General features: G+C 72.8%; 145 protein-coding genes and 1 pseudogene (1 of these 146 running past the window's edge). 78 read left to right on the forward strand and 68 right to left on the reverse strand.

Going from position 1 to position 182,842, the window contains the following annotated elements; translation table 11 throughout:
* The 9 genes from ACIRPT_RS01280 to ACIRPT_RS01320 form a co-directional block, all read left to right on the forward strand.
* Positions 1-224, forward strand: partial view of an AAA family ATPase gene (locus tag ACIRPT_RS01280; RefSeq protein WP_403820403.1) — the end only. It extends 946 nt beyond the left edge of the window; 224 of the gene's 1,170 nt are visible here — the last part of the coding sequence; the start codon falls outside the window, past its left edge; its stop codon occupies positions 222-224.
* 18 nt (positions 225-242) lie between these two features.
* Positions 243-2,702, forward strand: a complete 2,460-nt coding sequence (locus ACIRPT_RS01285) for a DUF5682 family protein (protein ID WP_403820406.1) — start codon at positions 243-245, stop codon at positions 2,700-2,702.
* On the forward strand, positions 2,699-3,901 hold the full coding sequence (locus ACIRPT_RS01290) for a VWA domain-containing protein (RefSeq protein WP_403820408.1): 1,203 nt from the start codon (positions 2,699-2,701) through the stop codon (positions 3,899-3,901). The genes ACIRPT_RS01285 and ACIRPT_RS01290 overlap by 4 nt, the downstream gene beginning before the upstream one ends.
* Positions 3,898-5,913, forward strand: a complete 2,016-nt coding sequence (locus tag ACIRPT_RS01295) for a hypothetical protein (RefSeq protein ID WP_403820411.1) — start codon at positions 3,898-3,900, stop codon at positions 5,911-5,913. The genes ACIRPT_RS01290 and ACIRPT_RS01295 overlap by 4 nt, the downstream gene beginning before the upstream one ends.
* Before the next feature lie 215 nt (positions 5,914-6,128).
* Entirely contained in the window at positions 6,129-6,617 is a 489-nt protein-coding gene (locus ACIRPT_RS01300; protein WP_403497982.1) for a helix-turn-helix domain-containing protein, read from the forward strand.
* 139 nt (positions 6,618-6,756) lie between these two features.
* Complete coding sequence (locus ACIRPT_RS01305; RefSeq protein WP_403498677.1) at positions 6,757-7,365, forward strand: hypothetical protein; 609 nt, start codon at positions 6,757-6,759, stop codon at positions 7,363-7,365.
* Complete coding sequence (locus ACIRPT_RS01310; protein WP_403820414.1) at positions 7,358-8,629, forward strand: MAB_1171c family putative transporter; 1,272 nt, start codon at positions 7,358-7,360, stop codon at positions 8,627-8,629. Before ACIRPT_RS01305 ends, ACIRPT_RS01310 begins: the two co-directional genes overlap by 8 nt.
* A gap of 158 nt (positions 8,630-8,787) precedes the next feature.
* On the forward strand, positions 8,788-10,041 hold the full coding sequence (locus tag ACIRPT_RS01315; RefSeq protein WP_403820416.1) for a cytochrome P450: 1,254 nt from the start codon (positions 8,788-8,790) through the stop codon (positions 10,039-10,041).
* A gap of 219 nt (positions 10,042-10,260) precedes the next feature.
* Complete coding sequence (locus ACIRPT_RS01320; protein WP_403820418.1) at positions 10,261-11,484, forward strand: D-alanyl-D-alanine carboxypeptidase family protein; 1,224 nt, start codon at positions 10,261-10,263, stop codon at positions 11,482-11,484.
* A gap of 25 nt (positions 11,485-11,509) precedes the next feature.
* Here ACIRPT_RS01320 and ACIRPT_RS01325 read toward each other — a convergent pair whose 3' ends face one another.
* The 9 genes from ACIRPT_RS01325 to ACIRPT_RS01365 all read right to left on the reverse strand — a co-directional run bounded on the left by ACIRPT_RS01325 (position 11,510) and on the right by ACIRPT_RS01365 (position 19,682).
* Entirely contained in the window at positions 11,510-12,109 is a 600-nt protein-coding gene (locus ACIRPT_RS01325; RefSeq protein ID WP_403821743.1) for a DUF309 domain-containing protein, read from the reverse strand.
* Positions 12,110-12,258: 149 nt separating this feature from the next.
* Entirely contained in the window at positions 12,259-13,314 is a 1,056-nt protein-coding gene (locus ACIRPT_RS01330) for a hypothetical protein (RefSeq protein WP_403821746.1), read from the reverse strand.
* 124 nt (positions 13,315-13,438) lie between these two features.
* Positions 13,439-14,743, reverse strand: a complete 1,305-nt coding sequence (locus ACIRPT_RS01335; protein ID WP_403820421.1) for an MFS transporter — start codon at positions 14,741-14,743, stop codon at positions 13,439-13,441.
* A 44-nt stretch (positions 14,744-14,787) separates the two neighbouring features.
* A complete protein-coding gene (locus ACIRPT_RS01340) occupies positions 14,788-15,771 on the reverse strand; it encodes a metallophosphoesterase family protein (protein ID WP_403820424.1) in 984 nt (327 codons plus the stop codon).
* A gap of 135 nt (positions 15,772-15,906) precedes the next feature.
* Positions 15,907-16,239, reverse strand: coding sequence for a DUF427 domain-containing protein (locus tag ACIRPT_RS01345; RefSeq protein ID WP_403820427.1), 333 nt, complete (start codon positions 16,237-16,239; stop codon positions 15,907-15,909).
* Positions 16,240-16,272: 33 nt separating this feature from the next.
* A complete protein-coding gene (locus ACIRPT_RS01350; RefSeq protein WP_403820430.1) occupies positions 16,273-16,794 on the reverse strand; it encodes a thioesterase family protein in 522 nt (173 codons plus the stop codon).
* Entirely contained in the window at positions 16,791-17,783 is a 993-nt protein-coding gene (locus ACIRPT_RS01355) for a 3-hydroxyacyl-CoA dehydrogenase NAD-binding domain-containing protein (protein WP_403820433.1), read from the reverse strand. The genes ACIRPT_RS01350 and ACIRPT_RS01355 overlap by 4 nt, the downstream gene beginning before the upstream one ends.
* A 46-nt stretch (positions 17,784-17,829) precedes the next feature.
* Entirely contained in the window at positions 17,830-18,717 is an 888-nt protein-coding gene (locus tag ACIRPT_RS01360; protein ID WP_403820436.1) for a 3-keto-5-aminohexanoate cleavage protein, read from the reverse strand.
* A gap of 95 nt (positions 18,718-18,812) precedes the next feature.
* Entirely contained in the window at positions 18,813-19,682 is an 870-nt protein-coding gene (locus ACIRPT_RS01365; RefSeq protein WP_403820438.1) for a TetR family transcriptional regulator C-terminal domain-containing protein, read from the reverse strand.
* 194 nt (positions 19,683-19,876) lie between these two features.
* On the opposite strand from ACIRPT_RS01365, the gene ACIRPT_RS01370 reads away from it, so the two are divergent.
* The 5 genes from ACIRPT_RS01370 (at position 19,877) to ACIRPT_RS01390 (ending at position 26,738) form a co-directional block, all read left to right on the forward strand.
* Positions 19,877-21,940, forward strand: a complete 2,064-nt coding sequence (locus ACIRPT_RS01370; protein ID WP_403820441.1) for a SpoIIE family protein phosphatase — start codon at positions 19,877-19,879, stop codon at positions 21,938-21,940.
* 85 nt (positions 21,941-22,025) lie between these two features.
* Positions 22,026-23,429, forward strand: coding sequence for a glutamine synthetase (locus ACIRPT_RS01375; protein ID WP_403820443.1), 1,404 nt, complete (start codon positions 22,026-22,028; stop codon positions 23,427-23,429).
* Positions 23,429-24,583, forward strand: a complete 1,155-nt coding sequence (locus ACIRPT_RS01380) for an amidohydrolase family protein (protein ID WP_403820446.1) — start codon at positions 23,429-23,431, stop codon at positions 24,581-24,583. The genes ACIRPT_RS01375 and ACIRPT_RS01380 overlap by 1 nt, the downstream gene beginning before the upstream one ends.
* A 178-nt stretch (positions 24,584-24,761) precedes the next feature.
* Positions 24,762-26,003 carry an MFS transporter gene (locus ACIRPT_RS01385; protein ID WP_403498681.1) on the forward strand — a complete coding sequence of 414 codons (1,242 nt, stop codon included), beginning with the start codon at positions 24,762-24,764 and terminating at the stop codon, positions 26,001-26,003.
* Between the two features lie 75 nt (positions 26,004-26,078).
* Positions 26,079-26,738, forward strand: a complete 660-nt coding sequence (locus ACIRPT_RS01390) for a hypothetical protein (protein WP_403820449.1) — start codon at positions 26,079-26,081, stop codon at positions 26,736-26,738.
* A 27-nt stretch (positions 26,739-26,765) separates the two neighbouring features.
* Here ACIRPT_RS01390 and ACIRPT_RS01395 read toward each other — a convergent pair whose 3' ends face one another.
* Together ACIRPT_RS01395 and ACIRPT_RS01400 are read right to left on the reverse strand one after the other, a co-directional pair.
* Complete coding sequence (locus ACIRPT_RS01395) at positions 26,766-28,325, reverse strand: M81 family metallopeptidase (protein ID WP_403820452.1); 1,560 nt, start codon at positions 28,323-28,325, stop codon at positions 26,766-26,768.
* A 69-nt stretch (positions 28,326-28,394) separates the two neighbouring features.
* Complete coding sequence (locus ACIRPT_RS01400) at positions 28,395-29,576, reverse strand: ROK family protein (protein ID WP_403820455.1); 1,182 nt, start codon at positions 29,574-29,576, stop codon at positions 28,395-28,397.
* 196 nt (positions 29,577-29,772) lie between these two features.
* Here ACIRPT_RS01400 and ACIRPT_RS01405 point away from each other — a divergent pair, with 196 nt between their 5' ends.
* The 4 genes from ACIRPT_RS01405 (at position 29,773) to ACIRPT_RS01420 (ending at position 35,609) form a co-directional block, all read left to right on the forward strand.
* Positions 29,773-31,587: a peptide ABC transporter substrate-binding protein gene (locus tag ACIRPT_RS01405; RefSeq protein ID WP_403820458.1), complete on the forward strand. Its 1,815-nt coding sequence runs from the start codon at positions 29,773-29,775 to the stop codon at positions 31,585-31,587.
* Positions 31,584-32,534, forward strand: coding sequence for an ABC transporter permease (locus ACIRPT_RS01410; protein WP_403820461.1), 951 nt, complete (start codon positions 31,584-31,586; stop codon positions 32,532-32,534). The genes ACIRPT_RS01405 and ACIRPT_RS01410 overlap by 4 nt, the downstream gene beginning before the upstream one ends.
* On the forward strand, positions 32,531-33,421 hold the full coding sequence (locus ACIRPT_RS01415) for an ABC transporter permease (RefSeq protein ID WP_403820464.1): 891 nt from the start codon (positions 32,531-32,533) through the stop codon (positions 33,419-33,421). The genes ACIRPT_RS01410 and ACIRPT_RS01415 overlap by 4 nt, the downstream gene beginning before the upstream one ends.
* Positions 33,422-33,536: 115 nt before the next feature.
* Positions 33,537-35,609: a dipeptide ABC transporter ATP-binding protein gene (locus ACIRPT_RS01420; protein ID WP_403820467.1), complete on the forward strand. Its 2,073-nt coding sequence runs from the start codon at positions 33,537-33,539 to the stop codon at positions 35,607-35,609.
* Here ACIRPT_RS01420 and ACIRPT_RS01425 read toward each other — a convergent pair.
* Positions 35,596-36,327, reverse strand: a complete 732-nt coding sequence (locus ACIRPT_RS01425; RefSeq protein ID WP_403820470.1) for a L,D-transpeptidase — start codon at positions 36,325-36,327, stop codon at positions 35,596-35,598. The genes ACIRPT_RS01420 and ACIRPT_RS01425 overlap by 14 nt on opposite strands.
* A 488-nt stretch (positions 36,328-36,815) precedes the next feature.
* On the opposite strand from ACIRPT_RS01425, the gene ACIRPT_RS01430 reads away from it, so the two are divergent.
* Positions 36,816-38,213 (forward strand): NADP-dependent succinic semialdehyde dehydrogenase, encoded by a 1,398-nt coding sequence (locus ACIRPT_RS01430; RefSeq protein ID WP_403820473.1) that lies wholly within the window; start codon positions 36,816-36,818, stop codon positions 38,211-38,213.
* Positions 38,214-38,531: 318 nt separating this feature from the next.
* Here ACIRPT_RS01430 and ACIRPT_RS01435 read toward each other — a convergent pair whose 3' ends face one another.
* From ACIRPT_RS01435 to ACIRPT_RS01450, 4 genes are all read right to left on the reverse strand, one after another.
* Positions 38,532-40,682 (reverse strand): SpoIIE family protein phosphatase, encoded by a 2,151-nt coding sequence (locus ACIRPT_RS01435; protein ID WP_403820476.1) that lies wholly within the window; start codon positions 40,680-40,682, stop codon positions 38,532-38,534.
* A 235-nt stretch (positions 40,683-40,917) separates the two neighbouring features.
* Entirely contained in the window at positions 40,918-42,147 is a 1,230-nt protein-coding gene (locus ACIRPT_RS01440; RefSeq protein ID WP_403820479.1) for a metallophosphoesterase, read from the reverse strand.
* 121 nt (positions 42,148-42,268) lie between these two features.
* The gene (locus ACIRPT_RS01445; protein ID WP_403498007.1) at positions 42,269-42,802 is read right to left on the reverse strand and encodes a DUF1990 family protein; all 534 of its coding nucleotides are present in this window, start codon (positions 42,800-42,802) and stop codon (positions 42,269-42,271) included.
* Entirely contained in the window at positions 42,799-43,665 is an 867-nt protein-coding gene (locus tag ACIRPT_RS01450) for a YndJ family protein (protein ID WP_403820482.1), read from the reverse strand. Before ACIRPT_RS01450 ends, ACIRPT_RS01445 begins: the two co-directional genes overlap by 4 nt.
* 222 nt (positions 43,666-43,887) lie before the next feature.
* On the opposite strand from ACIRPT_RS01450, the gene ACIRPT_RS01455 reads away from it, so the two are divergent.
* Positions 43,888-45,258, forward strand: coding sequence for a B12-binding domain-containing radical SAM protein (locus ACIRPT_RS01455; protein WP_403821749.1), 1,371 nt, complete (start codon positions 43,888-43,890; stop codon positions 45,256-45,258).
* A gap of 51 nt (positions 45,259-45,309) precedes the next feature.
* On the opposite strand, the gene ACIRPT_RS01460 is transcribed toward ACIRPT_RS01455, so the two are convergent.
* Together ACIRPT_RS01460 and ACIRPT_RS01465 are read right to left on the reverse strand one after the other, a co-directional pair.
* A complete protein-coding gene (locus ACIRPT_RS01460; protein ID WP_403820485.1) occupies positions 45,310-46,074 on the reverse strand; it encodes a crotonase/enoyl-CoA hydratase family protein in 765 nt (254 codons plus the stop codon).
* Complete coding sequence (locus tag ACIRPT_RS01465; RefSeq protein ID WP_403820488.1) at positions 46,074-47,738, reverse strand: acyl-CoA dehydrogenase family protein; 1,665 nt, start codon at positions 47,736-47,738, stop codon at positions 46,074-46,076. Before ACIRPT_RS01465 ends, ACIRPT_RS01460 begins: the two co-directional genes overlap by 1 nt.
* Positions 47,739-47,832: 94 nt before the next feature.
* On the opposite strand from ACIRPT_RS01465, the gene ACIRPT_RS01470 reads away from it, so the two are divergent.
* Complete coding sequence (locus tag ACIRPT_RS01470) at positions 47,833-48,582, forward strand: PaaX family transcriptional regulator C-terminal domain-containing protein (RefSeq protein WP_403820491.1); 750 nt, start codon at positions 47,833-47,835, stop codon at positions 48,580-48,582.
* Between the two features lie 520 nt (positions 48,583-49,102).
* Positions 49,103-49,810 carry a transglycosylase family protein gene (locus ACIRPT_RS01475; protein WP_403820493.1) on the forward strand — a complete coding sequence of 236 codons (708 nt, stop codon included), beginning with the start codon at positions 49,103-49,105 and terminating at the stop codon, positions 49,808-49,810.
* 355 nt (positions 49,811-50,165) lie between these two features.
* Here the strand turns inward: ACIRPT_RS01475 and ACIRPT_RS01480 are convergent, their stop codons facing one another.
* Positions 50,166-51,389 (reverse strand): lactonase family protein, encoded by a 1,224-nt coding sequence (locus ACIRPT_RS01480; RefSeq protein ID WP_403820496.1) that lies wholly within the window; start codon positions 51,387-51,389, stop codon positions 50,166-50,168.
* Between the two features lie 325 nt (positions 51,390-51,714).
* Between ACIRPT_RS01480 and ACIRPT_RS01485 the strand changes: the two genes are divergently transcribed.
* Positions 51,715-52,851 carry a tetratricopeptide repeat protein gene (locus ACIRPT_RS01485; protein WP_403820498.1) on the forward strand — a complete coding sequence of 379 codons (1,137 nt, stop codon included), beginning with the start codon at positions 51,715-51,717 and terminating at the stop codon, positions 52,849-52,851.
* Here ACIRPT_RS01485 and ACIRPT_RS01490 read toward each other — a convergent pair whose 3' ends face one another.
* A complete protein-coding gene (locus tag ACIRPT_RS01490; RefSeq protein WP_403820501.1) occupies positions 52,852-54,318 on the reverse strand; it encodes a lipase maturation factor family protein in 1,467 nt (488 codons plus the stop codon).
* A 502-nt stretch (positions 54,319-54,820) separates the two neighbouring features.
* Between ACIRPT_RS01490 and ACIRPT_RS01495 the strand changes: the two genes are divergently transcribed.
* Positions 54,821-54,991 (forward strand): hypothetical protein, encoded by a 171-nt coding sequence (locus tag ACIRPT_RS01495; protein ID WP_403498018.1) that lies wholly within the window; start codon positions 54,821-54,823, stop codon positions 54,989-54,991.
* Positions 54,992-55,143: 152 nt separating this feature from the next.
* Here ACIRPT_RS01495 and ACIRPT_RS01500 read toward each other — a convergent pair whose 3' ends face one another.
* Together ACIRPT_RS01500 and ACIRPT_RS01505 are read right to left on the reverse strand one after the other, a co-directional pair.
* On the reverse strand, positions 55,144-55,719 hold the full coding sequence (locus tag ACIRPT_RS01500; protein WP_403820505.1) for a TIGR03086 family metal-binding protein: 576 nt from the start codon (positions 55,717-55,719) through the stop codon (positions 55,144-55,146).
* Between the two features lie 160 nt (positions 55,720-55,879).
* Positions 55,880-57,730 (reverse strand): alpha-L-fucosidase, encoded by a 1,851-nt coding sequence (locus ACIRPT_RS01505; protein ID WP_403820508.1) that lies wholly within the window; start codon positions 57,728-57,730, stop codon positions 55,880-55,882.
* A 291-nt stretch (positions 57,731-58,021) separates the two neighbouring features.
* On the opposite strand from ACIRPT_RS01505, the gene ACIRPT_RS01510 reads away from it, so the two are divergent.
* The 3 genes from ACIRPT_RS01510 (at position 58,022) to ACIRPT_RS01520 (ending at position 60,495) form a co-directional block, all read left to right on the forward strand.
* The gene (locus ACIRPT_RS01510; RefSeq protein WP_403820511.1) at positions 58,022-59,584 is read left to right on the forward strand and encodes an AMP-binding protein; all 1,563 of its coding nucleotides are present in this window, start codon (positions 58,022-58,024) and stop codon (positions 59,582-59,584) included.
* Positions 59,585-59,685: 101 nt separating this feature from the next.
* Positions 59,686-60,003 carry a DUF1330 domain-containing protein gene (locus ACIRPT_RS01515; RefSeq protein ID WP_403820514.1) on the forward strand — a complete coding sequence of 106 codons (318 nt, stop codon included), beginning with the start codon at positions 59,686-59,688 and terminating at the stop codon, positions 60,001-60,003.
* A 111-nt stretch (positions 60,004-60,114) separates the two neighbouring features.
* Positions 60,115-60,495: a VOC family protein gene (locus ACIRPT_RS01520; protein ID WP_403820517.1), complete on the forward strand. Its 381-nt coding sequence runs from the start codon at positions 60,115-60,117 to the stop codon at positions 60,493-60,495.
* A gap of 39 nt (positions 60,496-60,534) precedes the next feature.
* On the opposite strand, the pseudogene ACIRPT_RS01525 reads toward ACIRPT_RS01520, so the two are convergent.
* A pseudogene (locus tag ACIRPT_RS01525) lies at positions 60,535-61,708 on the reverse strand (M55 family metallopeptidase).
* Between ACIRPT_RS01525 and ACIRPT_RS01530 the strand changes: the two are divergent.
* The 7 genes from ACIRPT_RS01530 (at position 61,707) to ACIRPT_RS01560 (ending at position 69,288) form a co-directional block, all read left to right on the forward strand.
* Complete coding sequence (locus ACIRPT_RS01530) at positions 61,707-62,882, forward strand: CapA family protein (RefSeq protein WP_403820520.1); 1,176 nt, start codon at positions 61,707-61,709, stop codon at positions 62,880-62,882. The pseudogene ACIRPT_RS01525 and the gene ACIRPT_RS01530 overlap by 2 nt on opposite strands.
* Positions 62,883-63,006: 124 nt before the next feature.
* On the forward strand, positions 63,007-63,624 hold the full coding sequence (locus tag ACIRPT_RS01535; protein ID WP_403820523.1) for a TetR/AcrR family transcriptional regulator: 618 nt from the start codon (positions 63,007-63,009) through the stop codon (positions 63,622-63,624).
* Positions 63,625-63,782: 158 nt separating this feature from the next.
* On the forward strand, positions 63,783-64,994 hold the full coding sequence (locus tag ACIRPT_RS01540; protein WP_403821752.1) for a cytochrome P450: 1,212 nt from the start codon (positions 63,783-63,785) through the stop codon (positions 64,992-64,994).
* A gap of 50 nt (positions 64,995-65,044) precedes the next feature.
* The gene (locus ACIRPT_RS01545; protein ID WP_403498030.1) at positions 65,045-65,236 is read left to right on the forward strand and encodes a ferredoxin; all 192 of its coding nucleotides are present in this window, start codon (positions 65,045-65,047) and stop codon (positions 65,234-65,236) included.
* Positions 65,236-66,498 (forward strand): NAD(P)/FAD-dependent oxidoreductase, encoded by a 1,263-nt coding sequence (locus ACIRPT_RS01550; protein ID WP_403820526.1) that lies wholly within the window; start codon positions 65,236-65,238, stop codon positions 66,496-66,498. The genes ACIRPT_RS01545 and ACIRPT_RS01550 overlap by 1 nt, the downstream gene beginning before the upstream one ends.
* Before the next feature lie 41 nt (positions 66,499-66,539).
* The gene (locus tag ACIRPT_RS01555; protein WP_403820529.1) at positions 66,540-68,993 is read left to right on the forward strand and encodes an ABC transporter; all 2,454 of its coding nucleotides are present in this window, start codon (positions 66,540-66,542) and stop codon (positions 68,991-68,993) included.
* A gap of 82 nt (positions 68,994-69,075) precedes the next feature.
* Complete coding sequence (locus ACIRPT_RS01560; protein ID WP_403498034.1) at positions 69,076-69,288, forward strand: EF-hand domain-containing protein; 213 nt, start codon at positions 69,076-69,078, stop codon at positions 69,286-69,288.
* A 150-nt stretch (positions 69,289-69,438) separates the two neighbouring features.
* On the opposite strand, the gene ACIRPT_RS01565 is transcribed toward ACIRPT_RS01560, so the two are convergent.
* Positions 69,439-71,823 (reverse strand): GH92 family glycosyl hydrolase, encoded by a 2,385-nt coding sequence (locus tag ACIRPT_RS01565; RefSeq protein ID WP_403820532.1) that lies wholly within the window; start codon positions 71,821-71,823, stop codon positions 69,439-69,441.
* Positions 71,824-71,927: 104 nt separating this feature from the next.
* Here ACIRPT_RS01565 and ACIRPT_RS01570 point away from each other — a divergent pair, with 104 nt between their 5' ends.
* The 4 genes from ACIRPT_RS01570 (at position 71,928) to ACIRPT_RS01585 (ending at position 74,901) form a co-directional block, all read left to right on the forward strand.
* A complete protein-coding gene (locus ACIRPT_RS01570; RefSeq protein WP_403820535.1) occupies positions 71,928-72,731 on the forward strand; it encodes a hypothetical protein in 804 nt (267 codons plus the stop codon).
* Between the two features lie 635 nt (positions 72,732-73,366).
* On the forward strand, positions 73,367-73,687 hold the full coding sequence (locus ACIRPT_RS01575) for a hypothetical protein (protein WP_403498043.1): 321 nt from the start codon (positions 73,367-73,369) through the stop codon (positions 73,685-73,687).
* Positions 73,688-73,721: 34 nt separating this feature from the next.
* Positions 73,722-73,991, forward strand: coding sequence for a hypothetical protein (locus ACIRPT_RS01580; protein ID WP_403498045.1), 270 nt, complete (start codon positions 73,722-73,724; stop codon positions 73,989-73,991).
* 193 nt (positions 73,992-74,184) lie between these two features.
* A complete protein-coding gene (locus ACIRPT_RS01585) occupies positions 74,185-74,901 on the forward strand; it encodes an alpha/beta fold hydrolase (RefSeq protein WP_403820540.1) in 717 nt (238 codons plus the stop codon).
* Positions 74,902-74,988: 87 nt separating this feature from the next.
* Here ACIRPT_RS01585 and ACIRPT_RS01590 read toward each other — a convergent pair whose 3' ends face one another.
* The 5 genes from ACIRPT_RS01590 to ACIRPT_RS01610 all read right to left on the reverse strand — a co-directional run bounded on the left by ACIRPT_RS01590 (position 74,989) and on the right by ACIRPT_RS01610 (position 78,409).
* Positions 74,989-75,129 (reverse strand): alpha/beta fold hydrolase, encoded by a 141-nt coding sequence (locus ACIRPT_RS01590; protein ID WP_403820543.1) that lies wholly within the window; start codon positions 75,127-75,129, stop codon positions 74,989-74,991.
* A gap of 87 nt (positions 75,130-75,216) precedes the next feature.
* Positions 75,217-76,647: an amino acid permease gene (locus ACIRPT_RS01595; RefSeq protein WP_403820546.1), complete on the reverse strand. Its 1,431-nt coding sequence runs from the start codon at positions 76,645-76,647 to the stop codon at positions 75,217-75,219.
* Positions 76,648-76,842: 195 nt separating this feature from the next.
* Positions 76,843-77,058, reverse strand: coding sequence for a dodecin (locus tag ACIRPT_RS01600; protein WP_400059226.1), 216 nt, complete (start codon positions 77,056-77,058; stop codon positions 76,843-76,845).
* 97 nt (positions 77,059-77,155) lie between these two features.
* Positions 77,156-77,617, reverse strand: a complete 462-nt coding sequence (locus tag ACIRPT_RS01605) for a universal stress protein (RefSeq protein ID WP_403820549.1) — start codon at positions 77,615-77,617, stop codon at positions 77,156-77,158.
* 60 nt (positions 77,618-77,677) lie between these two features.
* On the reverse strand, positions 77,678-78,409 hold the full coding sequence (locus ACIRPT_RS01610; RefSeq protein ID WP_403820552.1) for a PAS domain-containing protein: 732 nt from the start codon (positions 78,407-78,409) through the stop codon (positions 77,678-77,680).
* Between the two features lie 167 nt (positions 78,410-78,576).
* On the opposite strand from ACIRPT_RS01610, the gene ACIRPT_RS01615 reads away from it, so the two are divergent.
* Positions 78,577-81,753 (forward strand): bifunctional cytochrome P450/NADPH--P450 reductase, encoded by a 3,177-nt coding sequence (locus ACIRPT_RS01615; protein ID WP_403820555.1) that lies wholly within the window; start codon positions 78,577-78,579, stop codon positions 81,751-81,753.
* A gap of 137 nt (positions 81,754-81,890) precedes the next feature.
* Complete coding sequence (locus tag ACIRPT_RS01620) at positions 81,891-83,174, forward strand: FAD-dependent monooxygenase (protein ID WP_403820558.1); 1,284 nt, start codon at positions 81,891-81,893, stop codon at positions 83,172-83,174.
* A gap of 37 nt (positions 83,175-83,211) precedes the next feature.
* Here the strand turns inward: ACIRPT_RS01620 and ACIRPT_RS01625 are convergent, their stop codons facing one another.
* The gene (locus tag ACIRPT_RS01625; RefSeq protein WP_403820561.1) at positions 83,212-83,832 is read right to left on the reverse strand and encodes a DUF2165 domain-containing protein; all 621 of its coding nucleotides are present in this window, start codon (positions 83,830-83,832) and stop codon (positions 83,212-83,214) included.
* Between the two features lie 124 nt (positions 83,833-83,956).
* On the opposite strand from ACIRPT_RS01625, the gene ACIRPT_RS01630 reads away from it, so the two are divergent.
* Positions 83,957-84,991 carry a phosphatidylinositol-specific phospholipase C domain-containing protein gene (locus tag ACIRPT_RS01630; protein ID WP_403820564.1) on the forward strand — a complete coding sequence of 345 codons (1,035 nt, stop codon included), beginning with the start codon at positions 83,957-83,959 and terminating at the stop codon, positions 84,989-84,991.
* 49 nt (positions 84,992-85,040) lie between these two features.
* Here ACIRPT_RS01630 and ACIRPT_RS01635 read toward each other — a convergent pair whose 3' ends face one another.
* From ACIRPT_RS01635 to egtA, 6 genes are all read right to left on the reverse strand, one after another.
* Positions 85,041-86,051 (reverse strand): trypsin-like serine peptidase, encoded by a 1,011-nt coding sequence (locus ACIRPT_RS01635; RefSeq protein WP_403820566.1) that lies wholly within the window; start codon positions 86,049-86,051, stop codon positions 85,041-85,043.
* 143 nt (positions 86,052-86,194) lie between these two features.
* Positions 86,195-87,109, reverse strand: coding sequence for a phosphatidylinositol-specific phospholipase C (locus tag ACIRPT_RS01640; protein ID WP_403820569.1), 915 nt, complete (start codon positions 87,107-87,109; stop codon positions 86,195-86,197).
* A 105-nt stretch (positions 87,110-87,214) separates the two neighbouring features.
* Positions 87,215-88,177, reverse strand: a complete 963-nt coding sequence (egtD, locus tag ACIRPT_RS01645; RefSeq protein ID WP_403820572.1) for an L-histidine N(alpha)-methyltransferase — start codon at positions 88,175-88,177, stop codon at positions 87,215-87,217.
* Positions 88,174-88,929 (reverse strand): ergothioneine biosynthesis protein EgtC, encoded by a 756-nt coding sequence (egtC, locus tag ACIRPT_RS01650; protein ID WP_403820575.1) that lies wholly within the window; start codon positions 88,927-88,929, stop codon positions 88,174-88,176. Before egtC ends, egtD begins: the two co-directional genes overlap by 4 nt.
* Positions 88,930-88,981: 52 nt before the next feature.
* On the reverse strand, positions 88,982-90,301 hold the full coding sequence (gene egtB / locus ACIRPT_RS01655; RefSeq protein ID WP_403820578.1) for an ergothioneine biosynthesis protein EgtB: 1,320 nt from the start codon (positions 90,299-90,301) through the stop codon (positions 88,982-88,984).
* Positions 90,298-91,683, reverse strand: a complete 1,386-nt coding sequence (egtA, locus tag ACIRPT_RS01660) for an ergothioneine biosynthesis glutamate--cysteine ligase EgtA (protein WP_403820581.1) — start codon at positions 91,681-91,683, stop codon at positions 90,298-90,300. Before egtA ends, egtB begins: the two co-directional genes overlap by 4 nt.
* 170 nt (positions 91,684-91,853) lie before the next feature.
* On the opposite strand from egtA, the gene ACIRPT_RS01665 reads away from it, so the two are divergent.
* On the forward strand, positions 91,854-93,056 hold the full coding sequence (locus ACIRPT_RS01665; RefSeq protein ID WP_403820584.1) for a hypothetical protein: 1,203 nt from the start codon (positions 91,854-91,856) through the stop codon (positions 93,054-93,056).
* A 34-nt stretch (positions 93,057-93,090) separates the two neighbouring features.
* Here ACIRPT_RS01665 and ACIRPT_RS01670 read toward each other — a convergent pair whose 3' ends face one another.
* Positions 93,091-94,302: a pyridoxal phosphate-dependent aminotransferase gene (locus tag ACIRPT_RS01670; RefSeq protein WP_403820586.1), complete on the reverse strand. Its 1,212-nt coding sequence runs from the start codon at positions 94,300-94,302 to the stop codon at positions 93,091-93,093.
* 89 nt (positions 94,303-94,391) lie between these two features.
* Here ACIRPT_RS01670 and ACIRPT_RS01675 point away from each other — a divergent pair, with 89 nt between their 5' ends.
* On the forward strand, positions 94,392-95,045 hold the full coding sequence (locus ACIRPT_RS01675) for a winged helix-turn-helix transcriptional regulator (protein WP_403820588.1): 654 nt from the start codon (positions 94,392-94,394) through the stop codon (positions 95,043-95,045).
* A gap of 285 nt (positions 95,046-95,330) precedes the next feature.
* On the opposite strand, the gene ACIRPT_RS01680 is transcribed toward ACIRPT_RS01675, so the two are convergent.
* Positions 95,331-98,543 (reverse strand): CHAT domain-containing protein, encoded by a 3,213-nt coding sequence (locus tag ACIRPT_RS01680; protein WP_403820591.1) that lies wholly within the window; start codon positions 98,541-98,543, stop codon positions 95,331-95,333.
* Positions 98,544-98,909: 366 nt separating this feature from the next.
* Between ACIRPT_RS01680 and ACIRPT_RS01685 the strand changes: the two genes are divergently transcribed.
* On the forward strand, positions 98,910-100,001 hold the full coding sequence (locus tag ACIRPT_RS01685; RefSeq protein ID WP_403820594.1) for a glycosyl hydrolase family 18 protein: 1,092 nt from the start codon (positions 98,910-98,912) through the stop codon (positions 99,999-100,001).
* Here ACIRPT_RS01685 and ACIRPT_RS01690 read toward each other — a convergent pair.
* On the reverse strand, positions 99,945-100,841 hold the full coding sequence (locus ACIRPT_RS01690) for a helix-turn-helix transcriptional regulator (protein WP_403820597.1): 897 nt from the start codon (positions 100,839-100,841) through the stop codon (positions 99,945-99,947). The two genes, ACIRPT_RS01685 and ACIRPT_RS01690, sit on opposite strands and share 57 nt — an antisense overlap.
* 190 nt (positions 100,842-101,031) lie before the next feature.
* Here ACIRPT_RS01690 and ACIRPT_RS01695 point away from each other — a divergent pair, with 190 nt between their 5' ends.
* From ACIRPT_RS01695 to ACIRPT_RS01705, 3 genes are read left to right on the forward strand one after another with little or no spacing between them, the layout of a single operon-like run.
* Positions 101,032-102,030: an NADPH:quinone oxidoreductase family protein gene (locus tag ACIRPT_RS01695; RefSeq protein ID WP_403498087.1), complete on the forward strand. Its 999-nt coding sequence runs from the start codon at positions 101,032-101,034 to the stop codon at positions 102,028-102,030.
* Entirely contained in the window at positions 102,027-103,262 is a 1,236-nt protein-coding gene (locus ACIRPT_RS01700) for an acyl-CoA dehydrogenase family protein (protein WP_403820600.1), read from the forward strand. Before ACIRPT_RS01695 ends, ACIRPT_RS01700 begins: the two co-directional genes overlap by 4 nt.
* Positions 103,259-104,407, forward strand: coding sequence for an acyl-CoA dehydrogenase family protein (locus tag ACIRPT_RS01705; RefSeq protein ID WP_403820602.1), 1,149 nt, complete (start codon positions 103,259-103,261; stop codon positions 104,405-104,407). Before ACIRPT_RS01700 ends, ACIRPT_RS01705 begins: the two co-directional genes overlap by 4 nt.
* Before the next feature lie 27 nt (positions 104,408-104,434).
* Here ACIRPT_RS01705 and ACIRPT_RS01710 read toward each other — a convergent pair whose 3' ends face one another.
* Positions 104,435-105,013: a hypothetical protein gene (locus ACIRPT_RS01710; protein WP_403820604.1), complete on the reverse strand. Its 579-nt coding sequence runs from the start codon at positions 105,011-105,013 to the stop codon at positions 104,435-104,437.
* A 241-nt stretch (positions 105,014-105,254) separates the two neighbouring features.
* Here ACIRPT_RS01710 and ACIRPT_RS01715 point away from each other — a divergent pair, with 241 nt between their 5' ends.
* Complete coding sequence (locus tag ACIRPT_RS01715; RefSeq protein ID WP_403820607.1) at positions 105,255-106,601, forward strand: hypothetical protein; 1,347 nt, start codon at positions 105,255-105,257, stop codon at positions 106,599-106,601.
* Positions 106,602-106,612: 11 nt separating this feature from the next.
* On the opposite strand, the gene ACIRPT_RS01720 is transcribed toward ACIRPT_RS01715, so the two are convergent.
* Entirely contained in the window at positions 106,613-106,750 is a 138-nt protein-coding gene (locus tag ACIRPT_RS01720) for a hypothetical protein (RefSeq protein WP_403820610.1), read from the reverse strand.
* The gene (locus tag ACIRPT_RS01725; RefSeq protein WP_403820613.1) at positions 106,747-107,256 is read right to left on the reverse strand and encodes a cell wall hydrolase; all 510 of its coding nucleotides are present in this window, start codon (positions 107,254-107,256) and stop codon (positions 106,747-106,749) included. Before ACIRPT_RS01725 ends, ACIRPT_RS01720 begins: the two co-directional genes overlap by 4 nt.
* Positions 107,257-107,359: 103 nt before the next feature.
* On the opposite strand from ACIRPT_RS01725, the gene ACIRPT_RS01730 reads away from it, so the two are divergent.
* Both ACIRPT_RS01730 and ACIRPT_RS01735 read left to right on the forward strand, forming a co-directional pair.
* Positions 107,360-108,589 (forward strand): S1 family peptidase, encoded by a 1,230-nt coding sequence (locus tag ACIRPT_RS01730; protein WP_403498097.1) that lies wholly within the window; start codon positions 107,360-107,362, stop codon positions 108,587-108,589.
* A gap of 197 nt (positions 108,590-108,786) precedes the next feature.
* The gene (locus ACIRPT_RS01735) at positions 108,787-109,194 is read left to right on the forward strand and encodes an acyl-CoA thioesterase (RefSeq protein ID WP_403821755.1); all 408 of its coding nucleotides are present in this window, start codon (positions 108,787-108,789) and stop codon (positions 109,192-109,194) included.
* A 205-nt stretch (positions 109,195-109,399) separates the two neighbouring features.
* Here ACIRPT_RS01735 and ACIRPT_RS01740 read toward each other — a convergent pair whose 3' ends face one another.
* Positions 109,400-110,182: a DeoR/GlpR family DNA-binding transcription regulator gene (locus tag ACIRPT_RS01740; protein WP_403820616.1), complete on the reverse strand. Its 783-nt coding sequence runs from the start codon at positions 110,180-110,182 to the stop codon at positions 109,400-109,402.
* 348 nt (positions 110,183-110,530) lie between these two features.
* On the opposite strand from ACIRPT_RS01740, the gene ACIRPT_RS01745 reads away from it, so the two are divergent.
* Genes ACIRPT_RS01745 through ACIRPT_RS01765 form a run of 5 tightly spaced genes read left to right on the forward strand, consistent with a single transcriptional unit; the run spans position 110,531 to position 116,551 of the window.
* Positions 110,531-111,823 (forward strand): MFS transporter, encoded by a 1,293-nt coding sequence (locus ACIRPT_RS01745; RefSeq protein WP_403820619.1) that lies wholly within the window; start codon positions 110,531-110,533, stop codon positions 111,821-111,823.
* Between the two features lie 13 nt (positions 111,824-111,836).
* A complete protein-coding gene (locus ACIRPT_RS01750) occupies positions 111,837-113,363 on the forward strand; it encodes an FGGY-family carbohydrate kinase (RefSeq protein ID WP_403820622.1) in 1,527 nt (508 codons plus the stop codon).
* Positions 113,356-114,855 (forward strand): FGGY-family carbohydrate kinase, encoded by a 1,500-nt coding sequence (locus ACIRPT_RS01755; RefSeq protein ID WP_403820625.1) that lies wholly within the window; start codon positions 113,356-113,358, stop codon positions 114,853-114,855. The genes ACIRPT_RS01750 and ACIRPT_RS01755 overlap by 8 nt, the downstream gene beginning before the upstream one ends.
* Positions 114,852-115,478 (forward strand): histidine phosphatase family protein, encoded by a 627-nt coding sequence (locus ACIRPT_RS01760; protein WP_403820628.1) that lies wholly within the window; start codon positions 114,852-114,854, stop codon positions 115,476-115,478. The genes ACIRPT_RS01755 and ACIRPT_RS01760 overlap by 4 nt, the downstream gene beginning before the upstream one ends.
* A gap of 29 nt (positions 115,479-115,507) precedes the next feature.
* Positions 115,508-116,551: a 2-hydroxyacid dehydrogenase gene (locus ACIRPT_RS01765; protein WP_403820631.1), complete on the forward strand. Its 1,044-nt coding sequence runs from the start codon at positions 115,508-115,510 to the stop codon at positions 116,549-116,551.
* A gap of 4 nt (positions 116,552-116,555) precedes the next feature.
* Here ACIRPT_RS01765 and ACIRPT_RS01770 read toward each other — a convergent pair whose 3' ends face one another.
* Together ACIRPT_RS01770 and ACIRPT_RS01775 are read right to left on the reverse strand one after the other, a co-directional pair.
* A complete protein-coding gene (locus ACIRPT_RS01770) occupies positions 116,556-117,467 on the reverse strand; it encodes a hypothetical protein (RefSeq protein ID WP_403820634.1) in 912 nt (303 codons plus the stop codon).
* A gap of 103 nt (positions 117,468-117,570) precedes the next feature.
* Positions 117,571-118,464 carry a LysR substrate-binding domain-containing protein gene (locus ACIRPT_RS01775; protein WP_403820637.1) on the reverse strand — a complete coding sequence of 298 codons (894 nt, stop codon included), beginning with the start codon at positions 118,462-118,464 and terminating at the stop codon, positions 117,571-117,573.
* A 393-nt stretch (positions 118,465-118,857) separates the two neighbouring features.
* Between ACIRPT_RS01775 and ACIRPT_RS01780 the strand changes: the two genes are divergently transcribed.
* Genes ACIRPT_RS01780 through ACIRPT_RS01825 form a run of 10 tightly spaced genes read left to right on the forward strand, consistent with a single transcriptional unit; the run spans position 118,858 to position 138,920 of the window.
* Positions 118,858-125,721 (forward strand): SDR family NAD(P)-dependent oxidoreductase, encoded by a 6,864-nt coding sequence (locus ACIRPT_RS01780; protein WP_403820640.1) that lies wholly within the window; start codon positions 118,858-118,860, stop codon positions 125,719-125,721.
* Entirely contained in the window at positions 125,714-130,126 is a 4,413-nt protein-coding gene (locus tag ACIRPT_RS01785; RefSeq protein WP_403820643.1) for a beta-ketoacyl synthase N-terminal-like domain-containing protein, read from the forward strand. Before ACIRPT_RS01780 ends, ACIRPT_RS01785 begins: the two co-directional genes overlap by 8 nt.
* Positions 130,116-130,454 (forward strand): phosphopantetheine-binding protein, encoded by a 339-nt coding sequence (locus ACIRPT_RS01790; RefSeq protein WP_403820646.1) that lies wholly within the window; start codon positions 130,116-130,118, stop codon positions 130,452-130,454. The genes ACIRPT_RS01785 and ACIRPT_RS01790 overlap by 11 nt, the downstream gene beginning before the upstream one ends.
* Before the next feature lie 7 nt (positions 130,455-130,461).
* Positions 130,462-131,268 carry an alpha/beta fold hydrolase gene (locus ACIRPT_RS01795; RefSeq protein WP_403820649.1) on the forward strand — a complete coding sequence of 269 codons (807 nt, stop codon included), beginning with the start codon at positions 130,462-130,464 and terminating at the stop codon, positions 131,266-131,268.
* The gene (locus ACIRPT_RS01800) at positions 131,265-132,479 is read left to right on the forward strand and encodes a glycosyltransferase (RefSeq protein WP_403820652.1); all 1,215 of its coding nucleotides are present in this window, start codon (positions 131,265-131,267) and stop codon (positions 132,477-132,479) included. The genes ACIRPT_RS01795 and ACIRPT_RS01800 overlap by 4 nt, the downstream gene beginning before the upstream one ends.
* Positions 132,480-132,484: 5 nt before the next feature.
* Complete coding sequence (locus ACIRPT_RS01805; protein ID WP_403820655.1) at positions 132,485-134,362, forward strand: class I SAM-dependent methyltransferase; 1,878 nt, start codon at positions 132,485-132,487, stop codon at positions 134,360-134,362.
* Positions 134,359-135,309, forward strand: a complete 951-nt coding sequence (locus ACIRPT_RS01810) for a galactokinase (protein ID WP_403820658.1) — start codon at positions 134,359-134,361, stop codon at positions 135,307-135,309. The genes ACIRPT_RS01805 and ACIRPT_RS01810 overlap by 4 nt, the downstream gene beginning before the upstream one ends.
* A gap of 41 nt (positions 135,310-135,350) precedes the next feature.
* Positions 135,351-136,565, forward strand: coding sequence for an alkaline phosphatase family protein (locus tag ACIRPT_RS01815; protein WP_403820661.1), 1,215 nt, complete (start codon positions 135,351-135,353; stop codon positions 136,563-136,565).
* 22 nt (positions 136,566-136,587) lie between these two features.
* On the forward strand, positions 136,588-137,895 hold the full coding sequence (locus ACIRPT_RS01820; protein WP_403820664.1) for an MFS transporter: 1,308 nt from the start codon (positions 136,588-136,590) through the stop codon (positions 137,893-137,895).
* On the forward strand, positions 137,892-138,920 hold the full coding sequence (locus ACIRPT_RS01825; RefSeq protein WP_403820667.1) for a TolB family protein: 1,029 nt from the start codon (positions 137,892-137,894) through the stop codon (positions 138,918-138,920). Before ACIRPT_RS01820 ends, ACIRPT_RS01825 begins: the two co-directional genes overlap by 4 nt.
* An 8-nt stretch (positions 138,921-138,928) precedes the next feature.
* Here ACIRPT_RS01825 and lysX read toward each other — a convergent pair whose 3' ends face one another.
* Positions 138,929-142,243 carry a bifunctional lysylphosphatidylglycerol synthetase/lysine--tRNA ligase LysX gene (lysX, locus tag ACIRPT_RS01830; RefSeq protein ID WP_403820671.1) on the reverse strand — a complete coding sequence of 1,105 codons (3,315 nt, stop codon included), beginning with the start codon at positions 142,241-142,243 and terminating at the stop codon, positions 138,929-138,931.
* Positions 142,244-142,252: 9 nt separating this feature from the next.
* Positions 142,253-142,819, reverse strand: a complete 567-nt coding sequence (locus tag ACIRPT_RS01835; RefSeq protein WP_403820674.1) for an Ig-like domain-containing protein — start codon at positions 142,817-142,819, stop codon at positions 142,253-142,255.
* A gap of 271 nt (positions 142,820-143,090) precedes the next feature.
* On the opposite strand from ACIRPT_RS01835, the gene ACIRPT_RS01840 reads away from it, so the two are divergent.
* Together ACIRPT_RS01840 and ACIRPT_RS01845 are read left to right on the forward strand one after the other, a co-directional pair.
* Positions 143,091-143,285 (forward strand): hypothetical protein, encoded by a 195-nt coding sequence (locus ACIRPT_RS01840; protein ID WP_361321389.1) that lies wholly within the window; start codon positions 143,091-143,093, stop codon positions 143,283-143,285.
* Positions 143,282-144,490 (forward strand): MFS transporter, encoded by a 1,209-nt coding sequence (locus ACIRPT_RS01845; RefSeq protein WP_403820677.1) that lies wholly within the window; start codon positions 143,282-143,284, stop codon positions 144,488-144,490. The genes ACIRPT_RS01840 and ACIRPT_RS01845 overlap by 4 nt, the downstream gene beginning before the upstream one ends.
* A gap of 61 nt (positions 144,491-144,551) precedes the next feature.
* Here ACIRPT_RS01845 and ACIRPT_RS01850 read toward each other — a convergent pair whose 3' ends face one another.
* The 6 genes from ACIRPT_RS01850 to xylB form a co-directional block, all read right to left on the reverse strand.
* Positions 144,552-145,793, reverse strand: coding sequence for a phosphodiester glycosidase family protein (locus ACIRPT_RS01850; protein WP_403820680.1), 1,242 nt, complete (start codon positions 145,791-145,793; stop codon positions 144,552-144,554).
* A 142-nt stretch (positions 145,794-145,935) separates the two neighbouring features.
* Positions 145,936-146,673, reverse strand: coding sequence for an N-acetylmuramoyl-L-alanine amidase (locus ACIRPT_RS01855; RefSeq protein WP_403820683.1), 738 nt, complete (start codon positions 146,671-146,673; stop codon positions 145,936-145,938).
* Positions 146,674-146,927: 254 nt separating this feature from the next.
* Complete coding sequence (locus tag ACIRPT_RS01860) at positions 146,928-148,343, reverse strand: family 2B encapsulin nanocompartment shell protein (RefSeq protein ID WP_403820686.1); 1,416 nt, start codon at positions 148,341-148,343, stop codon at positions 146,928-146,930.
* A 106-nt stretch (positions 148,344-148,449) separates the two neighbouring features.
* Positions 148,450-149,910 (reverse strand): family 2B encapsulin nanocompartment shell protein, encoded by a 1,461-nt coding sequence (locus tag ACIRPT_RS01865; RefSeq protein WP_403820689.1) that lies wholly within the window; start codon positions 149,908-149,910, stop codon positions 148,450-148,452.
* Between the two features lie 110 nt (positions 149,911-150,020).
* On the reverse strand, positions 150,021-151,313 hold the full coding sequence (locus ACIRPT_RS01870; RefSeq protein ID WP_403820692.1) for an ROK family protein: 1,293 nt from the start codon (positions 151,311-151,313) through the stop codon (positions 150,021-150,023).
* A 74-nt stretch (positions 151,314-151,387) separates the two neighbouring features.
* Positions 151,388-152,818 carry a xylulokinase gene (gene xylB / locus ACIRPT_RS01875; RefSeq protein ID WP_403820694.1) on the reverse strand — a complete coding sequence of 477 codons (1,431 nt, stop codon included), beginning with the start codon at positions 152,816-152,818 and terminating at the stop codon, positions 151,388-151,390.
* Between the two features lie 132 nt (positions 152,819-152,950).
* On the opposite strand from xylB, the gene xylA reads away from it, so the two are divergent.
* Positions 152,951-154,114, forward strand: coding sequence for a xylose isomerase (gene xylA / locus ACIRPT_RS01880; protein ID WP_403820697.1), 1,164 nt, complete (start codon positions 152,951-152,953; stop codon positions 154,112-154,114).
* A gap of 18 nt (positions 154,115-154,132) precedes the next feature.
* On the opposite strand, the gene ACIRPT_RS01885 is transcribed toward xylA, so the two are convergent.
* The gene (locus ACIRPT_RS01885) at positions 154,133-155,098 is read right to left on the reverse strand and encodes an acetylxylan esterase (protein WP_403820700.1); all 966 of its coding nucleotides are present in this window, start codon (positions 155,096-155,098) and stop codon (positions 154,133-154,135) included.
* Between the two features lie 136 nt (positions 155,099-155,234).
* On the opposite strand from ACIRPT_RS01885, the gene ACIRPT_RS01890 reads away from it, so the two are divergent.
* Positions 155,235-156,059, forward strand: a complete 825-nt coding sequence (locus ACIRPT_RS01890; RefSeq protein WP_403820703.1) for a hypothetical protein — start codon at positions 155,235-155,237, stop codon at positions 156,057-156,059.
* 112 nt (positions 156,060-156,171) lie between these two features.
* On the opposite strand, the gene ACIRPT_RS01895 is transcribed toward ACIRPT_RS01890, so the two are convergent.
* The 7 genes from ACIRPT_RS01895 to ACIRPT_RS01925 all read right to left on the reverse strand — a co-directional run bounded on the left by ACIRPT_RS01895 (position 156,172) and on the right by ACIRPT_RS01925 (position 167,233).
* The gene (locus ACIRPT_RS01895) at positions 156,172-157,005 is read right to left on the reverse strand and encodes an amino acid ABC transporter ATP-binding protein (protein WP_403820706.1); all 834 of its coding nucleotides are present in this window, start codon (positions 157,003-157,005) and stop codon (positions 156,172-156,174) included.
* Positions 157,006-157,010: 5 nt separating this feature from the next.
* Positions 157,011-157,796, reverse strand: a complete 786-nt coding sequence (locus ACIRPT_RS01900; RefSeq protein ID WP_403820709.1) for an amino acid ABC transporter permease — start codon at positions 157,794-157,796, stop codon at positions 157,011-157,013.
* A gap of 11 nt (positions 157,797-157,807) precedes the next feature.
* Positions 157,808-158,605 (reverse strand): basic amino acid ABC transporter substrate-binding protein, encoded by a 798-nt coding sequence (locus ACIRPT_RS01905; RefSeq protein ID WP_403820711.1) that lies wholly within the window; start codon positions 158,603-158,605, stop codon positions 157,808-157,810.
* Between the two features lie 161 nt (positions 158,606-158,766).
* Positions 158,767-159,687 carry a homocysteine S-methyltransferase gene (mmuM, locus tag ACIRPT_RS01910; protein WP_403820714.1) on the reverse strand — a complete coding sequence of 307 codons (921 nt, stop codon included), beginning with the start codon at positions 159,685-159,687 and terminating at the stop codon, positions 158,767-158,769.
* 125 nt (positions 159,688-159,812) lie between these two features.
* Positions 159,813-162,836, reverse strand: a complete 3,024-nt coding sequence (locus ACIRPT_RS01915; RefSeq protein ID WP_403820717.1) for a glycoside hydrolase family 2 TIM barrel-domain containing protein — start codon at positions 162,834-162,836, stop codon at positions 159,813-159,815.
* A gap of 144 nt (positions 162,837-162,980) precedes the next feature.
* Complete coding sequence (locus tag ACIRPT_RS01920; RefSeq protein ID WP_403820720.1) at positions 162,981-164,258, reverse strand: SWF or SNF family helicase; 1,278 nt, start codon at positions 164,256-164,258, stop codon at positions 162,981-162,983.
* 32 nt (positions 164,259-164,290) lie between these two features.
* Positions 164,291-167,233, reverse strand: coding sequence for a DEAD/DEAH box helicase (locus ACIRPT_RS01925; RefSeq protein WP_403820723.1), 2,943 nt, complete (start codon positions 167,231-167,233; stop codon positions 164,291-164,293).
* A 148-nt stretch (positions 167,234-167,381) separates the two neighbouring features.
* On the opposite strand from ACIRPT_RS01925, the gene ACIRPT_RS01930 reads away from it, so the two are divergent.
* Positions 167,382-167,564 carry a hypothetical protein gene (locus ACIRPT_RS01930; protein ID WP_403498165.1) on the forward strand — a complete coding sequence of 61 codons (183 nt, stop codon included), beginning with the start codon at positions 167,382-167,384 and terminating at the stop codon, positions 167,562-167,564.
* 91 nt (positions 167,565-167,655) lie between these two features.
* Here the strand turns inward: ACIRPT_RS01930 and ACIRPT_RS01935 are convergent, their stop codons facing one another.
* On the reverse strand, positions 167,656-168,444 hold the full coding sequence (locus tag ACIRPT_RS01935; RefSeq protein WP_403820726.1) for a hypothetical protein: 789 nt from the start codon (positions 168,442-168,444) through the stop codon (positions 167,656-167,658).
* An 89-nt stretch (positions 168,445-168,533) separates the two neighbouring features.
* On the opposite strand from ACIRPT_RS01935, the gene ACIRPT_RS01940 reads away from it, so the two are divergent.
* Positions 168,534-168,938 carry a hypothetical protein gene (locus ACIRPT_RS01940; protein ID WP_403820729.1) on the forward strand — a complete coding sequence of 135 codons (405 nt, stop codon included), beginning with the start codon at positions 168,534-168,536 and terminating at the stop codon, positions 168,936-168,938.
* Here the strand turns inward: ACIRPT_RS01940 and ACIRPT_RS01945 are convergent.
* Positions 168,881-169,165: a hypothetical protein gene (locus ACIRPT_RS01945; protein ID WP_403820733.1), complete on the reverse strand. Its 285-nt coding sequence runs from the start codon at positions 169,163-169,165 to the stop codon at positions 168,881-168,883. The two genes, ACIRPT_RS01940 and ACIRPT_RS01945, sit on opposite strands and share 58 nt — an antisense overlap.
* A 90-nt stretch (positions 169,166-169,255) precedes the next feature.
* Between ACIRPT_RS01945 and ACIRPT_RS01950 the strand changes: the two genes are divergently transcribed.
* Positions 169,256-170,152, forward strand: a complete 897-nt coding sequence (locus tag ACIRPT_RS01950; protein WP_403820736.1) for an oxygenase MpaB family protein — start codon at positions 169,256-169,258, stop codon at positions 170,150-170,152.
* A gap of 13 nt (positions 170,153-170,165) precedes the next feature.
* Here the strand turns inward: ACIRPT_RS01950 and ACIRPT_RS01955 are convergent, their stop codons facing one another.
* The gene (locus tag ACIRPT_RS01955; protein ID WP_403820739.1) at positions 170,166-170,777 is read right to left on the reverse strand and encodes a class I SAM-dependent methyltransferase; all 612 of its coding nucleotides are present in this window, start codon (positions 170,775-170,777) and stop codon (positions 170,166-170,168) included.
* Entirely contained in the window at positions 170,774-172,258 is a 1,485-nt protein-coding gene (locus tag ACIRPT_RS01960) for a purine-cytosine permease family protein (protein WP_403820742.1), read from the reverse strand. Before ACIRPT_RS01960 ends, ACIRPT_RS01955 begins: the two co-directional genes overlap by 4 nt.
* Positions 172,259-172,566: 308 nt before the next feature.
* Between ACIRPT_RS01960 and ACIRPT_RS01965 the strand changes: the two genes are divergently transcribed.
* Positions 172,567-173,181, forward strand: coding sequence for a GTP-binding protein (locus ACIRPT_RS01965; protein ID WP_403820745.1), 615 nt, complete (start codon positions 172,567-172,569; stop codon positions 173,179-173,181).
* A gap of 31 nt (positions 173,182-173,212) precedes the next feature.
* Here ACIRPT_RS01965 and ACIRPT_RS01970 read toward each other — a convergent pair whose 3' ends face one another.
* Positions 173,213-173,641 (reverse strand): PPOX class F420-dependent oxidoreductase, encoded by a 429-nt coding sequence (locus tag ACIRPT_RS01970; protein WP_403820747.1) that lies wholly within the window; start codon positions 173,639-173,641, stop codon positions 173,213-173,215.
* A 164-nt stretch (positions 173,642-173,805) separates the two neighbouring features.
* Here ACIRPT_RS01970 and ACIRPT_RS01975 point away from each other — a divergent pair, with 164 nt between their 5' ends.
* Together ACIRPT_RS01975 and ACIRPT_RS01980 are read left to right on the forward strand one after the other, a co-directional pair.
* A complete protein-coding gene (locus tag ACIRPT_RS01975; RefSeq protein WP_403498182.1) occupies positions 173,806-174,213 on the forward strand; it encodes a roadblock/LC7 domain-containing protein in 408 nt (135 codons plus the stop codon).
* Positions 174,214-174,292: 79 nt separating this feature from the next.
* Positions 174,293-175,189: a DUF6397 family protein gene (locus tag ACIRPT_RS01980; RefSeq protein WP_403820750.1), complete on the forward strand. Its 897-nt coding sequence runs from the start codon at positions 174,293-174,295 to the stop codon at positions 175,187-175,189.
* Here the strand turns inward: ACIRPT_RS01980 and ACIRPT_RS01985 are convergent.
* Together ACIRPT_RS01985 and ACIRPT_RS01990 are read right to left on the reverse strand one after the other, a co-directional pair.
* Positions 175,120-175,989 carry an acyl-CoA thioesterase gene (locus ACIRPT_RS01985; RefSeq protein WP_403820753.1) on the reverse strand — a complete coding sequence of 290 codons (870 nt, stop codon included), beginning with the start codon at positions 175,987-175,989 and terminating at the stop codon, positions 175,120-175,122. The two genes, ACIRPT_RS01980 and ACIRPT_RS01985, sit on opposite strands and share 70 nt — an antisense overlap.
* A 52-nt stretch (positions 175,990-176,041) precedes the next feature.
* Positions 176,042-178,555 carry a DEAD/DEAH box helicase gene (locus ACIRPT_RS01990; RefSeq protein WP_403820756.1) on the reverse strand — a complete coding sequence of 838 codons (2,514 nt, stop codon included), beginning with the start codon at positions 178,553-178,555 and terminating at the stop codon, positions 176,042-176,044.
* Between the two features lie 500 nt (positions 178,556-179,055).
* On the opposite strand from ACIRPT_RS01990, the gene ACIRPT_RS01995 reads away from it, so the two are divergent.
* From ACIRPT_RS01995 to ACIRPT_RS02005, 3 genes are all read left to right on the forward strand, one after another.
* Positions 179,056-180,462, forward strand: coding sequence for a purine-cytosine permease family protein (locus ACIRPT_RS01995; RefSeq protein WP_403820758.1), 1,407 nt, complete (start codon positions 179,056-179,058; stop codon positions 180,460-180,462).
* A gap of 113 nt (positions 180,463-180,575) precedes the next feature.
* The gene (locus ACIRPT_RS02000) at positions 180,576-181,772 is read left to right on the forward strand and encodes an alpha/beta hydrolase family protein (protein ID WP_403820761.1); all 1,197 of its coding nucleotides are present in this window, start codon (positions 180,576-180,578) and stop codon (positions 181,770-181,772) included.
* A 156-nt stretch (positions 181,773-181,928) separates the two neighbouring features.
* Positions 181,929-182,720, forward strand: coding sequence for a metal-dependent hydrolase (locus ACIRPT_RS02005; protein ID WP_403498193.1), 792 nt, complete (start codon positions 181,929-181,931; stop codon positions 182,718-182,720).
* Positions 182,721-182,842: the final 122 nt, after the last annotated feature.

The following is a 182,842-nucleotide window of genomic DNA, read 5'->3' on the forward strand; positions in this document are numbered from 1 at the left end:
AGGCGGTCTCCGTCGCGCACGCCGTGGGCCTGCGTGGCTGGTATCTGCGGGGCGAGGCGGGTTCGCCCGCCGACATCGTGGAGTGCCTGGCGGGCACGGCGGCGAAGGACAACGCCGAGGACCTCGCCCGGCTGCGCCGCTATCTGGAGCAGCGGGTGCCGCGGAAGAAGGGCGCCCAGTGGAAGGCCCTGCACCGCGCCCGTCATCTCCTCCCGGACCGGTGAGGGCGAGGTGATGGCCAAGTGACCGCCACCTTCATCGGGGTCCGCCACTTCAGCCCGGCCTGCGCCCGTCTGGTGGCCTCGACCATCGAGTCGCTGCGCCCCGCGTTCGTCCTGGTGGAAGGGCCCGCCGACATCAATGACCGGATCGACGAGCTGCTGCTCGGCCACGATCTGCCGATCGCGGTGTTCAGTTCCTACCTGGACGGCGAGCGGTACGAGAATTCCTGGACGCCGTTCTGTGCGTACTCCCCGGAGTGGGTGGCGCTCACCGCGGGCCGGGAGTGCGGAGCAGAGGTGCGGTTCATCGACCTGCCGGCGTGGCACCCGGCGTTCGCGCGGCGCCGCAACCGCTATGCGGACGCGGACCGTTGGGGCGCGCGGGCGGTCGCGCATCTGTGCAAGACCTTCGCGATCGACGATGAGGACGCCCTGTGGGATCACCTCTTCGAGGTCGGCGGTGAAGGAGACGGCCACGCGGACGGCGAAGAAAGAGGCGGTCCAGGAGGGGACGGTGCGGAGGGCGCGGTGAAGGGGTTCGAGGAGCGGCTCTCGGCCTACTTCGCGCTGGTCCGCGGGGAGGAGCGCGCGGGGGAGGCGGACCGGGCGCGCGAGGCGTATATGGCGCGGTGGGTCAGGGCGGCGGTCGCCGAGGCCGGCGGCCGGCCGGTCGTGGTGGTGACCGGCGGCTTCCACCAGCCGGCGCTGCGCGCCCGGTGCGCCCAGGAGACGACGGGGGAGGGCGACTGGCCCGAGGTGCCGAGGCCGCCCGACGAGGCGGTGGCGGCCAGTTACCTCGTGCCGTATTCCTTCCGGCGGCTGGACGCCTTCGCCGGCTATCAGTCGGGCATGCCGTCCCCGGAGTACTACCAACGACTGTGGGAGAGCGGGGCGCGGGCCGCCGCCGAGGGGCTGGTCGAGGAGTCCGTGGCCCGGCTGCGGCGGCGCGGCCATGTGGTGTCGACGGCCGATCTGATCGCGGCGCGCACGATGGCCGAGGGCCTCGCGCGATTGCGCGGCCATCGCGCCCCGTTCCGTACCGATGTGCTGGACGGCCTGGCCGGGACGCTCGTCTCGGACGATCTCGGGCAGCGGCTGCCGTGGGCCGCGCGCGGCCCGCTGGCCCCGGGCTCCCACCCCGTCGTGGCGGAGCTGATGGCGGCGTTCAGCGGCGACCGGGTCGGCCGGCTCCACCCGGACACCCCGATGCCGCCGCTGGTCCACGACGCGACCGCGGAGCTCGAACGCCTCGGCCTCGACCCCACCGGCGCGTCGGCCGTGACGCTGGACCTCGCCGACGACCGGGGGCTGCGCCGCAGCCGCGTCCTGCACCGGCTGCACGTTCTGCGCATCCCGGGATTCGTACGGCAGTCGGGGCCGGCCACCGGAGCCGACCTGGTGCTCAACGAGCGCTGGCAGCTGTCCCCCTCCGACCGGCGCCTGCCCCGGCTGATCGAAGCGGGAGCCTACGGCGCCACCCTGCGGGAGGCCGCGGCCGCGGTGCTGCGGGAGCGGATCGCCGAGGCCGGCAATGACGCCGGGCTGCTCGCCGCGGTGCTGTTCGATGCCGCGCTGTGCGGTCTCGCCGAGCTCTCCGCGGGCGCGCTCGAGGCCGTCGACGCCGGGATTGCGCAGGCGGTCGACTTGGGCGGGCTCGGCACGGCGCTGGGCGCCGCGCTCGGCCTGTGGCGGCACGACCGCCTCCTGGGAGCGGCCAGGAGCCCGCTGCTGGGTACCGTCATCGGCGCCGCCGTCACCCGGATCCTGTGGCTGGCCGAGGGCGTGCACGGCGGCCCCGCGCCCGCCGACCGGGCCAGGCTGTACGCGCTGGCGGCGACGCGGGACGCGCTGGTGCACGCCGGGAAGCAACTCGGCCTGGACCGGGCGCCGGCGCTGGCCACCGCGCGCCGGATCAGCGCGGACACCACCGCGCCGCCCGATCTGCGCGGCGCGGCATTCGGGCTGTGCTGGTCCCTGCACAGCGCACGGGATGCGGGCGCAAGCGGCGGTGAAGCCGTGGGCGAAAGCGAGGGCGACGGCGGCGAAGCCGAGGGCCTCGACCCGGCCAAGGCCCTCGTCGGTACGTCCGGCCCCGAGGTGCTGGGCGACTGGCTCGCCGGGCTGTTCGCGCTGGCCAGGAGCGAGGTGCTGGCCGGAGGCGGGGCGAGCGCCGGCGAGGGCGTCCTCGGCGTGCTCGACACCGTGGTCGCCGCCATGACCGGAGACGAGTTCCTGGTGGCGCTGCCCGCCCTGCGCCAGGCGTTCGCGTACTTCCCGCCCCGCGAACGGGAGACGATCGCCGGCGGACTGCTGGACCGCCGGGGGCTGCGCGGCTCGCCCAGGGCGCTGACCCGGGCGGTGGCCGACCCCCTGGTGGCTGCCGAGGCGATGGCCCTGGAGGAACGGGTGACCCGCGTCCTGGCCGGCGAAGGACTGGGCCCGGCCGCCGCCAACTCAGCCGCAACGAGGGGGACTTCATGACTGCGCAGAATCCGGAGATCGAACGCTGGCGGCTGATCCTCGGCGCCCCGGCCTGGCACCGTACGGGTGCGCCGCAGGGCGAGGACGCCGACCGCGACGCCGCGCTGGAGTGGCTCTACGGCCGCGACCCGGACCGGGCGCGCCGGCAGATACGGATCGGTGGGCTGCGCGGCGCCGACGACGCGGAGGGGGCCGACGGCACGGGCGGCACCGGCGCCGCCGGCGGCGCCGTGCGCCGGGGCGCCGGCGAGGAGCCGTCCGCGCTCACCACCGTGGAGTGGCTCGACGACATCCACCGCCTCTTCCCCAAGGAGACCATCGAACGGCTGGAGCGGGACGCCGTCGAGACGTACGGGATCCAGGAAGTGGTCACCGACCCGGACGTCCTGGCCCGCATCGAGCCCAACGCCACGCTGCTGCGCGCCGTGCTGCGCACCAAGCACCTGATGAACCCCCAGGTGCTGGCGCTCGCCCGGCGCATCGTCGAAGCGGTGGTCCGTGATCTGATGGCGCGGCTCAAGCCCGAGATCAGGCAGTCCTTCTCCGGCACCCGAGCCCGCCGGCCCAGCCGTTTCCGGCAGGCACGCAACTTCGACTTCCACGCCACCATCCGGGCCAACCTCGCCCACTACGACCCCGAGGCTCGCCGTCTGGCCACCGAGAACCCCCGGTTCTTCGCCCGGACCCGGCGCCATGTCGAGCAGTGGCAGCTGATCCTCCTGGTGGACCAGTCCGCGTCGATGGCGTCCTCGGTGATCCACTCGGCGGTGACCGCCGCCTGCCTGTGGGGCCTGCCGGGACTGCGCACCCACCTCATCGCCTTCGACACCAGCGTGGTGGACCTCACCCAGGACGTCACGGATCCGGTGGAGCTGCTGATGACCGCGCAGTTGGGCGGCGGTACGGACATCGCCAAGGCGGTGGCCTACGGTGCCTCGCTCATCGACAACCCCCGCCGGACGATCCTGGCGGTGGTCACCGACTTCTATGAGGGCGGCGACGAACAATGGCTGGTCCGCACGGTGCGCGAGCTGGTGCAGCAAGGCACACAGGTGCTCGGGCTCGCCGCACTGGACGAGGCGGCCAACCCCGACTACGACCACGACCTGGCGCAGCGGCTGGCCGACACCGGCGCCCATGTCGGCGCCATGACCCCCGGGCAACTGGCGGCGTTCGTCGCGGAAAGGCTGGGCCGATGACCCGCGACGACCTCCTCACCCTCACCCCGGACGCGCTCGCCGCGCTCGCCAACCGCGGCCTGGTCAAACGTGCCGCCAAGGCCCTCGACGCCGGGACGGCGCCGGCCATCGAGGTCGGCGAGGACGGCACAGTACAAGGCGCGTTCGACGACGGTGTGACCGCCGCCCTGCCCCCCGACACCGATCTCCAGGCGGCGTCCTGCACCTGCGCGGCGCCCGGTGTGTGCCGGCACCGCATCGGCCTGGTCCTGGCGTATCAGCGGCAGTTCGGCCGGCGCCGGGCCGAGGAGGAGCCTGCGCCGTTCACCCCCTGGTCGCCGGGCGGCGTCGACGACGACACGCTGACCGCCCTGTACGGCGCACCGGCCCTGGCCGCCGCCCGACGCGCCCGCACCGCGGGCTTCCCGGCGCGGCTGGTGCGCCCCACGCCCGCCGATCCCGTGGCGCGCGCGGAGCTGCGCTCCTGCACGGTCCGCTTCCTGGTCCCCGGCGAGGTGCGCTACGCCCACACCGACGCCGCCGATACGGCCCGTCACGAGATGATCGTCCTCGCTGTGTGGGCATTCCGGGCGGCGGACGAACGCGGCCTGGACGCCGACGATGTCCGACTCGACGTAGGCGGCGCCCCCAAGCGCCCCGGCGGCACCACCGCCACCACCACCGGCACGGATCCGGGACTGGCACCCGCGGTTGCCCTGGCCGATGAGCTGCTGCTCGACGGCGCCACACACACGGGCGCCGTGGCGACGGCCTCGCTCCGCCGCGCCGCCCGCGCCCTGGAACGGCAGGGCCTGCGCTGGCCGGCCGCCGCGCTGAGCGATCTCGTCGAGCAGCTGGACGCCTACCGGGACCGCACCACCCAGCACCGTCCCGAACGCCTCGCTGAGCTCCTCACCGAGATCCACGCCCGGCACCGGGCGGCCGTCAACGGCGGCGCCAGCCCCCGCTCCCGGGTACTGGGCAGCGACGAGCCCGCCGAGACGCCGCTGCGCCGGGTCCACCTCACCGGCCTGGGCTGCCGGATCGGCGGCAGCGGCACCGAGCGCACCGCCGAGCTGTTCTTCGCGCACCCCGACAGCGGCACGGTCCTGGTGCTCCGCAAGCACTGGCCCGTTCCCGAGGGCGGGGAGCAGCCGCTGACCGGCGCGCGGCTCGCCCCACGCAGAATCAGCGGCGTGCCGTTGCGCACCCTGGCCACCGGGCAGGTGGTGACCGAATCCGCGTCCCGCAGCGCGAGCCGGGTCGTCCGCCTGGCGGCCGGCAGGGTCGCCAGAACCAGCGTCACGCCGCTGGACGGCAGCGGGGCATGGGGCGGCCTGCCCGCATCCGTCACGGCCTCCGACCTCGCCTCCCTGGAGCGCCAACTCGCCCAACTCCCACCGAAGCTGATACGCCCCAGAGTCGAGGCCGAACTGGTGCGGGCCGTGCCGGTCGCCGAGGTGCGGACGATCGGTTACGACCCCGGGGACCAGCGCCTCGACGCCGTCATCGCGGACGCACACGGGACGACGGCGCTGGTATCGGCCACGTACGACGCTGCCGCCCCGGCGGCGCTGGACTGCCTGGCCGCCGCCCTGGAGGGCGAGTTCGGCACTCCCCGTTACCTCAGCGGCCCGGTACACCGCTCCGGAGGCCGCATCACCGTGCGCCCCCTCGCCGTACTGACCGATGACGGCCCCGTCCTGCCCGACCTCGCGCCGGGCGACGGCGACAGTGACCTCGGCGCCGCCCCGGAGGAGGACCACGGCCCGCGGGAGCCCGTCGACGAAGCCCTGCGGGCCGCCCTCGCCGCCTGCGCCGACGCCGCCCACCACGGCCTGCGCCAGGTGCCCTCCGGCGTCCGGCGGCGCCTCGGTGATGCGGCGGCGGGCCTGTCGGCCGTGGGGCTGCACACCGCCGGGGGCCTGGTGGTCGCGCTGTCCAAGGCCGTGACGGAGGGCGAGCCCGACGCGATGGTCGCCGCCTGGGTGGAGGCCCAACTGAGACTGCTCACGACCGCGGAGCTCCGCTGACCCCGGCGGTCCCGGCCGCCGCGCCCCTCGCGTGCGCAGAGTGAACTCAACTCTCGGTTAAGTCCGGGTGACCTCACTGTCCGTAAGTGGACTGGTGCGGCGCGTTTGTCCCATGAAAGGATGGGGGCAGAGGTTCCGGGGCCCTTAACTGTTCGTTGGGCTCGGCCCGTCGGGCCGCCCGTGCGGGACCCGCAGGAGTCCGGAGGACAGCAGGCATGACAGTGGGGGGCGACAGCCGGTCCAAGGGGGCGAGCAGCACGCTCGCGGAACGGCTCAACCATCTCTTCGCGCATATGCACCCGGCCGGGGCTCCCTACACCAACGCTTTCGTGGCCGATGAGATCAGCGGTGAGACGGCCGAGTACGGCGGGGTCAAGGTCACCGAGCAGTATCTGTCGATGCTGCGCAACGGCAGGCGCACCAACCCCAGTCCGGAGCTGCTGCGCGCCCTGGCCAAGTTCTTTGCCGTACCGGTCGGTTATCTGCTCGGCGACCTCTCGCAGCCGCAGGCCGCGCGGGTGTCGGAAGAGGTCCGCTTCCTCGCGGCGATGCGCGATCAGCGGGTGCGGGCCATCGCGCTGCGCTCCGTCGGGCTGCCGCCGGAGGTGCAGGAGAGCCTGACGACGATCATCTCCCAGTTCCGGCAGCAGATGAATCTGCCGGCCGATCCGCCGGATCAGGGTGGTGAGCGGCGTGCGGAGTGATGCGAGAGGCGGTCCGACGGGCGATTCGGCAGGCGGTCCGACGGGCGATTCGCTCGGCGATCGGTTACGGACCGTCGAGCGCGACGAGATCTTCGCCTTCTGGCGGCGGGCCGGACACGATGACGGGACGAGCATGCGAGTGGGGCAGATACGCAGGCGGTGCAAGCAGCTGATCAAGGAGCTGGCGCTGCCCGCCTCCATCGATCTGCGGGGGATGTGCGACCTCGTCGCCACGCGTGTGGAACGGCCCGTCCATATGGTGCCGATGAGCCTCGGCGGGGTGGTCTCGGGGATGACGGCGTCCACGGACGACGCCTACTGGATTTTCTTCGAACTCAAGACGTCCCCCTGGCATCAGGCGCACATCGTGCTGCACGAGCTGAGCCATCTCCTGCTGGGCCATGCGCAGGATCCGGCCATTACGGAGGACGCGCTGCAGCTGTGGACCCCGTCGGTCGATGTCGCCACGGCCATGCGCCGGATGGGGCTGACCGCGGGCTTCGCCCGGCATCACGGCTACGACAACCTCGCCGAGCGGGAGACCGAGGTGCTGGGCACGCTGCTGATGGAGCGGGTCGCGCCGTCGGCCGGGGAGCGTGAAGTCCCGCTGGAGGGACAGGCGGCCGAACTGGCCGCGGCGCTCGGGCCCGCGCTGCAGCACATCCGTAAGCAGCAGGACGCGGACGCCTACGGGGACGGAGCCGGAGACGCGGACGCCTACGGGGACGGGGGATCGCGGCGTGTTTGACGTCATCTACCTCTGCTTCGCGGCCCTCGCCTGGACCATCGTCGGCTATAAATCCGCCGCCTGGTTCCGCGACCGCGGCAATGCCGACCTGGGCCTCGCCTGTGTGATGACGGGCGGCGTGGCGACGGTCTTCCTGTTCTCCGCGCCCAGCCTCTACCGCTGGTTCGACCGGCTGGTCGGCGTGGCCAACCTCGCCATGGTCTTCCTCTACTCCTCCGTCGTGGTGTTCGCCGCGGGCGCGCTGGTACTGCTGCTGCGCTGGACGGCCGGCGAGGGCGAGGCCGCCCGGGCCCGCGCGCGGGCCAAGGCGCGCGCCGCCGTCGGGGGCGTGGCCGTGCTGTGGGCGCTGGCCGTCATCGGCTTCGCGGTCGGCCGCCCGGATGCGGTCGAGCACCCCCGCGACTTCAGCACCGCCTACACCAACTCTCCTGGTGTGATGCTCTTCCTGGTGCTGTATCTGGCCATCTTCGGCTCGAGCCTGGCGGCCCTGGGGACGCTCTGCCCGCGTTACGCCGCCCGCCTCGGCGCCGCTCGCCTGGGCGCCTCCTGGCTCGCGCGCGGGCTGCGGGTACTGGCGGCGGGCTGCTGGCTCGGCCTGGTCTACTGCGCCTGCAAGGTCATCGGCTTCGCCCTGTCCTGGGCCGGCCACCCGGCACCCTGGCTCTCCAACGGCGTGGCCCCGCTCAGCGCCTCGGTCGCGGCGATTCTCGTACTCGCCGGATTCGCCCTCCCGGCGGCCGGTCCCCGCGCCGCCGCCTGGCGCCGGCTGCGTCGCCTCTCCCCGCTCTGGCGGACCGTTACCGCAGGGACTCCCGAGGTCACCATGGAACGCGCCGGCTGGACCGTACGCTGGCCGTTCGCCGACCTCGAATGGCGCGCCAACCGGCAGATGGCGGAGATCCGGGACGTCCAGCGCGGCATCCGCCGCCATGTCGAGTCCGACGCCGTCGACATCGCCCGCGAGCGGGCCCGCGGCGTCTCGCTCGACGACCGTCAGCTGGCCGCCGTCGCCGAGGCGGCCGCGCTGCGCCGCGGGCTGGAGAACCGCGCGGTGGGCCATGTGCCCGCCCACGGCGCCGACAGCGTGGTGGTCGTCGCGGGCGCGGCAGGCGGTACGGCCAAAGGCCCGGCCACGCATGCGGAAGGGGCCGAACTCGCGGCGGAATACGAGCACTTGGCGCTGGTCGCGGATGTCTATCACTCGCCTCTGATAGAGACCGTGCTCACCGAGCTGCGGCAGCGCAGCGCCGCACCGCGCCTCTAGCGGCGGCGCGACCACACAGACGGGGTGGCCCGGCACGGGGGTCCGGGCCACCCGCAAGACGGGGGCGGCACGGGATCGTAGGCGCCGGTGCCGCCCCGCCGTCGTCGCCCGCGTCCCGGCCCCGGCCGCGATCCACCGGATGGCTAGAGTCGTGCCCCATGCAGAACACCGCCGAGACCGGCCCCGACGCCCCCATCGACGTGACGCCCCTCCTCGACGATCCCCACACCGCCTATGCGGCGCTGCGTGCGGCCGGCCCGGTGCACCGGATCACAGGCACGGACGGGAACCCCGCCTGGCTGGTCACTCGTTACGACGACGTCCGCCGCGCCCTCGCCGACCCGAAGCTCTCCCTGGACAAGCGCCATGCGGCGCCCGGCGGTTACCGCGGATTCGCGCTGCCGCCCGCGCTGGACGCCAATCTGCTGAACATGGATCCGCCGGACCACACCCGCGTCCGCCGCCTGGTGGTCAAGGCCTTCACTCCGCGGCGGATCGACGCGCTGCGGGAGCCCGTACGACGGGTTGCCGACGAACTTCTGGACGCCATGGAGGAACGCGGCGACCGGGCGGATCTGATCGCCGATTACGCGGGGCAGCTGCCCATCGTCGTGATCTGTGATCTGCTCGGCATCCCGCAGCGCGACCGGCACGACTTCCGGGCCTGGACGGACGCCCTGATCACCCCCGACCCCACCAAGCCGCAGCTGATGAAGCAGGCGATCGGGGCGCTGCTGGCGTTCTTCACCGGCCTGCTCGCCACCAAGCGCGCGGAGCCGGGCGACGATCTGCTCTCGGACCTGATCGCGGTGCGCGACGACGCCACCGGGACGGAAGGCGACCGGCTCACCGAGGACGAGCTGACCTCGCTCGCCTTCCTCATCCTCTTCGCCGGATACGAGAACACCGTCCACCTCATCGGCAACGCCGCGCTCGCCCTGCTCGAACGCCCCGACCTGTACGACCGGTTGCGCCGCAATCCGGCCGAACTCCGTGCTGCGGTCGAGGAGTTCATGCGCCACGACGGTCCCGCGCCGCTGGCGATCCGCCGCTTCGCCAAGGAGGACCTGGAGATCGGCGGGGTCAGGATCCCGGCCGGCGACAGCGTGCTCCTCGCCGTCGCTTCCGCGAACCGCGACCCCGCCCGCTTCCCCGATCCGGACACCTTCGACCACCGCCGGGACCTCTCCGGGCACCTCGCGCTGGGCCATGGCATCCATTACTGCCTCGGCGCGCCGCTGGCCCGTATGGAGACCGAGACCGCGCTCGGCGCGCTCATCAGCCGGTTCCCGGGCCTGCGGCTGGGCGTTCCGAGGGAAGAGCTGCAGCGCCGACGCACCCTGCGGGCACATGGCCTGATTTCGCTCCCCGTGGCCTGGAAAACGAGAAGCGAACAAGTTTTTGAGGCATAACCGGCCGCTGATGCGGTAGAAAGGTCTTGAGCCCGCCCGGTGTGCATCCCCCGTCGCACCGGGCGGGCCTTCGTTTGCAGATGCGACACCGGCGCGCGCACGGCGACGCCCATGGCCCACCGCGCCCCAACGATGCGACACGCCGGGCGGGCAGCGGCCTCTTGGTCCGTCTGGCGCACTCACGCTGCGGGCCGCAACGGCCGTTCTTAGCGTGGCGACATGGCAACCGACGCGCTGAATTCCAGGAAGGCCGCTGCGGTCGCGGCGCTCGCCGTCGCCGGAATCTCCCTGACCTCCATACCGGCCGCGGCCCACACCGGAGCCGGGATCCGCCGGCCCGCCTCCCCGGGCGCGGACGTCCGGGTCGCCGCCGCCCCCGGTGTGCCCGAGCTGCCGGACGGCCTGTCGGCCCGCTCCTGGATGGTCTCCGACGCCGACACCGGCGACATCCTCGCCGCCAAGGCGCCGCACCGCAGACTCCCCCCGGCCAGCACCCTCAAGACGCTGTTCGCGGTCACCGCGCTGCCGAAGTTCCCGGCCGGCTCGGTCCGCGAGGTCAGCGCCGAGGACCTCGAGGGCGTCGGGGACGGCAGCAGTCTCGTCGGCGTCGAGGAAGGCGAGCGCTACCGGGTCGCCGACCTGTGGCGCGGGGTCTTCCTGCGCTCCGGCAATGACGCCGTGCACGTCCTGGCCTCGATGAACGGCGGCTGGGACGCCACCGCTCAGGAGATGCAGAAGACCGCCCGCAAGCTCGGCGCCCGCGACACCACGGTGAAGTCCCCGGACGGTTACGACACGCCCGGCCAGCTCTCCTCGGCGTACGACCTGACCGTCTTCGCCCGCGCGGGGCTCGCCAACCCCGACTTCGCGCAATACTGCGCCACCGCAAGTGCCCGCTTCCCCACCCGCGACGGCGTCACCCAGATCGTGAACACCAACCGGATGCTGGCCGGCTCGCACGGCCTGACCCCCTACCCCGGCATCATCGGCGTCAAGAACGGTTACACCACGCACGCCGGCAACACCCTCATCGCCGCCGCCCGGCGGGACGGCCGTACGCTGCTGGTCACGGTCATGAATCCGCGTTCCGGGGAATACAACGCCGTCTACAAGGAGGCGGGTTCACTCCTCGACTGGGGCTTCGAAAGCGTCGGCAAGGCCCGCCCGATCGACGCCCTGCGCACCGTACGCTCCGCGCCCGAGGGCCGTACCGCGATAGCCCCTGAGAGCCGCGCCGTGAGACGCCCGCTGGCGACAGGTACCAGAGGCACCACCGGCACCATCACCACCGTCACCGCCAAGGCCGACCGCGGCACCTCCAAGAACTCCGCCACGGCACTGTGGAGCGGCGGCGTCGGTGCCCTGGCGCTCGCGCTGGCCGGCACGCTCGCCTGGCGCCGGCACGGCCGCCGGCGCGGGGGCCCGCCGGAGGGGGACGCATAGCCCCCGGATCCGGCCAACGGCCCGCCTACGGGGCCCCGGTGCGCAACCGGGGCGCCGTCCCGGCCGCCGGAACCGGTTCGCCGCGCTCCGCCAGCTTCCTCGTCAACTCCCTTGCCCAGCCCGCCAGTCCAGCGATATCGATGGCGTACGGGGCGGTGTCCGCGTACGGCGCGATCGCCCCCGCGCCCCGGTCGAGCAGCGCCAGGGCGCCCGTGGCATTGCCGCGCGCCGCATGCGTCAGGCCCACCGCCAGCTGGGCCAGCCCCCGCCACAGCCCCCGCTCCGCCTCCGGCGCGGCCTTCCAGGCGTCCTCCAGCACCTCGTGCGCATGGAACGGCATGCCCTCGTCCAGCAGCCGCTGCGCCTCGGTCAGCGCCTGCCCGGGAGTGCGCGGCACCCCCTCGGGCTGCCGGGCCACGCCGGGGGAGTCATACGGCAGCGGGCGGCCCAGTCCGTCCCGCGGCCGGGCGTTACGGGCCCGCCCCTGCTCATCGCGGTCCCGGGAGCGAGAGCCGGAGCGGGACTCCGGGGGCGGTGCGGCGGCGGTCTCCGTACCGGCACCGCAGTGCTCGCACACCTCGCTCTCCGGGCGCTCGCGGACCCGCCCGCAGGCGTCGCACACCATGTGCAGCCAGCAGGCCGGATCGCCGCCCGTGGCGGACCTGTCGTTTGTTTCCTCGGTGCCGTCGTTCACCCTTCGATTGTGCGTCGTGCCCGGGGCGCGCGTCTCCCGGGCCACGAAGCCGGGGCCACGCGGGGCGGTCCGAGTCCGGGTCAGGGGACGAGCGACGGCGAGGAGGCGTCCGGTACGCGCAGGGTCGGCGTGCCGCCGCCTCCCCCACTCTCGGCTCCGCTCGAGCGGGAGGTACCCCCATCCGGGACGGTCCAGATGTCGGAGGGCCGCCCGCCGCGGCCCGGCAGGGCGTAGGCGAGGGTGTGGTCGTCCAGCCAGGCGGCCTGATCGTCCACGCTGCGCGTTTCGGCGAGTGGGCGCTCGCGCAGGGTGCGCAGGTCCAGGACGTACAGCCGCCAGGGTTTGTCGGCCCCCTCCCGCACCCGCTTCTTGAAGGCGAGGCGGGTGTTGTCGGGGGAGAGGGACGGACATTCGACGTTCTCCCGGAGCGTACGCGCCGCCCACTTCCGCATATCGCCCTCGACCAGGTACGTCTTCCCCTTCGTCGAGACGGTGGCGTAGAAGCGGTTGTCGTCGCGGGCGAAGGTGACGCCCCAGTAGTTGACGTCGGGGGAGTGGTAGCGGCGGCCGTCGAGGGTGAGCGGGATTTCCTCCATGTTCTTGATGAGGTAGCCGGTGCGGGTGTCCAGTATCGAGGTGCGGGTGGAGAACGCGCTGGTGGCGTACGAGTCCCCGGTGGCGAACATCGTCCACGACAGCATCCGCCCGGACGCCGAGACCCGCGCCCGGTTGGGGATGCCGGTGAGCGCGATCCGCCGCTTCTCCCGCAGCCGCCGGTCCAGCACGACGGCGTAGGACCTGGGCGGGATGCCGGGGCGGCGCTGGAGGCACAGGCCGGTGCCGGCGGCCGCGTAGAAGCGCTCGCAGGCGGGGCCGCCGGTGGTGCGGTGGCCGGCGGTGCGGGACGAGGCCCGGCCGGTGGCGGCCGGGTGAGCGGACAGCCGGGCCACCCGGCCGGATCCGGCGCCCGTGCTGCGGAAGTACAGCAGGCCGTGGTCCAGGCCGAACGCCGAGGTGGCGTCGGCCGGTTCGGCGTGCCGGGCGGCGCCCACGGTATAGACGACGGCGACGGCGGCGAGGAGCGCGGTGGCGGTCGCCACGGCGACGATCCGGGCGCGGAGCGAGAGGGCGGCGATGCCCGCCGGGGCGGGGGCGTCCTCCCGCTGTGACGGCGACGGGAACGGCGTTTCGGACACGGGCGTCGGTTCCTCCGGTTCCTTCGGTGGGGCAAGGGGGGTGTGGAGCGATGGGTTCACCGGTTCAGGGCGGGGACGGCCGCTCTTCCTGCGGCTCAGGCCGCTCCGGGCGCCGTCCGCTCCGGCCGTGGCCGGGGAGCAGCGCGGTGGCCGCCGCGAGCGCCACGGACAGCGCGGCGGCGGCGAGGAACAGCGCGGGCCGGGCGCCCCACAGCGTCCAGGCGGCCCCGAACCCGGCCGCCGCCAGCAGCCGGCACAGCGCCTGGCCCGTCTGCAGCAGCGCCATTCCGCTCGCCCGCCGTGCGGCGGGCAGAACGGGCCCGGCGAGCGCCATCAGGACGCCGTCCGTGGCCGCGTAGAACACCCCCAGCAACAGCAGCACGCCCACCAGCAGCACCGGTCCCGAGTCCGTCGCCACCAGCAGGAGGTAGCCGCCGAGGAGCGCCGCATGCCCGCACAGGAAGGGGACCCGCCGCCCGATGCGGTCGCCGAGCCGCCCGGCGGGCACCGCGAGCAGCAGATAGACGGTGGCGGCCCCCAGCGGCAGGAGCGGGAACCAGCTCACCGCAAATCCCAGCCTGCGTTGCAGCAGCAGATAGACGAACGAGTCGCCGATGGTCGCCGCGCCGAGGAGCGCCGCGGCCGCGAAGATCCGCCGGAAGGCGGGGTCGCGGAGCGGTGCCGGCCGGCGCGTTCCGGCGCGGGGGCGCGGTCCGGTGGCCGGTGCCGGGGGCCGGACCGTGGGCCGCGCGGCCCGGCCCGGTACGAAGGCGACCAGCAGCAACACCCCCACCAGCCCCACACAGAAGCTGACGACGAACACCGCGTCGTACGCATCCGCCGTGGCCCACAGCAGCGCGAACGCGGCCAGCGGACCCAGCAGGGCGCCGGTGGTGTCCATGGCGCGGTGTACGCCGAACGCCCGCCCGAGCGCGCCCGGCGGGGCGCTGAGCGAGATCAGCGCATCGCGCGGCGCGGTCCGTATGCCCTTGCCGATACGGTCCGCGGCGAGCGAGGCGCCGATGCCGGCCGTGCCGCCGCCCGCGAGCAGCAGCCCGAGGCGGGACAGCGCGGAGAGCGCATAGCCCGCCCCGGCGACGAGCTTGTGCCGCCCGCCGCGGTCGGCGGCATGCCCGCCCAGCAGCCTCACCAGCGCTGTAACGCCGTTATAGAGGCCGTCGAGAAACCCGAACTGAAGGGGGGAGAGGTCGAGTTGGAGAACGAAGTAGAGCGGCAGTACGGCGGTGACCATCTCGGAGGAGATGTCCGTGACGAGGCTGACCGCGCCGAGGGCCAGCACCGGCCCCCCGACGCGGCCCCGCGTCACCTTTGTCGCCGTCGCGGCCGCGTCCGTGGTCGCGAGATACATCGGTCAGACCGCCCGCGGTTCCGGTGGCCCGTCCGCCCGCCGGCTCAGTGGCACCGGTAGCTCGGGCTGCTGTCCTTGGTGCTGCCGTCCGTGCCCACCAGGTCCCAGGAGAAGCCGTCGTCGGTGAAGTTGAGCTTCACCACGCCGAAGGTGTCGGTCAGCCGCTTCTCGCTGTTCGGCTGCACCTCCTCGATCTTGTATGGGTTCGCGCCGCCCATCCCGCCCAGCAGCTCGACGATCCCGTTCTCGTCCGCCTTGCCGTCCGGGTTCTGCGGGGCGAAGCGCTCGTAGTGGTGATCGTGTCCATTGAGGACCAGCTCGGCCTTGGCGTCGTACAGCAGCTTCCAGACCGGGCGGCTGACCGGGTCGTTGCCGTGCTCGCCGGAGGAGAAGAGCGGGTGGTGCCAGTAGGCGGCCACGCACTTCTTGGAGTTCGCGGCGAGATCCGACTTGAGCCAGTCGGTCTGGGCGGAGTCCAGGTTGTTGGAGTCCAGCGCGATGAAGTGCCAGTTGCCCTGGTCATAACCGTAGTAGCTCTTACCCTTGGGGTAGGCGATATTGCCGAAGTAGGCCTTGTAGCCGGCCAGTTCACCGTTCGGGTCGTAGGTCTCGTGATTCCCGGCCACCGGATGCGTCTTGTCCTTGAAGGCGCCCCAGCTGGTGTCGTAGTAGCGCTTGAAGTCCTTCAGCCGGGCGTCGTCGTACTGGTTGTCGCCCATGGTCAGCACGAACGCCGGATTGATCTTCTTCACCAGCGCCGCGGTCTTCGGGTGCTCGCAGCCGCTGTCATCGGCGGTGCACCGCTCGGCGATATCGCCCGCCGCGACGGCCGTGAAACCGCCGACCTGCGCGCCCGCCGCCCGGTCCGGCGTGGCGTCGGCCCGGCCGGCGGGCGACCAGAGCACCACCCCGCCGACGAGCGCGAGCGCGGCGCCCGCGGCGGGTAGGCCCCAGCGGGTGCCGGTGAGGCCGGTGCGCTTCCTGGGGTGCTTCCTCGGATGGTTCTCGGCGCGGGGGGTCGACGTCATGTCCGTCTCCTGGGTCGGCGTGGGGGAGCCGTCCCGAGGAATCCTGGCGGCGAGCCATGTACGCGTCAAGGAGGTCGGCCGAGTTTTTGTTAGGAAACTTTCCTACTGTCGCCGGCTCTTGTGCGCCCCTTTGGATCAGCCCAACTCCACCTCGTAGAAGCAGAGATGGTCCTTGATGCCCGCCACCTCGGGGTGCGGCTCAGGGTAGGCCCAGACGATGTCCTCCGGGCCACCCGGAAGTGACCAGTAGGAGGCGGTGCCCTTGAAGGGGCAGACGGTGCGGGTGTCCGACGGGACGAGCAGGTCGGTGCGGACATCCTCGGGAGGCAGGTAGTAGCGCACCGGGTAGCCGGTCTCGGTGAGGAGGAGGGGGCGACGGGTGTCGGCCAGGAGCCGGCCGTCGACGACGACGCGGATGTGGTCGGTGCCCTGGGTGACTTCGATGTGGTGGCCTCGGGTGGCGGTCATGGGGGCTCCCTGTCGGTGGTGGGCGGGCGCTGGTCACTCCAGGGTCGCACCCGGCGCGCCGCCGGGGCGGGACGACGGGCCTTTGACCTCCCGGATTCCGCGGCCCGCCCACTCCGGCGCGGCGGCGACCAGGCCGGTGAGGCGTTCGCGGGCCGCCGCCGGCAGCGGCGCGGCCCGCCCCGCCGCCTGGTCGACATGCAGGGTGAACAGCTCCTCCGTCGCCACCACATCCCCGAGGGGCTCGCCGGACGACGCCTCGCACACATACATCTCGTGCAGAAAGCGGACCTTCTTGGCGTCCACCCCCAACACCCTTGTACGGATGGCGAGTTGGCTGCCCCGGGCGACCTCGTCGAGGTAGCGCACATGGGCCTCGACCGTATAGAGCGAGCAGCCGCTCCCCGCCCGGTACTCGGCGTCCAGCCCCACCGCGTCCATCAGCGCGTCCGTCGCGAAGCCGAAGACGAGGACGTAGTAGGCCTCGCTGAGGTGTCCGTTGTAGTCGATCCACTCGTCCCGGACGGTCTGCCGGAAGTGGGGGAGAGTGGTGCTCATCGCTCGACGCTCCCCAGCCGGCCGGTCGCGCGCAGCACGTCGATCACGCCCTGGTCCCGTTCGGCGACGAGATCCGCGTACGTACGCTCGCCCGCGGCCGCCGCGCAGCCGTCGACCATCGCGTCCCGCAGCGTCCGGTCCAGCTCCGGCGCCTCCAGACGGGTCCAGGGGGACTTCAGCGACGGGCCGAAGTGGTCGAGCATATGGGCCATTCCGCCCTCGCCGCCGGCCAGCGCGAAGGTCAGGCAGGGGCCCATGAAGGCCCAGCGCAGACCCGGGCCCTCGGTTATCGAGGCGTCGATGTCCTCGACGGAGGCCTCGCCGTTGGCGACCATGTGCAGCGCCTCGCGCCACAGCGCTTCCTGGAGGCGGTTGGCGATGAAGCCGGGCAGTTCGCGGTCCATGGTGATGACGGACTTGCCGGCCACGTCGTAGAAGCGGGAGGCCCACGCCACGGCGTCCGCGTCGGTCCGTTCGCCGCCGACGACCTCGACGAGCGGGATGAGGTACGGGGGATTGAAGGGGTGGCCCACGACCAGGCGGCCCGCGCCGGCCGTCGCGGCCGCCTCGGTCTGCATATCGGTCATCGGGTAGCCGGAGGTGGACGAGGCGATGACGACACCCGGCGGGGTGGCGGCGGCCAGCTCCGCCAGCAGGGAGCGCTTCAACTCCAGCTTCTCCGGGGCGCTTTCCTGGACGAAGTCGGCGTGGGTGACGGCCTCGGCCAGCGTGGGGGCGACCGTCAGACGGTCCTGGGAGGCGCCCTCGGCCAGGCCTATCCGTTCCAGCGCGGGCCAGGCGGCGGCGACCAGGCGGCGGAGCCTGTCCTCGGCGTCGTCGGCCGGGTCCCAGGCGGTGACGTCATAGCCACGGGCCAGGAAGTGGGCGACCCAGCCGCCGCCGATAACGCCGGCGCCGATGCAGGCCACGCGGCGTACGGCCTCGGGGGCGCAGGGAGCTGCGGGGGATCCGGGGGTGGTTTCGGGCATGGGGGAGCGGCTCCAGACGGGGAGAGGGGACGGGGAGGGAGGGGGGTCAGCCGCGCGGCTTCAGGCCGAGCCGGGCCCGCGCCTGATCCGGCGTGGCGACCGACGCACCGAGCAACTCCGTGATGTGCACGGCCCGTTCGACCAGCTGGGCATTGGTGGCCTTGACGCCGCGGCTGAGGTACAGGTTGTCCTCCAGGCCGACCCGGACGTTGCCGCCGAGCAGGATCGACTGGGCGACCCACGGCATCTGCATCCGGCCGAGCGCGAAGCTGGCCCACTGGGCGCCCGCGGGCAGCATGTTCACCATCGACTGGAGCACGCCCGGGTCGGCCGGCGCGCCCCACGGGACGCCCATGCACAGCTGGAAGACGGTCGGGTCGTCCAGGAGTCCCTCGGCGAGCATCTGCTTGGCGAACCACAGCTGGCCGGTGTCGAAGATCTCCAACTCCGGCCGCACGCCCAGCTCCTGGATGCGCCGGGCGCCGGCCCGCAGCATGTCGGGGGTGGAGACGTAGAGGTTGGAGCCGTCGCCGAAGTTGAGCGAGCCGCAGTCCAGCGTGCAGATGTCGGGGAGGAGCTCCTCGACGTGCGGGAGCCGTTCGAGGCCGCCGACCAGGTCGGTGCCGGGCAGCTGGACCAGCGGCTTGTCGGGGTCGATCACCAGGTCGCCGCCCATGCCGGCGGTGAGGTTGATGACCACGTCGGTGCCGGTCTGCCTGATGCGGTCCACGACCTCGGCGTACAGCCGCGGGTCGCGCGAGGGGGCGCCGGTCTCGGGGTTGCGTACGTGGATGTGCACCACGGCGGCGCCCGCGTCCGCCGCCTCCACCGCCGACTTCGCGATCTGCTCGGGCGTGACGGGGACGTGCGGGGAGCGGCGGACGGTGTCACCCGCGCCGGTCAGCGCGCAGGTGATGATGACCTCGTTGTTCACGGGGGTTCCCTTCTTGGGGGGCGGCCGGTTCTCTGGAGGGCCGGGACCGGCGTCGGCCAGGCGTGGCCCGGCGCCGGCCGGACGTGATCCCGGTGTCAGCCGGGCGTGAGCTCGCTCTCGACGAAGGCGAGGAGCGCGGCGTTCATGGTGTCGGGGGAGGTGCTGTCGGGGGCGGTGGCCAGCACCTGGGTGGCCAGGCCGTCGATCAGCGCGGTCAGCCGGAGCGCGGTGAACTCCGGATCCAGCGGGCGGAAGACGCCCTGGGCGACGCCCCGCCGCAGGACGTCGGCCACCGTGGTGCGCCACTGCCGGTAGTAGTGCTCGTGCAGCCGGCCGACGGCGGTGGAGCGGGCGGCCTGCGCCCACAGGTCGAGCCAGACCAGCCACTGCCGGCGCTGCTGGGCGCTGCGCGGGGTCTGCAGTGCGATCAGATGCAGCAGTTCGGCGCGGGCGTCGGCGGCCTCGGCCAGGCCCGCGGCGCGGCGTTCGGTGTCCTCGTCCATGCACCAGCGCACGGCCGCCTCGAGCAGTTCGTCGCGGCCGGGGAAGTGATAGTGCACGGCGGCGGTGCTCGTACCGCAGGCGGCCGCGATATCGGCGACCCGTACGCCGTGGAAGCCGTGCTCGGCGATCAGCCGTACGGTCTCCCGAACGATCTGCAGCGGCCGGCCGCCCTCGGGCACCGGTACCGGCTCGCGGCCGGGCGGCGCTGCCGGGCGCTCCGGGGCGCCGAGCAGCCAGCCGGTCTCCACGCCGCCGATATCGGCGATGCGCACGATCTCGGCGAGCGTGAAGCGCCGGGTGCCGCTCAGCGACCTGGACAGCTTCGAGGGGTCCATGACCATCCGGCGGGCGAACTCGCGACGGCTGCACCCGAGCCGGTCGATCACCTGCCGGACACGTTCCGTGACGTCCCCGGCCTCATCGGCGACCCGGGCCACGGGGTCTGAGGCGTCTTCCTTCATGGTCGGGGACCGTAACAGTGTGTTGAGATCTTCGCAACGGTCAGAGGATGGGGCGTGGGAAGAAATGCCTGTTCTTCCGAGGTGTGCGGCGGGTTGTGATGAGGCAACTGATGCGAGAGTCAGGTGCGGGGCGGGAGGGGCGGATAATTCCGTTGGAGCAGCCGAAAAGCGGGGGAATGTGGCAAAGTGACGACATGGCTGACCGGGGAGCGAAGCGCCCCACCGTGTCGGTGCCGGACGACTGGCCCGCCCACCCGGACCTGACCCTGGCTCTCAACGGCATGGGCGGCTTCGACTGGGACCTCGACAGCGGGCTGATGCACATGGACCCGCCCGCCCTTGAGGTCTTCGACATGCTGCCGGCGGAGTACGACGACCGCCCGGACACCCTCAGCTGCCGTGTACCGGCCCACGAGGCGGCCCGGCTCGACGCCCTGGTGGCCCGCGCCCTCAAGGACGGCAGCGACTCCTACGGCGCCTATTTCCGGGTACGGCTACGGGACGGCGAGCTGCGCTGGACGCACGCCCAGGGCAGCATCCGCCGCGACGCCACCGGCACGCCCCGCCGGATCATCGGCGTGGTCCGCGACGCCAGCGACGAATACACCCATGCGGCGGAGCGGCTCGCGGTCGATGAGGAGCGGCGGCGGCACACCAGCGTCGTGGAGCGCGTCACCGCCGCCCTCTCGCACGCCCGGACGGTCGGCGAGGTCATCGCCGTACTCGCCGATGAGCAGGGACTGGACCGGCTGGGCGCGGAGAACGTGATCCTCGGGCTCGTCGAGGCGGGGCGCATCCGGCTGGTGTCGGAGGGCAAGGCGGGAAGTTTTGTGCCGGATCTGGAGTTCACGCGGGTCGGCGACGAATTCCCGATGAGCGAGGTCGTGCGCACCCTCACTCCGCGTTATGTGCGCAGGCGCGCCGAATTCCAGTACGGCTACCCGCGGCTGTGGCACGCCATCGAACCGCTGAACGTCAATTCCGCCGCGTATTTGCCGCTGATCGCCCAGGGCCGCCTCATCGGCGTGATCGGGCTGTTCTTCGAGCGGGAGAGCGAATTCCGCGACCAGGAGCGCAATGTCCTGCTCGCGCTCGGCAGCAGCATCGCGCAGAGCCTGGCCCGCGCGATGCTCTACGACCAGGAGCACGACCTCGCCGCCGGCCTCCAGCAGGCCATGCTGCCCCGCAGGATCCCCGGCGTCCCCGGCGCCCAGGTGGCGGTGCGCTACCGCTCCGCCCGGATAGGCCGGGACATCGGCGGCGACTGGTACGACGTGATCCCGCTGCCCGACGGCCGGGTCGCCGCCGTCATCGGCGACGTTCAGGGGCACGACACCCAGGCCGCGGCCCTCATGGGCCAGCTGAGGATCGTCCTGCGCGCCTACGCCGCCGAGGGGCACGCGCCCGCGACCGTCATGGCGCGCGCCTCCGCCTTCCTGAACGAACTCGACACCGACCGCTTCGCCACCTGCATCTACGTCGACGCGGACCTGAGCACCGGAGCCGCCCGGTTCGTCCGGGCCGGGCACATCGACCCGCTGCTGCGGCACGCCGAGGGCATCTGCCGCCGGCTGCCGGTGGCCGGCGGGCTGCCGCTCGGCATCGCCTCCGAGTTCGTACGGCTCGACTACCCCGTCACCACCGTCCATCTCGCCCCCGGCGACACCCTGGTGCTGTGCACCGACGGCCTCGTCGAGCAGCCCGGCATCGACCTCGACGACGGCATGCGGGACCTGGCCCGGGAGGTCCGGGACGGGCCGCAGGACGTCCAGCAACTGGCCGACCGGCTCTGCGCGTCGGTGGACGAGGACACCGGCGAGGACGATATGGCGCTGCTGCTGCTGCGGCGCCTGGGCGCACCCGAGCACGACACCGTCGGCCGGTTCCGGCAGCACATCGCGCCCGCCGACCCCGAAGCGCTGTCCGCCGCCCGGCACATGATCCGCGCCGCCGTACGGGCCTGGGGCGCCCGAGAACGCTCCGAGGAGATCGAGCTGGTCGCCGACGAGCTGATCACCAATGCCCTGCTGCACACCGACGGCGAGGCCATCGTCAACATCCGGATGCCGCACAGCGCCATGCGGCGGCTGCGCCTGGAGGTCGAGGACCACTCCAGCAGCCTGCCGCGGCGCCGCGAACCGGGCGAGGCCGGGGTCTCGGGACGCGGGCTGCTGCTGGTGGACCGGCTGGCGGATGTCTGGGGTGTGGAACCGCGCGGCACCGGAAAGTGCGTATGGTGCGAGTTCAACTGCCCCTGACCGGGAAGGCACTGAGCCGCACCGGTACCGGCGGTAGCGGGCGCCGAGGAATCGGCACGGCCAAGTGAGGACGGTAGGACGGGCTATGGAATCGCCGCAGGACGCGGAACGGCACGGGTACACCCGCAAGTTGGCGGCGATGCTGGATGCGGAAGGCGTCCGTGACATCGCCCTGACCTGGGTGGACAACGCGGGCATTGCGCGCGCCAAGGCCATTCCGGCCGCGCGCCTGGCACACGCCGCCCAGCGCGGGGTCGGCATGTCGCCCGTCTTCGACGTCTTCACCTCCGAGGACGCCATCACCGCATCCGACGACCTCGGCGGGCCGACCGGCGACCTGCGGCTCTTCCCCGACCTGGAACGCCTCACCGTCCTTGCCGCGCAGCCCGGCTGGGCCTGGGCCCCGGCGGACCGGTTCGACCAGGAAGGCCGGCCGCACCCCGCCTGCCAGCGGCAGTTCGCCCGCGCGATGGCCGAGCGCGCCGAGGCGGCCGGCATCGACGTGCGCATGGGCTTCGAAACGGAATGGGTCGTCACCCGCGCACCCAGGGGCCACGACCCGGCCGCGGACGACGCGTTCGAACCCCTGGAATACCCCTGCGCGGGGCCCGCGTACGGCATGACCCGGATCGTCGAGGTCTCCGACTACCTCCGCGATGTCACCGAAGCGCTGACCCTCCAGGGCATCGAGGTCCACCAGATCCACCCCGAATACGCGCCCGGCCAGTTCGAGGTGAGCTGCGCCCCCGGCGACCCGGTGCGCGCCGCCGACGACGTCGTCCTGGTACGCGAGACCATCCGCGCCGTCTCCGTCCGGCACGGGCTGCGCGCCTCCTTCGCCCCGTCCGTCGTGGCCGGACAGGTCGGCAACGGCTGCCACCTCCACTTCAGCCTCAACCGCGACGGCAAGAGCCTGCACCGCACCCCCGACGCCGCATGGGGCCTGGCGCCCGACGCGGTCGCCTTCCTCGGCGGCGTCTTCGGCGCCCTGCCCGCCCTGCTCGCCGTCGGCTGCCCCTCACCTGCCAGCTACCTGCGGCTCCAGCCCTCCCACTGGGCCGGCGTCTACCAGTGCTGGGGCATCGAGAACCGGGAGGCGGCGCTGCGGCTGATCCCCGGCGCCCCGGACGACCCGGACGGCGGCAGCGCCGAGATCAAGACCTTCGACGGCGCCGCCAACCCCTACCTCGCCGTCGGCGCCGTCATCGCCGCCGGACTGCACGGCATCGACACCGGGGCGCAGCTCCCGGCGCCGGAGAGCGAGGACCCCGGCGTCCTCGGCGTCCGCGAGCGGGCCCGGCGCGGCATCGTCCGGCTGCCCGGCACCCTGACCGAGGCCGCCGACCGGTTCGAGAAGTCGGCCCCGCTGCAGGAGGCGATGGGCAAGGTGCTGCACGGCGCGGTGCTCGCCGTACGGCGAGCCGAGGAGGCCCGGTTCGACGAGACCGACGCCGAGGAACTGGCCGCCGCCACCCGCTGGCGCTGGTGATGACGGCGCACGCCCCGGGGACCGCCCCCGCACCGGACGACGGCCTTCCGCCGCTGGTGGACCACCACTGCCACGGAGTGCTCCGGCACGAGCCGGACCCCGGGACGTTCGCCGCGTACCTCACCGAATCGGACCGCCCGCCCGCCGCGGGCACCACCTTCTTCGACACCCAGACCGGCTTCGCGGTCCGCCGCTGGTGCCCGCCGCTCCTCGACCTGCCCGCCCACTGCCCGCCCGACCGCTATCTGGCCCGCCGCCGCGACCTCGGCCCGGACGAGACCCGCCGCCGGCTGCTGGGCGCCACCGGCATCGGCGCCTACCTCGTCGACACCGGTCTGCCCGGCGACCTCACCGACCCCGCCGAGACCGCGCGGGCCGGGCGCGGCACCGGATACGAGGTCGTCCGGCTGGAGACGCTGGCCGTACGCGTCGCCATCGGGGTGCGCGACGCCGAGGAGTTCACCGGCGCCCTCGACGCCGCGATCCGGGACGCGACACGCACCGCCGTCGCCTTCAAATCCGTCGTCGCCTACCGCCACGGCCTCGCCCTCGACCCGCTGCCGCCGACCCCGCACGCGGTGCACTCCGCCGTCCGCGACTGGATGGCCGCCGGACTGCCCCGCCTCACCGACCCCGTCCTGCTGCGCCACCTCATCTGGCAGGCCGTCGCCACCGGCCGCCCGCTCCAACTGCACACCGGCTTCGGCGACCCCGACCTGCGCCTCGACCGGGCCGACCCGGCCCTGCTCACCGACCTCGTACGGGCCACCGCCGGCACCGGCACCGATCTGGTGCTGCTGCACTGCTACCCGTACCACCGCCAGGCCGCCTACCTGGCCGCGGTCTTCCCGCATGTCTACGCCGACATCGGGCTGACGCTCACCCACATCGGCCCCCGTGCCACGGCCGTCCTCGCCGAATTCCTGGAGCTCGCCCCCTTCGGCAAGCTGCTCTTCTCCACCGACGCCTACGGCCTCCCGGAGCTCTATCTGGTCGGCAGCGCCCTGTTCCGCACCGCGCTCGCCTCCGTACTCGGCGACTGGACCGCCTCCGGGGCCTGGTCGGCCGACGACGCGCGACGGGTGGGCGCGATGATCGCGGCGGACAACGCGCGACGGGTGTACGGCCTCCCGGCGGGGCCGCCCTCCGGGTAAGGGGCGCACCGCCCCGGCGCCGCTTCCCGCCCTGCCGTCGGCCGCGCCCCGGCAGCGTGCTTTACTGCGCCGCGTGCCCCCTACAACCACCTCCGGCGAGACCTCCGGCGAGATACCCGGCCAGACGTCCCGAGAGACCTCTGGCGAGACCACCGGAGCAAACCCGAGCAAGGGCGAAATACCCCTGCGCTCCCGGATATTCGCCGACCTGACCCCCCTGCGCATCTCCCCGGACTACCGCCGGCTGTGGTGCGGCAACACCGTCTCCTGGATGGGCCAGCAGATGACCGCCCTCGCGGTCTCCCTCCAGGTCTATGCCATCACCAAATCCACCTTCTCGGTCGGACTGGTGGGCCTGTGCTCCCTGATCCCGCTGGTTGTCTTCGGGCTCTACGGCGGCGCGATCGCCGACACCGTCGACCGGCGCAAACTGGGCCTCTTCAGCGCCTCCGGCGCCACCGTGATGTCCGTCGTACTGGCCACCGCCGCGCTCGCCGGCTACCACCGGGTCTGGCTGCTCTACACCGTGGTCGCCCTCCAGGCCGTCTGCTTCGCGATGAACTCCCCGGCCCGCACCTCGATGATCCCCCGCCTGCTGCCCACCGAGCAGCTGCCCGCCGCCAACGCCCTCAACTCGCTGACCAGCAACCTAGGTCTCATGGGCGGCCCGATGCTCGGCGGCGTGATCGTCGGCCTGTGGGGCTACCAGGCGGCGTACCTCATCGACGTGGTGGCCTTCAGCGGCTCCCTCTACGCGATGTGGCGACTGCCCGCCATGCGCCCCGACCAGGGCGAGGGACCCCGCCGCCGCGCCTCCGTCCTCGACGGCCTCCGCTTCCTCGCCACCCGCCCCAACCTCCGCATGACGTTCTTCTCCGACATGGCCGCGATGGTGCTCGCCCAGCCGCGCGCGCTGTTCCCCGCGGTCGCGGTCCTCTGGTTCGCCGGCGACGCCAAGACCGTCGGCCTGCTGGTCGCCGCGCCCGCGGTCGGCGCCGTTCTGGGCGGGCTGTTCTCCGGCTGGCTCGGCGGGATCCGGCGCCACGGCCTGGCCATCCTGATCGCGGTGGCCGCCTGGGGCGCCGCCATCGCCGCCTTCGGCCTCTCCCGCCACCTGTGGCTCGGCCTGTTCTTCCTCGCCGTCGCGGGCTGCGCGGACACCGTCTCCATGGTGTTCCGCAGCACCATGCTCCAGGCCGCGACGCCGGACGCGATGCGCGGCCGGCTCCAGGGCGTCTTCATCGTGGTGGTCGCGGGCGGCCCGCGGCTCGGCGACTTCCTCGCCGGCTCGGCGGCCGATCTGACCTCACCCGCCACCGCGGTGATCGGCGGCGGCCTCGCCTGCGTCCTGGTCGTCACCGCCCTCGGCCTGGGCCGCCGCGCCTTCGCCCGCTACGACGCGCGCGATCCCCAGCCGTGACGTGGATCCCACGGCGCGAGCGGGCACGGTGGTGGGTCGTGATGGCAAGGTGCATGGCAGAAGGGGGGATGTCAGGTGTGGGACCTGGAAGAGCTGTGGCTGGAGGGTTCGGTCCTGGCGGTGATCCACGCGGCGGGGCCCGAGCAGGGCTATTGGCTCGACGGCAGCGGGCTGCAGCATGACGACGGCAGCAGCAACTGGTGGCAGTTGATGCCGCTCGGCAACGGCCGGGCGGTCGTCATGGGCAAGGACCACGAACTGCCCGGGGACCTCTACGACGACCTGCCGGGGGCCCTTGCCGACGGGCCCGGGTGGCTCCGGGACGCATGGGAGGACGATGACCGTCCCCTGCGCGCCGCGGTGCGCTCCATGGCACCCATCGGCTTCTTCTTCTGGACGGATGCGGACGGCACCTGGGGCAACGTGCCCACGGACGACTCCCGGGACGACGGCAGCGGACTCGTCACCGCTCCCTGTGACGCCTTCGCCGACCGGCTCGCCGAGCGGTACGACGGGGCCGGCGACCTGACGGAGGCCGAGGCCTCCGCCGATGCGCTCTTCGCCGCGGCGCGCGCGGGCACGCTGGACGCCGGGACCCTCCTGCCCGTGCTGCGCCGCCTCGACCCGCAGCGCGCCCGCCCCTTCGACCTCGCGGCCGCGCTGAAGGCCGCCGGCCTGGCCGGACTCACTCCCGGCACCCGTAGGCCCGCATTCCCCTCGGCCGGGGGAAGCTGACCTCCACCGCGCCGGGATCACCGGTGCTCACGCGGTCGGGCCGAGCAGGACGGGCGTCAGGTCCGGGTCCTCGAAACCCTCGTCGTCGAAGGGATAGAGCGGCCGCCGCACCTTGTGGTGGCCCAGCCGCAGCAGATCCTGGTCCACCCCGCCCGGGGTGAGCGCGAGCAGCCAGTCCGCTGCCATGGCGTACAGCTCCGGCTCCAGATAGCCGATCTTGACGACCACCAGGTCGTGGTCGAGGGGGTTCAGCGCGCCGAAGTCCGCGCGGGTGTGGAACGGCTTGCGGCGTTCGGTGAGCACGGCCGTCACCCCGCCGCGGGTGACGGCAGCGGACCGGCCGCCTCCGTCGTAGGCCGGATTGCCGCGCGGCGTACCGGGGCCGGGGGAGGACGGGCCCTCCAGCACGGTGACGGTGCCGGTCAGCTCGTACGGCTCGGCGTGCGGGCCGGTGCCCGCGCTGATCCGGCCGCCGACGCGGAGCGTGACCTCGGCGCCCACCCCGGCCGCGAAGCATGCGGCGACCGCCTCCGGGTCGGTGATGCCGGGGTGCAGCGCGGTGATCCGGCCGCTCGCCAGGTCTTCGTGGGCCAGCAGGCGGCCGAGGACATACGCCAGATCTCCGGCGCCGCCGGCGGTGGGATTGTCGCCGGAGTCGCTGATCAGGAACGGGCGGGCCGGGGACGCGGCGGCGCGGGCGATGCACTCGTCCACGCCGCCGGTCGGGCCGACGAAGCGGAAGTCGCGGCGTACCGTCCAGTACTGGCGGGCCAGCAACCCGGCCTGGTCCAGGGCGAGTTCGGGATCGTCGGCGGTGACGACGACCGCGGCCCGGCAGCGTTCCTCGTCGGCCCAGGCGTAGCCCACCCACAGCGCCGCGTCCACGACCCCGTCGAGCGCCTCCACCGAACTCAGCCGCCCGTACAGGGACTTGGCGGGATCCAGCCGGGTGCTGGTCTTCTCGCCGGGGAGCAGGACCGGGATCTGCACCCAGGCCCGATGCGGCCGCCCCTTCCCGGACAGCAGGCGCTCCACAAGCTTCCGGGCGGCCCGCTCGCGGGTCTCCCAGGCGTCCTCGTGCGGGGCCAGCCGGTGCGCGGTGAGCAGATCGAGGCGCTCGGCGAAGCGGCGCGAGACATTGCCGTGCAGGTCCATGGCGGCCGAGATGAGGGTGTCCGGCCCGGCCGCGGCCCGTACGGCTTCGGTCAGGTCGGCCTCCGCGTCCGTCATGCCGACCACGCTCATCGCGCCGTGGATGTCGTAAACCAGCCCGTCCAGCGGGCCCGACTCCCTTATCCGGTCGGTCAGTTCGCCCTTGATGCGGTCGTAGGTGGCGCGCTCCACCGGGCCGCCGGGCACCGCGACGGCGTGCACCAGCGGCACCCACTCGACCAGTTCCCCCAGCTCCTCGTCCGGCCGGGTCCAGGCGTAGCGGTCCAGCAGCGCCTGCCCCCGGGTGACCCGGAAGTCCTCGTACGTGGAGCGGTGCGGGCAGAACTGGCTGGACTCGATGGCCATTCCGCCGATGCCGATACGCAGCCGCGGGCGGACGGGGGAGCGCGGGCCGGGGGCGGTCGGTGCGGGCATGGGGCTCACTCTCCGTGGGGTGGCGGGCGGTGGCAGGGGTGGTGAGGCGCGCGGCCGCTGCGGCCCGGGTCAGCCGCGCCCGGGGGCCGCGGCCTCTGGCGGCCGGTCCGCGAGGGCCGTCCGGCGCAGTACCGCATGGCCCGCGCCCAGCAGCCCGGCGTCCGGTCCGCAGCGGGTGGTGCTGATGACGAGTTCGCTGGTGGCCATCGGCAGGCAGCGCTCGTAGAGCGTGCCGCGTACGGCGGCGACGAGCGGCTGGGCGCCGGCCAGCGCGCCGCCGATGACCACGGCCTCGGGGTTGAAGAAGTTCACGACGACGGCGAGCACCGCGCCGATGTCCCGGCCGGCCTGCCGGACGAGGGTCGTGGCGTGCGGTTCGCCGTTCTCGACCAGGCGCAGGATGTCGGTGGTGGAGTCGGCGGCGAGGCCCTTGCCGCGCAGCGCCGCGGCGATCGCCGCGCCGGACGCGACCGTTTCCAGACAGCCGATGTTGCCGCAGGAACAGGGGAGCCGGGCGGAATCGTCCACGCGGACATGGCTGATGTCACCGGCCGAGCCGCGCGCCCCGCGGTGCAGCCCGCCGTCGCTGATGACGCCGGAGCCGATGCCGCGGCCCGCCTTGACCACGACGAGATGGCGTCGCATCGGATGGGCGGCACGGTGTTCGCCCAGCGCCATCATGTTGGCGTCGTTGTCGAGCAGCACCGGCAGGCCGAGGCGGTCACCCAGCCGGTCGCGCAGCGGGAAGAGATGCCAGCCGGGCATCCGGGACGGCGCGATGATCCGGGCGCCGTCCGCGTCGACCGGGCCGGGGAAGCCGATCCCGACCCCGCGGACCGTCCGGCCGGCCGCGCGCTGCCGCTCGGCCAGAGCCGCCAGCCGTTCGGCCAGCGCGTCCAGGGCGAGTTCGGGCCCGGCGGTCAGATCGACGGCGTGCTCGTCGATGTCGAAGCCGCCGCCGGTCAGGCCCACGGCACCGGTGCGGATGTGATGACTCCCCAGGTCCGCGGCGAGCGCGACGGCGCCCCGGTCGGCGACCCTCAGCAGCCGGGGGCGGCGCCCGCCGCGGGAGGCGCCCTCACCGGATTCGGTCAGCAGGCCGGCCTCGACGAGCTCCTGGACGCGGGTGGAGACGGTGGAGGCGGCGAGGCCCAGCTCCCTGACGAGGTCGGCGCGGGAGGCGGCGGAGCCGTTCGCGACGAGTTCCAGAACGTGCGCGGCGGAGCCGGGCAGCTCGTCGGAGGCGGTCATGGGGGCCTTTCGTCGTGACGCGGGGACGGGCCGGGTGGTCCAGGGACGGGACTTCCTTCGGTCACCGAAGAAAGTTTGCGGAGCAACTCGCCGACAGTAGAGCGCAGTCGGCGCCGTTCCGCCAAGGTCTTGACTTCTTTTCCCGGCCATCCGTACTTTGCTCGCACTCATCGACCGGTCGATCCCCGGAGGCGGCATGGGTCTGCGCAGTACACGAACACGCGGGCCCCTGGGCCGCGTTACGGTCACTGCCCTGCTCGGCGCCCTCCTCGGCGTCCTCACGCTCGTCGGCTGCGGCCCGGCTGGCAACGTTGTCACCACGATCGGAGCCACCGGCGGCACGCCCGTCAGGGGCGGCACCGCAACGATGGCCCTGCCGCCCGCCGCCACCCCCAACTGGATCTTCCCCATCGGCGCACCCGGCTATCTGGCCACGTACAACAGCGCCGTCCAGAACCTGCTCTTCCCGCCGCTGTTCACGCCCGAGCGGAAGGGCGACGCGCTGACCATGGACTCGCCCCGCGGCCTCGCGGAAATGCCCCGCTACAGCGACGGGAACACCACCGTCACCATCACGCTGAAAAAGGGCTACGAATGGTCCGACGGCAAGCCCGTCACCACCCGCGATGTGAAGTTCTGGTTCGATCTGATCAGACACAACAAGCGGGAATGGGCGGGCTATTCACCGAAGTTGATGCCGGACGACGTCCGGAGATTCGAGATCGTCGACGACCGCACATTCCGGCTCCGGCTGGACCGCGCGTACAACCCGGCGTGGTTCACGGCCAATGAACTCCAGGACTTCGTCGCCCTGCCCGTACACGCCTGGAACCCCCGCAACGAGGACCCCCAACGGGCCTTCGCCCGGCTGATGCGGCACGCCAAGAGGTTGTCCCACTTCGCCACCGACCCGCTGTGGAAGACGGTCGACGGGCCCTGGCGGATCGAGAAATGGACGACATCGGGGCTGGTTTCGCTCGTCCCCAACAAGAAATACCGCGGGCCCGACAAACCCCGTCTCGACCGCGTGATCCTCAAACCCTTCACCACCGCCGACTCCGAATTCAATGTGCTGCGCGCCGGCGGCATCGACTACGGCTATATCCCGCCGTCCGTGATGGCACAGTCGGCCAAGTTCAAGGAGATGGGCTATCGCATCGCTCCCTGGGAAGGCTGGGCGATCACCTATATCGTCCTCAACTTCCAGCACCCCACGGCCGGACCGCTGCTGCGCCAGGACTATCTGCGACAGGCGATGCAGCACCTCATCGACCAGCCGGCGATCTCCCGGGTGATCTGGCACGGCAGCGCCGCGCCCACCCTCGGCCCGGTCCCCGCGGGCCTCCTCGACAGCGCCCCCTATCCGTACGACCCGAAGCGGGCGAAGGCGCTGCTGGCCGGGCACGGCTGGGCCGCCGGCCGGGACGGGGTGCTGCGCTGCGTACGGCCGGGACACGGCGCGGACGAGTGCGGCGCGGGCGTCGGGGGCGGCCAGGACCTGCGGCTGTCGCTGCTCTCGCAGTCCGGCTCGACCGAGACCTCCAACACGATGCAGGCCGTCAAATCCGAGTTCGGCAAGGCGGGCATCGCCCTCGACATCCGGCAGCAGCCGCTGAACACCGTCCTGGGGACCACCGTCCCCTGCACGAAGAACGAGCCGGTCTGCGGGCAATGGCAGCTCGGCTTCTTCGGCACCCAGGGCAGCTGGTACTTCCCGCCGGACCCCAGCGGGGAGAAGATCTTCGCCGGCCACGCGCCCTCGAACATGGGCAACTGGTCCAGCCCGGACACCGACCGGCTCATCCGGGCCACCGAATACTCCGACGCCCCGGCCGCGATGCGCGACTATGCCCGCAAGGTGGCCCGTCAGCTCCCCGTCCTGTGGACCCCCAACCCCGCCTACCAGGTCTCCGCGATCCGCAACGACCTGCGCGGCGTCGACCAGAACCCGACCCTCTCCCTCGCCCCGCAGAACTGGTATTACGTCAAGAAGGGCGGTGCCGGCAGATGACCCGCTTCCTGGCCCAGCGCATCGCGCAGGCCCTCGTCGTCCTGCTGCTGGTCTCGGTCATCGTCTTCGTCCTGCTGCACCTGCTCCCCGGCGGACCGGCCCGCGCCATCCTCGGCGTGCAGGCCACTCCGGAGGCCCTCGCACACTTCAACCACCAGCAGGGGTACGACCGTTCGCTGCCCGAGCAGTATCTGATGTACCTCGGCCGGCTGCTCTCCGGCGACCTCGGCGAGTCCTACAAGCTCAACCAGAGCGTCGCCTCGCTGCTCGCCGAACGGCTGCCCCGGACCGCTCTGCTGGCGGGGCTGTCCATCGCCGTGGCCGCGGTCCTCGCCGTCCCGCTCGGCATCCTCCAGGCCGTACGCCGCGGCAAGGCCGTCGACTACGTCCTGACCGGGGCGGCCTTCCTCGCCTACGCGACCCCGGTGTTCTTCCTCGGCCTGGTCCTCATCCTCGTCTTCGGCCAGCAGCTGCAACTCCTGCCCGCCGAGGCACCGCAGGCCGACACCGTCGGCGGCACCCTCGCCGATTCCCCGGCCCTCGTGCTGCCCGTCGTCACCACCGCGCTGGGCATCATCGCCGCCTTCAGCCGCTATATGCGCTCCGCCGTCCTCGACAACCTCGGCGAGGAGTACGTCCGCACCGCCCGCGCCAAGGGCCAGTCCGACGCCCGGATCATGGCCCGGCATGTGCTGCGCAACGCCCTCATCCCGCTGGCCACCCTCCTGGGCCTCTACCTCCCCACCCTCTTCAGCGGCACCCTCGTCGTCGAGTCGATGTTCAACTACCCGGGCATGGGGCTGCTGTTCTGGAACGCGGCTCAGGGCTCGGACTTCCCCGTACTGCTCGGGGTCACCCTCGTCGTCGGCGTCGCCACCGTCCTCGGCTCCCTGATCACCGATATCGCCTACGCCGTTCTCGACCCGCGCATCAGGAGCGTGCCGTGACCGCCATCGATGCCCCCGCCGCCGAAGCCGGCCCCGCCACCCCGGGCCCGGCCCGCCGCATCCTCGCCGTCTTCGCCCGCAACAAGCTCGCCCTGACCGGCGCCCTGGTGCTGCTCGCCCTGCTCGCCTTCTGCTTCCTCGGGCCGCTGGTCCACCCCACCGACCAGATCCACACCGACCTCTCCCAGGCCGGCCGCGCCCCCGGCGCCGGCCACCCGCTGGGCACCACCGATCTCGGCTACGACCTGCTCGGCCGGCTGATGTACGGCGGCCGCACCTCCCTCGAGGTGGGGCTGGCCGCAGGCCTGCTGGCCACCCTCTTCGGGACGGTCTACGGCGCGGTCGCGGGCTACTTCGGCGGCTGGGTGGACGCCGTGATGATGCGGATCACCGACGCCGCGCTCGCCATCCCCGCGCTCTTCCTGCTGGTGGTGGTCGCCGCGATCGTCACCCCCGGCAAGCCGGTCCTCATCCTGGTGATCGCCTCCGTCGCCTGGCTCTCCCCGGCCCGGCTGATCCGCGGCGAGGCGCTGGCGCTGCGCGGCCGCGACTACATCCATGCGATGCGGCTGATGGGCGGCGGCGGGGGCCGGGCCGTCTTTCGGCACATCCTCCCCAACGCCCTGGGCACCGTCATCGTCAACGCCACCTTCCAGGTGGCCGACGCCATCCTCTACGTCGCCTACCTGTCCTTCCTGGGCCTGTCCATCCCGCCGCCCGCCGCCGACTGGGGCTCGATGCTCTCCGCCGGCATCACCTACACCCAGGTCGGCCACTGGTGGCTGATCTTCCCGCCCGGCTTGGCGATCGTGCTGGTCGTCGCTGCCTTCAACTTCATCGGCGACGGCCTGCGGGACGCCTTCGACGCACGGCTGACGAGGGGCTGACGTGGTGCCAGAGGAACGTGCCGGTCATGCCCCGTGTACTTCCCATGCCTCCCGTACCACCGACACCTCCCGTACCACCGACACCGCCCGTGGCACCGAAGTGAGGGCCCACACCATGACCGACCCGCTGCTGCGGATCGAGGACCTGCATGTCGAGATCGCCGGCCGCGGTCGCACCGTCCATGCCCTCGACGGCATCGACCTCGACCTCGCCCCCGGCGAATCGCTCGGCATCGTCGGCGAATCCGGCTGCGGCAAGACCATGACGGCGCTGTCCGTCCTCGGCCTGCTGCCGCCCGGCGGCACCATCACCGGCGGCCGGATCCGCTTCGACGGAACCGACCTCGCCGCCGCCCCCGAACCGGTCCTGCGCGAGGTGCGCGGCAACACCATCGGCATGGTCTTCCAGGACCCGCTGACCTCCCTCAACCCCACCCTCACCATCGGCGCCCAGGTCGCCGAACCCCTGCTGCTGCACCGCAAGGTGAGCCGGGCCGAGGCCTGGGCCAAGGCGGCGGAGACCCTGCGGCTGGTCGGCATGCCGCGCCCCGCCGAGCGGATGAGGAACTATCCGCACCAGCTCAGCGGCGGGATGCGGCAGCGCGTCGCGATCGCCATGGCGCTCGCCCCCGAACCCCGCCTGCTGATCGCCGACGAGCCGACCACCGCCCTCGACGTCACCACCCAGCACCAGATCCTCGAACTCATCGACGAGCTGCGCGCCCGCCTCGGCATGGCGCTGATCCTGGTCACCCACGACCTCGGGGTGATCGCCCGCCGGGTCGACCGGGTCGCGGTGATGTACGGCGGCCGGATCGCCGAACGGGCCCCCGTAGGCCCGCTGTTCGCCACCCCACGGCACCGCTACACCCAGGCCCTCTTCGCCGCCCTGCCCGAACGGTCCCCCGACGCCGCCCGTCCGCTGGCCACCATCCCGGGCCTCCCGCCCTCCCTCGCCACCCGCCCCACCGGCTGTCGCTTCGCCCCGCGCTGCGGCTTCGCCACCGACGTCTGCCGCGCCGCCGAACCGGAGCTGACCGACGGCCGCGCCGGCGCCGCGCCCGCCGCCACCGCACACGCCTTCGCCTGCTTCCACCCCACCGGCCCCGCCGCCGGCGCCGACCCGGCCGCCGAACTCCGTCCGCCGGTACCCGCGGCGGCCCCGGTACGTACGGAGGAGCCGCTGCTGCGGCTGGCCGACGTCAGCAAGACCTACGCCCTGCACGACGGGCCCTTCGCCCGCCGCAAACCCGGACGCTCGGGGCGCGCCGCGCAGGTCAGCGCGGTCGCCGGGATCTCGCTCACCGTGCGGCGCGGCGAGACCTTCGGCATCGTGGGGGAGTCCGGCTCCGGCAAGTCCACGCTGGCCCGGCTGGCCGTCGGCCTGGAGGCGCCCACCGGCGGCACCATCCGCTTCGCCGGCCGCGACATCGGCCGCCTGACCCGCCGCGAGCTGCGCGCCCACCGCCGCGAGGTGCAGCTGATGTTCCAGGACTCGTACGCCGCCATGGACCCCCGGATGCGGGTCGGCGCGCTGCTGCGCGAACCGCTGGTCATCCAGGGCATCGGCGGCGCGGCGGACCAGCGGCGCCGGATCGCGGGGCTGCTGGACGAGGTGGGTCTGCCGCGCGGCGCGGTGGACCGCTATCCGCACGAGTTCTCCGGCGGCCAGCGGCAGCGCCTGGGGCTGGCCCGCGCGCTCGCCCTCGCGCCGTCGCTGGTGGTCGCCGACGAACCGGTCTCCGCCCTCGATGTGTCCGTCCAGGCCCAGATCCTCAATCTCCTGCGCGAGCTGCAACGGGAGAAGGGGCTGACCTACCTCTTCATCTCGCACGACCTGGCGGTGGTGCGGTACGTCGCCGACACGGTCGGGGTGATGTACCTCGGCAAACTGGTAGAGACCGGCCCGGCCGAGCTGGTCCTCGCCCGGCCGCTGCACCCCTACACCCGGGCACTGCTGGACACCGCCAACGCACCGGACCCGGACGCCGGCCCGGCCGGCGCCCCGCTGCACGGTGAGGCACCCTCGGCCGCCGCGCCGCCCTCCGGCTGCCGCTTCCGCACTCGCTGCCCGGCCGCCACCGGGCTGTGCGCCACCACCGAGCCGCCCGTGGCCGAGCCGTCCACGCCCGGACACCAGGTGGCCTGCCACTTCCCGTCGGCGGCCGGGCGGGTCAGTAGCGGGTGATCGCCGTCGGCCCGTACGCCGTACCGATGGCGATATGCGGCTCCTCGGACGGCCGTACCCACGAAAGGATCCGCGCCATCGCCTCGGCCGGTACGGACACACAACCGGCCGTCGCGCCCTTCCCGTTGACATGCAGGAAGATCCCCGCGCCGCGGCCGTGCACCGGGCGGCGGTAGTTGAACCCGATGACCAGCGCCCGGCCGTACTGCGTCGGATAGTCCGCCAGGCGCTCCGATTCGGTGGCCGCGCAGTCCCGGGGCAGGGGTTCCGCCCAGCGGTTGTAGGAGGCCGAGGCGTTGTCCTCGCACCACCAGGAGTCCGGGCCGACCCGGCGGTAGGGGACCGCGGTGCCGGCCGGTGCCGGATCGTTCCCGAAGCCGTACGGCAGGTCGTACAGCCCGGTCGGCGTGGTCGAGGTGCCCTGCACCCGGGTGCTGCCTTCGGTCAGGCCGCCGGCCCCGAAACGGGCGGGCGCCGAACCGATTTCCCGCCAGCGGCCGTTGCGCCGCTGCCACCACGTCACGCTTCCGGTGGTGGCGTCCGTGGCCGGGGCGCGGGCGGTGATCAGCTGCCCGCCGCCTCCGGTGTCGGCCATGCGGTAGGGGAGCGGCAGGGGACAGGCCTGGGCGGGGGCGGCGAGGGCCGGTACCAGCGCCGCGCAGACGGCCGAGAGCAGCGCCGTGCCGCTCCGCATACGGGCCGGGATCGTCATGGGCATGGCGGCAATGTAGAGCGCATCGCGGGGGACGGGCGCCGCCCAATCAGGTCACATCGGACCGGCCGTGCTCCACCCGGCCCCCTCCACGCGCCCATCCGGCGGGAATCCATGGTGCGCCGGGGCCTTGAACGGGCCAAACTCGGGTACGGGGGCCAATGTGCCACTAGACGTCTCATTCTGGAGGCCCCCAGTGCAGCGGCAACCGCTTACGCGCAGTGATCGCACGCTCGACCGCGATCCTCAGCCCGTGCCGCCCCCGGACCCCGGTCCCGGTCCCGGTCCCCAGCCCGTACCGGAGCCGCTCCCCGGCCCGCCGACGCCACCCCCGGCGCCCGATCCCATACCGCCGGAGCCGTCGCCGGTACCGCGTCCGCCCGGACCCGACCCCGACCCGGTCCCCGAGCCGTCCCCGGCTCCCTCACCGCTCTCCTGAGCCCCGCACCGCATCCCCTCGTCCCTTTACCGCTCTCCCAAGGGAGGTGCCGATCATGGCCATCGCCACGGTCAACCCGGCCACCGGCGAGACCCTGAAGACCTTCGACGCGCTCAACGCAGGCGAGATCGAAGACCGCCTGGTCCGTGCAGAACGGGCCTACCAGGATCACCGGACCACGACCTTCGCGTACCGCAAGGAGCGGCTGCTCGCCGCCGCCGACCTCCTGGACGCCGACCGGGACTCCATCTCCCGCACCATGACCACCGAGATGGGCAAACCGCTCGCCCAGGCGCGCGCCGAGGCCGCGAAGTGCGCCAAGACCATGCGCTGGTACGCGAACCGCGCCGAGGAACTCCTCGCCGACGAGCACCCCGACCCCGCCGACGTCAAGGACTCCGGCGCGGCCCGCGCGGTGGTGCGCTACCGCCCGATCGGCACCGTGCTCGCCGTGATGCCCTGGAACTTCCCGCTCTGGCAGGTCGTACGGTTCGCCGCCCCCGCCCTGATGGCGGGCAACACCGGCATCCTCAAGCACGCCTCGAACGTCCCGCAGACCGCCCTGTACATCGAGGAGCTCTTCCGCCGCGCCGGCTTCCCCGAAGGCTGTTTCCAGACCCTGCTGGTCGGCTCCGGCGCCGTCGAGGACATCCTGCGCGACCCGCGGATCGCCGCCGCGACACTGACCGGCAGCGAGCCCGCGGGCCGCTCGGTCGCCGCCATCGCCGGCGACGAGATCAAGAAGACGGTGCTGGAGCTCGGCGGCAGCGACCCCTACGTCGTGATGCCGTCGGCCGACCTCGAGAAGGCGGCCGACGTCGCGGTCACCGCACGCGTCCAGAACAACGGGCAGTCGTGCATCGCGGCCAAGCGGTTCATCGTCCACACGGACGTCTACGACGCCTTCGCCGCCCGCTTCACCGAGCGGATGGCCGCGCTGACCGTCGGCGACCCGATGGACGAGAACACCGACGTCGGCCCGCTGGCCAGCGAGCAGGGCCGGTCCGACCTGGAGGAACTGGTCGACGACGCGGTCCACCAGGGCGCCACCGCGCTGTGCGGTGGCCGCCGCCCGTCCGCACACCCGGCCGGCTGGTTCTACGAGCCGACGGTGCTCTCCGGCATCGTGCCCGATATGCGCATCCACCACGAGGAGGCGTTCGGCCCGGTCGCCACGCTCTACCGCGTGGCGGACCTGGACGAGGCGGTGGCGCTCGCCAACGACTCGCCGTTCGGGCTCAGTTCCAATGCCTGGACCCGCGATGCGGACGAACAGGCCCGCCTGGCAAGGGACTTGCAGGCCGGCTGCGTGTACTTCAACGGCATGACCGCCTCGCATCCGGGCCTCCCCTTCGGCGGCGCCAAGCGGTCCGGCTACGGCCGGGAGCTCTCCGGGCACGGTATGCGGGAGTTCTGCAACATGACGACGACGTGGTACGGCCCGGAGGACTGAGCCGGGCGGCCGGACGGAGGTGAGCGCGCGGTCGCTGTGGCCGTAGCCCTCGTCGGGATGAGGAGGGCTACGGCCGGTCACGGGCATCCTGCGGGCACCGGCGAAGGGTGTGTACGTCGCCCCGAGGGGCGCATCCGCCGGAACGGTTTTCCCGGTGGAGGGCAGGGTGTAAATTCCGGTCAGGTCGAGCCGGCCAACGGCCAGGTTGGGCGGCTCGGCCATCGCGCACACCACCCCGCAGCGCCCGGGGGACGGGCGGCCGCGCATCGGTTCGGCCGGCCCGGCCCGTCCGCCGACACCCCCTCCCACCAGGGGAATTCACCGCACCCGAGCCATTGTCTCCGGCACCTCCGGCACCACGAACTCGCACCACAGCGCCTTGCCGGAGCCCCGCGGCTCCGCGCCCCAGCGGTCCGCGAGGGCCTCGACCAGCAGCAGCCCCCGGCCCGACGTGGCGGTCTCGCCGGGGCTGCGGCGGCGCGGCCAGGAGCTGGAGCGGTCCTCGACCTCCAGACGGATCCGGCGCGGGGTCTCGGGCAGCAGCTCCACGGACACCAGGGCGCCGCTCTCCGTGTGCGTCAGCGCATTGGCGATCAGTTCGGACGCGGCCACCTCGACGTCGTGGGTGACCTCGCCCGCCCGCCACTGATCCAGCGTCCGGCGCAGCGCCGAGCGGACCTCCGCGGCGCCCGACGGGTCGGCCTGATGGACGTGCAGCCGCAGTCGCGGTGTGGTGGTGCCTTCCGCACCCGCCAGCCGGTGCAGCAGCAGAAGGGCCATATCGTCCTCCGAGCCCGGCTCGGCCCACAGATGCGCCGCGAGCTGGTCGGCGAGCGCCTCCAGCTCCCCGGGACCGGCGCGGAACGCCGCGGACAGTGCGTCGATGCCCGCCGAGATGTCCCGGCCCGGCTGCTCGACCAGGCCGTCGGTGCACAGCAGCAGCGTGGAGCCCGGTTCCAGGAACAGCTGGGTCTCCGGAAAGTGGTCGTGCCCGAAGGCGCTGGCCAGGCCCAGCGGCAGCCCGCCGCGGACCTCCGGCCAGTCGATGTGCCGGGCGCTGTCACAGATCAGCGGGCCGAGATGGCCGGCCCTGGCCACGTACAGCGCCCCCGACTCCAGGTCGGCCTGGACATACGTACAGGTCGCGAACCGCTCGGTCTCCAGCTCGGCCAGGAAACGGGAGGCCCGTACCAGGACGGTCTCCGGCGAGTGCCCCTCCGCGGCGTAGGCGCGCAGGGCGATCCGCAACTGGCCCATCACGGCGGCCGCATGCGTGTCGTGGCCCTGCACATCGCCGACCACCAGGCCGGTCCGCCCCTGGGGCAGCGCGATCACGTCGTACCAGTCGCCGCCGATGTCCCGTCCGACGCTCGCCGGGTGGTAGCGGACGGTGACCTCACCGCCGCAGATATCCGGCACCCGGCGCGGCAGCATGGTGGCCTGCAGCCCGGTGGCGAACTCCCGCTCCTGATCGAAGAGCGTGGCCCGCTGCAGCGACTGGGCGACGACACCGGCCAGCGCCAGCGCCAGATTCCTGGCCTCCGTCGACTGCACCGCGGGCTCGGTGTTGAACAGCCCCAGCGCCCCGATGACGGTGTCCTGCGCGACCAACGGAAGAAAGGAGGAGCTGCCGGTCGGCAGGACCTCGCCGTACGGGCGCAGCCGGGGGTAGCGGGCCAGCAGCTCGCCCCGGGAGCTCAGGAAGGCGGGCCGCCGCGAGACCGCCGCCTCGGACAGCGGCAGGGTGTCGTCCAGGTCGGACCTGCGCATCTCCTCGGGCACCTCGCCCTCGATCCCGGCCATCGCGATGACCTCGAACCGGCCCCCCGAGGCCAGCCCCAGCAGCAGCCCGTCCGCGCCGAACCGCCGGGCGCCGCCGATACCGGTGAGCACCCGGGTCACATCCGCGACCGACAGCGCCCGGGACAGCGCCACGGTGACCTGCTGCACCATCACGGTCTGCCGCTGCCGCTCCTGCTGGAGCGTGCGCAGCAGCGCGGAGTCCGCCAGCTCGCCGGACGCCTCCCGGACGATGCCGATGATCCGGTACGGCAGCCCGTCCTCGTCGTGCAGGATCCGGCCCTGGGAGTGTGCCCAGCGCGGCGTCCCGTCCCGGCACCGGACGCGGAAGTAGGCGCCGTACGACGAGCTGCCCGCCTCGAGCGCCTGGGTGAGCGCGGCATCCAGCCGGATGCCCTCCTCCGGCGGCACGCGCGAGACCAGCGACATCGGCGCGCCGTCGTACTCGTCCGGGCGCAGGTCGAAGACCTCCAGCGCGCCGGAGTCCAGGTCCATGAACCCCCGGCCCAGGTCCCAGTCGAAGGTGCCCATGCGGTTGAGCGCGAGCCGTCGGCGCAGGCCGATCGGTTCGTGGTGCGAGACGCCGGGGAAGTGCTCCGGGACGCGTCGCAGCTCCCGGTCGGCGCGGGGGTCGTAGCCGCCGGGCGGCGGTCCGCTCTGTGTGGTCATGGTGCGCTGCGCCTCCGCGGCCGGTGTCCACCGGAAGCGGCCGTGCGATCACCTTAGGTGGCGGCCGGACGGCCCGCATTTCCTGCACCGCGGGCGGCCAGGGGCGGCAACGGGCGTTACGCAGGACGGGTGACGGGGCGCCACCCGTACGCACCACCCGCGCCGGCCGGCACCGACTGGCACCGACCGGCTCAGCCGTCCCGGGCGTCCGCCTCCCGGGACGGTGTACGACACGTCAGGCGTGCGCCCGCGCCGCTGCCGCCGCGACCGGACCGGTCTGCCGCGTGCGGTGCGCCAGGGTGGCCGTCCGCGTCGCCACATCGACGGTGTAGACGTCGATGGTCAGCCGCGCCTGTGCCACCTTCAGCACCATGAACCCGTGGTCGGAGAAGTTCTGCCAGGCGGCGGGGTTCGCGAAGTGCGCCTTGCCGTCCTCCGTCTTCGCCGACGCGCCGCACACCACCTGCCGGGTGCCGCCGGTACGGGCGGTCGGCTCCAGCACCTGGAGGGTGTGATCGTGCCCGGAGAGGATCAGATCGGCGCGCCCGCACACCACCTTCTCGTACATGTCCTTGAGGTGGACCCCGCTGGTGTAGTTCCCGATCTTGAAGCCGTCGTAGGAACCGGCGCTGCCGTGCTTGCCGTTGTTGAGGTACGGGTGGTGGCCGATCACCACCTTCCAGCGGGCCCGCGAGGCGCTCAGCGCGCCGTCCAGCCAGGCGCGCTGCTCGCGCATGTAGGGGCCGTCCCAGTGGAAGTACGGGTCGAGCTGCGCGACATACGACGACCAGGGAATGGTGTCGATGGCGAAGAACTCCACGAGCGGGTCGGCGGCCGGCAGCGGCACGCTGTAGTAGCGGCTCGGCATGTACCAGCGCTTCGACGTCGTGGCGTAGGCGACCTCGCGGTCACCGCGGGACGGGTCGCCCCCGCTGCCCGGTATCAGTCCGGAGCAGTCGTGATTGCCCAGGACCATCAGCCACGGCACGTCGATACCGTTGTTGGGCTTCTCGAACTTGTCCTGGAATTCGGAGTCATGGGCCGACTCCGGGCCGTTCTCGTAAATGTTGTCGCCGAGACCGATCGCGAGGCCTACCCCCTCGGCCTTGCACACATCGCGGGCGGCGGCGGCCACCGCGTACTGCGCCTCGTCGCCCGTCCCCGCGTCGCCGGTCACCAGAACGGCGAACTCGCCCTTGCCATTGGGGTGTTCGGGAAACGGGAAGGCCCCCGGCGCGCCGGGGCGGGGCGCGGCGGACGCGGTGGGCGCCTGCGCTCCCGATGCCAGCACCGAGAGCGCGGCACCGGCCATCGCGCCGCCCAGTAGCGTCCGCCGGTTCACCCACTGCGGCACCCGCCCTGTCGTGCGCATCGGCGGCCCGTCCGCCGCCGCCTCCGAGCCGGCCCGCAGCCACTCCCGCTCGGTCATGTCCGCCTGCGGCGGGATCAGTTCGTCAACACACATGCCTGGTTTTCTCTCACGGGCGACGGGGGCGGTGGTGACGAAAAGATGAATCAGAGGTGGACGTATCGCGATCAGCGGTGGCTGGGGCTACCGGTCGGTAACTCCGCGTTTCCGCACGTCATCAGGGTGTGAGGGAGGAGCCCGAAACGGCCCTGCGCGCCAGCCGGCGAAGGGTGTGGCCGAGGTGCCGGGCGTAGCAGCGCTGGAGCACGGGGACGAGCGGGCCCGCGAGCCGCGTGTACCACGCGGCCGGGCGGCTGAAGGCCGTGACGGTGAACCACACCGAGCCATCGGCGCGCCGCTCGACCAGGAAGGCCTCCTCGCCGCACTCGGGGTGCCCCTGCCGGGTGCCGTACCCGAAGCCGATCCGGTCCTCGTCGGCCACCGTCCACACCACCCGGCAGGGCGCTCGCAGCCGCAGCGGGCCCATGCCCAGTCCGACCTCGACGGCCACGCCCGGTGCGGCCCGGGTGGCGTCGGCCCGGATGATCGCGCCCGACGAGCGGTGCATGCGGAAGGTGGTGACCGCCTCGCCCGCCGCCGCCAGGACGTCGCGGCCCCGGCCGATCGGCACCGCGACGTGCAGGTGGGCGTAGCCGGAGGGCAGCGGGCCGCGCCGGGTGCCGCCCTCCTCGGGGTAGTTGACGTCGCTCATGCGTGGCGCTCCTTCAGGGTGGCGGTGCGGGCGGGCTGTGGCTGTGGGGGTGCGGCGCGCAGGCGGCGCTGTGCGAGGAGGGCGCACAGGGCGAAGCCGAGGGCGTTGCCCAGGCCGTGGGTGGCGGCCATCCAGGCGAGGGAGGGGTGCGGCAGGCCGGTCGCCTCGCCGAGCGCCCAGCTCAGCGCGAGCAGCATGGTGGCCACCAGGACCACGGCGGAGCAGCCGAGCAGCGCGCGGGTCGTGCGGTCGGGCCCGGTGGCCCGGATGTCCCGCCAGGTCAGCAGGCCCACCAGCCACATTCCGGCGGTCAGGACCAGCGCGCCGGCCAGTTCGGCCCAGTCGTCGATGAAGTACCCGGCGAGCACGAGCAGGGTGCCCACCGGGACGCTGAGCGCCGCGAACCGGCCGGCCCGGCCGCCGCCGCTGCCCCGGCAGACCAGCCCCGCGATCAGCGCCGCGGCGAACCCGGCGAAGTGGAAGTGCGGCACGGTCAGCGCCAGGATGTCGAGGCCGAAGCCGAACAGCCGGTGTCCGGCGCGCTCGGCGACCAGCGCCAGTCCCGCGATGGCCGGGGTGACCAGCGCGGTGAGGGTGGCGATCTCGGCGGGCGCGAGCGAGCGGTTACGGGCCAGTCGCCGGGGTGCCTGTACGGCGAGTGCCAGGGTGGCGGCCGCGTACCCGGCGGCGCAGCCGGTGGCGACCGGGCCGCGCGGCAGCCACAGCGCGAGCGAGCCCGCCGCGGCGGCGAGCGGCCAGATCCCCCGGATACGGGCCAGGCCGGGCCCGTCGATCAGTGAGAGACCCAGTGGGATCACCACGAACATTCCGAGCATGACGATGAGTTGCACCAATACGGCCATCACGTCCCCCTTCCTGCATACGAGGCCGTCCGGACGTCCTCCTTGGGAGGTCCGGGCGTTCTGTGATCGACAGTACCGCAGAATTGAACGCGTTCAAGAATGGCCCCCCGGCTCCGGACGAGGGCGCCGCCACAGGCCCAGGCGCCCCGCGCCGCACGGCCGTTCGCCCGCCCAGGAACCGGCCATGGACCCCCGGCCGTCTGAGACGTCATGCGCGTGACGATGATTCTTCCCGCCCTGACGGAAGCGACCAGCCCGCTGTTCCGGCCCGTCAAGTACTCGCTCTTCCCGCCGCTGGGCCTGGCGACCCTCGCCGGATACCTGGACCCGGACGACGAGGTGCGGCTGTACGACGAGCATGTGGAGCGGGTCGACATCGAGACGCTGGAGACGCCCGACCTGCTGGTGCTGCAGCCGTACATCACCTCCGCCCGGCGCAGCTACGAGATAGCCGACCACTTCCGGGCGCGGGGCGTGCACGTGGCCATGGGAGGTCTGCACGTGACCTCACTCCCGGAGGAAGCTGCGGCCCACGCCGACACGCTCTTCACCGGGCCCGGTGAGGACACCTGGCCGCTGTTCCTCAAGGACTTCCGGGACGGCGCGCCGGCCCGCCGCTACGACTCACAACAGCGGACCCTGGCCGGACTCCCGCCCGTACGCCGCGATCTGATCAAGCGTCAGCTCTATCTCGTCCCCAACTCGATCGTGGTGTCGCGCGGCTGCCCGCACCACTGCGACTTCTGCTACAAGGACGCCTTCTTCGAGGGCGGCAAGTCCTTCTACACGCAGGCCGTGGACGACGCCCTGGCCGAGATCGAGCGGCTGCCCGGCAGGCATCTGTACTTCCTCGATGACCACCTGCTGGGCAACCGGCGGTTCGCGGAGGCGCTGTTCGACGGGATGAGCGGGATGGGGCGGCTGTGGCAGGCGGCCGGCACGGTGAAGTCGGTGCTGGAGCCGGGGCTGCTGGAGCGGGCTGTGGAAGCGGGGCTGCGCAGTCTGTTCGTGGGCTTCGAGACCGTCAACGGGGCGAACCTCGCCGAGCGCCGCAAGGACCAGAACATCGGCCGGGACTACGCGGCCGTCGTGCGGCGCCTGCGCGACGCCGGCGTCATGGTGAACGCCAGCTTCGTCTTCGGGCTCGACCAGGACGGACCGGACGTCTTCGACCGCACGGTGGAGTGGGCCGTCGAGCAGGGCATCGAGACGGCGACCTTCCACATCATGACGCCGTACCCCTCGACCGGCCTGTGGAAGCAGCTGGCGGCCGAGGACCGGATCGTCCACCAGGACTGGGACCTCTACGACACCCGCCATGTCGTCTACCGGCCCAAGGGCATGACGCCCCGTCAGCTGGAAGACGGCTACTGGCGCGCCTACCGGGACTTCTACCGCTGGTCGAACATCTGGCGCGGCGCGGCCTCCCAGCCGGGCCCGCACGAACGGCTCCGGCACCTCGCCTACGCGGGCGGCTGGAAGAAATGCGAGCCCGCCTGGGACGCGCTGATCCGCTCCCGACGGGTGGTCCGCGCGCTGCCGATGCTCGAACGGACGCTGGCGGCCTTCGGAGGCCGGCGCCCGAGCTCCTGACCGGCGTTGCCGATACGCCTCAGGGCCCGGCCGTGATCCATCGGACAAAACCTAGGCCCGGTACGGCTCCCCATGCCGCCCCGCACCCGCCGCGAACCGGGCGGCTCCCGTCAGTCCCTCTGCCAACACCCCTTGCCCGTAACGGAGTTCGACGGCCATGGCCGACACCTCGTCCTTGCCTTCCTGCTCCAGCAGCGAGGCGCGATCGCTGCGCAGACAGGCCTGGGGGAGGGCGGCGATCTCGGCCGCCAGGCGCTCGGCCGCCGTCCGGGCGGTCCCGGTCGGTACGAGGCGGTTCGCCAGTCCGATGTCCAGTGCCTCCCGGGCCGGGACCGGACGGCCCGTCAGGACCAGGTCCATCGCCCGGCCCGCCCCGATCAGCCGGGGCAGCCGCACCGTACCGCCGTCGATCAGCGGCACACCCCAGCGCCGGCAGAACACCCCGAAGACCGCGTCCTCCTCCGCCACCCGCAGATCGCACCAGAGCGCCAGTTCCAGGCCGCCGGCCACCGCATGGCCGGCCACCGCCGCGATCACCGGCTTGCTCAGGCGCAGCCGGGTCGGGCCCATCGGGCCGTCACCGTCCGGGGCGACGCGGTTGCCGCGCTCGGTGCCGACCGCCTTGAGATCGGCGCCGGCGCAGAACGTTCCGCCCTCGCCCCACAGCACCGCCACGCGCGCCTCGTCGTCCGCCTCGAACTCCCGGAAGGCGTCGGCCAGTTGGCGTGCCGTCGCACCGTCCACGGCATTACGGGCGGCCGGCCGCGACAGCACCACCGTCGTCACCGGCCCCGCGCGCTCCACCCGTACGGACATCACGCTCCGTCCCGTGCCGCGGCCGGGTCCTTCAGCCGGGCGCGGTCGAGGATCGCGCCCAGGTCGACGCCCGTCGGCAGCGTGCCGAACGCATGGCCCCACTGTCCGCCCAGCCGCGAGGCGCAGAACGCATCGGCGACCGCAGGATGGCTGTACCGGACGAGCAGCGAACCCTGGAGCACCAGCGCCATCCGCTCCGCCAGCGACCGCGCCATCAGCTGCGCCCGCTCCGGAACGGCCAGCCCGCCGAGCATCTCGCGGACCCCGGCCACCGCCGCGTCCAGCCGCCGGTCGGCGCCCGCGGCGGCGTCCACCTCGGCGAAGAAGGCGTCCAGCGCGGCCGGTTCCTTGCCCAGTGCGCGCAGGACGTCCAGCGCGGCGACGTTTCCCGAGCCCTCCCAGATCGACAGCAGCGGCGCCTCCCGGTACAGCCGCGGCATGCCGGACTCCTCCACATAGCCGTTGCCGCCCAGGCACTCCAGCGCCTCCGCCGCATGGGTGCTGCCCCGCTTGCACACCCAGTACTTGCCCGCCGCCAGCGCCAGCCGCCGCAGCGCCGCCTCCCCGGCGTCCCCGGCCTGCGCCCGGTCCACCGCCGCCGCCAGCCGCATCGCCAGCAGCGTCGCCGCCTCCGACTCGATCGCGAGGTCGGCCAGCACCGCACGCATCAGCGGCTGCTGGTCCAGCTCCCGCCCGAACGCCCGCCGATGGGCGGTGTGATGCAGCGCCTGCCGCAGCCCCGCCCGCATCCCCGCCGCCGAGCCCAGCACACAGTCCAGCCGGGTCATGTTCACCATCTCGACGATGGTCCGCACCCCGCGGCCCGGCTCGCCGACCGGCCACGCCACCGCCTCGTCGTACTCGATCTCGGAGGAGGCGTTGGAGCGGTTGCCCAGCTTGTCCTTGAGCCGCATCAGCCGCATCCCGTTGAGCGTGCCGTCCGGCAGTACGCGCGGCACCAGGAAGCAGCTCAGCCCCTCCGCCGTCTGGGCCAGAGCCAGGAACACATCGCTCATCGGCGCCGAGGTGAACCACTTGTGGCCGGTGATCCGGTACGTACCGTCGCCGGCCGGCACCGCGCGCGTGGTGTTCGCCCGTACGTCGGAGCCGCCCTGCTTCTCCGTCATCGACATGCCCACGATCAGGCCCGCCTTGCCCAGCGGCGCCCGCAGCCCGAAGTCGTACGTGCGGGACGCGAGCAGCGGCTCGTACTGCGCGGCCAGGTCCGGGGCGGCGCGCAGCGCGGGCACGGCGGCGTAGGTCATCGAGATGGGGCAGCCGTGGCCCGGTTCGGCCTGCGACCAGACGTAGAACTTCGCGGCGCGCACCAGATGCGCGCCGGGGCGGTCGTCGGACCAGGGCGCGCCGTGCAGACCGTGCTCCACCGCGACGGTCATCAGCTGGTGCCAGGCGGGGTGGAACTCGACCTCGTCGACGCGATGCCCGAAGCGGTCGTGGGTGTGCAGGCGCGGCGGGTGCTCCTCCGCCCAGCGCGCCTGGTCCTGCACCGCCTGCGTACCGGCCAGCGCCCCCAGCGCGGACACCTCCGTCTCGCCCCACTCGGCACCCTCCCGGCGCAGTGCCTCCAGCAGGGCCGGCTCGTCCGCCGTACTGAACTCGGTCAGGGGCGGGGCCTGATTCAGGACTTCGTGAGTGACGGTCATACCCATGACGTTACAGATCTAGAACACTCGTGGGAAGAGTGTAAGACGGTCATGGCGGGGCGCGGGGAGCGGCTGGCTAGAATTTCGGGCACATATGAACGACGACTCCCTCGCGCTGCGGCCGCTCACCGCCCGCTCCATCGTGCTGAGCACCCTCCTCGGGCACCATCCGCCCCGGATGCCCGCGCGCGCCCTGGTGCGGGTCGGCGAACTCTTCGGCATTGCCGAGGGCACCGTCCGGGTCGCGCTCTCCCGGATGGTGGCCGCCGGCGACCTGCGGCAGCGCGACGGCGCCTACGAGCTCACCGACCGGCTGCTGGCGCGCCAGGCCCGGCAGGACGAGAGCCGGTCGCCCCGGACCCGCCCCTGGGACGGTGGCTGGGAGATCGCCGTGGTCACCGTCGAGCGCCGGCCGGCCGCCGAACGGACCGCGCTGCGGCAGGCGATGGCGGCCCTGCGGCTGGGGGAACTGCGCGAAGGCACCTGGCTGCGCCCCGGAAACCTCGAAAGGCCCCGCCCGGCCGTGGTCACCGAGCAGTGCACCCTGCTGACCGGAACCCCGGACGGCGACCCGGCGGCGCTGGCGCGCACGCTGTGGGATCTGTCCGGCTGGTCGGCGCGGGCGCGCGCCCTGCTGACCGCTCTTGACGGCGCGGCCACTCCCGCGCAACGCTTCACCATCTCGGCCGCTGTACTGCGCCATCTCCTCACCGATCCACTGCTCCCGGACCCCCTGCTGCCAGGTCACTGGCCGGGGGTCGAACTCCGTTGTCGCTACGACGAGTTCGAGGCCGAACTGCGCGAGCTGCTACGGCAGTACGTCACGCCCTCCCGCGCCGGCTGACCGTGGCACGGCCGAACGGGCCGTGCGCGGTGCGTGCGGACCTGCGCCGCGCGTGTGCACCGAGCCCCACGAGTGCGCCCGGCGGACACGGCCGATGTGAACGCATGGGCGATTCGCTCGGGTTTCACGTGCCTCTGGCATGAAGGGTGCGCCCCTACCCGTCCCACGGGTGCGCCATGCGGGGGTGCCTGTCCCCGATGTGGCGGCAAGGGGGCAAGCCGGTCGGCGAAGGCGCTACCGCGCGCTCTGTCGATGCGAACTCCGCGCATGGTTGTGTCTGACCCGTCGAATTCATGGCACCACACGGAATTCGCTGCGCATGGCAATGCACAGGGCACCACTCGAGGAAACGCGCAAGAGGCAATACGCACGAGGCAGTACGCAAGAGGCAATCCGCAAGGGGATACACGAGGTTCTGCACACGGAGATACGCAGGACATTGCGCAAGCGACGGATGTCAAGGTGCCAGGTTTCCTGAATGGCCGGCAGGTAACTGCGCGGCGAGCGACGGGAGCAAAAAATGGAATTTCCTCAGGTGAACGAGACCGGATCGGAATCTGTCGGCCGGAGTGAATTCCGGGGCCGGGGGGCCCGGGGTGTCGCGGCGGCCGCGGTCCTGCTGGCGGCCGGCGCGCTGAACGTGACGGCCGAGGGGTCGGCCGAAGCGGTCGGCAACGGGACGTGGGACCGCCTGGCCGGGTGCGAGAGCGGCGGGCACTGGCACGCCGACACGGGCAACGGGTTCTCCGGCGGGCTGCAGTTCGCGCACAGCACCTGGCACTCGTTCGGCGGCGGCAGCTACGCCGCGCGGGCGGCGCTGGCGAGCCGGCCGCAGCAAATCAACGTGGCGGAGCGCGTGTTGGCCCGCCAGGGGTGGGGCGCCTGGCCCGCCTGCTCGGCCTCGCTGGGCCTGCGGGGGGCGGCCACGCCGCGCACCACGGCACCGCGGGCCACGGCACCGAGGGCCACGACCCCGCGCACGACCACGCCGCGCACCGCGGCCCCGCACGCCGCGCCCTCTCCGGAGAAGCGGTGGAAAGCGGCACGCCACCGGAGTACCGGCGATTTCGTCGTCGTGAACCATGGGGACACGGTGAGCGGAATCGCCTCCGCGCACGGCTGGCGCTGGCAGGAATTCTACCGGCTGAACCGTCCGGTGATCGGTGCGGACCCGGATCTCATTTACCCGGGAATGCGCCTCGCCGTACGGCGCTCCGACGTCAGCTGACCATATCCGGTGACCGCATTCCTGTGACCGCATTCCGGTGACCGAATTCCGCATCCTCCGGAACGGCTCCGGGGAATGCGATCGAGGGTGCTGCGACCAAGGGAATTGCAGGCCGTCCGTGGCGCCGCGGACGGCCTGCCCGCATTTTTTGGCCCATCGACCCCGAATCCGCTTTCGCGCCGCCTTCACACTCGCGGTCAGCAGCGCCAATCACCATCGGGCTGACCGCCCGCAACGGGGCGCCGGGAAGCCGGTGTTGGATGATCCGGCCGCCGGCTACCGCGTCAACCGCGATCACGATGACGTCATGGAGGCCGACGCCAACCACGCGAACCCGTTGCCGCAGCGTTCCGGGTCAGACGGGCAGTACGCACACCGGCATCGGTGCGGCGAACGGCTCGCCCACTCTCGCCAGCGCCCCCGTCGCCGCGTCCACCGAGAACACCGTCACCGTCCCGGACTTCTGGTTCGCCGCGAACAGCAGCCGCTCGTCCGGCGAGAACGCGATCTGTCGCGGAAAGTCGCCGCCCACCGGCACCGTGTCCAGCAGCCGAAGCCGCGCCCCGCCCGCCTCCACGGCATAGCGGGTGAGGCTGTTGTGGCCCCGGTTGGCGAGATACGCGAAGCGGCCGTTCCGGGTGACCAGAATCTGCGCCGGGTAGTTGGTGCCCGCACCCGTCCCCGTGGACTGCGGCGCCCCGGGCGTCAGCCGCCCGCTCCTCCTCTCGTATCCACAGACCACGAGCGTGTTGTCGACCTCGTTCGCCAGATAGGCGAAGGCAGCGGAGGGATGGAACGTCAGATGCCGGGGCCCGGCGCCCGGCCGCAGCGACGCATACGACACCTGGGTCAGCCGGCCGGCGTTCTCGTCGAGCCGGTAGGTGTAGACGGTGTCGTTCCCGAGATCGACGGCGAGCACATGGCGGCCGTCCGGGCTGGTGATGATCTGGTGCGCATGCGGCCCGTCCTGGCCGGGACCGGGCGGCGGGCTCGCATGCGCGACCACGTCCGTGCGCTCCCCGAGAGCGCCGCTCTCCGGATCGATCGGATGCACCGCCACGCTGCCCGAGAGGTAGTTGGCGCTGAGCAGCCAGCGTCCGCGGGGGTGCACGGACAGATGGCAGGGCCCGGCGCCGCCGGTCGTTTGCGTACCCAGCACCTTGGGCGGCGCACCGCCGGGCGGCAGCGCGAGCGCCGTGACGCCGCCCTCCTCCCGCTCATCGACCGCGTAGAGGGTCCGCCCGGACGGCGCGAGCGCCAGATAGGAGGGGTCGGCGACGCCCGCCACGACGCCCGTTGCGGTGATGAGACCGCCGGCGGTGTCGTACGTCCCCAGTCCGACGCCGGTGCCGCCGCCCTCCTGCGAGGTGTAGGTCCCCAGGAAGAGCGGCCGCCGGGTGCTCGGACTACCGGTGCCGTCCGGCGCCACTTCACGGGGGGTACCGCGGAGCCGCCGGTCCTGCGCGGGGGCCCCGTCCCCGACCATCAGGCCCGCCACGCCGACCGCGGCGACCCCCATGAAGTGACGCCGGCCGAGGCCTGCCCCTGCCCCGGCCCCCATGCCTCGTCCTGCGCTCATGCCACACCTCGGCTTCGGTGATCACGGATGGCGGATCTGGCAGCCAGGGTGGCCGGTGCCGTACGCCAAGGCAAGCGCCGCAACTCTCATTGCATGGTGCGCAACGTGAAGGACGCGGTCCCGAAGGCCGGTCCCGAATGCCGATTCCGAGGGCCGGTTCCGACGCCGGACCCTGAGATTCCCCTACACCCAGATGATGACCCGCACCCCCTCAGTGGCACTCCAGACGGACGGTGAGAACCCATACGTGGATTGATTCGCGGCACCCCTCACCGCCCGTAGTTTCGTGATCAATGCACGGAGATGAGCGAGAGGCCATGAATATATGTACGGCAAGGCATTCGCCCCGGAATATCAGGGCGAACTGGGCTCGGCGCTGGGCGTGAACTCCTCGTACGAGGAGGTGCTGGCCACGGCGAGCCGCGCGCAGGCCGACGCGGTCACGGCGCTGGAGCGGTCGCGCGCGGCGCTGGCGGTCGCCGAGGCCAACCGGCGGCTGGGCCGGGTCGCGGACGCCGGCGCCGCCTGGCGGGACAGCTACCGCTGCGCACGCGATGCGGGCGACGCGGCCGCCATGTCGTGGGCCCTGTGGAGCGGCGGCACCCTGGCCCGCCAGTGCGGAACGCTGCCCCTCGCCCGCCGCCTGCTCGCGCACGCCGTGGAGCTGGCCGCCGGCAGCGGAGACCGTCTCGCGCACGGCTACTCCCTCGCCGGCCTCGCCGAAACCGGCCGTATCCAGGGTGATTACGCCGCGGTCGCCGAACTCCACGAGCGCCTCCTCGAAGAGGGCCGGGCGCACGGCGAGGCCCGCCACATGGTCTGGGCGATGTCCGGCATCGCCCAGATGCACCGCAACACCGGTGACTACGCCAAGGCGCTGGAGCTGTTCGAGGAATCCACCCGGATAGCCACCGAGGCCGATGACGCCCGGGGCCGCGCGTGGTCGCTCCGCGGCGTGGCCGACGTCCTCTCGGTGCAGGGCGAGCCCGACCGCGCGCTGGCCCTGCTCTCCGAGGCGGAGACCATCTGCCGCTCCATGGACCTGGCGAGCGCCCTCGCCTACAACCACAAGATGCGCGCCAACGTCCACTACCGCGCCGGATGGTACGAGGCGGCGCGCGACACCTACGCCCTCGCACTGGCCGAATTCAGCGATATGAACGAACCGCGCGGCGTCGCCCTCTCCCGCCTCGGCCTGACCAAGTCCCGTGCCCGACTGGGCCGCGACCTGGACGGGACACTCGCCGAACTCGCCGTACTGGAGCGGGATTTCGTACGGATCGGGCTGCGTCATGCCCGGGACATGGTCATCGCCTTTCGCACCGAGGTGACGGAGCGGAGCGGGGAGGGCGGGGTGGCCGAGGCGGTCGAGATGGCCGGTACGGCCGAGACGACCGGTACGGCTGACGCAGTCGGTACGGTCGAGACGGCCGCGACGGCCGAAGGCAAGAAGGCGGCCTGATCAGCGAGACGGCCGGAACCGGCGGGACGGGCCGGACGGCCGGGACGCTGACGGCGGCAGGGGTGACAGCGCCATGGGGGGCAGAAAGTCCCGTTCCTGGGTCCGGTGCCACCATGCCCCGGTCTCCCGCAGCTCCCGCCACGTCGTGAAGCGGTACCGGAAGACCCGGGCCCGGACCCGCGCCGGCGGGGCGTCGGGGAACGGATTGGTGCGCAGCAGCCGCAGCGTGTCCCGGTCGTTCTCCAGCAGGCGCTCCACGAACGTCACGAACCATGCCCTCGCGTACGCCGGCGAGAGAGCGGCGAACCACATCAGCCAGTCCAGCCGCAGGTGATACGGCGCGAACTGGCGCGGCAGCCGCCGGACATCGCCCGGCTTGCCGTGGAACTCGTACGCGAGCCAGGTCGTGCCGGGGCCGGTCACCGCATCCGCCGTCCCCTCCACCACGATCTCCCGGCGCACCCGCGTGATACTGCCGAACGCGCCGTAGGAATTGACCAGGTGCAGCGATTCGTAGGAGGTGTTCATGCGCTGCTGCCGGCTCAGCAGATTGCGGGCCGGGCGGTAGCTGAGGAGCACGACGCATGCCGTGGCCGCGAGGACGAGGACCTCGAACCACAGCGGGGGCGCGGCCGGTGTCGAGGACGCGTGCCACCACGACGGCGCGAGGGCCGACAGGGCCAGCGTGATGGTGAGCCAGTTCAGCCAGGCGAAGTTGCCGGACAGCACCAGCCACAACTGGGTGACGGCCATCGCCACCGCGGCCCATCCGGCCACCGGCTGAGGGGCGAACAGCAGTACCGGCAGGCCGAGTTGGGCCATATGGTTCGCGGCGACCTCGACGCGGTGCAGGGGCTTGGGCAGATGGTGGAAGAACCAGCTGAGCGGGCCCGGCATCGGCTGGGTCTCGTGGTGGTAATACAGACAGGTCAGATCGCGCCAGCAACGGTCACCGCGCATCTTGATCAGCCCGGCCCCGAACTCCACCCGGAAGAGCACCCAGCGCAGCAGATACAGGACCAGGGCCGGGGGAGCGGTATCGGCGTTGCCGAGGAAGACGGCGAGCATGCCCGTCTCCAGCAACAGCGATTCCCAGCCGAAGCTGTACCAGGTCTGCCCCACATTGACGATGGACAGATACATCGCCCACAGCACCAGCCACATGAGCATCGACACCCACAGCGGCACGGCGTCCGCCGCCCCCGCCGCGACCGCCGCCGCCAGCAGCGCCCCGCTCCACGCCCACAGCGCGAAGAACCGGTCCGAGTAGTGCAGCTGGAAGACCGACGGCGACGCCCGGAACGGCACCCGCGCCACGAACTCGGGCACCGGCAGCATCCCCCGGACCCCGATCAACGCCCGGAACTGCCGGGCCGCCGCAACGAACGCGACGGCATAGGTCACCGCCAGCATCCGCTGGAAAACAAGCCGCCCCAGCCAGTAGCCGGGATCCGAGAACCATTCCACCCGCCCATGGGTAGCACTGCGGCCGCACACCTGAGGGACAGGCGCGCGGCCGCGGAAGCGATCCCTCGCGATCCCCCGCGATCCCTCCCGCTCCCTTGCGCCCGGTCGTCATCGGGCGGGTGCGAAGATCAACGGCGCCCTCTCGCGGGCCGTCGAATCCCCTGGCTCGTGTTTATCCAAGGGCCTCGCAATACGAAATTCGTTCGAATTGATTGAGGGTCCTCGTAGCGCCGTGTGTGCAGGAGGGTGCGGGTTCTCATGATCCGTCGGGGCCATTGCCGACCGGGGTGTGATTTCCGCCTCCCGACGCGATGTCGATTTCGCCGGAAAATGTCGAGCACGTCGTGCGGGACGTCGATACTCTGGTGGTCGACGGACGACCCTTCTGGGAGAAGCCAACACCATTGGCCCGTCGCGGGACCGCCACAAACCCTGGCTGACCTCCCGGTTTGTGAATGAGGCGCCACCGCGTCGGACCGTTACCTCAATGAAGGAGTGCGTGGTGGCATTGCACAAGGCTCAGTACAAGCAGCCCCGGTTGAAGCAAGATGACCGGCCCGGTCGTATCAAGGAACTCCGCAACCTCGAGGTCTGGGGCCGATGCGTCCCCGTGCGCCTCGCCGGTTGCGACGACGACCCCGCCGAGCCGCACATCTTCCGCGGAATCGACTGAGACCGACCGCGACGCCGGAGCTTGATCGCGACGGCGGAGATCGAATTCGCTGTCGGTCTTATTGCGCGCGATCGGCCGGCCGAGGCACAGCGGCCGGGGCAGCGAAGTGACGGGAGCGGCGCCATGGGCGCCGCTCCCCGTCGTATGCGAGGTCAGGGCCGGCGGCCCAGCAGGCACAGCAGCCGGGTGAGATCGTCGGCGTCCGCCGGGGGCTCGATGGCGGGGGCGAAGAGTCCGGAGGCGACGAGACCCGGGGCGTACGGCTCGACCTCGCGCAGCGCCGCCGTCGCCAAGCCGTCGGGGAGATGCTCATCCGCGCCGATCGCGCGGGACAGGTCCCAGGAATGGACCACGGCGTCGGCCATCATCTGGACGCAGTACGCGTCGGCCGGGCTGGAGCCGTAGGAGAGATGGACGGTGCGGTTGAGCGCGCCCGGTTCGCTGAACGCCGCCACGGCGGCCACCGCCGCACGGTCCCAGACCGAGGCCGGGTCGACGCCCAGCCGGTCGCCGTCGAAATCCGTGCCCACCTCCCCGATCGTGGCGCCGTCACGCACCAGGCGGGGCACCCACAGCTGCTCGGCGGTGAGGTGGTTCACCAGATCGCGCACCGACCATTCCGTACACGGCGTGGGGGCCTCCCACTGATCGTCACGCACGGCATGGACCCGGGTCCCGAAGAGCTCAAGGGCCTCGCCGTGGATGCGCAGGATCTCGTCATGGTTCATGCTCCCCGAGGATAGGAGCGGGCACTGACAGTGCCCGTGACGGCGCACGGCGAGCGGGCGGAGTCGCGGTCCGCCGGGCTCCGATGACTCGATCGGGCCAACGGGCGAGAATTTTTTCCGGTGGTGCGTCGGGGCGCCCGCCCTACCGTGCCCGCGCCGGTCAGCCGGCGTACAGCTGACGTTGCGGCACTATCTGCTGCGGCCGGCTGGGGCTGGACCACAGCAGTTTCAGATGGGCCTCGCCGGTGCGCTCCGTGTAGTCGATGCGGATGCTGTGGCGGTGGCCGGCCTTGAGGGTGACGGTGCCCTTGTCGACCTTGGGGCCGTGCGGGATGGCGCTGTCGATCACCGGCCTGCCGTCGATCCACAGTCGCACGGTGTCGTCGGAGACGGTGGTGAGCGTGTACGTCTCGTCGAAGCGCGGCTGGATGCTGCCGGTCCAGCGGGTGGCGAAGTGGTCGGCGGGGATCTGGGGGTCCGGGGAGCCGTCGAAGCGGTAGGACTTGTTCACGGTCGGGTCGGTGGTGGTCACCGCGGGCGGCCCGGTGAAGGAGTCGTTGGGCCATGTCTGCGCCGTCAGACCGGTGCCGGTGCCGGCGGGCGCTGCGGTCGGCGGCTCGATGGTGAGCCGGATGACGCTCGCGGCCGGGTCGACGGCCGGGCCGGACGGGGTGAGGTCGTAGCCGTCGCCCGCCGGGGTGACCTCGACGCGTTGCCGCGGGCTGCCCAGCACCTCCGCCGACGTCACCCGGAAGGGGGCCTTGGTGGTGAGGTGCAGGGGCCGGCCGGGCGCGGGCCAGGCGGTGACGGATGCGTAGAGGTCGTTGCCCCGGCGGGAGACCGCGCCCCAGGACGGGTCCGCGACCAGGCCGGTGTGCCCCGCTCCGTAGACGGCGCCGCCCTGGCCGTGCGTGCCCAGCCACCGGCCGGCCTCGCGCAGCCGGTCCACGGACGGCTGCGGAATGCGGCCGTGCCGGTCCGGCCCGACGTTGAGGAGGTAGTTGCCGCCGCGGCCGGCCACGTCGAGGAGATTGCGGATGACCGTGGCCGAGGACTTCCAGTGGGTGTCGTACCTGGCGAAGCCCCAGTGGTCGTTGAGCGTCATACAGCTCTCCCAGAGCTGCCCGTCGACCGGTTCGGCGGGGATCTCCTGTTCCGGTGTGCCGAAGTCGCCGTCCACCACCTCGCGTTTGCCCACACGGTTGTTGACGATGAGGCGGGGGTTGAGACCGTGCAGATAGGCCTGGAGGTCGGCGCCGTCCTGGCGGGACCACTTGTTGGTGGGGTGGTCGGCGTCCCATTCGCCGTCGAACCACAGCAGCGCCGGGTCATAGCCGTCGATCAGCTCCTTGAGCTGGCCGTACATCCGCTTCTCGTAGCGCGGGAAGGTCGCGGGGTCCCCGAAGTCGGGGTCGTGCCAGTCCCAGATCGAGTAGTAGAAGCCGAGCTTGATGCCGGCGGCGTCGGCGGCCTTCTTCAGCTCGGCGAGGATGTCGCGGTGGGGGTCGAAGGCGGAGTGGTCGCGCAGATTCCACTTGTTCTGCCGGGTGGGCCACATCGCATAGCCGTCGTGGTGCTTGGCGGTGATGACGATATAGCGCTGTCCGGCGTCCTTGGCGGCCTTGACGACCGCCGTGGCGTCGAAGCCGGCCGGATTGAAGGTGGCGGCCTGCCGCTCGTACACCTCGTCCGGGATCTTGCACTCGCGCTTGATCCACTCGGCGTTGCGGCAGACCGTGCCGTCGGGCCGGGTGTACTCGCCCTCGAGGTTGGAGTACGCGCCGAAGTGGATGAACATCCCGAAGCGGTCCTGGCGCCACCAGGCGGTGCGCGCGGAGGTGAAGGGATCGTCGGTCGCGTGGTTGGTGCCGGGGCCGGACGTCATGGGCCGGGGCGCGGGGGCGGGCGTGGGCCGTGCGGTGGCGGTCACGGGATTGCCGACGGTGAGGAGCAAGGCGCTCAGTGCTCCCACAACGCCCGTTAACCGGTGGCGTCTTGTGCGGCTGTGCATAGCTCGCTCCTTCGGTCAGGGTGCGTGCGTGCCTTCGGTGCCTCCCGCATGGTGCCGCCCCGTAGGCGGGGATCGGAAGACCTCGGATGCGACAAACATCGGAGGACAGGAGAGGGAGGGTGCGGGCGAGCGGGGGTGACTGAGGGGTGAGCAGCGAGATGGGAGGGTGAGACCTCGGATGTAAGGGGGGTGCGCGGGGGAGGTTGTGTGTACTGACATCGCGTCAGGCGCTCTGGAATCCCGCCCCGGCTGCCTGTTCAATGGGCGCGGCCGACACGCATTGGAGGCACCATGGATGACGCCCTCGCACCATCCGCCACCGCGCCCGCCATCCGCTCGGCCGGTCATGAGCGGGGCTATCCCGAGTTCCTCGAGCGGGCCGGGCGTATCGCAACGGGCCTGCGGAACATGGGAGTTGAGCCGGGCGACCGGATCACCATCGTCATGCGCAACGAGCCCGCGTATCTCGAAATCACCGCCGCCGCTGCCCAGCTGGGCGCCTCGGCCGTGCCCGTCAACTGGCACTTCAAGCACGACGATCTACGGCATGTGCTCACCGACAGCGGCAGCAAGGTCGTCTTCGTGCACACGGACATGGTGGACGCGGTGACCGCGGTGCTCCCCGAGGGGGCGCGGATCGTCGAGGCCCCGGTCCCCTCCGGCGTCGCGGCCGCCTGCGGCCTCAGCGCGCCGGCCGCCACCGGCCGCCACCCTCTCCTGGACGCCTGGCTGGCGGGCCACGAGCCGCTGGCGGAGGCCGCCGCGGAGCGCCCGCCCACCGTCATCTACAGCTCCGGAACCACCGGCCGCCCCAAGGGAGTACTGCGCGAACCCGTCCCCCAGGAACAGATCGCGGAGGCGGTGCAGTCCTTCCTGGAGTACTTCGCCGTCGCCCCCGGTGGCCGTACGCTCATCCCCGCGCCGCTCTACCACGCCTCGCCCAGCCAGCACGCGGTGCTCGCCCTCGCCGCGGGTCTGGACATCACCCTGATGCCGCGCTTCGACGCCGAGGAGTTCCTGCGGCTGGTCGAACGGCACCGGATCGAGCAGGTACAGGTCGTGCCCACGATGTTCGTACGGCTGCTGCGGCTGCCCAAGGACGTGCGCGAGCGCTACGACCTGAGCTCGCTCACCTCGGTGGTGCATGCCGCGGCGCCCTGCCCGCCGCATATCAAACACGCCATGATCGACTGGCTGGGTCCGGTGCTGCGGGAGTACTACGGCGGCAGCGAGACCGGCGCCGTCACCTGGTGCGACAGCGCGGAGTGGCTGGCCCACCCCGGTACGGTCGGCCGGGCCGAGGGGACCTGCGGGGTGGCGGTCCTCGGGCCGGACGGCGAGCCGGTGCCCACCGGCGCCACCGGTGAGATCTACCTCAAACCCAGCGACAGCTGGCCGCGGTTCACCTACCTCGGCGACCCCGCCAAGCGCGCCGCGATGGAGGCCCCCGGCCTCCCCGGATACGTCACCATCGGCGACATCGGCCACCTCGACGCGGACGGCTGCCTCTACCTCAGCGACCGCCGCAACGACATGGTCATCTCCGGCGGCGTCAACATCTACCCGGCGGAGATCGAAGGCTGTCTGCTCGCCCTCGACGGGGTGCGGGACGCGGCGGTCTTCGGCATCCCGGACGAGGAGTTCGGGGAGGTGCTCGCCGCCCATCTGGAGACCGAACCGGGCGTGGTGCTCAGCGCCGAGGCGGTACGCGGCCATGTCGGTGAGCGGCTGGCCGGGTACAAGGTGCCCAGGGCCGTGGTGTTCGAGGAGCGGCTGCCCCGCGACGAGTCGGGAAAGCTCTTCAAACGGCGGCTGCGGGAGCCGTATTGGGAGGGGCGGGACGGCGTCATCTGAGCGCCGACGATGACCTCGTAGGTAATCGACCCGTACGGCGGCGAATGGAAACGTGGTCGTCAGCGGCCCACCCGGCCGCACACCATGAGAGAGGCAGTCCCATGACCGCATTCGCCATCGCCCACCTCCGCCCGGCCGCACCGCACCCCGACATCGCCCGCTACATCGAAGGGATCCAGGTGACCATGGATCCCTTCGGCGGCCGGTTCCGGGTCCACAACGCCCAGGTCGAGGTCAGGGAGGGGGAGTGGCCGGGATTCGTCGTGGTCATCGAGTTCCCGGACATCGAGGCGGCGCGTGCCTGGTACGACTCGCCCGCGTATCAGGAACTCCTGCCGCTGCGTACCCGGCATATCGCGGGGGACTTGGTGCTGGTGCCGGGTGTCGCGGACGGCTACGTCGCGTCGGACACGACCTAGGGTCTGCCGCGTGCGCCCTCATCGCGGACACCAGGTGTCCTAGTGGGTTCATAGCGTCGGTGGAGCCGGCCGCGAGTGGCGTGGCCGGGACCTTGGACGAGGAGTGGCGCGATGAGCGGCGTACAGAGCACGGGCGAGGGCGTGGCGCGGCTGCGCGGGGCGGGATTCGGCGGGCACGACGGCAAGGTGCTGGCCGAGTTCTATGCCGCCGCCCTGGGCTGGCAGGTCGCCCAGACGTTCGGCGATTCGGCGGTGATGATCAGCGACGGCACGACCGGCTACGTCTTCTACACGGCACGCGACTACCAGGCCCCCAACTGGCCGGAGGACGAGCTCGCCTTCCATCTCGAGCTGTCCGTCGACGGCGTCGCCGTCGCCGAGGAGCGGCTGCTGTCCCTGGGCGCCACGAAACCCGCGCACCAGCCCGGCGGAGAGCGCTGGACGGTACTCCTGGACCCGTCCGGGCAGCCGTTCTGCATCAGCGCCTCGTAGCCTTCGCCCCGCCGGCTAGGCCCCGGGCCGAGGGCGTCCTCACTCGGCGATGCCCCGGGTGAGGACCACGACGGTGACGAACCTGCGGTAGAGCCGGACCGGGTCCTCGTCGCTCAGCCGCACGGTCACGGCGTCGACGCGTACGACCTCGGTGACCCAGGCGGCCATCTCGGCGAGGTCCGGATTGCGGAACCGTACGGTCAGCGTGGCGGGCAACGCGATGCGCGGCGGGGCGGCCCGCGGCAGGGCCCGTACGGCCTCGCGCGCCGCCTCATGGATCACCTCCCGAGCATCGAGCGGATGCAGACTGTCCGCGGCGAATCTGGACACCGAGGACTTGACCACGGCGCCGCGGATGCCGGGGCAGAAGGGTTCGATCTCGGCGGCCGTGGTGTCATCACCGGTGATCAGCACCACGGGCACGTCATGGCCCAGCGCCACCAGGGCGTTGATGCCGCTCTCCCCGGTGATCACACCGTTCAGCCGCACCTCGCTGATGGCCCGTGGGTTGTAGGTGTGCGACAGCGTGGCCGGGGTGCCCGACATCGAGCCGTGGTAGGAGACGAAGAAGACGGCGTCGAACGAGGCGTCCAGGCCCTGCATCATGTAGCGGCTTATGGCGCCCGGACACATAGCGGCTGCGGCCCGCGAGGGCGTCCGGTCGCAGGTTGGTCATCGCCGAATGTGCGTCATTGACCAGGAACTCGGTCGCGCCGCCGGCCCGCGCCCCCTCGATCGCGGCGTTGACCTCCTCCTGCAACAGGCCCCGGTAGTAGTCGTATTCGGGCTCCGCGGGCCGGCACTGCGACCAGTCCACGACGCCCGCGGTGCCCTCCATGTCGGAGGAGACGAAGATCTTCACGGCATACGCTCCCTGGATGCGATGGGCGCCGCCCGGAGCTCGTCGCGTTCCGGGCCGGCCTGCCGACCAGTTATGCGGGAGCCCGCCGGAGCGCGGCCAGAGCGCCTTTTCGGCCGCCCGGCCCGCCGGCGTCGCCACGGGTGACCGTCCAGGCGGCTCCCCGGTGTCTGAGCCCGCGTCAACTCCGCCGCCCTGCTGCCGCCCTGCCGCCGGGGCAGCTCGGCGGGTGCCGCCCGGGTGCAGCGTCCGCCGCGGAGGGGGAGCGGCGGAGGGCCGTACGGGGGAGAGCGCCGGACGCCGCGGCGGTACGCCAGAAATGCGCCAGAAAGTGGTGATATGTGTTTCGGGCATGAGCGCGTATACACGGTATGCGGCCCTCGCCCTGGTCGCCGCCCTGGCCGTGGGCTGCGCCGGCCCGCCCCGCACCCCGCACCCCGACCCGCACGTCGCCCGCCCGCCGCTCGCCAAGGCCCAGCCGCGCGGCCATGCCGGCGCCCCCATGACGCACGGCGCCCGCCCCTTCACCCTGGTCGCCTCCGGCGACATCCTCCCGTCCTCCCCGGACGTTCTCGGCACGGCGCGGGAGGACGCGGCGGACGCAGGGTACGACTACCGGCCGATGCTCGCGGATGTGAAGCCGGTCATCTCCGGCGCCGATCTGGCGCTGTGTCATCTGGGGGCGCCGCTCGGCCCGCTGTCCGGCCCCTTCACCGGGTACCCCCGCTACCAGGCGCCGCCGCAGCTCGCCACCGCCCTGAAAGACACCGGCTACGACTCTTGCTCCACGGCCTCCAACCACGTCCTCGACCGGGGCGTACCGGGGGTGGGCCACACCCTGGAGGCCCTGGACACGGTCGGGCTGCGGCACGCCGGATCCGGGCGCAACATCGCCGAGGGAGGGCGTCCGGCGCTGCTGCGGGCCGACGGCGGGGCGCGGGTGGCCCAGCTCGCGTACACCTACGGCACCGACCAGAAGCGCCGCCCCGCGTCGGCGCCCTGGACGGTGAACCTGATCAACGCGCAGCGGATCATCGCGGATGCCCGGGCCGCCCGCCGGGCCGGCGCCGATGTCGTGGTCGTCAGCCCGCACTGGGGCAGGGAGTACCGGACCGCCCCCACCGAGGCGCAGCTGAAGCTCGCCCGCGCGCTCACCGCCTCGGTGACCAACGGCCGCCCCGACATCGACCTCATCATCGGCACCCATGCCCACACCCCCCAGCCGTACGAGAAGGTCAACGGCACCTGGGTCGCCTATGGCCTCGGCGACCAGCTCGCCGGAGCCATGAAGCAACCGGAGGGCAACTGGGGCACCCTCGCCCGCTTCCGGTTCGCCCCGCCCGACCGGCCCGGCGGGCGCTGGGAGGTCACCAAGGCCGAATACATTCCGCAGCTCTCCGTGCTGGGACCGCCGCTGCGGGTGCGCAACCTTGCCAGGACCACCGGGTATACGGACGTCCGTCAGGCGATCCGCGAGGCGGTGCTCAGCCGGGGCGCCCGCGCGCAGGGGCTGCGCATGGGCAGGTGACGGGGCGCCGCAGCGCGCTCCGGTGCGGCCTGCGCCCGCGGTGTGAAACCCTGGTCACCTGCCGGATCGCGCGGGATCGCGACCCGCTGTGACATCCGCGAGGCCAGGGAAGGACCGGAGGGCAGTGAGCGAGAGTGCGGCCGCCCGGCCCCGTAACCCGCGTGGCCAGGGCGAGCGGCTGCGGGAAGAACTCCTGCGGGCCACCGAACGCCTCCTGGAAGAGGTCGGCAGCGAGGACGCGCTGTCGCTGCGCGCGGTGGCCCGCGAGGCGGGCGTCGCCGCGCCGAGCATCTACCGCCACTTCGCCGACAAGACCGAGCTGGTCTGGGCGACCATGGAGGTCAGCTACGAGCGGCTCGGCCAGGCGATGGCCGAGGCCGCCGCGAAAGCGGACGACGATCCCGTCGCACGGCTGCGCGCCCAGCTGCGCGCCTACTGCCGCTACGCCATCGGGCACCCCGCCACCTACCGCCTGCTCTACGAGACCCGGCAGACCCCGGTGGGCCCCGAGCGGCTGGCCGGGCACCCCGCCGCGCCGCTGGTGCGCGGCTTCCACGACGCGCTGACCGCCTGCGAGGAGGCCGGCTGGCAGGTGCGCGGCTCGCGCTCCGAGGCGCCGTACGTGCTGTGGTCGTCGGTGCACGGCCGGGTCATGCTCTGGCAGGTCATGCCGAGCCGCAAGGACGCCAGCCGGCTGGACCGGTTCGTGGACGAGATCCTGCGACTGCTGCTGGAGCGCTGAGCCGGCCGCCCCACGGGCCGTCGGCATCCCCCCTCGGGACCTCACCCGCCACACATTTACCTGTGCATTACACATGTAAGCTTACAGTCGTTAGGCGAACGTTCGACTCATGGCGCACGCCGCTGCCCGGTGTGCGCGCGAGAAGCGAGATGAGCGAGATGACACTTTCCACCGCACCCGCACCGCTCCCCGTACAGCCCCCGGCCGGCTGCCCCTTCGATCCTCCCGCCGAATTCGGCGACCTGCGCACCGAGCAGCCGATCTCCAAGATCTCGCTCCCGGACGGCAGCTGGGCATGGCTTGCCACCCGCTACAGCGACATCCGCGCCATCCTCGGCGACACCCGCTTCAGCTCCGACACCACCCTGCACGGCTACCCCCTCAGCGGCATGACCGGCGGCGGCAACACCCAGAACCGCGGCTTCATCCGCATGGACCCGCCCGAGCACACCCGGCTCCGCCGCATGGTCACCCGGGAATTCATGGTCAAGCGCGTCGAGGCGCTCCGCCCGGAGATCCAGCGCATCACCGACGAACTGTGCGACGCCATGGAGCGCCGGGCAGGTCAGGACGTGGACCTCATCGAGGCGCTGGCCCTGCCCGTTCCCTCCCTCGTCATCAGCCTGCTGCTCGGTGTCCCCTACGACGACCACGACGTCTTCCAGCGGCTCACCGGCACGCTGCTCTCCCGTACCGTCCCGGACGCCGAACGGGAGGCCGCCCGCGTCGAACTGCGCGACTACCTCGACCAGTTGGTCACCACCAAGGAAGCTGACCCCCAGGACGACATCCTCGGCCGGCTCATCACCGAACAGCAGCGGACCGGCGAGATCACCCACGACGACGTCGCCGCCTTCGCCGCCCTGCTGCTCATCGCCGGGCACGAGACCACCGCCAACATGATCGGCCTCAGCGCCCTGACCCTCATGCGCGACCCGGCCACCGCGGAGCGGCTGCGCCAGGAGCCCGCGCTGATCCGCGGCGCCGTCGAGGAACTGCTGCGCTTCCACAGCATCATCCGCAACGGCCCGCGCCGGGTCGCCACCGTCGACATCGAGATCGACGGGCACCTCATCCGGGCCGGTGAGGGCGTCGTGGCGGCCGTACCGTCCGCCAACCGCGACGAGACCGTCTTCGCCGACGCCGACCGCCTCGACATCACCCGCCCCAACGCCCAGCACCACGTCGCCTTCGGCTACGGAATCCACCAGTGCCTCGGCCAGGCGCTGGCCCGCGTCGAACTCCAGGTGGTGATCGGCACCCTGCTGCGCCGCTTCCCCGCGCTGCGGCCCGCGGTGCCGGTCGAGGAGATCCCGTTCCGCACCGACATGGCGATCTACGGCTGCCATGCTTTGCCCGTCACCTGGTAGCCGGACACCTACAACGCCCAACGCCCCACAATCCCCACGGAGTTACCACCATGAAGATCACCATTGACGCCGACAAGTGCTGCGCCGCGGGCCAGTGCGTGCTGATCGCCCCCGAGGTCTTCGACCAGCGCGACGAGGACGGCGTCGTCGTCCTCCTCGACGCCGAACCGCCCGCCGAGCAGCACGACGCGGTCCGCGAAGCCGCCGCCATCTGCCCGGCCGCCGTCATCGAGGTGCACTGATGACCGCCCGGCCCATCGCCATCGTCGGCGCGTCGGCGGCCGGGCTCGCCGCCGCCGAGGCGCTGCGCCGCTTCGGCTGGAGCGGCCCGCTCACCCTCATCGGCGACGAACCCCATCTGCCGTACGACCGGCCGCCGCTGTCCAAACAGCTGCTGCACGGCGCATGGGAGCCGGACCGCCTGCTGCTGCGCACCACGGAACAGCTCGCACCGCTCGACCTGGACCTGCGGCTCGGCACCCGCGCGACCGGCCTCGACGCGGCCACCCGCACCCTCACCCTCGACGGCGAGCACCTGGCCTGCGCCGGAGTGATCATCGCCACCGGCGTGACGGCCCGTACGCTGCCCGGCGCCGAGAACATCGCCGGAGTGCACACCCTGCGCACCCTCGACGACGCGCTGGCCCTGCGCGCCCGGCTGACCGGCACCGGCCGCCGCCTGGTGATCGTCGGCAATGGCGTCCTGGGCTGCGAAGCCGCCGCGGTCGCACGGGAGTTGGGGCACGACGTCACCCTCGTCGGCATCGACGCGATACCGATGGCCGCCGCCGTCGGCACCGAGATCGGCGAACTGCTGGCCGAGGAACACCGGGCGCGCGGCGTGACCCTGCACACAGGAGCGGTCGACGGCTTCGAGACCACCGGGGAACGCGTCACCGGCGTACGGCTGACCGACGGCACCCTGCTGCCCGCCGACACCGTCCTGGTGGCGATCGGCTCCACCCCCGCCGTCGGCTGGCTGGGCGACGACCCGGCCCTGGACACCACCGACGGGCTGCGCTGCGACGCCTACTGCGCCGCCGCCCCCGGCATCTACGCCGCGGGCGACGTGGCCCGCTGGGACCACCCGGTGCACGGCCGGCCGCTGCGCTTCGAGCACCGGACGAACGCGAGCGAACAGGGCATGGCCGCCGCCCGCAACCTCCTGGCCGAGCTGGCCGCCGAGGGCACCGAAGGCGCCGGGAACGGGGAAGCCCAGGAGCGCCACCCGTTCGCCCCCGTCCCGTACTTCTGGTCCGACCAGTACGCCATCAAGCTCCAGGCATACGGACTGACCACGGGCGCCGACCGCGTCGAGACCACCGTGCTGGACCGGGCCGAGCGCCGGACCGTCGCCCTCTACGGCCGCGAAGGGAACGCCGTCGGCGTCCTGACGACCGGCCTGCCGCCCCGCCAGGTCCGCGCCCTGCGCGCGGTGATCGCCAGCCCCGCCCCCTGGGAGGAGGCGCGCGAGCGGATCCGCACCGCCACGGCCGCCGGCTGAGAGGTGCCGGATCACGGGGGACCGTGCCCGATCATGGAGGGATGGCCGACTCGTACGTACGGGTGCGCGGCGCCCGTGAGCACAACCTCCGCACCATCGATGTGGACATCCCGAGGGACGCGCTGGTCGCGTTCACCGGGGTGTCCGGATCGGGCAAGTCCTCCCTCGCCTTCGGCACCCTCTACGCCGAGGCGCAGCGCCGCTACTTCGAGTCGGTGGCCCCCTACGCCCGCCGCCTGATCCACCAGGTCGGCGCCCCGAAGGTCGAGGACATCACCGGCCTGCCACCCGCCGTCGCCCTCGAACAGCGGCGCTCCGCGCCGACCGCCCGCTCCTCCGTCGGCACCGTCACCACCCTCTCCAACACCCTGCGCATGCTCTTCTCCCGCGCCGGCGACTACCCGCACGGCACGACGGAACGCCTCGACTCCGACGCCTTCTCACCCAACACCGCGGCCGGCGCCTGCCCCCGGTGCCACGGCCTGGGCACCGTCCACCGCGTCACGGAGGACTCCCTGGTCCCCGACCCGGCCGTCTCCATCCGGGACGGTGCCATCGCCGCCTGGCCCGGCGCCTGGCAGGGCAAGAACCTCCGCGACATCCTCGCCGCCCTCGGCCACGACATCGACCGGCCCTGGCGCGAGCTGCCGCAGGCCGACCGCGACTGGATCCTGTTCACCGACGAACAGCCCGTCGTCACCGTCCACCCGGTACGCGACGCCGGCCGGATCCAACGCCCTTACCAGGGCCAGTACATGAGCGCCAAACGCTACGTCCTGCACACCTTCGCCGACTCCAAGAGCGACACCCTGCGCAAGCGCGTCCAGGGATTCCTGATCGCCGAGCCCTGCCCGGTGTGCGACGGGCGGCGGCTGCGCCCCGAGGCCCTGGCCGTCACCTTCGCGGGCCACCACATCGCCACCCTCGCGGGCCTGCCGCTCGGCGCCCTCGCCGAACTGCTGCGCCCCACCGCACAGCGGCCGGACGACGCCCCCGCCCCCACGCTCGCCCGCGACCTGGTGGCCCGCATCGAGGTGCTCACCGAACTCGGCCTCGGCTACCTGAGCATGGACCGCCCCGCGCCCACCCTCTCCGCCGGCGAACTCCAGCGCCTCCGCCTCGCCACCCAGCTGCGCTCCGGCCTCTTCGGCGTCGTCTACGTCCTGGACGAACCCTCCGCCGGCCTCCACCCCGCCGACACCGAATCCCTGCTCACCGTCCTCGGCAGGCTCAAGGAAGCGGGCAACTCGCTCTTCGTCGTCGAGCACGACATGGACGTGGTACGGCGCGCCGACTGGATCGTGGACATCGGCCCGCGCGCCGGGGAACACGGCGGCCAGGTCCTGCACAGCGGCCCGGTCGCCGGCCTCGCCCACGCCGCCGCCTCCGCCACCCGCCGCTTCCTCTTCGCCACCGAACCACCCGCCGAACGCACCCCGCGCACCCCCTCCGGCGCGCTGACCCTGCACGGCGTCACCCTGCACAACCTGAGCGGCCTGGACGCCGCCTTCCCGCTCGGCGTCTTCACCGCCGTCACCGGCGTCTCCGGATCCGGCAAAACGACACTGGTCACCCGGGTCCTCGCCGAGACCGTACGGGAACACCTGGGGACACCCGCATCCGAAGCGAGCGAGAGCGAGCCCGACACCGGCCCGACGGCCCGCGCCCAGCTCACCGGCGCCCAGGGCCTGGAGGCCATCGACCGGCTGGTACGCGTCGACCAGAAGCCCATCGGGCGCACGCCCCGCTCCAACCTCGCCACCTACACCGGACTGTTCGACGCCGTACGCAAGGTCTTCGCCGCCACCGACGAGGCCCGCGCCCGCGGCTACACCGCCGGGCGGTTCTCCTTCAACGTCGCCGCCGGCCGCTGCGAAACCTGCCAGGGCGAGGGCTTCGTCGCCGTCGAGCTGCTCTTCCTGCCCGGCACGTACGCGCCCTGCACCGCCTGCCACGGGGCCCGCTACAAGCCCGAGACGCTGGAGATCACCTACCGCGACCGCACCATCGCCGACGTCCTCGCCCTGACCGTCGACGACGCCGCCGGCTTCCTCGCCGACATTCCCGCCGCCGCCCGGAGCCTGCGCACCCTCCAGGACGTGGGCCTGGGCTATCTGCGGCTCGGCCAGCCCGCGACCGAACTGTCCGGCGGCGAGGCCCAGCGCATCAAACTCGCCACCGAACTCCAGCGCGCCCGCCGCGGCCACACCCTCTACCTCCTCGACGAGCCCACCACCGGGCTGCACCCCGCCGACACCGAGGTACTGCTGCGCCAGCTGCACGGCCTGGTGGACGCCGGCAACACCGTGGTGGTCGTCGAGCACGACATGGGGGTGGTCGCCGGCGCCGACCACGTCATCGACCTGGGGCCGGGCGGCGGCGCGGACGGCGGCCGGATCGTCGCCGCCGGCCCCCCGGCCGAGGTGGCGGCCGCCGCGGACAGCCGTACGGCGCCCTACCTGGCCCGACGGAGGGCGCGGCCGGAGCCATCTTGACGGTCCGCTAATGTACGCAGGTCAGATCACCAGGCAACACCACCGCGCAGCACTGCGCAGCACCACGAAGGGGGCACCTCTGATGGCAGACATCGAGAAGGCCAAGGCGGCATTCGCCCGGTTCGACGCGGACGGCGACGGCCAGGTCACGCCGGAAGAGTTCAAGCACGCGATGGCCGAGATGGGCGACCCGTACGTCACCGGCCCGATCGCCGAGGCCGTCATCAAGGCCAAGGACACCGACGGCAACGGCACGCTGTCCTTCGACGAGTTCTGGCAGTCCCTCCAGGACTGACCGCCCCTCGCACCCCCTTCACGACGGTCCCACCCGTCCGCCCGCGGCCGCGCGCAGCGCCGCCGGCCCGCGGGCGATCGGGGGCTGCGGCTCGCTGCGCGCGACAGCGCATCGGCGTGCCCGAGCAGCGCCGGCGCCGCCGGGGTGATCTCAGCGATGGCCGGCGCCCTGCTGCTGCGGGGCTGAGGTACCGACCGGCGGCGGGGCCGCGTCGTCGCCGGTGCCCCACCCGGACGGCTTCGTCCCCACGGAGAAGGCCAGTTCGCGGCCCGAGCGCAGCTCGCCGGTGGTGAGATAGGTACGGTCCCGCTCGACGCCGTCCAGGCGCACGGACTGCACATACCGGTTGGCGGACGACGTACCGGGCGCCTTGATGGTGAAGCCCCCGGCCGGGTAGTAGCGCCGGTCCAGCCGCAGGTCCACCCGGTCGAAGACCGGTGTGCTCAGCCCCCAGCTGTCGGTGCCCGGCTGCACCGGGAACACCCCGATCGACGAGAGCACCATCCACGCCGACATCGTCCCCAGGTCGTCGTTCCCGGTCATCCCGCTAGGGGCGTCGGTGAACAGCGTCAGCGCCGCATGCACCACATCCGTGGTCTTCCAGGGCCGACCGGTCGAGAGATAGGTGTACGGCGCGATCAGGTCGGGCTCGTTCTGCGGGTTGTACTTGTCCGCGTTGTAGTAGTCGTAGGGACCGTTCACCCACACCTTGCGGGCCGTCCTCTCCGGGTCCTTCAACAGCTCCTGATAGGCGAAGAAGGAATCAAGACGCTCGTCGGCCTTGCTCCTGCCGCCGATCAGCTCGATCATTCCCGGCAGGTCCTGCGGCACCAACCACTGGTACTGCCAGGACGTGCCCTCGTGAAAGCCCTCGCTCTTGGCGGGATCGGCGGGCCCGGTGAAGGCGCCCCGCGCGTCCCGGGCGCGGAAGAATCCGGTCGAACGGTCAAAGATCTTGCGGTAGTTCTGCGCGCGGACCGCATACCGGTCGGCGTCCGCCCGATGCCCCAGATCGCGCGCCATCTGCGCCAGCACGGCATCCGACAGGGCGTATTCCAGCGTCGCCGAGGCGCCGTGATCGAAGTCGGAGTCACCGGGCTTGGCGTGCGGCCGGCCCTTGATGTACGGGGCGAAGCCATCCCTCAGGTACGGGGCGTTGGCCTCCCGCCCGACGGCCGGCGAATCGGCCGGCGGCACCCCGTCGGCGTTCTTCTTCAGCGCCGCGTACGCCTCCTCCTCATGCCCCCGCAACAGCCCCTGCTGATAGGCGTTGGTCAGGAACGGCGTGACCGGATCGCCCGTCATGATGTTCGTCTCGACCGTGCCGTAGCCCCACTTGGGCAGCCAGCCGCTCTCCTTGTCGATCCGCAGCACCGACAGCGCCATGTCCCGGGACTCGCCCGGCGCGAGCAGTGCCAGCAGCTGCGCCTGGGTGCGGTAGGTGTCCCACAGCGACCAGTTCTGGTAGTAGGTGAAGCCGCTCGCCCGGTGGACCTTCTGGTCCCAGCCCGTGTAGCGGCCGTCCACATCGCTGCCGATGTTCGGCGCCAGGAACGACCGGTAGAGGGAGGAGTAGAAGGTACGGCGCAGGGTCTGGTCGCCGCCCTGCGCCCCGACCAGGGAAAGGCGGCGCTCCCAGGCGGCGTCCGCGGCGGCCCTCGTCCCGTCGAAGGAACGCCCGCCCTCGGCCCGCAGATTGCGGGCCGCGCCCGCCGCGTCGACGTAACTGAGGGCCGTGGTCGCCTCGACCGTACGGTCCCCGCGGGTGTCGAAGCGGGCGTACGCCCCGTGCCGCCCGCTCGCCGTGGAGCCCTTCGACCCGGGCGTCACCTTGTCCCCCTCCCAGGTCCCGTACGACGCGAACGGCCGGTCGAAGCGGGTGATCGTGTAGACGGTGTAGGGCTTGGTGTCCTGGCAGAAGCCGCGGCCGGTGATGGCGGTGCGGATGGTGCGGGAGTCCAGCACCTCGACCCGGGTGGAGACCGTTTTGTGCAGCGACTGGCCCGTATTGAGCAGCACATTGGCCTTGTCGGTGGCGGGGAAGGTGTAGCGCTGCCTGCCGGTGCGGGCGGTCGCGGTCAGCTCGGCCGTGATCCCGCCGTACGACGTCAGTCCGACGCGGTAGTAGCCGGGGCGGGCCGACTCGTCGTCATGGCGGTAGCCGGCGGCGTACTTCGCATAGTCGGTCTCGGTGATGGCGCCCGTGGTGGGCAGCACCGGCAGATCGCCGCCGAGCCCGCAGCCCACGCCGGAGACATGGACGGAGCTGAAGCCGCGGATGTGGTCGTCGTCGTAGTCGTAGCCGGTGGTGTGGCCGGTGTCGGGGGAGAGCTGCACCATGCCGAAGGGGACGGCGGCTCCGGGATACGTGTTGCCGTCGTTCTGGCTGCCGATGAACGGGTTGACCAGGCCGGTGAGCGGGGCGCCGCCGGGTGGTTCGGCCTGCGCGACGGGGACGGTGAGCGCGCTCCCGACGAGGGCGGCGGCCAGCACCGCTCCCGCGGTACGCAGCCGGTGACGTGCGATCCATGACATGGGTTCACAACCTCCGAGCCGACAACGTTGTCAGGGCGCGGTCATTCTTGGGGTCGGCCAGGTGCACGTCAAGGGTCCCGGCCGGAGCGTCTAGGCTCGCCCCCGTGCCATCACCGGACGAGACCACAGCCCCGCCCGCACCGCCCCGCCCCCTCCCGGCCGAGTTCGTCCGGTACGCCGTCGCCCTCGAGGTGCCCGAACTCGCCTGGGGCCACCTCAACGGCCGACTCACCGCCGAGGACACCGTCGAGCTGGCCTTCCTGCGCCGCTGCGACCTCGGCCCGCCCGCCGAGGACTTCGCCCGGATCCACGCCCTGGGGCCGGACGCGCCCGAGCTCGCCGCCGTATGCCGGGAACTCGTGGGGCGGGACGACCGGGACCGCCGGATCTGGGACCACCTCGCGCTCGCCCACCAGGCCCCGGACGACGCCGACCCCCGCCAACTGGCCGCCGGACGACAGGAGTTCCTGCTCGACCGCGCCGCCTCCGGCCGCGGCATGAACTGGCAGCACAGCTCCGCCCTGATGGGCACCGACCGCCCGGAAGAGGTGGACGCCGCGCTCGAACGGCGCGAGGAGCTGGTGGGCGTCGCGATCATCGGGCTGGCCCTCACCCATCCCGACGCGAAGGCGATCCTCCCCAGGGTCGCCCAGGTCATGGAAACGGCACTGGAGACCGGGGACCGAGAACTGCTCCGCCAGAGCACGGTCGCCCTCGCCCACACCGCCCGGCTGCACGGCACCGTCGACGGCCGCTGCCTGGAACTGCTGCGCCACTGCCCGCGCGGCAACGTGGCCGATGACGACCTGGCGACCTTCCTGCCGCGCCGGCAGCTGCCCTGGTGGCTGCGGCGGCATCATCTCCGGCACCGGCTTCGGTGGCTGCTGTGGGAGAAGTGGGTCTCTTAGGGGCGGCCGAACACATCCCGTAGGGGTTGCGAGCGCCCCCTGCGGGGCCACAACGCGGGGGGCCGGGGCGGAATTCCCGCGGCGCAGCGTGGAGAGGACCGTGGCGTGCAGGCCCGCGCGGAGCGCGCGCGAGAGCCCGCGGGGGACAGCAAGGCCGCCACCGGGGTCTGCGAGGGCGGCGTTTACCGGTGCGCGGGCCTCCTCCGCTGTCATCAGCTTCTGCCGTTCGGTCGGGGACCCAGTAACGGGGGGCTCGACCCACCGGACAAGCCCCCTGGAACGCGTCCCAGGGGGCTTCGTCGGCCTTCCCTCACCTACCGGCCCCGGCTCGCCATCCCATCCCTGAAAGCCGATCCGATGGAACCCCCAGAGCATTCGAGGCACGGGAAACCTGCCGTGGAGTGCGCGTGATTCGTGAGCTCAGGCCGGCAACAGCGAGGCACTAGTGAGCCGCCAGTGTCACGTCAGTACAACGTTAGGGCGGGGGGCGAAGCTCTCAGCAGATCAGGTGCTCACGGTGCTCGCACAGGGCATCGGTCGCACCGAACGTCACTCACGGGGAACCCGCAATGGGAAGTCCGCAAAGGCTTGGGCCGGCGCGGCACGGGGGTCCCAACTCAGGGGAGGAAATCCGCATGACCACCGGAATCAAGGGCTGCGACAACCAGTCGAACTCGTTCGTCTCTTTCCTCAATGAAGAGCACGCGGGGGACAGCGAGTCCGTGGGCCCGCGGTCGCACAGCGAAGCGTATGCGTGGATCTCGCAGCACAAGGACAAGCCGCTGAGCGTCCAGACCGGGCGGGGTCGCTGCATCATCTGGGATGACGACTGGAAGGTGAAGGGCGAGTGGGACGACGGCAAGGGGGAGTTCGTCTTCGCCAATGTCGAGCACAGCCCGCAGGACTACAAGATGACGGTCAGCGGCACGGGTGACATCAGCCTGTCCGCGGTCTGATCCGGGGACCGGGACCAGGAAGAGGGGGATCGTAATGCCGATGCAGGACTGGCGTCCCACGAACGCCATGGAGAATCTGACGGGAAACTGGGTGTACTACGTGTGCACCGCCGTCAACGCATTCGCGAACATCCATTTCAGCCGTCACGTGGACAATTCCGCCGAGGACCACATGGCGACAAATGATGGCGCCTATTACTACTACGGCGTGACCGGCACGTTCAATCAGGCCGCGCAACACGCCGATCAGGCCATCAGGCAGGCGCTCTACGACGCCTGGCAGGACTACTTCAAGGTGCAGTGAGACCTGCCTGAGGCGGTAGCCGATCCGCGGGCTCTGCCCGCTCCAACGGCCAGGAACAGCGGGACTGTTCCTGGCCATTGGGCTGTCCCGGTGATGCCGGCGAGCGACGGAGACCCCAAGGCGTGTCTGATAGGTCAGGGACTTTGGACATCGGTCCCGGTGCACGCCCGATCCAACACTCAAGGGGATGGTCATGTCCGCCGTAGCCGCACAGCATTCCTGCCCTACCGGTCCGACGTTCCTCCTGGTGCATGGCGCCTGGCACGGTGCCTGGTGCTGGGAAAAGCTGGAAGTCGAAATCGCTGTCCGAGGGTGGGCGTCCCGCACGGTCGATTTGCCGAGCGCCTCACATACGGACCGGCCGGCCGATCCCCTCCCCGGCGTCCTTGATGACGCCGATGTCATCCGGCAAGCCATCAAGGCCATCGAGGGCCCCGTCACGATCGTGGCACATTCCTACGGCGGCATCCCGGCGACCCAGGCCGCCGCCGGCAGCGCACACGTCACCCACCTCGTATACCTGGCTGCCTATCAGCTCGACGCGGGAGAGAACATGTTCTCTTTCCGGGGCGATGCCGAACCAGAATTGGTGGTGGTGGAAGGCCTCGTACACCCGGACGCCCATTCCATCGCCAACCTCTACGCGGACGTGCCCGAAGACGAAACCACCCGTGCCGCGGCCCGTCTGGTCCCGCACAGCGCCCGCTGCGCCACGGACCGGGTAAGCGAGGCGGGCTGGCGCGGCATTCCCTCCAGCTACATCGTCTGCGATCAGGATCGTGCACTCCTTCCCGCACACCAGGAAAAGATGGCAGCGCGAGCGAATGCCACCTACCACCTCCCCAGCGGCCATTCCCCGTTCCTTTCGATTCCCGCCGAGCTCGCCACTCTTCTTGGTGCCTGTCTGTGAAACTCACGGAGCTCGACGAACTCCTTCCGTTCAGTCGGTGATCGTTCCCCGTGCCTACCTCGTGCACCTCACCTCACCTCACCTCACTCAGCAGGCGCAGCAGGGCGCGGGCGCGTCTTCGGCGGGGAAGTGTCCCGTTGCGGGCAGGGTTTCCAGCCGGGCCCCGGGGATGGCCCGGGCGAGGCGCCGGGCGGTCGCGGGGACGAGCCACTGGTCGCGCTCGCCCACAGGACCAGCGTGGGCACTAGATCTGCGGCAACCGCCTCAACGGCGCCCACACCGGGCCCGCCACCAACGCGACCCGTCGGACACGCCCTAGGACTCGGGTGTCGCGCCCTGTCCCTTCGCCAGCTCGGACCGCTTGTACGAGTACGAGAAGTAGATGACCATGCCGACCAGGAACCACACGACGAAGCGCACCCAGGTCTGCCACTCCAGGAAGGTGATCAGCCAGATCGAGAAGCAGACCCCGATCGCCGGGACCACCGGCATGCCCGGTGTCCGGAAGGTGCGCGGCAGTTCGGGGCGCTTGTAGCGGAGCACGATCACCGCGACGCAGACCACCACGAACGCCAGCAGGATGCCGATGTTCGTCAGCTCGGCGGCCTCGCCGATCGGCAGGAAGCCCGCAATGGCCGCGGAGGCGATGCCGACGATCCAGGTCACCCGGGTCGGCACATGGTGCTTGGGGCTGGTCTTGGCGAACCACTTCGGCAGCAGGCCGTCCCGGCTCATCGAGAACCACACCCGGGTCACCCCGAGCATGAACGTGAACATCACGGTCAGGATGCCGATGATCGCGCCGACCGCGATGACATCCGCGAGGCCGCTGAGGCCCACCGACTTGAACGCGGTCGAGAAGCCGCTCTCCGGGTCGATGGACTTGTAGTCCTGCATACCCGTCAGCACCAGGCAGGCCAGCACGTACAGCACCATCGAGATCGCCAGCGAGTACATGATCGCCTTCGGCATATGGCGCTGCGCGTCCTTGGACTCCTCGGCCGCGGTGCTCATCGCGTCGTACCCGAAGACCGCGAAGAAGACGGTGGCCGCGCCGGTGAACGCGCCACTCACCCCGAACGGGAAGAATGGCCGGTAGTTGCCGGTGTTGATGTGGAAGAAGCCGACCGCGATCACGACGAGGACCACCAGGACCTTCAACGCCACCACGATCGTCTCGAAGCGTGCGGCGTTCCTGATGCCGAGGGTGAGGAGATAGGCGATCAGCAGGCAGAGGACCGCGGCGAAGAGGTCGACGCGGTGCCCCGGTCCGGTGCCCGGCGCGCCCAGCATCCAGGCGGGCAGATCGAGGCCCGCCTCGCCGAGCAGAAAGCCGAAGTAGCCCGAGATGCCGATCGCGACCACCGCCACGATCGCGGTGTACTCCAGCAGCAGGTCCCAGCCGATGAACCAGCCCGCGATCTCGCCGAGCACCGCATAGCCGTAGGTGTAGGCCGAGCCCGCCTTCGGGATCAGCCCGGCGAATTCGGCGTACGAGAAGGCGGCCGCGGCGCTGGCGATGCCCGCGATGAGGAAGGAGATCAGGACGGCCGGCCCGGCCTTCTCGTGGGCGACCGTACCGGCCAGGGTGAAGATGCCGGCGCCGATGATGCCGCCGATACCGATGGCGGTCAGCTGCCACAGGCCCAGCGCGCGGGTGAGCTGCTGGCTCGCCGCGCCTTCCGGCTCCTCGATGTGGTCGATCGGTTTGCGGCGCAATACGCCCTGTCCCGCGCGCAGGCCCATGCGTGATCCCTCCGTACGCTCCGTCGTGGTCCGACGGCGGATCATCATGGACCTTGGGCGGCCACTAAGAAAGGCGACTCCCTAGTACGGCCGGGACTTCCCGGCAGACGTACCCAGGAGGGGCGTCAAACGGCGTCAAACGGCGTCAAGCACCGGGCATCACACGGCGCCGGGCACCAGATGCAGGCCGGGGCGTCAGTCGGAGTCCTCCAGCCGGAAGCCGACCTTCAGACCGACCTGGTAGTGGTCGATTTCGCCGTCGACGATATGCCCGCGGACTTCGCTGATCTCGAACCAGTCGAGATTGCGCAGGGACTGCGAGGCGCGCTTGATGCCGTTGCTGATCGCGGCGTCCACGCTCTGCTGGGACGTACCGACGATATCGGTCACGCGATACGTGCGATCGGTCACGATGGTCTCCCTCGGCCGGGGCGGCGCTCCGCCCGTCCACTTTCCACCGTGCCTCAGGCCGGCGCGCCCCACCAGCGGAGCGGCCGGTGCCGTGCGGCTACGGGACGACCGTGACCGGCCAGCGTCCGGCCTTGACCAGGCGGAGGGCGACCGAGCCCATGATGCGGTGTCCGGCCGACTCCGACGCGCCGACCACCACCGCGTCCGCCGTGAGTTCATCGGCCATCTGCACCATGCCGTTGTACGGGTCCCCGCGCAGCGTATGGAACTCCCAGCGCACGTCGTATATCCCCTGGAGCCGGTCCGTCGCCTTGCGGATCTCGGCCATCAGCTCCTCGGCGACCTCGTTCGTGGCGTCCATGACGGGGGCGCCCATCGCCGCGCCGGCCGCCATCAGCGGCTGGACGTAGACCAGGACGAGCTTCGACCCCTGCCGTCGCGCCAGCCCGGCCGCGTACGCGGCGGCGCGCCACGACGAGTCGGAGCCGTCGACGCCGACGACGATGACCTTCGGGCCGTCCGTGCCGCGCTCGAAGGGCGCGGGAGTGCTCTCGTCCACAGCAGGGAGGGTAACCGCACATGCGTGCTGCGGGAGCCCCGGGCCACGCCGCCGTCCGCCTTACGGAGCCGGGTCGGGCCGGGCGGGAGCCGGCGGCCAGCTGTCCGCGGCCAGCACGCCCAGCACATAGGCCTTGGCGACCAGCGCGGTACGGCCCTGCACCCGCCAGCGGCGGGCCAGCCGGGTGAGGTGGTAGTTGACGCCGTCGACGGTGAGTCCCAGCGCGGTGCCGATCGCCGCCGTGGTCGCGCCCCCCGCGGCCAGCGCCAGGATCCGGGCCTCGACGGGGCTGGCCGCGCCGCGGGGCGGCGCGGGCGGCGGGTCGCTGTCGCGGACCCGTAGCAGCGCCAGCAGCGCGGGCGGCCGTACCGAGGAGTCGCCGACCGGATCGACCGTCAGCTCCCCCTCCAGCTCCGGGCCGTCGGACCCGACCCGCCACTGGACCGCCACCGGGTAGCGCGACCGGCGGCCCATCCGCAGCGCCTCCTCGATCCGCACGAGCTGCGCCTTGTCGCGCGGCTGGAACAGATCCAGCAGATTGCGGCCGCGCAGCTGTCCGGGGGCCGTGCCCCACTGAGCGGCCATCGCGGGGTTGGCGATCACCACCTCGCCGTCGGCGTGACAGACCGCGATGGGGGTGGGGATGCGGTCGAGGAGGATGAGGAAGTAGTTGCGCCACGGTCCGGCGGCATACGGCCCGGCGTGGTCCGGCTGCCGGTCGATCCCGTGGATGCATGCGTCGCCGCCTCCGTCGCCCGTGCCGTTGTCCATGGCCCCTGCCGCCTCCCTCATGGCCGCTCCCGCCGCCTCCCTCCGCGCCCCGCGTCCCTCCGGACGCCCTGGTGATCGTCCGCGTACGCCTTCGCGGCCGATCCGCAAGGGCGAGTGGCGAAAAACCACTGCACAATCATGCAGTTGCCCGGACCGGACCCGCACACCGGGCCGGTCACGCTGGAGGCATGACCGACATGATCGCGCTCCACACCGACGAACGCGCCGCCGACGACGGTATTCCGGTTGCCGACATCACGGCGTCCGGTGTCACCTCGACGCCGCTCCAGCAGGCCATGGACCTGGCCCGGGTCCACGGTCCGGTCTTCCGGCGCAGACTGGGCGACCGGGAGACGGTGTTCGTCTCCTCGCTGGACCTGGTCACCGAAATCGCCGACGAGAACCGCTTCGCCAAGGGCGTGTCGGTGATCTTGGAGAATGTCCGGGAATTCGCCGGTGACGGTCTGTTCACCGCTTACAACGACGAGCCGAACTGGGCCAAGGCGCACGAGGTGCTGATGCCCGCGTTCGCGCTCGGCTCGATGCGTACCTACCACCCGGCGATGCTCAAGGTCGCCCGCCGGGTCATGGCCAGTTGGGACCGCCGGGTCGCCGACGGCAGCGCCACCGACGTCGCCGAGGACATGACCCGGATGACGCTGGACACCATCGGGCTCGCGGGCTTCGGCTTCGACTTCGAGTCGTTCGCCCGGGACACCCCGCATCCGTTCGTCGAGGCGATGGTGCGCTGTCTGCAGTGGAGCGGCGCCAAGTTCGCCCGCAAGCCCGGGGTCGACCACTCCGCGGACGACGCGGCGTTCCGCGCCGACGCCGACTATCTCGCGTCCGTGGTCGACGAGGTCATCTCCGCCCGGACCGCGAGCGGCGAGAGCGGCGACGACGATCTGCTGGGCCTGATGCTCGGCTCGAGGGAGCAGGACGGGGAACACCAGGGCCCCGCCCTCGACCTCGCCAACATCCGCAACCAGGTCATCACCTTCCTGATCGCCGGCCACGAGACCACCTCCGGCGCGCTCTCCTTCGCCCTGTACCACCTGCTCAAGGACCCGGTCGCGCTGCGCCTGGCCCAGCGCGAGGCGGACGAGCTGTGGGGCGACGACCCGGACCCCGACCCGTCCTTCGAGGACATCGGCCGGCTGCCGTACACCCGGCAGGTCCTCAACGAGGCGCTCCGGCTGTGGCCGACCGCGGCCGCGTTCAGCCGTCAGGCCCAGCAGGACACCCTGCTCGGCGGCCGCTACCCCCTCAAGGCGGGCGACCTGGTCACGGTGCTCACGCCGATGCTGCACCGCGACCCGGCCTGGGGCGACAACCCCGACCTCTTCGACCCCTCCCGCTTCAGCCCGGACGCCGAGGCGGCCCGCTCCCCGCACGCGTACAAGCCCTTCGGAACGGGCGAACGCGCCTGTATCGGGCGGCAGTTCGCACTGCACGAGGCGACCATGCTGCTCGCCCTCCTGGTACACCGCTACCGCCTGATCGACCACAGCGGCTACCAACTGCGCATCAAGGAGACGCTGACCCTCAAGCCCGAGGCCTTCACGCTCACCCTCACCGCCCGCACGCCCGAGGACCGGGCCGCGAACCGCGCCGCCCTCGCCGTACTGCCCGGCGGCGCGACCACCGCCGAGGATGACGCCGCGACCGATGAGGGCCTGCCCACCCGCGTCCCCCAGGGCACCGGCCTGCTCCTGCTGCACGGCACCAACTACGGCACCTGCCGCGAGTTCGCCGAGCGGCTCGCCGACGAGGCCACCGGCCTGGGCTTCGCCGCCGAGGTGGCGCCGCTGGACACCTACGCGGGCGCGCTGCCCGCCGACCGGCCGGTCGCCATCGTCGCCGCCTCCTACAACGGGCAGCCCACCGACGACGCGGCCGCGTTCGTCGACTGGCTGCGCACCGCCCCGGAGGGCGCCGCCGACGGCATCCCGTACGCCGTCCTGGGCGTCGGCGACCGCAACTGGGCGGCGACCTACCAGCACGTGCCGACCCTCATCGACGACCGCCTCGACGCGCTCGGCGCCCGGCGCCTCCTGCCGCGCGCCGAGGCCGACGCCTCCGGAGACCTCAGCGGCACCGTCAAGGAATTCGCCCGCGCGCTGCGCACCCAGCTGCTGACGCGCTACGGGGACCCGGCGAGCATCGGCGCCGGCGCACCGGCCGCCGAGGACACCGGATACACCGTCACCGAGCTCACCGGCGGCCCGCTGGACGCGCTCGCCGCCCGGCACGACCTCGTCGAGATGACCGTGACCGAGGCCTACGACCTGACGGCGCAGGACTGGCCGCGCCCCAAGCGCTTCCTGCGCATCGCACTGCCCGACGGCGTCGGCTACCGCACCGCCGACCACCTCGCGGTGCTCCCGGCCAACGCACCCGCCGCCGTCGAACGGGCCGCGCGGGCGCTCGGCGCCGACCCGGACACCGTCCTCGCCCTGCGCACCGGCCGCCCCACCCGCGACGCCCTCCCCGTCGACCGCCCGCTGACCGTACGCCAGCTCCTCACCCACCACCTCGAGCTGGGCCACCGGCCGACTGCCGCCCAGGTCGCCCTGCTCGCCGCCCACAACCCCTGCCCGCCCGAGAAGGCGGCGCTGGAAGCCCTCCCCGAGGACGATCCCCGCACCCTGATCGACCTGATCGAGGCCCACCCGGCGCTGCGCGGCGCGCTGCCCTGGCCAACCGTCCTGGAGCTGCTGCCGCCGCTGCGCACCCGGCACTACTCCCTGTCCTCCTCGCCCGCCGCCGACGACCGGCACGCCGACCTGATGGTCTCGCTGCTGCCGGGCGGCACCGGCTCGACCCATCTCCACACCCTGCGGCCCGGCGACACCGTCCTGGCGCGCGTACAGCCCTGCCGCGAGGCCTTCCGTCTCGACCCGGCGGACCCCACCCCGGTCATCCTGGTCGCTGCCGGTACGGGGCTCGCGCCCTTCCGCGGCGCGGTCGCCGACCGGGTCGCCGCGGGCAGCACCACGCCCGCGCGGCTCTACTTCGGCTGCGACGACCCCGCGGGCGACTTCCTGCACGCCGCGGAGCTCACCGCCGCCCAGGAGGCCGGCGCCCTCACCCTCCACCCGGTCTTCAGCGCCCGGCCCGAAAACGGCCACCGCTTCGTCCAGCACCGCATCGCCGCGGAGGCCGCCGAGGTGTGGGAGCTGCTCCAGGCCGGCGCGCGGGTCTACGTCTGCGGCGACGGCAGCCGGATGGCACCCGGCGTCCGGGCCGCCTTCCGCGATCTGCACGGCGCCGCGGTGGGCGCCTCGCCGCAGGAGTCCGAGGCATGGCTGCGCGAACTGACCGCCGCCGGACGCTACATCGAGGATGTCTACGCGGCGGGGTGAGCCCCCCGCGCAGGGGCCTGGCTCTCCGGGCTCCGCGGGTTCAAGGTGGGTGGTGCGGCCGACGGGCCGCGCCACCCACCCGTCGGCCCGCCCGGCGAGGCGGGCCTACGGGCGCACCGACTGGGGGGACCGACGACATGACCGACGACGTGACCGCAGCCCTGACCACTTCCTCCCCGAGCACTTTCCCGACCCCGAATCGGGCCACTTCCCAGGCCGGTTCAGGGACCGCTAACCCGGCCACCGCGCCGGGCCGAGCACTGATCATCGGCGGCGGCATCGCCGGAGCGGTGACCGCGATGGCCCTCCAGAAGGCGGGCATCGAGGCGGAGATCTACGAAGCGTATCCGTCCGGCGCGGACGACGCCGGTGCTTTTTTCCTCGTCTTCGCCAACGGCCTCGAGGCGTTACGGGTGATCGACGCGCACGGCCCCGTCGTGGCCAACTCCTTCCCGGCGCACCGCGTCGCGTTCCTCGGCGACCGCGGCGAAAACCTGGGGGAGCGGCCCCTAGCGGGCACCGAACACGACGCGCGCCTCGGCCCGCGCACCCTGCGCCGGGCCACGCTCAACCGGGTACTGCACGCCGAGGCGGCGCGCCGCGGGATAGCCGTACGGCACGGCAAACGGCTGATCGGCGCGGAGAGAGTGGCGTCGGCCCACGGCACCCGCGTCGTCGCCGCCTTCGCCGACGGCAGTACCGCCGAGGGCGACGTCCTGATAGGCGCGGACGGCCTGCACTCCGTCACCCGCACCCTCATCGACCCGGCCGCGCCCCGCCCCCGCTACACGGGCCGCAACACCGTCTGCGGCTACACCCGTGCCGGCACGGCGCCGCCCACGCCGGACGCCTACACCATGATCTTCGGCAAACGGGCCTTCTTCGGCTGCACCCCCGCACCCGACGGCGAGGTCTGGTGGTTCGCCAGCGTCCCGGGCCCGGAACTGGACCGGTCCGGCCCCGCCGCCGTCACCCCCGGCGCCTGGCGCCAACGGCTCGGCGCACTCTTCGACGGCGACCACACCCCGGCCGCCGCCCTGGTCCGCGCGACCGCCGGGGACCGCATCACCGCCGCCAATGCCTACGACCTCGCCAGCACCCCCGTCTGGCACACCGACACCATGGTCATCATCGGCGACGCCGCCCACGCGGCGGCCCCGCACGCCGCCCAGGGCGCCTCGATGGCCATCGAGGACGGCATCGTCCTCGCCACCTGCCTGCGCGACCGGCCGGACCCTCCGAGCGCCTTCGCCGCGTACGACGGGCTGCGCCGGGAGCGGGTGGAGAAGACCGTCGCGGCCAGCGCCGCCATGGCCGCGCCCATCGGCTCGCAAGCGGCGGGCCGCCCCGCGCTCCGTACCCCCGAGCGGGGTGGCGGGGGCGCCGGCAACTGGCTCACGGAGTACCGCATCGCGTGGTGAGAGTGCCGGGGACGCGAGCGGTGCGGGCGAAGGTCTGTTACCGCTCGTCCCCGCGCCGCCCGGCCGCCCCCGGCAGATGGACGATGACCAGCACCATGCCGGCCACCAAGAAGTTACGGGTCGCCGCCTCCAGCCCGTTCCAGGCCTTCGACTGCCACATCGCGAACCACTCGCCGCCGACCGCGATGAACCCCGCCCCGAACAGCACCAGCACCATCAGCAGCCCGGCCGTCGCCATCCGCCGGGCCCCTGCGAAGTCGCCGCGCCGCAGGCCCGCCACCCCGAGCGCGGTGGCCAGGACCAGCACCGCCGCGGCCACCGTCTCCCAGGCGATGATCGCCAGATACGCGGCGTCCTGCACGGAGCCCGAGGTGATGGCCCGCCACATCAGCTGCCGGTCCTGGAACGTGGTGTCCATGGCCAGGACATGGCGGACGAACTGCCGATTGGTGTCGAAGTCCGTGATGTTCCCGAACGCGACGAGCGCCATGTAGAGCGCGACCGTCCCGGTCAGCACGGTCGCCGCGAGCGGCAGCGCCCGCGACGTCCCAGGGGTCTTCGCCGTACGGGTCTTCGCCGTACGGGTCTTCGCCGTACGGGTCTCCGCCGTACGGCTCGCCTCCGTACCGCTGGTCTCGGCACGGGTATTCCGGGGCATACGCCCTCCCTCGTCGGTCCGGGTGTCCGCCCCCCGGCCGCCACTGTAACCAAGTCCCGTACGCTGCTGCCCGTTCGGCCGACCGGGTGACCGACCGGGCGGGGATCTAGGGGAAGCGGGGCTCATGAACGGTAAGCGGTGTGCGGGGACGGTCGCGGTCGCCGCGGCGGCGGTGATCGCGGTGACCGGTCCGGCGGGTGCCGAACCGGCCGCAATGACATACGACACCAGCACCTCGGTGGGCGTCCACAATGCCTACGAGAAAGACAAGTACCCATACTTCGCCGATGCGTTGGATTCCGGCGCGGCACTCGTGGAACTCGACGTCTGGGCCAACGGGCTCGGCCGGTCCTGGCGGGTCTCCCACAGCAACCCGCTGGGGAACAACAACAACTGTGAGGGCGCCGCGAACGCCGCGGAGCTGCGCACCAAGGACCGCGACCAGAACTTCGGCGCCTGCCTCGCCGACATGAAGGCCTGGCACGACGCCCACCCCGGCCACCGCCCGATACTCGTCAAGATCGAGATGAAGGACGGCTTCAACGCCAAGGGCGGCCGCGGCCCCGCCGAATTCGACGCGCTGGTCCGCCAGAAGCTGGGCGATGCCGTATTCGGACCCGGCGACCTGACGGCGGGACACCCCACCCCGGACGAGGCGGTACGGGCCGACGGCTGGCCCGCCCGCTCCGCCCTGGCGGGCAAATTCCTGATCGAGTTGATACCCGGCACCGTCGAGGAGAGCAACCCCTTCGACAAGCTGTGGACCGACGTCGAGTACGCCACCCACCTCAAAGACCTCGCCGCGCGGGGCGAGCTGGCGCAGTCGACCGCCTTCCCCGCGGTGCACGGCGCGACCGCCGGCGACCCCCGCGAGCGCTACACCGACCCGGCGCTGCGCCCCTGGTTCGTGGTCTTCGACGGCGATGCCGCGACCTACCTGAACGGCGGCATCGACACCGCCTGGTACGACAACCGGCACTACCTGCTCATCATGACCGACGCCCACAAGGTCCCGCCGGAGATCGACGGCACCCACCCCACCGAGGCCGACGCCCTCGCCCGGGTCCGCCAACTCGCCGCCGCCCACGCGAGCTTCGCCACCGCGGACTGGTACCCGCTGCCGTCCGTGCTCCGGACGGTGGAGCGCCGGGGAGGCTGAGCGGGCCGACCGGGGGCGCGGGGCCCGGCCATGATCCGTCGGACGGACCTTAGGACGTGGCCCGCCGGTACAGCTTCGCCACGTCCGCGTCGAAGCGGCTGCTGTACGACGTGGCGTCGTCCCCGCCCCCGTCCAGGCCGCCGATGACGCCGATGAGCGAGCCGGTGCCGGTGGCGCGGTCCACGTCGATGAGCATGGGCCCGCCGCTGGTGCCGTTCGGGAATCCCGGGCAGGCGAAGCGCAGCTGGGTCGGGCTCTGGGCGTCCGCCGTGTGACGGCAGCCCAGCGGGGTGTCCCGGTCGTCGGGGTAGCCGGTGAGCTGGGCCGGGCGGCCGGCGGGCGCCTGGAAGCGGATGCGCTCGGCTCCGGTGACCTCCTCGATGGTGCGTCCGTCGGCCGCCCGCCCGGCCCGGCGCACGCGGACGAACGCCACATCGCGGTCGGGGTCCCGGTCGCTGATCCAGCGCGGGTCGACATCGATCCGGGTGGGCACCCACAGGCCGTACGGCACGGTCCGGTCGTGCAGACCGGGCGCGAACACCAGCCGGGTGCGGAAGCCGCCGTCATGGACGCAGTGCGCGGCGGTGACGATGAGGTCGCCCGCGGGGGAGTGCACCACGCTCGCGGTGCAGTGGTGTGTCGGGTCGCCGTCGTCGCCGGGCGAGAAGAGCGCGCCGACCGGGGCGACCGGTGCGGTCGGCGCCGCCCGCAGCGGCCGGGACGCCGGGAGCGGGGGCGGGGAGCCGGCGCGGTCGGCCGGCACCGGCACCGCCGGTCCGGGCCGTTCCCGGTACGGTCCGGCGAGCACCGCGGCGGCGGCCGTGTCCCCGGCGCGGTGCCCGGGGACGTACCAGCCCGCGCCGGGATCCCCGGCCGCCAGGTACGGATCGCGCGGCCCGGGCCACAGCAGCAGCGCCGCGCCGCCCGCCACCGTCGTCGTCACCAGCAGCGCCAGCGACACCCGCAGCAGAGCACCGCCCCGGCTCCGCCCGCGCCCGGCCGGCCCCGCGGCGCGCGGCGGCTCCTCCGTCGCCGTCCGCCCGTACTCGCCCGTCTCCACCAGCAGCCGCCTCGCCACATCGGCCGGCGCCACCCCGTCGTAAGGACGGCGCGGCGCCGGGACCGGTTATCGGATAGGTGGCCAGTCTGCGGTATGCCGGCCCGCCGGGGCGCGATGCCACGGCGGGCCGGGAGCGGCCGGGGCTATGCGGTTGCCGGATTGCGCCCGATCAGCGTCATCGCCAGCCCGGACTCGTTCGGGAAGTCCATCGGGACGATGCCCAGCCCCGTCCAGCCGCCCGCCTCCGAACCCGTCAGCAGGCTCTTGACCTGTGGGTTGAGGCGGTCGGCGTTGGAGCGGGGCGGCAGCAGGGCGGCGGTGCTGACGTAGTTGACGTACAGCTTGCCGGGCGCGGTGGCCGCTTTGCGGAACTGCGCCTCGACCTTCGGCCACTTCGCGAACGGCTCCGCCATGTAGTCGTCCTGGATGTCGAAGAGCTGGGGGTCGGCGTACCGGACGCCCGGCATCCCGTCGGAGTCCGCCAGCAGGACGACCCTGCCCCGCGCCTGGCCGAGCGAGGGCAGACCACCGTCGAGGCGGAACAGCGAGCGATAGCCCTTGTCGTCGAGATAGATGTCGAAGATCCGGCGGAACTCCTCGGCGGCGACCTCCGAGTACTCCTGCTTGACCCGCATCAGCACGGTCTCGGAAGGGTGCGCCTGCAAGAACGCCCGGCAGGCGTTGAGCACATCGCCGAACATCAGCTCCTGGTAGAAGGCGCCGTGATGGATGGCGAAGACGTTGTCGATCGCCCGGCAGCGGACGTCCAAGAAGCGGATGCCGGACGCCAGTTGGGCGTCGATGCCGGTGTTCTGGCAGGCGACCCAGGGGCCGCCGATGCGGGCGCCGGAGTCATGGGTGCCCGGTATCGTCAACCGCTGCACGGGCGTCGCATCGGCGACGGCCGACATCCAGTCCTGGACGGAGACCGCGGCGGAGCCGGCTGATGCCCGCTCCGCCGCCGTGGCCGTGAACCGTGCGCCACCGATCCCGGCCAGCGCCCCGGCCGCCGACAGTCCGGCCGCGCCCCTGAGAAAACCCCGCCGATCCAGTCCCATCCCGCAACCCCTGTCCCGGTACGAACGCGTGACCGAGGCATCGAACCATACGGGCGGCGCACAGGGGACCCGGCCGACGGCACCGGATCGGCCGAGGGGCTGCTCTCAGCCGCGGACCGACAGCGACAACGCGAAGCGCCCCGCCTCGTCCGTCCACCACCGGCTCAACTCCATACCGGCGGCGGCGAGTTCCTCCCGTACGCCCTCCTTGCGGAACTTGGCGGAGACCTCGGTCCGTACCTCCTCGCCCTCGGCGAAGGAAACCGCCAGGTCAACGCCGGGAATCTTGACGGTCAGCTCCTTGCGGGCCCGCAGCCGCATCTCGATCCACTCGTGCTCGGCGTTCCACAGCGCGACATGGCCGAAGTCCGCCGGGTCGAAGTCGCCGCCCAGTTCCCGGTTGATGACATGCAGCACGTTCTTGTTGAACTCGGCCGTGACGCCCTGGGCGTCGTCATAGGCCGCGACCAGAGTGGACTCGTCCTTCACCAGGTCGGTGCCGAGGAGCAGGGCGTCGCCCGGCGACAGCAGATCGTGGACGGAGCGCAGGAACGCGGCCCGTTCCCCGGGCAGCAGATTACCGACGGTGCCGCCGAGGAAGGCGAGCAGCCGCGGGCCGGGTGCCTCGGGGAGGGTGAGGCCCCGCTGGAAGTCGGCGACCAGGGCGTGCACGGTCAGGCCGGGGTGCTCGGTGAGCAGTGCCTTGCCCGCCGCGGTCAGGGCCGACTCGCTGACGTCCACCGGGATGTAGGTGTGCAGTCCGGTGAGTGCGCCGATGAGGTGACGGGTCTTGTCGGACGAGCCGGAGCCCAGCTCGATCAGGGTGCCGGCATCGGTGGCCGCGGCGATCTCCGGGGCGCGGGTGAGCAGGATCTCCCGCTCCGCGCGGGTCGGGTAGTACTCGGGCAGCTGGGTGATGTCCTCGAACAGGTCGCTGCCGCGCGCGTCGTAGAACCACTTGGGCGGCAGCTGTTTGGGTGTACGGGTCAGCCCCTGGGCGACATCGGCGCGCAGCGCGGCCGCGGTGGCGTCGGCAGGGAGGGTGCGGGTGATGCTGAGGGGGCTCACGCGGCGGGCTCCTTGAGCGGGGTGAGGTGGACGTCGGTACGGGTGGCGCGCACCAGGGTGCGGTCCGGGACCTCGGTCCACTGGGGTGCGTTGTCGTAGGGCTCGGAGGCTACGACGGTGCCGCCTCCGGAGAGGGTCAGGTGGAAGAGGGTGTCGCCCCAGGTGGTGGCGGCGATGGTGGTGCCGTCGGTGAGCAGCAGGTTGAGCCGGGAGCCGGGGGCCGCCTCGGCGACGGCCGTGACGGTGGCGGCCAGCGCCTCGCCCGGCTCGTCCCCGTCCGCCAGCCGGTGCCGCACCAGCGCGCACAGGAACGCCGCATCGCAGCGGGCGGGCAGCCGCAGCAGCTCCGCGGGCGGCAGCGCGGCGGCCAGCGGGGCCAGCGAGTCGGGCCAGCCCAGGACGGCACCGTTGTGGCTGAACAGATACCGCCCGGCCGCGAACGGCGCCGCCGCGGCCTCGGCGTCCGCCCCCGCCTCGGTGGCATCCCGCACCGCCGCGAGCAGCGCGCCGGTGCGCACCACCCGCGCCAGATCGGGCAGCAGATCGTCGGCCCAGATCGGCCCGGCGCGGCGGTAGCGGGCGGGCACCGGGTCACCGGGCGCGTACCAGCCGACCCCGAAGCCGTCCGCGTTGACCGTCCCGTGCAGCTGGCGGCGCGGCGCCCACGACTGCCGGTACAGCCCCTGGGGCGGGTCCAGCACCACGCGGCCGAAGGGTATCTCCGGTCCCACATAGGCCATATGACGGCACATCAGCTCACGGCCCCCTCGGGTGCGTCTCCTCGGGACGCCGCCGTCCCGGCCCTCACGCGCCCGCCGCCGGATCGGCGTCCCGGGCGGTACGGAACCCGGAGAAGATCTGCCGCCGGACCGGCAGGTCCCAGTTGCGGAACGTCCCCCGGCAGGCGACCGGATCGACCGCGAAGGACCCCCCACGCAGCACCTTGTACTCGTCACCGAAGAACACCTCCGAGTACTCCCGGTAAGGGAAGGCGGCAAAGCCCGGATAGGGGAGGAAGTCGCTCGCCGTCCACTCCCATACGTCGCCGATCAACTGCCGGACGCCGTACGGCGACTGTCCGTCCGGGTAGCTGCCGATGGGGGCGGGCTGGAGGTGCCGCTGGCCGAGGTTGGCGTGTGCCGGGGTCGGGTCCTCGTCGCCCCAGGGGTAGCGCATCGCCCGCCCGCCGGCCGGATCGTGCCGGGCGGCCTTCTCCCATTCGGCCTCCGTGGGCAGCCGCCGGCCCGCCCAGCGCGCATACGCGTCCGCCTCGTACCAGCTGACGTGCAGCACCGGCTCGTCCGGCGGCACCGGCTCGGTCACCCCGAACCGGCGGCGCAGCCACTGGGCGCCGTCCCGCTTCCAGAACAGCGGCGCGCGCAGCTTGTGCTCCCGCACCTGCGCCCAGCCCGCCTCGGCCCACCAGCGCGGGTCGTCATAGCCGCCGTCCTCGATGAAGCGCTGGTAAGCGCCGTTGCTGACCGGTGTGGTGTCTATCAGGAAGGAGGGCAGCAGCCGGCGGTGCGCGGGGCGTTCGTTGTCCAGCGCCCAGGGCTCGGTGGAGGTGCCCATGGTGAACGGCCCGGCGGGGATGAACGCTTCGGCGGGCAGGATGCCGTCGGAGGTGAGCGGCGGCGCGGGCGCGGTGAGCACGGCCGGGCCCGTGCGCAGCTGATGGGTGATCAGCATCGTCTCGTCATGCTGCTGCTCGTGCTGCGCGATCATGCCGAAGGCGAAGCCGGAGTCGAGCAGCGGACCGCCGCGCAGCGGGCTGGCGTGGAGGATGTCCAGTACCCGGCCGCGTACCTCGGCCATATAGCCGTGCGCCTCGGCGGGCGCGAGCAGCGGCAGCGACGGGCGGGTGGCGCGCGGATGCTCGAAGGCGTCATAGACGGAGTCGATGTCCGGGCGCAGCGCGTCCCGGCCGCCGACGGTGCGCAGCAGCCACTGCTCCTCCTGGTTGCCTATGTGCGCCAGATCCCACACCAGCGGCGACATGAGCGGGGAGTGCTGCGCGAGGAGATCGGGCTCCTCGACGCAGGTGGTCAGCAGGCGGGTGCGGTCGCGGGCGGCGAGCAGCGCCGAGGCCGCGCGCTCCCGGAGCGACTCGGGGTCGATGGTCAAGGGGTGTCCTTCCCAAGGCTGAGGCCGCCGGCCGGGCGCTCGGTGAAGACCGCGGGGTCGGTGATGTCCGTGGTGTCGATGGCGCACGCCGGGCCGGCCGCCGCGGCGTGCTCCGGGGCGTGATCAGCGGCGTATTCCGCGGTGTAGAGGGCGTCGAGGTGGTCGTCGGCGGGGCACCGGCCGCGCGCCACATAGCGTTCGGTGAACTCCTCGACGGCCGCGATCACGCCCAGGGAGGCGCCGAGCCGCGGCAGCGCTTCCCGGGCGGCGGCGAAGCAGGCCACCGCGGCGGCGTGCAGCTCGGGGTCGGTCAACGCCTCGCGGGCCGCGCGCCGCCAGAGGGGATTGCGCGGCGCAGGACGCGAACCGGCCGTCTCCGCAAGGGATTTGACGATGCGGTACGCGGTCTCCGTCGCCTCGGGGTCGTCGAACAGCGCGGCCGTCACGGCCAGCGGCACGATCCAGCCGCCGTCGCCCGCCTGCGCGTCGATCATGCGCAGTTCCAGATGGCCGCGCGGCCGGACCGGCGGGAAGAGAGTGGTGACGTGGTAGTCGAGATCCTCCTGGGTCGGCGGTCTGGGTACGCCGGTGCGGACCCATTCGCGGAAGGTCAGCCCCTCCGGCGCGTGCCAGGAGCCGTGCTCGGAGCGCAGGCACATCACCGGGGCGTCCAGCACATAACGCGCCCAGGCGGCCCGCGGGTCCGGCTCCTGCGGCGGGGCCAGGGTGCGGTCCGGGTCGAGCTGGGACCAGACGACCTGGCGGGTGGTGCGATAGCCCGTGGGGCAGCCCTCGCTGGTCGGCGAGTTGGCGAAGGCCGCGGCCAGCACCGCGCCCAGCAGATGCGCCAGCAGCCAGCGGCGTCCGTACCCGAGCGGGCCGGGCTCCTCGTACCCGGCGTCCACACAGACCTGTACGGACGCGGTGCCGCACATCATGGACCGGCCGGCGCTGCCCCAGCGGTCGAAATACGCCTCCATGGCGTCGTAGCGGGGGTCATCGACCAACACGCGGTGCGGCGCGTGCCAGGGATTGTGGCCGTGCCCCGCCATACCCAGGCCCATGGCGCGCATCGCGGGACGGACCAGCGCCAGATCGGCCGTGACGGCTTCGATGCAGGCGCTGAGAGACGTGGCGGGGAGCGAGCTGAGCTCCAGCTGGCCGCCGGGTTCGAAGGTCAGAAGGGAGGTGAGGGGGAGGGCGCGCAGGGCGGTGGCCGCGGAGTGCAGCCGGGTCGGTTCGACCGGACATCGGGGGTTGCGCGCGTCATGGACCAGGAATTCGATCTCGACGCCGATACGGCGCGGCGGGCCCGTCTTGAAACATATTCCACGCAGGTGAGCTTCGAGTTCCGCTTCCGTTACCGCTGGTCGTACGGGCATTGCGGGCTGCTCCCTCCGGGCGGCGGCAGGATTACCGCCCTCCACCTAAGCGGCTGCGCGCCGCGGTCTCAAGGGCGCGTCGCGTTCGCGGACGGTGGTAGCCGGGCGTTCACCGTGGCGTCGGACGGGCGGCAACGAATCGTGAGCGGTACGCCCGTTAGGGTGAGTCGATGGACACCGCTGACATCGCCGGTTTCACCTCGCCGCACCCGGAGCGTCCGCCCCGGCCGGTCGCCATCGACTGGCCGGCGGTCGAGAAGTGGCTGGGACTGGGGCTGCCGGACGACTACAAGTGGCTGGCCGACGATCATGGTCCGCTGGACTTCGGCGAATATGTCTGGATTCACGTCCCGTGCGTCGAGCGGGACGGCTTCGACTACGGCGACTGGCTCCACGAGACGCATCGCGAGGCCCGGATCGACGCCCGGGACCTGCCGGCGGACCGGCGCCCGGCCATCTACCCCGAGCCCGGCGGGCTGCTCGCCCTCGGGGTCACCCGGGGCGGCGATGTCCTGTTCTGGGACACCTCGGTCTCCGCGGACCCCGACGAGTGGACCGTCGTCGTCCGCCACACCGGAGGAATCCCCGGCAGCGGCCTGGAGCCGTGGCACCGCTACGACCTCACCCTCACCCAGTACCTCCGCCACACCGTCCGCGACACCTGGGAACTCCCCTCCCCGCCCGGCCCGTTGATCGGCCCCCTCCCCGGCACCGTCGCCCGCACCGCCTTCCTCGAGGCCGCCGGACCGTGGACCCCGCCCACCCCCGTCGTCCCCCGCCTCAACGACGCGGAGCGCCGTATCGCCCTGGAGACCGGCACCGGCCTGGAGGCCCTGCGTCTGCTGTCCCCGCCGCCCCGGACCCCGTACCTGGGCGGCGGCACATGGGAGGCACTCTTCGGGGAGCTGGGCACACGGCTGCCGGGTGAGTACGTCACCCTCATGACGGAGTACGGCGCGGGCTGCTGGAGCCAGTGGCTGCGCTTCCTGACCCCGCTGCGCACCGGTGAGCGGCGCTTCCTCCACCACGTCGAGGAGACGACGGGCATCTACCGGAATCTCAGGGAGAACCATCCGCAGTACCACCCGCTGCCCATGTGGCCCGAGCCCGGCGGCTTCCTCCCCTTCGCCAACTCCATCGACGGCGACGAGCTCGGCTGGCTCACCGAGGGGGACGACCCGGACGCCTGGCCGCTGATCGTCAGCCCCCGCCACGCCCGCCAGGGCGACCCCTGGAAACACGGTCTGATCGACGCCCTTGTCGCCTGGCAGCGCGGCACGTTCGTGACCGCGGGCCTGGCAGGCCTGGACGAGGTCGACGACCCCCTCGCGTACGCGGGCTTCGACGCATGGACCGACAAGGCCTACTGGTGAGTCCGGGGCGCGCCGGGCGGGCTCCGGACCGCCGCTACTGCCGGTAGCCCGCCAGGAACCGCCCGATCCGGCTGATCGCCGCGTCGAGATCGTCGGCGTGCGGGAGGGTGAGGACGCGGAAGTGGTCCGGGCGCGGCCAGCTGAAGCCGGTGCCCTGGACGACCTGGATCTTTTCCCGGAGCAGAAGGTCGAGGACGAACTTCTCGTCGTCGTGGATCTTGTGTACGGCCGGGTCGAGCCGGGGGAACGCGTACAGCGCGCCCTTGGGCTTGACGCAGGAGACGCCGGGGATCTCGTTCAGCCGCTCCCAGGCCACATCGCGCTGTTCGCGCAGTCGGCCGCCCGGCAGCACCAGGTCCTTGATGGACTGCCGGCCGCCGAGGGCGGCCTGGATGGCGTACTGCGCGGGGGCGTTGGGGCACAGCCGCATGGAGGCGAGGGTGTCCAGGCCCTCCAGGTAGTCGGCGGCGTGCTCCTTGGGACCGGAGACCACCACCCAGCCGGAGCGGAAGCCTGCGACGCGGTAGGACTTGGACAGGCCGCTGAAGGTGAGGCAGACCAGGTCCGGGGCGAGCACCGCGGCATGGTGGTGGACCTCGTCGTCGTACAGGATCCGGTCGTAGATCTCGTCGGCGAAGACCATCAGCTGGTGGCGCCGGGCGAGATCGAGCATGCCCTCCAGCAGCTCGCGCGGATAGACCGCGCCGGTGGGGTTGTTGGGGTTGATGATGACCAGCGCCCGGGTCCGTTCGGTGATCTTCGAGGCGAGGTCGTCCAGGTCCGGCAGCCAGTCCGCGGACTCGTCGCAGAGATAGTGCACGGCCTTGCCGCCGGCGAGCGTGGTGACCGCCGTCCAGAGGGGGAAGTCCGGCGCGGGGATCAGCACCTCGTCGCCGTCGTCGAGGAGGGCCTGCACCGCCATGGAGATGAGTTCGGAGACGCCGTTGCCGAGGTAGATGTCGTCCACGTCGACTCCGGGGAGCCCGGCCTGCTGGTAGTGCTGGGCCACCGCCCGGCGGGCGGAGAGGATGCCGCGGGACTCCGTGTAGCCGTGTGCACGGGAGAGATTGCGGATCATGTCCTGGAGGATCTCTTCGGGGCATTCGAAGCCGAACAGCGCCGGATTCCCGGTGTTCAGGCGCAGCACGCTGTGGCCCGCCTCCTCCAGCGCGTTCGCGTGCTCGATCACCGGCCCGCGGATCTCGTAGCAGACATCGGCCATCTTGCTGGACTGCTTGAACTGCATGAGGCGGCCTCCCGGTTCCTGCACGACGTGTGCACTTGGTTTTACCAAGCTGGGACTTGGAAAGTCCAACTTCTGTCTATGCTGATGCCATGCCGCGCCGAAGTTATGACCAGTACTGCGCCCTCGCCCGAGCCCTGGACACCGTCGGGGACCGCTGGACACTCCTGATCGTCCGGGAACTGCTGGGCGGCGCCCGGCGCTACACCGATCTCCACGCCGACCTGCCCGGCGTCAGCACGGACATGCTCGCCTCCCGCCTCAAGGACATGGAGCGCGAGGGACTGGTCTCGCGCCGCCGGCTCGCCCCGCCCGGCGCCGCCTTCGTCTACGACCTCACCGCCCGCGGCCGCGCCCTGCTGCCCGCGCTCACCGCGCTCGCCGACTGGGGCGCCCCGGCCCTGGACGAGAAGCGCCCCACGGACGCGGTACGGGCCCACTGGTTCGCGCTGCCGCTCGTCACCCGGCTCGGCCGGCACTTCGCCGAGGGCGTCGACGTGGTCGGCGTCGCCCTGGACGAAGGGGAGTTCCATGTCGTGCTCGGCACGGACGACGAGGACGGCCCCCGCTACGCCGACGGCCCCGCCGAGCGCCCCGACATCCGCCTCCGGATGGACACCGCGACCTGCGCCGACATCGCCCGCGACCGCCTCACCCTCGAACAGGGCATCGCCTCCGGTCGGATCGAGGCCACCGAGCTCGGAGCGGGCGACGGCGCGCGGCGAAGAAGTACGGCGACGGCATGACGCACGCCCCGTGCGGGGTTCGTTGGTGCCGCGGGGGGCCGGAGGGGACGCACGGGGGTCCGTCCTCGGGCCGGGCGCTTCTGGTCCATGGACTGGGCACCCCGGCGTTCGCTCCGGTCCCTGCGGGCGGCCCCCCGTACATCCCCTCCGGCCTGCGTGTCCCGTCTGCGGCCCGGTGGCACTGCCCGTACCGGACGGGCGCCCCTGCCGTGACCGTCACCGGTACGGCGGGACGGCCGCCCGCGTCGGCGGGGCCCCCACCCACCCACGCGGGGCGCCGGGCCGTCAGGCCCCCGCGTGGACGTACGCCGCCCAGAGGGACGCGGCGCGCGGGAAGCGGTCCCGCAGGCTCCGCACGGTGTGATGGAGGGCCAGGGCCGAGCGGCGGGTGTCCAAGGGACGGTCGTCGGTGCGCAGGTGGGAGTAGAAGGTGTCGGCGGCGGTGACGGCGAGCTTGTCGTCGACGGCCCAGAGGGTGCCGATGACGTGCGGGAAGCCCGCGAGCTGGAAGGCCGAGGTCAAGTGGACCGATTCGGCGGCGGGTCCGGCCGTTTCGACGGGGGGTGCGTGGCACGTCGAGAGATACGCGAGCTGCGCGCCGTCGAGCCGTAGCGCAGCCAGGCTCGCGACCGTGAACGGCACGGTGCCGTCGTCGTGGAGCAGCAGACGGCTCTGCGACGGATCGGTGGGGTGGCCGACGGCGTGGCAGGCGAAGTGGACGAGGGGGCAGCCGGGCAGCTGCTCCAGCACCTTCGCCCGGGTGGGGACGGCCACGGACGGGGACCCGCCGCCCTTCGCGTCATCGGTGCCCAGGAGGAGCACCGGGTCCTCCAGCCGGCCGAGCAGCGCGCCCGCCTCGGCGGCCGCCCGGTCCAGCCGTCCGCCGCCCGCCGGACCGGGGGTGGTGGGCATCGCGACCACCAGCGCACGGGGCGGCGCGGCGGACGGCGCCGGAGCGCGCCGACGGGCCTCGCGCAGGGCACGCACCGAAGGCGTGTAGGAGGAGACGACGCGGTCGAGGACGGTGCGCCGCTCCGGTGCGCCGGCCGGATCGCAGTGGTGCCCCGCGGCGTGCAGCGGCAGCAGCCCCAGCCCCCCGCCCGGCACCCACCACACCCGCGGCCACGGCACCCCGGGCGGCGGCGGACCAAGATGCCCCAGCGCCCGCAGCGCCGGCTCCGCCGCGGCGTCCCACAGCCAGCCGAGCGCCGCGTGCAGCGCGAGCTGCGCGGCCCGGCGGCGCCTGCGCAGCCGGTGACCGGCGGCGGTGCGCAGCTGCTGGTGGAAGGCGGTGACGGTTTCCGTGAGCGTGTCGTGCCGCAGCGCGGGCAGCGGGACGGAGCGGATGCCGTCCCTGGTGAGCAGCAGCGCATCGCTGCGCCGCGGGGTGATGTTGAAGACGACGACCGCGCCGTGCGCGGCCTCGGCGACCAGTTCGGCCGTGGTGGGCGGCCGCCCGAACGACGCGAACCCGTCCAGGGCCCGGACGGTGGCGAGCGTCCGGGCGAACTCGGTCGCCAGATGGTGGCGTTCGGCCACGAGACGGCGCCGGTCCACGGCCGTCGGCTCCGGATCCGCGCTCGGCAGACCCCGGCCGCCCCCCGTACCCGAAGGCCGGTCGAGGCGGTCGCGGAGCGCGCAGAAACGGGCCGCCGCCTCCGGATGCGCCGGCCGCAGGTCCGTCAGATCGTTGCCGGTGTCCAGCGCCTGGCCGAGCAGCACGGCCCGCCCCGCCTCCAGCAGCCGCAGGGCGCGGGCCGCCCGCTCGTCCGCCGTGCCGCGCGGGTCGGCGAGCGCCAGCGCGGCCGCGTCGCCGGGGAGCCCGGCGAACGTGTCCGGCGCCGGGGGCCGGCCGCCGCGGGCCGGCTGTGGGGGGCCGGTCCGCGGCGTCATCTCCGGCAGCGCGCGCACGGCCATCTCCAGCAGGTCGGCGGCCCGGCCGGGCGCGTCGTCGGCCAGCAGCCGGCCCGCGGAGCGCGCCGCGACCGCCCGTACGGTCGGTGCCGTCGCCGCACCGTCCGCCGCCTTGCTGTACGCCGCCACCGCCGCGTCCCGGTCCGCGGTGTTCCGGGTGCGGCGGTGGCGCTCGTCCAGCGCGTCCCCCAGGTGCGCGGCGAACGCGGCGGCTTCGGGAAGTCCGGCCGGTGCGGCGGCGACCGCGGCGCTCAGCGTGGCGATCGCCTCGTCCAGGTCGGAGCGGTCGTCGGTGGCCGCGAAGCGCAGGCGCAGGGCGTTGCCGAGGTTGGCCAGGTACGGCGCCCGTGCGGGGTCGGCCGCGGACGTCGCCCCGGCCGCGGACCGGAACTCGGTGACCGCGGCGGCCAGGTCACTGACGTCCTGGGTGCGCAGGAACCGCGACCACAGCGCGAGTCCGAGGTGGTTGAGCGTGCTGGGACGGATCGGCGCACCGGCGGGCATAGCGGCCAGCGCGGACCGGGTCAGATCGATCGCGGCGTACAGATCGGCGGCGTTCGCGCGGGCGTCGAAGCGGAGCAGGAGGGCGAGGCCCAGGTTCGCCAGCCGTGCCGCGCGCTGCGGGTGGTGCGCCGCCGTGGCGGTCAGCACCTCGTGGCCCGTCGCGACGGACGCGTCCAAGTCGGCGTACTCACCCGTCCGTTGGTAACGGGTGCGCAGCGCGGTGGCGAGGTTGGCGAGGGCGGAGATGCGGCTGGGGTTGTCCGCCGGGAAGTCGCCGACGGCCGAGCGGAGGAGGTCGATGGCCCGGTCCACGTCGTCCCCCGAGCCGGTGTGCTGCGCCCGGGTGCGGAGCGCGCCGGCGACATTGCTCACGGCCACCGGACGCTGCCCGAAGCCGGCCGGCGCCCGCTCGACCACCTCCGTGCCCGCCGCGATCGCACCGTCCAGGTCCGCCACGTCGTGCGAGTGCGTGAATCTCGCCTGGAGCAGGGTGCAGGCATCGACGAGATGGCCGTAGCGCACCGGGTCGTCCGCCGCCCCGGCGACCGCCGCCCGGAGCGCGTCCAGCGCCTCGTCCAGGTCGGCGAGCGTTCCGGTGCATCGGAACCGGCTCCGCAGCGCCAACGCCAGCTGGGAGAGATGCCGCACGCGGTGACGGTGCTCCTTCGGTGCCGCGTCCAGGATCCGCCGCCACAGCCCGGCGCACCGGGCCAGCGCCTCCGGGTCCGCGGCGGCCACCGCCCGCTCCAGCATCGCCGACGCCTCGGTGGCGGTGGCGTCGGCGAGTTCCGGCAGCAGGTCCGCGGGCAGCCCCGCCGTACCGGCCAGGAAACACGGCCGCAGGATGTCCACCGCGCGCCGCCGCTCCCGGCACGCCTCGTCGGCGGGCAGCGCCCCGGCCCTGATGCAGTACAGCCGCCCCAGCGTCACCCGGTCCGCCAAGTCGCCGTTGACGGCGAGGAGTCGAGCCGTCCGCTCGGCCTCCGCCAGCGCCTCCGGCTCCAATGCCAGCCCCGTGTCGCCGGTTTCGTCGATCCGTCGCAGCCGCAGCCGTACCGCGGCGAGGTGTACCTCGCTCATGCCCACCCAACGTAGCCTCAACTGCCGACCCGGCGGGCGGATCGCCCGATGATCCGTGTTCCCGGCGGCCGCTGTGATACAAGCGGCGGGCGCGGCACGCCACCGCGGGGCCCGCGTCCCGGCGACGGCCCGGCCGGTGGGCAGGTCTCCGGAGCGGCGGGACGGGGGGGGACGGGAGCGGCCGCCACGGGCGGATGCCCCAGCGGCCCGCCGGCGTGTCGTGGACGCCCGGGCCGGCACGGCGGGCGCCGCCGTCTCATGCCCCGTCAGGAACACTCACCCGTACGGCGCGAGCGCGCCGCCGCCGGCCCTCCGTTCGGCTCAGCTGATGGAGCGCCGGCCGCGGCACCGGGTGAAGCTTCGGGCATGGACCATGTATCAGCTACCCGGGCGCGTCCCGGGCTCGCGCTTGTGTTGACCGCGGTGGCGCTCGTCGGACCGCTCGCCCCGGCGGCCGCGGCCGCGGCGCCGCCGGGGACCGAGGCCGGCGTCGAACTGGCCACCGACCGGCGCACCGTCTCGGCCTGGCTGCCCTACTGGGGCGACACCGAGGCCGCATACCAGGACGCCCTGGAGCACGCCGACCAGCTGCACACCGTCAGCCCCTTCTGGTACGAGGCCTCGGCCGACACCGTCAAGGCGGAGGACGGCGCGGGGAACCAGGGGATCATCGACGGGCTGCACCGCGCCGGGATCAGGGTCGTGCCCACCGTGACCGAGACCGCGGGCCCCGCCGAGATGGCCGCCCTGATGCACGACCCCCGGCGCCGCGCCGCGCATGTCGACGCCCTGCTGGAAATGGCGGGCAGCCGCTCGTACGACGGGGTCGAGCTGGATTACGAGACGATGGCGACCACCAACGACCGGGCCACCCTGGAACGCGTCCGGACCGGATACAACCTGCTCACCCGCGATCTGTGCGCACGGCTGCACACCCGCGGCAAGGAATGCGTGATCACCGTCCTGGCCCACGTCCGCGGCTCCGGCGCGGCCTACGACTACCGGCACCTGGGCAAGATCGCCGATACGGTCCGGATCATGGGCTACGACCTGCACTGGTCGGGCGGCGAGGCGGGGCCGCTGTCGTCCAAGGGCTGGTACGAGGAAGTCCTGCGCTACGCCACCGACACCATCCCGCGCGACAAGATCGAGGTGGCCTTCCCCGGCTACGGCTGGGACTGGACCAAGGGAAGCAAGGGCCGGGCCGGCCATCTGACCTGGAAGGAGGCCGACTCGCTGCGCAAGCAGACGGGCGCCGACTACCACTTCGACGCGGCGTCGGGCACCCCGCACTTCACCTACCGCAAGAACGGCGCGGACCACGAGGTCTGGTACCAGGACGCCCGCGGCGTCGCCGAGCAGCTGCCGCTGCTGAAGAAGTACGGGGTGCGGGGCACCGGCCTATGGGCGCTCGGGTTCGAGGACCCGGAGGTCTGGGCCGCGCTCCGCGGCCAGTAGCCGCAGCGCCGCCTCGGAGGGCGAACCGTCCGCCGCGGTGTACATCACCACGCCCTGCCCGGACCCGTCCGGCGTCTTCATCATCTCGAACTCCAGCTCCAGCTCGCCCACCAGCGGATGGTGGAAGCGCTTGGTGCCGAAGGTGCAGTTGCGCACGGCGTGCCGCGACCACAGGGTGGCGAACTCCGTGCTCTTCATCGACAACTCACCGATCAGCTCGGCCAGTTGCGGGTCGTCCGGGTGCTGTCCCGCGGCGACCCGCAGTGAGGAGACGGCGCGCCGGATCTCCGCGTCGCGGTCGGGGAAGAGCTCGCGGGTGTGCGGGTCGAGGAAGAGGAGCCGCTGGGTGTTGGGGCGGTCCAGGGGGCGGTCGGGGCTGTCGAAGTCCAGGTGGCCGGCGATCAGGGCGTGCCCGAGCCGGTTCCACGCCAGCACCTCGAAGCGCGGGCCGATCGCGAGCGCCGGCACGCCGTCCAGGGCGCCGAGCAGCTGCCGCACCCCGGGACGGGCCCGGTCGTGGCGGACCGCCGGGCGGCGGCGGGTCCCGGAGGGGCGGGCCAGGTCGAGCAGATGCGCCCGCTCGTCGGCGGACAGCCGCAGCGCGCGGGCCAGCGCCTCCAGCACCCCTTCCGAGGCATTGTGGCTCTGGCCCTGCTCGAGGCGGGTGTAGTACGCCACGCTGACCCCGGCCAGCTGAGCCAGCTCCTCGCGGCGCAGTCCGGGGACGCGGCGGCGCGCCCCGTAGGCGACCATGCCGACGTCCTCCGGCTGCAGCCGGGCGCGGCGGGTGCGCAGAAAGTTCCCCAACTCGGCGGGTGTGTCGATGCCTGGTGCGTCCATGCCGCCAGTCTCGGTCATCACGGGGCGGGCAGCCTGACCCTGTCAGTACCAGGGTCCGCGCGGGCCGCCCGATGGACGTCCGGAAACTGTTCCCTCCTGGATACCGACCGCTTAGTATGTCGCTCGACGACGGCAAGGGGGCCGGCGTGCCGTCGTACCCCCGCATATCCGAGGTCTGTGGAGGCACCTGGTGAAGGCATGGCGCGTATCCGCGAACGGCGAGCCGCGTGAGGTGATGCGGCTGGAAGAAGTGCCGGACCCGCAGGCGGGACCCGGGCAGCTGCTGCTGCGCGTACGGGCCGCCAACGTCAACTTCCCCGACGCGCTGCTGTGCCGCGGCCAGTACCAGGTGCGGCCGCCGCTGCCGTTCACCCCGGGCGTGGAGATCTGCGGCGAGGTGCTCGCAGTGGGGGAGGGCGCGGCCGGCGAGATCGGACAGCGGGTGCTGGCCCAGCCGCCGCTGCCCGACGGCGGGTTCGCCGAGCTCGCGGTCGTCGACGCGGCGACCGTACGGCCCGCCCCCGACGCCCTCGACGACGCCGAAGCTGCCGCCCTGCACATCGGCTACCAGACCGGCTGGTTCGGACTGCACCGCCGGGCCCGGCTCCAGGCGGGCGAGACCCTGCTGGTGCACGCCGCGGCCGGGGGCGTCGGCAGCGCCGCCGTACAGCTCGGCAAGGCCGCCGGCGCCCGGGTCATCGGCGTGGTGGGCGGCGCGGAGAAGGCCCGCACCGCCCGCGAGCTGGGCTGCGATCTCGTCCTCGACCGGCGCTCGGACGACATCATCGCCGAGGTCAAGAAGGCCACCGGCGGCCGCGGCGCGGACGTGGTCTACGACCCGGTCGGCGGCGACGCGTACGCCAAGTCCGTCAAATGCATCGCCTTCGAGGGCCGGATCATCGTCGTCGGCTTCGCCGGCGGCGCCATCCCCAGCCCCGCCCTCAACCACGCCCTGGTGAAGAACTACGCGATCCTGGGCCTGCACTGGGGCCTGTACAACACCAAGGACCCGGCCGCCATCGACGCCTGCCACGAGGAGCTGACCAAGCTCGCCGCCCAGGGCGTCATCAAGCCGCTGATCGGCGGCCGGGTCCCGCTGGAGGGCGCCGCCGAGGCCGTACAGCGGGTCGCCGACGGCACGTCCACCGGCCGCCTGGTCGTCATCCCCGGACTCGAGGAGGCACGATGACCGACGCCGCCGACCTGCGCCGCCGTACCGCCGAACTGCTCGCCGCGCACCCGCCCACCCGTCGCCCATCACCACCCTCGAACGAGGGCCCTGCGGGCCCGCCCCTCTGGTCTGCCACCGACCGGCTGGACTTCCTGCGCGCCCGCTTCGACGCGGGCCTGGCCTGGATCCACTTCCCCAAGGGCCTCGGCGGCCTCGACGCGCCGCGCGCACTGCAAGCGGTCGTGGACGCCGAACTCGAGGCCGCCGGCGCCCCCGGCAACGACCCGGGCCGCATCGGCATCGGCCTCGGCATGGCCGCGCCCACCATCCTCCGCTACGGCACCGACGAGCAGAAGCGGCGCTTCCTGCGCCCCCTGTGGACCGGGGAGGAGGTGTGGTGCCAGCTGTTCAGCGAGCCGGGGGCCGGGTCGGACCTGGCGGCGCTGGCGACCCGTGCGGTACCGGACGGAGAGCACTGGGTGGTCGACGGCCAGAAGGTCTGGACGTCCGGCGCGCACCAGGCCCGCTGGGCCATACTGATCGCCCGCACCGACCCCGACCTGCCCAAACACCGCGGGATCAGCTACTTCGTCTGCGATATGACCGACCCCGGCGTCGAGGTGCGGCCGCTGCGGCAGATCACCGGCGAGGCCGAGTTCAACGAGGTGTTCCTGACCGGCGTACGCATCCCGGACGCCCATCGCCTCGGCGACGTCGGCGAGGGCTGGCGGGTCGCCCAGACCACGCTGATGAACGAGCGGGTCGCCATCGGTGGTGCCCGGATCCCCCGGGAAGGCGGCATGATCGGCGTCGCCGCCGCCGACTGGCGCGAGCGCCCTGAACTGCGCACCCACGATCTGCACCAACGACTGCTGAAGCTGTGGGTGGACGCCGAGGTCGCCCGGCTGACCGGCGAGCGGCTGCGCCAGCAGCTCTCCAAGGGTCAGCCGGGCCCCGAAGGCAGCGGCATGAAGCTCGCCTTCGCCCGGCTCGCCCAGCAGATCAGCGGCTGGGAGGTGGAGTTCCTCGCCGAGGACGGACTGACCTACGACGACTGGACGCTGCGCCGCCCCGACGGCGTCGACTTCACCGGCCGCGAGGCCGGCTACCGCTATCTGCGCGCCAAGGGGAACTCCATCGAAGGAGGCACCTCCGAAGTGCTCCTCAACATCGTCGCCGAACGCGTGCTGGGGCTGCCGCCCGAGCCGCGCACCGACAAGGACGTCGCGTGGAAGGACCTCCCCCGATGACCGACCCGCTGCCCAGCGCGCCCGACACCGGCCTCCTCTATTCCGAGGACGAGGAGGCGCTGCGCGACGCCGTACGCTCCCTGCTCGCCGACCGCAGCGATCCGGCCACCGTGCTGGCCGGGCTGGAGTCGGACATTCCCTGCGACGGCGGACTGTGGCGCTCGCTCGCCACCGAGATCGGCACCGCCGGACTGCTGGTCCCGGAGAAGCTCGGCGGGCAGGGCGCGAGCGCCCGCGAGGCCGCCGTCGTGCTGGAGGAGCTGGGCCGCTCGGTCGCCCCCGTGCCCTATCTGACCAGCGCCGTCATCGCGGTCACCGCGCTGCTGGGCTGCGATACGGACCAGCCGGAGGTGGCCGCTCCGCTCGCCGCGCTCGCCGACGGCCGGACGGTCGGCGTGCTCGCCCTGCCGCTGCCCACCGCGCCGGGCGGGGCGGCCGAACCGGCCGTACGGGCCGACGCCGACGGCGCGCTGACCGGCCGAGTGACCTCGGTCGCCGACGCCGGGGCCGCCGAACTGCTGCTGGTGTGGGCCCGGCGCCCGGACGGCCCCGCCCTGTACGCGGTCGACGCCGCGGCGGACGGCGTACGGGCCGAAGCGGTGACGCCCCTCGACCTGACCCGGCCCCTCGGCCACCTCACCTTCGACGGCGCCCGGGGCCGCCTCCTGGCCACCGGCGACCGCGCCCGCACCGCCGTCGAGCGCGCGCTGCTCACCGGCGCCGGACTGCTCGCCTCGGAACAGCTCGGCGTCGCCGAATGGTGCCTGGCCGAAACCGTGCGCTACACCGCGGAACGCACCCAGTTCGGCCGCCCCGTCGGCTCGTTCCAGGCGCTCAAGCACCGGATGGCGGCCCTCTGGCTCGAGGTCGCCTCGGCCCGCGCCGCCGCCCGCAACGCCGCCGACGCGCTGGCCACCGACAGCCCCGACGCCCCGGTGGCGGTCGCCGTCGCCCAGGCCTACTGCGCCCCGGTGGCCGTCCGCGCCGCCGAGGAATGCATCCAGCTGCACGGCGGCATCGGGATGACCTGGGAGCATCCGGCGCACCTCTTCCTCAAGCGGGCCAAGGGCGACGAGATCGCGCTGGGCACCCCGGGCCGGCACCGGGACGCCCTGGCGGACCTGGTCGGGCTGAGCGCGCCGTAAGGAGCAAGTCGTCAGGACCCCGGAGGGTCAGCCGGTGACGGTGAAGGCCCTGCTGAAGGCGCGCGCCGCGCCGTCATCGGCGGACACCTCCAGGAAGTACGCGCGGCCCGGCGCGACCAGCGGCAGCGTCACCAGCGCCTCGCCGGTCGGCCCGGCGCCGGCCCGCGGTGCGACCAGCGCCACCCGCTGCGTCCGCTTGGCGCGGGTGCGCACATGCAGCCACACGTCCACCTCGCGGCCGGTGTTGTTCGTCCAGGCCACGCTGAAACTGCCGTGGACCCGGAAGCTCAGGCCGGGCTGCGGCGCCGTCACCGCGATCCGCAGGTTCCGGGGCACGTGCTTGCGCTGCGCGTGCCGGGGCTTCGCGTGCCGGGGCTGCCCGGCGGTGGCGGCACCCAGGCCGGTGGTCGCCACCCGCGCCGCGGAGCCGCCGTGGCCCAGGACGTCCGCACGGCCGGGCGCGGCACCGGGAGCCGCGGCCGGCTTCGCCTCCGTGGGCCAGGGGCGGGCGTGCGACGGAAGCAGCGTCATGACCAGCAGACAGCCGACGGCGGTGGCGACGACGGCGACGGCCACGGACTTGAGCATCGAGGTCGCCCTGCGCATCCAGATCTCGTTTCCTCGGGGGAGGGACGAGCCGGAACATCCCCGGTCATTTCATCATCAAAAACGCCACGCTGAGCGATCACCTGGTTGGACACGCCCCGCGCGACAGGGCCCGCGGGCCACGGGATACTCCACCGGCGACAGGTATTTTCCGGCCACCCCAATGGCCCTGGCCCCCACCGTGCAGCGGCCTCCGTCATCGGTGATGTCCTGAAAGTGCGGTTCGGGTAGCGTCATATGCATGAAGACCGCAACCCGTCGTACGCCGTTCGGCCCCCTGCTCCTGCTGGTGGCCGCCCTGCTGGCGCTGGTCACGACGCTGGCACCCGGTGCCCGCGCCGCCGGCGGCCTCGACGCGGCCGCGGCGGCCCTCAAACAGGGCCCGGTCTACGTCGATCCCCGCGCCTCCGGCCAGTTCCCCAAGGCCGAAGCGGACGCGCTGGCCAAGAAGATCAAGAACTCCGGCAAGCCGATCTTCGTCGCGGTGCTCCCGCGGGCCGCCGAGTACCCGCCCAAGACGCTGCTCCAGGACCTGCGGACCAAGGTCGGCATCAGCGGGGTCTACGCCGTCGAGCTCGGCAACGGCTTCAACGCCGGAGCCGACCCCCGGGTGATGCCGCACGGCTCCGTCCAGAACCTCGTCGGCTCGATCAAGCGCTCCGACTACCCCACGGTCTCCCAGCGCCTCAACAGCTTCGTCGACATCGCCGACCAGCAGGCGATGGGCCACGCCCCGTCCTCCTGGGGCGGCGCGGACAACTCGGGCCTCGACACCGGCACCGCCATCGGGCTCGGTGCGCTGGTCGTGATCGGCGGCGGCGGAGCGTACGCCATCGCCCGCCGCAACCGCCGCAGGCGGGCCGAGGCGGAACGCGCCGCGCTCGAGGACCTGCGGGTCGTCGTCGACGAGGACATCACCGCCTTCGGCGAGGAGCTGGACCGCCTCGACTTCAGCCCCGCCGAGCCCGGCGCCGACGAGGCGATGCGCACGGACTACACCCATGCGCTGGACGCCTACGAGAACGCCAAGTCGGCGATGGCCCGGGCCGAGCACCCCGGCGACGTCCAGGCGGTGACCACCGCCCTGGAGGAGGGCCGGTTCGCGCTCGCCACCCTCGCCGCCCGCCGCACCGGCCGGCCGCTGCCCGAGCGCCGGCTGCCCTGCTTCTTCGACCCCCGGCACGGCCCGTCCGTCGTCGACGTCCAGTGGGCGCCGGCCGGCGGCGCGGAACGCACCGTACCCGTCTGCGCCGCGGACAAGAGCCGCCTGGACGACGGTCGTGAGCCGCTGGCCCGCACCGTCCGCACCGAGAGCGGCGACCGCCCCTACTGGGAGGCGGGCCCCGCCTACGGCCCCTGGGCCGGCGGCTACTTCGGCGGCGGTCTGCTGCCCGGCCTCCTCGTGGGCACCCTGCTCGGCAACGTGATGATGTCGAGCAACGCCTACGGCGCCGACTTCGGCGGCCCCACGGGAGCGGAGGGCGGCGACTTCTCCGGATCCGACTTCAACCCGGACGACTTCGGCGGCGGTTTCGGCGACGGCGGCGGCTTCGACGGCGGTGGCGGGGGCTTCGACGGCGGCTTCTGACCGCCGCGCATTCACCGCCGCGCGGCGACCGCGCGCACGGCGCTCAGTACCCGCTGCACCCGGTGCACCCGCGGCCGCTCGGCCGTGCCCGTCGGGGTGAGCGCACGGACCGGGCGGCGGCCCCGGCGCCGCGCGTCGTCGCCGCTCACCCCTCGGTCCCGGCCACCACCGCCCGCTTGGCGCCCAGAAATCGCGCATAGCGCGGCCGCGCGGCGAAGTCCCCGTACGTCCACACGGCGGGCCGGCCGACCTCCTTGCACAGATGCAGGACCTGATCGGGCGCCAGGTGGACGCCCACATGCGCCCCGTACCCGACGGGGCGGCCCTCGACCGGCCCGCCGTCGAAGAGCACCAGGTCCAGCGGCCGCGGCCGCTCGACGCGCACGGTCGCCAGCTCGTCCGCCCACAATTCCGCCGACCGCAGCGGCGGGACCACCAGCCCGAAATGCCGCAGTACGGCATAGGCGTAGCGCTGGCAGTTCGCGCCCCCGGCGAGACCGGCGGCCGGGTCCCCGCCGGGTGACGGGCATTCAGGTGCCCCCGCTCCCGGATGGCGGGCGACCGAGTAGCTGACGTTGCGGAAGACCTCCGGCAGGCGCGCCAGGGCCTCCTCGCCGCAGGGGACGGGGATTTGACGATAAGAAGGTGATGCCATCCGGTCATGATGCAAGGGATCTTCCCGATGCCGCACGCCGTCAGGTCGACGAGGCTCGGCAGAACGGTATCGACGCGTACTCGACCCCGCGAGGAGATCCCCGATGCACCGCCGCTTCCGCAAGGCCGCTCTCTGGGGCGCGACCATGGCCGCCGTCGTGGCTGCCGCAGGCCCGCTCAGTCCGGCGCACGCCGCGCCGCAGCCCGACCCCACGCCCCAGCCCTCGCCCCGCGGCATGCTCGACGCGATGCGGCGCGACCTGGGGCTGACGCCGGACCAGGCCCGCACCCGGCTCGCCCAGGAAGCCGAGGCGCAGCGGGCCGCCGTCGCGGTCCGCCGGGTGCTCACCGCGCCGCCGGCCGGCATGTGGTTCGACAAGACGGTCGGCAAGCTGATCGTCGCGGTCACCGTTCCCACCGACGCGGAGCGCGTACGAGCCGCCGGCGCGCTGCCCAAGACCGTCAAGCACAGCCGCGCCGCGCTCATGGAACTCGTCCGGCAGATCGGCACCAGGGCCGGCGACGGCGTGGCCGGCGTCACCGGCTGGGGCGTGGACGAGCGCGCCAACGGCGTCGTGGTCCGCGTCGACCGCCGGGCCAGCAGCGCCGCCACCGACGCCTTCGAGAACGCCGTACGCTCGCTCGCCGCCCGGTCGCACATCCCCGTCACCATCGAGCGCAGCGATCAGTCGCCGCGCCAGCAGGGCGGCACGGTCATCGGCGGCGAGCGCTGGATGCCCGGCCAGGAGGGCATCTGTTCCATCGGCTTCTCGGTGACCGGAGCGGCCGGCTTCGAGGGCTTCCTGACCGCCGGTCACTGCACCAACGACGCCGACCAGCCCGCGTACGGCAAGGACGGCAGCCTTGTGGGCACCTCCAACGAGGGCGGGCACCACAGCGTGATCGGACACGAGGGCGACTTCGGACTGGTCACCGTGAACGGGCCGGGCTGGCGCCTGTCCCCGAACGTGGCAGGCCAGGGCGGGCAGCCGGTCGCCGTGACCGGTTCGCAGGAGGGCGTGGCGGGCACGTCCGTCTGCCACTCCGGGGAGGCCACCGGCTGGCACTGCGGCGAGATCACCCGGACCGAGCAGACCGTGGACTACGGCACCGCCATCGTCGACGGACTGTCGTTCACCAACGCCTGCTCGGCGCCCGGGGATTCGGGCGGCTCGTACGTCACCCAGCCCGCGGCCCCGAAGGCCGTCGGCCTGCACTCCGGCGGCGGCACCGCCACCTGCAGCGACGGCGGCGGCGACACCGTCACCATCTTCCAGCCGGTCGACGAGGCGCTGGCCAAATGGGACCTGTCGCTGAAGATGGGCGGTTCCTGACAAGTGCCCGCCGCGGAAGACTCCCGGCCGCCGGTCCCCGGCGCCTACCATGTGACGCGAGTGGCCCATGAGGTCCAACGCGTCCGCCCGGAGGGCCGGCGCCTACCGGGGGAGCGGGAGAGAACGTGGCAGACGCGACGCATGCGACGGATACGGCCGGGGCGACGGAGGCGGGGGACGGCGCGACGCCTTTCACCGTGGGCATCACCGTCCGTGGCTATGAGACGGACACCCAGGGCCACCTCAACCAGGCCGTCTACCTCCAGTACGCCGAGCACGCCCGCTGGTCGCTGCTCCAGGCCTGCGGCATCCGGCAGAGCGCCATGGTGGACCGGCGCATCGGCCCGGTGACGGTCGAGACGACCATCCGCTACCGGCGCGAACTGCGGGCCGGCGACGAGGTCGAGGTCAGCTGCGCGTTCGTCTGGGGCGAGGGCAAGACCTTCGTCATCGAGCAGACGGTAACCAAGGCGGACGGCACGGTGGCCGCCGAACTGAGCGCCGTGTGCGGCCTGCTGGACCTCGAGAAGCGCAAACTGTTCCCGGACCCCCGGGCGGCCTTCCGCGAGCTGGCCGCCGAGCCGGCGGCGCTGGGCCTGGGGTGAGCCCGGTCCCAAGGGGGCTTGGGCTGTGGGGGGTTGAGCCTTAAGGGGTGGGCGAACAGATCCCCTAGGGGATGCAAGCGCCCCCTGCGGGGCCACAACGCGGTGGGCCGGGGCGGGTATTCCCGCGGCGCGCCAACGTCATCGACGGTGATCGACAGCCTGCCGCTCAAGGTCACTGCTCAGGGCCGTCGCTCGATGCCGCCGCTCAAGGCCGTTGTGGCACCACCATCACCTCGGTGCCGCCCGCCCGCACCGTGCGGATCTGCTCCGCCGGCAGGCCGTCGTCCACGATCAGCAGATCGAAGTCGGTCAGCGGCGCGAGCGCGTACAGCCCGTCCTTGGTGAACTTCGTGTGGTCGGCGACCAGCACCCGGCGCGCCGCGCTCTCCATCATCGCCCGCTTGACCTGCACCGTCTCCGGCGAGGTGTGATAGCAGCGGCCGTTGATGACGGCCGTGGTGGACAGGAACAGGACATCGGCGCGGAAGGCCCGTACCGCGTCCGCGGTGTGCAGGCCCATGAAGGCGTCATACGCCGGGAAGTAGGCCCCGCCCAGCGTGATCAGCGAGATGCCGGGCTCCTTGGCGAGGGTGGTGATCGCCGGGAGCGAGTTGGTGATGACGGTCAGCGGGGTGTGCTCGGCCACCTGATGGGCCAGCAGCAGACAGGTGGTGCTGTCGTCCAGCAGCACCGTCTGCCCGGGGACCAGTAGCGTCGCCGCGGCCCGCGCCAGCTGCTGCTTGGTCGCCGCCATGGTGGCCATCCGCTCCGCGACACTGCCGTGGAACTGCGCCGACGGCAGTCCGGTCGCCCCGCCGCGCACCTTGCGCAGCCAGCCCTGCGCCTGCAGCGCGTCCAGATCGCGGTGCGCCGTCATCAGGCTGACGCCGAACTCCTCGGCCAGTTCCGAGGTGCGCACGAAACCGCTGGCGATGACGCGCTCGCGCATCCGCCGCCGCCGCTCCTCCTGGGCCTCGACCCGGTCCATCGGTCTCCCTGCGCTCACTGCCCGGCCTGCCGCATCCATCGCGGTGCGTCGTGGTACATCGCGGTCCGCGGCAGTCGTTCGTCATCCGGCGCGGTCCGTCACGGTCCGCCGCGCTCCTTCGCCTCCCGCGCGCCCCGGTCGCGTGAAAAGCGCCGCGTTATGTTCGCACGGATTTAACACTGCACGCGGGGCGGCAGCCGTGTCCACATGCGGTTCCGATGCGACGCAACATGGCTGGTCGTGGCCCCGATGCGAACATTCCGGCGGCCATTGACGGCCGATTCTGCCCGGCGGTTCCATCGCTCCGTTCGCCCCTCCCTGCCGAGCCGCCGCAGAAAGGGAGATTCGATGTCGAATTCTCCGTCGCGTTCGCTGATAACCCGCCTGGGCATCCCGCCGACCCTCCTCTGGGGATACCTCGGGCTCCTCCTCTTCATGATCGGAGACGGGGTCGAGTCCGGCTATCTCTCGCCGTATCTCACCGACCAGGGCTTCTCGGAGTCCCGCGTCGCGCTGCTGTTCACCGTCTACGGGATCGCCGCCGCCGTCGCGGCCTGGCTCTCCGGAGTGCTCTCCGACCTGTGGGGCCCGCGCCGCGTCATGTGGGCGGGCCTGGGCATCTGGGCCGTCTTCCAGCTGCTGTTCCTCGCCCTGGCCATCCCCACGGCCAGCTATCCGCTGATGCTCCTCGCCTACGGCCTGCGCGGCCTGGGCTATCCGCTCTTCGCCTACGGGTTCCTGGTCTGGATCGCCGCGGTGGCACCGCGGGCCCGTCTCGGCACGGCCATGGGCTGGTTCTGGTTCGCGTTCACCGGCGGGCTGCCCACGCTCGGCTCGCTGGTCGCCAGCGGACTCATCCCGGGCATCGGCGCCTACGCCACCCTGTGGGCGGCGCTCGTGCTGGTGGCCGCGGGCGGGCTGATCGCCCTGCTGCTGGTCCGGGACGACCGGGGCGGCAGGCAGCCCCGGACCGCCAGTCCGCTGGGCACGCTCGTCGGCAGCATCACCATCCTGTGGCGCAACCCCCGCGTCGGCCTGGGTTCGGTCGTCCGCGTCATCAATACGGCCTCCCAGTTCGGCTTCTTCGTGATCATGCCGATCCACTTCACCAAGACCGTCGGCTTCAGCCTCACCCAATGGCTGCATCTGCTCAGCGCGATGTTCGCGACCAATATCTTCGCCAACCTGCTGTTCGGCGTGGTCGGCGACCGCTTCGGCTGGCGCCGCACCATCGCCTGGTTCGGCGGCGCCGGCTGCACCGTGAGCACCCTGCTGCTCTTCTACGTCCCGAACGCGGCGGGCGCCAACTTCCCGCTCGCCCTGGTGGTGGCCGCCTTCTACGGGGCTACGCTGGCGGGATATGTACCGCTTTCGGCGCTGGTGCCCACGATGGAACCGCGGCACAAGGGACAGGCGCTGGCCGCGCTCAACCTGGGAGCGGGCGCCAGCACCTTCGTCGGCCCCGCCGTGGTCGCGGCCTTCGTGGGGCCGCTCGGCGTCGCGGGGGTGGTCTGGATCTTCGCGGGGATGTACGCGGTGAGCACGGTCCTCGCCCTCTTCCTGAAGCTGCCGGACGAGTCGCGCGGCGCGGACGGAGCACCGCACGCCGGTGCCCCGGCCGCCGCCCCGGCCCCGGCGTGAGAGGACCCCACTGATGTCCGTACTGACCATCGACGTCGGCACCACGGTGATCAAGTCCGTCCTCTTCGACGACCAGGGCACCGAGATCGCCGTCGCCCGCCGGGACACCGAGGTCCTGCGCCCGCACCCCGGCTGGGCCGAACAGGACATGGCGGCCGTGTGGAGCGCCGTCGTCCACACCGTCCGCGCGGTCCTCGACGGGTCGGCCGACCCCGTATGGCTGGTGTCCTTCACCGCCCAGGGCGACGGCGCCTGGCTCGTCGACGACCGCGGCCGCCCCACCGGACCCGCCATCCTGTGGTCCGACGGCCGCGCCGGGGACCTGCTCACCGACTGGCAGCGCGACGGCGTCCTCGAGGCGGCCTTCCGCCGCAACGGCTCGCTGACCTGCACCGGCATGCCCAACGCCCTCTTCAGCTGGCTCGCCGCCCACGACCCGGACCGGCTCGCCCGCTCCGCCACCTCGCTCACCGCCGCCGGCTGGCTCTTCCTGCGCCTCACCGGCATCCGGGCGAGCGATGAATCCGATGCCTCCGCGCCGTTCCTCGACCACGCCACCGGCGACTACGACCCGTACATCCTCGAGCTGTTCGGCCTGAACGCCCACCGGCGGCTGCTGCCCACCGTGCTGGGGGAGTCCGAGCGCATCGCCGAGCTGACCGGCGAGGCCGCCGGGCAGCTGGGCCTGCCCGCCGGGCTGCCCGTGGTGATGTCCCCGTACGACATCGCCGCCACCGCCCGCGGAGTCGGCGTGGTCAACCCCGGCCAGGCCTGCAGCATCCTCGGCACCACGCTGTGCACCGAGATCGTCCGCACCGAGATCGACACCGGCGGCGAACCGTCCGGCATCAACATCGCCTACCGCGGCCGCGAACGGGTGCTGCGCGCCTTCCCCACCCTCAACGGCGCCGAGGTGCTCGGCTGGGCGGCGCGACTGCTGCATCTTCCCGGGCCGCCCGAGCTGTCCGCGCTGGCGTTCGCCTCGGAGCCCGGCGCCCGGGGGCTGACGTTCCTGCCGTACCTCTCCCCGGCGGGCGAGCGCGCGCCCTTCCTGGACCCGCGCGCCCGCGGCTCCTTCTGGGGCATGTCCCTGGAACACACCCCCGCCGACCTGGCCCGCGCCGTCTTCGACGGCCTCTCCCTGGTCCTGCGCGACTCGCTGGCCGCCGCCCGTACGGACATCAGCGAACTGCGGCTGTGCGGCGGCGGCGCCAACAGCGACGCCTGGTGTGCGCTGATCGCCGATGCGACAGGCGTGCCGACCGCCCGCTCCCGCGATACCGAACTCGGCGCGAAGGGAGCCTTCCTGACGGGCCTGGTCCTCACCGGTGCCGAGTCCAGCATGCACCGCGCCGCCGACAAGTACGTCCGCATGCAACGAAGTTGGCAGCCGGATCCGGAACGCTCGGCGTTCTACACCGCGCTCTACGAGGACTTCCTCGGCTGGCGCGGCCTCGCCCGGGAGGCCGGCTGGCGCAGCGGCGCGGTATGGCGGGGAAGCCCCCGCGTCGCCACACCCCTCGGAGGCACCCGTGTCTGACCCCCGCACCCCCACCCTCGACGGCATCTGGCTGGGCCTGGACCTCGGCACCCAGAGCGCCCGCTGCGTCGCCGTCGACGGCACCGGCCAGGTCCTGGCCACCGCCGCCCGCCCGCTGACCGGTCACCGCGAGGGCAGGCGGCACGAGCAGGACCCGCAGGAGTGGTGGACGTCGCTGTCCGCCGCCTGCCGGGAAGTCCTGGAGGGGATCGACGCGCGACGCGTCCGCGGGCTCGCCCTCGACGGCACCTCCGGCACGATCCTGCTCGCCGACGACCGGGGCACCCCGCTCACCCCGGGCCTGATGTACGACGACGGGCGCGCCGACACCCAGGCCGCGGCCGTCAACGAGGCGGGCGCGGCGGTCTGGCAGGAGCTGGGCTACCGCAGCATGCAGCCGTCCTGGGCGCTGCCCAAACTCCGCTGGCTGCTGGACCACGAACCGGCCGCGGCGGCCCCGGGGACCCGACTGCTGCATCAAGTGGACCTGATTGCCTGGAAGTTGGCGGGCCGGCAGGTCCCCGCCGACGCCAGCCACGCCCTCAAGACCGGCTACCACCTGATCGAGGAACGGTGGCCGCAGGAGGTGATGGGCGCACTCGGCGTACCCGAGGGTCTGCTGCCCGAGGTGGTACGGCCCGGCACCGCGCTCGGCACCGTGTGCGCGGACGCCGCCGACGTCAGCGGAATCCCGGCCGGCACCGCCATCATCGCCGGGATGACCGACGGCTGCGCCGCCCAGATCGGCGCCGGAGCCCTCGCGCCCGGCGCCTGGAACTCGGTGCTCGGCACCACCCTCGTCCTCAAGGGCACCAGCCCGCACCTGGTCCGAGACCCCGCGGGCGTCGTCTACTGCCACCGCGGACCGGGCGAGAGATGGCTGCCCGGCGGCGCCTCCAGCAGCGGCGCGGGCGTCATCTCCCAGTACTTCCACAGCGAGAACCTGGACGTGCTCACCGCGCAGGCCGCCGCCCTCGACCCGGACGCGGTCGCCTACCCGCTGGTCTCCACCGGCGGCGAACGCTTCCCCTTCCGCGCCCCCGACGCCGAGCCCTTCATCATCGGCGAAGTCACCGGCCGCGCCGCCGAGTTCCACGCCTACCTCCTCGGCCTGGCCTGCCTCGAACGGCTCTGCTTCGACTACCTCGACCTGCTCGGCGCGCCCGTCGACGGACCCCTCACCCTCACCGGCGGCGGCGCCCGCAACCGCTACTGGTGCGGGCTGCGCGCCGATGTCCTCGGCCGCCCCGTACGCCTGCCCGAACAGGCCGAAGGCGCCATCGGCATGGCCGTCCTCGCCGCCACGTCCTCCGGCGTCGGCATCGAGGACGCGGCCGCCGCCATGGTCCGCATCGACGCCGAAATCCAGCCGTCACCGGACCGCACCGCCCGCTACATCCCCCTCTACCTCCGCTTCCTCGACGAACTCACCGCCCGTGGCTGGCTCGACCACGCCGTGGCCGATCACGCCCGCAGGAGGGCCGCCCAGTGACCGACTTCATCCTCGTACGCCACGGCGAGACCGTCTGGCACGCGGAGAACCGCTACGCCGGCCGCACCGACGTCCCCCTCACCGACCGCGGCCGCGACCAGGCCGCGGCCCTCGCCACCTGGGCGGCCACCGCCTCGCTCACCGCCGTCCGGAGCTCCCCGCTCGCCCGCGCCCGGCTCACCGCCGCCCCCGCCGCCGACGCCTGCGGCCTCACCCCGCGCATCGACGAGCGGCTCTACGAACTCGACTTCGGCCGGGGCGAGGGCCTGACCAGGGACGAGATGCGGCAGCTGTTCCCCGAGCGGGTGGCGGCCTTCCTCGCCGACCCGGTCGAGAACCATCTACCGGGCGGCGAACACCCACGCCACGCCGCCGAACGCGCCGCCGCCTGCCTCACCGACCTCGCCCGGGAGCAGCCCGACGGCCGGATCCTCGTCGTCGCCCACTCCACCCTGCTCCGGCTGCTGCTCTGCCACCTCCTCGGCATTCCCCTCGCCGACTACCGCCGCGTCTTCCCCCGGCTGCACAACGGCGCCCTCACCGAGATCCGCCTCGCACCCGGACGGACCGCACTCCTCAGCCTGAACACCCCCGCCCTGACCCAGGCCCCCGCCCTCCACTGACCGCCCACCCCTCCCAGGAGCAGCCCCGCATGAGCACCACCGTCCTCGCCGCCGGCAACCACTTCATCCGCCCCAGCCTCTTCGCCGAGGCGATACGTGCCGCTGCAGGGGAAACACCACTGGACATCAGGGAGTTGCAGTTCGGCTGGCCGCACACCCCCTTCGGACCGGTCGCCGAGGTCATCGAGGCCTCCGGCACCGAGGACGAGATGATCGCCGCGCTCCGGGGCGTCGAGATCTGCGTCACCGAACACGGCCCGCTCACCGAGCGCATCCTCGCCAACTGCCCCGATCTGAAGCTGTTCTGCACCAGCCGCGGCGGCCCGGTCAACGCCAACCTCGACGCCGCCACCCGGCACGGCGTCGCGGTCTGCTACGCCCCCGGCCGCAACGCCACCGCCACCGCCGAACACACCCTGACCCTGCTGCTGGCCGCCGCCCGCGGCGTCGGCGACACCCACACCGACCTGCGCCGCGGGGTCTGGCGCGGCGACTACTACGACTACGACAACTGCGGCATCGAGATCGACGGCAGCACCGTCGGCCTGATCGGTTACGGCGCCATCGGCAGCCGCGTCGCAAAGGTCCTCGCCGCGATGGGCGCCCAGGTCCTCGTCCACGACCCGTACGTTCCCCCCGCGGCGCTGGCCGGCATCGCCGAACAGGTCTCCCTCGACGAGCTGCTCACCCGCTCCCGGATCGTCTCGCTGCACGCCCGGGTCACCGAGGAGACCAAGGGAATGATCGGCCGCGACCAGATCGCCGCCATGCCGCGCGGCTCCGTCCTCGTCAACTGCGCCCGCGGCGCGCTGCTCGACTACGACGCGGTCTGCGACGCGCTGGAGCGCGGTCAGCTTGCCGGCTGCGGTTTTGATGTATTCCCCGAGGAGCCGCTGCCCGCCGGTTCCCGGCTGCTGACCGCGCCCGGCGTCGTCCTGACCCCGCATATCGCGGGCGGCAGCCAGCAGGTCGCGCACAAGGCCGCGGGAATCGTCGCCGGGGACGTCGGCCGCTATCTGCGCGGCGAGCCGCTGGCGCACTGCGCCAACCCCGGTGGTCCGGCGGCCGGTTGAGGGGTCAGCAACCAGGTGTCGCCGCGGCCGGCAGCGGGACCCGCCACAGCTGGCTGTCGTTCTCCGAGCCCACCAGCAGGGTCTTGCAGTCGGCGTAGGTCACCGTCTCGCCCTGCGGCTGGGCGGGCAGCGCGACCTCGGCGAGCTTGGTGCCGGCCGCGTCGTAGACATAGCCGGTGTTCGGCCCGAACGGGCCGCCGCTGCGCAGCACGTACGACGTGCCGCTGGGGGAGTAGGCGCCGTCGGTCGTCCAGGTCGGGCCGTTGCGCACCGGGGTGAGGGTGTTGACCTGGCCGGGCTGCGGGGGCAGCGGGGCCTTGTAGAGCTTGCCCGCGGAGCCCAGCACCTTGCTCGCCACGTACATCTGACGGCTCGTGGGGTCGAGGAGGAGCGACTCGGCGTCGTGCTTTCCGTCGGCGTAGGTGAACCGGAAGGTGGTCGGCGACACCGTCGCATTCGCCAGTGTGTCGGGCTCGGCGAAGCGGTACACCGAGATCTGGGCGCGGCCGGCGAAGTTGTCGCCGATGTCGCCGACCAGGATCGAGGGCCGCCCCGTCTCGTCGGGGCCGACGGCCATCGCCTCCCAGTCGGTGTTGGTCGCGCCGCCGAGCGTAAAGGTGGCCTTGAGCTGTCCGGTGGTGCCGGAGCAGTCGACGGCGAAGACCTGGTTGGTGTTGCCGCTGTCGTTGAGCGCGTAGACGATGCCCGGATGTTTGGTGCTCGCGCCCAGGCCGCTGAGCTCCTTGAGCCCGGCGGGCAGCGTGCAGGCGCGCTCGGCTGCGGACTTGTGTGCCCGGTGCGCCCGGTGTGCCGCGGAATGCGGCGCGGACGGTGCGGAGGCGGGGTCCGCGGCGAGGGGGACGGCGATCGCGGCGGTCGCCAGGAACGCCGCGGGGAGTACGGGGAGTGAGGACATGGGCTCAATGTGACGGGGGACGGCCGCAGCGCCAAGCATCGTCCGCCACCCGTTGAGCATGGGAGCGATAACGCGCCGGTATGGCGCGGAGGCCCGCCCGCCGTCAGCGCGACGGCTCGCGGACCGGCGCCTTGTGCCGGGCGTGGGCGAGGAACGCGCGGGCCGGCCGGCTCAGCTGATTGCGCGCATGGACAATGCCCACCGGGCGCAGCAGGGCGGGGGTGAAGGACCGCACCTCGGCGCGTGAGCCGAAGGCTCGTAATGCCATATCGCGGTACCAGATCAGCGAACCGTGCCCGCCGACCACGCTCGCCACCCACGCCAGCCGCTGGTCCACCTCCAGCGCCGCCACCGGGCGCACACCCAGCCGGCTGAACATGGACTCCAGCTCGGTGCGTCTGCCGGTGCCGCGGGTCGGCAGCACCAGCCGCAGGCCGTTCAGCCGGTGCAACGGCAGCGGGTCGGGCAGCGCGGAACCCGGCGGCGAGACCAGCACCACCTCCCGCTCCTGGAGATGGTGCGAGGACAGGTCCTGGTCCACCGGCAGATCCACCAATCCCAGCTCCGCCGACCCGTTCGCCAGACACTGCACCAGCGCCTCGCGGCTGTCGTGCTGAAGCAGCTGGATATCGACCTCGGGATGCCGCGCCGTGAAGGCGGGCAGCAGATCCGCCGCGAGATCGATGGCGAGGGTCGGGGTGGCGACCACACACAGCTTCTCCCGCCCCCCGCCGCAGTGGCTCGCGCCGATGTCCTCGATGGCGTCCACGGCCGCCAGCACCGTACGGGCCAGCCGCACCACCCGGGCGCCCTCGGGCGTCAGTTCCACGCCCCGGCCCTTACGGGTCACCAGCTCCACGTTCAGGTCGCGCTCCAGCGCCTGGACGGCCCGGGAGAGCGCGGGCTGGGCGACGTAGACGGCGGCGGCCGCTGCCGTGATGGACCGGCAGTCCGCGACCGCGACGAGATAACGCAGCTGCTGGAGGGTGAGGGTCATGGGCGGACGGTAGCCGCAGCGGGGTGAACCCGTAAGACAAACGGAGCGTCGGCACGGTGGCGGCGCGATGACCGCGCGAGGTCAAGCCGATTCCCGGTCGGCACCGAAGCAATGCCGTTCGGGCATGGGCCCGGGGCGGCGCCGGCCCGCACGGCGGCCCGCGGCGGCGGGCGGCGCGCGGAGAGTGCGCAGGTCGGCGGCGGGATCCGGGCCGAAGGGGCGTTCCTGGCCGCCTCTTGTCGCCCCTCATCGATCAACTCGGCGCCGAAATATGGGCGTTGACAGTGCACGAAGGGGCCTCCACGATGCAACGCGGCATCAGCGGGCTACCGCTGGTTACCGCAGGTGGCAGTGGTGAGTGTGTCCGCCCCCCAGGTACTAGAAGGAGCGCCCGTGGTCCCCCCGCCCCCGCATTCCCGCTCTCCCCGCTCCGGCACGGCTCCCGGCCCGGGCCGCGAACGTGACCGCGACCGTGATGTCGTAGCGGCGCTCTCGCCGTTCGAGGAGCCCGACGACCGGATCGTCGCGGCGGCCGAACGTGCGGGCGCGCTCGGCCTGTTGGACCTCGGCCGGGACGCCGCCCGGGCGCGCGAGGCGCTCGCCTGGCTCGGGCGGCTGCGCCATGGCGTACGGGTACCGGTCGGCTGCCCGCTCACCCCCGCCGAACTTCCCGCGTCGGTCGACACCGTCCTGCTCGCCGACCCCCGGGCCCACGCCGCCCCGGCCGACTGGGCCGACGCGGGCCGCCGCCGCGTCTGGGCCGAGGTCACCACCCCGGAGGAGGCCGCGGCGGCGCGCGCCGCCGGAGCCGCCGCGCTGGTCGTCCGCGGCCATGAGTCCGGCGGCCGGGTGGGCGACCTCACCACCTGCGTCCTGCTGCAGCGCGTACTGGCCGACCCCCACCTGACCGTCCCGGTCCTCGCCGCCGGCGGCATCGGCCCGCACACCGCCGCCGCGGCCGTGGCCGGCGGCGCGACCGGCGTGCTGCTGGACGCCCAGCTCGCGCTCACCACCGAGGCGGAGGCCCGGCTGCCCCGCAAGGTGGCCGCCGCGATCCGCGCGATGGACGGCAGCGAACCCGCCCTCGTCGACGGCCGCCGGGTCCTTTCCCGTCCGGACCTGCCCGCCGGCCCGCTGTCCATCGGCCAGGACGGCGCCTTCGCCGCCCGGCTCGCCGCGCGGCACCGCACCACCGGCGGCATCGTCCAGGCCGTACGGGCCGCCATCACCGGGCACCTCGCCTTGGCCGCCCGCGCCCGCCCGCTCGCCCCCCGCCCCGGCGCCCGCCATCTCCCCGTCGCCCAGGGCCCGATGACCCGGGTCAGCGACGGCGCCGCGTTCGCCGCCGCGGTGGCCGCCGAGGGCGGGCTGCCCTTTCTCGCCCTCGCCGTGATGGACGGCGCGCAGGTGCGCGAGCTGCTGGCCGAGACCGCCCGGCGGCTGGGCGACCGGCCCTGGGGCGTCGGCCTGCTCGGCTTCGCCCCGCCCGAGCTGCGGCGCGAACAACTCGCAGCGGTGGCCGAGTTCGGCCCCGAGTACGCCATCATCGCCGGCGGCCGCCCCGCCCAGGCCGCGCCCCTGGAAGCCGCCGGCACCCGCACCTACCTCCACGTCCCCTCGCCCGGCCTCCTTGAGCGCTACCTCGACGAGGGCGCCCGCCGCTTCGTCTTCGAGGGCCAGGAATGCGGCGGCCATATCGGCCCCCGGGCCAGCTTCCCGCTGTGGGAGGAGCAGATCGAGCGGCTGCTCGCCCACGACCGCAAGCACCGCGGGAGCGCCGCCGACCTGGACGTGCTCTTCGCCGGCGGCATCCACGACGCCCGCTCGGCCGCCATGGCCGCGGCCGCCGCCGCCCCGCTCGCCGACCGCGGCGCGGCGATCGGCGTCCTGATGGGCACCGCCTACCTCTTCACCGAGGAGGCCGTCACCACCGGGGCCGTCGTCCCCGCCTTCCAGGACACGGCGCTGGCCTGCGACCGGACCGTACTGCTGGGGACCGCACCCGGCCATGCCACCCGCTGCGCCGAAACCGCCTACACCGACGAGTTCGCGGCCGCCGAGCGGGAGCTCGCGGCGGACGGCGGGGACCCGCGCGCCCGATGGGAGGAGCTGGAGCGGCGTAACCTCGGCCGGCTGCGGATCGCCAGCAAGGGCCTGCGGCACGCGGACGGCGGGCGTCCGGCGCCGGTGGCCGAGCGGGAGCAGCTGCGCGAGGGCCTGTACATGCTCGGCCAGGCGGCCACCGTCCGCGGCGCCACCACCACCGTCGCCGCGCTGCACACCGCCGTCACCACCGAGGCGACCGCCGTGCTGGACGAACGGGCGGACCGCTTCCGGCCCGAGGAGCGCCCCGACGGCGAGGCATCGCCGCTCGATATCGCCATCGTCGGCATGGCGTGCTTCTACCCGGGCGCCCCCGACACCGCCCGCTTCTGGTCCAACGTCGTCACCGGGGCCGACGCCGTCACCGAGGTGCCCGCCGACCGCTGGGACGCCGCCACCTACCACGACCCGGACCCCGCGCGGGCGGGCGAGCGCACCCCCTCGCGCTGGGGCGGATTCCTGCCCCCCATCCCCTTCGACGCCCTTGCCCACGGCATCCCCCCGGCCTCCCTCACCGGCATCGAGCCCGTACAGCTGCTGGCCCTCGAAACGGCCGCCAGGGCCCTGGCCGACGCCGGATACGCCGACCGCGACTTCGACCGCGCCCGCACCAGCGTCGTCTTCGGCGCCGAGGCCGGCACCGAACTGGCCGGCGCCTACGGCCTGCGCGCCCTGCACCCCGCCTACCTGGGCGATCTCCCGCCCGCCCTCGACGCCGAACTGCCCCGGCTCACCGAGGACTCCTTCCCCGGCGTGCTCGCCAATGTCATCGCCGGACGCATCGCGAGCCGCCTCGACCTCGGCGGCGCCAACTGCACGGTCGACGCCGCCTGCGCCTCCTCGCTCGCCGCCCTCGACCTGGCTTGCCGCCAACTGCGCGACCACGACGCCGATATGGCCCTGTGCGGCGGCGCCGATGTGCACAACGGCATCAACGACTACCTGATGTTCGCCTCCGTACGCGCCCTGTCGCCCACCGGCCGCTGCCGCCCCTTCGACGCCGCGGCCGACGGCATCGCGCTCGGCGAGGGAGTCGGCGCCCTGGTCCTCAAGCGCCTCGCGGACGCCGAACGGGACGGCGACCGGATCTACGCGGTCGTCAAGGCCGTCGGCAGCTCCAGCGACGGACGGTCCCTCGGCCTGACCGCCCCGCGTCCCGAAGGCCAGCGGCGCGCCCTGGAGCGCGCCTACCGACGGGCCGGCGTCAGCCCCGCCGAGGTCGGCCTGCTCGAAGCCCACGGCACCGGCACGGTCGTCGGTGACGCCACCGAACTCGCCGTCCTCACCGACCTGTTCGAGCAGGCCGGCGCCGAACCGGGCGGCTGCACGCTGGGCTCGGTGAAGTCCCAGATCGGGCACACCAAATGCGCGGCGGGCCTGGCCGGACTCATCAAGGCCGCGCGCGCCGTGCACGCCGGGGTCCGGCCGCCCACCCTGCATCTGACCCGGCCGGTGGCGGACGCGGGACCGTTCCGCCTGGAGGCCGACGGTGCCGCCCGGCCCTGGCCGGTCCCCGTCGAGCGGCGCATCGCCGGGGTGAGCGCCTTCGGCTTCGGCGGCACCAACTACCACGCCGTGCTGGCCGGTTACCGCGACGCTCCCGAGCCCGCCCACGCCCTGGAGGACTGGCCCGCCGAACTCTTCTGCTTCCGTGGCGCCGACCGGCCCGCCGCCGTTCGGGCCATGGAACGCCTCGCCGCGCGGCTGGCGGAGAACGATACGGCCGGACGGCCCTGGCCGCTGCGCGATCTGGCCGCCGAGACCGCGGCGGCGTCCGACGGGCCCGTTCAGGTCTGTGTCGTCGCCGAGGACCTCGACGATCTCGCCGGCAAGCTGGCGGCGGCCCGGCAAGGCGCCGCCGCCGACGGCGTCCACCTGCGCGAGGAGGCCGCCGACCCCGGCCTGACCGCCTTTCTCTTCCCCGGCCAGGGCAGCCAACGCACCGGAATGCTCGGCGAGTTGTTCCTCGCCTTCCCCGCACTGCGCGGCCTTTTGGACGATGCCGACCCCCGGTGCGTCGCGGCCATGTTCCCGCCCGCGGCCTTCACCCCCGAGCAGCGGGCGGCCCAGCACGCGGCGATCACCGACACCCGCGTCGCCCAGCCCGCCCTCGGCCTGGCCTCGGCCGCCGCCCACCGGCTGCTCACCACCCTCGGCGTCCGCCCCGACTGTGCGGCGGGTCACTCCTACGGCGAACTGGCCGCGCTGTGGGCGGCCGGCGCCTATGACACCGAGGCGCTGCTCGGACTGAGCGCCCGCCGCGCCGACGCGATCCTGGCGGCCGCCGGGGACGACCCCGGCGCGATGGCCGCCGTGCCGGCCGCCCCGGACCGCGTACGGGAGCTGACCCGTGGCACCGGCGTCGTCGTCGCCAACCACAACGCGCCCGAGCAGAGCGTGATCGCGGGGCCCACCGATGCCGTGGCGGCGGCCGTCGCGGCCCTGCGGACGGCCGGGACCGAGGCCCGTCGCCTGCCCGTTGCCTGTGCCTTCCACAGCCCTCAACTCGCCTCCGCTCGCGATGAGTTGACCGAGTCGCTGGCCGCCACGCAGGTGTCCGCCCCCGTCTTCCCGGTCTGGTCCGGCGCCACCGCGCGCCCCTACCGCCCCGATCCGTCCGCGATACGGCAGACCCTGGCGGGCCAGGTCGCCGAGCCGGTCCGCTTCGTGGAGCAGATCGAGGACATGTACGCCGCCGGGGTACGCACGTTCGTGGAGGCCGGGCCCGGCCGCGTCCTGACCGGCCTCGTGGGCCGCATCCTGGGCGAACGCCCGCACACCGCCGTGGCACTGGACGTCCCGGGCGAGTCCGGACTGGCCCGGCTGCCGCAGGTACTGGCGCGGCTGGCCGCGGCCGGGGTGCCGATCGACCCGGAGGCGCTCTTCCGCGGCCGCACACACCCGCTGCCCGCCGCCGCACCGCGCCGCCCGGGATGGCTGGTGGACGGGCACCTGGTCCGCACCGCCGACGGCGCCTGCCTGCCGGGCGGCCTGCGGCCCGCGCGACGGGTCGAAGCGCCGGCCGGGCAGGGGGGCGCGGCCGGCGAGCGCGAGGCCGCGGTGCTGGAGTATCTGCGCGGGGCGCGCGAACTGGTGGCCGCGCAACGCGATGTGGTGCTCCGCTACTTGGGGGATGCGCCCGCGGCGCCGCCCGAGCCCGTACGGGAGCCGGCCGCCGCGCCGCAACCGCAGGACACCGCGACGGATTCCGCAACCGAGCCGGACAAGGAGGAAGCACGTCCGACCGCCGCCCGGCTCCTCGACACCGTACGGGAGATCATCCACACCCGGACCGGCTATCCGCGCGAGATGCTCGACGCCGGACTCGACCTGGAGGCCGACCTCTCGGTGGACTCCATCAAGCGGGTGGAGATCATCGGCGCGCTCGCCGACCGGATCGGACTGCCACAGGACGCCGACGGGGCCGTGGAATCGGCCGTCGAGCAGCTGTCCCGGGTCAAGACCATCAGCGGCATCGTGGACTGGATCGCCGCCGCCCGGCCCGAGCCGGCCCCGGTCACCCGCGAGACCGGCGCCCCCGAACCCGCGCCGGTACGGCCCGCCCCCGCCGGCGCGTCCGACGTCCCCGCTCCGCTGCCGCCCACCCGCTACCTCGTCGAGGTCGCTACCCTCGGCCCGCCCGCGAGCCGCCCGCCCGCCGAGGTCGTGGGGGACCGCGACTTCGCCGTCGTGGAGGACGGCCAGGGCGTGGCCCTCGCGCTCACCGCCCTCCTCGAGAGCCACGGCGCGCGGGTGCGCACCGTCCCTGCCGAGCGGCTGGCCGAGATCACCGCGGAGGGCGTGGTGGACCTCAGCGCGCTGCGCGCGGGCCGCGGTGCCGTACTGCCCGGCCAGTACGCGGGGCTGCGCACCGCCCTGACCGGCGGCGCCCGATGGCTGCTGCTGGCCACCGCGACCGGCGGCACCTTCGGAGCGCACCCCGCCGAGGACGCCCCGGACCCTTCCCCAAGCTCTCTACTCCTCCCCCAAGTTCTCGACTCCTCCCCCAAGTTCTCGACTCCGCTCGAGCAGGGGGGACCCCCATGCGCAGAGGGGACCCCCATGCGCAGGGGAGACGCCTGTCCGGGCGCCGGACTGCGCGGCTTCGCCCGCACGGCCGCCCTCGAATACCCCGAAGCCCTCATCCGCGCCGTCGACATCGACCCCAAGGACCGCCCCGAACGCATCGCCGCCCACCTCCTGGCCGAACTGTGCGCCCCCGGCGAACCCGTCGTGGTGGGCCGCACCAACGGCACCCGCACCACCCTGCGCACCGTTGCGGCACCCCTGCCCGAAGGCGCGGGCGGCCGGCCGCCGCTCGGCCCCGACTCCGTGGTGCTGCTGACCGGCGGGGCCCGCGGCATCACCGCCCGCACGGCCCTGGCCCTGGCCCGCGCCCACGGCTGCCACATCGAACTCCTCGGCCGTACGGCCCTGGAGGAGGCGCCCGAGGACCCGGCCCTCGCGCACGCCCACGACCGCATCGCCCTGCGTGCCGCGCTCATCTCCCAAGGGGTGCGCCGCCCGGCCGAGATCGAGGCGGCCGCCACCGCGGTCCTGGCCCGCCGCGAGATCGCCGCCACCCTGGCCGACCTGGAACCGCTCGCCGCCTCCGTCCGCTACCACGCCGCCGATGTGACCGACGAGGCCGCCGTACGCGCCGTGGTGGCGGACATCAGGTCCCGGCACGGCCGCCTCGACGGCATCGTGCACGGCGCGGGCACCCTGGAGGACAAGCTGCTGCGCGACAAGGACCCGGCGTCCTTCGCCCGGGTCTTCGCCACCAAGGTCGACGGCGCCCGCCATCTGCTCGCGGCCGCCGACGACACCACCGGCTTCGTCGTCCTCTACGGCAGCGTCGCCGGGGTCTTCGGCAACCGCGGCCAGGCCGACTACGCCGCCGCCAACGACGCCCTCGACACCCTCGCGGCCGCCCGGTCGGGCCGGACGTGCGGCCGGGTGCTCGCCGTCGACTGGGGGCCGTGGGCGGCCACCGGCGGCGGCATGGTCACCCCGGAGCTGGCACGCGCCTACGCCCGCCGGGGCATCCCGCTGCTCGATCCCGACGCCGCGGTGGCCGCCCTCCTCGACGAGCTGGCCCATGGCACCGCGCACCAGGTCGTCCTGGCCGCGAAGGAGGCCGACGATGCCTAGCACCGGCCCGCGGCCCACCGACGCCGCCATCGTCGGCATGGGCGCGCTCTTCCCCGGCGCCGCCGACCTCCCCGCCTACTGGCGCAACCTCGTGGCCGGGACGGACTGCATCACCGACGTGCCGCCCGGCCGCTGGGACCCGGAGGTCTACTACGACCCGCAGGGCGCCGAAGGCCCCGCCCGCAGCGACCGTTTCTACTGCCGGCGGGGCGGCTTCCTGGACGATCTGGCCACCTTCGACCCGGCCCGCTTCGGCATCATGCCCGCCGCCGTCCCGGGCGCCGAGCCCGACCAGCTGCTCGCCCTGCGCGCCGTCTCGGACGCCATCGCCGACGCGGGCGGCCCGCAGCGGCTGCCCGCCGACCGCTCCCGCATCGGCGTCATCCTCGGCCGCGGCGGCTTCATGGGCGTGGCCACCGCCCGGCTCGACCAGCGGGTCCGCACCGCCCACCAGCTCGCCCGCACCCTGCGCCAACTCGCCCCGGAGTTAGGAGAGTCGAGGATCTCCGCCGTGCGGGAGGCCTTCCAGGCGAGCCTGGGGCCCGAACGGCCGGACGCCTCCATCGGCCTGGTGCCCAGCTTCACCGCCGCCCGCACCGCCAACCGGCTGGACTTCCGCGGCCCCGCCTACACCCTCGACGCGGCCTGCGCCTCCTCGCTGCTCGCCGTGGAACAAGCCGTCGATCTGCTGACCGCCGGCCGCTGCGACCTCGTCGTCGCCGGCGCCGTCCACCACTGCCACATCGCCACCCTCTGGAGCGTCTTCACCCAGCTGCGCGCGCTCAGCCCCACCCAGCACATCCGCCCCTTCGACCGCCGCGCCGACGGCACCCTGCTCTCCGAGGGCACCGGCGTCGTCCTCCTCAAACGGCTGGCGGACGCCGAGCGGGACGGCGACCGGATCTATGCGGTCATCCGCGGGGTGGGGGTGGCGGGCGACGGGCGCGCGTCGAGCTTGATGAGCCCCCAGGTGGACGGTCAGGTAAGGGCGTTGGAGCAGGCATGGGCCCGCGCCGGCCTCGACCCCGCGCACCCCTCGGCGCTCGGACTGCTGGAGGCGCACGGCACCGGCACCCCGGTCGGCGACGAAGCCGAACTGTCCACACTGGCCAAGGTGTTCGGGCCGCCCGCCGGAGACAGCAGGCCCATCGGCCTGGGCTCGGTGAAGTCGATGCTCGGCCACACCATGCAGGCCGCCGGCATCGCCGGGCTGATCAAGGCAGCCCTGGCCCTGCACCACCGCACCCTGCCGCCGACCCTGCATCTGGACGAGCCGCACGAGGGCCTGGCGCACACCCGGATGCGTCCGGTGACCGCCGCCGAACCCTGGGAGCCCGCGGGGGCGCCCCTGCGGGCGGGCGTCAACGCCTTCGGCTTCGGCGGGATCAACGCCCACGCCGTCCTGGAGGAGACCCCGGGACGGCAGAGCCCGACCGTGCCGCCGCCCCCGCTACGGGTGACCCAGGCGCCGCGCACCGTACTGCTCGCCGCGCACACCCCCGGCGAACTGGCAACGGCCCTGGACGACCTGACCGAGAGCGCCCCCGCCTCCGACGACGCCCCCTGCCGTCTCGCCCTCATCGACCCCACCCCGCACCGCCGCGCCCTGGCCGCCAAGATCCTCGCCCGCGGACTGCCCTGGCGCGGCCGCGGCGAGGTGTGGTTCACCCCGAGCCCCCTCTTCGGGCCGTACGCCAAGGAGCCGGGAGCGCGGCTGGCCGTCGTCTTCCCGGGGCTGGAGGCGCAGACGCCGCCCCGCGTGGACGACATCGCCGACCGCCTGGCCCTGCCGCGCCCACGGGTCTCCGGCGGCAGCGGCCTCATCGAGCGGGCCGTGGACGCGATCGCCGTCGGCCGCTTCCTCGCCCGCGCCCTGCGCGAACTCGGCCTGGAACCCGACCTGCTGACCGGCCACAGCCTCGGCGAGTGGACCGCCATGGTGGTCGCCGGAATGTATCCGCCGGGTGCCGTGGACACCTTCCTCGACTCGCTGCGGCCCGGCTCCCTCGCCGTACCCGACCTGGTCTACGCGGCCCTGGGCTGCGGCGCCGGACAGGCGGCCGCGGCGCTCGACGGTCTGGACCGGGTCGCCGTCAGCCATGACAACTGCCCGCACCAGTCGGTGATCTGCGGAGACCCGCGACAACTGGCCGAGGCGGTACGCCGACTCGCCGCACAGGGCGTACGGGCCGACGAGATGCCCTTCCGCTCCGGCTTCCACACGCCGATGTGGGCGCCCTACCTCGACCAGACCGGCGCCGCCTTCGACGCCCTCCCGCTCCGGGCCCCGGACGTCCCCGTATGGTCGGCGACGACCGCCGCCCGCTTCCCCGAAGAGCCCACCGCGGTCCGCCGGCTGGTGCTGCGCCATCTTCTGGAGCCGGTCCGCTTCCAGGAACTGACCGAGCGGCTGTACGAGAGCGGCGTACGCGCCTTCGTCCAGGCCGGCGCCGGGAGCCCCGCCGGGTTCCTGGGCGACACCCTGCACGGCCGGGACCATCTCGCCGTCGCGGCGGTCGATCACCGCCGCGACGGCGTGACCCAACTGCACCACCTGGCCGCCGCGTTGTGGGCCGAGGGGCTGAGCCCCCGCTGGGAGCGGCTGCTGCCGCCCGCCCGCGCCGGCGGGCCCACGGTCCGGCTGGACCTGGGCTCGCCACTGGTCCGCCTCGACGACACGGCGCCGGCCCTCCCACTCGCCCAGGACGCCGACCGGCCGCTCCCGCACCCCCGCACGCCCGCCGCGGATCCCCTCCGCCGGGCCCTGGACGCCGTACTCGCCGAAACCACGGCCGCGACCCGCGCCGTGACCACCGCCGCCACGGCCGCCACCGCCCCGGCGCCACCGCCCCCCGGACCCCGCCGCACCACCCGCCGCCTCTCCCTCGACACCCTCCCCTACGTCCGCGACCACTGCATCTACCTCCAGCCCGACCACTGGCCCGAACCCGCCGACCGCTTCCCCGTCGTCCCCATGACCACCCTGCTGGAACTGGCCGCCGAGGCCGCCCGCGAGGTGGCCCCCGGCCACACCGTCACCGGCTACTCCGACGTACGCGCCCTGCGCTGGCTGCCCGTCGCCCCGCCCGTGGACCTGACCGTCACCGCCACCCCCACCGCGCCAGACCGGGTACGGGTGACCCTCGGCGACTACGCCGTCGTCACCGTCCACCTCGCCGGGCACCACCCCGCCCCGCCGCCCCCCGACCCCTCGCCGCTGACCACCCCCGGCCCCGCGCCCGTCAGCGCCGAGGCCCTCTACCGGGACCGCTGGATGTTCCACGGCCCGCAGTTCGCCGGCGTCCACGAGGTCACGACGGTGGCCGCCGACGGCATCCGGGGCACGCTGCGCGCCCTGCCGGCCCCCGGCGCCCTCCTGGACGCCGCGGGACAGCTCCTCGGCCACTGGATGCAGCTGAACCTGACCGGCGACCGGCTCGTCTTCCCGGCGACCCTGGAACGGATCCGGCTCTACGGGCCCCCGCCGCACGCGGGCGCGCTGCTGACCGCCACCGCCCGCATCCGCGAGGTACGGCCCGGCTCGGTGACCGGCGAGGTGGAACTGCAGGGCGCCGACGGCGGCGTCCGGGCGCGGCTGGAGGGCTGGACCTACCGCCGGTTCGGCGCCGACGAGCGGGTATGGCCGATGAAATTCACCCCGGAGATCTGCGGCATCGGCGAACCCCGGCCGGGCCGCTGGTGCCTGGCCCGCCGCCGCTGGTCGGACCCGGCGTCGCAGGAGCTGGTGATGCGCCGCTACCTGGGCGCGGGCGAACGCGCAGGCTACGAACGGTGCGCGCCGCACGCCCGCACGGCCTGGCTGCTGGGCCGGATCGCCGCCAAGGACGCGGTGCGCGAGCTGCTGTGGGAGGCGGGCGCCGGGCCGGTCTTCCCGGCCGAGGTCCCCATCGGCGACGACCTCCGGCCCGAGGGCCCGCTCGCCGGCGGCATCCACCTCTCCCTCGCCCACAACGACCGGCTGGCCGTGGCCCTCGCCCACCGCACGGGTCCCGTCGGCATCGACATCGAGACCGTCACCGACGACCCCCAAGCCCTGGAACGGCTCGCCCTCACCCCGGCCGAACGCCGCCTGGCGGACGACCTCGGCGGTCGGCACGCCGCCACCGGCCGCGCCTACTGGCTCACCGCCCTGTGGTGCGCCAAACGGGCCGCGGCGAAGGCGGCCGGGCCGGGCCCGGCGGGCCGCCCGCAGGAGTGGACCGTGACGCCCGCACCGGCCGGCGCGCTGCGCGTCCGCTCCTCGCAGGGGGCCGCCCGCCTGGTCCAACTCGACTCCGTCGACGACCTCTCCGCGCGCCACGTCATCGCCTGGACCGCCCCGCGGCCCCAGGACCGTACGGGCACCGACACCCCCACTCCCACGGAGGCCACCCATGGCAGCTGACCGACAACCCGACCGCACCCGGCGGATCCTGGACGAGATCACCGACATGCTGGTGACCGTCTGCGGCGACGAGCTCCTCGTCGTCGGCGAGATCACCCCGACGACCACCTTCAACGACGATCTGGCCCTGGAGAGCATCGAGTTCGTCGCCCTGGCCGAACAGCTCCAGCGCCGCTACGGCACCGCCGTGGACCTCCTCGGCTTCCTCGCCGAGAAGGACATCGACCAGATACTCGCCATGACCGTCGGCGAACTCGCCGCCCATATCGCCGCCGTCACCGACACCACCACCGACACCGTCGCCACCGACCCCGCCTACGCGGGCTGAGTACGCCATGGCCCTCACCCGCGCAGGCCGGCTGCGCCTGCACACCCAGTGGCTGCCGGGCCGCACCGACGGCCCCCGGCCCCCCGGCCCCGCCGTCGTCTTCCTCCACGGCCTCGTCATGGACAACCTGTCCAGCTTCTACTGCACCCTCGCCGGCCCCGTCGCGCGGGCCGGACACGATGTCCTGCTCTACGACCAGCGCGGGCACGGCCGCAGCGACCGCCCGCCCACCGGCTACGACATGGGGACCGCCGTCACCGACCTCGCCGCGCTGCTCGCCGCCCTCGGCCTCGACCGCGGCCCGGTCCACCTCATCGGCAACAGCTACGGCGGCGCCCTCGCCCTGCACACCGCGCTGGTCCGGCCCGACCTGGTCGCCTCGCTCGTCCTGATCGACGCCCACCTGACCGGCGACTGGGTCGAGGGCATGACCGACACGCTCTCCGTCGCCGCCCTCGGCCTGGAACACGGCCGGATCTCCGAGCAGCTCGCCGCCCTCGGGCGCCGTAAGGAGGCCAGGCTGACCGCCGGCGCCGATGCGCTGCTCAACCGCACCACCCTGATCGAGGACATCGCGGCGACCGCCGCCTTCACCGCCCGCGACTTCGCCCGGCTGCGCCGCCCGGTCCTCGCCGTCTACGGACAGCACTCCGAACTCCTGCCGGGAGCACGCCAGTTGGCGCGGAACGCACCCGACTGCGAACTGTGTGTGCTGCCCGACGTGGGCCACACCGTGCTCAAGGAAGCCACCGAAGGGCTGCGCGGCGCGGTGCTGGGACGGCTCGGCGCGACGGCGGGGGCGGTGGCCGGATGAGGGTCCTCTTCGTCGTCCCGCCGCTGACCGGACACGTCAACCCCACGATCGCGGTCGCCGCCGAACTCGCCGCCCGCGGACACCAGGTCGCCTGGACCGGCCCCGCCGCGGCCCTCGCGCCGCTGCTGCCCCCGGGCGCCCTGCTCTACTCGGCCGGAGACCGCGGCGCGGCCGACGGCTATGACGTCCTGCACCAGCGCTGGCGCGATCTGCGCGGCGTCGCGGCGCTGCGCTTCCTCTGGGCCGAGGCCCTGATCCCGCTCGCCCACGCGATGCTGCCCGGAGTGCACAGCGCCGTCGCGGCCTTCGCGCCCGATGTCCTGGTCACCGACCAACAGGCCCTCGCCGGGCCCGTGGTGGCGCGGCGCCTCGGCCTGCCGTGGGCGACCTCCGCCACCACCTCCGCGGAGTTCACCCGGCCCTTCGACGGGTTCCCGAAGGTGGGGGAGTGGGTGACGCAGCGCATCGCGGGGCTGCTCGCCGACTGCGGCGCGCCGGGCGGCTGGGACCCGCGCTTCTCACCCCAGCTCGTACTGGTCTTCTCCACCCCGGAACTCATCGGCACCCCGGAACTCACCGGTCCCCCGGAACTCACCGATGACCGCTACGCCTTCGTCGGCCCCGCCTTCGGCGCCCGCCCACCCGCCGGCGACTTCCCCTGGCGCCGCCTCGACCCCGCCCGCGCCCGCGTCCTCGTCTCCCTGGGCACCCTCAACCGCGAGGCGGGCGCCCGCTTCTACCCCGCCGTACTGGACGCCGCCGAGGCCCTCGGCGACCGGGTGCAGCTGATCCTGGCCGCCCCCGGCGACCTCGCCGCGACCGCCCCGCCGCACGTGCTCCACCAGGAGTACGTCCCCCAGCTCCAGCTGCTCCCGCACCTGGACGCGGTGCTGTGCCACGGCGGCCACAACACCGTCTGCGAGGCGCTCGCCCACGGGCTGCCGCTGGTCGTGGCACCGGTCCGGGACGACCAGCCGATCGTGGCCCGCCAGGTGGCCGAGGCCGGCGCGGGAGTGCGGGTGCGCTTCGGCCGGGCCCGTACGGACGAGCTGCGCCACGCCCTGACCGCCGTACTCGACAACCCCGCCCACCGCAGCGCGGCCCGCCGCATCCAGGCGTCCTTCGCCGCGGCGGGCGGCGCCACCACCGCGGCCGACCGCCTGGAGAAGCTGGCCGGCACGGACCGGCCCCGAACCGAGAAGGGACTGTGAAGGAGATGACGCGAGCGCGCCGCTCGGGAACACCTACGCGATGGATCGCGGCCGCCACGGCGACGGCCCTCGGCGCGGGCACCCTGCGCGCCCGCCGCAGGCTCGCCGCGCTGCCCGTACTCGACCCCGGGGGGACGTCCGAAGCCGCCCAACTAGCCATCGATGGGTGGCAGTTGGTAGCCGCTCCAGGCGTCACGGCCGACGCGGCGACCCTGCGCGCCGCGGTGGCCCACGCCGCCCGCGAAGGGCTGCGCGTACTGGACCTCGTCCCGGCCCGGCTGGACGCCGACCGCGCCCTGGGACTGCTCCGCCTGCTCGACCCCGCGGCGCACGGCGGGGACCGCTGCGCCCCGGGCCACGGCGCCGGCCATGCCGTGCTGGTGGCCGATGACGTCCACGAACGTGCCGGGCTCTCGGGCCCCGATGCCGAGCCCCCGCCGCGCTCCGTGGCCGACCTCCACCGCCTCCTCGCCACCCTCAAGGAGTACGCCCCCGACGCCACCGGCTGGGCCATCGCCCCCGGCCTGACGACCGTGCCCGCCGGCCCCGAGGAGCGCGCCGACGAGCTGAGCGCCCGCGGCCTCCCGCCGCGCGTGCTGTCCGCGGCCCAGCTCGCCGGCCTGGCCCTGCTGGTCAAGTGCCTCGTTTCCGAACCGCGTTGGGGAGCTGCCGCGCTCGCCCTGTACTGGCTCCAGCCCGCCGCCGTACTCGCCCCCACCCGCCGACTGCGCCCCGCCGACCTGGCCCGCGCCACGGCCACCCGCCCACTGCGTTCCCTGTCCACCGCGCTGCGGACCCTCACGACGGCACCACCGCCCGCCGAGGCGCCCGAGGCCGCCGACGCACCGGCCCGCCGGGCCGCCTACACCGCCGAACTCGCCCACGGCACCGAGCACTTCTTCGAACCCCGCCGCCCGGACTGCCCCTGGTGCGGGGCACCGGACCTCGTCGTACGGGTCACGATGCCCGATCTGCTCCAGGGAAAGCCCGGCCGCTTCACCCTCGAGGAGTGCCGCCGCTGCGGCCACGTCTTCCAGAACCCCCGGCTCAGCCAGGACGGACTCGACTTCTACTACCGCGACTTCTACGACGGCCTCGGCGGCGAGGGCGCAGCCCTGGTCCTGGGCCGGATGAACGGCACCTACCGGGCCCGCGCCGAACTGCTCAAGCCCTTCACCACGCCCCGGGCCTGGCTCGACGTCGGCACGGCCGGCGGGCACTTCTGCAACGCCGCGCGCACCGTATGGCCCGACACCCGCTTCGACGGGCTGGACATGGGCGAGGCGGTCCAGGGCGCCGAACGCCGGGGGTGGATCGCCACCGGCTACCGGGGCCAGTTCCCCGACCTCGCCGATCGCCTCGCCGGGCGCTACGACACGGTGAGCATGCACCACTACCTCGAACACACCCGGGACCCGTTCGCCGAGCTCGACGCCGCCGTGAAGGTCCTGGCCCCCGGCGGCCATCTGCTCATCGAACTCCCCGACCCCCAGGCCCGGATCGCCCGGCTCCTCGGCCCGCACTGGCTGCCCTGGTTCCAGCCCCAGCACCAGCACCTGATGCCCGTCGGCAACCTCAAACGGGCCCTGGAAGCACGGGGGTTCACCGTCCTCACCGAGCAGCACGGCGCGTCCCACCAGACCAACGCCGACTTCATCGGCGCCGTCGCCCTCACCGCGAACCGCCTCGCCCCCGACCCACAGGCCCCCTGGGCCACCGTCCCGGACACCCCCGCCCGCCGCGCCGCGCGCCGCACCGTGCAGGCCCTGGCGATGCCCTGCTACGGCGCTGCGGTCGCCCTCGACACGGTCCGCACGGCGGTGGCCCGCGCGACCGACGGCGGCAACGCCTACCGGCTGCTGGCCCGGAAGGAGCCGGGATGAGCGCCGCGGACCTGGCCCGGCGCCCCACGGCGGACCCGCTGTTGCGGCTGCTGGCACACGGCTTCGAGACGGCGTACGGCCACCGGCCCGGCACGGTGTGGCGCGCCCCGTACGCCTTCCACTTGGCCGCACACGCCGTCCCGCCCGGCGTCGCGCCCCGGACCGACTGGGTGGCGGCCGCCAACTGGTACGTCGGCGTGGCCGTCGCCCCGCGCGCCGACGGCATGCTGCGCTGCGGCTCCCTCGACCACCCGGCCGACGGCGCCGAGCTCCCCCTCACCGGACCGGCCGCCCGCGCCCCCGCCTGGGCGGCCCGCCCCTACGCCGCCCTGCGTGCCCTGGCCGCCGCCGGATACGGCCGAGGCGGCGCCGACCTCCAGCTCAACGCGGCGCTGCCGGACGCCGTGGGGCTGCCCGTCGCCGAACCCCTGGAGTGCGCGGCCGCGCTGGCCGTCGCGCACGCACACGCCGAGCGGGGCGGCCGCCCGCCCGCCCGCGCACGGCTGGCGGACCTCCTCGACGCCGCCGTGCCCGGCGATGGCGCGCTGCGCCGGGCCGTGCTCTTCGCCCGCGCAGGGCACCTGCTCGCGGCCGACGACGGCGCACTCCACCAGCCGCTACGGGCGCGCGAGGGCGGCCCGGAGCTGTGCCTGCTGCTCCTGACGGCCCGTGCCGGCGGCGCGGGGGACCCGGCCATCGGCCTCACCCTCGCCGTCCGCGAGGCCCGGCGCGCCGGGGCCCGCGCCGCCTGGTGGCCCGGCAGGCGTCCGGGCCGCAGCGTCCTGCTGCTCGCGCCCCGGGACCGGCGCGCGGACATCCGGACCGCGGTGGCCGCCGCCTTCGCCCGCCGCGACCTGCCCGTGCCCCGCCTGCTGCGGATCGCCGCCACGGACGCGGCCCACCGCGAGGACCGGCCCCCGCACCCCGCTGAACCCGCACCCCGCTGAACCGCACCCCCGCCCGCCCTACCGACAAGGAGTGAGACCGGATGACACCCCAAGCCCGACCTCCAGCCGAGCCCCGAGCCGACCTCCGGCCGAAGCCCCGGGCCAAGCGCCTGCGCACCGCGCTCGCCGCGACCCTCGGCGCGCTCGGCCTGATCGTCACGGCCACCGCCGCCCAGGCCCAGGGCCCCCGGCAGCACGCCGTCAAGGCCGCACTGCCGGCCTACGACCACGTCGTCATCGTCGTCTTCGAGAACAAGCAGTACAACGAGATCATCGGCAGCGCCAACGCGCCCTACATCAACCAACTCGCCCAGGGCGGCGCCAGCCTGACGGGCATGAAGGCGCTGACCCACCCCAGCCAGCCGAACTACTTCAACCTCTTCTCCGGCGCCACCCAGGGCATCACCGGCGACGGCTGCTATACCGCGCAGTCGATGAACGCCCCCAACCTCGGCCAGGAGCTGATCGCCGCCGGCAAGACCTTCGGCAGCTACAACGAGGGCCTGCCCAGCGAGGGTTCCACGGCCTGCTCCAGCGGCAAGTACGCGCAGAAGCACAACCCGTGGTTCGCCTTCAACAACGTGCCGGTCAACACCGGCAAGACCTTCGCGCAGTTCCCCAAGGACGACTTCAGCAAGCTGCCGACGCTGTCGTTCGTCGTCCCGGACCTGTGCAACGACATGCATGACTGCGCCGTCGGCAGCGGCGACACCTGGCTCAAGAACAACCTCGACTCCTACGCCCAGTGGGCGAAGGCCAACAACAGCCTGCTGGTGCTCACCTGGGACGAGGACAACTACCTGGGCTCCAACCAGATCGCGAGCGTGTTCCACGGGGCCCACGTCAAGCAGGGCGCGGTCAGCGGGGCGTACAACCACTACAGCCTGCTGCGGACCTTCGAGGACATGTACGGCACCGGCCACGCGGGCAACGCGGCCACCGCCACCCCCGTCACCGAGGTGTTCGACGCCGGCGGCACCCAGCCGCCCGGCGGCGACCTCAAGCTCACCGCCCCCGGCCCGCAGACCTGCCGCTTCAACCAGGACTGCACGGTGCAGCTGACCGCCACCGGCGGCAAGGGCCCGCTCGCCTACCGCGCCACCGGTCTGCCGCTGGGCCTGACCATCGACGCGGCCGGCGGCCGGATCGCCGGCAAACCCTGGCAGACCGGCACCTTCCAGGTCACCGCCACCGCCAGCGACGCAGCGAAGGCCACCGCCACCGCAGCCTTCCCGCTCACCGTCAACTGGTTCTGACCCACCGCACGAGGAGACGTCCGTGTATCTCTCGTCCAGCCGCGCCGCCGACGCCTCGGCCGGCGTCGCCCGCGACCGGCCCTTCGCCCGCCGCGCCGTCGCCGGCAATGTCGTCGCCCTCGGCCTGGTCAGCATGGTCACGGACGTCTCCTCGGAGATGGTGACCGCGGTCCTGCCGCTGTACCTGGTCGCGGGCCTCGGCATGACCCCGCTCGCCTACGGCCTGCTCGACGGCGTCTACCAGGGCGTCACCGCGCTGGTCCGCCTCGTGGGCTCCTACGCCGCCGACCGCACCCGCCGCCGCAAGCTCGTCGCGGGCGCCGGCTACGCCCTCTCCGCCCTCTGCAAACCCGTCCTGCTCGCCGTCACCACTCCCTGGGCGATCGGCGCCGTGCTGGCCGCCGACCGCACCGGAAAGGGCCTGCGCAGCGCCCCGCGCGACGCCCTGATCTCGCTGTCCACCACCCCCGAGGAACAGGGCCGCGCCTTCGGCGTGCACCGCACCCTGGACACCGCCGGCGCGCTGCTCGGCCCGCTCGCCGCCTTCGGCGTGCTGTGGGCCGCCCGCGACGGCTATGACGCGGTCTTCCAAGTCAGCTTCTGCTGCGCGGCGTTCGGCGTTCTGCTGCTCGTCCTGTACGTCCGTGACCCGCGCCCGGACCCCGCCGCGCACAGCGAGCGGACGCCCCGTCCGGGTGCCGTACGCACCCTCCGCACCCTGGCCCGTACCCCCGGCGTGCCGCGGCTGAGCCTGGCCGCCGTAATCCTGGGCGCCGCCACCATCAGTGACGCCTTCCTCTATCTCGTCCTGCAGCAGCGCCACCACCTCGACGCACGGTGGTTCCCGCTGCTGCCGGTCGGCACCGCGGCGGCCTTCCTGCTGCTGGCGCTCCCGGTCGGCCGCCTCGCGGACCGTGCGGGGCGCCTGCGGGTCTTCCTGGCCGGTCACGGCGCCCTGCTCGCCGGGTACCTCCTCCTGCTCGCCCCCATCGGCGGGCCGGCCCAACTCCCCGCCATGGCCGCCCTGTTCCTCCTCCTGGGCGTTTTCTACGCCGCCACCGACGGGGTGCTGATGGCTGCCGCCGCCCCGCTCCTGCCACCCGCCCTGCGGGCGAGCGGTCTGGCCCTGGTGCAGACCGGCCAGGCCGTGGGCCGCTTCGCCGCCGCGGTCCTGTTCGGCGCGGCCTGGACGGCCCTCGGCCCCACCACGGCCCTGGCCGCCGCGGCCGGCTGCCTGGCCGCCGCCGTCGCCCTCTGCGCCCTGCTCCTCGCCCGCGGACGGGCGGCCGCCCGCCGCCGGGACTCCGTCGGAAGAAAGGCCTCCGCATGACGCCGGTCCCCGCCCGCCACCGCCTCCTGATCCTCCTCGCGGCCACCGCCCTCCTCGTCACCGGCGCCGTCGTCGCGGTCGGCCGCGCCGCCGACCGGGCCGGGGAGCGCAGCCATGACCGGGCGGGCCAACCCACCGTGAGAAAAGGTGAGTTGGACCTACGGCGGCCAGGGCGACTGCTCTTCCGGAATCTGGCCTGGGGTCCTCAGCGCGACCACCTCGCCTCCGTCCCGCTGGCCGCCCCCGCCGCCGCCCGCACCGCCGCCCCCAGGGACTGCCTGCGCTTCCACGCCGCCGCCGGCACCGGCATCTGTCTGCGGGCCACCGGGGGAGTGGTGCCGGGCCACGAGGCCGTCGTCCTGGACTCCCGCATGCAGCCCGTACGCCGCTTCCCGGTGCCCGGCATCCCCACCCGCGCCCGCGTCTCGCCCAGCGGCCGCCTCGTCGCCTGGACGGTCTTCGTCAGCGGGGACTCGTACGCGGGCGGCGCGTTCTCCACCCGTACCGCCCTCTACGACACCCGGACCCGCACCCTCCACGACAACCTGGAGGACTTCACCGTCCGCATCGACGGCCGCCGCCACGAAGCCGTCGACCACAACTTCTGGGGCGTGACCTTCGCCGCCGACGACACCACCTTCTACGCCACGCTCGGCACCGGGGGCCGCACCTATCTCGTCCGCGGCAACCTGACCCGCCGCACCCTGACCGCCGTCCGCGAAAACGTCGAATGCCCCTCCCTCTCCCCGGACGGCACCCGCATCGCCTTCAAGAAGCGGGTACGGCCCAAAGGGGCGGACGCACCCTGGCGGCTGTACGTCCTGGACCTGCGCAGCGGCCGCGAGAGGCCGCTCGCCGAGCGGGCGAGCGTGGACGACCAGGCGCTGTGGCTGGACCGCGACACCCTCCTCTACGCCCTGCCCGGGGACTACGGCGCCGACCTGTGGGAGGTGCCCGCCAACGGCAAAGGCCACCCCCGCAAGGTGGTGGCCTCCGCCGTCTCGCCCGCCGTGTCCGGGCCCTGAGGGCCGCCTCAGCGGCGCCGGACCAGCGGGAACGGCAGCGTCTCGCGGATCGACAGCCCGGTCAGGAACATCACCAGCCGGTCCACGCCGATGCCCAGACCACCCGTGGGCGGCATCGCATACTCCAGAGCCTGGAGGAAGTCCTCGTCCAGCTCCATCGCCTCGGGGTTGCCGCCCGCCGCCAGCAGCGACTGCGCGGTGAGCCGCCGCCGCTGCTCGACCGGGTCGGTCAGCTCCGAGTAGGCGGTGCCCAGTTCGGTGCCGAACGCGACCAGGTCCCAGCGCTCGGCGAGCCGCGGGTCGCGGCGGTGCTGCCGGGTCAGCGGGGAGACATCGGTGGGGAAGTCCTTGTAGAACGTCGGGAGCTGGGTCTTCTCCTCCACCAGCCGCTCGTACATCTCCAGCACGATGTCGCCGCGCCCCATCTCCGGTTTCACCGGCACCGCCGCGCGCAGACACAGCCGCCGCAGCACATCCGGCCCGGTGTCCGCGTCGACCTCCTCGCCGAGCGCCTCCGAGATCGCGCCGTAGACCGTCTTGACCGGCCAGAGCCCCGAGATGTCGTGCTCCACCAGCCGGCCGTTCGCATCGGCCTTACGGGCGGTGGCGCTGCCGAACGCGGCGATCGCCGCGCTCTGGATCAGCTCCCGGGTGAGATCCAGCATCACGTCGTAGTCGGCGAACGCCTGGTACGCCTCCAGCATCGTGAACTCGGGGTTGTGCTTGTAGGAGATGCCCTCGTTACGGAACGTCCGCCCCATCTCGAAGACCTTCTCCATACCGCCCACGCACAGCCGCTTGAGATACAGCTCCGGCGCGATCCGCAGATACAGATCGAGGTCGTAGGCATTGATGTGGGTATGGAACGGGCGGGCGTTGGCGCCGCCGTGGATCTGCTGCAGCATCGGCGTCTCGACCTCGAGGTAGCCGCGGTCGATCAGCCCCTGGCGCAGCGCCTGCACGGCCGTGCTGCGCGCCCGCAGGTTCTCCCGCGCATCCGTCGAGACGACCAGGTCCACATACCGCTGGCGGACCTTGGCCTCCGGGTCGGACAGCCCGCGCCGCTTGTCCGGCAGCGGCCGCAGGCACTTGGCGGTCAGCCGCCACTGCGTCACGAACACCGTCAGTTCACCGCGGTCGCTCGCGCCGACCTCGCCCTCGGCCTCGACATGGTCACCCAGGTCGATGTCCGAGCCGAAGCGCTCCAGCAGCTCCTTGCCGCTGCCGTCCCGGGTCAGCGCGATCTGGAGATCGCCCGACCAGTCCCGCAGCACCGCGAACAGCACCCCGCCGTGGTCGCGGGTGAGCAGCACCCGCCCCGCGACGCTGACGGCCTTGCCGGTACGGGTCCCCGGCACGAGGTCGGGGTGCTCGTCCCGTACCTCGCCGAGCGTGTGCGTCCGCTCCACCCCCACCGGATACGGATCCGTGCCCGCTTCCCGCAGCCGCTCCAGCTTGTGGTGGCGCACCCGCACCTGCTCGGGCAGCGCGGCCAGCTCCTGCGCGCGCTGCTCCTCCTCGGTGGCCGGGGTGTGCACCAGCCCGAGCTCGTGCAGCGACGGCAGACCGGCGGTGCTCGCCGGGGCCAGCACCCGCTTCTGGTGCCCCTTGCCCCACAGCTTGCCCAGGCTCGGTACCGCCACGAAGCCCTCGGCGATACCGGACGCGAGCCCGATCCGGGCCAGCGCACCGGCGTCGGCGTAGCACAGGAACCGCGGGTACCACTCGGGGTTGTACTTGGCGTTGGAGCGGTAGAGCGCCTCCAGCTGCCACCACTTGGAGAAGAACAGCAGCAGCTTGCGCCAGAACTTCAGCACCGGGCCGGCGCCGATCCGGCCGCCCTCCTCGAAGGCGGACCGGAAGACCGCGAAGTTCAGCGAGATCCGGCGCACCCCGAGCTGCCCGGACTGGGCGCACAGCTGGGCGACCATGTACTCCATGACGCCGTTGGGCGCGGACCGGTCGCGGCGCATCACATCCAGCGAGATGCCGTCCGTGCCCCAGGGCACGAAGGACAGCAGCGCCATCATCTTGCCTTCGCCGTCGAACGCCTCGGCCAGCAGGCAGTCCCCGTCCTCCGGATCGCCGAGCCGGTCCAGCGCCATCGAGAAGCCGCGCTCGGTCTCGGTGTCGCGCCAGGCGTCCGCCCGGTGGATGACCTCCTGCATCTCCTCGTCGGAGAGCGCGGAGTGGCGGCGCAGCCGGAAGGTGGCCCCGGTGCGCTCGACGCGGTTGACGGCCTGCCGCGTCACCCGCATCTCGCGGCCGTCCAGATCGAAGTCCTTGACGTGCAGGATCGCCTCGTCGCCCAGCTGCAGCGCGCCCAGCCCGGCGCGCGCGAACGCCTTCGCGCCGTCCTCGCTCGCGCCCATGACGGCGGGCTGCCAGCCGTAGCGTACGGCGACCTCCAGCCAGGCCTCGATGGCCGGTCCCCAGGCTTCCCGGTCGCCGACCGGGTCACCGCTGGCCAGGCAGACGCCGGTCTCCACGCGGTAGGTGACGGCGGCCTTGCCGCTGGGGGAGAAGACCACGGCCTTGTCACGCCGGGTGGCGAAGTAGCCCAGTGAGTCCTGGCTGCCGTAGCGGGCGAGCAGCGCCCGGATACGGGCCTCCTCGTCGCCGTGCAGCGCGGCCTCCATCCGCTGCGAACGGAACAGCGCGGCGGCGGCGTTCAGCAGCGCGAGCGCGCCCAGCAGACCCAGCACCGAGACGAGCCAGTGCGGCGGATGCCCGTCGAAGTGGTAGCCGGTGACCAGCCCGCCGCAGACGCGGTTGGCGGTCCACAGCAGCCGGTTGCCGCCGCCGGCCGGCAGGGTGCCGGGGAACAGCGAGACCAGCCCCCAGCCGATCAGAACGGCCGCCACCAGCCCGCCGGCCAGCACACCGATGGCCCGCAGGAACGCCCCGCGGCGGGTGATCGCGTAGAACTCGCGGTGGGCGAGGATCAGCAGCACCAGCGCGCCCGTGCACAGCACCACCGAGACCGCGAACTCCCAGTAGCCCGCGGCCAGAAACAGCGCATATGTCAGGGTGACCAGCACGAGATACGCGACCAGGAACCACAGCGCCACCCGTTTACGGGCGGCCAGCGCCGCGCCGAGCAGGAAGAGGAACGCGGCGTAGGCGAAGTTCGGTGCCACCGGGATGGTGAGCGTGTCCAGCCAGTAGATGACCGGCTCGAGTCCGCGCCGCAAGGGCCCGATCAGTGCTGTCAGGGCGCAGAAGAGCCCCAGCACGCTGAAGGTGATGGCGAAGCCATTGGGCACACGGCGCCGGAAGCGCTGCCACGCCGAAAGTTGATCCTGGTCCTGCACGGTGCTCATTCCGTCAGATTAGGCTTTTTGGGCTGGGAAAGGGTTCAGCTGCTGTGGGGTTGCTCGGCCATCCTGTCTCCGGTCCGCCGGCCGTGCCGGCTCTCCCCCGTACGAACGATCCGGGGGCCCTTCCGTGGCCGCCCGTCCCTGACTCGCCGCCGACCCGCCGAGGCCGCCGGCCTTGGCGGTCGTCACCGATTCCTTGACCTCGCCCCGCACGCCCCCGGCGTTCTCCGTACGGGCGACGACGGAGTACTTGGTGGCCGGCGCGAGCCCCGTACGGGAGGTCCAGACCGTGTCGCCGCGCTGGAGCGCACCGGCCAGCTGCTCTCCCCGGGGATCGGTGACCGTCACCCGGGTCAGCACACCGCCGCTCGCGGTCACCCGCAGCCGGTCACCGGCCTGCACCGTCCTGGTCCCGCTGGCCGCCCCCAGCCCCACCTCCACGGCATTGCCCGCACCCGCCGATGCGGTACTGGCCCCGCACCCGCTGAGCGCACCGACGCCGATCAGCGACGCCAGTACGAGCGCACCGTGCGGTGACCGGCGGGACCGGGCGCAGCGCGGAGAAGGAGGCTGGCTCATGAGCGGGGCTTTCGTGGAGGGCGCGGGCGCGCCGAGGCTGTCGGCCGCTAAGACGGTCAACCTCGACGCGCCGTTGCGCGGAGTGACGTGATGCGCGTCACGTGGTGAGGGGTGCGTGTGGGGGACGTGGCGCCGGGGCTGCCCGCCGTGCGCCGGTGACGTGCAGTGATCACCCGATTGGCGCACCGGGCCAGGAACCGGACATACCCCGAAATACGCCAAACTGGCCACTCATTGCCGTCCGTTCGGGCGGCGGTCGAGGAGGTGCACCATGGCCATTTCCATTTCGGTCGTCCTACTGCTGGTGATCTTGACCGTCATCTTTCTGCGCAGCGGAAAGCTCAAGTTCTCGCACGCCCTGGTGTGCGCCCTGCTCGGCTTCTACCTCGCGAGCAGCAGCCTCGCCCCCGACATCCACCAAGGACTCGCCGGCGCCGCCGACGTGGTGAGCAGCGTACGTCCGTGACGGCAGCCGCCTACCGGAACCTCATTCTCGCCACCCTCGGCTTCACGATCACCTTCTGGGCGTGGAACCTGATCCCCCCGCTCGGCAGCGCCTTCAAGGCCGGCCTCCACCTCACCGACCTCCAGGTCACGGCGCTGGTGGCGGCGCCGCTGGCGGCCGGGTCGCTGGGCCGGGTGCCGGTCGGCGCGCTCACCGACCGCTATGGCGCGCGGGTGATGTTTCCGCTGGTCTCGGCGCTCACCATCGTTCCGGTGCTGCTGCTCATCCCCGTCAAGAGCTCCTACGGCGCGCTGCTCGCCGTCGGCTTCCTCCTCGGCCTGGGCGGCACCACCTTCGCCATCGGCGTTCCGCTCCTCAACGCCTGGTTCCCGCCCACCCGGCGCGGCCTGGCGCTGGGCGTCTTCGGCATGGGCATGGGCGGCGTGGCGCTCTCCGGCTATCTCACGCCCCGCATCCACCGCTACGACGAGAACCTCCCCTATCTCGTCGTCGCCTTCGCCCTCGCCGCCTTCGCGGTGCTCGCCGGGCTCCTGATCACCGACCACCCGGACCGGCCGGTTCCGCAGACCTCACTCGCCACCCGGCTGGGCGGGGCCGGCCGGCTGCGGGCCACCTGGGAACTGGCCGCGCTGTACGCGATCGGGTTCGGCGGGATCCTCGCGTCCGGCGTCTATCTGCCGACCTATCTGGAGACCTGGTACCGCCTCGACGCCGCCGACGCGGGCGCCAATGCGGCCGGCTTCGCGCTGGTCACCGTGGTCTTCCGGCCCATCGGCGGCTGGTGCTCGGACCGTGTGCACCCCGCCGCCGTCACCGCCTGGGCGCTCGGCGCGGTCGCCCTCCCGGCCCTCGTCCAGGCCTTCGACCCGGCGCTGCACCCGGTCGGCACCCTCGACCTCCTGATCATGGCGGCGGGCCTGGGAGCGGCCGCCGGCTCGGTCTTCGCCCTGCTCTCGCGGGTCACCCCCCAGGACCGGATCGGCGGCGTCACCGGCATCGTCGGCGCGGTCGGCGGCCTCGGCGGCTTCGTACCCCCAGTCGTCATGGGCGCCGTCCACCGCAGCAAGGGCACCTACTCCCTCGGCTTCGTGCTGCTCTCCGGCCTGGCCCTGGCCGGCTGTCTCTACGCCCTCGTCCGCATGCGCACGGCGGGCACCGGCCGCACCGGCGAATCCCGGCCCGCCGGACCCGGCGGCTTCCCGTGAAGCCCCCGCATCCCAGCCATCCGGACCAGTCGCATCAAACGCACCAAGATCATCATGTGGATCATCCGAAACTGAACACCCCGACCGCATTCGGCACCGGTCGCTCCGCCCCGCCCGACGGATGATTCCGTACGGTCACATCCCGGCTGAAGGGATCGCGGGTGACCAGCGTCGAGGACCCGCCGCCGTCCAGATCGACCGCATCCCGCGACCCCAGACGGCTCATCAGCTCGGCCAGCTCACGCACCGTCATACCGGCCTCCCCCGGAGTCCCGTCCAGCGACATCAGATACAGCACCCGGCCATCGTCCCCGACCCCCGCCGCGGTACGCACCGCCGCCGCGCTCGCGTCCAGCCCATCCACCGGCTGTGCCTCGCGCACGATCGGGAAACCGCCGACCGCGAACCGCAACGGCACCGGCCCCCGCCCGACCAGGCGGTGGCTGATGTGCACCGGATCGCCCAGACGCAACTTGCGCAGCTGCCGCGCCCCTTCCTCCCGGCCCACCAGCACCACGCTCCCCGCGGCGACCCCGCCCGCGCCCGGCCGGTCGGCCAGCTCCGTCACCCGGCCGCCCCGGACCGTCACCTCGGCCGTCTCCGCGCTGCACGGCGCCGCCCGGTCCGTGTCCGTGCCGCAGGTGGCGCGCTGCCGGGAGACCGGGCCCCACAGCTCGGTGTAGGCGCCGATGCCGTCCACCGGCAGCGCGTACTGGTTGAGCCCGCGCAGACGTAGCGGACCGTCGGGGGTCCACACCGTGCCGCGCAGCGAGAGCCGGTCCAGCCGTGCCCGGTGGTCGTACCCGATGCCGAGGACGTCCTCGGTGGTCGCGCCGGGCGGCATGGCCGGCCCGAACCGCTGCCCGTCGGGCACCGCGCCCTTGAGCCGCCGCCCGGACGAGATCGCCGGCCCGACCGAGGCGCCCGTCGGCTCCACCCCCGGGTGCTGGGTCTCGCTGATATTGAAGAAGTCGCCGTTGACGGCCCCCACCGCGGCCCGCGCGTCGGCCAGTTCGGAGACCGGTGAGCGCGCGCCCACCGCGCCCGGATACAGCAGATCCACCGTCACCCGGGGATCGTCCAGATCGACCGTCAGCAGATGACCGTGGGCGATGCCGCGCGGCACCGTCGTACGGAATTCCCCGTACGCCACACCGGGCGCCACCGGCACCTCGGCCACCTGGCGGAGGGAGTCACCCGCGGCGGCGGCCTGCGCCCCGCCGGCCACTCCGCCTCCGGCCAGTGCGGCCCAGGCCACCAGCGCCGTGAGTACTATGCGAACACGACCGAATCGCTGTGTCACGAGCCCCCCTGACGTCACGCCAAATGTCTCAGGTGCCGAAGACGCTCACTATGACCCGCGGATGTCGATTATCTGCACAACTGTGGTACGACCGTCGTGTCGTCCAACCGCGCGGACGGGCCGCGCGGTCCGACGTCGCCGGTCAGCGGTTCGCCGCGGTGACCAGCTCCATGTAGCGCGCCCAGTCCCAGTACTGTCCCGGGTCGGTGTGATCGGTCCCGGGGACCTCGACATGGCCGATGATGTGCTCGCGGTCCTTGGGGATCCCGTAGCGGTCGCACACCGCGGAGGTCAGCGCGGCGGACCGGGCGTAGAGCACGTCGGTGAACCACTTGGGGTCGTCGATCCAGCCCTCGTGCTCGATGCCGATGGTGCGGGTGTTGTAGTCCCAGTTCCCGGCGTGCCAGGCGACGTCCTTCTCGCGGACGCACTGGGCGATGTAGCCGTCGCGGGACCGCACGACAAAGTGCGCGGCCGCCTTGTGGGCCGGGTCCTGGAAGAGCCTGATGGTGTCGTCGAACGTCTCCTGCGTCACATGCACCACGACCATCCCGATCGGGTACTGGCGGGGACGGTCGGCGGCGGTGTAGTTGGCGGGGTCGGCCGGAGTCCAGTGAACGGAGGGGTAGTCGTTGGTGCCGGCGATGTCACCCACATCACCCACATCACCCACGTCACCGATGTCACCGGCATCGGTGGCATCGGTGGCGTCGGCCATCTCGGGGATTTCGTCGGTTCCGACGTCGCCGGTCGGGCCGTCGGGGGGCGGGGTCGCGCGCGCGGTGGCCGCGGTGACGGGGCCGAGGACGGTGGCCGCGGCGAGCGCGGCGGCGCCGGTGAGCAGACGACGGCGGGCCGGGTGAAGGCGGTCGGGCTCCATGTGAACTCCTGACAAGGGACCGTGAGGTGGTCGCGTACATGTCACGCACATGCGATGCGTTCATCATGCGCAACAGCGCGCGCCCTGCCAAGGGAATGGCCATTTCGCCAATGGGCTCGACCAAAGACGGAACCCCGCAGGTCAGAAAATGGCAAACACCTGATCAGACGTCACCCGGGTGCCGCACCACCGGCCCTGACGATCGGGCGGTGGCGCGGCACCCGGGTGAGATCGGCCGCCGGTCGGTTCGCCGGTCAGTGACCGATCTCGACGTTCTCCAGGATGCCCAGCGCATCCGGCACCAGCACCGCCGCCGAGTAGTAGGTGCTGACCAGGTACTTGATGACCGCCTGCTCATTGATGCCCATGAAGCGCACCGACAGCCCCGGCTGGTACTCGTCCGGAATCCCGGTCTGGTGCAGGCCCACCACGCCCTGGTTCTCCTCGCCGAGCCGCAGCGCGAGGATCGAGCTGGTCTGGTCCGGGTTCACCGGGATCTTGTTGCACGGCAGCAGCGGAATGCCCCGCCAGGCCCGGACCGGGGTGCCGTCGATCTCCGCCCCGGTCGGGTAGATGCCCCGCGCGTTCCATTCCCGCCCGACCGCCGCGATGGTGCGCGGATGCGCCAGCAGCACCTGGGTCTTGCGGCGCCGCGAGATGAGCTCGTCCATGTCGTCCGGGGTGGGCGCGCCATTGCGGGTGTGGATGCGCTGCTTGAGATCGGCGTTGTGCAGCAGCCCGAACTCGCGGTTGTTGATCATCTCGTGTTCCTGGCGCTCGCGCAGCGCCTCCACCGTCAGTCGCAGCTGCTGGTCCAGCTGGTTCATCGGGTCGTTGTAGAGGTCCGCGACCCGAGAGTGGATCTTGAGGACGGTCTGCGCGACGCTGAGCTCGTACTCCCGCGGCGCCCGCTCGTAGTCGGCGAACGTGCCGGGCAGGGACGGTTCGCCGACATGGCCCGCGGCCACCTCGATGGCCGCCTCGCCGTGCTTGTTCTGCGCCGGCACCAGCGCGGCCCGGAAGTTGTCGACATGCTCGCGCAGCGACTCCGAACGGCCCAGCACCTCCGCGTACTCGGCGCGGGACAGCGTCAGGGCGGTCACCCGCGTCACCGCCCGTACGGTGTGCTCCCACTCCGCCTCCGCCGACAGCAGCGCGGCCGCGCCCAGGTGGTCACCGTCGGCCATCGTCCCCAGGACCGTTTCATCGCCGTACTTGCCGGTGCCGAGCTTTTCGAGCTTGCCGTGGGCGATCAGGATGATGCGGTCCGCCGGCTGGTCCTGCTGGGCGAGCACATCGCCGGGCGCGAACTCGTGCTGGCTGAAACGGTCGGCCAGCGCCTCGAGCGTCGGGGTGTCCGTGTAGCCGCGCAGCGGCGCCATCTCGCGGAGCTCGGCGGGAATCACCCGGACCTCGGAGCCGGTCGTGACGAACTCCACCCGGCCGTCGCCGAGCGTGTGGGTGAGACGACGGTTGACGCGGTACGTACCGCCGGAAACCTGAGTCCAGGGCAGGACGCGCAGCAGCCAGCGGGAGGAGATCCCCTGCATCTGCGGCACGGTCTTGGTCGTGGTCGCCAGCTTGCGCGCGGCCGCGGTGTCCAGGCTGGAACGGTTCTGTTCGATGTCGGACGCCTGCGAGCCGGAGGTCGGATCCACGGATGTGGTCATGGAGAAAGCTCACCTGTTCTGGTCGGTGCTGTGAGTACTGCCGAGGGCTGCTGGATTCGGGGAGCGCTGGCTGGGGAATACGGGCGGTGAGCGCCGCGCGGGATATTCAGTGGCCGATTTCCACGTCATCGAGGACACCCAGCGCATCCGGGACGAGAACGGCCGCGGAATAGTAGGCGCTGACCAGGTAGTTGATGACGGCCTTTTCGTCGATTCCCATAAAGCGGACCGAGAGGCTGGGCTCGTATTCATCGGGAATCCCGCTGCGGTGCAGGCCGACGACGCCCTGCTTCTCCTCGCCGGTGCGCAGCAGCAGAATGGAACTCGTGCCTTCCTTTGTCACCGGGATCTTGTTGCACGGGAAGATCGGCACCCCGCGCCACGACGGCAGCGAATGCCCGTTGACATCCACCGCCGTCGGATACAGCCCCCGGGCGCTGCACTCCCGGCCGATCGCGGCGATCGCCCTGGGGTGCGCGAGTAGAAAGCCCGGGTCCTTCCAGACCGTCGCGAGGAGTTCATCGAGGTCGTCGGGGGTGGGCGGGCCGCTGCGGGTGGGGATGCGCTGCCGGAGGTCGGCGTTGTGCAGCAGCCCGAACTCGCGGTTGTTGACCATCTCGTGCTCCTGGCGCTCGCGCAGCGCCTGGATGGTCAGCTTGAGCTGCTCCTCGACCTGGTTCATCGGGTCGTTGTAGAGGTCGCCGACCCGGGTGTGGGTGCGCAGCACCGTCTGCGCGACGCTGAGTTCGTACTCCCGCGGCGCCAGGTCATAGTCGACGAACGTGCTGGGCAGGGACGGTTCGCCGTGATGGCCGGAGGCGATGGTGACCGCCGATTCCCCGCTGGCGTTCGTCGGCTGCAGGAGCCCCTGCCCGGCCGTCGCGAGATGCTCGCGCAGTGCGGGCGAGCGCTCGGCGATCTCCCGCGCGGCCTGCCGCGGCAGCGCCATGACCGTCACCCGGGTCACCGCGCGATAGCTGACCTCCCAGGTCGCATCGTCGCTGATGAGCGGCGCGTCGCCAAGGTGGTCGCCGCCGGCCAGCGCGGCCAGCACGGTGGCATCGCCGTATTTGCCGGTGCCGATGCGGTCCACCCGGCCGTGCACGATCAGCACCAGCCGGTCCCCGGGCTCGCCGGCCTCGGCAATCAGCTCCCCGGGGGCGTATTCCCGCTGCGTGAAGCGTTCCCCCAGCGCGGCCAGCACCTCGGTATCGGTGAAGTCGCGCAGCGCGGGCAGCTCACGCAACTCGTCCGGAATGATCGAGACCTCCGCCCCGGAAACGGCGAAGTCGATACGTCCGTCGCCGACGGTGTGCGACAGCCGGCGGTTGACCCGATACGTGCCACCGGAGACCTGCACCCATGGCAACAGTCGCAGCAGCCAGCGGGAAGTGATTCCCTGCATCTGCGGAGTTGTTTTGGTGGTGGTCGCCAAATTCCGCGCTGCGGTGGTACTCAGGCTTGAATGCGGGGAATCCTCGGCGCTTCCGATTGAGGTCTCGTCGGCAATCGTCACAAGTCCGCCTATCTCTGGAAGGGCGCGGCGCAGCCGGAACGGCCTCCCCATTCACGGGAGTTCGTCTCGTCGGCTGCTCACGCATCCGAAGATAGCCGTGCTGTTTTAATCAGCACAATCGCTCGAATGGGTGGCATGGAAATCTCTTTCCATGGAAAGGTTTAGCCGGTTCGGTACTGGGGAGAGTGTGTCGGGGCGCCAGTACTGCCCGGATCCTCCAGGACAGTCCGCAATGCCGCATACGCCGCACCGAGCAGCGGCCCGTCCGCGCCCAGCCGGGACGCCGCCACCAGGCATCCGTCCGGCCGCGCGGGGGCCGGGGCGACGGCCGTCCGCAGCGCCAACTCGCGCTCCAGGGACGGCAGGACCCAGGGCGCGAGCCCCGCCAGCGCCCCGCCGAGGATCACCGCCCGGGGGTCGAGCAGATTCACCGCCCCGGCGAGCGCGATGCCCAGCGCGGTCCCCGCCTCGCGCAGCGCCCCTATGGTGGCCGCGTTCCCGTCGGTGGCCCGGCGCGCGAGCAGCGCCGTACGCTCCCCGGGCCCCGGGTGCCCGCCCGCCGCCCGCTCCGGTGTGAGCCCGCCCGCGCGCAGTACGGCCGCTTCCCCGGCGTACTGCTCTAGGCAGCCCCGGCCCCCGCAGGCGCACGGACGGCCGTCCGGATACACCGGCACATGCCCCAGCTCACCCGCGAAACCCCGGGCGCCCCGCAGGAGTTGGCCGTCCACGACGATCGCGGCGCCGATCCCGGCCTCCGCCGAGACATGCACGAAGTCCGCCGGTGCCGCGAGTCCGCCGGCGCCGCCCAGCCGGAGTTCGGCCAGGGCGCCGAGGTTGGCCTCGTTGTCGACGGTGAGCGGCACGCGGGCGTCGTACACCGCTGCCGCGTCCGGGGCGGGGGTGAGCGCGGCGGCCAGCTCGGGGGCGAGATCCGCCGACCGCCAGCCGAGGTTGGGGGCGTGTACGACGGTCGCCGAACCGCGGGCCACCAGGCCGGGTACCGCGACCGTCAGCCCGGCCGGCCGCAGCCCCTCGGCGGCGATCTCCGCCGTCACCCCCGCCAGCAGCGCGGACAGCCGCCGGAGCACGGGCCCGGGTTCGCTGTGCCGGTTGGCCGAGTCGGTGGCCACCCGGGCCCGTACCGTGCCGCGCAGATCCATCGCGCACACCGCCAGATGGTCGACGCCTATCTCGGCCCCGATCCCCGCCGGACCGCTGTCGCTGACCGTCAGCTCGCTCCCCGGCCTGCCCCGTCCGCTGGGTGCCGCCCGCCCGGCCTCGACCAGCAGCCCCGCCCGCAACAGCTCGTCCACCAGCGGCGCGACCCCCGCCCTGGTCAGCCCGATCCGCGCCGCGACCCCCGCCCGGGACATCGTCCCCGCGTCGGCCACGGCCCGCAGCACCCGGGAGAGGTTGCGGCGGCGGAGGGCGTGCTGGGTGTCGGGGCTGGGCACGGAAAGGCTCCTCAGGGGCGGATCAGGGGCGGATCGAGGGACGGCGGGGCGGGCGCGGGGAGGGGTGCAGGCCCTCAACCCCGCAGCAGATCTTCCCCGTCCGCCAAGGTCTTCGCCAGCCGCTCCAGCGTCGCCTCGTCCCGTTCCCGGGCCCCGTACGTCGCGCCCCGGGCCGTACCCCAGCGCCGGGCCACCGCCGCCGGGTCCTCGCCCAGCAGGAGCCCGGCCGCCTGAGCCGCCGCGCCGAGGGCCACCAGTTCCTGCGCCTCCGGTACCACCACGGGCCGGCCGGACAGCCGCCGTACGGTCTCCCGCCAGGCCGCGCCCCGCGCGCCGCCGCCGATGAGCAGCAGCGGCGCCTCCGGCGCGGCGTCCGCGTCCAGCACCTGGTCCAGGGCCCGCAGAAGCGCGAAAACCGCGCCGTCGTACGCGGCTTGGAGCACCTGGCCCGCAGTGGTGTCGTGCCGCAGCCCGTGCAGCAGGCCCGAGGCGGCCGGCAGGTTAGGGGTGCGTTCGCCGTCCAGGAAGGGCAGCAGCGTGGCGCCGCCACCGGGCTCGACGGCCTCCCGGTCGCGGCCGAGCAGCGCGGCGATCCGGTCCACGGCGAGCGTGCAGTTCAGGGTGCAGGCGAGCGGCAGCCAGTCGCCGCGCGCGTCGGCGAAGCCCGCGACGGTGCCGGTCGGGTCGGTGGGACGGTGCGTGGAGACCGCGTAGACCGTCCCGGAGGTGCCCAGGCTCAGCACCGGCCGGCCGGGGCGCAGGCCCAGGCCGAGTGCCGCCGCCATGTTGTCGCCCGTGCCCGCCGCCACCAGCGCGCCGTGCGGCAGCGGCAGGTCGTCGGTGTGGACCGTCCCGGCCGCCTCGCCGGGCGAGGCCACCCGGGGCAGCGCATCGGGGGACAGGCCGACGTGTGCCAGGATCTCCGCGTCGTACGACTCGGTGGCCGAGGCCCACCAGCCGGTCCCGGAGGCGTCCCCGCGGTCGGTGACGCCCTCGCCGGTCAGCCGCTGGGTGAGGTAGTCGTGTGGCAGCCGCACCGCGGCCGTGGCGGCCGCCGCCGCGGGGTCGTTCGCCCGTAGCCAGGCCCATTTGGCGACGGTGAACGCCGGTCCCGGCACGCTGCCGACCCGGTCCGCCCAGGCCTGCGCGCCGCCCAACTCCTCGATCAGCCGCTCGCTTTGCGGCGCGGGCCGTACGTCGTTCCACAGGATCGCCGGACGCACCGGCTCCCCGGCCGCGTCCAGCGCCACCAGGCCGTGCTGCTGGCCGCCGACGGACAGCGCGGAGGCCTGCCGCGCCGCGTCGCCGCACTGCCGCAGCGCCTCGCCCAGCGCCCGCCACCACTGCGCCGGGTCGGTCTCCTTGGCCGCACCGCCGCTGACGGTGTGCGGGGCATGGCCCCGGGCGACGACGGCTCCGGTCGCCGCGTCCACGACCAGTGTCTTGGTGGACTGTGTGGAGCTGTCCACGCCGACGACGAGCGGTCCGGCCGACTGTGCGCCCATCGTGCACTCTCCCTCAGCGGCTTGGTTCCAGGGCCCCGGCGTCCCAGGGGCTTCCCCGGCGTGCTGCCGCATATTAGTTTGGCCGCGGCGGAATTTGTAAAGCCCATTGACGAAATGACCGAGGGAGTCGCGATGAGCTACCGGCCCGTGCCCGAGGACAAGTTCAGTTTCGGCCTGTGGACCGTCGGCTGGCAGGGCCGCGACCCCTTCGGGGACGCCACCCGCCGCGCCCTGGACCCCGTCGAATCGGTCCACCGGCTCGCCGAGCTGGGCGCGTACGGCGTCACCTTCCACGACGACGACCTGATTCCGCACGGCTGCGACGCCATCGAGCGCGGGGCAGCGGTGAAGCGCTTCACCAAGGCCCTGGACGCCACCGGCCTGGTCGTTCCGATGGCCACCACCAACCTCTTCACCCACCCCGTCTTCAAGGACGGCGCCTTCACCGCCAACGACCGCGACATCCGCCGCTACGCCCTGCGCAAGACGCTCCGCAACATCGACCTCGCGGCCGAGCTGGGCGCGCACACCTACGTGGCGTGGGGCGGGCGCGAGGGCGCGGAGTCGGGCGCCGCCAAGGACGTACGGGCCGCGCTGGACCGGATGAAGGAGGGCTTCGACCTGCTCGGCCAGTACGTCCTCGAGCAGGGCTACGACCTGCGGTTCGCCATCGAGCCCAAGCCCAACGAGCCGCGCGGCGACATCCTGCTGCCCACCGTCGGCCACGCCCTGGCCTTCATCGAGCGCCTGGAGCGCCCCGAGCTCTACGGCGTCAACCCGGAGGTCGGGCACGAGCAGATGGCCGGGCTCAACTTCCCGCACGGCATCGCCCAGGCGCTGTGGGCGGGCAAGCTCTTCCACATCGACCTCAACGGCCAGAGCGGGATCAAGTACGACCAGGACCTCCGCTTCGGCGCGGGCGATCTGCGCTCCGCTTTCTGGCTCGTCGACCTTCTGGAGACGGCCGGGTACGACGGGCCGCGGCACTTCGACTTCAAGCCGCCGCGCACCGAGGACCTCGACGGCGTCTGGGCCTCGGCCGCCGGCTGCATGCGCAACTACCTGATCCTCAAGGAGCGCGCGGCGGCCTTCCGCGCCGACCCGGCCGTACAGGACGCGCTGCGCGCCGCCCGCCTCGACCGGCTGGCCCGGCCCACCGCCGAGGACGGCCTGGCCGGGCTGCTGGCGGACCGCAGCGCCTACGAGTCCTTCGACGCCGAGGCGGCTGCCGCGCGCGGTATGGCCTTCGAGCACCTGGACCAGCTGGCCCTCGACCATCTGCTCGGCGCCGCCTGAGCGTGCGGAACGGGGCGGTCAGCCGAACAGCTCGCGGACGAACGCCAGCTCCGCGACCCGCTGCTCCCCGCCGCCGCCCTCATGTCCGTTGAACCGCCACACCTTGAGCTCCTTCTCGCCCGCGTAGTGGTGGTACGCGGCGAAACCCGTGGACGGCGGAACGACCTCATCGCGCAGCGCCGTGCCGAAGAGCGCCGGGGCGCCGGCCCGGGCCGCGAAGTTGAGGCCGTCGAAGTGGTCCAGGGTGTTCAGGGCGGTGTCGATGTGCCCGCGCTCGCCCGCGAAGTAGCGGGCGAGCTCGCCGTAGGGGCCGGCGTCCGTGATCTCGAGCGCGCGCCGGATGTGCGTCAGGAACGGCACATCGATCAGCGCGCCCGCCAGGCCGGGCACCAGCCCCGTCATCGCCAGGGCGGTGGCGCCGCCCTGGCTGCCCCCGGAGACCACGATCCGGTCGGCGTCCACCGCGTCGTGCCCGCGCGCCGCCTCCACGGCCCGTACCGCATCGGTGAACAGCCGCCGGTAGTAGTAGTCGTCGGGGTCGAGCAGACCCTGGGTCATTTTGCCGGGTACGCCGGGATGGGGGGCGGCGACCGGATCGGGTGTACCGCCCGGGCGGTTGGGGCCGCTCTGCCCGCGGGAGTCCATGACCAGCGTGGCGTATCCGGCCGACGGCCACAGCAGCCAGTCGTGCGGCATCAGCCGGCCGCCGCCGTAGCCGAGATACTCCACCACGCACGGCAGCGGACCGGCGGCGTCCCGGGGGAGCAGGAACCAGCCGCGGATGCGGTGCCCGCCGAAGCCGGAGAACTCCACGTCGTGGGTGCGCAGCAGGGCGAGCCCGGCGTCCAGCTCGGTGAAGCGGGCGTCCAGGTCGTGGCGGCGTGCCTCCTTGAGGGTGCGCCGCCAGAATTCGTCGAAGCCGGGAGGTTCGGGCAGCGGCGGGCGGTAGTTGCGCAGCTCGTCCAGGGGCAGGTCGGTGAACACGGGTCTCCTCCGGGCCATAGGGTGACGTTGCCGGATGTCGGCACATGTGCCCATCGACCGGATGTTTCAGCCGCGGAATGTTCCAGGTTGGTCACCGTGTCGCCCAAAGCCCCGTAAAGAAGCGATCATTTCTTCCATGAGTTTTCCTCCGCCTCCGCCGAATCAGCCGCCGAACGACAACCCGGGGGGCTTCGGGCCACCCGCCGGTGGTGGCTATGGCCAGGGCGGTTACGGCCAGGGCGGTTACCCGCCGCCCGCCGCCCATCAGCCTCCCGGTGGCTACGGGCCGCCCGCGGGCGGCGGCTACGGTCCCGGCGGCCCGGCGGGCCCCGGCGGTTGGCAGCAGCCGCCCGGCCCGCCGCCCAGCGGCGGCGGCAACGGCAAGCTGATCGCGGCGATCATCGGCGGCGGCGCACTGGTGGTGGCCGCCGTCATCACCGTCGTCGTGATGAACAGCGGCGACGACAACAACAAGAACCGCGCTCAGCCCACCCACTCCAGCTCCAGCGCCACACCGTCCGAGTCCGCCTCCGCCACGCCGTCCGACGACCCCTCGTCGACGCCGACCGAGGAGGACTCGGCGAGCGCGACGCCGTCTCCCAGCGGGGACTCGCTCCCCTTCTTCCGGATGAAGGTGGGCGACTGCTTCAACGCGTCGGCGACCGACGCCGGCAACAACACGGCGGCCTCCTGCAACGGCCCGCACGACGGCGAGGTCGTCACCCTCCACCAGCTCCCGGGCTCCGGCTACAAGAGCGACGCCGACATCCAGACGAAGGCCTCCTCGCTCTGCCGGAACGACCTGGAGAGCAAGGCGCGCCGGCAGCCCTCCGGCACCGCCGAGGGCACCCTCGTCCAGTTCCCCAACATCCACGGCTACAAGATCGGCATCAAGACCGTCAGCTGCAGCCTCATGGGGAACCGCACCAACACCAAGAAGCTCACCAAGCCGCTCACCTGAGACGGGCGGGCGGCACCGCCGTCGGCACCCCGCCGTCCATGACGGACGGCCCTGCGCGTCGAAAGCGTCAGGGCCGTCGTCATGCCGCCGGCGAGCGAACCGCCGCGCGTCTTCAGCGGGCGAGCCGTTTGTCCGTCGCCCCGCCGTCCGCCGCCTCGCCCACCTCCGTCACCGCTGCCGGATCCAGCACCCGCGCCAGAAACGTCCTGGTCCGCTCGTGCCGGGGTGCGCCCACCACCTGTTCCGGAGTGCCCTCCTCGACGATCACCCCGCCGTCCATGAAGACCACCCGGTCGGCGACTTCCCGGGCGAAGCTCATCTCATGGGTGACGACCAGCATCGTCATGCCGTCCCGCGCCAGCGAGCGCATCACCGCCAGCACATCGCCGACCAGCTCCGGATCCAGCGCCGAGGTCGGCTCGTCGAAGAGCATCAGCTCCGGGTCCATCGACAGCGCACGGGCGATCGCCACCCGCTGCTGCTGACCGCCCGACAGCTGCGCCGGATGGGCCGCCGCCTTGTCGCTCAGCCCGACCCGTTCGAGGTTGGCCCGGGCGATCCGTTCCGCCTCGGCACGGTCGCGGCGCAGCACCCGCCGCTGCGCGATCGTCAGGTTCTCCAGCGCGGTCAGATGCGGAAAGAGGTGAAAGGCCTGGAAGACCATGCCGATCCGGCGCCGGACCAGATCGATGTCCACATCCGGATCGGTGACCTCGGCACCGGCCACCGTGATCCGGCCCGCGCTGGGCTCCTCCAGCAGGTTCACGCAGCGCAGCAGGGTCGACTTGCCGGACCCCGAGGGCCCGATGACGCACACCACTTCACCGCGCGCCACCGAGAAGTCGATGCCGCGCAGCACCTCCAGCTCGCCGAACGACTTGTGCAGGCCCTGGACGTCGATCGCCTTCGCGTCCTCGGACGCCGCCGCGGTCCTGTCCGTCCCCATACCGGTCACCTGGCCTTTGCCGTACGCGCTTCCAGCCGCCGGACCAGCTGGCCGAGCGGGAGGGTGATCACGAGGTAGAGCAGCCCGGCGATCAGGATCGGGGTCAGGCTCTTGTGTTCATTGAGGGCGTCCCGGCCGAAATTGGCCAGCTCGAACTGGCCCAGCGAGAGCCCCAGCAGATATACCAGCGAGGAATCCTTGGTCAGCAGGATCAGTTCATTGGTCAGCGGTGGCAGGACGATACGGAACGCCTGCGGAATAACGATCGAGACCATGGCCCGGCCGTGCGACATCCCCAGTGAACGTGCCGCCTCCGTCTGGCCCTTCGGCACGGCCTGAATTCCGGCCCGGATCGTCTCCGCCATATACGCGGCGCCCACCAGACCGAGCGACAGCATCACCGTGACATCCATGTCGAGCGCGACCTCGAATGCCAGCGGCACACCGAAGCCCAGCGCGATGAACACCAGCAGCGCCGGGATTCCGCGGAAGAACTCGATGTAGGAGACGGCGATCCAGCGGTACGGCGGCACCGACGACAGCCGCATCAGCGCCAGCACCAGACCGAGCGCAAGGCCGAACCCGAAGCCGAGCAGGGTGTAGCGGACGGTATTGAGCAGCGCCGTGGTGACGATGTCGGGGAACAGCGCCTTGGCGACCTCGACGTCGAAGAACGCCAGCCGCAGCTGGTGCCAGTCGGCGACCAGCGCGAGCGCCACCACGGCGACGACCAGCACGCCGTACTGCACGCCGCGGACGATCCGCGCGCGCCGTCGTTTGGAGAGCGGCATCGGGACCGGCCTCAGCTCTGCGGAGTGGTGCCGAACCACTTCTTGTAGATCCGGTCGTAACTCCCGTCGGATTTCGCCTTCTTGAGAACGGCGTTGATCTTCTTGCGCAGTGCGTCGTTTCCGGTGCGCACGCCGATGCCATAGTGCTCACCGGTGTTGAACTCCGCGGTGACCTCGGTGTCCGCGTTCTGCTTCACATAGTCGAAGAGCACGCCGTTGTCATTGATGCCGGCGTCGACCTGGCCGGACTTCACGGCGGTCAACAGCAGTCCCAGGTCCTCGAACTCCACCAGCTCCACGCCCTTGCCGTGCTTCTTGGCGTAGAGCCCGCCGGTGGTGGCCTTCTGATATCCGAGCTTCTTGCCCTTCAGGTCCTCGACCTTCTTGTAGGGCTTGCCCTGCTTCGTCAAAAGCGCCTGTGTGGCATTGAAATAGGGGTCGGAGAAATCCATCACCTTGTCGCGCGCGGGCGTGATCGTCATGCCGGCCGCGGCCAGGTCGCATTTGCGGACGGTGAAGTCCTGGCCGGTCTCGATGCCTTCGAACGGCGTATTGACGATCTCCTGCTTGATGCCCAGGTCCTTGGCGACCAGGTCCACCAGATCCACATCGAACCCGACGACCTTGCCGTCCTTCTTCACCTGGAACGGCGCGTAGGGAAGGTGGGTGCAGGTCTTGAGCGTCCCGGAGGAGACCAGCTCCAGGCCGCCGGACCCCTTCTTCCCGTCGGATTTGGTGCTGGTGCACCCCGCCAGGACGACGATGGCCGCGGTGGCGGCTATGACAGGCAACGCGGAGCGAGCGGACACCGGTCCTCCAGGGCGGGATGAAGATCAACCAAGCCGGACGTGCTGCGAGTTGGCCCGCATCCTGCCACCGGTCAGGGGCGCTGACACCGCCGCTTTCGGTTGCGTCTGTGTAACGCCTTCAACCCGCGTACCCGCCGGCGGTCCCTTTTCCCTCCGTCCGCTCAGCGGCCGAGGCAGGCCGCCACCTCGGTGATGACCTCCGGACCGACCCGGCAGCAGCCGCCGATGAGCCGGGCGCCCGCCGCGGCCCACCCGGCGACCCGGTCGGCATGGAAGGCCGGGCTGCCGTACCACGCCCGCGCCCCGGCGTCCCAACTCTCCCCGCTGTTGGGGTAGACCACCACCGGCTTGCCGGTGACGCGTGCCGCGAGCTCCACCGCACGGTCCGCATCCTCCGGCGCGCAGCAGTTCACCCCCACCGCGATCACCTCGTCCGCCTCCGCGGCCGCCGCGAAGGCCTCCGCCAGCGGCTGTCCGGCCCGCGTACGGTCGCCCGCCACGCTGTACGACAGATACGCCGGAACGCCCAGCCCGCGCACGGCCCGGAGCAGCGCACGGGCCTCTTCGGCGTCCGGCACCGTCTCCAGCGCCAGCACATCCGGCCGCGCCGCGGCCAGCACCTCCAGCCGCGGCCGGTGGAAACGCTCCAGCGCGTCCACCGACAGGCCGTAGCGGCCGCGGTATTCGGACCCGTCCGCCAGCATCGCCCCGTAGGGACCCGCCGACGCCGCGACATACAGCGGCCCGGCGATCCCGCCCGCCTCCGCATGCCCCGCCGCCTCGCGGGCCAGCTCCACGCTCCGCCCGATCAGCTCGGCGGCCCGCGCGGCCCCGGTGCCGCGCCGCGCGAAGCCCTCGAACGTCGCCTGATAGCTGGCGGTGATCGCGACCCGCGCCCCCGCCTCGTAGTACGCCAGATGCGCCCGTACGAGCGCCTCCGGGTCCTCGGCGAGCAGCCGGGCCGACCACAGCGCATCGCTGAGGTCGTGTCCGGCGGACTCCAGCTGATTGGACAGCCCGCCGTCCAGTACGAGCGGCCCCGCGGCGAGGGCGTCGGTGAACGACGGGGACGTGCTGACCATGGTGCGGTGCCTTTCGGTGCTGCCTGATGTGCCGCTGTCCTGGCGGCGCCCGTTGCGGCCACTTCGGCCGCTTCTCCTGGCCGTTGCCCGGCCTCTCCTGGGATCGTAACGCCGCTCGCGCGGCCTCAGCCCAGCGACGAGAACACGAAGGAGAACCGCGCCGGCGCCACCTCCAGCCCGTGCTGCGGCAGCACGCCCGGCCCGCACGACTTGCTGCCGATGCCGTGGTGCGCATGGTCGAGATGCAGCCACAGCCGGTCGCCCGGCGTGAGATCGGTGGTGTGCCGGGCCGCGGTCAGCTCCTCCACCGGCCAGGGGCGGGCGGTGAAGGAGAAATGCGGGTCGCCCTCGATCCGCAGGCCCGCGCCGTTGCTGCCGGTCAGTTGGGCCCAGCGCACATCGGGCCGCGCGCCGTTCTCCTGTGGCCGGACGTACGGCGTCTGCAGCGCGTCCACCGGCATCGACCAGCGGCCCACCCGCGCCGCGGCCAGGGTGTCGGGATAGCCCTCGCCGGGCCCGCCGCCGAACCACTCCGCCTGCCGCAGGATCCCGCACACCGCCATCCCCACCCCGAGCCGCGGCAGCGGGCAGGGCCAGTCGCCCTCCGGGTCGACGGCCACCTCCAGGCGCAGCAGATCCTGTGTGGCCGTCCAGCGGTAGACGGTGCGCAGCGCCAGTTCCGTGGCGGCCGGGGCCACCCGGCTGCGCACCACCAGGGCGTCGGGCCCGGCCTCGACGGCGTCGGTGCGATGCCGCATCCGGTGCAGCCCGATCCGCCGCCACTCGGCGGCCGGGTGCGGCCCCGGATGCCAGGCCGCGCCCTCGTCGTTGTCGGTCGGCGCTCGCCACACTTCCAGGCGCGGGCCGCTGAGCTGCACGCCGTCCAGATAGCGGAGCGTGCCGGTGGTGGCGTCGAAGGTCCCCGGGCCGAAGACGATCAGATTGCCCTCGCCGCGGCGGGGGGCCGCGCGTACCCGGTCGGCCGGCGGGAGGGCGGCCCGCGGGAGTACGGGGGCGGGCAGCTGGCCCCAGGCGACCTCGTGGCCGGTGTCCGCCCAGGGGGTGTCCTCGGCGAGGACCGCCTGGACCGTCCACCAGGCCTCCCCGGTGTCGTCGTCCGCCACCGGCGGCGCCGACAGCTCGACCTCGGCCGACTCGCCGGGCGCCAGCGGCGGCACCTCGAGCCGGCCGTGGCCGCGCCCTTCGCCCGCCACCTCGTACCGCCAGCGGAACGCGAGATGTCCGAGCCCGGCGAAGTCGTGGAGATTGGTGATCCGGACCCGGCCCGCCCCGCCGCGGCCGCCCGGCACCCCCTCGATCCGTACCGGCTCGATGACCTTCTTGAACTCCACCAGGCCGGGGGAGGGAATCCGGTCGGGAAAGACCAGCCCGTCGCAGACGAAGTTGCCGTCGTGCAGCTCCTCGCCGAAGTCGCCGCCGTAGGCGTGGAATACCTCGCCGTCGGGCGTCAGCTGCCGCAGCCCGTGGTCGATCCACTCCCAGACGAACCCGCCCTGACAGCGCTCATACCTCTCGAACAGCCGCTGATACTCGCTCAGCCCGCCCGGACCATTGCCCATCGCATGCGCGTACTCGCAGAGGATGAAGGGGAGTTGGCGGCGGCGCGCGTCCAGCGCGGGGTCGGGCAGCGGCTCCTCGGCACGCCGTCCGATGCGTTCCACCTCGGCATGATCGGCGTACATCCGGGAGTAGACATCGGTATCGGCGCAGCTGCGGTCGCCCTCGTAGTGCAGCGGCCGGGACGGGTCGCGCTCCCGCATCCAGTCGGCCATCGCGGACAGCCCGCGGCCCGTGCCGCACTCATTGCCCAGCGACCACAGGACGATGGCGGGGTGGTTCTTGTCCCGCTCGACCATCCGACGGGCGCGGTCCAGCAGCGCCGGCCGCCAGCGCTCGTCGTCGACCGGATTGTCCCGCCAGCCCTGCTGGGCGAAACCGTGGGTCTCCAGATCGCATTCGTCGATGACCCACAGGCCCAGTTCGTCGCAGAGGTCGAGGAAGGCGGGGTGCGGGGGGTAGTGGCTGGTGCGGACCGCGTTGATGTTGTGCCGCTTCATCAGCACCAGATCGCGGCGCATCGCCTCCGGGCCCATGGTCCGCCCGTAGCGTGGATGGAACTCATGGCGGTTGACGCCCCGCAGCAGGATGCGGCGGCCGTTGACCTTCAGCAGGCCGTCCTCGACACGGACGGTACGGAAGCCGATCCGCAGCGGGATCCGCTCGCCCGGGGTGACCAGCTCGCCGTCGTAGAGATGCGGCCGCTCGGCGGTCCAGGGGTGCACCGGCACCGTCGCGCTCTCCCCGGTCGCCAGGTCGAGCCCGAGCTGCGGGACGATCACCCGGCCGGCGGGCGCGCACTCCACGCGGAGCGTGCCCTCGCCCGTTTCATGATCGAAATCGGCGTGCACGAAGTGGTCGGTGACCGAGCCCTGAGGGCGGCGGTGCACCGAAACGTTCCGGAAGATGCCGGGCAGCCACCACTGGTCCTGGTCCTCCAGATAGCTGCCCGATGACCACTGATGGACCCGCACCGCCAGGACGTTGCGGCGCGGCCGCAGCAGAGGCCCGACCTCGAACTCGTGCGGCAGCCGGCTGCCCTTGAAATGCCCCAGCTCCTGCCCGTTGAGCCACACCCGGGCGCAGGACTCCACCCCGCCGAAGTGCAGCACCGCCGGACCCTCGCCCCACCCCTCGGGCAGATCGAAGACATGGCGGTGGTCGCCGGTCGGATTCTCGTCCGGTACCCGCGGGGGATCGACCGGAAAGGGGTAGGCGGTGTTGGTGTACGCGGGCGCGCCGAAGCCCTTGAGCGCCCAGGTGCCGGGCACCCGCAGATCCTGCCACTGGGCATCGTCGAAGTCCGGCCGGGCGAACGAGTCGTCCTCGGCGCCGGCGGTCGCCGACAGCCGGAACCGCCAGGTGCCGTGCAACGAGATCCGGGCGGCATCCGACTGCGCGTACCAGGCGCGCGGCGGCAGCGCCCCGCTACCGGGTGAGCGGTCTTCGTAGTACGGGGGGAGGTGGTCCTCGCGTCCGGGGCGGTGCGGTGCGCGGTCCGTCGTGTCGGCGGTCCCTGGCGGCTGTCCGTGCGGCGTCTGCTGCGGCGCGTGCTGCGAAGTACCGGTCACTGGTCCTCCTGCTGCGGGCGACTTGCCTGGCGGTGGGGGATCGGTTCAGCGAATCACGACCGGCAGCACGGCGCAGCCGGATGGGGCGGATTGGGCCAGGCGGGTCCGGCGACGGGCCGCCCGGCGGCCCGCCCCGGCCCGCCCTCAACGCTCCGTCGGCAACCCCGCCAGCGCGCCCGCCGGATCGTCCGTGGCCGGACCCGCGGGCACCCACTGCCCGTCTTCCTTGCGATACGGCCACCAGCGGCCGTCCCGCCCGTAGCGCAGCTGGGCGCCGCCGCCGACCACCGTCCAGCGGTTGCGGGTGGCCCGCAGCCGAGGCCGGGCCTCGCCGTCCTCCCAGGCGGCCGCGAGCCGGTCGGTCGCCCGTGCCAGTGCCTCCGGCTCCGGCGACCACTCCTCCTCCAGGACCGCGAGCCCGGCCGTACCACCCAGCCGCCAGGCCCGTACGGCGAGCGCCAGACCCCGCGCGCCGCGCCCCGAACCGGCGGCCAGGCGCGCGGATATCTGCTCCCCGGGAGCGGCCGCAGCCAGTCGCACCGCATCCTGGGCGGGCGACAGCGCGGGCGCCGGCGGGCTGTCCGGGTGCCAGGTGGCGAGCGCCTCCGCCAGCAGCCGCTGGGCGCGCGCCGCCGCGTCAGCTATCAGGAACTCCAGGGCGGCCACGTCCACTCCGGGCGCGGGCGGGGTGCCGCCGCCGAGGACCGGCGCGCGGCCCGGCGTCTCGACGGCCGGTGGCGGCGCGGGCAGCGGCGGCAGAATGTCGCGCGCCGCATACGCCTCGGCGGCCGACACCCCCATGACGGGCCGGGCCTCCCCGGCCGCCGGCGTCTCGGCCCGCGACGCGCTGCGCGCCTGCAGCTCCTCCAACAGCTCCCGCTCTCCCCGGCCACGCAACAGCAGCAGTACGAAAGGGTCCTGGTCCAGCAACCGCGCCACCTGATAGCACAGCGCGGCCGAATGAGCGCAGTGATCCCACGCCCCGCAGCTGCACTCCGACTCCAAGTCGCCTATGCCCGGCAGGAGTTCGATGCCCGCGGCGGACGCGTCCTCGACCAGGACCGGGGGCATGTCTCGGTCCAGCAGCGCCGCGATGTGTCCGGCCCGGTCGGCGACCATGTCCAGGAAGCGGTCCCAGTCCGCCGGGCTCAACCGCTCCAGCAGCACATCGGAACGATGCCGGGTGTGGTCGCGGTCCTGAACGACGGCCGTGATCCGGCCGGGCCGCACCGAGACCGCACCGACCGCACCGGCGCGCGCATGCTGCCTGCCCAGCTTCAGCTGCGCGCCGTCCAGCGCGGTGTCCTCCAGCGCCTTGAGCCACGCCTGCCCCCACCAACTCCGCGCGAAGGCCTCGCTGCGCGCCGCCGGGAGCGCCGCGAAGGTCCGCTCGGGCCCGTACGTCTCTCCGGGAGTGTTCATCCCGCCCCGCCTCTCCCTCTCTCCCGGTGTGCTCATCGCTCGCTCCCCCGCAAGGTGACCAGGTCCGCCAGCTCGGCGTCGGTGAGCTCGGTCAGCGCCGCCTCGCCCGACCCCAGCACCGCATCCGCCAACTGCTGCTTACGGGAGAGCATCTCGGCGATCCGGTCCTCGATCGTGCCCTCCGTGATCATCCGGTGGACCTGCACCGGCTGGGTCTGCCCGATGCGGTAGGCGCGGTCGGTGGCCTGCGCTTCGACGGCCGGATTCCACCACCGGTCGAAGTGCACCACATGCGAGGCCCGGGTGAGATTCAGGCCCGTACCGGCCGCCTTCAGCGACAGCAGGAATACCGGCGCTGCACCTTCCTGGAACCGCCGCACCATCTCCTCGCGCCGCGCGACCGGCGTCCCGCCGTGCAGGAACTGGGTGGGCACCCCACGGGCCGCCAGATGCCGCTCCAGCAGCCGGGCCATCTGCACATACTGCGTGAACACCAGCACGCTCGCACCCTCCGCGAGGAGGGTGTCCAGCAGCTCGTCCAGCAGCTCCACCTTCCCTGAACGTCCGGCGATCCGTGGCGAGTTCCCGGCCGGCCCGCCGTCTTCCTGCGCTTCCTTCAGATACTGCGCGGGGTGGTTGCAGATCTGCTTGAGCGAGGTGAGCAGCTTGACCACCAGCCCCCGCCGCGCGAACCCGTCCGTCCCGGCGATATCGCTGAGCCCCTCGCGCACCACGGCCTCGTACAGCCCGGCCTGCTCCTTGGTCAGCGCCACCGCCCGGTCCGTCTCCGTCTTGGGCGGCAGCTCGGGGGCGATCCCCGGATCGGACTTGCGGCGGCGCAGCAGGAACGGCCGCACCAGGCGGGCCAGCCGCTCGGCCGCCGGTCCCGCCTCGGCGGACGCCGCGGGCCCGCCCTCGATGACCTGCGCATAGCGCGTACGGAACCGGCCCAGGGGCCCCAGCAGCCCGGGGGTCGTCCAGTCCAGGATCGCCCACAGCTCCGACAGGTTGTTCTCCACCGGGGTGCCGGTCAGCGCGACCCGGGCCTTGGCGGGGAGGGTGCGCAGCGCCTTGGCGGTCGCGGAGAACGGATTCTTGATGTGCTGCGCCTCGTCGGCCACGACCAGACCCCAGCCCGCCTCCGCCAGCCTCCCGGCATCGAGCCGCATCGTGCCGTAGGTGGTGAGCACGAACTCGCCGTCGGCCAGGTCCGACAGGCTGCGCCGCGCGGCATGGAAGCGGCGCACGGGCGTGCCCGGCGCGAACCTCTCGATCTCCCGTTGCCAGTTGCCCATGAGGGAGGTGGGGCACACCACGAGCGTGGGGCCCGCCGAGGCGGGATGGGTCTGCCGTTGCAGATGGAGCGAGATGAGGGTGATGGTCTTGCCCAGCCCCATGTCGTCGGCGAGGGTGCAGCCCAGCCCCAGCGAGGTCATCCGGTGCAGCCAGCCGAGCCCGCGCAGCTGGTAGTCGCGCAGCGTCGCGGCGAGCGCGGCGGGCTGCTCGAGCGGCGTGGCCTCCGCGCGCTCCGGATCGGCGATCCGGTCGCGCAGCTCGGCCAACCAGCCGGACGCCGCGACGCTCACCCGCCGGCCGTGGTCGTCCTCCGTGGTCCCGGTGAGCGCGGCGCCGAGCGCGTCCAGCGGCGTGACCTTGCGGTCCTGGTGGTCGCGGGCGGCGCGCACCGCCTCCGGGTCGATCAGCACCCACTGGTCGCGCAGCCGTACCAGCGGCCGGCCGGCCTCCGCGAGCCGCTCCAGCTCCGCCTTGTCGATCTCCTGGCCGCCCACCGCGAAACGCCAGCTGAACGAGAGCAGCGCGTCGGCGGACAGCAACGAGGGCAGCCCGGACGCGGTCCCGTCCATGCCTGATGGGGCCCCGTCCACGGAGTCGGGCGGTCCCACCACCGCCCGGCCGGTCAGCTCCCGCGCCAGATCCTTGGGCCAGTGGACCCGTACACCGGCTGCGGCCAGCGCGCGTCCGGCCGGGCCGAGCAGCTCGGCGACCTCGTCGTCGGCCAGCGGCAGCGCGTCCGGGACCGCAGCGGACAGCAGCGGGGTGAGCGGCGACCAGGTGCCGGCCGCCCGCCGGAGCGTGAGCAGGGTGTCCATCCGGGCCCGCGGCCCGAACGCCTGCCCCGCCGAGGACGCACCGGCCCAGACCTCGGCGGCGTCCGCCACCAGCGTCGGATCGGTCAGGCTGTGCAGCTGGAGAACGCCGGTGAAGGCCGGCCGGTCCGCCGTGTCCATCCCGTGCACCTCCACCCGGAGCGAGAGCCGCACGCCCGCGTCATGGCCCGCCGCGACGTCCGCGGCCCAGGCGCGCTGCTCGGGGATGTGCTGCGGTGCGGGGGCCGCGAAGGCCGGCCCGGCGGCGGCCGACACCGCTGCGGGGGCGCGCGGCAGGCCGTCGGCGACCGCGTCCAGGAAAGCCCGCAGGTGACGCTCCGGCTCGGGCAGTTCGAGCGGGTCGGTGTCCGGGAGGGGCGAGGCGTGCGCGTACGGCGGCATGGCGGCGGCGAGGTCGCGCAGCCGCTCGATGTCGGCCGGGTCCAGCGGGCCCAGCCGCCAGGCGTCGTAGTCGGCGGCGCTCAGTCCGGGCAGCAGCCGGCCGCGGGCGGCGAGCTGCAGCGCCAGCACACAGGCGGCACCCCAGAAGGCGGCGGCCGGGTCGGCGCCGCGGGTGGCACGGGCACGGGTCAGAACGGGCATCGCCGCGGCCACGGGCAGGATCACGGCGGGGACGGCGGCCACGTACACCTCGCCATCGGCGTCCGGGAGGGCGAGGGAGAGCTCTTCCAGCGTCGCTCCGTTGCTGTCGCCGTAGCTGTCGCTGTCGGCGGCCGCGATGGGCTCGCCGTCGGGCCGCCAGAACGCGACCCGTCCGGCGCGGGGCGGGTCGCCGGGCAGGAAGACCGCCGCGCAGCGGGCGAGCTCGGTGAGATGCGCGGCCGGGACCGCGGGGAGGAATGCCACTGGCCCGAGAACTCCTCAAGTTTGACTACTGGCGCCTGGAGCGCCCGAGAGTACAGGACCGAATGGCATTCGATGGAACCTGCGAAGCGGATCCGGCGTTCAATGGAATACACAGAGCGCGGCGCGGGCCGCGGAAGGGGCGTGAAGGATGTCCACACAGGCGAAGGTCGCGGTCGGCGGCATCGCGGTGGGAGTGATTCTGCTGTGGCTGCTGCCCTTCTGGGCGGCCCTCTTGGTCATGATCGGGGTGCCGGCCGTCGCCTATCTGACGCTCGATTCCTCGCAGCGGCGCCGGCTGCGCCGGGTCACCCGCAAGGAAATAGGGCGCTGAGGGACGGGGCCGGGGCGCGGCGGCCCGGACGAGGCCGGCGAGGCCTCGCGCCGGTGCCGGCCACCGCCCCGGGCCCCTCGGCCGCCGGGCCTCAGGAAGGCCGTACCGCCAGCTCGTCCAAGGACGACAGCAGCCCCGGAAGTTCGGGCCCCCGGCCCACCGGATGCACCTCGCCGGGCTCCTCGTCCAGCAGCACGAACGCGATGTCGTCGGTGCGGGCCACCATGCTCCAGCCCGGCCCGTCCACCCGCAGCGTGCGCGCCTCGCCCGCCGCGAACGACGACCGCACCCGGCCGGGTGGCGGTGGCTGCGTCAGATACCCGCGCGCCTCCTCCAGCACCCGCTGTACGCCCTTGTGCTTGCCCTCGCCCGGCTCGGCGAAGGCCTCCTCGTCGTCCACCTGCTCGCGCCACGACGCCCACTGCAGCGCGATCTCGTCCGCGCCCAGCCGGCGCTGGGCGGGGCCCCAGCCCTCGGCGTCCGGCGGGGAGAGCGGCGCCGGGTCCCCCTCCTGCGGCGCCGGGTCGTGCGGCGCGGACACCTCGGGCGCCGACACGGCAAGGGCGAGGGGCCAGCCGGGCAGCGCCCCGACGATGGTGCTCTCGCTGGGCGAGAGGTCGTACTCCATGCCGCAGTCCCAGGCCGCGATCGCGCAGGCCACCAGCGACACGTCCTCCGTCGCCACGGTCCAGCGCGCGCCGTTGCCGTCCTGCCCGAGGACCAGCCCGTAGCCCTCGGCATAGGGCTCGAGCCCGAGGCCGGCGCACACCTCGGGGTAGTCGTCGCCCAGCACGCTCGGGAACTGCGCAGGAGTCAACAGCACCGCCGTCAGCACGAACAGCTGGTCGCCGGCGCTGTCTGTGCTCTCGGTCGTGGGCACTCGGGGCCTCCCTATCCGATCGATCCGGAATCCATCGGCGCACCTTAATTGGCTGGGTAGCGCCTTGTCACCCGCCGTACGCTGCACGCATGTGTATCTACAGCAGCACGACGCACGCAGTGTGCCTGGACTGCCGCCTCGCCTACAAAAGGCCGGCGACCTCGCAGGAGCCGGGTTCCTGCCCGCAGTGCCGTGCCGAGCTGATCAATGCGGGTGCCGACCTGGAGGTCCCCAAGAAGCGCGACAGCGCCGGCTGGCGCGCGCTGACGGCCGTACTGCGCTCCGGGCTGACCTTCCACGGCGGCTGCTGCGGTACGGGACCCGGCTACCGCCCGCGCACCCCGCGCGAGATCCGGGAGCGGCTGGCCCTCGCCGAGCGCACCGGCATGCCGGTCAAGCAGGCGCTGTCCGTGCCGGACCCCACGCTGACGGACCGTTACGGCGCCACCGGCAGTCCGAGCAGCTCGCGGGCGACCCTCAGCGGCGGCTGCTGACGCTCCCGCGCCAGCGCGATCACCGCCCGGCAGGCCAGCTCGTTGACCCCAAAGGCGAGCGCCTCCGGCGACACCCAGGCCGCGGCTTCCGCGCCGCGTTCCTCGTCGTTCTCCGCGCCCGCCGCCACGTGCACCGCCGCCGCCTCGAACAGATTGTGCGCCCGCCCCGTGTGCGCGGGTCTGACCCCGCGAAATCTCCGGGGAATGTCGCGTATGAATCCGGCCATTTCCACTCCTGATCCGCCGCCCTGCACTCGTTGAAGTGTGCCCAAAGCGCATAAAGTTGGAACTTCGGCGGGCGAAGGGACGGACACCAGGTGCGGCGCTATGACTGGCTGAAGGAGATCCGGCGGCTCGATCCGGAACAAGATTTCCTGCGGATCTACCGCATCACCGCGACCCATGAATTCCCCTGGGACATCACCAGGGCCCTGGAATTGGCGCTCTACCGCACCTATGCCGTGCCCGGCATCGGCCGACTGCTGGCCGAAACCGCGGAACTGACGGACCGTACGCAAAAGCGCTACGACGACACCGCTCTCCTTCTGGACGCCGTCCTGGAGCACGGCTTCGACGGGACGGACGGCCGGACGGCGATCCGCCGGATGAACCAGATGCACCGCAGCTACGACATCAGCAACGACGATATGCGCTATGTCCTGTGCACCTTCGTGGTGGTGCCCAAACGCTGGATCGACCAGTACGGCTGGCGCCGGCTGAGCGAGCACGAGAAGCGCGCCATAGCGGCCTATTACCGCACCCTCGGGCGCCATATGGGGATCACCGAAATCCCGGAGACCTTCGAGGATTTCGAGCGCTGTCTGAATGCCTACGAGGACGCGCACTTCGGCTGGGACGAGGGGGCCCGGCGGGTATCGGACGCCACGCTGGGCCTGATGGCGGGCTGGTACGGCCCGCTCGCCCCGGTGGTGCGCGGCGCGAGTATGGCCCTCCTGGACGACTCCCTGCTGGCCGCCTTCCGCTACCCGCAGCCCAAACCCGCCGTCCGGAAGGCGGTGCACGGTGCCCTCAAGCTGCGCGCCCGGGCCGTGCGGCTGCTCCCGCCCCGCCGGAAGCCGCACTACGCCCGCCAGAACCCCGAGATCAAGGGATACCCCAACGGGTTCCGGGTCGCCGAACTCGGCACCTTTCCCGCCGCGCGAGGGACCGGCGGCTGCCCGGTCCCGCACACCGAGGACCCGGCTCCCCGGTGAGCGGCGGGGCGCGTCACCCCTGGCGGACCGCCAGCGCCAGATAGCGGGCGTCCTCATCCACGTACCGGACGAGGTCCCAGCCGCTGCCCGCCAGGAGGGGCCGCAGATTCGGCTCCGCCCTGAGGTCGCCGGGGGTGATCGGGCGGCCCTTGCGCGCGGCGAGCGCCGCCCGGCCGATGGGATGGAAGAGGGCCAGCCGGCCACCGGGACGCACGGTCCTGGCGAGTTCGGCGAGGCCGCCCGCCGAGTCCGGCAGATGCGAGACGAGACCGGCGGCGAAGACGCCGTCCAGCGCCCCGTCGGGCAGCGGAAGCCGGGTGACGTCGGCGAGCAGCAGACCCGCGGAGCGGTCCCGACCGGCCCGTACGGCCTGGTGCAGCATCTCCGGGGTGAGATCCACGCCCAGCACCGTCCCACGCGGCCCCACGGCCGTCCGTAGCGCGGGCAGGGCGCGCCCCGTACCGCAGCCGGCGTCCAGGACCTGGTCGCCCTCCTGGAGGCCCAGTTCGGCGACGCCCGCGGCATAGGCGGGGCCGTCGTCGGGGAACTTGGTGTCCCAGCCCGCGGCGCGCGGCCCGAAGAAGGCACGGACGTCGTCCGGCCGGTCGGCGTGGTGGTCGGTCATCGGTCTCCTCGGGGGGCGGAACGGTCGGCGAGCGGCGCGGTGACGGCGTACAGGACGCCCGCGACGATCAACGCCACCACGACGCCGAGGTTCATGGCGCCCAGCGTGCCATGCGCGGCGCCGTCGCTGAGCAGGAAGCCCACGGCCTTGGCGAGGTGCGGGTCGGCGGAAGTGATCAGACCGAGGCCGACGGCGGTGGCCAGGACGAGCGAGAGCACCGCGGGCCATCCCAGGGCCCGTACGGACGCGGGATCGAAACCCGACCGGCGGCGGCGCCACTGCTCCACCAGGAACACCGCCGTCCAGGCGGCCATTGCCACCCCGATGATCGACAGGAAGGCCTGGAACGTGGCGAAGAAGCTGGGCGAGACGAACAGGACGTACCACCCGCCGCCGGCCATCAGTACACCGTCCACCAGGACGGCGAGATGGCGTCGGATCGGGACGCCCAGGGCCAGCATCGACATGCCGGAGCTGTAGATGTCCATGATCGCCCCGGAGGCGAAGCCCCCGATGGCGGTGAGCAGATACGGCACGAGGAACCAGGTCGGCAGCTCGGCCGCGAGCGCGCCCACCGGGTCGGCGGCCGCGGCCTCCGCGAGTTCGGGGTCACCGGAGTTCAGCAACACCCCGAAGACCAGCAGCACCACGGGGGCCAGCACCCCGCCGAGGGTCGTCCATGCGGCGATGCCCCGCCCGCTGCTGGTCCGCGGCAGGTAACGACTGTAATCGGCGCCGCAGTTGACCCAGCCCAGCCCCAGCAGCGTCATCGCGAAGATGATGCCGCCGATGAACGTACCGAGATCGCCCGGTGCGCCGCCGACCAGCGTGGAGGGATCGATGCGGTCGGCCATCAGCACCATGTACACCACGGTCATCAGGGTGATCGCCGCGGTCAGATACTTCTGCACCCGCATGATCAGCGCGTGCCCGAAGATCCCGACGACCACCACCGACACCGCCGTCACCCCGAAGCACAGCGCCTGTCCCGCCGTGGTCGGCGTCGTCCCGTCGGCCCGCGCGAAGGTGCCGGGTGAGATACGCGCCAGGATGACGGCTCCGCCCAGCGAGGAGAGCGCGACCAGCACGGTCTCCCAGCCGACGTTGGAGACGTAACTGAACAGCGTGGGCAGCTTGTTGCCCTGCCGCCCGAAGGAGAGCCGGCCGATGGCCATGGTGGGCGCGCCCGTGCGCGCCCCGGCTATGGAGATCAGGCCGACCAGGACGAACGACAGCACATAGCCGATGGCCCCGGTGACGATCGCCTGCCACGGGTTGAGCCCGAGGCCCATGAGGTAGCTGCCGTACGCGATGGACAGCAGGGACAGCCCGGACGCGGCCCAGGGCCAGAACAGGGAGCGGGGCGTGCCGTGCCGCTCCGACTCCGGAACCGGATTGATCCCGTTGCGTTCGACGGAACCGGCCGAGAGGTGCGTATCGCCGCCGCCACCCGCCGGCTCCCGCGTCTGCTGCTGCGTCATGAGCTCATGATCCCGCACGGCGGGGAACCGGCAGCGGGCGCCGGACGTTCCGCGACCAGAACCGTCCGGGAGAGCACAACGACCGGTCCCCGGCGGGCCGGACGATACGACGGAACGCACCGCTCCGAACGCAACAACCCGAACTCCTGACGGTTTTGTTGAAATCGAAGGTAATCGCGATCAGTCGGCGGTACGGTCCTCGCCATGGATTTCCGGACGGCACTCTGCCGCCGGGGGCTCCCCTCGTCGAGCCCTGCATCCGAACACCCCCGTGACGTGCGTGACCCGCATTCAGGAGGAGACGTCTGATGAACGCTGCACGAGGGGCCCAGGAGGGCGCGACCCCGGGCCCCGACTCCGAGCTGGGCCTGAAGATCTTAGTCGCGGGCGGCTTCGGAGTGGGCAAGACAACCCTGGTGGGATCGGTCAGCGAGATCCGTCCGCTGCGCACCGAGGAGCGGCTCACCGAGGCGGGGGAGTCGGTGGACGACACCGGGGGCGTGGAGGGCAAGAGCACCACCACGGTGGCCATGGACTTCGGCCGCATCACCATCCGGCAGGGCCTGTCCCTCTACCTCTTCGGCACCCCGGGCCAGGGCCGCTTCTGGTTCCTGTGGGACGACCTGTCGGACGGTGCGCTGGGCGCCGTGGTGCTGGCCGACACCCGGCGCCTGGCGGACTGCTTCCCGGCGGTGGACTACTTCGAGCGCCGCGCCATACCGTTCCTGGTAGCCGTCAACTGCTTTGCGCAGTCGCGGTCCTATGGCGCCGATGAGGTGGCCCGCGCCCTCGACCTGGACCGTGGGACACCGGTGGTGCTCTGCGACGCGCGGGACCGCGACTCCGGCAAGGAAGTGCTGATACGGCTGGTCGAACACGCCGGTCGGCGGCACACCGCCCGGCAGCTGCATTCGGTGGGGTAGCGGGCCGGCCGCCCGGTCGCCGGACGGCCGGTCAGCCGGCGAGGTCAGCGATGGCGACGGCCTTGTCGATCCGCACGCGCACGACGAGTTCGCCCGGTACGCCGTTACGGGCGCCGTACTCCTCCGCCCGGTCCTCGCCCATGTAACGGGCCGCGATCCGGGTCGCCCAGTGCCGCACCTCGGTGAGCTCCTCGCTGATCTCCGCCGTCCCCTGGACGACCACGAAGGAGAACGGCGGCCGCTCGTCGTCCACGCACAGCGCAACTCTGCCGTCGCGGGCGAGATTGCGGCCCTTGACCGTCTCCTTCCCCGTGTTGAACACCAGCTCATCGCCGTCCATGAGGAACCACACCGGGGCGATGTGCGGGCTGCCGTCGGCCCGTACGGTCGACATCTTGCCGGTGCGGGTGCCCTCGGAAAGGAACTTCCGCCACTCGTCCTTGGTCATCTTGTGTGCCATGCCGACATCCTCCCGCCCGCCGCGGTCCGGCACGAAGTGGCACGCCGGGCCGGGACCCGCTTGCCCAGACGCCGGAGGTGGGACAGGCTGGCACGGCAGTCGCCCACTGACTGCGCACTGCCGTCCGGTCAAGGAAGCGGACGGGGATACGGGGAGGAAGCGGCATGGCACTGAGCAGCGGACTCGACTGGCTGCTGGACGACCTGACCAAGCGGGTGGAGAAAGTACGGCACGCAATGGTGCTCTCCAACGACGGGCTGGTGACCGGAGCGAGCCAGGCGCTGGAAAAGGCGGACGCCGAACATCTGGCGGCGGTCGCCTCGGGACTGCACAGCCTCGCGAAAGGCTCCGGGCTGCACTTCCGGGCCGGGCGGGTACGCCAGACCATGGTCGAGTTCGACGAGGGGATGCTGTTCGTGACGGCGGCGGGCGACGGCAGCTGCCTGTGCGTGCTGGCCGGAGCCGACGCCGACATGGGTCAGATCGCCTACGAAATGACGCTGTTGGTCAATCGCGTGGGCGAGCATCTGGCAGTCGCGGCCCGCCAGCCGGAAAGTTATCCACAGGCCTGAGGCGGGGGTTGACCGGCCGTCACACCCCGCCGCTACAGTCGTGACTGTCAGTAATCGACTGTGGTGCGGGGGAAGTGACATGACAGTGATGTGCGAAGGGCAGCAGGCGTTCGCCGTGGGGCGAGCCGCCCAGGAACTGGAGCTGAGGAGCGGCGAGTTCGAGCTGGCCACCCAGCTCGGTGAGGTACGGACGGTCCCGGCCGGGGCGGAGGACCGGCCGGGCGCCGCCGGACCGCTCGGACGGCGCCGGGTACCGGCGCAGGAGATCGCCCGGCTCCAGGCCGAGCCGGGCTTCCCGGACGTGCTCCGCGAGCGCATCCGCACGGTCGGCACGAACGAGGCGGCCGAGCTGATGCGGATCGGACCCGGACGCTTCCAGCGCCTGACCCGAGCCGGCTGCTTCGGCCCGGTCAGGTTCTATGTGAACCGCTTCGGTGCGGTGGTCTGGCTCTATCTCGCCGCCGAGATCGCCGAATTCGCCGACCGGGAGCCGGAATTGCTGCGGGGCAACACCCCGGCGGCGATGCGGGTGGTCCTCGACGGCGGACAGGACTGGCGGCCGCGGCAGTGGCGCGCCCGGCGGGTGGCGCAGCTCATGGGGCAGACGGACGACCCCTGGGAATCGGCGGCGGTGATCGCTGCCGTGCTGCCGCCGGAGGAACTGGCCTCCGTCGTCGAAGACCCCAGGGAGCGCTTACTGCTCCGCCGGCTCAGGCCCGTCTTCGCGTCCGTGATGACGGCGACCGTCGCCGCCCGGGAATCCTTCGAACGGGTCCTGGCGGCGGAGGAGTTCGACGAGGTGATGTGGTACCGCGTCAATCTCACCAGGGCCCTCGAAGCCGCCCGCAAGGAAGACCCGGGGCGGCATCGGAGCCCGGTGGTACGGCAGCCCGCGAGGGAGCGGAATCAGCCGCCGAGCTTTCGGAACAGTCCCTCCTGGACGACCGAGACCAGCATCCTGCCCTCGCGGTCGTAGATCCGTCCGCGGGCCAGGCCCCGGCCGCCGGTGGCGATCGGGGACTCCTGGTCATAGAGGAACCACTCGTCCGCGCGGAACGGACGGTGGAACCACATCGCATGGTCGAGCGAGGCCATGTCGAAGCCCCGAGGCCCCCACAGCGGCTCGATCGGGATGCGGACGGCGTCCAGCAGCGTCATATCGCTGGCGTAGGTCAGCGCGCAGGTGTGCACCAGCGGATCGTCACCCAACGGCCCCACCGCGCGCATCCATACGGCACTGCGCGGCTCCGCACCGTCGATCTCGTCCGGCGTCCAGCGCAGCCGGTCGACATACCGGATGTCGAACGGCTGCCGCCGGGCGAACCGCTCCAGGGCCTCGGGCAGATCGCCCAGGTGCTCGCGGACCTCGTCCGCGACCGTGGGCAGGTCCTCCGGGGCGGGCACCTCCCGGCGCATCGGCAACTGATGATCGAAGCCGGCTTCCGGCTGATGGAAGGAGGCGGTCAGATTGAAGATCGTGCGTCCCTGCTGGACGGCGACGACCCGGCGGGTGGTGAAGGACCGCCCGTCACGGACCCGCTCGACCTGGTACACGATCGGCACTCCGGGCCGGCCCGGCCGGAGGAAGTACGCGTGCAGCGAGTGGACCGGGCGGTCACCTTCCGTCGTCCGCCCGGCCGCCACCAGCGCCTGGCCCGCGACCTGCCCGCCGAAGACTCGCTGGAGGCTTTCCTGCGGACTTCGGCCCCGGAAGATGTTCACCTCGATCTGCTCGAGATCCAGCAGATCCACCAGCCTCTCGGCGGGATTGGTCATGACCGGTGGCCCTCCGTCGCATCCCTCGACGGCCTCGGTCGAAGCCGTCTCCTCACAGCTGCCCCACATCGGTGACGCGCACCACCGCACGCCCCTCCTCGTCGGAGGCGGCCAGATCCACCTCCGCGGAGATGCCCCAGTCGTGATCACCGTTCGGGTCGGCGAAAGTCTGCCGTACCTTCCACAGCCCGTGCGCGGCATCCTCCTCAATTGCCAGCAGCTTCGGACCGCGCGCGTCCGGGCCGGTGCCCAGGTCGTCGTATTCGTCCCAGTAGGCGTCCATCGCGTCGCCCCAGGCGTCCGCGTCCCAGCCGGAGTCGGCATCCATCTCGCCGAGCTCCTCGACCTTGTCCAGCGCCGCCAGCTCCACCCGGCGGAACATCGCATTGCGCACCAGCACCCGGAACGCACGGGCATTGGCCGTGATGGGCCGGACCTGATCCGCCCTCTCCTGCGCCTGATCCGCCGTCTCCTCCTCGGGATTGGCGAGCTGCTCCCATTCATCCAGCAGGCTGGAGTCCACCTGCCGCACCATTTCGCCCAGCCAGGCGATGATGTCCTGGAAGTCCTCGGACTTCAGGTCGTCCGGCACGGTGTGATCCAGCGCCTTGAACGCACTCGCCAAGTAGCGCAGCACGATCCCCTCGGTGCGCGCCAGCTCGTAGAACGACGTGAACTCCGTGAAGGTCATGGCGCGTTCGTACATGTCCCGGATGACGGACTTCGGCGACAGCGGATGGTCGCCCACCCACGGATGGCTCCGGCGGTAGAGGCCGTAGGCGTGGGAGAGCAGCTCGTCCAGCGGCTTGGGGTACTCGACGTCCATGAGCCGCTCCATGCGGTCCTCGTACTCGACGCCGTCGGCCTTCATCTGGGCGACCGCCTCGCCCCGGGCCTTGTTCTGCTGCGCGGCCAGGATCTGCCGGGGATCGTCGAGCGTGGACTCCACGACCGAGACCATGTCCAGCGCGTAGGACGGCGACTCGGGGTCGAGGAGATCGAACGCGGCCAGCGCGAAGGTGGACAGCGGCTGGTTGAGCGCGAAGTCCTGCTGAAGGTCGACGGTCAGCCGGACGATCCGGCCCTCCGCGTCCGGCGTCTCGAGCCGCTCCACGATCCCGCCGTCCACCAGCGACCGGTAGATCGCGATGGCCCGGCGGATGTGCCGCAGCTGGTTGCGGCGCGGCTCGTGGTTGTCCTCCAGCAGCTGACGCATCGCCTCGAAGGCATTGCCCGGCCGCGCGATCACCGACAGCAGCATCGCGTGAGTGACCCGGAAACGGCTGGTCAGCGGCTCGGGGTCGGAGGCGATGAGCTTCTCGAAGGTGTTCTCGCCCCAGTTGACGAAGCCCTCCGGCGCCTTCTTGCGTACGACCTTGCGGCGCTTCTTCGGGTCGTCGCCCGCCTTCGCCAGCGCCTTCTCGTTCTCCACGACATGCTCCGGCGCCTGCGCGACCACGAACCCCGCCGTATCGAACCCGGCCCGGCCCGCCCGGCCGGCGATCTGGTGGAACTCCCGTGCCCGCAGCGTCCGCACCCGGGTCCCGTCGTACTTCGTCAGCGCGGTGAACAGCACCGTACGGATGGGCACGTTGACCCCGACGCCCAGCGTGTCCGTACCGCAGATCACCTTCAGCAGGCCCGCCTGGGCCAGCTTCTCCACGAGCCGGCGGTACTTCGGCAGCATGCCGGCGTGGTGCACCCCGATGCCGTGCCGCACATAACGCGACAGGTTCTGACCGAACTTGGTGGTGAACCGGAAGTTCCCGATGAGCTGCGCGATCTCGTCCTTCTCGGCGCGCGTACACATATTGATGCTCATCAGCGCCTGCGCCCGTTCCACGGCGGCGGCCTGCGTGAAGTGCACGATGTAGACGGGCGACTGCCGGGTCTCCAGCAGCTCGGTGAGCGTCTCCGTCATCGGGGTGCTGCGGTACTCGTACGACAGCGGCACGGGCCGGGTCGCGGAGCGCACCACCGACGTCGGTTTGCCGGTGCGCCGGGTCAGGTCCTCCTCGAACCGCGACATGTCGCCGAGCGTCGCCGACATCAGGATGAACTGCGCCTGCGGCAGTTCCAGCAGCGGGATCTGCCAGGCCCAGCCGCGGTCCGCCTCCGCATAGAAGTGGAACTCGTCCATGACGACCTGGCCGATGTCGGCGTGCTTGCCGTCGCGCAAGGCGATGGAGGCGAGCACCTCGGCGGTGCAGCAGATGACCGGCGCATCGGAGTTGACCGAGGCGTCGCCGGTCAGCATCCCGACGTTCTCGGTGCCGAACAGCTTGCACAGATCGAAGAACTTCTCCGACACCAGCGCCTTGATGGGCGCGGTGTAGAAGGTGACCTGGTCGTTGGCGAGGGCGGTGAAGTGCGCGCCGGCCGCCACCAGGCTCTTTCCGGAGCCGGTGGGGGTGGACAGGATGACGTTCGCACCCGAGACCACCTCGATCAGCGCCTCCTCCTGGGCAGGGTAGAGCGCGATGCCCTGCTGCTCGGCCCAGCCCGAAAAGGCTTCGAAGAGGGCATCGGGGTCGGCGTCGTTCGGCAAATGATCGATGAGGGTCACGCCCCCATACTGCCTGCCCGAAGCCCGGATCAGGGAACCGGCCGCACATATGAAGATCGGGTGGCCCCCGCGCCGGCCTCCCGAGCGGTGCCGGCGACCGGCCCGCGGCATCTGAGCTGCGACGATACGGCCCGCGGCAGCCGGGGACGAGCCCACCGCAGGGACGTCCCCTCCCTCCCGGGGACGTCCATGATCCAGACGAGGCCGGCGAACCGCGGGAAGGGTGTGTACGCCGTCGACCCGCTCCGGTATACCGAGGCGTCGCCACCGAGGCCGTCCCCGCTGCGGAGGAGACGCGGCCGGCGGCCGGCCCCATGGCTTCTACGATGGATTGCGCCGGCGAGACGTTCCCTTCCCCCGCGATCCCTCGCCACCACTGCCAGAAAACCGCTGGTCGGGAAGGCGGCGGCCGTATCGGCCGGCCGGCCCAGGGCCCCCTTGCCCGGTCCTCCGGCCGCTCGGCTTACCGTAAGGCGCCGCAAGCGAAGCCCAGGAGAGTCATGACCATCGAGCAGTCCACCTTCGGCGGGCGAATGCCCGCGAGAGCCGGCGACCTCGCGGTCGAAGGTCACGGTATCGAGCCGGTGCCGGAAAGTAACCGCTACGGAAAGCCCGGACGGCTCTTCACCGTGTGGTTTGCGCCCAATCTCACCATGAGCGGCGTTTTCACCGGCACTGTGGGTATTTCGCTGGGGCTGGACTTCTGGACCGCGCTCATCGCGATGGTGCTCGGCACGGTCGTCGGCGCGCTGCCGGCCGCCTATCTGTGCACCTGGGGCAGCCAGACCGGCACCGGCCAGCTGCCGCTGTCGCGACTGGCCTTCGGCGGCGGTGTGGCGCTGCCCGGGGTCATGCAGTGGCTCTCCTCCATCGCCTGGGACGCGCTCATCGGTCTGTTCGGCGGCGAGGCGCTGGCCCAGCTGCTCGGGTGGCCGTTCTGGCTGGGTGCGCTGGTGGTCCTGCTGCTGCAAGGCGCCGTCGGCGTCTTCGGCTACGAGGCCCTGCATCAGCTCCAGTCCTGGATGACCTTTGTGCTGGGTGCCGCCTTCCTGGTGCTCAGCATCAAGCTGCTCTCCGGCGTGCCGCTCCCCGTATCGGGCTCCGTGCACGGCGCCGACCGTGTCGGTGCCTTCGTCCTGACCAGCACCATCGCGCTGAGCCTGGCGATCTCGTGGGCGCCCTACGCCTCCGACTTCAGCCGCTATCTGCCCCGTACCACCTCGCGGCCCCGGATGTTCTGGTACTCCGTGCTCGGCATGGTGCTCTCCTACGTCTGGGTCCAGACGCTGGGGCTGTGGGGCGCCAAACTGTTCACCGACCAGACCGCCGCCGGCGTCCACGGCCTCCTGGGCGGCGGCGCCCTCGCCGCCTTCGGACTGCTGGCCATCGCGGCCGCGGCCGTATGCAGCAACGCCATGAACGACTACAGCGGCTCCCTGGCCCTCCAGGCGGCCGGCGTACGGATCCCCCGGCCCCTCGCCGCCGGCGCCGCCGCCGTGCTCGGCTTTCTGCTGGTCCTGTGGATGCACTCGGCCGACACCACGGCCCGCTTTCAAAACGTCCTGCTGTTCGTGGGCTACTGGATACCGGGCTTCATCGGCGTGGTGATCGTCGATGCCCGGCAGCGGGCCAAGGCCCGAAAGGGCGCACCGATCGACGTCGCGGCCGAGTTCGCGCGTCCCCAGCCCTGGTGGCCCGCGGCCGTCGCCTTCGTGGCCGCGTTCGCCGCCGCCGTGCCGTTCATGGACACCGCCCTCTTCGTCGGCCCGGTAGCGGCCGCGCTGCATGGCGCCGATCTTGCGTACTACGTCGCCTTCGTGGTCGCCGTCGCCGTCTATGCGCCCCTGCGGCTCATAGCCGGCACACGTGCGGCCCGGACGCCGGAAGCGGCGGGCGCCGGGGCGTAACGGGCGGCGGTGATGGACCGTTCGGAGGGGATACGGAAACGGCTGCGGCCCGGGGTACCCGCCGAGGGTAAGGGTGAGGCGACCCCTGCCGCCCTCGCCAAGGAGCCGCGCCCGTGCCTCCTCTCTGCAGCGATCCGCTGTTCCAGTCGTTCACCGAGCGGGCGCTTGCGCTGAGCACCCGCGGGGGCGCGGAGTACGGCGAGTGCGAGAAGACCGTGGGGCGGATCGTCCCGGGGGACGCCGCCGGATGGCACCGGGAATGGTCGGCGACCGCCGCGACGGTGGAGTCCTGGGCGCGCGAGAGCGACGAGCGGGGCCGCCGGGTGAGCGCCCGCGAGGCGTACCAGCGGGCGAGCACCTATTACCGCGCCTCCTACTTCCCGCTCTTCGGCGCCCCGGTCTCCCCTCGGCTGGTCGAAGCGTTCGACCACGAGAGCCGCTGCTTCGCCCGCTTCGCGGAGCTCGCGGAGCACCCCATGCGGCCGGTGGAGATCCCCTTCGAGCGCACCACCTTGCCCGGTTACCTGTGCGCGCCCCGGGACGGGGGCAAGCGCCGGCCGACGCTCATCGGCGTCAACGGCTATGACTCCAACATCCACGAGATGTACTGGTCGCACGCCGTTCCCGCGCTGCGCCGCGGCTACGCCTGCCTGCTCGTCGACGGACCGGGCCAGGGACGGTCCCTCGTCAAGGACGGCCTGACGCTCCGCCCGGACTGGGAGACCGTGCTGCGTCCCGTCGTCGATCATGCCCTGACGCTGCCGGAGATCGACGCCGAACGGATCGCCGTCATGGGCTGGAGCTTCGGCGGCGCTCTGGCTCCGCGCGCGGTCAGCGGCGAGCCGCGGATCGCGGCGCTGATCGCCGACCCCGGGCACTGGGACCCCTCGGCCTTCGCCAGGCAGCTGCCGCTGCCGCAGGACCTCAAGGAGCGGCTGTTCGAGGTGGACCCGGCGGAACTGGATCCGTACCTCGCCGGGATCGCGGACGACCCGACCCTGAACTGGAAGTTCGTCCAGCGCGGGCTGTGGGTGCACGGTCTGCGTTCGCTCGGCGAGTACGTCGTGGAGATGAGGCGCTACCGGCTCGCGGAGGTGGTGGCCGCCATCGCCTGCCCCACCCTCGTCGCGGCCGCCGAGAACGACCCGACGTCGGCGCAGGCGGAGCAGCTGTACGACGCGCTGGAATGCCCCAAGACCCTGGTCCGCTTCACGGCTGACGAGGGATCGGCCGGGCACTGCGAGAGCCGGAACCGCTCCCGGTTCGACCAGCGGGTCTTCGACTGGCTCGACGATGTGCTGGGTGTCTGAGGCCGCACCCGCGCGACCTGCGGAGATCATCTGACGCTACGCTGAGTCGCCGAGCCGACCAGGCGTCACAAGCGTGGTGGCGGAGCGGGGCCGGGAGCGCCTTCGCGGCGCGCGAGCCGACACAACAGCCGACACGACAAAGGTGGGGGAACGACCATGATGGGACCGGCGCATTCGCTGTCCGGGGCCGCGGCCTGGCTGGGGGTGGGCGCGGCGGCCGATGCGGCCGGGCATCCGATGCCCTGGCCGGTGCTGTTGTGCGGAGCGCTGATCTGTGCGGGCGCGGCGCTCGCCCCCGACCTCGACCACAAGTCCGCGACCATCTCCCGCGCCTTCGGCCCCCTCTCACGGATGGTCTGCGAGGTGGTCGACAGCATTTCGCACGCGGTCTACAAGGCCACCAAGATGCGCGGTGACTCCAACCGCAACGGCGGGCACCGCACCCTCACCCACACCTGGCTGTGGGCCGTGCTGGTCGGCGGCGGCATGTCGCTGCTGGCGATGCAGGGCGGCCGGTGGGCGGTCCTCGGCATCCTCTTCGTCCATATGGTCCTCGCCATCGAGGGCCTGCTGTGGCGGGCGGCGCGGGTCTCCAGCGATGTGCTGGTGTGGCTGCTGGGCGCGGCCTCGGCCTGGATCCTGGGCGGCATTCTCGACCAGCCGGGCAACGGCGCGAACTGGCTGTTCACGGGGGCCGGCCAGGAGTACCTGTGGCTGGGCCTGCCCGTCGTGCTCGGTGCGCTGGTCCATGACATCGGCGACGCGCTGACCGTGTCCGGCTGCCCCGTGCTGTGGCCCATCCCGATAGGCCGCAAGCGCTGGTATCCGATCGGTCCGCCCAAGGGCATGCGCTTCAAGGCGGGCAGCTGGGTGGAGCTCAAGGTGCTGATGCCGGTCTTCATGGTGCTGGGCGGCGTCGGCGCCCTGGGAGCCCTCGGCTACATCTGACCGGCGCGGGGGGCGGCCCCCCGCCCCCCCGGCCCCCCCCCCCCCCCCGCCCCCCCCCCCCGCCCCCCCCCCGGGGGGCGGCGCCCCCCCCCCCCCCCCCCCGGGGCCGCACCCCGCCCCCC

The sequence above is a fragment of the Streptomyces sp. NPDC101227 genome, assembly GCF_044767545.1.
Taxonomy (GTDB): domain Bacteria; phylum Actinomycetota; class Actinomycetes; order Streptomycetales; family Streptomycetaceae; genus Streptomyces.

Bases quoted from the DNA above. Each gene is read 5' to 3' on its own strand.
- ACIRPT_RS01290 (WP_403820408.1), top strand. From the start codon at position 2,699: ATGACTGCGCAGAATCCGGAGATCGAACGCTGGCGGCTGATCCTCGGC.
- ACIRPT_RS01295 (WP_403820411.1), top strand. From the start codon at position 3,898: ATGACCCGCGACGACCTCCTCACCCTCACCCCGGACGCGCTCGCCGCG.
- ACIRPT_RS01300 (WP_403497982.1), top strand. From the start codon at position 6,129: ATGACAGTGGGGGGCGACAGCCGGTCCAAGGGGGCGAGCAGCACGCTC.
- ACIRPT_RS01315 (WP_403820416.1), top strand. From the start codon at position 8,788: ATGCAGAACACCGCCGAGACCGGCCCCGACGCCCCCATCGACGTGACG.
- ACIRPT_RS01320 (WP_403820418.1), top strand. From the start codon at position 10,261: ATGGCAACCGACGCGCTGAATTCCAGGAAGGCCGCTGCGGTCGCGGCG.
- ACIRPT_RS01325 (WP_403821743.1), bottom strand. From the start codon at position 12,109: ATGGTGTGCGACGCCTGCGGGCGGGTCCGCGAGCGCCCGGAGAGCGAG.
- ACIRPT_RS01335 (WP_403820421.1), bottom strand. From the start codon at position 14,743: ATGTATCTCGCGACCACGGACGCGGCCGCGACGGCGACAAAGGTGACG.
- ACIRPT_RS01340 (WP_403820424.1), bottom strand. From the start codon at position 15,771: ATGACGTCGACCCCCCGCGCCGAGAACCATCCGAGGAAGCACCCCAGG.
- ACIRPT_RS01345 (WP_403820427.1), bottom strand. From the start codon at position 16,239: ATGACCGCCACCCGAGGCCACCACATCGAAGTCACCCAGGGCACCGAC.
- ACIRPT_RS01350 (WP_403820430.1), bottom strand. From the start codon at position 16,794: ATGAGCACCACTCTCCCCCACTTCCGGCAGACCGTCCGGGACGAGTGG.
- ACIRPT_RS01355 (WP_403820433.1), bottom strand. From the start codon at position 17,783: ATGCCCGAAACCACCCCCGGATCCCCCGCAGCTCCCTGCGCCCCCGAG.
- ACIRPT_RS01365 (WP_403820438.1), bottom strand. From the start codon at position 19,682: ATGAAGGAAGACGCCTCAGACCCCGTGGCCCGGGTCGCCGATGAGGCC.
- ACIRPT_RS01370 (WP_403820441.1), top strand. From the start codon at position 19,877: ATGGCTGACCGGGGAGCGAAGCGCCCCACCGTGTCGGTGCCGGACGAC.
- ACIRPT_RS01375 (WP_403820443.1), top strand. From the start codon at position 22,026: ATGGAATCGCCGCAGGACGCGGAACGGCACGGGTACACCCGCAAGTTG.
- ACIRPT_RS01380 (WP_403820446.1), top strand. From the start codon at position 23,429: ATGACGGCGCACGCCCCGGGGACCGCCCCCGCACCGGACGACGGCCTT.
- ACIRPT_RS01395 (WP_403820452.1), bottom strand. From the start codon at position 28,325: ATGCCCGCACCGACCGCCCCCGGCCCGCGCTCCCCCGTCCGCCCGCGG.
- ACIRPT_RS01400 (WP_403820455.1), bottom strand. From the start codon at position 29,576: ATGACCGCCTCCGACGAGCTGCCCGGCTCCGCCGCGCACGTTCTGGAA.
- ACIRPT_RS01405 (WP_403820458.1), top strand. From the start codon at position 29,773: ATGGGTCTGCGCAGTACACGAACACGCGGGCCCCTGGGCCGCGTTACG.
- ACIRPT_RS01410 (WP_403820461.1), top strand. From the start codon at position 31,584: ATGACCCGCTTCCTGGCCCAGCGCATCGCGCAGGCCCTCGTCGTCCTG.
- ACIRPT_RS01420 (WP_403820467.1), top strand. From the start codon at position 33,537: ATGACCGACCCGCTGCTGCGGATCGAGGACCTGCATGTCGAGATCGCC.
- ACIRPT_RS01425 (WP_403820470.1), bottom strand. From the start codon at position 36,327: ATGCCCATGACGATCCCGGCCCGTATGCGGAGCGGCACGGCGCTGCTC.
- ACIRPT_RS01430 (WP_403820473.1), top strand. From the start codon at position 36,816: ATGGCCATCGCCACGGTCAACCCGGCCACCGGCGAGACCCTGAAGACC.
- ACIRPT_RS01435 (WP_403820476.1), bottom strand. From the start codon at position 40,682: ATGACCACACAGAGCGGACCGCCGCCCGGCGGCTACGACCCCCGCGCC.
- ACIRPT_RS01440 (WP_403820479.1), bottom strand. From the start codon at position 42,147: ATGTGTGTTGACGAACTGATCCCGCCGCAGGCGGACATGACCGAGCGG.
- ACIRPT_RS01445 (WP_403498007.1), bottom strand. From the start codon at position 42,802: ATGAGCGACGTCAACTACCCCGAGGAGGGCGGCACCCGGCGCGGCCCG.
- ACIRPT_RS01450 (WP_403820482.1), bottom strand. From the start codon at position 43,665: ATGGCCGTATTGGTGCAACTCATCGTCATGCTCGGAATGTTCGTGGTG.
- ACIRPT_RS01455 (WP_403821749.1), top strand. From the start codon at position 43,888: ATGATTCTTCCCGCCCTGACGGAAGCGACCAGCCCGCTGTTCCGGCCC.
- ACIRPT_RS01460 (WP_403820485.1), bottom strand. From the start codon at position 46,074: ATGTCCGTACGGGTGGAGCGCGCGGGGCCGGTGACGACGGTGGTGCTG.
- ACIRPT_RS01465 (WP_403820488.1), bottom strand. From the start codon at position 47,738: ATGACCGTCACTCACGAAGTCCTGAATCAGGCCCCGCCCCTGACCGAG.
- ACIRPT_RS01470 (WP_403820491.1), top strand. From the start codon at position 47,833: ATGAACGACGACTCCCTCGCGCTGCGGCCGCTCACCGCCCGCTCCATC.
- ACIRPT_RS01475 (WP_403820493.1), top strand. From the start codon at position 49,103: ATGGAATTTCCTCAGGTGAACGAGACCGGATCGGAATCTGTCGGCCGG.
- ACIRPT_RS01480 (WP_403820496.1), bottom strand. From the start codon at position 51,389: ATGAGCGCAGGACGAGGCATGGGGGCCGGGGCAGGGGCAGGCCTCGGC.
- ACIRPT_RS01485 (WP_403820498.1), top strand. From the start codon at position 51,715: ATGTACGGCAAGGCATTCGCCCCGGAATATCAGGGCGAACTGGGCTCG.
- ACIRPT_RS01500 (WP_403820505.1), bottom strand. From the start codon at position 55,719: ATGAACCATGACGAGATCCTGCGCATCCACGGCGAGGCCCTTGAGCTC.
- ACIRPT_RS01505 (WP_403820508.1), bottom strand. From the start codon at position 57,730: ATGCACAGCCGCACAAGACGCCACCGGTTAACGGGCGTTGTGGGAGCA.
- ACIRPT_RS01510 (WP_403820511.1), top strand. From the start codon at position 58,022: ATGGATGACGCCCTCGCACCATCCGCCACCGCGCCCGCCATCCGCTCG.
- ACIRPT_RS01515 (WP_403820514.1), top strand. From the start codon at position 59,686: ATGACCGCATTCGCCATCGCCCACCTCCGCCCGGCCGCACCGCACCCC.
- ACIRPT_RS01520 (WP_403820517.1), top strand. From the start codon at position 60,115: ATGAGCGGCGTACAGAGCACGGGCGAGGGCGTGGCGCGGCTGCGCGGG.
- ACIRPT_RS01530 (WP_403820520.1), top strand. From the start codon at position 61,707: ATGAGCGCGTATACACGGTATGCGGCCCTCGCCCTGGTCGCCGCCCTG.
- ACIRPT_RS01540 (WP_403821752.1), top strand. From the start codon at position 63,783: ATGACACTTTCCACCGCACCCGCACCGCTCCCCGTACAGCCCCCGGCC.
- ACIRPT_RS01545 (WP_403498030.1), top strand. From the start codon at position 65,045: ATGAAGATCACCATTGACGCCGACAAGTGCTGCGCCGCGGGCCAGTGC.
- ACIRPT_RS01550 (WP_403820526.1), top strand. From the start codon at position 65,236: ATGACCGCCCGGCCCATCGCCATCGTCGGCGCGTCGGCGGCCGGGCTC.
- ACIRPT_RS01555 (WP_403820529.1), top strand. From the start codon at position 66,540: ATGGCCGACTCGTACGTACGGGTGCGCGGCGCCCGTGAGCACAACCTC.
- ACIRPT_RS01560 (WP_403498034.1), top strand. From the start codon at position 69,076: ATGGCAGACATCGAGAAGGCCAAGGCGGCATTCGCCCGGTTCGACGCG.
- ACIRPT_RS01565 (WP_403820532.1), bottom strand. From the start codon at position 71,823: ATGTCATGGATCGCACGTCACCGGCTGCGTACCGCGGGAGCGGTGCTG.
- ACIRPT_RS01575 (WP_403498043.1), top strand. From the start codon at position 73,367: ATGACCACCGGAATCAAGGGCTGCGACAACCAGTCGAACTCGTTCGTC.
- ACIRPT_RS01580 (WP_403498045.1), top strand. From the start codon at position 73,722: ATGCCGATGCAGGACTGGCGTCCCACGAACGCCATGGAGAATCTGACG.
- ACIRPT_RS01585 (WP_403820540.1), top strand. From the start codon at position 74,185: ATGTCCGCCGTAGCCGCACAGCATTCCTGCCCTACCGGTCCGACGTTC.
- ACIRPT_RS01595 (WP_403820546.1), bottom strand. From the start codon at position 76,647: ATGGGCCTGCGCGCGGGACAGGGCGTATTGCGCCGCAAACCGATCGAC.
- ACIRPT_RS01610 (WP_403820552.1), bottom strand. From the start codon at position 78,409: ATGAGGGAGGCGGCAGGGGCCATGGACAACGGCACGGGCGACGGAGGC.
- ACIRPT_RS01615 (WP_403820555.1), top strand. From the start codon at position 78,577: ATGACCGACATGATCGCGCTCCACACCGACGAACGCGCCGCCGACGAC.
- ACIRPT_RS01620 (WP_403820558.1), top strand. From the start codon at position 81,891: ATGACCGACGACGTGACCGCAGCCCTGACCACTTCCTCCCCGAGCACT.
- ACIRPT_RS01625 (WP_403820561.1), bottom strand. From the start codon at position 83,832: ATGCCCCGGAATACCCGTGCCGAGACCAGCGGTACGGAGGCGAGCCGT.
- ACIRPT_RS01630 (WP_403820564.1), top strand. From the start codon at position 83,957: ATGAACGGTAAGCGGTGTGCGGGGACGGTCGCGGTCGCCGCGGCGGCG.
- ACIRPT_RS01640 (WP_403820569.1), bottom strand. From the start codon at position 87,109: ATGGGACTGGATCGGCGGGGTTTTCTCAGGGGCGCGGCCGGACTGTCG.
- egtC (WP_403820575.1), bottom strand. From the start codon at position 88,929: ATGTGCCGTCATATGGCCTATGTGGGACCGGAGATACCCTTCGGCCGC.
- egtA (WP_403820581.1), bottom strand. From the start codon at position 91,683: ATGCCCGTACGACCAGCGGTAACGGAAGCGGAACTCGAAGCTCACCTG.
- ACIRPT_RS01665 (WP_403820584.1), top strand. From the start codon at position 91,854: ATGGACACCGCTGACATCGCCGGTTTCACCTCGCCGCACCCGGAGCGT.
- ACIRPT_RS01670 (WP_403820586.1), bottom strand. From the start codon at position 94,302: ATGCAGTTCAAGCAGTCCAGCAAGATGGCCGATGTCTGCTACGAGATC.
- ACIRPT_RS01675 (WP_403820588.1), top strand. From the start codon at position 94,392: ATGCCGCGCCGAAGTTATGACCAGTACTGCGCCCTCGCCCGAGCCCTG.
- ACIRPT_RS01680 (WP_403820591.1), bottom strand. From the start codon at position 98,543: ATGAGCGAGGTACACCTCGCCGCGGTACGGCTGCGGCTGCGACGGATC.
- ACIRPT_RS01685 (WP_403820594.1), top strand. From the start codon at position 98,910: ATGGACCATGTATCAGCTACCCGGGCGCGTCCCGGGCTCGCGCTTGTG.
- ACIRPT_RS01690 (WP_403820597.1), bottom strand. From the start codon at position 100,841: ATGGACGCACCAGGCATCGACACACCCGCCGAGTTGGGGAACTTTCTG.
- ACIRPT_RS01700 (WP_403820600.1), top strand. From the start codon at position 102,027: ATGACCGACGCCGCCGACCTGCGCCGCCGTACCGCCGAACTGCTCGCC.
- ACIRPT_RS01705 (WP_403820602.1), top strand. From the start codon at position 103,259: ATGACCGACCCGCTGCCCAGCGCGCCCGACACCGGCCTCCTCTATTCC.
- ACIRPT_RS01710 (WP_403820604.1), bottom strand. From the start codon at position 105,013: ATGCGCAGGGCGACCTCGATGCTCAAGTCCGTGGCCGTCGCCGTCGTC.
- ACIRPT_RS01715 (WP_403820607.1), top strand. From the start codon at position 105,255: ATGAAGACCGCAACCCGTCGTACGCCGTTCGGCCCCCTGCTCCTGCTG.
- ACIRPT_RS01725 (WP_403820613.1), bottom strand. From the start codon at position 107,256: ATGGCATCACCTTCTTATCGTCAAATCCCCGTCCCCTGCGGCGAGGAG.
- ACIRPT_RS01730 (WP_403498097.1), top strand. From the start codon at position 107,360: ATGCACCGCCGCTTCCGCAAGGCCGCTCTCTGGGGCGCGACCATGGCC.
- ACIRPT_RS01740 (WP_403820616.1), bottom strand. From the start codon at position 110,182: ATGGACCGGGTCGAGGCCCAGGAGGAGCGGCGGCGGCGGATGCGCGAG.
- ACIRPT_RS01745 (WP_403820619.1), top strand. From the start codon at position 110,531: ATGTCGAATTCTCCGTCGCGTTCGCTGATAACCCGCCTGGGCATCCCG.
- ACIRPT_RS01750 (WP_403820622.1), top strand. From the start codon at position 111,837: ATGTCCGTACTGACCATCGACGTCGGCACCACGGTGATCAAGTCCGTC.
- ACIRPT_RS01765 (WP_403820631.1), top strand. From the start codon at position 115,508: ATGAGCACCACCGTCCTCGCCGCCGGCAACCACTTCATCCGCCCCAGC.
- ACIRPT_RS01770 (WP_403820634.1), bottom strand. From the start codon at position 117,467: ATGTCCTCACTCCCCGTACTCCCCGCGGCGTTCCTGGCGACCGCCGCG.
- ACIRPT_RS01775 (WP_403820637.1), bottom strand. From the start codon at position 118,464: ATGACCCTCACCCTCCAGCAGCTGCGTTATCTCGTCGCGGTCGCGGAC.
- ACIRPT_RS01785 (WP_403820643.1), top strand. From the start codon at position 125,714: ATGCCTAGCACCGGCCCGCGGCCCACCGACGCCGCCATCGTCGGCATG.
- ACIRPT_RS01790 (WP_403820646.1), top strand. From the start codon at position 130,116: ATGGCAGCTGACCGACAACCCGACCGCACCCGGCGGATCCTGGACGAG.
- ACIRPT_RS01795 (WP_403820649.1), top strand. From the start codon at position 130,462: ATGGCCCTCACCCGCGCAGGCCGGCTGCGCCTGCACACCCAGTGGCTG.
- ACIRPT_RS01800 (WP_403820652.1), top strand. From the start codon at position 131,265: ATGAGGGTCCTCTTCGTCGTCCCGCCGCTGACCGGACACGTCAACCCC.
- ACIRPT_RS01805 (WP_403820655.1), top strand. From the start codon at position 132,485: ATGACGCGAGCGCGCCGCTCGGGAACACCTACGCGATGGATCGCGGCC.
- ACIRPT_RS01810 (WP_403820658.1), top strand. From the start codon at position 134,359: ATGAGCGCCGCGGACCTGGCCCGGCGCCCCACGGCGGACCCGCTGTTG.
- ACIRPT_RS01815 (WP_403820661.1), top strand. From the start codon at position 135,351: ATGACACCCCAAGCCCGACCTCCAGCCGAGCCCCGAGCCGACCTCCGG.
- ACIRPT_RS01825 (WP_403820667.1), top strand. From the start codon at position 137,892: ATGACGCCGGTCCCCGCCCGCCACCGCCTCCTGATCCTCCTCGCGGCC.
- lysX (WP_403820671.1), bottom strand. From the start codon at position 142,243: ATGAGCACCGTGCAGGACCAGGATCAACTTTCGGCGTGGCAGCGCTTC.
- ACIRPT_RS01835 (WP_403820674.1), bottom strand. From the start codon at position 142,819: ATGAGCCAGCCTCCTTCTCCGCGCTGCGCCCGGTCCCGCCGGTCACCG.
- ACIRPT_RS01840 (WP_361321389.1), top strand. From the start codon at position 143,091: ATGGCCATTTCCATTTCGGTCGTCCTACTGCTGGTGATCTTGACCGTC.
- ACIRPT_RS01855 (WP_403820683.1), bottom strand. From the start codon at position 146,673: ATGGAGCCCGACCGCCTTCACCCGGCCCGCCGTCGTCTGCTCACCGGC.
- ACIRPT_RS01860 (WP_403820686.1), bottom strand. From the start codon at position 148,343: ATGACCACATCCGTGGATCCGACCTCCGGCTCGCAGGCGTCCGACATC.
- ACIRPT_RS01865 (WP_403820689.1), bottom strand. From the start codon at position 149,910: ATGGGGAGGCCGTTCCGGCTGCGCCGCGCCCTTCCAGAGATAGGCGGA.
- xylB (WP_403820694.1), bottom strand. From the start codon at position 152,818: ATGGGCGCACAGTCGGCCGGACCGCTCGTCGTCGGCGTGGACAGCTCC.
- xylA (WP_403820697.1), top strand. From the start codon at position 152,951: ATGAGCTACCGGCCCGTGCCCGAGGACAAGTTCAGTTTCGGCCTGTGG.
- ACIRPT_RS01890 (WP_403820703.1), top strand. From the start codon at position 155,235: ATGAGTTTTCCTCCGCCTCCGCCGAATCAGCCGCCGAACGACAACCCG.
- ACIRPT_RS01895 (WP_403820706.1), bottom strand. From the start codon at position 157,005: ATGGGGACGGACAGGACCGCGGCGGCGTCCGAGGACGCGAAGGCGATC.
- ACIRPT_RS01900 (WP_403820709.1), bottom strand. From the start codon at position 157,796: ATGCCGCTCTCCAAACGACGGCGCGCGCGGATCGTCCGCGGCGTGCAG.
- mmuM (WP_403820714.1), bottom strand. From the start codon at position 159,687: ATGGTCAGCACGTCCCCGTCGTTCACCGACGCCCTCGCCGCGGGGCCG.
- ACIRPT_RS01920 (WP_403820720.1), bottom strand. From the start codon at position 164,258: ATGAACACTCCCGGAGAGACGTACGGGCCCGAGCGGACCTTCGCGGCG.
- ACIRPT_RS01930 (WP_403498165.1), top strand. From the start codon at position 167,382: ATGTCCACACAGGCGAAGGTCGCGGTCGGCGGCATCGCGGTGGGAGTG.
- ACIRPT_RS01940 (WP_403820729.1), top strand. From the start codon at position 168,534: ATGTGTATCTACAGCAGCACGACGCACGCAGTGTGCCTGGACTGCCGC.
- ACIRPT_RS01945 (WP_403820733.1), bottom strand. From the start codon at position 169,165: ATGGCCGGATTCATACGCGACATTCCCCGGAGATTTCGCGGGGTCAGA.
- ACIRPT_RS01955 (WP_403820739.1), bottom strand. From the start codon at position 170,777: ATGACCGACCACCACGCCGACCGGCCGGACGACGTCCGTGCCTTCTTC.
- ACIRPT_RS01960 (WP_403820742.1), bottom strand. From the start codon at position 172,258: ATGACGCAGCAGCAGACGCGGGAGCCGGCGGGTGGCGGCGGCGATACG.
- ACIRPT_RS01965 (WP_403820745.1), top strand. From the start codon at position 172,567: ATGAACGCTGCACGAGGGGCCCAGGAGGGCGCGACCCCGGGCCCCGAC.
- ACIRPT_RS01970 (WP_403820747.1), bottom strand. From the start codon at position 173,641: ATGGCACACAAGATGACCAAGGACGAGTGGCGGAAGTTCCTTTCCGAG.
- ACIRPT_RS01975 (WP_403498182.1), top strand. From the start codon at position 173,806: ATGGCACTGAGCAGCGGACTCGACTGGCTGCTGGACGACCTGACCAAG.
- ACIRPT_RS01980 (WP_403820750.1), top strand. From the start codon at position 174,293: ATGACAGTGATGTGCGAAGGGCAGCAGGCGTTCGCCGTGGGGCGAGCC.
- ACIRPT_RS01985 (WP_403820753.1), bottom strand. From the start codon at position 175,989: ATGACCAATCCCGCCGAGAGGCTGGTGGATCTGCTGGATCTCGAGCAG.
- ACIRPT_RS01995 (WP_403820758.1), top strand. From the start codon at position 179,056: ATGACCATCGAGCAGTCCACCTTCGGCGGGCGAATGCCCGCGAGAGCC.
- ACIRPT_RS02005 (WP_403498193.1), top strand. From the start codon at position 181,929: ATGATGGGACCGGCGCATTCGCTGTCCGGGGCCGCGGCCTGGCTGGGG.